The sequence below is a fragment of the Embleya scabrispora DSM 41855 genome, from assembly GCF_000372745.1.
GTDB lineage: Bacteria > Actinomycetota > Actinomycetes > Streptomycetales > Streptomycetaceae > Embleya > Embleya scabrispora.
Genome location: NZ_KB889585.1, coordinates 1 through 225699, shown reverse-complemented (window position 1 = coordinate 225699; position 225699 = coordinate 1). Strand labels below are relative to the sequence as shown.

The window sequence follows — 225699 nt, the reverse complement described above, 5'->3', positions numbered from 1 at the left end:
CCAGCACGTACCTGGCCTCGGCACCCTTGTACCGGGTGTTCATCGGCACCACGACCGCACCCGCGGTCAGCGCGCCGAGCGCGGACACGATCCAGTCCAGCGAGTTCGGCGCCCAGATGCCGACCCGATCGCCCTTGTCCACGCCCGCCGCGATGACCGCGGCGGCGGCACGCCGTACGCGGTCCCGCAGTTCCGCGTAATCGACCCGTACATTGCCGTCCACCACGGCCTCACGGTCACCGAAGCGGTCCGCCGCGCTGTCGACGAGAGCAGGAATGCTCCCCCACTCAAGGTCCCCTTGCATGATCGCTCCCGGAGAGGCCAGAGGTTGATTGAACCTGACGGTACGTCAGATCATGGCGGCGTGGGAAGCGGCATCACGGCGATCGAGACGCAGACCACCGCGACGTGGTGGTCACCGATGATTGAGGGCTGAGGCATGCGCAAGTTCGAGACGCTGGGCTACGAGCAGGAGAACGGCGTCGCGTGGGTGACGTTGAACCGGCCGAACCGGCACAACGCGTTCGACATCACCATGATCGACGAACTGCACTCGCTGTGGCGTGAGCTGCGGCACGACGACGACGTGCGGTGTGTGGTGCTCACCGGCGCGGGCGACAAGGCGTTCTGTACCGGCATCGACCGGGGCGTGGACATCCCGCAGCCGTCGTCGCCGTACATGATGGACGACCCGATGCTCAAGGTGGGACCGAAGTTCTCCGACCTGTGGAAGCCGGTCATCGTCGCGGTGAACGGAATGGCCTGCGGCGGCGCGTTCTACCTGCTCGGCGAATGCGAGTTCGTGATCGCGGCGGAGGAGGCGACCTTCTTCGACCCGCACACCACGTACGGCATGGTGTCCGGCTTCGAGTCGATGCACCTCGCACAGCGCATGCCGCTCGGCGAGGTCATGCGGCTCACCCTGCTGGGCAACGCCGAGCGGATGAGCGCCAAGCGCGCCTACGAAACGGGACTGGTGTCCCAGGTGGTGCCGGCGGCCGAGTTGCTCGACACCGCCCGGTGGGCCGCCGAAACCATCGCGTCCTACCCTCCGCACGGCGTCCAGGGCTCGGTGCGCTCCATCTGGGCGGCCCGCGACCTCACCCGCGCCCAGGCCCTGAGCATGGCCCCCCACATGATCGAACTGGGCAACCTCGACTGGTCCGACCAGGCGGGCCTGTTCCAGAGCCGCAGCAAGGACTACCGAGTCCGCTGATCAGTGTGCGCCGGGATGGGACGTCCTCGCGGCGCGGCTCATCCCGGTGTCCACGTCGCCAAGAAGAGACATTGTGCGGCGTATCTGAGCCCTGCCAGGCGCGAGAGCTACCGCAGCCGGCCCTCCACAGGCACCGCACGAGCGGGTTCGCGCCAAACTTGTGGGTGGCCTCCACACAATGGCTCGCAGTTGACGCAATGGCCACCGTCCAGCGCCTGGAGCAAGACATCGCCCTCCCCACCTCAATGCCTCCTTGACCACTGTTGATAGCAAATGCCTGTCAAGACCGGGAGTTCATCAGCCCGGCAAAGCTCTACCCCTGAAGCAACCACAGGTAGGTCGCGTCGCAGGCGAGAGCACTCGGCTCCAGAAGGACTTGGCGAACACACTCACGCGTACCCCGAGCTCGCGTCCGATCCTTTCCAAGGTCGGACCCCGGCGCCACACGTGGCGAACACGCGAGGCGGCCGCGCGTCGGGGAATGCCCAAAGCTCTGAATCCCCAGGCCCCGCATCCCTTCCTATTCGTGGAGCGAACCCCACACTCAGCCATCGCTGACATGGGTGACGACAAGCCTGACCCGCTCCGCGATCCGCTGGTGAGCCGCCTTTTGCGTCTTGCTGACGGGCCGCACGAAGGAGTCGACCAAACACACCACCCAGGGGAGGGAGTCCCCGTTCGCCTGCGCCGTGATCGCCGCCCATGTCAGATGCTTGAAATCCTTCGCCGGCCCCCAAGCGAAACGCTGCTCCTTCTCTTCGTCGTCCTCTCGGCGAATCGTCACCTTCAACGGCTTGATGTCGAGGGTGGTGAGGTCTGCAATCCAGCCGGAATCGAGCGCCCTACTCACGAGGATGCCAACCGGAGTAGCGGGCTTGGCAACGAGCGGTGCGTACTTACCGACGCCATAGGTCGCGCGCGCGTACTCCTTCATCGGACCGTCCTTGATCCAAGGTCGTACGTCCTCGGGTTTGCCGATGAACGCGAGAAGCCTCCCCCCGATCGCTGGGTCGGCGGTCCACGAGCGGTACTGCCTGGTGCGCTCGTAATCGGGCAGGTACGCCCAGTTGAGTTCCGCCGCGCGCTGGTAGAGGAGACGGACAACCTGTTCCTCAAGATCGCGGGGTAGGGAGTAGGTGGTCATTCGATGCCTCTCGCGGAGGGGAACTGGAGGCGGACCTCGTCCGCAGCGGTCTCGAGATCCGCAGCGTCACGGATCCAGTGGTCCATGAGGGAGCCGACAGTATCGTCGCTGAACTCGATACGGGAGGCGTGTGGCATACGCACGTTGAGGTGCTCACTCTCCTCCGTCTCAAGAGCGCGCTTGAGGTCGAGGGTCGCCGCGACGCGGCGAATGTCGGTCACGAAGTCCAGGACTCGCAATGCACGTTTGCCCTCGCTCAAGCGGAGACCACGACCGAGTTGCTGTACGAAAACGCGCCGACTGTGGGTGACTCGCAAGAAGGCAATAAGATTAACGTCTGGGACATCGACGCCCTCGTTGAAGACGTCGACGCAGGTGATGATGGGAACTCTCCCTAGTCTGAACTCGTTGAGGAGAATCTGGCGCCGCTGTCGAGGAAGTCCGCTGTGCAGGAACGAGGCATTGGCCCACCCGCTGTCGGAGGTCGCGAAAAGTCTCGCCATGTGTTCGGCATGTTCGATGGTCTGACAAAAGACAATCGCCCGCGGGTTCGGGGTACTACGCCAGGCTTCCCGGAAGTGCTCGGCAATCTCCACGTCCCGCTGAGGCAGGAAGAGGGAACGATTGAGATCCTTGACCGAATAACCGTGCAGGCTGGCGTCCTTGACGATCTCCCAGTCGATGTTGTCGACGTACAGGCGATAGTCGACAGCGGACAAATATCCAGCCGACATTCCCTCGGCGATGCCCATCTTGAAGCTTGGATAGCCAAAGCGGGCGGTAATGTCGAACTTATCACCGCGCCAGGGCGTCGCGGTGACTCCCAGCTGCGCTGCATCGCCGCACAGATCGAGCAATTCTGCATACCTGCCGGTCTCGGCGACGTGGTGAGTCTCATCGATCATAATGAGGTTCGGTCGGTAACCCGCCCGCACCGATCCCAGCACGGATTCGACTGTGCCAACGACTACCCCGTCCAGCGCGGGCGGCTTCGACTCACCTGTGAGCAGTCGGGTAGGGACAGACTTGTCGATGTGTCGCCACATGGCTCGCTCCAACTGCTCGACCAGGTTCTTCACGTGCGCGACGACCAAGACGCGCGCGTCCCGATGGCATTCCAGGTGGCGGCGGATAACCTCCCCGCCGACCACGGTCTTGCCCAAACCGGTGGCCAAGACGAGTAGGGATGTTCCCCGCCTGTCGAGGTCTCCGATGATCGCATCGACGGCAACGCGCTGGTACGGGCGCAGCGCGTACTCGCCCACGACGGTATCCGACATGCGGCCGCCGATCTCCGCAAGTGTGGCGCCGTGCCAAACCGATGTCCGGATACCTACACCGGCGAGCGCCCGACGTCTTGCTTCAGCAGCGTGGTTGATGTCGGTGTTGGTAGCCAGAATTGCTTTGTCCGCGCGATAGCGGGTGCGGGCTCGCTCCAAGTCGTCGATGCCAGCGCGGTCTACCGTGCCATGGGCCTTCCACTTGCACTGGAAGACCCACTGCTCGCGGTCGCGGACCGCAAGTAGGTCGGCTCCCCCATCGCCAGCTCCGTCAACGACTCGGACGTCATTGAACCCGAGATGCCAAAGCGCCCGCTCGAGGGCATGGGGAAGCCCAGCCGGCCCCCCGGCCAGGAGTTCGGCGGCGGTCAAGAAAACGGCGCTCACTATTCGTCCGCCAGTTCGTCCGCGAGTAGTCGGATACTGAGGCGGGTCCGCAGAAGCTGTGCGGGCAGGGCGGCCCCGTCGAAACTGGCTTGGGTAGCGATGTCCGTAAGGTAGCCAACCGTGCGAGCCAGGCTGAGCCGCTGCGCAGAGGCGGAGGTAACGCCCTGGTAGACGCCCAGGAACACCTGGCCATCCATGAACGCCTCCGGCCAGGCTTCCAGTAGTCGGATCAGGAATAGCGCAGGCACGTGGAGGAGGAAGTCGCCGCGCGCGCCCAAATCGGCGGTCCTGGTCACATTGCCGTTGGCGATCATCGCGTGCTCGGTCGCGGTCAGTTCGTCCGGCGACAGGTACTGGAACGCCCGCTGCGGCTCTTCGGTTCCATCCAACGAGGCAGCCATGCGGGAACGGATCTCGGCGAGCAACTCCCTCGCCTCCGCGCTAATCGTCTGAGGGTCGAGTGCGGTGCCGGGTAGCGACTCGGCGCGCAACATGGCAACAAGCTGGGAATGACTCCAAGAACTGTCCGTCTGCACCTTCAGCTGAACAGCAACCTCGACCAACAACAGATCGGCTGGCTCCGTGCCAAACCGGCGGAAGACCTCATGATCCAGGTCCAGGAAGACGACGCAGGCATTGCCGCGCCGCTGGTCGATCAGCAGGGGAGTGATGTTGTGCTGCTCGTCCAGCAGCGGACCTGCGGTCAACCGACGGGCCTCGATCTCGACGAACCCCACGCGTGAGTGCCCGATAGCACGGCATAGTTCCGGGTACACAACGGAGTTCGTGGTATAGCGCTCAATACGCTCCTGCCAGGTATCCCGTCGGCTCGCGTGCGGCGCAGGCACGGCCGACTTGGCTGGCTCGACCTGCGGAGTAGCGGGCTGTTCACCGGCGAGGGCGTCCGCCGATGCCTCAATGGTGGCGCCGAATCCGAGGGCCTCCATTACGGCGGTCTCGTCAGGCCTGCCGGGAGTGCTCACGGCAGCCCGGTCGGCCTTGCCCCGCCCCTTCGCCTCCTCATGGTCCAAGACGGCCCGCCACCAGCGCTCGTCGATCTGGTAGTCGGGGTTGCCCTTTTGGAACTCCAGCCCCCAACGCCGGGTGTCCTCGTGAATGGGCTTCCTACCGTCACCGGGGACCAGGTATCTCTCACCCGCGTCGTTGCGACGGTATCCCTTGAACAGACGGGCGAGAGGACTGGTGTTCTCTTCATACCCCAGGGAAACGGCACGCTGAGGCAGCAGTGGGCCGACGCCCCGCAGGATCTCGACAACCGCGCGCCAACTGCGGTCTCCGTACTCGAAGGCATCCTTTTGGTAGGTCACCGGCACATGGTCGAGATGAATCTCGCCGATGATCCGACCGCCTTGGTGGGCAAGTTCCACCGGGTACTCGGGCTCCTCGTTGCCGGCTCCACCGTCGGGGTTGCGCCAGGTGAACAGCTGTTTGTCCCACCGAAGGATCTTGCGACCGTTGCGCAAGAAGTCGATGCCGTACTGGCGCTTGTCCAGGTAGCGCTGAATGCCCAACCATCCGTGCACTCGGCGGGCACGTACCGCTAGCCGGGTGCTGCCACAGTCCTCGCAGACTTCCCGGCCTGGGAGCTGCCACTGGCCACATTCCGAGCAAGCGATCCCATCCTCCAATTTCTGGTCGATCTCGATATACGCGGGGATGCGTTCTTTGTTGTTGTAGAGAACGGACCGGTTATCACCCCAGCGGCAATGGCGCACCGGCTGGACTCTCAGTCCGCCGATCCACAACTCGAAGGGTCGGTTCTCCAGCATCCAGGAGTAGACGCCACCAAGTACGGTGCGAAGAGCAGCCTTATTCCTGCGCAGCCACTCCGCACGGGGACGGTGCAAGCGGCTGACCACAATGCGTGTGCCGTGTTCGTTCGGGTCGCTTTTTGGCTCGGTAATGTCATCTGCCTCGAAGTCGTCCCCGATCCGATCGAGGTCGATCTCTACGCCGATCCACTCAGGGTCGCCTTGTCGGGTCGTCAGTACACGCGTGCGCCGACCCAGCCGGGCCGTGGAGACATTGAACCCCATCCCGAACAAGCCGAGCTTGTCGTGCATGTCATTGCCGGTCCAGCCCGCGCGGACGGCCCGTTCGAGCCGCTCGTAATCCATGCCCCTGCCTGTATCGGCGATCACGAGCTCTCCGTCAGCCGAGCCGGGCAGCTGCACGCTGACACGGAATCCGCCAACCCACGGGATCTCCGAACGATAAATCTCCGTAAAGTCATCGAAGGCATTATCGATCAACTCAGCAACGCACTGCCATTCGTCGAACTCGATCTCGCCCAACATGCGTAGTACGCGCGCGGAAGGAGTAATTTTCATAATGCGGACGTCCCCTCATCTGTCCCCATCCTTCGCGCGGACACGGCGAATCAGCCCCAGTCGCGGGCAGCACGTCGCGACCCGACTCCGCCGGGAGTCACGCGCGTGGAGTACAGGTTAGAGGCCGTCACCGAGAGTCGAGCGACCTCGCGGGTGACGCTCCTGGGCAAAGCCCTCGGAATCCCATACCCACGGGGCTCTCCAAAGCACGGCTGACCCCGGAACGTTCCCCTGGCAACGTCGGGCCCGGTACGCTCCCTCGTCGTCGGGTCAAGGTAGTTACCCATCGCATCGACGGCCCAGCGATCCACAGAAGATATCGCTCCTCGTAGGTGTTGGCTGCCGGTCGGACTCTCCGCGATCCCGCTGAGGTCCACGGTACGAAGCGAGGGGAACCACGCTTCACCATCGGCGTGTTGCCCTTCCTTCCCGATCCACGATTTCGACGGAGGCCGAGTGTCCCCCCGCCCTGAGCGCGTCCCCACACCGAGCAAACCACGGAACTGGCGAGGCAGCGCGAAACGCCCAACTCCCTATAATCCCCTCGATCTCGACAATCTCGGACGCAGTGTCGAGGCCGCCCTGGTATCCCATGCTCCCGAACCGCTCGACAGCGTCGAGCTCATGACCGGGGCGGGTATCTACGCCATCTACTACAAGGGCGGCCACCCGCTCTACGAGCCGATAAGCGCCAGCTCCAATCCCATCTACGTGGGTCAGGCCCGCTCCGCCGGCGCACGCAAAGGGTCGGCTGCCGTCGACGAATTCGCGACACCGCTGTGGGACCGAATCGCCGAGCACCACGAGTCGATCACCCAAGCGCGCGACTTGAACGTCGCCGACTTCGAGGTGCGTTACCTGGTGGCTGTGGAGGTTTTCGTCTCACTCGCCGAGCAGCTCATGATCAAGCGCGAACGCCCCGTCTGGAACAGTGTCGTAGACGGGTTCGGCAACCATGACCCAGGCGCCAACCGCCGCAAAGACAGCTTCCGTCCGCCTTGGGACGAACTCCACCCGGGACGCTGGTGGGCCGAGCCCGACAAGATGCCCACTGCCAGCAAGATCTCTGCGGCGGAGTCGGCCCGGCGGATCGAAGCTCACTTCGCGAGAGACCTCGCACAACTGGCCTTGGAGGACGAACAGTTGGACCTCGGGAGCGATCTGATAAACGAGTGAGCCGCGCCCCGACGTCAAACTCCATTGCGTTGGCAAGGATTCGGCCAATACGCCCGCAAACGCACGATGGTCGTGTCGGTCGCACCGAGGCCCACGGGCGGCATCTTCACTGGCCATTCCAACGGCGGATTATGGCAGGAACCGCAATACCTTTATAGGGTCGTAATCTCTGGGCGCTACCGTCGTCTCACCGGCGAGAAGCCCTCGGCGGGGTGCTGGCGGCAAGGACCACCACGTCGCCGAGAACGCTATTGACCCACCGTCCTCCGGACTGCTTGGACGGTTCTCTCGATCATATCGGCTGCTAGCGGTAGGTCCTCATGCTCCCAAACGCGGATAACCGTCCACCCGGCGGTGCGCAACAGCTCGTTCGTATCGGTGTCCCGAGCGCGATTCGCCTCGATTTTGGTCGCCCACGCCTCGGCGTTCGTCCTAGCGGGGCGGCAATGTTCGGGGCAGCCGTGCCAGAAACACCCATCTACGAACACCGCGATCCGTTCCTTGGGAAACACCACGTCCGCGCGCCGACGGATGCCCGCGAGGGGACGCACGTCCACGCGATAGCGCAAGCCTCTCGCGTGGATGAGGGAACGCAGTGCCAACTCTGGCCCGGTATCCCGGCTGCGGTTGGCCAGCATGACCGCGCGAGCGGCTCGGGAAGACGCCCTTGACCCGGAAGGCAACGGTTCCTCCGCCAGCAACCCCTCCGCCCACGCTCGCCGCCACGCCTCGGCGAGGTTCGCGCCTCGTGTGTCGTACCCAACCTCGCCGATGTAGCGCTCCTGCGTTCCGCCGTCCTGGTACCAACGGAGGTAGGCACGAACCCTGCGGGTCCGCCGGTAGAGGCGCAGACTGATCGAAGCCCGCGCGAAGGATCCGTCGCCGAGCGCAACGGAACGGCGATGGCGTCCCCCCGCAGCGCGGTCCTGCTCGACCGCAGGCGAGAGTATCCCCGCCCGCCGCTTATACGCGCGCTCGGGCGGGAGTCGTTCCTTCCAAACCCGGCCACTCCGCGTCGCCGTCACGGTCATTGCCCCACATGGGTGAGAGCGTCAGCGACGGCTCTGGCGAAAAACTCGCCGAGGACCACGGGCACGGCGTTACCAAGCTGCCGCATCTTCTCTCCTCGAGGGCCGGCGCCCTGCCACTCGTCAGGGAAGGTCATGAGGCGGGCGGTCTCCCGCACGGTCAGATAGCGGTGCAGCCGCCGCCAACCGTCCGGAGACCCCGAGTCCTTGACCTGGTCGTCCAGAAGCAGCACGGACTCTCCGCCGGGCACACCGTGCACACCAGCCTTCACGGTTTTGGCGGGTCTGTCGAGCTCGTTTGGCGTGTGCCCCTTATAGATGCGCGCGTTGGGCCAGCCAACGTGGTCGGTGATGCCGAGCGCCGCCGCTTGCTCAGTCCTGCGGTCGAGCAAGTCGAGATCGATGGCTGGGAGGGCCGGCAGCCGGGAGTCCGTGCCACGACCTTCGAGCGCGTCGCGCGTAGTGCGCCACGGGTAGTAGTCGTCTTCCTTGATGACCTTCGGCAGACTCGCGCGCACCCTTTCCCGCACACGCCCGGGAACCTCGGGATGATTCCGCCAATAGGGGCCGTCCTCGTCACGCATCGACCGGAACAACGCGGCTTCGGAGAACCGCTGCGTATTGACGTCCTTCTCGAACGCGTCGACGTCCACACCAAGGTCGGCTCGGAACGCCACGAGCACGACACGGTGACGCACCTGTGGGACACCGTAGTTGGCGGCATTCACGATAACCCGGATCACGCGGTATCGCTGGTCGTCGTCGTCTTCCCGTGGACGCGCGGCGAGCTCTCGGGCCAACTGCTTGTCGTGGACCTGCCACGCGACCTCGGCCTCCCGCTCCAGGAACGGCAGCGACAACTCGCGTTGGATGTACTCGAAGTACTCCGCGAAGGAGGGCCTCATTAGGCCGCGGACGTTCTCACAAATCACCGCCTTGGGGCGCGTCTCGCGGACCGCCTTGAACATCGCGGGGAACATGTTCCGCTTGTCCTCGTCCCCCTTGGCAACACCACCAGCGCTGAACGGCTGACACGGCGGCCCCCCCGCGAGCACGTCCACCCCGCCGCGCAGGGCACTGAGGTCCAGATCTCGCACATCACCGGGATACAACGGCGCCGGCTGCCCCTCCGCAGGCGGCTGGGGCGCGGTGTCCTCCACACGCTTGACACCGTCCACGCCCAGCGTCCTGGTGGCACTCGCCTCCAGCGTCTCGCACGCGCGGGCGTTGAACTCGTTGAACAGCAGTGGCCGAAAGCCAGCGCGATGCACCGCCATGGCCAAGCCGCCCCCGCCCGCGAACAGTTCGACACTCGTGCGGACCCTCTTGGAGTCGTTTGGCTGCTCAACCATAGTCAAACCATACCGCGGAATCGGAGCGAAACAATACCGCGGGATCGCCAACCGCCCACGATAGCTGACTCCATCACGTGGCCAGATATCGTCGACGGTCAGCCCCGCCGGTCATCCACGCCGCGCAAGCGGCGCCGAGGCCGACGCGCCCAGACAACCAGGAGCAACGCTCCGGCGTGGGATCCGCGACCAACACCCACTCCCAAGATCCCTCACCCAGGTCCGGGATATCCAGCGACACCCCGGCGCTTCGCGGGTAGCAGCCCCGCCGGTCGAGCCGCAGGGTGATCACTCCCTCAAACAGTTCGCCGTCACCCCGGAGTACCGCCGATCCGACCGCCGCGCGGGCTGCCACCATCCCGCCTCCGGCATCAACGTGGGACCATCTCCGACGCACTTGGCCGTGGCATCAAAAGCTCGCGCTATCCCGCGCGCCGCAGGAGACGCAGCAAGATCGCTCACGCCCGGCCCAGTCGGACCGCGCGGTGGGAGGGCGGCCAACGTCGACGAAATCCCCACTGCCAAGCTGACTCCGAGCACCATGACGCAGCGGCAAGACGCTGATCGGCGAGAGAGGTGACACGCGTGGGCAGTTGGGGCGTCGGCCCGTTCGACAACGACATGGCGACAGACTTCGTCAGGGACCTCGACAACTCCCCGGGGTCCGAACGAATCGTAATGATCGAACGGGCCCTTGAGGCTTCCGCCGATCCCAGCGAAGGCTTTCTGGATCACGACGAGGCAGCCGTCGCGGTCGCGGCTGCGGCGATCATCGCGGCGAGCCTGCCCGGAGGCACACCGTTTCAGGTCGCCTTCGAACCCGGCTCTCTCACCGGAGAGGGGCTCGAATCCATCCCGACCACGGTGCCCCAACTCGCGGCACGAGCCCTGGAACGAGTGATCGCCGAAGACTCGGAATTGGACACGCTATGGGCCGAAACCAACGAGCACGAAGCGTGGAGGACCTCCGTCAGGATGTTGCGCGACTCCTTGACCGAAGCAGCGAACGAGGGCGCATGAGGATGACAAAACGCCTGGGGGCCACGCCAACACGCATAGCTCGTGAGTCGCCGTTCACGCGGATGTGGTCGTTTGGCATCTCGCCGATCGCGTCGTGGCGTGTACTCCAGGCGAACAAGACTTGAGCGGCCTCGCGAAGGGAGCGCCGCTTTCCGGGAGTCCGTTCTCTCCCCCGTACACGTCGTTCGCGCATCACGGCGACGACGTCTCGCGGCGTCTGTAGGGCCCGGTCCAGACCACATCCTGACGGGCTCGCCAGCCGGACAACCAGCGCGGCCGAGGAGCGGGGGACGCTCCCAGCGCGTCATCGCGCGGAGAGCCCAAACCCCCGACCCACGGATGCGGGTCGGGGGCCCGGTCGGACGACGGCCGCCCTGTTGCGTCGTCCGGTTCTCGGGGGGTCAGAAGGACGGAGTCGAGGGTGCCGGGGCGTCGCCGAGCAGGTCGGTCGCGATCCGGTCGCGGTGTTCGCCCGCGTCGCCCCACGCGGTGCCCAGTGCCCAGGCTCGCTTCATGAACAGCTGGAGGTCGTGCTCCTCGGTGTAGCCGATCGCGCCGTGTACCTGGAGGCAGTTGCGGGCCGCGAGGTCGGCCGCCTCGCCCGCGTAGATCTTCGCCATCGACACGTCGCGGTCCGCCGAGGGCAGGTCGCGGGCGAGCGAGTAGGCCGCACGCAGCACCACCGGGCGGGCGAACTCCAGCTTGATCAGCACGTTGGCCAGGTGGTGCTGGACCGACTGATGGGTGCCGATCCGCACGCCGCGCTGGACCCGCTGCTTGGCGTAGTCCACCGTCATGTCGAGCATCCGCCGGGTCAGGCCCAGCAGTTGCGCCGCCGCGCCGAGCGCGCCGCGGTTGGACGCCCGGGCCAACGCCCGCTGTGCGCCGGAGGCCACCAGGGTTTCCGGAGTCGGTTGGAAGCCGACGGTGTAGAGCTTGCGGCTGCGGTCGACGGAACGGTGTGCGGTGAGTTCGCAGGCGCCCGGGTCGGTCACATGCAGGTCGCCGTTGTCCAGCCCGATCACCAGCACGTCGGCGGCGGCGGCCTCGACCGCGAGCCGCCGGCCGGGCAGCAGTACCGAGGCGGTGGCCCGACCGGCGGCGATCTCGGCCAACCACCCGGCGTCGGCCGCGAACTCGGCGAGCAGGCCGACCGCGACCGCCGATTCGAGCAGCGGTTCGGGCAGCGCGGCGTAGCCGGTCTCGACGAGCACGGCGGCCAATTCCTCGTCGCCCATGCCCAGGCCGTCGTGCTCCTCGGGGACCACGATGCCGGTCACGCCGACCTTGGCGAGTTCGGCCCAGCGCGTGGAGATCGCGCTGTCGGCGGCCCAGGCGGCGCGTACGTCCGTACCGGTGCACCGGTCGGCGAGGAAGTCGCGGACCGTGTCGCGGAACAATTCCTGGTCTTCGGTGTATGCGAGGCGCATCGTCGGAATCCTTCTACTTCGCTCGGGGCAGGCCGAGGATGCGTTCGGCGATCGTGTTCCGCTGGATCTCGTTGGTGCCCGCGTAGATCGGCCCGCCGAGCGCGAAGAGGTAGCCGTCCAGCCAGCCGCCGTCGCCGTCGTCCAGCTCGCCCGCCTCGCCGAGCAGGCGCAACGCGGTCGCGTGCAGCTCGACGTCCATCTCGGACCAGAAGACCTTGTTGATCGAGGAGTCCGCGCCGATCGCGCCGCCCGCCTGGAGCTTGGTGACGGTGCCGAAGGTGAACAGCCGGTACGCCTCGGCGTCCATCCACGCGCGCACCACCGCGTCCCGCTCGGCCGGGCGCGGGTCCCGCTTGTACAGGTCGATCAGCTTGTTCGCGGGTGCCACGAAGCGGCCCGGGCTGCGCAGGTTGAGCCCGCGCTCGCTGCCGGTGGTGGCGATCATGATCTTCCAGCCCTCGTTCACCCCGCCGAGTACGTCGGCGTCCGGTACGAAGACGTCGTCCAGGAAGACCTCGGCGAAGCCCGGCTCCCCGTCGAGCTGCGGGATCGGCCGTACGGTCACGCCCGCGGCGGCGAGGTCGACCATGAAGTAGGTGAGGCCGCGGTGCCGCTGGGCCTCGGGATCGGTGCGGAACAGGCCGAACAGGCGGTGCCCGTACGTGCCGCGCGAGCTCCAGATCTTCTGCCCGTTCAGCAGCCACCCGCCGCGCTCGTCGTCGCGGTCGGCGCGCGAGCGCACGTTGGCCAGGTCGGAGCCGGCCTCCGGCTCCGACCAGCCCTGGACCCAGATCTCCTCACCGGAGGCCATCTTCGGCAGGTAACGGTCCTGCTGCTCCTTGCTGCCGAATTCGAAGACCGTCGGCGCGAACAGGAAGATGCCGTTCTGGCTGACCCGGCCCGGGGCGCCCGCGCGGTAGTACTCCTCCTCGAAGATCAGCCATTCGGTCAGGCCCGCCTCGCGCCCGCCGTACTCCTTCGGCCAGGACACCACCGCCCAGCGCGCGTCGAAGAGCTTGCGCTCCCACGCCTGGTGGGCCAGGAAGCCCTCCCGCGTGTCCATCGACGGCAGTGGCTCGGCGGGCACGTTGGCGGCCAGCCAAGCGCGCACCTCCCGGCGGAACTCCTGCTCCTGCTCGGTGAATTCGAGATCCACTGGGCGACTCCCTCGACGGGTGTGAGACCGAGGACACACAGGTCGAAACCCGGTCGGACACGGGTAGCATAACTGACGGGTCGTCAGGTTAACCGTTCCGTACGGTGTGGCGACACCGTGGGCGGCGTGCGATCGGACACGCGGGCGAGGGAAATCGTCAGTCGAACAATCGAGGATCAAGGGGGCCCCAGTGGCCGAGGCATACATCGTCGACGCGGTCCGCACGCCGGTCGGCCGCAAGAAGGGCAGCCTGGCCGGGGTGCACCCGGCCGACCTGGGCGCCCACGCGATCAAGGCCCTGGTCGAGCGCAGCGGGATCGACCCGGACGTGGTCGAGGACGTGGTGTTCGGCTGTGTGGACACCATCGGCCCGCAGGCCGGCGACATCGCCCGCACGGCGTGGCTGGCCGCCGGCTACAGCGAGGCGGTGCCCGGGGTCACCATCGACCGGCAGTGCGGCTCGTCGCAGCAGGCGATCCACTTCGCGGCGCAGGGCGTGATGTCCGGCACCCAGGACGTGGTGGTGGCCGGCGGCGTGCAGAACATGAACCAGATCCCGATCGGATCGGCGATGACCTCGGCCGTGCCGCTCGGCTTCTCCGACCCGTTCTCCGGTTCCAAGGGCTGGGTGGCGCGCTACGGTGACGAGCCGGTCGACCAGTTCTACGGCGCCGAGCTGATCGCCAAGCGGTGGGACATCTCCCGCGAGGAGATGGAGCGCTTCGCGCTCGCGTCGCACGAGCGCGCCCTGCACGCGATCGACAACGGGTGGTTCGAGAAGGAGATCGCGCCGATCGACGTGGACGGCACGCCGGTCTCGGTCGACGAGCCGCCGCGCCGAGGCACCACCCTGGAGAAGATGGCCGAGCTGAAGGTGCTGATGGAGGGCGGCCGGATGACCGCCGCCGTCGCGTCGCAGATCTCCGACGGGGCGGCGGCGCTGCTGATCGTCTCCGAGCGCGCGCTGAAGCGGTACGGCCTCACCCCGCGCGCCCGGATCCACCACATGAGCGTGCGCGGCGCGTCGCCGATCGAGATGCTCTCCGCGCCGATCCCGGCCACGGAGTACGCCTTCGCCAAGTCCGGCCTGGGCATCGACGACATCGACGCGGTCGAGATCAACGAGGCGTTCGCGCCGGTGGTGCTGTCCTGGATGAAGGACATCAAGGCCCCGCACGAGAAGGTCAACCCCAACGGCGGCGCGATCGCCCTGGGCCACCCGCTCGGCGCCACCGGCGCCCGCCTGATGACCACCCTGCTCCACCACCTGGAGCGCACGGGAGGCCGCTACGGCCTCCAGACCATGTGCGAGGGCGGCGGCCAGGCCAACGTGACCATCATCGAGCGCCTGGGCTGACCGGAAGTACCCGAAGAAGCGCGGGGCACGACGGCGGTGACCGGGGTCGAAGAAACGCAGGCCGCGACCGAGGACCGGTCATCGAAGAAACGCAGGGCGCGACCGGTATCACCGATGGTCGCGCCCCGCGGTACCCGACCCGGTCGGTCGGCCCGCGGAGACCTTGCCCGCCTGACCACCGTTCGGAAGCGGTGGGACCTCGTCGCAGCCGCTACGACCGACGCTCGGGCCTACGCGGACTGTTCCGGCACCCAGAGCGGTTTCTTGCTGTCTTCCGGCCAGATGGTGGTCGCCTCACCGGTCCGGCTGTCGTAGGCCACTGTGCGCGGGACCTGCGAGTTTTCCGCGTTCTGCCAGTCGATCGCGATCTCCCGGCCATCGGGGGACCAGCCGAAGACCCAGAGTTGGGCGCCGCCCCCGCCACCGCTCTGCGCCCTGGTGGGAATCTTGGTCAGCTCGCCGGTTCCCGCATCCATGACGTACACCAGCGTCGAGTGCGTGACGACCGAGACCACCGCGAGGCGCTTGCCGTCCGGCGAGATGGCCGAGAGCGGGTCCACCGGCGCGAGTTCCGTCGGGCGCGGTAGGTCCTTGGTCGAGCCGTCGTGCTCGTTGTACAGCACGAGAATGCCCCCGGTGCTCGAGCACATCGGTGGCGAATCCGGCCAACCCTCGCCGTCGGTGATCTTCGCCGCGCGCGAGAAGGAGTACAGCCCGACTCGGGACGCGGAGAACGTCGAATCACAGAACTGGTCGGCGTCGTCGAAGAGTTGCTTGGGCGCCGAGCCACCGTCCACCGGAACGGACATGATCCGGGCGCCGAAGTGGGTGACGCCGGCCGAGTCGGCCGTCTGGGTGAAGAACAGCGTGTGGCCGTCGGAGGAGAACGCCGGCTGGATGAACGCGCCGTCCTTCGGCGTGAAGTCCACCGGATCGGATCCGTCCAGGGACTCCACGCGCAGCCCGGTCCCGGCAGCGCCGTCGGCCTTCAGTACATTGCCCACGACCCGGTGGGCGTCCGGGGAGATCGCCTCGATCCGGATGTCCCGCACGGCGATCTCGACCTGTGGTGCATCGGTGCCCCGGTGATCGGTGAGCACCGGGCGACCGTCGATGTACAGGATCAGGCGGGGGTTCTCCAGGTCGGTCGCCGCAGCGGTCTCGGGACCGTCGGACGGGGGATCGGTCGGCCCGGGTCCGTCCGCCTGCCGCCCGTTCGAGGGCGCGGCCGTCTCGCCGGGGGCGGCTCGGCCTCGGGAGTCGTGATCGCCCCGACCGAGCGTCCAAGCGGCGATGGCACCCGCCACCACGATCAGCGCGACGGCGAGAAACCACACCGGACGGATCTTTCCCGCAGCGGTTCGCAAGGGCACGACGCCACCTCTTTCGTCGGCCCAAGGCCCGTACGTCACCCGCATCCGATGCGCCCCGGAAGGACCTTCACATCCACACGCCGGGCCCGTACCCGCCGGGTCGCGGCCCATCCAAGCATGCGCGGAGGATAACCACCACCCTCGCGCCCGACCCGCCTACCCGCAGCGGGAAGGGATCCGCCGCCCCGCGAATGCGCGGCCACCGAGCCCGTTGCCGCGCCCACCGACCGACGCGCTCGACCGGCTCGGGTACCGGTGCCCTGGGTCCGCCGATGTCATCCCGGCGGCCCCATGGGAATCGCCCGCCGTGGGCGCTCCTCGATGCGTTCGGTCGTGATCAGCCCCGCCAGTCCAACGCGACGCGAACGTCACCGTTGCGGGAATGGAACGTTCGGTACTCGCCCGGCCCGTCCGCGATGAGCCTTCCGACGGCGTCGTCCATCGGCAGAGCAAGGGCGTACATGCCGCCCAACAGCACGGCTTGACGCAGTGATGCCTGATGCGCGGCCAAGTACTCCTGTGCGGGACTGCTCAGTTGCGCCCGCGCCGAGAGCAGCAGCGGGCCGTATCCCGAGATCAGCGCCCCACCGGTGAGCGCGTCCTGCCACGATTCCGTGGTGGCCAGGGCCACCGACGCAGGTGCGGAGAACTCTCGATCGGCCACCAGACGGGCCGTGTCGGTGGCGTCCTGCCCCGTGAGCGCCGTATCGACCGCGATTCCGGCTGTCGCCAGGGCACGCTGTGCGGGACCACCCACGGTGATCACCTTCGTCCGTGATCGGTTCAGTCGGTTCAGGTATCCGGCGGTAGCGGTCGGTAGGTTGGCGCCCCAGGTAAGCACGAGCGTCGTGTTCGTTGCTGTGCCGGTGACGGCGCCTGCGGCCAAGGCGTCGTAGTACTCCTCGGCGGTGGCCACGAGCACCTTCTCGGGAGTCGCGGTCATCTCGCCGGCAATCTCGATGGCGGTGTCCTCGACGGCATTGCCCGCGAGTCGCCGGGGCACCAGGCCCAACGAGCGCACCTGGGTCTCGATCGAAGCACCGAGTACATCCCGACCGCCGAGCAGATACACGGTGGAACCCGGCGCCAGAGCCCGGCTCAACTCGGCCGAGAGTTCCGGAGTCATTCCGCTGCCCGGCGTCAACAGCATCGGGCCGCCCTTGGCCCCCGCGAGGCCCGAGCCGGCCAGGCCGTCGTAGAACGAGTCGGCGCGGGTCAGGACGGCGGTCCTGGCTTTGCGCGCTCCCGTTTCGGTGGATGCCGCCGCGTCGTACTTGAAACGCGACGCCGCGATGGACGTGTCGATCGCATTCTCCCCGTAGACCCTCACGGCCGTGGCCGGGGAAACCGGACGGGGCCGCCATACCGGTCGCGAACTCAACTTGGGACCGCGCCTGCCTCCGCCCCCGGTTTCGAAGTTTTTGACAGCCACGCCCAAGTAATCCTCATAGGCAATCGATTGGCCGCTGGGAGACCAGTCGGGATCGATCGGAGCCTGATAACCGGACCCGGTCCAGGTCTGCTTGCCGGTAGCCAATTCGTGGACACCGATCGCCCCGTGTCCATCCAGCCAACCCGAGATGGCAATCCTGGTCCCATCCGGCGAGATGTCGGGGGCCCGGTCCCAAAGCGGAAGAACTTCGCCATCCTGGTTGGTCCAGGTGACAGACGTCGTGGCTCCGGTCTGCTCGTTGTAGAGCATGACCCTAGGAGATTGCTCGCCGTCGCAGTTCCCGTCGACGTCCTTGTCGCGACGCGTGAAGGCGTAGAGCCCGATCCTCGATGCCGACATGTGGGAATCACAGGCCGCCTCGGCCTCGGAGAACAAGGGTGTCGGGGGCGCGCTGCCGTCGGACGGCGCGACATAGAGGCCGGTGGCCCCTTGGGTCGCCAGACGAGGATCCCTGGTCATGAACAACCGCGTGCCGTCGGACGAGTACTCCGGATCCACCAACGACGCGTGGGGATCCTTGATATCGATCGGAGCCGAGCCGTTCACTTCGATGGACCTGACCATGCTGTAGCCGTTACCGGAACCGCCATTCCCGACGAGACGGCTTCCATCCGGGGAGGCGCTGCTCGGATAGAAATCCCGAATCGGCGTATACCACCCCATGAGATCATTATCGGCCTGCGCAACGGTCAGGTATCCACCGTTGGCATCTGTCGCGTATGTGTAGAGCATCTCCATAGGGGGCGGAGGCTGCGCCGGCGTCGCCTTGGCGGGAGTCATTACGCTGCACATGGCCAGCGTCATCGCCGAGAGGGTAACTCCACCAGCCCATCGACGCTTGATGGGATGCGTCAAGTCCTACGCTCCTAAGTCATTGGGAATCAGGAAATCGGAGCAGACGGCCAACCGACCGCACTCGCTTCAATGGGAATCGCGGTGGCTCGGGAACCGACCGGACGCGCGGGGTGAGCCCGCGCGTCCGGTCCGGTCGGCTCAGCCGATCGGCACCTGCACGTCGCCGTTCGGCGAGTCCACGAAGTCGTACATGCCGTTCGGCTCGGTCAGCGCGGTCGCCTCGCGGACCTGGGCGTCGCTCACCGCGAGCGGCCCGCCGACGGTCACGAGCCGATCGAGAGAGGGCGCCGTCGCGGTGAGGTAGTCGGCCGTCGCCCCCGGCAGCCCGTCCCCGGTGGTCAGCAGCAGCGGGCCGCGACCGGCGATCAACGCGCCTCCGGTCAGCGCGTCCTGCCAGGACTCCTGGGACACCAGCGCGGCCGCCTTGGGCCGGTCCATGAACCGGGTCGCGAGCAGACGCGCGGTATCCGCCGCGTCCGTGCCGTCCGCGGTGCGATCGGCGGGGATGCCCGCCGTCCGCAACGCCGTCACGGCGGGTCCGCCGACGGCGGTCACCTCGGTGACCGAACGATCCAGCGCACGCAGGTAGTTCTCGGTCGCGCCCGGCAGCGTGGTGCCCCACGTGAACACCACCGTGGTGTCCGAGCGCGACCCGGCGGCGGCACCCGCGGCGAGGGCGTCGTAGTACTCCTCGGCCGTCGCGACCAGCACCCGCTTCGGCGACGTGGTCATCTCGTTCGCGATCACCACCCCGGTGTCCGCGACCGCGTCGCCCTCCAGCCGCTTGGGCACGAAGCCCAGCGCCCGCACCTGGTTGTCGACCGCAACGGACACGACGTCGCCGCCGCCGAGCACGTACACCGTCGCCCCCGGTGCGAGAACCCGCGTCAACTCCGCGGAGACGACCGGCGCCAGGCCCGCCTTCGGGGTGAGCAACATCGGCCCGCCCTTGGCCCCCGCCAGACCCGCGCCCGCGAGACCGTCGTAGAAGGCGTCGGAGCGGGTCAACACCGCGACGTTCGCCTTGCGCGCACCCGTCGCCGACCCCGCCGCGTCGAACTTGAACCGCGACGTCGCCACACCGGTACCGATCGCGTCCGAGCCGTGCACCCGCACGCCCACCGACGGCGTCACGGTGCGGTTCGCCCAGATCGGCACGGTCTGCCCGGCCCCGAGGGAGTTGACTCCGCCGGTCACCAGGTCGAGGCGCTTACTTGTGTTGAAGACGCCGAAGGCGAGGTAGCGGCCGTCGGGCGACCACCGGGCCGGCCAGACGTTGGTGTCCTCGTACACGGCCTTGCCGCGCTTGGTGGCCAGGTCGAGGACCCGCAACTCGGCACGGTCACCGGTGGGCAACATGCGCATGTAGACCAGACGCGTCCCATCCGGGGAGATGCTCGGGAAGAGCCCCGTGACCGGACTCTCCACATCCGCGTCGTTCAGCTCGACCGCAGGCTCGACCGCGCCCGTTCCCGGGGTGTAGAGCATGACCGACGACGCACCGTCACAACGGTTGCCGATCGGAGCCTTCCGGGAGAAGGCATACCGGTCGGTCGACGTGGACAGGAAACCGTCGCAGGAGACCGTCTGCGCCGGCAACAGCGGCTCCGCGGTCGAATTCCGATCCGCAGGAGCCACCATCAGTCGGGACTGGTTCCCGTGATCGTCGGGAACGGAGCCCTGCATGTACAGCTTCGAACCGTCCGGCGAGAAGGCCGGGTCCCCGCTGGAGGTACCCGGAACCACGATGTTCACGGGCTTGGTCCCGTCGACGTCGACCGTGCGGTACCGACGATCGTTGACATCGCTGGAACGGCCGGCGAGCCGCTTGCCGTCCCTGGACACCGCATCGACGGCGGAGATCCCGTTGGGCGTGAACGGGGCCGAGCCGGTGCCATCCGCTCGGACCACACTGGAGCCATCGACCCACCCCTCGGTGTAGATCAATTCCACCGGATCACCCGGAGCGGCCGGCGCTGGCCGCTCCGCGTGCGCCGCGGGCGCGAGCAGCACGCTCGCCGCGAGTGCCAACGTGGCCGTGGTGCACACGGCACCGACGGACCTGAGGGAAGCTTTCCTCAAGGTCAAAGCAATCACCTTTCACATAATCGGATAAATAGTGGCCGCGCGTTCGCACGGAACCGCTCGGGGCGGCCCGACGAGCGATCGGGCCGGCCCCGAGCAGGGGTGCACGGATCAGCCGAGCGGCACCTTGACGTCGCCGTTCGGCGAGTCGACGAGATCGTGGAAGCCGTACGGACCGGTGAGGCGCACCGCGGTCTTCTCCTGCTCCGGGTCGACGGCCGACGGCCCGCCGACGGTGACCACCCGATCCACGGACACAGCCGTGGACGCGAGGTACTCGGTGGTGGCATCGGGCAGTCCGGCTCGGGCCGTCAGCAGCAGTGGCCCGTGCCCGGAGACCAACGCCCCACCCGTCAGGGCGTCCTGCCAGGTCTCCAGCGTCACCAGCCCGACCGCCTTGGGCTCGACGAAGGACCGGGCGGCGATCAACCGCGCGGTGTCGGCGGCGTCATCGCCGTTCGCCTCGGCATCGGTACGGATGCCCGCGGCCGCCAACGCACTTACGGCCGGCCCGCCCACGGCCGTCACCGTGGTCTTGGCACGGTCGAGTCCCCGCAGGTAGGCGGCACTTGCCGGGGGCAGGGTCGCGCCCCACGAGAAGATCACCGTGGTATCCGGGCTGGAACCCGCGGCCGCCCCCGCCGCGAGGGCGTCGTAGTACTCCTCGGCCGTCGCGACCAGCACCCGCTTGGGCGTCTTGGACATCTCGTTCGCGATGGCCACACCGGTGTCCGCGACCGCCGCGCCTTCGAGTCGCTTGGGCACCAGGCCCAACGCGCGAACCTGGTTGTCCACCGTCGCCGAGACGACATCCCGGCCGCCGAGCACGTACACGGTCGCGCCGGGCGACAACACACGGGCCAACTCGATCGAGACCGCCGCCGGCAACCCGCCGCCGGGGGTCAACAACATCGGCCCGTTCTTCAGCCCGGCCAACCCCGCACCGGCCAGTCCGTCGTAGAACTCGTCCGATCGGGTCAACACCGCCACATCGGCCTTGCGGGCCCCCACGGCGGTCGAAGCCGCGTCGAACTTGAACCGCGACGTCGCCACACCGGTGCCGATCGCGTCCGAGCCGTACACCCGCACGCCCACCGACGGCGTCACGGTGCGGTTCGCCCAGATCGCGCTGACGTCCCGGTAGGCCTTCCCCATGTCGTTGATTCGCCCCGTCACCAGATCGACGCGCTTGACGGACTGGTAGGCGCCGAAGGCGAGGTAACGACCGTCGGGCGACCACCTCGCGAACCAGGGGGCGCTGTCCACATTCACGGTCTTGCCACGCTTGGTGGCCAGATCGAGAACGCGTATCTCGGGGCGTGACTCGGGGCCGGGCAACGTTCGCACGTAGACCAGGCGCGTCCCGTCCGGGGAGATTTGCGGGAGCCCCATGACGGGAACCTCCACACCCGCCTCGTCGAGTTCGACGGCAGGCTCGACCTCGCCTGTTCCCGGGTTGTAGAGCATCACCGACTGCGTGTCTCCGCAGCCGGCGCCGACCTGTTGCCTACGAGCGAAGGCGTACCGACCGGTCGACGTGGACAGGGCGCCGTCACAGGAGACCGGCTGCGGCGGCAACAGCGGCTGGGCGGTCCCGTCCCGATCCGCGGGGGCCACCAGCAGGCGGGACTGGGTCTGGGTCTCGTCGTCGGCGAAGTCGCCCTGCAGATAGAGGGTTGAACCGTCCGGCGAGAAGGCCGTAGCCGTACCGAAAATGCCCGGTATCACAATGTGCGCGGGGTTGGTCCCGTCGGCATTGATCGTGCGGACCCGACGGTCGCCGCTTGCGCTTGGGAGGCCCGCGAGTCGCTTGCCGTCCTTGGACGCGGCGCGAAGGACACCGATCCCGCTGTCGGCGACCGGAGCCTGCCCGACACCGCCGTCCGCACGGAGCAGCCGAATGGGGCCGGATCCCGCCTCCGACGCATAGACCAACTCCACCGGATCACCCGGCGCAGCCGGCGTCGGCCGCTCCGCGTGCGCCGCAGGCGCGACCAACACGCTCGCCGCGAGGGCGAGCGTAGCCGTGGTGCACACGGCACCGACGGTCCTGAAGGAAGCTTTTTTCAAGGTCAAAGCAATCATCTTTCGCAAAGGTGAATTCCGGCCGGCGATGAATCCGATCACGTCCCCCAACGGATCGCGGCGAACCCGGTGCCGCACATTGGCACAACGGGCCGACATCGACACCCCCAACCAGCCGGACCGGCCCGCGCCGAGCGTAGCGCCCGCACCGCAGCCGCGACAGTGCGTTTCCCAACACCCTGACGGAACCTCAACTCCGTTGTGGGACAACTGGGTTCGTCCATCTGCAAAAGCGAAACGCCCGAAAGGGCGCGGCCACCGGGTTCGGTGGTCGCGCCCTTCGGGTTTCGGGGCGGAAGTGGTCTGCCGAGACTCAGAGTTGGCGCTCGTAGACGTGCGGCTCGTAGTCGGCGGGGTACTGCCGCGCCGCGTGCTGCGGGGCGTGGATGCGCGGGATCCGGCTGGGCCACCAGTTGGCTCGGCCCAGGAGCGTCATCAGCGAGGGCAGGATCACGATGCGGACCACGATCGCGTCGATCAGGACCGCGGCGGCCAGGCCGATGCCCATCTGCTTCATGTCCAGCATGCTCAGCGTGCCGAAGACCACGAACACCGAGACCATCACGAGCGCCGCGCTGGTGATCACGCCGGCCGAACCGGTGATGCCCTTCTCGACCGCGGCCTTGGTGGACATCCCCTGCATGGCCGCCTCGCGGATCCGGCTGACCACGAAGACGTGGTAGTCCATCGAGAGGCCGAACAGGACCACGAACAGGAACAGCGGCAGCCAGGAGATGATCGCGCCGCTGGAGTTGAAGTCCAGGATCCCCTCGGCCCAGGTGTGCTGGAAGACCACGACCAGGAAGCCGAAGGAGGCCAGCGCGGAGAGCAGGTTGATCGCGATCGCGGTGAGCGCGACGACCACCGAGCGGAAGGTCACCGACATCATCACGAAGGTCAGCAGCAGCACGAAGGCGATCACCAGCGGCAGCTTGTCCTGTACGTGGTCGGCGAAGTCCTTGTTCTGGGCCGTCTCACCCGAGACCGCGAACTCGGCGCCCGCCACCTTGCCGACGGTGTTCGGCAACACGCTCTCGCGCAGTTGCTTCAGCGCCGTCTTGGCTTCCTCGGAGCTGGAGATGTGCGGCGTGATGACGTCGGCCTTGAACGCGCGCCCGTCCTTCGAGACCAACACCTCGACCGGGTCCTGGGCGAACAGCGGGTTGCCGCGGGTCTGTGCGACCGCCTTGTCCAACGCGGCGCGGGTCTCCTTCTCCTTGCCGACCGGAGCCAGCGCGACCAGGTTGTACGGGTTGTGCTTGCTCGGGTAGGCGTCGGTCATCCGGTCGTAGGTCTGCATCGTGGACATCGAGCGCGGGAAGTCGTCGCTGGAGGTGTTCTGCAACTTCATCCCGAAGGCGGGCAGGGCCAGCGCGCCCAGGGCGATCACCGAGACCGCGAGGGTGATCGCGGGGTGGTTCAGCGCGGGACGCAGCAGCGCCTTCCACATGCGCGGCTCGCGGTCCTCGCGGGCGGTCAGCCGCCACAGGATCGGAATCCGCGGCCGGTCGATCCGGTTGCCCAGCTTGGCCAGCAGCGCGGGCAGCACGGTGAGCGAGCCGATCATGGCGACCGCGACCACGATGATGCCGCCGGTGGCCAGGCTGGAGAAGACCGCGTCGTCGGCGATGTACATGCCGGCCATCGAGACGGCCACCGCGATCGCGGAGACCACCACGGCGTGCCCGGAGGTGGCGGCGGCGATCTCGATCGCGTCGATCCGGCTGCGGCCCTTGGCCCGCTCCTCGCGCTCACGCTTGACGTAGAAGAGCGAGTAGTCGACGCCGACCGCCATGCCCATCATGGTGATCACGCTGGCGACGGTGCCCGAGTCCGGGAAGACGGCGGAGGCGAGGCCGTACAGGCCGATCGAGGCGCCGACCGCGGAGATGGCCAGCAGCACCGGTACGGCGGCGGCGATCATCGCGCCGAACGCGACCATAAGGATGATCAACGTCACCGGCAGGCTGAAGAGTTCGGCCTGGCCGAGGTCCTTGCCGATCTGGTCCTGGATGCCCTTGCCGATCGACGCGTCGCCGATCTCCTCGACCCGCAGCTCGGGGTGCGCCTTCCGGACACTCGCCGTCGCCTTCAGCAACGGGTCGATGTGGTCCTGCGCCTTGTCGGCGGATCCCTTCATGGTGAGCGGGACCAGCAGCGCGCGGCCGTTGTCGGACGGGACCGGCGCGGCGACGTCGGCCACCTCGGGCAGGGCCCGCAGCTTCGCGGTGACCTCGGCGGCGACCTTGTCCGCCGCGGCCCGGTCCAGCGTGCCGTTCTTGGCGGTGATCAGTACGTTCTCGCTCGCCGCGCCGTCGAGACCGTACTGCCGGGAGATCTCGTCGGCCCGGCCGGACTGGCCGGTGCCCATGTCCGCAGGGGTGGTCTTCTCGGTGCCCACCATGCCCCCGACGACCAGGCAGATGACGACGAAGGCGATCCACATGGTGATCGCCCGCCACGGGTGGGTGGCGCTCCATCGTGCGACGCGAACGGTCGCCGGCTGCTTGGTCATTGTCAGGTCCCCTCGTGATCCACTGTGTCCCGCTGACAGTTCGAGTCTGTCGGCGCGACGGTCGCGGAACACTGCGCCGAACCCCCGATCCGGGGTGGGTCCAGACCCACCCCTCGGGTGGGCGCACACCCGAGGGCGCAGCGAAGACCCGGCGCGAACACGGCGCGAACACGGCGCCGGCACCGCCCGAAAGGGGCGATGCCGGCGTTCGAGTGCGGCGCGGAGCGGTCAGACCCGGGCGGACTCCAGGTCGTAGAGGATCGCGCTCGCCTGCTCGGTGATCCGGGTGATCAGCTCGGCGCACGAGGGCAGGTCCTCGATCACGCCGACCACCTGGCCCGAGGCCATCACGCCCAGGTCCGGACGCCCGTCCACCATCGCGGCCTTGAGCAACATCGGGGTGTTCGCCGCCATCAGCACCTGCGGCCAGCTCAGCCCCTGCGACTTCTTCATCGCCAGGCCCTCGCGGACCATGTCGGTCAGCTTGGTGCCGCTGAGCTTTTGGAACCTCATCGCGTTGGCGATCGAACGCGGATAGCGGGCGAGCACCGAGCGCTGTTCGAGCCGCTTGACGAAGTCGGTCGCCAGCACCCGGTGCGGGACGCCGTCGACCTCCTTGGACACGATCGTGCCGTTCACGTCGGTGGCCAGGTAGACGTCCTTGACCGCGCGGCCCACCGGGCTGTCCGAGGTGAGCAGGAAGCGGGTGCCCATCGCGATCGCGTCCGCGCCGTACGCCAGCGCGGCGACCAGGCCGCGCCCGTCGAAGAAGCCGCCGGCCGCGATCACCGTGACGTCGCTGCCGCGCAATACGTCGGTCACCTGCGGCAGCAGCAGCGTGGTCGGGATCGAGCCGGTGTGCCCGCCGCCCTCGCCGCCCTGCACGATCACGCCGTCGACGCCCCACTCGGCGACCTTCTGCGCGTGCCGCTTGGCACCGATCGAGGGCACCACCAGCATGCCCAGGTCGTGCGCGCGTTTGATCAGGTCCTTCTTCGGCGCCTGCGCGAACGAGGCGACCCGGATGCCCTCGCGGCCCATCAGGTCGATCCGCTCGGCCGCGTCCGGGGCGTCCGCGCGCAGGTTGACCGCGAACGCCCTGGTGGTGCTCTTCTTCACCGCCGCGATCGCCGCGACCAGTTCCTCGTAGGTCATCGTGGCCGAGGCCAGGATGCCCAGACCGCCGGCCTCCGCGGTCGCCGCGACCAGCCGGGGGTAGGACACGTAGCCCATCCCGGTCTGCACGATCGGGTGGTCGACGCCGAACTTCTCGGTGAACCCGTTGCGCAGCGCCGGGTGCGGCCCGCCCGCGCTCACGCCGGCACCTCGCGCAGCCGCATGCCGCGCGGGTCGAGCACGTCGCGCACGATCCGCAGTTCCTCGTCCGAGGGCACCCGCGACGTGGGCACCTCGGCCGGGATCACCAGTTCGAAGCCGGTCGCCTCGACGACCTCCTCGACGGTGACGCCCGGGTGCAGCGAGCGCAGCCGCATGACCTTCGCCTCGGTCTCGAAGTCCAGCACGCACAGGTTGGTGACGACCCGTCGGACCTCGTGGAAGCGCCCGGCCGAGCCCACCGCGGCGGCCCGGTCGTACCCGACGCAGGAGACCATGTCCACCTTCGGCGTGAGCACGCGCGCCGAGTGCTTGGGGATCCAGTAGCTGGTGGTGTGGTTGATCGTGTTGCCCGGACCGCCGCGCGAGCCGAGCACCTGGCGCTTGGGTTTGGCCCAGTCGCCGATCGCCGAGATGTTGGCGTTGCCGTGCGCGTCGATCTGCACGGGGCCCATCATCACGTGCCGCCGCCCCGAGGCGAGTACGTCCAGCACCTGGCGGTAGGGAATCCAGCCGACCACGGCGAACTCGTCGGGTCGGGCGCCCAGTCGGGCGTCGCCCTCGAAGAAGTACGACTCCCCGTTGGAGAGCATCAGGTCGGGTTCGAACGTCGCGCGGGCCAGCCGGGCGCCGATCGTGGGCACGGCACCCATCGGGCTGCCGATGATCTCGCCGTCACCGCGGAAGCAGTCCGCGACCGCGGCGACGCACACATCGGCCCGGGTGGCCTCGGTCAGGGTCTCGGTGCTCACTTGGCCGTCTCCTTCTTGAACTCCTCGACGGCGGCCTGGTACGCCGCTTCGCTCTCGACCTTGAGGAATCGCCGCTCGAACGCGGCCCACGCCTCGGGGTCGGCAGCAGCGGTAACATACGCCTTCTGGAACGCCTCGTCCCGGCCGTACTCCGGCGGACACTCGGTGAAGTGCGCGCCGTTGGGCGCCTCGACCACGCCGTGCGTCATGTAGCGGTGCACGGTCAGCGTGTGTACGCAGCCGGCCGCCTTGAGCAGTTCCTCGCTGGGCACGATGCGCTCGGCCGAGACGTACGCCTTCTCGGCCGCGAGGCAGAACAGGTCGTCCATGAACTGGTCCGGGCCGGTCAGCGCGGCGTTGCCGCGTTCGTCGGCGACGTTCGCGTGGATCAGCGCGACGTCCAGGTTCAGGGCCGGCATCGCGACCAACGTCTCGTCGCCGTAGGGCGATTCGATCGTCTTCAGGTGCGGTGAGACCTTGAGGATGTCCGAGCCCAGGCCCGCGCGGGTGGGCAGGAACGGCAACCGCTGGGCGGCGGCGCGCAGGCCGGTGAGGAACATGCCCTCGTCGTACTCGACCGCCTCGACCAGACCGTTCTCGCGGACGTGGCGGAAGTTGGGCTCCAGCGGGATCGAGTCGAGCGACACGAACGCGTAGACGAGCTTGCTCGCCTTGCCGGCCCGGGCCAGCAGCCCGACGTCGGGCCCGCCGTAGGAGACGACCGTCAGGTCCTTGAGGTCGGATCGCAGGATGGCTCGCACCAGGGCCATCGGCTTGCGCCGCGAACCCCACCCGCCGATGCCGACGGTCATCCCGTCGGAGAGCTGTGCGACGACCTGATCGGGCGTCATGCGCTTGTCAGCCATGGATGGTTGCTCCGTCTCTGCTTCGAGGTGTCCGCATCACTTGGAGGTGTCCGCTTCGCGACCCTCGGTACTGTGCTCGCCCGGGGGGCAACCCCCGGACCCCCGGCAAGGCGGCGGTGGCGCTCACTTGGACGTGTCCGCTTCGCGACCCTCAGTAAAAGCGTCGCGCAGTTCGTCCGATACGCCGGTCAGGTTCAGCTCGAACGTGAAGCCCTGCTCGTAGCGGTACGAGCGCTTGACGTCGACCGGGTCGATGCCGTTCAGCGACGCCTTCGCGGCGCGGATGACGGTCGGGCTCTTCGTGGCGATGGTGCGGGCCACCTCGAACGCGGTCTCGACCAGCTTGTCCCGGTCCACCAGCTTGTAGATCGAGCCGTAGGCGTGGAGTTCGGCCGCCGGGGCGTTCTCCGACGTGTAGACCATCTGTCGCATCCGGTGTTGCGGAACCAGCCGGGCCAGGTGGGTGGCCGCGCCGAGCGCGCCGCGGTCCACCTCGGGCAGGCCGAAGAACGCGTCGTGCGACGCGACGATGATGTCCGCGTTGCCGACCAGACCGATCCCGCCGCCGACGCAGAACCCGTGCACCGCCGCGATGACCGGCACCTCGCAGTCGTACACCGCGGCGAACGCGTCGAAGCAGCCCTTGTTGGCCGCGACGAGCGCATCGAAGCCCTCGGTGTTCGACATTTCCTTGATGTCCACGCCGGCGTTGAAGCCGCGACCCTCGGCCCGGAGCACCACGGCCCGGACCTGCGGGTCGCGGCTCGCCTCGCGGAGTCGGTCCGCGAGCTCGAACCAGCCGGCGACGGTGAGCGCGTTGACGGGGGGTGCGTCCAGCACCACCTCGGCGATGCCCTCACGCACCTCGTAACGGATAGCCATGGCAACCAGATCCATTCGGCCGCGTGCGTCGGATCGGCCGGCGACGTCCCATGTACCGGCGGGTGCGGCCGACGCGGCCGTCCGGTCGTGAGAGGCACATCACCACCCGATCTGACTGATCGTCAGATTTCTGCCACCATAGTTGACCCCGAGCGACCCACGCCAGACGAAGCGAGCGTGGCGCCCACGACACCGCAGCCCGTCAGGAGCAGGCCATGACGTCCTCCCCCAACCCGCTCGACATGAGTGGACGCGTCGTTCTCGTCACCGGTGGCGGCAAGGGGATCGGACGGGGCATCAGCGAGCGCTTCCTGGCGGCCGGCGCCGATGTGGTGGTGTGTTCGCGCCGCGAGCCGGAGACACTGCCCGCCGCCGGCGCGCGCACCGCGGTGTACACCCCGGCGGACGTGCGCGACCCCGACACGGCCTTCGCCGCCGTGGAGTTCGTCGAGGAACGCTTCGGTCGACTGGATGTGCTGGTGAACAACGCGGGCGGCGCGCCGCAGACCGACGCGGCCACCGCGTCACCTCGGTTCTCCAAGGCGATCATCGAGCTGAACCTGCTCGGTCCGCTGTATTTCGCGCAGGCCGCCCACCGCTTGATGCACCGTCAGGATTCCGGCGGGGTGATCGTGAACATCTCCAGCGTGAGCGGCGTGCGCCCCTCGCCGGGCACCGCCGCCTACGGCGCGGCCAAGGCCGGGATGAACTCGCTCACCCGCTCGCTGGCCGTCGAGTGGGCACCCAAGATCCGACTCAACTCGGTGATCGTGGGCCTGGTTCGGACCGAACAGGCCCACCTGCACTACGGGGACGAGGCGGGCGTGCAGCGTGTGGCCGACACGATTCCGCTCGGTCGGATGGCGGATCCCTCCGACGTCGCGGACGTATGCCTGTTCCTCGCCTCGCCGATGTCACGGTATGTCAGCGGAGCGGAACTACTCATGCACGGCGGCGGGGAAATGCCCGCTTTCCTCCGTGCGGCGGACAGCGAGACCGATCATGCGCCCGTAAACTGACGGCATGACAGGACAAGTTCGCACCGTCGACGGCCGCGTCGCCGGGCGACGCGGACAGGCGACGCGGCAAAAGCTGCTCGACTGCCTCCGCGAGATGCTCGACACGTCTCCGTACCGGGACGTCAAGGTCATCGACGTCGCCCGTATGGCAGGCACCTCTCCCGCCACCTTCTACCAGTACTTTCAGGACGTCGAGAGTGCGATCCTCGAGATCGCGAACGACATGGCCAAGGACGGCCAGCGTCTGAAGACTCTCGCCGAGGACCAGAACTGGGCCGGCAAGGGCGGTTTCGCCGCCGCCGAGGCCCTGGCCGACGGCTTCCTCGAATTCTGGCGGGACTACGAGCCGATCCTTCGCGTCGTCGACCTGGCCTCGGCCGAGGGCGACAAGCGCTTCTACAAGGTGCGTCAGAAGATTCTGACGGCGGTCACCGGCTCGCTCACCGAGGCCATCGAGAACATGCAGGCCAAGGGCAAGGTCGGCGACGAGGTGCAGCCGAACGCCATGGCGGGCACCCTGGTCGCGATGCTGGCGGCGGTGGCCGGGCACCAGAAGGGCTTCGAATCCTGGAACATCAAGATGAAGGACGTCCGTCCGGCGCTGTCCACGCTGGTCTTCATGGGCGTCACGGGGAAGAAGCCCCCGACGCGTTAGCGGCACACCGCCTGGAACGCCGGACGGGCCGATATTCGGCCCATCCGGCGTTCCAGGACACGCTTTTCTAGATCCCGGCCAACTCCGCGATGCGCTCGCGCTGCGCGCCCCGGTCACCGAACAGGTGCGCGGACGTTATGGCCCGCTTCAGGTACAGGTGGCAGTCGTACTCCCAGGTGAAGCCGACCCCGCCGTGCAGTTGGATCATCTCCTCGGCGACATGCCGGTACGCGGCGGTCGCCGTCGTCATCGCCAGCGGTGCCATCACCGCCAGTTCGCCCGGCGTGGCAAGTCCCGCCGCCTCCGCCTCGGTGGCCGCCCAGGCCGCGTAGTACAGCGCCGAACGAGCCGTCTCGACCTCGACGTACAGGTCGGCGCAGCGGTGCTTGATCGCCTGGAACGAGCCGATCGGCCGGCCGAACTGCACCCGCCCCCTGGTGTACTCGACGGTCGCCTCCAGGCAGCGTGCCGCGCCGCCGACCGCCTCCGCGGCCACCGCGATCTCGGCGAGCGCCAGGACCCGCTCCAGGGCCGCGTCCGCGCCGGGGGTGCCCAGCAGCCTGGCGGGGGTGTCCGCGAAGGTCAGCCGGGCCTGCTTGCGCGTCTGGTCCAAAGTCGGCAGCGCCGTCCGGGTCAGCCCGGCGGCGTCCTTGTCCACGGTGAACAGCGCGAGGTCGCCATTGACCCGTGCCACCACCACGATCAGATCCGCGATCAGGCCGTCGATCACGTGCGTCTTGACGCCGTCCAGGCGCCACCCGTCGCCGTCGGCCCGCGCGGTCGTCTCCACCACACGCACGTCCCGGTGCCCCGGCTCGGCCAGCGCGAGCGCGCCGAGCGTGTCACCCGCCGCGATGCCCGGCAGGTGGTCGGCCCGCGCACCCTCGTCGCCCGCGTGCACGAGCGCGTACGCCGTCAGCACCGACGACGCCAGGAACGGTGAGGGGAAAAGCGACCGGCCCATCTCCTCCAGGGCCACGACCAACTCGGTGAAGCCGAAACCGACCCCGCCGTACTCCTCCGGAATCGCGAGACCGGCCAGCCCGGTCTGTTCGCACACGCGCCGCCACACCGTGGCGTCGTAACCCGTCTCGGTGGCCATCACGGCCCGGACGGCGGGCGAGTCGCTGTGTTTGTCGAACACGTCCCGGAGTGCTCTGCGGATCTCCTGCTGCTCATCGCTGAACTCGACGTCCACGTACCGCAACTCCTTGGCACTCATGTCGTGCGGGTCGGGACGGTTGCCCGGCCCGAGTTCCGGTCGGCCCCATTGACGATCCGGCAGCCCGCGAGCACCAGTATCTGACACACCGTCATACCCTTGGAACATTGCTTTCGTCACACCCCCGAAACGTCGCCTTACCCCGGGCGTGTCGTGTTGTGTGGCATACACCACCCCCACGCCGATACTTCGCGCGCAGGCCGAAGGGACCCGTTGTGACCGTTCTCGCCCAGGTGCTTCGTGAGGCCGCCCGACGCTTTCCCGAGCGGCGGGCCCTCGTGCACGGCGGAAGCGGGTTCACCTATGGCGGGCTGGACGCGGTGACCGATCAGGTCGCCGCCGGACTGGCCCGGCGCGGTGTCCGCCCCGGTCACCTGGTCGCACTCGTGCTCCCGTCCGGGCTCGAGTACGTGGTCGCCTACACCGCGCTGGCCCGGCTCGGCGCGGTCACCACCGGCGTGGGACCGCGCTACACCCCCACCGAACGCGCCGCGATCCTGGACCGCGCCGCGCCGGATCTGGTGCTGGCCACCGAGGAACTGACCGAGGGCGTCCCGGCCGGCCCCGAGCACATCCGCTGCGTGCCGGCCGCGGCCGCGCACGACGTCTGGGCCGCACTTCGGCGCGACGAGGTCCCGCCCGCACCGCCGGTGACCGGGGATCGGGACCCGGATCTGCCCGAGACGGTGGTGTTCACCTCGGGCACCACGGGCACCCCCAAGGGCGCCCTGTTCACGTCCCGGCAGATCACCGCGATCACCGCGATGGACACCGGCGACCGCTGGGGCGAGGGCGGACCGCAACTGATCGCCACCGGCCTGCCGCACGTCGGCTTCATGACCAAGCTGGCCGGCTACCTCAAGATGGGCGCGACCCTGCACCTGCTCGGCCGCTGGCGGGCCCAGGACGCACTGCGCCTGGTCGCCCGCGAGAAGATCCCCTACCTCGGCGGCGTGGCCGCGCAGGTTTCCCTCCTGCTCGGCCGACCCGAGTTCGACCGCTACGACCTCACCCACGTACGCGGACTGATCGTCGGCGGCGGGCCGTCCCCCGCCCCGCTCGTGCACGAGGCCCGGACCCGATTCGGGGCGGGCTACTCGATTCGCTACTCCTCCACCGAGTCCGGGGGGTTGGGCACCCTCACCGCGTTCGACGCCCCCGACTCGGAGGCGCTGCACACGGTCGGCCGTCCCCGACCGGGCACCGAGTTGGAGATCCGCCACCCGCGGACCGGCACCGTCCTGCCGGTCGGCGAGGAGGGGCAGATCTGCCTGCGCTCGCCCGCCGTGATGGCGGGCTACTGGCGCGACCCCGAAGCCGGCGCCGCCCTCGACGGCGACGGCCGGCTGTACACCGGCGACCTCGGCCGGATCGACGAGGCCGGCTGCCTACGGATCACCGGGCGGATGACGGAGATGTACATCCGCGGCGGATACAACGTGTATCCGCAGGAGGTGGAAGCGGTGTTGCTCGACCATCCCGACGTGGCCTCGGTGGCGGTGGTCCCTCGACCCAGTCGGGTGATGGGCGAGATCGGCGTCGCGGTCGTGGTGTCACGTGCAGCATCCGAGCCGTCACTCGCCGCATTGCGCGAGTTCGCGGCCTCGCGACTGTCCGCACACAAGCTCCCCGAAGCGATCCGGATCGTGCCCGAGTTGCCGCTCACCGGGATGGACAAAGTGGACCGCAGATCCTTGACCGAACGTGAGAAGTCTTTCGGGGACGTTTAGTAACCGCGCGATGACCAGCAGATATCCGCAACATGTTTGACCAAGTCAGCAAATGTCCAGGTGATCGGACAGATGCGTCGGGACCGGGCCGGTGAGACAGTGGACAGCCCTGACGTCCCATCAGCAAGCTAACTGACTAACCGTCAGCTCGATTCCAGTGTCGATCGGATCTGGCGGCGACGAAAGATCGAAAAAGGGACGGGCGCGATGATGCTTCACGACAGCAGAGGACACCACTTCCCGGGGCACACTCGAACCAGCGTCACCGTGAACGCGGATCCGTCGGCCGAACTCGACGTGACCGGCCGACCACTCGCGCTCCGCCCCGCCGACCTGGACCGCTTCTTCCGACCTCGCACGGTCGCCGTGATCGGCGCCTCGGACACCGAGGGCCGACCCGGTGCCCGCATCACCGCGCAACTGATCGCGTGGGCCGATCGGGTGGGCGCGCGGTTGTTCCCGGTCAACCCCAAGCACGAGCGCATCGCCGGCAGACCGTGTCACCCGGACATTTCGGCCGTCCCCGAGCCGGTCGACCTCGCCGTCGTCCTGGTCGGCGATCCGGCCGAGGTACTGGAGCAACTCGCGGGCGCGGGTGTGAGTTTCGCGGTCGTGTTCGCGTCCGGCTTCGCCGAGGCGGGGGCCGCCGGAGCCGAAGCCCAGGCCCGGCTGGCCCAGCTCACGTCGGGCGGCTCGCTGCGCCTGCTCGGGCCGAACACCAACCTCAACGCGTTCGAGGAGTTCCGCACCGACCTCGAAGGCCCCGCCATCGCACTGATCACCCAGAGCGGACACCAGGGCCGCCCGGTCTTCGCCGCCCAGGAGATCGGTATCCGGGTGTCCCACTGGGCCCCGGTCGGCAACGAGGCGGACCTGGAAATCGCGGACTTCGTGAGGCACTTCTCCGATCAGGAGGAGGTCGGCGTGATCGCCGCGTACGTCGAGGGGTTCAAGGACGGCCGCACCTTCGCCCTGGCGGCCGACCACGCGGCCCGGCAGGGCGTACCGGTGGTGGTGGTCAAGGTCGGGCGGACCGAGACCGGCGCACGGATGGCCCAGTCGCACACCGGCAAGCTGACCGGCGGCGACCGCACCGCGTCGGCGGTGTTCCGCCAGTACGGGGTCACCCGGGTGGACGGCCTCGACGAACTGATCGACACGTCCCAGCTGTTCGCGCGCACCAGCACCCCACTCGCGCAGGGGGTCTGCGTGTACTCGATCTCCGGCGGCACCGGCGCGCACATGGCCGACCTCGCCGCCGCCGAGGGCCTGACGGTGCCTCAGCTGGACCGGTCCACGCAGGAGAGGCTGCACGCGTGGATACCGCCGTACCTGACCGTGTCCAACCCCGTGGACAACGGCGGCCACCCGGCCGGCGACGAGCGTGGCCGCAAGATCATCGACGCGATCCTGGCCGACCCCGCGATCGGCGTGCTGGTGTGTCCGATCACCGGCGCGTTCCCGCCGATGAGCGACCGCCTCGCGCAGGACCTGGTGGACGCCGCGGAGGCGAGCGACAAGGTGGTCTGCGTGGTCTGGGGCTCGCCGGTGGGCGACGAGAGCGCCTACCGCGAGATCCTGCTCAAGTCGAGCAAGGTGGTGGTCTTCCGCACATTCGGCAACTGCGTGCGGGCGCTGCGGGCGTACTTCGACTATCACCGCTTCCGTACCCAGTACTCGTCGCCGTTCGAGGATGTCCCGCGCACCGCGTCGCCGGCCGCGGCGAAGGCCAAGCGGCTGCTCTCGTCGGGCAAGCCACTGTCCGAGCACTCGGCGAAGCAACTGCTGCGCACGTACGGGATCCGGGTGCCGCGCGAGCAACTGGTCACCTCGGCCGCCGCCGCGGTGCGCGCGGCCGGGCTGATCGGCTACCCCGTGGTGATGAAGGCGTGCGGCCCGCAACTGCCGCACAAGAGCGACCTGGGCCTGGTCAAGCTGGGCCTGCGCTCGGCGAGCCAGGTACGGGACGCGTACCGCGAGATCACCGACGCGGCCAAGGAGGCGGGTGCGGGTCGGCTCGAAGGCGTCCTGGTGTGCCAGCAGGTCGATCGCGGCGTCGAGATGGTGGTCGGCATCTCGCACGACGACCTGTTCGGTCCGACCGTCTCGGTCGGCCTGGGCGGCATCTTCGTCGAGGTCTTCGACGACATCGCGATCGGGGTGCCGCCGTTCGGCGCGTACGAGGTCAAGCGCATGCTCGGCGAACTCCGCGGCCTCAAGTGCCTCCAGGGCATGCGCGGCCAGCCGCCCGCCGACCTGGACGCGCTCGTCGACGTGGTCATGCGGGTACAGCGCATGGCGCTCGAACTGGGCGACGAACTCGCCGAGTTGGACATCAACCCGCTGATGGTGATGCCGCGCGGCGGCGGCACGGTCGCACTGGACGCACTCGCGGTGGCCCGCTAGGGCCGGTCACCGGCCGGGCAGGCGGGTTCGGCCCCGGCCCGGCGTTCGAGGCACCCTCCGGCCCGGGCCGGGCAACCCGACAGCCCGGCCGGACAACCGACAGCCCGGCCGGCGTTCGAGGCCGCCGTTCAGCCCGGCCGGCGTTTGAGGCCGACCCGAATCGACCAACGCTCAACGCCGGACGCACCCAACAGCCCGTCCGGCGCTTGAGGACGGCCAACCCCACCAAGGAGCCACGCACACATGACCACCACCGAGCAGGAACTGCTCCACCGCATCGAAAACGGTGTCCTCTGGCTCACCCTGAACCGCCCCGCCGCCAGCAACTCCCTCACCTGGGCCCAACGCGAACTCCTGATCGAGCTCCTCACCGAGGCATCCGCGACCGAGTCGGTCCGCGCCGTAGTCCTCACCGCCGCAGGCCAAAAGCACTTCTGTACCGGTATGGACCTGCGCAGCTCCCCCGGCACGAAGTCGCTGCTGGCCGCCGCCGAGACGCCCGACGACGACGCCTCGCCCAAGCCCCCGGTCCGGCCCACCGGCTACGCCACCCGAATGATGAAGACCGGCGTACAGCGCCTGACCAATGCCGTCCTGGACTGCGAGAAGCCGGTGATCGCGGCGATCAACGGCACCACCGCCGGCTACGGAATGAGCCTCGCGCTCGCGTGCGACCTGGTGATCGCCGCCGACAGCGCCCGCTTCATCCAGATCTTCACCCGGCGCGGCCTGGTGCCGGACGGCGGCAGCGCGTACCTGCTGCCGCGCCTGGTCGGCCCGCAGAAGGCCAAGGAGCTGATGTTCTTCGGCGACGACCTGCCCGCCGCCGAGGCGCTGCGCATCGGCGTCGTGAACAAGGTGGTCGCCGCCGACGAGCTGGAGGCGGTGACCAGGGAGTGGGCCGAGCGACTGGCGACCGGGCCGACCCGGGCGTACGCGTTCACCAAGCAGCTGGTCAACCACTCGCTGGAGAGCGACCGGGTGGCGGCCTTCGACGAGGAGGCGCGGATCGTCGAGCTGAACATGACCTCGCGCGACGCGAACGAGGGGGTTGCGTCGCTGATGGAGCGCCGCAAGCCGGAGTACTACGGCTGGTAGCCGCACTCGCCCGAGCGGCGGGGCACAACGGCCCGCCGCTCGGACCTTGTTCGAGCGTTGTGCCTTACGCCACAAGGCAACTGACGAGTCGTCAGGTGTGACGAAGGACCCCCTCTCCTTTGATTGACGCAAGGAAAACGGGTGACGTAGCGTCACAGACCCGACGCCCCAAGACACCTGCGAGGAAGTCCACCATGGGCCAGATCGACGCAGCGAGCACGAAGCCCGCGGATCCCGCGGCCATTGCCCTGCCGGAGGGTGAAGGCATCGTCGAGGCGGCCACGTTCCGGCATGTCCTCGGTCACTTCGCCAGCGGCGTCACGGTGATCACCGCGCTCGACGGCGACACCCCGGTGGGTTTCGCCTGCCAGTCGTTCGCGTCGCTCTCGCTGGACCCGCCGCTGGTGACCTTCTTCGTGGCGAAGACGTCCACCACCTGGCCGCGGATCCGACCGGGCGGCCGGTTCTGCGTGAACGTGCTCGCCGAGGACCAGGAACAACTGTGCCGGGGCTTCGCGGTCAGCGGCGCGGACAAGTTCGCCGGCGTCGCACACAGCCCGGCGCCGACCGGTTCGCCGAAGCTGGACGACGTACTCGCCTGGATCGACTGCACGCTGGAGAGCGTGGTCGACGGCGGCGACCACGAGATAGTGATCGGCCGGGTCCAGGCCCTGGACGCGCCGCGGGTGGAGTGTGCTCCGCTGCTGTTCTACAAGGGTCGGTTCGGCCACCCCAGCGCCAACGCGTGACGCCGATTCGGACCCGGGCCGAGGCCGCGAGTCCGAATCGGTGCCTGCCGTGCCCGCTCAGTGCGCGCCGGCGCCGGTCAGTGCCCTGACCTCCAACTCGGCGAACTTGCGGTCGTCGTCGTCGCTCCGGCGACGGCGTGCGGACATCGCGCCGATCGCGGCACACGCGAAGCCGACCGGGATCGAGATGATCCCCGGATTCTCCAGCGGAATGGGTGCCGGCGTCGTACAGCTGAACAACGCCGTCGCGTTGCCCACGTCCTTGCGGTCCTTGGACACGTTGCAGTCGTCCGCCTGCTTGGCGGTGAGCTGCTTGATCGCCGGTTTGGTGTCGGTGGCCCCGCCCCAGCAGATCGGCGACAGCGCGACCACCAGGACCGAGGTGACCAGGCCGCCGTAGATGCCGAACACCGCGCCGCGCGTGTTGAAGTTCTTCCAGAACAGCGAGAACACGATGGCCGGGAGGTTGGCCGAGGCCGCGATGGCGAACGCGAGCGCGACCAGGAACGCCACGTTCAACTCGCGGGCGAACACCGACAGGATGATCGCCGCCGTGCCGATCACCAGCGCCGCGATCCGGGCGACCTTGACCTCGTCGGCGTCGGTGGTGCGGCCCTTGCGGAACACGTTCGCGTACAGGTCGTGCGCGAACGACGAGGACGAGGCCAGCGTCAGGCCGGCCACCACGGCCAGGATGGTCGCGAAGGCCACGGCCGCGATGAAGGCGAGCATCAGCGCGCCGCCGGTGGTGCCCGCGCCGCCGCCCAGGTGTTCGGCGAGCCGGGTCGCGGCCGTGTTGCCGGTCGGGTCGGCCTTCTTGATCTCCTTGCTGCCGATCAGCGCGGCCGCGCCGAAGCCGAGGATCAGCGTCATCAGGTAGAACACGCCGATGATGCCGATCGCCCAGGTCACCGACCTGCGCGCGACGCGGGCGTTGGGCACGGTGTAAAAGCGCACCAGGATGTGCGGGAGGCCGGCCGTACCCAGCACCAGCGCGAGTCCGAGCGAGATCAGGTCGATCTTCGACCAGCCGTCCGTGGCACCGTACTTGAGCCCGGGTTGGAGGAACGACTCGCCCGAACCGGACTTGCTCGCCGCGGTGCCGAGCAGGTCGGCGACATTGAAGTGGAACTTCGCCAACACCCACACGCACATCACGAACGCGCCGACCATCAACAGCCCGGCCTTGACGATCTGCACCCAGGAGGTGCCCTTCATCCCGCCCACGGTGACGTACACGATCATCAGCGCGCCCACCGCGGCGATGACCGAGATCTGGGCGGTGTCGCTCTTGACGTCGAGCAGAAGCGAGACGACCGAGGCCGCGCCGACCATCTGGGCCAGCAGGTAGAAGATCGACACGACGATCGTGGACACGCTCGCGGCCATCCGTACCGGGCGTTCGCGCATGCGATTCGCCAGTACGTCGGCCATCGTGAACCGGCCGGAGTTGCGCATCGGTTCGGCGACCAGGAGCAGGGCCACCAGCCAGGCGACCAGGAAGCCGATGGAGTACAGGAATCCGTCGTAGCCGGACAGTGCCAGGATGCCCGCGATGCCGAGGAAGGACGCGGCCGACATGTAGTCGCCGCCGATCGCCATGCCGTTCTGGAGGGCGGAGAACGAACGGCCACCGGCGTAGAAGTCCGACGCCGTCCGGTTCTTGCGGCCGGCCCAGAAGGTGATGCCGAGGGTCACCACGACCAGCACGGCGAACATCGCGAAGGTCCAGCCTCGGTTGCTGGACTTCGCGGCGAGTTCGAGAGAAAGGTTCACGCTTCGAGTTCCTCTCGCAGTTCGGTGGCGACGGGGTCGAGCCGGGTGCGCGCGAATCGTGAATAGGCCCAGGCGATCACGAACGTCGAGACGAACTGGAGAAGCCCGAACACGAGCGCGACGTTGATGTGGTTCATCACTTCCTTGGCCATGAAGTCGCGCGCGTAGGCGGACATGACCACGTACAGCAGGAACCACCCGAGGAAGGCGGCGGTGACCGGGAAGATGAAGGACCGCTGGCGCTTCTTGAGCCCCCCGAATCTCGGGTCCTGCTCCATTTCCAGATATCCGGTGCGGTCGTCGACGTAGGGGGCGCGCGGGGCCGGGACGGAGGCCACCCCGCTCTCCGACGCGGAGTGAAGCTCGGACCCCGGCTCGGGCTCGGGAGGACGATCGTGCGGGTCAACGTGCGGAGTCGGCATGGGGCGGTAGGGCTCCTCTCCAGCGGACACCCCGCGCGTGGCCCGAGGCGCCGATCGGGTACCTGACCGCGGTCCGTGGGACCTGGGGCCGCAGCGGAGCGAGTTTAGAGGTGCCGCCGGGACGCGCGGAACCTATCCGATCAACTGAAAGCGGGACTGACGGGTTACGCGGATAACCCACGATTTCCCACCCACCATGGAATTGATCAAAACCGTCCACGAGTTCATCATTCTCGACCGAACCACCGTCGAAGTCGCCCGCACAAGTCCGCTACGACCAATCCTCACCACATCCGAAGCAACTCGATCACCACCGCTCCGGGCCGGATTCGCGCCTGACGCCGAATCCACGCTCAAGATCGAAATGCCGTGGATTCACCCTCGGACACGGCGACTTCGGCGAGGGCGCCGCGACCGACCCGCGCACGCTCCGGGACGCTTCCACGCCCGGCTCGTCGCCGAAGTGCCCGTCAGCCGGCGAGCCTCAGTCCCACGACCACGGACTTGCCGTATTCGTGGCGGGGCACCACCGCCCAGGTGGCGGTGAGTGCGCTCACCAGGAGCAGCCCTCGCCCTCCGCATGCCTGCGGGCCGGGGGAGGCAGGTGCGGGTAGGGCTGCGCCGGGGTCGGAGACGGCGAGCCAGCAGTAGCCGTCGGCGGGCCAGAGCACGAGTTCGATCGGGCAGCCGTCGGCCGGGCAAGTGCCGTACCGCAGCGCGTTGGTGACGAGCTCGGAGGTCACCAACACGAGTTCGTCGGCGAGTTCGGCCCGACAGCCGCGCGGAAGGGCACCCACCACGGCACTTCGAGCGCGCTTCACGGAGGCGGGCTCGGCGGGAAAGCTCCAGTGGGACGGGATGACAGGGATGGCGGGGACGGCGGGCGTCGGTTCGCCGGCAGGGCAAAGGGATCCGGGCATGGGCAACTCCTGGACAGCGCGGGCTCGATGGGCACGTACGCGGTGAACGCGTCGCGCGACGGCGCCGGTGGCCTACCTCCCCGAGCACGGACACACCCGCCCCGAGTGGGCGGGCATGCTCGCGCGGTGCACTTCCGGCATCGCTTTGCGTGGATGATGCGATACTCACCGTAGGGCTTCGGGGGCACATGTGCCACCTAGTCATCCAAGGGCGGTGGACCGCAATCCGCGGGCGAGGCAAACTGAGCAACATGTACGCAAGGGGTTCGAGTGGCGCCGAGGAGTAACCCGACCGCCCGCCAGCAACGATTGGGCGCCGAACTTCGCAAGCTACGCGAAGGTGCCGGTCTGTCCACAGAGCAGGCGGCTGCGGTCTTGGCGACAAACCGAACCGTCATCACGAGCACGGAAGCCGGTCGGCACGGAATCAGCCCGGAGCGCGTACGGCGGATGGCCTACCACTACGACTGCACGGACAAGGAATTGATCGAGGTCCTTGCCGGCATGGGTGCCGAACGCACGAAGGGCTGGTGGGAAGACTTCCGAGACCTTCTGCCACCGACGTTCCTCGACATCGCCGAGATGGAGTGGTTCGCCAGAGGGTTGCGAATGACCACGCTTGCCCACATCCCCGGCCCCTTCCAGACGGAGTCCTTCGCCCGCGCCCTCTTCGAGGCCGCGATTCCGCAGCTACCCGAGGACGAGTTCGAGGCTCGCGTATCCCATCGCATCCAACGCCACCGGGCACTCGACCGGCCGGGTGGCCCTACATACATGGCCACGATCCATGAGGCCGCGCTCCGCATCGAGGTTGGCGGTCGCACCGTTCTGCACGAACAACTCGCGCACCTCCTGGACTTGGCGGACAAGCGCAACATCACCATCCGGGCCATTCCGTTCTCCGCAGGAGCGTTCCCCGGCTCCGGTCAGTCCTTCCTGTATGCCTACGGCGAGGTGCCGAGCCTGGACACGGTCCAGCTGGATCGCACCAGCGTCGCCGAGTTCCTACACACGAGCACACAGCTTCGCAAGTTCAGCCTCCAACTCGACCAGATGGAGCGGATCGCACTCAGCGAATCTCGGACACGCGATCTGATCCAGTCGATCATGCAGCAGCTCTAGGAGCGCACGTGCCTGACATCACCTGGGAAGACCCCTTCTGCCAGGACTCCGGAAACTGTTTCCGTCTCGGCACTGACACGGACGGAAACGCCTACATCGCCGTCAACGGCCAGGAAGACCACTACCTCACCGACACCACGGACGCCCTGCGCACCCTCATCCGCGACATCAAAGCCGGCAAGGCCGACCATCTTCTTTAGGGGCGTCGGAGCTTGCCGGATCGCGCCGTGAGGCGTCCCACGCCCGCTCGTGGGCCGACCACGCACCACCGCACGCCATCCAGCGATCGGCTGATCCGAAGAGAACGGCCAACGGCGTGTATCAAAAGTGCTGCCAGGAGCCTGAGCCGTGTGCGCGAAGGCCGGCGCAACCAGGTGGCGTTCGGCGTCGAGATCGGGAAGGCTCACGCGCATGGTCTCGGTATTGCAGAACGTGGCGATCGACTGTGCGGATGCCTACGAGCTGGCTCGGTTCTGGAGCGGTGTGACAGGCCGTCCGCTGCATCCGGAGGACAAACCGGGTGACCCGGAAACTCAGGTGCTGCTGCCGGACGGCCCGGTGCTGTACTTCAACCAGGTGCCCGAGGCCAAGACGATCAAGAACCGGATCCATCTGTGCCTGCGCCCCGAGACCTCGCGCGACCTGGAGGTGGAACGGCTGCTGGGCCTCGGTGCCACCTTTGTCGCCGACCACCGCAATCCCGATGGTTCGGGCTGGGCAATCCTTGCCGATCCCGAAGGCAACGAATTCTGCGTCCTGCGCAGCGAGTCCGACCGGGCGACCACGAGTTCCTGATACACGACCCAACAAGCCTCGGGGTGCGTCCGGTCGTGCCGCGAGCCGCTCCGGGGCGACGGATCACTCGGCCCAGGGGAGAGGGATCTTCGCATCGCTGCCAGGCATCATGGCCTTCCCGCCGACCACCATGCAGACCAGCGCCTCGGCCGGGCCACCGCTCGCCTTGAGTCGGCGAACGACGCCCGCCGGGACGATCACCGCCCGGCCGGCCTCGACCTCCTCGCTTTTGCCGTCGACCGTGACCTCGAATGTGCCGGACAACGGCATCCAGACCTGCTCCCGGTCGATGATGTGCACAGGGGTGGAGATGTCGGCGCCGATCTCCACACGCCAGGTGCTCACCTCCGCACTGCCCTGGCTCGGCCCGGCAAGCGCGAACATCGCAGCCGCTGCGGTCCTGGTGGTGCGCTCCTCGGTCTCACCGACGACGTGGCCGGGCGCATCCTGCACCGGCTGGAGGCCCAGCTGACCGAGCGGCTGCACGCGGCCGGCCTCGAGGTGCCGCGTGCCGAACTCGCCGGGATGATCCGCGGTCTCGCAGGTGCCTCGGTGCCACCCCTCCGCCCCGTCTGGTGATGCCTGGCCGAACTGCCGACCGATGAGCGCATCAGCCCGCGAGGCTGCCGGCTAGTCGCCGTCCGGCCACATCCGCCGCGGTGCGGCCTTGGCCAGGTACGCCTCGGTCTCGGCGCGGTCCAGGACCGCTTCGAGGGTGAGTTCGCCGGTGATGTGCGGATAGAAGCGGCCCGCGTTCCAGGTCCTTTCGTACGTCGGCGGGTCCAGTACGAGCACGCGCTCGCCGTCCACGACCGGGATGTCCGCGGGGCAGCCCTCGTTCCAGAGCCACGCGCCGTCCACACCCGCCAGGTTGAACGCGCCGGTCGTCTTCGGCGCCCGGTCCGGATCGACCGCCGCGTCCCGAGACGCGGCGACCGCCTCGGCCGACGGCGGTTCGCCCGCGATGTGCCCGCCGCCGATGAGGAGGTGCCCGATCAACGTGTGCAGTTGGAAGTTGTCGCCGATGCGGGTGACCCGCATCCGGTAGCCGGTCCCGGTCGGCCGATGCAGCACGACCAAGGGCTCGTCGTGGAACATCTTGAGCAGATAGCGCAGACACTTGAGGTCCGCGTCGCCCAGCGCGACCTCCTCGGCCAACGCGACGAGCGTCCCGTCGGCCTGCACCGCCCGACGTATCTCCTCGCGCGAGAGCATCGCGACGGCCGCCATCTCCCACAGCGGCAACTGCATCCACGCGGACACGGCGGCGAATCGCCCCTCCTTCAGTCCACCCGCCGAAGCCGCAACGCGTTCGAGCACCTCGCCCAGGGCGAGATGGTCACGCTCGGGCAGGTCCTCGCCGACCGCCTCCGCCCACAGCGCCGGGAAGCCCGCGACGTCGCGCAGGGCATCCCGCACACCGGCGAGGACCGGCCACGAACACGCCTGCGGATCCGCGCCGTTCTCCACACAGGCGCCGATCATGACGGCGAGGATCGCCGCAGCCCCCAAGGGGGTTCGCGGCAACAGGTTCGCCAGTCGCGGACCCACCTCGGCGCTGCTCTTCGGCTTCGCCTCCTCGAAGGCGTCGCGCAGTTGCCCGAACGCCTCGTTCAACAGAGCGTCGTCCCGCTCCTCCAAGGCCCGCTCGAGCCGGTCGACCGCCGTGTTCAAGGCACGTTCGCGAAAGATCATCCGCGCAATGTAGCGACCCGCACCGCCATCCGCCGCCGGGCCGCCTCGACCCGTCGTGCCGCAGCCCGGAAGCGGCCCGTGGGCGGCCTCAATTGAAGGCGTCGACATACACGGAACACTTTCCGGAGGCCAACACCTCACCGATCCGGCTCGGCTCGGGAGCCGAGGGCGAGGCGCTCGACGGCGTAACCGAGCCGGTGGGGTCCGGAACGGCGCTCAGCGATTCGGCGCCCCTCGGCGACGCGGCGGTCGGCCGATCCGGTGCCGGGGCGCCGCTCGTACGCCGAAGCGCGCCCCTCGGCGTGAGGAGCGCGCTTCGACCGGAAGATGATCCAAAAGAATGCCGCGTCAGAAGACGAAGACGCCGCGCGCGATCTTGCCCGCCTCGGCGTCCTCGACCGCGTGGTGGAAGTCGTCCAGGGCGTAGGTCTTGGTGACCAGTTCGTCGAGCTTGAGGCCGCCGGTCTTGTACAGGTCGGCGTAGCGCGCGATGTCGTACTGCGGGCGGGAGGAGCCGTAGCGGCAGCCCATGATCGACTTGTCCAGGAACATCGAGGACACGTGGAAGGACGCCTCGGCGTCCGACGGCGCGACGCCCAGGATGATCGCCTGGCCGGCCCGCCCGAGCATGTCGATCGCGTTGCGGATCACCGCGACGTGCCCGACGCACTCGAACGCGTGGTCCACGCCGCCCGGCACCAGGGCCTGGACCGCCTTGACCGAGTCCTCGACCGCACGCGCGTCGACGAAGTCGGTCGCGCCGAACTGCCGCGCCACCTCCTCCTTCGCCGGGTTCGCGTCCACGGCCACGATCCGCACCGCGCCCGCGAGCTTCGCGCCCTGGATCACGTTGAGGCCGATGCCGCCGGTGCCGATCACCGCGACGGTGTCGCCGGGCTGTACCTTCGCCCGGTTCAGCACCGCGCCCACGCCGGTCAGCACGCCGCACCCGATCAACGCGGCGGAGGCGAGCGGGATGTCCTTGGGGATCTTGACCGCCTGGACGCCCTTGACCACGATCCTCTCCGCGAACACCGACAGGCCCGCGAAGTTGTAGACCGGCTTGCCGCCACGCGTAAACGGCTGGTTGAGCTGGCCGAAGCTCTTGGCACACATGGTCGGCCGGCCACGGTCACACTCGCGACACGCACCACACGAGGCCAGCGTGGACAGCGCGACGTGGTCACCGGCCTTGACGTGGGTCACGAGTTCGCCGACGGCCTCCACGACGCCGGCACCCTCGTGCCCGAGCACGACCGGAGGCGGGAAGGGGATGGTGCCGTTGATCACCGAGATGTCGCTGTGGCACAGACCCGCCGCACCGATCTTCACCAAGACCTCGTTGGCCCCGGGTGCACGCACCTCGAGGTCATCGACGATCGAGGCTTCCTTGCCGTCGAAAAGAACGCCCTTCACCGGTTCCTCCTCCATCGGAAATGGGCTGACGAGCCGGGGCGCTCGACGGCTTACCGGCCGGACCGGCTCCGGAGCTCAAGCGCGCACGCGTACCCGCGCGGCACTCTAGCCCGGAACTGATGAGCAGTCAGCCGGTTGTGACAGTCCTCTCGTCACCCCCCGAAACCGCCTCTGAGCAGCCCGTCGATCACACACGTGTCGCATCGACGGACGGTTCACCACCCGTGCCGGCGGGGCGACTTCACCTCCCGCGCGGCACCCCGGCGGCATCCAGGATCCGATGCATCACCTCGACCGGCAGCGCCGGATTGCGCGCCGCGTACGGCCCGAGTTCGGGATCGTCCAGCAGCACAAGCAACCGATCCACCGGCACCGCCGGATGCCGGGCGAGCGCGGCCCGCACAGACCGCTCCGGATCCGCGAGCAACCCGACCACCACATCCACCGGCGCGTCCGGATCACGCACGACAAGCTCCCGCATGCCGCGATCCGAATCACCCGCGAACCGCGCGAGCCCGTACGTCGGAAAGCCGGGACGCCAGGTCAGCCGCCTCCGATGGCAACCACGGAAGTCCCGATACCCACCCAACAGCGACTCCGGCGCGACACCCGCCTGGTGACGACAGGTCAGCACCCGCACCCCGAGGTCGGGATCCACCGCCAAGGCATCGCGCCGCTCCGCCGAAAGCCCGCCCGAGCACGCCGCGATCCGCCGCAGCCCGGGATGCGCCGAGCGCGCCCACTCGTCCGGCGTACCCGCGAGGGGACGTGGCACGTACCGAATCGCGTCGTCCAGATCCTCCATCGGCGGCACCGCGTAGTCGATCGCCGCCCGCTGTTGCTCCGTCAACTCCGCCCGGATCGACACCGCGTAGCGAACGCGCGGATCGGGATCCCGGGCGAGACAGGCAACCAGATCGGCCGGAAGATGCGGGTTCCCGGCGGCGTAGTACCGGTAGTGCGGAGGCGCTTCACCCCGAACGATCCGCTCGGCGTCGGCGCGCGTGAGCGGGCTTCGGGAGATGGCCGACGCACTGCCTCGGTTGGTCGGTGCCCAGTCGATGTCGGTCAGGCATCGGCGTACCTCGATCGCTCCCCTTCTGGCCCGTCCACGGATCTTGCGCACCGGGTCGAGCGTCAGTGCCACCCGATCGGCAAAGGGGAGGTGCTCCCACCATTGGCACGCCGTCAACCGCAGTTCGGGCTCCGGCCGGACAACAAACGATCGGTATATGTGCTGCGGCGTGTCCCCGGAGGACAAGAGCGACCGCAGCACGTCGTCGCGGGTCAACATCTGATCGCCAAAAGCGCTCTCCGCCGACATCGCATGCGAAAGAAACCGCGCGTAGCCGTCATCCGGCAGCGGACGCGGATCCCCGTCCGGATGGCGTTTGCCGTCGACCGTACGGGTAGCCACCACCCGGTCCGGATCGGCGACCAACCGCGCCCGCTGCACCGGATCCACATGCGGATTACCGCCCAACGCCATCCGCACCCGGCGATCGGGATGCCCGACCATCACCTCGATCACGTCCTGCGGCAAGGCCGTCGCCTCGGCAAGCCCGTTGCAGGCCACCCGCCCCAACTCACCCGTCAACGCCCGTAACAAAGCCTCCCCCGGCACCGCCGGATTCCCGAGCACACCCGCAACCAGCCCGTCGATCCCCGACATCGCCCGTCACCCCCGGCCCGGGACGCCCGTCGCGTCCAGGATTCGGTGCATCGCCTCGATCGGGAGGGACGGGTTGCGGGCGGCGTACGGCGCGAGTTCGGGATCGTCCAGCATCGTGAGCAGTCGTCGACCGGCACCGCCGGATGTCGCGCAAGTGTGGTGCGTACGCATCGCTCCGGGTCGGCGAGCAACCCGACCACCACTGCGGCCGGCGCCTGCGGGTCGAGCACGACAAGCTCGCGCATGGCCGGGTCCGGGTCGTCCGCGAACCGGGCGAGCCCGCGCGTCGGGAAGCCGGGCCGACAGGTCAGTCGCCACCGATGACGGCCTCGGAACTCCCGGTACGCACGCAACAGATCCTCGGCCGGCACGCCGGGCTGGTGACGGCACGTCAGAACCCGTACGCCCGGGTCCGGATCGCCCAGCAGCGCATCCCGCAGGTCCTGTGGCAGCCCGGGAGCGCACGCCGCCTGCCGCCGCCGCACCGGGTGCGCGGAGCGCGCGTAGTCGACGGGCGATTGGGATCGGGCCGGGTACGGATACCACGCGACCTCGTCGAGGTCGGTCAACTCCGGCACCCGATAGTCGATCGCGGCGCGCTCCTCCTCGGTCAGCTCGGGCCGAAGCGAGACCCTGTCCCGGACGTACGGGTCCTCGTCCCGAGCCAGGACGGCCACCAGGTCCGGCGGCAGGTGCGGGTTCCCGGCCAACGCGCTGCGGTAGTGGCCCGGGCAGTCCTCCCCTCGAACCACCCGCTCCATCGCCTCCCGTTCCACGAGCCGACTGCTGAAGACCCAACTGTGGCCCCAGTTCTCGGGATTCCAATCGATATCGATCCCGGCGTAGATCTCCGCGTCGTCCTCGACCACCTCCCGAGCCTCCGCGCGCACGTCCGGGTCCGGGTCGGTCAGCAGCGCGGCCCGGTCCTCGGCCGACAGGCCGCCCACGAACCGGGCCGCGAACCGGCGCAGCCCCGGCTGGGGATGCCGGGCGAGAGCCTGTCGCAACCGATGCGGCATGCTTGCGCACCGATTCATCGCCTCCAACAGCCGCAGTTCATCCCAGGGTTGGTCCTCGCGCGCGACGTTCGCCCACTGCCGAGCGGCGAAGAACGCCTCGTAGGCGGCATCCGGCAGCGGTCTCGGCTCGCCGTCGGGGTGCGTCCGGCAACCGAAGAGATTCGCGAGCACCACCCTGCGCCGATCGTGCACGAGCCGACCTCGTTGCTCGGCATCGATGTACGGATTCGCGGCGACTGCGGCCCGCACACCCTGATCCGGGTGCACGAGCATCACCTCCACCACGTCCCGGGGCAGGCCCGGCGCGGCGCGAAAGGCCCGCCGCAGTTGTTCGTCCTCGGCGCTCAGGAGCACCCGAAGCAGCACCGCGCTCGGTACCGCCGGATTCTCGATCACGCATTCCGCGAGAGATCGTGTCCCGAACATTCAGTCCCCCGTCACCCCACACGCCGAAGGAACAGCCTGCCGGCTCGGGCCGTTTCGGAGCTTCACGACGATCGTGCCCGGCAAACCTTCGGCCGCCCGCGGCGCCGAGGGCAGCGGGCGAAGCGCGGCCATTGCCTCGATGCTCGGAATGCCCACGACGCCCGGGATCCACGGCCTCACCGCGACCGGAATGCCGAACCCTCCTCCCCGCCACCGACCCGCCCGAGTCGGTTCATCCGCCTCAAGCGGTGTGCGGCGTGAAGACGACGCTCGATGTGTCCCCGTCCAGGGCGATGTTCAACGATGCGTCGAGCGCCTTCGCCAGGCGGGCGAGCAGCGGGAGGGTCGGCACCGTACCGCCGAGTTCGAGCTTGGAGATCTGCGGCTGCGTCATATCCGCCCGCTTGCCGAGCTCGCTCTGCGAGATGCCCAGTTCGGTACGCCGGTCATAAACCGCTTGGCCGAGAACCGAAGCCATGCGGACCTCCACACGCATGGCCTGGACCTCGAGCGATTCGGTGTCGCCGGCCACAAACCTCCAGTCCCGGGTGAGTTTCCAGCGTGTGTGGCTCATGAGGATTCTCCCTTCGCAGAGGTTATCCACATATATTCAATTATATAACCCGGCCCCGAAGCCCCACGGTTGCGGAGATGCCGACCTCAACGGGTGGGGGCGCGATACCCGAGATACCCGAGTCCGGTGGGGCGCACGTGGCCGATGCGACGCGGCGGCCCATGTGCAGACGAATCGTGATCCGGGCGACCAAATCGATGTCCGAAGGGTGTTGACGCCTCGTCCGACACTGATCACCCTGAGTGTGGCGGTCGTTCGCGAGGGGACGACGAGGCGCCCGGGAAGTGCCCCGGGTTTCCTCGACGAAGTGGGACCGTCATCGTTCCGGGCCTCGTCGCGGTGCCCGGAGCGCACGCGGGCCCCGGGACGGGGCGATCCTGTCCGGGGCCCGCATGCCGTCCGGTCTACGCGTGTCGGAGGGCCGCGCCGATCCGGGCGGACGCCGGCCGGATCGGCGCCGCCCCTGTTCGAGGGCCCGCGCCCGACCCGGGCCGGATGCCCCCGGACCCACGCCGCCCCGACTCGCGACTACTTGATCGCCACCGGGTTCACCGGTGTGCCGACGCCGCCCACGAAGGGCTCCGGCGATGCCTCCAGGAAAAACTCGTACACGCCGTCCGCGGCGCAGTCCTCGGACAGCTCCTCCAGGTTCCAGTTCTGCCCCTGGAGCATGCCCATCTCCACCAGGTGCAGCGCGTGCACCGCCATGAAGCAGTCCTCGATCTCCGGCGGGAAGACCTCGAACGTCACGGTGTCGTTGGCCACCGCCGCGACGTCGCGCGCGTGGAACCACTCGGGCGTGCGCACCGACAGGCCCGGGCCGTAGAAGTACATGTCCTTCTCGCCCGCGAAGTACTGCCGGATCTGCCCGGTGCGCACCAGCACGATGTCGCCCGCGCGCACCTTCACGTTGCCGAACTCCTCGGCCGCCTCCAGATCCGCGGGGGTCACCGCGTACTCCGGCGGCAGGATGTCCACACCCTTGGATCGGGCCACGTCCAGCAGCACGCCGCGCGAGACGAGGGTCTTGACGTTGTGGATGCCCAGCCGGCGCGCGCCCTCCTCGGCGGTGACCGTCTCCTTGGCCGAGTGGCCGTTGTACAGCCGGTCGTCGTACGTCGCGTGGGTCAGCCCGTCCCAGTGCGTGCCCGCCTGGATGCCCATCACCACCGAGTCGTCGCTGGTGGCCACCGTGCCGGGGCCGAAGACCTCGTGGTTGACCAGGAACGTGGTGCGCTTGGGGTTGTCCCGGCCCGGGATCATCCCGTTCTGGATGCCGTCCTCGCGCAGCTCCACGGCCAGCGAGAAGCGCTTGCCGGTGCGTACGCAGCCCGCCGCGGCCTTGACCACGTCGGCCGTGATCAGGTTGACCGTCCCGATCTCGTCGTCCTGGCCCCATCGGCCCCAGTTGTTCACGCGTGCGGCCAGTTCATGGAACTCGGGGGGCAGCGACATGGGGGAGCCTCCTCCAGGCGGTGGTGACACGTGCCGATGGGCACGAATACCGACAGGCGCACTCTCGGAATCCGACGACCGCGCTGTCAAGTGCTGTCAAGAACTGTGCATGGTGCTGTGTGCTGCGGCACTCTACCCAGGAAAACTAACGGATCGTCAGATAATGTCGAGAGGGCGTTCTCACAGGCCGCGCACCTTGCGTCCGCAAGGCTGCGAGGCTGCGCACGCCTGCGCGGGTCCCGCGCGGGCGGCCGAACCAGGCGTTCGAAGCGGCCCCGGCCGCACCGACCGCGGAGCACGCCACGACCGACCCGACCTGGGCCTCGGCCCTCGATTTCCGGGGCCTACCGACGAGGCCACCGACAAGGAGCGGACAACACATGGGTGACTTCCTCACGGGCAAGGTAATCGCGGTCACCGGCGCCGGCCGGGGCATCGGCCGCGCCGTCGCCCTCGCCGCCGCCGCACACGGCGCCAAGGTGGTCGTCAACGACTACGGCGTCGCGATGGACGGCAGCGAGCCGACCAGCGAGGTCGCCGACGCCGTGGTGAAGGAGATCGAGGCGCTCGGCGGCGAGGCCGTCGCGGTCGCCGACTCCGTGGCCACGATGGAGGGCGGCGCCCGGATCGTGCGGGCAGGCGTCGAGAAGTGGGGCCGGATCGACGGCGTCGTCACGGTCGCGGGCAACCTGCGCGAGCGCATGCTGTTCAACATGACCGAGGACGAGTGGGACAGCGTCATCGCGACCCACCTCAAGGGCACCTTCACCGTCGTGCAGGCCGCGTCCAAGGTGATGAAGACCCAGGGCTTCGGCTCGATCGTCGGCTTCACCTCCGGCGTGTACGCACTCGGCTCGGTCGCCCAGGCGAACTACGCCGCGGCCAAGGGCGGCATCGTCTCCTTCGTCCGCTCCGCCGCGCTGGGCCTGAACAAGTACGGCGTCAACGCCAACTGCGTCGCGCCGGTGGCCCGGACCCGGATGTCCGAGGGCGTCCCGCAGACGCTCAAGGAGATCGGCGACCCCGAGGACGTCGCCGAGCTGGTGGTCTTCCTGCTCTCCGACCACGCCAAGAACATCACCGGTCAGGTGTACACGACCGCGGGCCCCAAGATCGCGCTGTGGGACCAGCCGCACGAGATCAAGACGATGTACGCGGCCGACCGCTGGACGGCCGAGGAGATCGCCGAGAAGCTGCCCACCCAGATCGGCCAGGACCCGATGCCGGTGCTCGCGCAGCTCAAGGAGTACGCGGCCGCCGCGGCCAAGAAGAAGGCCGCCGAGGCCGCAGCCGCCGCCGGCAACTGACCCAGCCCTCGGCACGCACCACGCGCGCGGGGTCCGGTGTCCCCGGACGTCGCGCGCGTGGCCGCCGACCCTCGGAAGACGAGATTGGACACGCTGTGGATTTCCGGTACAGCGCCGAGGACGAGGAGTTCCGGGCCGAGGTCCGCGAGTGGCTCCGGGAGAACCTCTCCGGTGAGTTCGCCGCGGCCGTCGGTACCGGTGGTCCCGGCAGCGAGCACGAGCACTTCGAGATCCGTCGGGCCTGGGAACTGCGCCTGGGCGAGGGCGGCTGGATCGGCCTGGACTGGCCCAGGGAGTACGGGGGCCGCGAGGCGTCCCTGATGCAGCAGGTGATCTTCGGCGAGGAGTACGCCCGCGCCCAGGCGCCCGGCCGGGTCAACCACATGGGCGAGAACCTGCTCGGCCCGACCGTGCTCGCGTTCGGCACCGACGAGCAGAAGGCCCGCTTCCTGCCCGCCATCGCGCGCGGCGAGGAACTGTGGTGCCAGGGCTACTCCGAGCCGGGCGCCGGCTCCGACCTGGCCAACCTGCGCACCACCGCGACCGTCGACCCCGAGACCGGCGACTGGCTGATCACCGGCCAGAAGGTGTGGACCTCGCTCGCGCACGAGGCGAACTGGTGCTTCGTGCTGGCCCGCACCGATCCCGCGTCGCAGCGGCACAAGGGCATCACCTTCCTGCTCGCGCCGATGGACCAGCCCGGCATCGAGGTCCGCCCGATCGTCCAGCTCACCGGCACCAGCGAGTTCAACGAGGTGTTCTTCGACAACGCCCGGGCCGGCGCCGAACACGTGGTCGGCGAGGTCGGCGCGGGCTGGGGCGTGGCGATGGGCCTGCTCGCGTTCGAGCGCGGGGTGTCCACGCTGGCCCAGCAGATCGGCTTCGAGATCGAGCTGGACCGGGTCGTCGCCGAGGCGAAGGCCAACGGCGCGATCGAGGACCCGGCACTGCGCGATCGACTGCTGCAGAGCTGGATCGACCTGAAGGTGCTGCGCTGCAACGCGCTGCGCACGCTCGGCTCGCCCGATCCCGGCGCCGCGTCGGTGGCCAAGCTGGTGTGGGCCGGTTGGCATCAGCGCCTGGGCACACTCGCGATGGACGTGGCCGGCGTCGAGGCCACCCTGGCCGCCGAGGCCCCGTACGAACTGTCCGCCGCGCAGCGCCTGTTCCTGTTCACCAAGTCCGACACCATCTACGGCGGGTCGAACGAGGTGCAGCGCAACATCATCGCCGAGCGCGTCCTCGGCATGCCCCGTGAACCGCGAGGAGACGCCAAGTGAGCCCCACCCCCGCCCCCGCATACGTCGAGGGACACGGCCTGCTGGCCGGCAAGACCGTGCTGATCACCGCCGCGGCGGGCACCGGGATCGGCTTCGCGGCGGCCAAGCGCGCCGCCGAGGAGGGTGCCGTGATCGCGATCAGCGACAAGCACGAGCGCCGACTCGGCGAGGCCGCCGACGAACTCGCCAAGCTGATCGGATCGCGGCCGCTCGCCGTCCCGTGCGACGTCACGGTCGAGGAGGACGTGCAGAACCTGATCGACACGGCCGCGCGCGAACTCGGCGGCATCGACGTGCTGATCAACAACGCCGGGCTCGGCGGCGAGGCCAACCTCGTCGACATGACCGACGCGCAGTGGGACCTGGTCATGAACGTGACCCTGAACGGCACCTTCCGCTGCACCCGGGCGGCGCTGCGGCACATGCAGCCGCGCGGCAAGGGCGTGATCGTCAACAACGCCTCGGTGCTGGGCTGGCGGGCGCAGAAGGGCCAGGCGCACTACGCCGCGGCCAAGGCCGGCGTGATGGCGCTGACCCGTTGCTCGGCCGTCGAGGCGGCCGAGTTCGGTGTCCGGGTCAACGCGGTCGCGCCGAGCATCGCGATGCACGCGTTCCTGGCCAGGGCGTCCTCGGAGGAGTTGCTCGAAGAGCTCTCCTCGCGCGAGGCGTTCGGCCGTGCCGCCGAACCGTGGGAGGTCGCGAACGTGATGGTCTTCCTGGCCTCGGACTACTCCTCGTACATGACCGGCGAGGTCGTCTCGGTCAGCTCCCAGCGCGCCTGACGGCACAGGGCGGTCGCCGTCACGCCACGCGCTCGACGGACCGTCGGGCCGTACGCCCGACGGCCGTCACGCCACGCGCCCGACAGCTCTTCATACGCCCAATACCGCAAGCCACAGCGCATCCTGACGTCACGTCACCTCGCACGGCGGCCCATCGCACCGCGCGCGGTCCCCTGACACGTCGTCAATAACGGCGCCTGGGCCCGGGTATCAGTCCCCGCAGGGACCGACCCGGGCTCTCGCGCGCCCCGGCCCAATCCGGCCCGCGGCTGCCGCGGGCGAGGAAATCGAGGATGTCGGGCAGCAGTTCGCCGACCCGATACGGCGGCCCCTCGGCGTCGCCGTCGACCGGCCCCGGGCGGTCCGCGTCGGGATCGTACGCCGACCACTCGGCGTCGCACCACGGATGTTCCCGACCACATTGCGGGCAAGCATTTCCGCTCATGTCCACCCACGATAGGTGGTCGATCGCGGACGCGCCGTAACTTTTCCGGACTTGTCCAGAACCGGTCCGTCGGCCGCGCCCGGCCGCGGCTCCGGGCGCGCCGGGCGCGCACGCGGGAGCGAGACGGGGCCCACACATCTATTGCCGACCGCCACTCGAAATGAACCCGGGCCGGTGTTACTTTGATCTGACTATCCGTCAGGTTCTGTGCCGGCTGCCTCACCTGCACGTACACAGGTGAGGCTGCCGGCATGGGCGCGCCCCGAAAGGCGACCCGTGGACTTCGACTTCTCCCCCGACCAGACCGCGTTCAGCGAGACGGTCGAGCGGTTTCTCGACGCCAATCCCGACCCTGAAGTGTTCGATGTCACCCGGGAGAACATGGCCCAGGTCGTCGACACCCCCGCCCGCCGCGCATACATGCGCAAGATGGCCGACCAAGGCTGGCTCGGCATCACCTGGCCCGAGGAATGGGGTGGCCAGGACGGTGACGGGGTCTACGAATACCTCCTCAACGAGGCCCTGGCCGGACGCGGTGGACCGCAGATCGGCAAGGGCGTCGGCATCATCGGCAAGACCCTGCTCGCGCACGGCAGCGACAAGCTCAAGGCCGAGTTCCTGCCCAAGATCCTCAACAACGAGGTCGAGTTCGCGGTCGGCTACAGCGAGCCGGAAGCCGGCTCCGACGCCGCCTCGATGAAGCTGCGCGCGGTCCGCGACGGCGAGGGCTGGCGGCTCAACGGCCAGAAGACCTGGACCACCTCCGCGCACTTCGCCGAGTGGTACTGGGTCGGCGCGCGCACCGACCCCGACGCGCCCAAGCACCACGGCATCACGCTGTTCCTGGTGCCGATGGACCACCCGGGCATCACCGTCCGGGGCATCTGGACGATGGGCGACGAGCGCACCAACGACGTCTTCTTCGACGACGTCTGGGTCTCCGACGAATACGTGGTCGGCGAGCTGAACAAGGGCTTCCAGTACATCTCCCAGGCACTGGACCTGGAACGCTTCACGATGTTCTCGTTCGCCCCGATCCAACAGCGGCTGAACGTGCTCACCGAGTACGTCAAGGAGGCCACCCGCGACGACGAGCCGCTGCGCGAGGACCCGATCGTGCGCAAGCAGTTGGCCACGCTGGTCACCGAGGCCGCCGTCGCCCGTCTGCTCGGACTGCGCGTGGTGGCCGCCGCGGCCGGTGGCGGAAAACCGCCCACGGTCGAGGCGTCCGGCTACAAGCTGTACGCCACCGAGCTGTCCAAGCGGCTCGCGAACGCGTCGATGGACATCGCCTCGCCGGGCACCCAGCTGCGGGTGGGCACCGAGGACGCGCCGATGACCGGTCGCGCCGACTCGACCTACCGCTACACCGTGCTCGACACCATCGGCGGCGGCACCTCCGAGGTGCAGAAGAACATCATCGCCCGCCGCGGTCTCGGCCTTCCCAAGAACTTCTGACGGGGCCGCGGTCATGTCCGGAGAGTTCCTGGAAGGCGTCACGGTGTTGGACCTCGCGAGCGTGGGCCCCGCCGCCCGCGCCTCGCGCTGGTTGGCGGACTACGGGGCCGAGGTGATCAAGGTCGGCCCGGTCCCGGCCAAGAGCGGCGTGCAGATCGCGCCGCCCTACTACTCGTACAGCGCGCATCGGCGGATGAAGCGCGTACTGGTCGACATGAAGGCGCCCGAGGGCCGCGAGGCGTTCCTGACCCTGGTCGAGGGTGCCGACGTGGTGATCGAGAGCTTCCGCCCGGGTGTGGTGGACCGGCTGGGCATCGGCCCGGAGGCGGTCGCGGCGCGCAATCCGTCGATCGTCTACTGCTCGACGTCCGGCTTCGGCCAGGACGGCCCGCACGCCCAGCAGGCCGGACACGACCTGAACTACCTGGGCGTGGGCGGCTTCCTGCACATGTCCGGCCCCGGTCCGAACGGCGGTCCGCCGATCCCGGGCGCGACCGTGGCGGACAGCGCGGGCGGCGGGATGCACGCGGTGATCGCGATCATGGGCGCGTTGTTCCGCCGGCAGCGCACCGGCGAGGGCGCCCGCCTCGACGTCTCGGTGGCCGACGGCATGCTCGCGCTGATGGCGCTGGGCGTGGACGAGTACCTGGCCACCGGCGTCGAACCGGAGCCCCGGCACGGCATCCTGACCGGCCGCTACGCGTGCTACGACACCTACCGCGCGCGGGACGGCAAGTGGCTGGCGGTGGCCGCGATCGAGGGCCGCTTCTGGGCGAACCTGTGCCGGTTGACCGGGCTGGACAAGTGGGCCCCGCGTCAGCTCGACGACGACGCGCAGGACGCGATCCGGGCCGATCTGGCGGCGGCCTTCGCCACGCGCGACCGGGACGACTGGGTGGCCGAGCTGGCCCCCGCCGACACCTGCGTGTCGGCGGTGCTGTCCGTACCGGAACTGCTGGCCGACCCGCAGTACCTGGCCCGCGGCGCGTTCGCCACCGCCGAGCACCCGGCCCAGGGCGAGTTCCGCCAGGTGGGCCCGGTGCTGGCCGGCCAGCAGGCGCCCACGGACCCGTACCCGGTCCGGGAGTCCGGGATCACCGACACCGACGAGCTGCTCGCCGCGGCCGGGCTGGGCCCGCACCGCATCGCCGAGCTTCGTGCTTCAGGAGTGGTCGCATGACGGCACAAGACACCGCGCTGCCCGAGGACGTGGCGGCGCTCATCGGCAAGGTCCAGTACGAGAAGCGGGGTGACTTCCCCGCCGAGCGCGGTTACATCTGGACCTCGTGCGCGTCGGTGCAGAACGGCAACCCGCTGTTCTGGGACGAGGCGCTCGCCGAGGAACTGACCGGCGGACCGATCGCCCCGCTGAGCCTGCTGTCCGCATGGGCGCGCCCGCACTACTGGGCCCCCGGCGCCGAGGGCGAGCAACTCTCCCTCCAGGTGCACTTCGACCTCAAGATCCGCTTCGAACTGCCCGAGGCGATCATGACCGACAACACCAACGTGTTCTACGAACCGGTGCGCCTGGGCGACATCGTGACGTCGCGTCAGGTGCTTCGGTCGGTGAGTCCGGAAAAGCGCACCAAGCTCGGGATCGGCCGCTTCTGGGTGATCGACGTCGAGTACCACAACCAGGACGGCGCCCTGTTGGGCACCGAGTCCTACACGGGCTACGGCTACCGGCGGGAGGCCACCGGATGAGCGACCTGACCCTCGATCAGCTGGCCAAGGGCGACGCGCTGCCCACGTTCGGCGTGGACGTCACCGCGACCACGGTCATCCTGGGCGCACTGGCCAGCCGCGACTGGCGGCCGATGCACCACGACTACAAGTTCGCGGTCGAGCGCCAGGGCGTGCAGGACATCTTCCTGAACACGCCGAACCAGGCCGCCTGGTTCGAGCGCTACCTCAACGACTGGACCGGCCCCAAGGGTCGGATCGGCCGGATGGTGTTCCGGATGACCAAGCCGGTCTTCCCGGGCGACCACATGCTGCTCACCGGCACGGTGGACGACGTCTCGGTGGACGAGGCCGGTTGCGGCTGGGTCCGCGCCGAGATCTCGCTGACCGTGGACGGCGCGGCCCGCACCACGGCCACCGCGCGAATCGCGTTGCCCACCACCCCCGACGACAACCCGTGGGACCGGCGCGGCGAGCGCTGGAAGCCCTAGAGGAGACGCGCGATGGACCTCGATTTCACCCAGGAACAGGACATCCTCCGGGAGACCGTGCGCGGCCTGACGGCCCGGCACGCCGACCTCGGTGTCGTTCGCGAGTTGGAGAACGACCCGGTCGGGTACCCCGAGGACTTCTGGAAGAAGCTCGGCGAGTCCGGCCTGACCGGCCTGACCCTGCCCGAGAAGTGGGGCGGGTCGGAGATGACCACGCTCGACGCGGCCGTGGTCTACGAGGAGTTCGGGCGTTCGCTCGCGCCGACTCCGCACTTCGTCAGCTCGGTCCTGGTCGGCGGCGTACTCGCCGCGGCCGGGTCCGACGACCAGCGGCAGAAGTACCTGCCCGGCATCGCGGCCGGCAGCACCATCGCGAGCGTGGCGTGGCTGGAGCCGGATCGCGGCTTCGGCGGCAAGGGCGTCGCGCTGGCCGCCCGCGCGGACGGCGACGGATACCTGCTGTCCGGCACCAAGCGGCACGTCGCGTACGCGGCGGCGGCCGACGTGCTGCTCGTGCTCGCCCGCACCGGCACCGCGGGCACCCCGGGCGACCCGGCCCAGGGCGTCTCGCTGTTCCTGGTCGACCCGAAGGCGGCCGGGGTCACCCTGACCCAGCAGACCACGATCGCCTCGGACACCCAGTACCGGGTCGACCTGGCGGATGTACGCGGCGAGTTGGTCGGCTCGGCCGGAGCCGGCTGGCCGACCTGGTCGGACGTGCTCCACGACGGATTGATCCTGCTCGCGGCCCAGGCCGTGGGCGGCGCCAAGCGCGCGCTGGAGATCACCGTCGAATACGCCAAGCACCGCAAGCAGTTCGACAAGCCGCTCGGCGCGTTCCAGGCGATCGCGCACAACCTGGCCGACGCCTCGACCGCCGTGGACGGCGCCGAGACCCTGGTCTGGGAGGCCGCCTGGTCCCGGGACAAGGGCCGCGACACCGCGCGCCTGGCCCCGATGGCCAAGCTCTTCGCCGCCCGCACCTACCGCGAGGTCACCGACCTGGCGGTGCACGTGCACGGCGGCATGGGCTTCACCCTGGAATGCGACGTACAGCTGTACTTCCGTCGCGCCAAGTCCCTCCAGCTCAACTGGTGGGACGACCGCTACCTGGAGGACCTGATCGCAGCCGACGTCCTCGACAAGGGCTGACACCCCACGACGCGGCACCCCCGAAGGCGGCTCCCGGCTCAGGCCGGGGGCCGCCTTCGTCGCGGGGGGACGATTCCAGACACCGCCGCAGGCAAGCAACAGGCCGCCCCAAGACCACGGCCGCGTAGCGGACGAGCACCACCCACACGACCCACGCCCACACCGCCCCGGCCGCGTAGCGGACGAGCAAAACGCCCCACCCCGCCAATCACTCACCACCCGGACCCACCCCCCACTCCGCCCCCGCGCAGCACACCGCCTCGCCGCCGATCACTCGAAAGTGGGGTTTCGAGGCATTCGTCCGATCGTGTAGACCCGGCGTCGCCACCCTGATGCCATGGGCAACTCTCGGCACTCGGCTCGGCACTCAGTTCGGCACTCGGCTCGGCACCCGGCTCGATATGCGGCTCGGTGTCTGCTGGTGGCGTGTGTCGGCCTGCCGGCCCTGGCCGGCTGCGGCCAAGCCTCCGCCGACGAGCGCGTCACGGTGACTGTGGAAACCGGGCCCGGATCGGCCGAGCCCGTCGGCCCACGCACGGAGGTACACACCGACCGGGTGCATGTGGTGTACCAACCCGGGGTGCTGACCTCCGTCCGGATCGGCGACGACGTCGCGGTGACCGTGTGTCCCGGCGGCGGATGCCCGACCGGGCCGCCGCCCACTCCCACCGCCACCCGGCCGCCACCGCCACCGCGGCCACCGCGGCCCCGGCCGTCGGCTCCCGCACCGGTGGTTACCAAGGCGACCGAACGAGCCCCCATCGCACCACCCCCGACCCGGCCGCCGGCCGCGCCTGCCCGCCCGTACGTCCCCGTAGTCTCGGACCCACTGCCCGAGCCGCCGAGCACCCCCGCATCCACAGCCGAACGCCCGCCCGTGCCACGGCCGTTGCGGATCGCCGCCGCGCCGCCCGACGACGATCCGTCATCCCCCGGCTTCGCGGACGGGATCGGACCGGCCCTGATCGTGTCGATCCTGCCCGCCGCGCTCGCGGCCCTGCTGCCCCATCCCGGGAGAAGAGGAGTGCGCTCGTGATCACCTGGATTCTCGGCGCCCTGCTCGGCGCCGGCATCGCGGCGGGAGCCCTCGTTCTCCTCAGCCGCAGCGAGAGCGCCAAGGCGAGCGGATTCGACGGTCAACTGCTGTCCTTTTGCGGCGGAGCCGTGCTGTCCTCCTTCGTATTGCTGACGAGCTTTCAGATCGTCGGGGCGTGGGAACTCCAGTCCACGGTCCGCCAGCACGCGAGCGACGAGGCACGGGTACTGACCAAGACCTACGCGGCGGCCGGCAGGCTTCCCGCGCCCGACCGCGAAGCGGTCCGCACCGGACTGCGCGACTACACCCGCACAGTGATCGACAAGGAATGGCCGGCGATGGCCGACAAGCACGACACCCCGCTCGCGTGGCGGCAACTCGACCTGGTCGCGGCCCGCGTGGCCGCCGTCTCCGCCACGGCGCACGACACGGCCGTCGACACCGAGGCGGCCGTGGCCGACCTGTACGTCAAACGCCACGTACGGCTCGCCGATCCGGCCGCCATCACCCCGATCGTGCTACCGGTCGCCATGATCGTCGCCGGCGTGTTCACGATCGTCTTCCCGGCGCTGGTCGGCCCGACCACGGATCGCCGCCACGTCGTCGCACTGGCCTTCGTCGGCGCGATCGTCGCCTTCGGCATCCTGTTCGTCCTGCAACTGCGCAACCCGTACACCGACCCACTCGCCGTACACCCGAGCGCCTTCCGCACCGCCCTGACCCGCTACACCCAACTGGGCTGACCCACGACGCACACCGAGCCCGGGTGCGGGCCGACGCCGCGTCCACCCGCGTGCGGCACACGCTCCGCGCGGGCCGGGCCCAGCGGCCCACGCTCCGTCCACGCCGGCTCGGGTCACCCCGGCCGGGCCCGTCACCGCGCCGCGTAGCGCAAAAGCACGACCCCGTTGCCGAAGGCCCGGGTCTCCGCGAGCCGCAGGTCGGTCATCCCGTCCGTCGGCCGGAACATCGGCCTGCCGCGTCCGATCAGCACCGGATGCACGTAGACCCGGTACTCGTCGATCAGGTCGAGCCGCCTGAAGGTCGCGGCCAGATCGGCGCCGCCGAGCACGAGATCCCCACCCGGCTCGGCCTGCAGCGCCCTGATCTCCTCGACCACCACGTCCCGCTTGATCGTGGTGTTCCAGTCCGCGCGCTCCAGGGTCCGGGAGAACACGATCTTCGGCATGTCCCGCCAGATCCCGGCGAACTCGACCATGGCCGGCGTACTCGCCGGATCGGCGTCCGCCGTCGGCCAGAAGTCCGCCATGAGCTGGTGGGTGACCCGCCCGCTGAGAAACGCCCCCATCGTGCCGAGCCACTCGTTGAAGTGCAGATGCAGCTCCTCGTCGACGCGATGCCAGCCGATGTCGTGGTGAGGACCCTCCATGAAGCCGTCCAGGGACACCGACATGGAGAAGACGATCTTCCGCATCACACGCACCTCGTCGCACTCGTCCGAAACCGGGCTGCCTCCCGGGACGACTCCCCAGGACACGCATCGACCATGCCGACCGCGTCCGCGACCGACCCGCGGTGGCGCCGATTCACCCGACCGAGCCGGGCACAGAATGTCGGGTCCGACAAGCGTGCCCCTTCCTAACGTGGAGCTCGCAAGCAAAGGAAGGAGTCCGTGGTGCTGGAGCGGCTGAACCGGGCGCTGGAGCACATCGAGGCGCATCTCGACGAGCGGCTCGACATCGGCGAGGCGGCCCGGATCGCGGTGACGTCGGAGTACCACTTCCGCCGGCTGTTCTCCGCGCTGGCCGGGATGCCGCTGTCGGAGTACGTGCGACGCAGGCGGCTCACGCTGGCGGGCGCCGAGGTACTCGCCGGCGAGCGCACCCTGCTGGAGATCGCGGTGCGCTACGGCTACACCTCCGGCGAGGCGTTCGCCCGGGCGTTCCGCGCCGTACACGGCGTGGGTCCCGGCGCGGCCCGGCAAACCGGGGCGGCGCTGTACTCCCAGCCACGGATGTCCTTCCGCCTCATCGTGGAAGGAAGCAGCAGCATGCAATATCGGATCGTACGCAAGGACGCGTTCCACGTGGTCGGCAAAAAGGCCCGTGTCCCGCTGGTCCACGAGGGCGTGAACCCGGCGATCGCCGAATTCGTCCGGGGCATCGCCCGGGAGACGACCGACCGCATCAAAGCCCTGTCCGACCAGGACCCGGACGGGATCGTCGCGGTCACCGACGACCTCGACCCCAGCCGCGCCGAGGGAACCGAACTCGACTACTACCACGGGGTTGTGACGGGCACTCGGGTCCACGTACCCGAGGACCTCGACACGCTGACCGTGCCGGCCGGCACGTGGGCGGTATTCGAGAACTCGGGCCCCTACCCGCAGGCGCTCCAATACCTGTGGCGCGACATCTACACCCAGTGGTTCCCGTCCAACCCGTACCAGAGCCGCCCGGGCCCGGAGATCCTCCGGGTCCGCCCGTCGGCTGACGGCAGCACGGCGGACGCGGCGCTGTGGATCCCGGTGGAACCGACCGCCCCCTGACCCGAGTTCGGGAATCGAACCGCAGATGGAGCCGAACGACGACGATCGGTTCGCCGGATTCTCCCGTTCGACGCAACGAGCGGAAAAACCCGGCCTCTTGGCATCCGCAGAAGGTAACAGCCATGGCATGCGCCGGTCCGGGGTCGCGAGCACCTCGGGGGGCCGGGCCGTCGACGGTGTTGCACCGCCGGTATGCCCGGCGATCTCGTGTCGACCCGGCCACCGTCGGGCCGACGGTCGAGGGGGGACGCGTGCGACGGGGCCGCGTGTTACCGCGCCGACGGATGGGAACGGCGACTGCGCCGCAGGTCGCGAAGCTCCTGTAACACCGTCCGTCGGGTCGGGTCGTGGTGGCTGTGACCTGGGCAAACGTGGTGTTGTCGGGGTGTCGGGCGGGGTGGGTCGGGGTGGCCGTCGTTCCTTCTCGTGACCATGTCACCGGTCTGTGACAGCGATGTCGTGGTGCGACGACTCGGGTATCGCCCGGGCCGGCGGCCTGGCCATAGTGGTCGAGCAGGCACCGAGGGGCCGAGAGTGTTTCGGCCCCAACCACCGGATACCAAGGGGTCGTTCATGTTCCGCAACCGTCGCACCGCCCTCCTCGTCTCCGCGGCCGTCCTCGGCGGCGCGATGTTGACGACGGCGTGCCAGGGCACGGACTCGACGAACTCGGGGGCCGCGCAGGGCTCCTCGCCCGTCGCCCCGCCGGCCGCCCCGCCCGGGGCGTCGACCACCGGCGGCAACGGAGGCGGCAACCCGGGTGGCAGCGGGGGCGGGGGCGGGACCGAACCCGCCGGGAAGGTCTCCGCCGGGAAGGACTCCGCCGGGAAGAGCTCCGGCGGACAGGGCACGACCACCGGCGGCGGAGGCGGAGGCGACAACAGCTCGATCGGCAAGTGCCGCACCGACGACCTCAGGGCCACCGCGCAGGACGCCACCATCGGCGGCGACAACGAACTCACCGTCGCGGTGACGTTCAAGAACATCGGCCACAACTGCACGATGTCCGGATTCGCGGGCGTCGACCTCCAGACCGCCAAGGGGCCCCTGTCCGCGAAGCGCGTCGGCGCCCCGGCCGACCCGTTCGTCCTCAAGAGCGACACGTCGGTGTCCTTCGGCGTCACCTACCCCTCCGGTGCCACCGGCGACTACGGCGTCAAGGTCACGGGCCTGCAGGTCACCCCGCCCGGAGAGACCAAGACCATCACCCTGAACTGGCCCGGCACCCCCACCGTGCCGGTCATCGACGGCGCCGGCTCCCCGATCAACGTCGGCCCCATCGGCAGCGCCGGCCAAGGCGGCTGACCCACACGACTCGGCAGACCGATGAAGATCGCCGGCGCGGCCCCACCACGTGAGCGGTGGGGCCGCGCCGGCACGCCGCCGATGTGGTTACGCTGCCCTGATGAAGCCGGATCGGATCGACTGGGGCAACGCGCTGACCGCAGCCGGGGCCGTGTTCGCCGCGACTGCGGCTTGGGCGACGTTGAGGACTTTGCAAAAGCAGCGGCAACAGCTCGACGAGCAGCGGTCGGTCATGGCCGAACAAACCCGCGTCCTACGGCTCCAACAAGACCAACTGCTGGCGTATGCCAGAGACCGAACCGATCAGGCCCGCCGCATCACGGTCGACAGCAAGTTCACCGACGTGCCCGGTCATCCCAATACCGACGGCAATGGATCCCGCACCGTCACGGTCACCAACCCGACCGACTATCCGATACGCGGCGTTCGCGTGGACTTCGGCGGCGATCCGGAGTGGGCGACCATTCAACTCGAAGGACAGTACGGAGCCACACGATCGAAGTATCCGATCGACGTCCTGGCTCCGAGAGGTGTGGCCGTTTTTTACAGCGGCGTATGGCCTGCCAACGACATCTTCTACAACCCGCCTCAGGTTACGTTCACCGATTCCCTGGGGCAGCAGTGGAAAATGAACGAAACCGGCCAACTGTGGCTCGTCACGGGCTGAGGCCGCCGCACAGCACATGGTTGCGCCCCCCGGAGCGGAGCTGGGCGGGCCTGGGGCGCGGATGCCGATGATCGCGTGATCGCCCGTCCGACCCGGGCAAGTCTCCGGGCGTGCCGGGTGAAACCCGCCGCCGCCGGATCTCCCAGCACTGCCACTCCCCGGGACTGGTCAGCTGCGGGGAAGCCCGAGTTGGACACATGTTGCGAGTACCTCAAATGAGGTGGTCAACCGACGGAAGCCATATCCCTACTTCCAGGTGCCTAGGAAAGCGCTCCAAGCGCTCCCGCTGGCCACGACGACAGGCCCCTGATCAATCTTCGAGTCTCGCGCAACAACGTGACTCCCGATCGGGGCGACTTCGACGCAAGCGTCATCGGCATTGGAGTAGGAAGCTTTTCTGAACGGGCCAACAGGCTTAAGGCCGCTTATAGTGCTCACTTTTTCTCCATTTTTCTGGCGTGGCTATCGATGAATTTCAGGGTTTCTTGAGCCGACAGGGCCGCACGCTTCAGGCGTTTGACGTGGCGATCGATTTCTCGAAGATCCCGCGGCTCTTCGCTCAGGGGCCGCCGGCCGACAACCGCATCCTGACGCAGGATCCTCGGCGAGTTCAGGGTATTGAATTGAAAGACCGTGAACCCGGATCCAAGGGTTGCCGAGGCCAGCGTTTCGAACGGAATCACACGAAGTTCGACATTGTCGAGGCTCCCAAGTCTCACCATATGATCGAACTGCGCGATCATGGCACCCCTGCTCTTGACGTGCATATGCAGGGCCGATTCGGTGAAGAAGCCTGTGAAGTGCAACCTTTCGGGACCGAATAGCCTGCTCTCGCTACGCTTCACGCGCACTGCGGCATGAGCCTCAAGGCGATCTTCGTCCCGCATTCCCCAGGCTGCGGTCAAGGCGTACGCGTACTCCTCGGTCNGTACGAGACCGTTCAGCCCATGAGGTTGGTACTCGATCACCGCCGTAGAGGCATGCTCCAGTTCAATGTAGTCGCGATACGAAGCGCTGATCTCGTTCTCGAACTCACTCCACCAATGCTCATCGCCAGGGTCTTGCCGGATGCTTCGCTGGAACAGGTCGATGAGCCGGTTCCGCTCATCCCCTTGGACGCGGTACAGATCCAGGAGCTTCGTCAGGTTGTCACTGTTGACGGCGCNCTTGGCATTCTCCATGCGATTGACCAACGGCTCCGACACTCCGAGCGCCTCAGCCACCTGCTTCCCGGTGAGCGTCGACTTCTTCCGCAACATCTTGAGCTCATCAGCAAGTTGGCGCTTCTCCAGCGTCAGCATCGACATCGAACCTCCCAACGCCCAGTCTGCTACGGCACGCGCTCGCACCGCGAGGCGCTCGACGCCTCCTGCCAAGCAGACTTGCCAAATTGCCAGAAAGAGAGGACGGTATCTGGCAGATCACCTACAGTGAGCCCTCGGGCCCACTGAGTGATCATGCTCGTGTCGCTCTTCAGGCGGCCCAGCACATGTCAGAGGCGGCATCGGGCTCTTGATCCGCGATCCGGTTCGACGAGTTCGGCCGTCAGAGCCGGCTCGCGCACCGACAAAAAGTGCTGCATCCCACCATTCAGGCGTCACATGGGAGTCACCATGCTGCCGACCACCCTCAAGGCGGACTTCCCGCTGACCGACACCTCCGTGAAGCTCGCGCGCGAACGCTTGCGCCAGTTCTGCGCAGCGCAACAGATCCCGATTCGCGCCTGCGACTCGGCTGCACTGATAGCCACCGAGCTGGCGACCAACGCCGTTCGGCATGCGCAACGAGACGCCACACGAGCCGAGTTCACCCTGATCCTGACCCTCTGCGGTAGGAAGCTCGAAATCGCGGTGTGGGACTACCTGCCCTCGCCCTGCCCCCGGCTCCAGACCCTCGCGGACATTCCGCTCGACGCCCAAAGCGGCCGTGGACTCGCTCTGGTGCAGAGCGACGCGGCCGGATTCACCTGGTCCCGCATGACGAGCGGCAAGCTCGTCTCCGCGTGGATCGAGGTCGACACCGAATGCCCGGAGCAGGCACCCCTCGGCGCGCAGCCCCCACTCTTCTAGCCACGCGCGACACGCCCGCACTCGCGGGCGGGACCGGGCTCACTCCCGACCAACACGGGAGAAGGGCAGTCCCAATGCACGCCAACCCCGTGTGCATCAACAGGAGTTCACCCATGCACTACTTGCTGAAGCCCACCCGGGTGGCCGCCGACGAGCCGACGACCCGCAATCCCCACGCGCCCTACCTCGTCGCCGCCGGCGAGACCTTCGACGTAATCGAGGTCGACGAGACCCTCGGCCGCGCCACCCTCACCGTCCTACGCGAACGCGGCCTCGATCCCGGTCCGGTCATCTTCGACCGCCGCTATCGCCGGATCGGCTTCCTCGTCCCGCCGGACGCTACCCACACCCTCCCCGCCCGCGAACGCCGAACCGGACCCCGCCACCACGGCCGCGGCTCGTGGATCACCATTCCCCGACCCAACGCCCTCCCAGGCGACCCCATCGTCTGGCTCGTGGAACCACCCGACGACACCCGAACCGTCTGCACCCTGCGCTGCGTCCGTCGAGCAATCCAACAAGCAGCCCGAACCCTTTGACCCGACCCCAACCCCGGCCACCAGCCGCCGAGCGGAGCCCCCATGGTCACCATCGCCCTCGCCGTCCGACCCCCGCCCACGCCCCGCATCAGGCGCATCACCCTGGAACTCGATACAGCCCACACCCCGGCCCGTCACGCCGACGACCTCACCACCAAGCCCAACCAAGCAACGACGAAGACGACCACCGACAACTGGCGCAGCATCATCACCGACGCTGCCCAACTTGGCGCCGAATCAATGCAGTTCGCCGGCGCGGAACCCACCGCGCACCCGGACTTCACCGACCTCCTCCGGCATGCCATCCACGCCGGCCACGACATCGAGGTCCACACCGACCTGCTCTACATCACCCGCGAGCAATGGACCCTGTTCACCCACGAACGAGTCCGCCTCGCCACCACGTGGTACTCCGACGACCCCGCCCAACACGACGCGATCACCGATCAACTCGGCGGCAGCCACATCCGCGCCCGCGCCCGCGCCCGCGCCAACATCCTCACCGCCCTCGGCCTACACATCCCGCTCCGAGTCGAACTCCCGACCGCCCTCCCCACCCGACGCACCGACGCCGCCCGAGCCGAACTCGCCCTCCTCGGCGTCCGCGAGGACCGCATCGGCAACACCGACTTCCCACCCCACCGCCACATCCCCCACGCCCCGGCCGACCCCGACGACCCCAACTCGTGGGAGCACGTAGTCGTACAACCCAACGGCGACGTCACCCTCTCCCCCGTCAACCGCGCCCGCATCATCGGCAACATCCACCGACACACCTTGACCACGCTTCTCGCCGGCGACCCCCCATGAGCAGCCCCGCATCACGATGCGCATCGGAGTCCGGTCGGACATACGGCCGACCCGTGCCCGATCACGCAGGTCACGTCCGGCCCGAGGTGGGTGAAGCGGCCGCGGGTGGACCGTCAGACTTCGCCGCGGGCCGCCCGTAGGTCTGCGCCGCGCATGCCGACGCAGTCCAACTCCCAAACAGGGACAGGACGTCCACGATCCGGCGCGGCGCATCCAGCCGACCCGCGCTCGGCAGGACGTGCCCGACGACCCGGTCATCGAGTGTGGCGACGAAGGACATCGGTGCCAACGCGGCCTTGGCAACGCGAAGTGCCGCCACCAGACCGGGAACCCGCTCGCCGTTGCCGAAGGCGCGCGCGTGGACCTCATGCACATCCCCGTGATCGCCATCCGTCTCCTGCCGAACGATCAACTCGCCACTGTCGGAACTGATTCGGGGGCCCTCGGGACCGACTCGGGACGTCATGACCGCGACGGTAACCCGTCCGGCCGCGCGCTCGCGACGGCGATACTCGACCGGCCGCGCCCCGAGAGTGCGCTCCGCAGCGCAACCATCCCGGCCCACCCTTGGCGAGTCCGCACCAGGGCACGACCGGGAGGGCTCGGGCGACGGCGCCGAGGCGCCGAGAAGGGCGATGTCGGTGCAGGCGAAAGTGGCTTGCCCACCGGATGTCGCGTGGGTAGCGTCGCCGTCCGTGACTCCGACTCTGCGCACCGAGCGGCTGCTTCTGGAACCGTACGTCCCCGAGGACGAAGAGGGCTTCGTCGCCCTGTTCCAGGACACCGGAGTGTCGCAGTGGATGGGTGACGGCCCCGCCCCCGAAGCCGCGCACCGCGCCCTGTTCGGACGGCTCTTCACGAAGGTCTATGCCCAGGACCTGTTCGATGTCTGGGCCGTTCGTCGGGACGGACTGCTGGTCGGGCATGCCGAGATCAAGACGACCGACGTGGCCCAGGGCCACGAGATCGTCTACGCTCTGGCGCCGACGGCCTGGGGGGTCGGCCTGGGAACCGAGTTGGCGGAAGCCATCGTCGCCCATGGCTTCGCCACCCTCGGACTGACCGAGGTCTACGCCACCGTGGCCGCACCGAACAAAGCCTCGCTGACCCTGCTGGACAGAATCGGCTTCGAGCATGTCCGGGACATCGTGGAGGACGACGGCGGCACCACCCGCATGTTGGTGCGCCGCCTGACTGCGAACGACAAGTCGGCCCTCGCCCGACAGGGGTGAGCAAACCGCTGCCGTGGGTCGAGGGCGAAGGCGCGGTCCCGGCTCGACGTGCGCATGGCGCCGGGTGATGCACTTCCTCGACCGGGGTCGGCGGCCGGGTCTACCTTGGGAGGCATGCCTCCCGGTGAGTTGGTGCGGCCCGGCCCTGACGCTGCGACGACCGACGTTGTCTTCCGCGAGAAAGGCGGTTCGCGCGGCCAGGCGGTGCTCGTCGCACTTGCCTCGGTGGTGTGGGTGCCGTTTGTGTTCGGCGGCGCCGGACTCGTGATCATCTTGTTGATGGTCGGCTTCGGCGCCGGCTTCGCCAAGGCGCTGCTCGTGGCCGGCCTGTTCGCGGCTGCTGCCTCGCTGATCGCCGGCCCGGTCGTCGCGGCCAGGGAACTGCGTCATGTCCGCCGGGTGCAATTTGCCCCGGCGCGGACTCCGGCCCGGCTTCGCTTCGTGCGGGCCGGCCGCCCGGGGCCATGGCTGCCGATCGCCGACCTGGCAGGAATTCATCTGCACGAGAGCATCGTCGAGCCCTCCAAGGGCCATTCGCCGCCTGCCCACAGAACGCTGTTTGTCATCATGGCAATCGGGGGTGGCCATGTCATGCAGGCCGACGACCCGGCGCCCACGGACGCGCTGCGGCTGAAGCAGGACTTGCATGCCCTGCTGTCGGCAGTCGGCATCCCCGTCGAGCTGGAGACATCGCGCCGCCGATGGCCCGAGCCTCCGTCGGAACGTTTGCCCTCCGGGTCGGCGCACGTTGCCGCGATCGTCACCAATACGAGCTCAGGCGGTCCAGGCTCCGGCAACGCGGGCGGGACCTCCGGCGGCATGTGATCCGGTGACTGGCGTGTGTCCGGATCGTTCTCCGGTCACGGGGTCGGCACCACGATGGCGGCAGCCTCACCATCCGGCTCCGCAGCTCAACCGCCGGGCTGAAGCCGCCCGATCGGAAAGCAAGGAGTCCTCCGGGTGTAGTCGGGCGAGTGCGCAGGATGTACAGCGGCGATCGGCCGGCCGTCAGACGCCGTAGCCGCCGTCCACGTCCAGCTTCTGGCCGCTGATGAAGCCCGCCCGGTCGGAGGCCAGGAAGCAGACCGCCTCGGCGATGTCCGCCGCCCGGCCGAACCGCCGCAGCGGGATGTTGCGGCGCGCGACGTCCAGCGCGCGCTCGTCCAGGTCGCCGCTGTCGATCAGCCGCGCGGCCATGCCGTCGGTGAGCATGCCAGGGCCGACGCTGTTCGCCCGCACCCCGAACCGGCCCTCCTCGGCCGCGATGCCGCGCACGATCGCCTCGACCGCGCCCTTGGTACAGGACGACAGCCCGTCCCGCACCGGGAATCGGCTCGTCGCCGCGGTCGTGACCGCGACCAGGCTGCCGTTGCCCGCCGCGCGCAGGTGCGGCAGCGACGGGTGCACCAGGTTGAAGAACGCGGCCGCGTCGCCGTCGAGTTGCTCGCGATACTGGGCCGGCGTGACCCGACTCAGGTGCAACATCGGTACGTGCGGCCCGGACGCGTACACGACCGTATGCACGCCACCGAACTCCGCCGCCGCCGCATCCACGAAGGTCGCCACGGCGTCCGCGTCGGTGAGATCGACCTGCCACGCACGGGCCCGCCGGCCGTGTTCGGACCGGGCCTGCTCGGCGACGGCCTCGGTCGCGGCGGCCCCCTTGCGATAGGTGACCGCCAGGTCCGCACCGCGCTCGGCGAACATCCGACAGATCGCGGCACCGATCCCGCCCCCGGCCCCGACGACCACGACCGCCCCGGCCCGACTCTCGAAGTCGCGCTCCATGACTGGCTCCCTGCTGCTGCCCGAGCTGATCTGACGACCAGTCAGGAATATCCCCAAGGCCGAGAACTGTCAATGCACCAGTCCCCTGATCAGCACAAACACCCAAACTGGTTGACCTACATCACGCAACTCACGTCGCCGGAATCGACCCGGCCCCAGCCGACTTGAGCAGGCGCTCCGACCTGCCCGACCCGACGCCGTCCTCCTTGCCGAACAGCCCCAGCCAGTGGGGCGATTCGCCCAGGTCAGGGGGGTGCGGTCGACCCGAACATCCACTGCCATACTGAGTCGGTTTTACGCCCCCTTTGCCACTTCCCGCGGAGGTCCCCGCTTTGGTACGTGCTCGCCTGCACCGGATGGCCGGCCCACTCGTGATCACCCTCTTGTCGACCGCAACCGCGTGCGCGAACTCTGGCGAAAACCTCGCCGGCGCCTCCTCCGCGAAGACACCCACCGTGACGGCCTCGGCGCCGGCGGCATCCCCGAGCGCGTCCGGCAGCACCGCCCACCTGTCGACGGCCGAACTGAAGCGCGTACTCCTCAAGAAGACGGACATGCCCCAGGGCTGGGAGTCGATCGTCGACACGCAACGAGATGACCACGAGTCGGGACCGAGCGACTGCGAGCGGCTGATGGCGCAAAGCAACCCGGGATCCGGTGTGTACCCCGTCCTGGCAGCTGCTTCGATCACGGCTCGGGATCCCGCACCCGGAGGCAAGTCGTACGCACTTGTCGGGTCCAACCTGACATCCCTCTCGGCCGATGACGCGAAAAGGTCCATCCCCGCGATCCGGGACCTGCTTCCACGCTGTGTGGATCAGCAGGTGACCACGGACGAATTCTCCGGCCGTTTCACCGCCCGGGCAGTCGAGTGGCCCAGTCTCGGTGAGGAAACGATGGCCCTCGAGTTCGTCACGCGTGCCGACACCGGTCAGGCATGGGTCCACTCCATCGTCCTGGTACGCGTGGGCACCACGCTGATTCGGGTGGTCCGGGTCAACCTCACCGGGACCACCCCGCAGCACCCCGACGAGGCACTGGTACGCAAGCAGGTCGAGCAGGTCGTCGCGGGCCCGAACTGAGCCGGCTGAGACCGAACGCCACGGAGTCCGGCGCGGTACGGAAGACACGCTTGCGCAGCCACTCGACGGGCTGGTTCGGGCCCGCCGTATCCGGATGCCCGGCCGGCACACCCCGAAGACGTCGAGGCGTCGAGGCATCCCCGCCCGCCGCGGTCTCCAGCCGTTGAGACCGTGCGGGCAGGATCGGCCGCGCCACCCCGTCACTCCTCCGGCGCCCGCGCCAACGCATCACCGAACTCGGCGAGCAGATCGGCGAGTCGGTCCACCTTCTCGGCCGGCCAGTCGGTGAGGACCTCGCTCATCAGGCCGGCCCACTGGGCCCGGATCCCGTCGGCCAGACGCCGCCCGCGCCGAGTCGCCCGAAGCAGGTGCGCGCGACCGTCCGTCGGGTCGACCGAGCGCTCGACGAGACCACCGCGAACGAGTACGTCCACCTGACGGCTCGTCGTGGACCGGTCGCTGTCCAGGAGTTCGGCCAGCGCCGACGCCCGTACCGGACCGAACTTCACCACCCGGGTAAGCGTCTGAGCCTCGCCGCGGGTCAACTCCCCACCCGCCCGACGAGCGAGTTCGCGATGCCGACGCCCACTCCGCGCCCCGGCCATGACCACTTCGAGCCCGGCCTGCAACCGACCGAACGCCTGCGCCCGCGCAACCGCATCGCCGTCGCCATCGCCATCGCCCCGAGTCACGCCCGCGCCCCTCCCGCCGCCCCCGGCCGGCATTCAACCCCCCACCGCAGTGCGCGTCCAGCGCGTGCCCGCCCAGCGTACTGAGCCGACCCGCCTGCCCCACCGGCACGAACCGCTCCCACCCCGGCTCCCGCCTGCCCAGGCTCTACTCGCCCACCCCCGCCGAAGTCCGCCCGAGGCTAGCCGCCCGCGCGGCGCCGGTAGAGCACGGTGGCCAAGGGGGCGAAGACGATCAGAAGCCCGATCGACCAGATGAGCGTGGTGTAGACGGGGTGTTGCATGGGCCACGCGTCGATCGAGGCCGAGGGGTTGGGGTTGCCGAGCAGTTCCCGGGCCGCGGCGGTAGCGGCGCTGATCGGGTTCCAGGTGGTGACCTCGCGCAACCAGGGGGTCATGCGCTGCGTGGGGACCAGGGAGTTGGACACGAAGACGACCGGGAACAGCACGAGCAGGCCCAGGGCTTGGGCGGTTTCCACACCCTTGCTGACCAGCCCCAGACAGGCGCATCCCCACGACAGGGAATAGGCGAGCAGCAGGACGAGGACGAACGCCGCGATCGCGTTGCCGACGCCGTTGTGGGGCGACCAGCCGATCGCGAAGCCGGTGGCGGCGACGATGCCGGCGCCGAGGACGGCGGTCAGCAGGTCGGTGATCGAACGGGCCACCAGCACTGCGGGCCGCCACATCGGCAGGGTACGGAAGCGGTTGATGACGCCGGTGTTGACGTCCGTGCTCAGCCCGACGGCGGTGCCGACGGTCACCATGATCTGGTTGAGGACGAGCATGCCGGGTATGGCGAAGTCCTTGTAGCCGGCGCCGCCGGGCAGCACGACTCCGGCGCCGAAGACGAAGATGAACATCAGGGTGAACAACACCGGCTGGATGGTGACGTCGGACAGTTGCATCGGCTCGCGGGATATGTGCACCAGGTTGCGCCGGGTCAGTACGAGCACGTCCGACGCCTTGCGAGCCGGGCCATGCGTCCGTGCCACCACGGTCGGCAGCGTCGCCGCCGTACCGGCGGGCAGGGTGACGGTGCTCATGCCCGCGTCACCTGCGCTTTCGGGTCGAGCCGCCGCCCCGCACTCGATCCGGGACCGAGGTCGGCGTCCGGGCCGCCGGTGGTGGGCTGCCCCTCGGTCGGATGGCCGGTCAGGGCGAAGAACACATCATCCAGCGAGGGTGGGTGGACCTCCACGTCGTCGACGCTGATCGCCGCCTCGTCCAGGGCCCGCACCACGGCACCGGCCAGTCCCGAACCGCCGTTCACCGGGGCCCGCAGGCGCCGCCCGTCCTGGCTCACCACAACCGCCCCGGCCACGAACCGACTCAGCGCGCCGACGGCCTCGGCGTGGGCGGTGGTAAGGGTGACCTGGAGGTGGGCGCCGCCGGTCCGGGCCTTCAGCTCGGCCGAGGTTCCCTCGGCGATCACCCTGCCGTGGTCGACGACGATGATCCGGTCGGCCAACTCGTCGGCCTCCTCCAGGTATTGGGTCGTCAGCAACAAGGTGGCGCCGTCGGCGACCAGTTCACGAATCACGCCCCACATCCGCACCCGGCTGGTCGGGTCGAGACCGGTGGTCGGCTCGTCCAGGAACAGCACCGGCGGTCGGGTCACCAGCCCGGCGGCCAGGTCCAAGCGGCGGCGCATCCCACCCGAGTACCCCTTCACGATCCGGTTGCCCGCCGCGGTCAGTTCGAAGCGGTCCAGCAGCGCACCGGCCAGCCGCCGGGAGTCGCCCTTGCGCAGCCCGCTCAAGCGGCCGATCATCGCGAGGTTCTGCCGGCCGGTCAGCATCTCGTCGAGCGTGGCGTCCTGAGCCGTGACCCCGATCTTGGCCTGCACCGCTTTGGTCTCACGCACCACGTCGTGGCCGGCCACCCGCGCCCATCCGGCGGGCCCAGGCGCACGACCGGCGTACCGTCATCCCGTTGGTGATCGGCGTGGTGTTCCTGATCCTGGTCCTGCTGCTGCGCGCGCTGGTGGCCCCGCTGCTGCTGATGGCGACCGTACTGCTGTCCTACGCCGCCGCCCTGGGCCTGAGCTGGCAACTGTTCCGGCACGTCCTCGACTTCCCGGCGATGGACGTACAGATCATGCTGGTCGGATTCCTGTTCCTGGTCGCGTTGGGCGCGGACTACAACATCTTCCTGATCTCCCGAATCCGCGAGGAGTGCGAACATCAGGCCCACGAACCGGCCGTACTGACCGGCCTGACCGCCACCGGCGGCGTGATCACCAGCGCCGGCGCGGTCCTGGCCGCAACCTTCGCCGCCCTGACCGGAGCCCCACAGGTCGCCTTCATCCAAATCGGCACACTCGTCGCCCTCGGCGTCCTGATCGACACCTTCCTGGTCCGCTCGATCCTCGTCCCGGCCCTGGCCCTCGACACCGGCCGATCCTTCTGGTGGCCCAGCCGCCCGCACGTCCCGAACACGGCCGCGGACACGACCCGCACGAAGATCCCGGCATCCGGCTGACCCGGGCGGGCATCCCGTAGCGTGCTGCGCAACGCATCCCACCCGCCCAGCGCACTGCGGCCCACCCGACGCGCCCCGGCCCACCCGACAACCAGCGATGTCTTCCTCGCCAGGAGGCCGAACCGACATGGCGTTGCCCCCCACCGAAGCCGATCCGTCCGACCCGATTCGCATCCTGGATGTCGCCGGGGACGACTACCGCCGAGTCTTCGAACTCTTCCTCGCGGGGTCGAACGAGAAGGCCGTGACCCACGCCCATCTGAGCGCCCTGGTCGAACAACTGCCCCGTCGTTCGGTGTTCCTCGACATCGGCGCCGGGTCCGGGACGACCACCCGGCATGTGGGCAACTACTTCGAGCACACGATCGCCATCGAACCCGGCAGCTACATGCGCGACGCCCTCCGCCGGGCCTGCCCGGACGCCCGGGTGCTGCCCGATCCCGTCGAGACGGCGGACCCGGGCACCCTCGCCGACTTCGCGCTGTGCTCGCACATGCTCTACTACCTGCCGCAGTCTCAGTGGTTGCCCACCGTACGGCGGTTCCTGGGCTGGGTCCGACCGGGCGGCGAACTCGTCCTGGCGCTCCAGAATCCGAACAACGAGTGCATGCGCCTGGTCCGGCACTTCTTCGGCATCCGCTTCGACCTGGCCGCGACGGCGAACGCGCTTCGGGCGGGCCACGAGGACCTCGTCGAGTCCTGCACCGTCGAGACCCTGCCCGTGCGCTTTCACGCCGACAACCTGGCCGACACCCTCACGGTGGCCGAGTTCATGGCGAACGTCCCGAATCTGGCCGAGCTGGAATCCCGCCCGACCCACGAGGACCTCGAACGATATGTACTGACCCACTTCGCCGACCCGGACGGCGCCGGCTTCTCCATCGGCCACGACCACGACATCGTGCGCATCCGGCGATCCTCGCGCCCGTGAGCCGGCGCGGGCGGCGTCCGATCAGGAAAGCCGCCCGCGCCCGCGTGGCGCCGCCGGGTAAGCCGAAGCCCCCACCCACCGCCAACCAAACAAGCACCGACCGAGCCACCCAGCCCGGCCGGCGCATGAGGCCACCCAGCCCGGCCCCAGGCTAAAGCGTCGCCGCCAACGCCTCCTCGTTCTCCTCCGCCCCGCCGAACTGCGTCGCGTGCACCCAAGCCCGCTTCAGGTACAGGTGCACGTCCACCTCCCAGGTGAACCCCATCCCGCCGTGCACCTGCGTGGCGTCCTTGCCGTTCCGCGTCGCCGCGTCGTCGCCCATCACCTTGGCCGTGAGCACCGCGACCTCCGGATCACCCACCGCCGGGTCGTCCAGTGTCACGGCCGCCGCGTACACCGCCGCCCGCGCCAGCTCGGTCCGCACCAGCATGTCGGCGCACAGGTGCTTGACCGCCTGGAAGCCGCCGATCACCCGGCCGAACTGCTCCCGCTCCTTGGCGTACCGCGTGGCCAACTCGGTGAGCCGACCCGCGATGCCCAGCTGCAGCGCCCCCGTGAGCACGGCTCCGATTCGGCGCCACTGATCCGCAACGAGGGCATCGGCCACCAACTCACCCACCGGCAGCTCGTCCACCGACGTCACCGGCGTGAACGGATCCACCGGATGTGCGACCCGCACCCCCCGCACCGCGCCCGGATCGACCCGCCGAATGCCCTCGTCCGTGAGCACCAACAAGCAGTCCAGCGCGTCCAGGTGCTCGATCAGCAGCGGCCACGAGTCGCCCTCGATCAGCCCGACGACCGCGTCACCCGCAGCCGCCTTCGCCCCCGGCTCCCCGGGCAGCGAAGCCGCCAGGTGCGTGGCCACCAGCGGCCCGGGCAGCAACACCCGACCCGCCTCCTCGTACACCAACGCCGCCTCGGCCACCCCGAGCCCGACGCCGCCCGCATCCTCCGCGACCCGCAGCGAGAAGAACCCGGTGTCGGCCAGTTCGCGCCACAACGCGCGGTCCACCATCCCGGGCACCGGCGCGGTGTCCAGCAGCGCCCGCATCCGGTCCCGACCGAACCGACCCTCGCAGAACTCCCGGACCCCGGAACGCAGATCGCGCTGGTCCTCGCTCAGCTGGAAATCCATGCCCGATCACCGTTCCTTCGGCAGGCCGAGAATGCGCTCGCCCACGATGTTGCGCTGGATCTGCGACGTGCCCGCCGCGATCGTGTACGACAGCGACGACAACCGCTCGTCCATCAACGAGCCGCTGGGCAACCCCGCGACATCGTCCACGGCCAGGGCGGCCCGACCGAGCAGCCGATGCGCCAGGTCGTACACCTTCTGCTTCGTCTCGGAGAACCGCAGCTTGAACACCGAACCACCCACACCCGGCACCCCGGAGCGCTGTGCCTCGGACACGTTCCACTTGGTCAACGCCCACAGCGCCTCGAACTCGGCGGTCAGGTGTCCGAGCTCGCGCCGCAGCGCCAGGTCGTCCCAGGCACTCGCCTGACGCCGCGTCACCTTCTTGGCCAGCGCCGCGAGTTCGCGCAGCAGTCGCTGGCAGGCGACCACCTCGCTGACGAACGCGGTACCACGCTCGAACGACAGGGTGACCATGGTGACCCGCCAGCCGTCGTTCTCCTCGCCGACCCGGTTGGCCACCGGCACCCGTACGTCGTCGAAGAACACCTCGGCGAACTCCGAGGTGCCCATCACCGTCTCCAGCGGACGGATGGTGATGCCCGGCGTGTCCATCGGCACGATCAGCCAGGTGATCCCCTTGTGCTTCGGGGCGTCCGGGTCGGTGCGCACCAACATCTCGCAGTAGTCCGCGACTTCCGCGTGCGAGGTCCAGATCTTCGAGCCGTTGACGACGTAGTCGTCGCCGTCCCGGACCGCCCGGGTCCGCAGCGAGGCGAGGTCGCTGCCCGCACCCGGTTCGGAGAAGCCCTGGCACCACACGTCGTCGCCGCGCAGGATGCCCGGCAGATACCGGCGCCGCTGCTCGTCGGTGCCGGCCGCGTCGATGGTCGGTCCCGCATGCAGCAGGCCGACGAAGTTCGCACCCACGTACGGCGCGCCGGCCCGCTCGGTCTCCTCCAGGAAGATCAGGTGCTCGGTCGGCGTGGCCCCCTTGCCGCCCGCCTCGACCGACCAGTGCAGGCCCGCATAGCCGGCCTCGAACAACAACCGCTGCCAGGCCGTGTCGTAGGCCCGCCGACCCGGCCAGTCGTTGCGGTCGGGCTTGGCCGGCAACAACGGAATGGCCCGGTCGAGCCACGCGCGCAGTTCCGCGCGAAATCTCTCCTCGGCCTCGGTATACCGGAGGTCCATGGTTCTCGACTCCCTATCGAACGAAAGGTCGAATGCTCGGGCAACCGAAACGGCCTGTCGGCCACGAGACCGAAAACCGAAAGCCGGAAGACCTGAAAAGCCGGGCGGCCAAACGACCGAACGGCCGGAGGCAGTCCGCGAACCGAAGGGCCCGAGCAACCCCCGGCCCGAACGGCCGTAAGCCACAACGCCAAGGCCCTCGAAACCCGGAAGCCCAACAGCCCCCAAGGCCCCGAAACCTCGAAGCCGCAAAGGCCGAGACCGGAGCCCGGTCCCGGCCGAGGCCGAACCCGAAGGCCGAACCCGAAGGCCGAACTCAGGCGCCGTACACAGGCGTCGGCGTCGGCGCCTCGTCGAGCAGTTTCGCCACCACCGGACCGAGCTCGGCCGGCTCCCAACGACGTCCCGCGCTCGCCTCCGGACCGTGCTGCCAACCGGTGGCCACCGAGACCTTGTCGCCCTCGACCTCGAACACCCGCCCGGTCACCTCACGCGACTCGGCCGAGCCGAGCCAGACCACCAGCGGCGAGATGTTCGCCGGGTCGTAGAAGTCGAAGCTGCCGTCCTCGGGCTTGCGCACCATGTCGGGCATCGCCTCCTCGGTCATCCGGGTACGCGCGGCGGGCGCGATCGCGTTGGCGGTCACGCCGTACCGACCCATCTCCACCGCGGCGATCTGGGTCAGGCACGTGATGCCGGCCTTGGCCGCGGCGTAGTTGCCCTGCCCGACCGAGCCCATCAACCCCGCGCCGGACGTGGTGTTGATCAGCCGCGCGTCGATCGTGTTGCCCGCCTTGGCCTGCGCGCGCCAGTACGCTCCCGCGTGTCGCATCACCGCGAAGTGCCCCTTGAGGTGCACCCGGACCACCGCGTCGAACTCGTCCTCGCCGAGCGAGACCAGCATCCGGTCGCGCAGGAAGCCCGCGTTGTTGACCACCACGTCCAACCGGCCGAACGCGTCGATCGCGGTTTGCACCAACCGCTCCGCGCCCGCCCAGTCGGCGACGTCGTCCGCGTTGATGACCGCCTTGCCGCCCAGCGCCTCGATGTCGGCCACGACCTGCTGGGCCGGCCCGAGCGAACGCCCGTCGCCCTGGCGCGAGGCGCCGATGTCGTTGACCACCACGTGCGCGCCCTCCCGGGCGAACGCCAGCGCGTGCTCGCGCCCGATGCCACCGCCGGCACCGGTGACGATGACGACGCGCCCCTCGCAGATCCCACTCATTCCAGGCCCCTCCGGTGTGCTGACGACGTGTGCTGAAGACGTGTGCCGACGACCAGCCGACGACGCGCCGACCACGTGTGCCGACGCGAGTCGAAATACCTCGGAAGCGGCCCGCCGGGAACCCGACGAGCCGCCCCTTGCCGCTGAACCGAGACCCCGACGCCCGAACCCCGACCGACCCCGACCAGGGGGTCGACGAAGATCCGACCGAGGCCGGACCGGACTTCGTCCGGAACCGGATCAGACCGCGACCGAAGCCACCCGGTCCTTGTCGAAGTCGAGGTCGAGCATCCGGATCGCGTTGCCCCGGATGATCTTGTAGACCGTCTCCTCGCCCAGCCCGGCGAGGTGCTCCTCGGCGATCTTCTTGGTGTGCGGCCACGTGGAGTCGACGTGCGGGTAGTCGGTCTCGAACGTGACGTTGTCCTCACCGATCACGTCGAGCGAGTTCACCCCGTGCCGGTCCCGGAAGAAGCACGCGAACATGTTCCGCCGGAAGTAGTACGACGGCGCCTCGGGCAACACCTCACCGGTGACCGCCCAGGCCCGGTGCTCCAGCCAGACGTCGTCCATGCGCTCCAGGGCGTACGGGATCCAGCCCATCTGCCCCTCGGAGTAGGCCAGCTTGATCTTGGGGAACCGCGCCGGGATGCCCGCGAAGATGAAGTCGGCCATCGAGGCCATCGCGTTGTTGAAGCTGAGCGACGCCTGCACCGCCGCGGGGGCGTCCGGCGAGGCGGCCGGCATCGTCGAGGACGAGCCGATGTGCATGTTGATCGTCACGCCGAGGTCCGCACAGACCTCGAAGAACGGGTCCCAGTAACCGGTGTGGATGCTGGGCAGGCCCAGGAACGCCGGGATCTCGCTGAAGCACACGGCGGTGACGCCGCGCGCGCGATTGCGCTTGATCTCCTCGACCGCGAGCTGCACGTCCCACAGCGGGATGATGATCAGCGGGATCAGCCGACCTCCGGAGTCGCCGCACCACTCCTCGACCATCCAGTCGTTGTAGGCGCGCACACACGCGAGCGCGACCTCCTTGTCCGCGGCCTCCGAGAAGGTCTGGCCGCAGAACCGCGGGAAGGTCGGGAAGCACAGCGAGGCTTCGACATGGTTGACGTCCATGTCCTTGAGCCGCTCGGCCGGGTCGTACAGCCCGGGGCGCATCTCGCCGCGCGTGATGCCTTCGAGGGTCATCTCGTCGCGGCTGAAGCCGACGGCGGCGATGTTGCGCTTGTACGGAAAGCGCAGGTCCTCGTAGAACCACCAGTCGGCGGGCGGGCCGTTCGGATCGGTGGTGATCTTGTAGCTCGCCCCGGTGTACTCGAGCACGCCGATGCCGGTGGTGACCGGCTTGGGCCCACGCTCGTGGTACTTCTTCGGCAACCAGCGCTCGAACAGGTGTGCCGGCTCGATGACATGGTCATCGACGCTGATGATCTTCGGCAGTTCACCGAAGGAGTTTCCGGACTGCGTGGCAGCCTGTCCGGGCTGGTTGGTGCTCATCGGCCCCTCCCGCTCACTGAAATCTGATGGACCGTCAGATTTAGCGTAATCTCTGGGCCGAGGGAACCACAAGCTGACTCAACGTCAGGAGAATCACGGATGGCCCTGCGTCTCGAAGAACTGATCGCTCCCGCACACACCGCGTTGGTCACCCAGGAATGCCAGAATGGGGTGATCGGTGCCCAAGCGGTATTTCCCGCACTGACCGCGCACACCCAAGAGCTGATTCCGGCCGTCGACCGACTCGCCAAGGCCGCTCGCAGCGCCGAACTCCCGGTCGTGCACTGCCTCGCGGTGCGCCGACCGGACGCTCTGGGCGCGAACACCAACGCCCGGATGTTCGGCGCCGCGGCCAAGTCGCCGATCCTCCTGGAGCCGGGCTCACCCGCTGCGGCGGTGGCCGACGGAATCACCGTCGACCCCTCCGACCTGGTGCTTTCCCGCTATCACGGGCTCGGCCCGATGGCCGACACCGGGCTGGCCGCCATCCTGCGGAACCTGGGCGTGCGCACCATCGTGGGTGTCGGCGTCTCGCTGAACGTCGGCATGCTCAACTTCGCGATGGACGCGGTCAACGCCGGCTTCCAGTTCGTGGTGCCCCGCGAGGCGGTGGCCGGATTCCCGCCCGAATACGCCGAAGCGGTGCTCGCGAACACCTTCAACGCGATCGCCACGATCACCACGGTGGACGCCGTACTGAGCGCCTGGACCTGAAGAACTGATGCCCCGTCACGACATAAGTGACGGGGCATCAGTCGCATCGCGGATCGCCTGCGGTCGCCTGCGGATCGGCTGACCGGCCGTCAGCGCGCGGGCGTCCAGGGCTTCTTGTCGTATTCCTCACGAAGCTTGAACTTCAGCACCTTGCGCAGCGTCTCGTTTCGGGGCAGCGCGTCGACCAGTTCCAACTGCTCCGGGATCTTCTGCGTCATCAGACCGGCCTCGCGCAGATACCCGACCATCTCGGCGAATTCCAGGTCCGCCTCGCCGGGTTGCCGCTCGACCACGGCGCAGACCCGCTCGCCGCGCTCGCGGTCGACCAGGCCGATCACCGCCGCGTCGGCGACCTTCGGGTGGGCGAAGAGCAGATCCTCGATCTCGCGCGCCGAAATGTTTTCACCCTTTCGGATGATCACGTCCTTGAGCCGACCGGTGAGCGAGAGGTGCCCGTCGGCCCGCAACCGACCCAGATCGCCGGTACGGAAGAAGCCGTCCTCGTCGAACGCGTCCGCGGTGAGCGCGGGGTCGGTGTACCCCTTGAACACCATCGGTCCGCGCAGCCGGACCTCGCCCTCCTCGCCGACGTCCGCAACCGTCCCGTCGGCCCGGGCGATCCGCACCTCGATGCCGCTGACCGGCTTGCCCTCGGTATGGGAGCGCTGGTCCTCGGAATCGTGCGGGCCGCCCTGGGCGATCATCGGGACCTCGGTCATCCCGTACCCGTGGCACAGGATCGCCCGCATCTCGTCGCGCACCTCGGCGACCAGCTCCGGCGGCTTGGGCGCGCCGCCGCCGGAGACGATCCGCAGGGTCGGAATGATCTTCTCGCCGGGCTGCTTGCGCTGCTCGTTCAGGAACGCCACGTAGAACGCGGTCGAGCCGCCCACCATGGTGACGCCGAGCCGCTTGTACACGGGCACCACGCCGGCCGGGTCGAAGTTCTCGACGATCACGGCCGGGAATCCGGAGGCGAGCACCGTGACGATGTAGTCCGGACCGGCGATATGCGCGTACGGGAAGGCGATCGAGCCGACGTCGGTCTGCGACATGTCGAGCGCGACGGCCAGACCCTTGCCGCCCGCGAGCAGCGTCGAGTCGCTGTGCTGGACGCCCTTCGGGTCGGACGTGGTCCCGGACGTGTAGTAGAGCCAGCGCACCTCGTCGCCGTCGGTCGGCGCGGGCGGCAGGTCCGCCGGGTCGGCCTCGGGCAGCTCGTCGTACGCCACGAGCACCAGCGGCGGCTTCGCCAGGTCCTTCGCGAGCGCCTCACCCATCGCGAGGAACTCGAAGCCCTTCCAACTGCGCGGACACAGGAAGAACTCGGCGTCGGTCTGCCGCAGACAGAACCCGACCTCCTTCTCCCGGTAGAACGGGATGATCGGATTCTGCACCGCACCGAGCCGAGCCAGCGCGAACGAGACCACGATGGACTCGATCCGGGTGGTCAACTGCCAGGTCACACGGGTGCCGGCGGTGACGCCGAGCGCGTGATAGCCCGCGGCCACGCGCTCCGCCCACGCCTTGAACTCACCGAAGGTGACCGTGCGGTCCTCCGGGTCGAGCAGCATGGGCACATCGGGAGTCGCCGCCGCGCGGCGCTCCACCAGCTCCCAGAGAGTGGTGGCGTCGTAGATCGGGTCAGACACGTGTCCTCCGCGCGGGAAGCCGGGGCCGGGGGTACGGCGCCGGGCATGGCAGAGCCAGAGCCTAGGCGCTGACCTGACGGTACGTCAGAAGCTTTGCGGGAAGAAAGACTTCGCATGGTCACGCGCATCACAACCGGGTCGTTCACGGCCTCGATCGGCGCTGGCCAAGCAAGGCAGGACTGCCTAACCTGGGTCGGTACCGCCAACCCCGGGGGCCACAACATGTCGCCATTTCGCCGGGAGCGCCCACCGGTGTGCCTGGGCCCGCTCACGAGCTTCCCCGAGGACGTCCCGAAGCGGATCGGCACCAGCCCGCCGCTCGCGATCCTGCGCCACGGCGACACGGTCCACGTCTTCGAGGACCGCTGCCCCCACGCCGGCGCGATCCTGTCCCGAGGCACCCTGACCGGCGAACACCTGACCTGCCCGGCCCACGCGGCCACCTTCGAGGTCGCCACGGGCCGCTCACTCGGCCCCCTGGCCTGCCGCCCCCTACGCACCTACACCGCCTGGCTCGAAGACGGCCTCCTCTACCACTCCCCCATCCCCCGCCCACCCCGCAAAGCCCAACGCGCCCCTTGCCCCACCCAGGCCCCAACCGACGCTTGAGCCCGGCTATCCCGGCCGGCGCCTGAGGCCACTCGGCCCGGGCCGGCGCCTGAGGCCAAGTAGCCCGGCCCGCGCTTGAGGCCGAAGACGCGACTCAGCCCGAAGACGGCTCCGCCGCAAAGGCCCCGCACCCCTTGGCCCACGCCCCCGACAAATCCGCCCCCGGCGGAAACCGCCCGGCCAACTCCAACACGACCATGCCATGCGCGAACCCCCAAACGGCCCGCGCAGCATCCGCGTCCCCACCCACAGCCCGCACCAGGGGCCCCGCGGCCCGATCCTCCAGCCCCGCCGGCATCGCCGCACGATCCAACGGCTGCCCACTCATCAGCCGATACAGATCCGGATGCGCCAACGCATAGGCCCGATACGCCCCCGCCAACGCCGCAACCGCCCCCTCGCCCGGCGCAACACTCGCGCCCGGGGCAAGACCCGCACTCGGCGCGACCTTCGCCTCGACCGCCTCCAACGCCTCCGCCAGCTCGGCCATCCCCTGCGCGATCAGCGCATTCTCGACCGCGGACTTGTCCGGGAAGTGCTTGTACAGCGACGGCGCCTTGATACCGATCCGCTCCGCGATCCTCCGCATCGACACCGCTTCCGGACCCTCCCCCTCCAGCAGCTCCCGAGCGGCGGAGACGATTTCGCGGGCCCTGGCACTGATCGGAGGCGACGACACGTCAGACATGCTTGCGGAATCCTTCCGGAGTGCGCAGTCCGTACCCGGCAGCACGGTCCATCGCGATGTGGGTGAGCCAGCCGAGGCCGGCGGTGAACAGGGGCGGCCATACGACCGGCGAAACGGTGTACCCGACCAGGACGATCAGCGGGACCCAGGCCCGGTGCAGCGCGTTGTAGAACGGCACCGCCCGCGGCTGAAGCCGACCCGGCTCGTGTGCCCCGTCCCGCAGCGCGTCCTTGGCCCCGATGAACATGGTCAGGTCGGGCAGCACGAAGAAGAGCAACGCCGCCGCAGAGGTCGCGAAGCCGTACTTGACGCTCTCGAACACCGCGAAAGCCGCCAAAAACAACGTCAGCACGATCCACGCTCCGCGTCGCATCCACCGGACCACGACCGAACCGTCGATTCCCGTGTGCGCAACAGTGCTCATGCCGCCGCCTCCATCCACCCTGGCTAACGATGTTAGCCGACTGCGCTCATCATCCAGCTAACACCGTTAGCCGTCAAGCCCGGCGGCACTCCGATCCGCACACCCGCACCATCGAGCCAACCAAATGAGCGCAACGCCGACCACACTCGACGTCAGTTCCGGCTCGCTGTCCTCGACCCCCGGCTCGATGCCCAGGTGGGCTGCGATCGCGGGAAACGCCGCACCCATGCCATCCCGCGCGTGGATCTCCCGAATCGCGGTCAACTCGCCTCGGTGCGAGTCGCGTTCGGCGGCGGAGAGCAGCCACGGCGCGACCGGCTCGTGTGCGATCAGCGCGTGCAACGCCTCGGGGTGGGTGGCGGCCACGCGCAGCCCGATCAACACCCCCCAGGCCCCCGCCGGGGGCGTCGACCGCCATCCCGGCAGCGTGCGCTCGGTGCTGATCGCCCTGAGCGACATCGTCGCCCACCCCGACAGCGCCATCGGCGAGATCGCCCGCCGTACCGGCCTGCCGCAGAGCCAGGTCTCCGCCGCCGTCGCCCGCCTCAAGGAATCCGGCTCGATCGAAACCACCCAGGACCCCACCGACCGCCGCCGCCTCCTGGTCCGCCCGGCCGCCACCCCGTCCCCCAGGGTCGCCGAGGCCCGCGCCGCCGGCGTCGAGGAAGCGCTGTGCAAAGCCATGGCCACAACCGACGAGCAGGCGGTCGCCGAAGCATTGGCACTACTCGTCCGACACCTGCCGCCGGTAGCCCTGGCCCGGCTGCGGTCCTGACGCCGGATCAGCGGGCGGTAATCTCCGGCCCGATCGCAAAGCCCTTCACCGGGCCGTCCGGAATCGTGACCACGGTGCCATAGGCGACCCGAATCGCCATTCGGTACTCGCCACCGGACTGCCGATCAACCGATCGGGTGACAACCACGCATCGGCACCGCTACCGCAACCGCCGCGCCACCTCGGTCGCCCAATAGGTCAAGATCGACGACGCCCCCGCGCGCTTGATCGAGGTGAGCGTCTCCAGAATCACCCGGTCCCGGTCGATCCAGCCGTTCGCCGCCGCCGCCTCGACCATCGCGTACTCGCCGCTGACCTGGTAGGCCGCCACCGGCACATGCACCTCGTCGGCGATCCGCCGGACGATGTCCAGGTACGACATCGCGGGCTTGACCATCACCAGGTCCGCGCCCTCGGCCACGTCCAACAGGACCTCGCGCACGGACTCCTCGGCGTTGGCCGGGTCCTGCTGGTAGGTCATCCGGTCGCCCTCGAGCGTGGATTCGACCGCCTCGCGGAACGGTCCGAAGAAGCCCGACGCGTACTTCGCGCTGTACGCCAGGATCGACACGTCCTGGTACCCGGCGTCGTCCAGCGCCCGCCGGATCACCCCGACCTGACCGTCCATCATGCCGCTGGGGCCGACCATGTGCACGCCCGCCTCGGCCTGTACGACGGCCATCCGCGCATACGCGTCCAACGTCGCGTCGTTGTCGACCGAGCCGTCCGCGGCCAACACGCCGCAGTGTCCGTGGTCGGTGAACTCGTCCAGACACAGGTCGGACATCACCACCGCGTCGGCGCCCACCTCGGCCACCACGTCGCGGATGGCGACCTGGAGCACACCCTCGGGGTCGAAGCCCGCCGAGCCGAGCGCGTCCTTGACGGACGGGATGCCGAACAACATCAGCCCGCCGACCCCGGCCGCGACCGCGTCGTGCGCGGCCTTGCGCAGCGAATCGCGGGTGTGTTGCACGACGCCCGGCATCGAGGAGATCGGCACCGGTTCGCTCGCGCCCTCGCGCACGAACAACGGCAGGATCAAATCGGCGGGATGCAGCCGGGTCTCCGCGACCAGGCGGCGCACCGCCGGGGACGTGCGCAGCCGCCGAGGGCGGTGCGCGGGAAACCCTGACGTTGCGTCAGCCTGGTACGACATAAGAACTACTCGGCCTTCCTCATGAGACCCATTCGTCAAGCGCCTCTCACCCGGGAACTCCACTTGCGAGAACCCGGCTTCCGAGAACCGGGATCCCCGCTCCGGAGAACTCCGCACCGCAGCACCCGTGGCACCCCTCGTCGGAGAACCGCCGGAACCTCTCGTCCGAGAAGCACCGGAACTCCTCGCCGGAGAACCGCTCGACGAAACCGCGACCTACTTGGCCTTCCTACGCGACCCCGGCCGCCGCTCGCTCGGGCGGGTGACCGGGTCACCGGCTTCGACCATAGCCGCACGGCGCGCCGTACCGAATTCCGCGAGTGCCTCGGCCAGCGCGGACACCGACGGCTCGGGAGCCATCACATCCACGCGTAGACCGTGCTCCTCGGCGGTCTTCGCGGTCGCCGAGCCGATACACGCGATCACCGTCACCGCGTGCGGCTTGCCCGCGATGCCGACCAGGTTGCGCACCGTCGAGGACGACGTGAACAGGACCGCGTCGAAGCCGCCGCCCTTGATCGCCTCGCGGGTGTCCGCCGGCGGCGGCGCCGCGCGCACCGTGCGGTACGCGGTGACGTCGTCGACCTCCCAGCCCAGCTCGACCAGGCCGGCCACCAGCGTCTCGGTGGCGATGTCCGCGCGCGGCAGGAACACCCGGTCGATCGGGTCGAAGACCGGGTCGTACGGCGGCCAGTCCTCCAGCAACCCCGCGGCGGACTGTTCGCCCGAGGGCACCAGGTCCGGCTTGACGCCGAACTCGACCAGCGCCCGCGCGGTCGCCTCGCCGACGGCCGCGACCTTGATGCCCGCGAAGGCCCGTGCGTCCAGGCCGTAGTCCTCGAACCGCTCACGCACCGCACGCACGGCGTTGACCGACGTGAACGCGATCCACTCGTAGCGGCCGGTGACCAGACCCTTGATCGCCCGCTCCATCTGCTGCGGCGTGCGCGGGGGCTCGACCGCGATGGTCGGTACCTCGTGCGGCACCGCGCCGTACGAGCGCAGCTGCTCGGAGAGCGTGACCGCCTGCTCCTTGGTGCGCGGAACCAGCACCTTCCAGCCGAACAGGGGCTTCGTCTCGAACCACGACAGGGTGTCGCGCTGGGCGACCACCTCGCCGACGACCACGACGGCCGGCAGCGTGATCTTCGCGGACCGCACGTCGGAGGCCACCTGGGCGAGCGTGCTCACCAGGGTGCGCTGCTCGGTGGTGGTGCCGTTGACGGTGACCGCGACCGGCGTGGCCGGCTTGCGACCGCCGGCGACCAGCTCCTGGGCGATCTCGGCGATCGAGTCGAGCGCACCGCGCAGCACCAGCGTGCCTTCGACGGAGCCGACCGTGGCCCAGTCGATCGAGCCCTCGGCCATGTCGAGGACACGCACGCCGCCACTGCCCTTGGCCGCGTGCAGCGGGATGCCCGCGTACGTGGGGACGGCTGTGCTGACCGGGACGCCCGGGACGACCTCGAAGACGATCTTCGCCTTCGCCACGGCCGTGATCTCGTCCGTGACCGATTGGTCCACGCACGGGTCACCCGCCACGGCCCGGACGACCTGCTTGCCCGATCGCGCGGCGGCCACGACGACCTTGGCCCGGGCAACGGCCGACAGGAGTTCCCCGTCGTCACCGGTCACCGGGTCGAGGACCTCGACGCCGCTCTTGCAGTGGAACAGGACCTGGCGCAGCGTCGCCTCGTCGGCGACCACCACATCGGCCTCGGCCAGCACCTCGATGGCCCGCAGTGTGAGCAGTCGTGGGTCGCCGGGACCGGCACCCACAAAGGTCACGATGCCGCTGGGCTTCTTCTTCGCTCTGGGGCTCAAGGGACGCGCTCCCCCATCAAACCGGAGGCCCCTCGGGCGAGCAGTTCGGTGGCGAGTTCGCGACCGATCTTCTGCGCCTCGTCGAGGGTTCCGGTGGCGGACAACCGTACGCTGTCGGTGCCGTCGACATTCGCGACTACGGCCCGCAGGTACAGCTCGGTGACCTGCTCGCCCTCGGCGACCTCACAGAGGGCGCCTACCGGAGCCGAACATCCGGCTTCCAACACGGCGAGCAGCGTGCGCTCGGCCAGTACGGCGGCTCGGGTGTCCGAGTCGTCCAAACCGGCGAGCAATTCGACGAGGACGGCATCGTGTGCCGCACACTCGACGGCCAATGCCCCTTGACCGGGGGCAGGCAGCATGTGGAGCGGATCGAAGGTCTCGGTGACCTCCTCCGCACGGCCCAGGCGGCCGAGGCCGGCCTTGGCCAGGACGACGGCGTCGAGTTCGCCGGACGTCACGAAGCCGATCCGGGTGTCGACGTTGCCGCGGATCGGCACGATCTCGTGGCCGAGCCCCAGCAGCAGCAGCTGCGCGGCGCGGCGCGGCGAACCGGTCCCGATCCGGGAGCCGGCCGGCAACTCGGCGAGCGCGAGCCCGTCCCGGGCCACCAGCGCGTCCCGCGGATCGTGCCGCGGCGGAATCGCCACGAGGGTGATGCCCTCGGGGTCGCCGGTCGGCAGGTCCTTGAGCGAGTGCACGACGAAGTCGACCTCGCCGGCCAGCAGTGCGTCGCGCAGCGCGTTGACGAAGACGCCCGTGCCGCCGATCTGCGTGAGCTGCTCGCGCGAGACGTCGCCGTGCGTGGTGATCTCCACGAGTTCGACGGCCCGGCCGGTCAGGCGCGTGACGGCGTCGGCGACGTGCCCCGACTGGGCCATCGCCAGCTTGCTGCGCCGGGTGCCCAGTCGCAATGGTGCTTCGGTCACGCAACACCTTCCACTGCGTCGGGGGCGTCCGCCCGGCGGACCACCTCGGGGGTGCCGGGGTCGAGATCGAACAACATCCGCAGCGCGTCCGCGTACGACGAGCCGCCCGGCTCGCCGGCCAACTGCTTGACCCGCACCGTCGGCGCGTGCAGCAGCTTGTCCACCACACGCCGTACGGTCTGCTCGACCTCGGTGCGCACGCGGTCGTCCATCTCCGGCACCCGACCGCTGAGCCGGTCCAGCTCGGCCCGGACCACGTCCGAGCCCATGCTGCGCAGCGCGACCACGGTCGGCGCGACCTGCTGGGCCTGCTGGGCGGTCGCGAACGCCGCGACCTCCTCGCAGACGATCTTGCGCACCAGGTCCACGTCGGCCTCACCGGGCGAACCGGCGGAGACCTCGGCGAGCCGTTCCAGGTCGATCAGCACGACGCCGTCGAGGTCGCGCGCACCCGGGTCGATGTCCCGCGGCAGCGCCAGGTCGATCAACACGAGCGGCTGCTCGACCCCACGCTCACGGCGCACCGCGAGCACGGCCTCGATCTCGTCCCGGCCGATCACCAGACCGGCCGCACCGGTGCAGGAGACCACCAGGTCGACCGAGGACAACGCGTCCGGCAGCGCGGACATCGGCACGGCCCGGCCGGCCACCGACTCGGCCAGGTGTTCGGCCCGCTCGTAGGTGCGGTTCGCCACCACGATGTGCCCGACGCCCTCGCGGTGCAGCGTCTTGGCGGCCAGCGCGCTCATCGAACCCGCGCCCACCACGAGCGCCCGGCAACCCTCGACCGGGCCCATCGATTGCTCGGCCTGGGCCAGCCCCACGGTCATCAGCGAGCGGCCGGCCTGGTCGATGCCGGTCTCGGTGTGCGCCCGCTTGCCCACCCGCAGCGCCTGCTGGGTCAGCTCGTTGAGCACCCGACCGGCGGTGCCGTGGGTCTGCGCGAGCGCCAGCGCGGCCTTTATCTGGCCGAGGATCTGTCCTTCGCCGACGACCATCGAGTCGAGTCCGCAGGCGACCGAGAACAGGTGCTGGACGGCGCGGTCCTCGTAGTGCACGTACAGGCACGGCGTCAGCTCGGACACCGGCACGCCGGTGTGCCGCGACAGCAGGTTGCCCAGCTCGGTGACCCCGCCGTGGAAGCGGTCCACGTCCGCGTAGACCTCGACCCGGTTGCAGGTCGACAGCAGCACGGCCTCGCCCACCGGTTCGGCCGCGATCAGGTCGTGCAGCAGCGCCTCCTGGGCCGTCCCGGTGACCGAGACGCGTTCCAGGAGACTGACCTCGGCCGTGCGGTGACTCAGACCCACTGCCAGGACACTCATGGTGTCTTCCTACCGTTGTTCGCCGTGTTCGCGGGCGCGACACCCACGCGACAGCCGGTCACGCGGGCATCACCTCGGGGAGATCGCCGCGTTCCCCCGGCTTCGAGGGTCGCCCCGGAACCGGTCCCGCGACGGGATCGAGACCGGATTTGCGCTGTTCGTGGAAGGCCAGGATCTGCAGTTCGATGGACAGGTCCACCTTGCGCACGTCCACACCCTCGGGAACCGAGAGCACGGTCGGCGCGAAGTTCAGGATGCTGGTGATCCCGGCGGCGACCAGTCGGTCGCACACCTCCTGTGCGGCCGGCGCGGGTGTGGTGATCACACCGATCGACACGTGGTCCTCGCGCACGATCTGCTCGAGGTCGTCCATGTGCCGCACCGCCATGCCCGCGATCCGCTGACCGGTGACCGCCCGATCGGCGTCCAAGAGCGCCGCGACGCGGAACCCGCGCGAGGCGAACCCACCGTAGTTGGCCAGGGCGTGACCCAGATTTCCTATGCCGATGATGGCGACCGGCCAGTCTTGGGTGAGCCCGAGTTCACGCGAGATTTGGTACACGAGATACTCGACGTCGTAACCGACACCACGGGTGCCGTAGGAGCCGAGATACGACAGGTCCTTGCGCAGCTTCGCCGAATTCACCCCGGCGGCAGCGGCGAGTTCCTCGGACGAGACCGTGGGAACACCCCGCTCCGACAGCGCACTGAGCGCCCGGAGGTACAGCGGAAGCCGCGCCACCGTCGCCTCGGGGATGCCACGTCCCCGCTGCGTCGGTCGCTCGGTACGCCCTGTAGCCACGCTGCTCCTGTGGGTGGGACCTGGGATTTCGATTGCCAGGTTAGGCTTTTGTGAACGTACGCACAAAGTAGGTGTCCGATTTGAGCGCCTGTCGTGATGCTCATCACGCCTTGGTTCCGAATCGGAGCGTGAACTCGGTCACACGAGGTGACATTCGTATGATCCATGCGTAGTCGTGGTGTCCGACCGCGCACGAGTCCTTACCGTACGTGTCGGTAAAATTTCCCTCCGCCGGCCCCCCGCCCGGGGCTCGGCCCCCGGCCCGAGATCGCGGCCGATCAGCCGCCCAGGGCCCGGCGCAGCCGCCGCTCGTCCACCCGCCAGAAATCGTGCTGCGCGCCGTCCACCAGAGTCACCGGGATCTGCTCCCAGTACTTGTGCTGGAGTTCCGCGTCCTGCGTGATGTCGACCTCCGTCCAAGTCACGCCCAGTTCTCCGGTCACTCGTTCGATGACGACACGCGCGTCGTCACACAGGTGGCAACCGGGCTTGCTGAGCAGCGTCACGGTGCGGGTCGCGGCGTCGGGGCGGCGGCGGAAGAGATTCACGTCCTCGATTGTCACCCGCCGGGGGCGTCGCCCAGAAGGCCGCTCGCGATCCGGCTCGATCCGGTCGCGGCAACACGCCCGACCGGCCCGGGCTTCACCGACGCGGCGCGACACCGCAAGACAACCGCCACACACCCGCAATACGTGCCTACTACGCTCGGTGTCATGGTTCTCTTGCGCCGGCGATCGACGACCAAGGACACCAACGACAGTGCCGTGCGCGCCGGCGAGGCCGCCGCGGCGGCGGCGCACGCGAGCGCCCCGCCACGCGCCCCCGGCGAGGACGGCCTGCCCACTCGGATCGGCGCCGCGTTCTTCGACCTGGACAACACCGTGATGCGCGGCGCGTCGATCTTCCACCTGGCCCGGGGTTTGTACGCCCGCCGGTTCTTCGGCGCCCGCGACATCGCCCGGTTCGGCTGGCAGCAGGCCCGGTTCCGGCTCGGCGGCGAGCACATGGGGCACGTGGGCGACGCGCAGGAGGCCGCGTTGTCGTTCGCGCAGGGCCATACGGTCGAGGAGATCCGGGTGATCGGCGAGGAGATCTTCGACGAGTGCATGTCGGACAAGATCTGGCCGGGCACCCGGGGATTGGCCCAGATGCACCTGGACGCGGGCCGTCAGGTGTGGCTGGTCACCGCCGCCCCGATCGAGATCGCCACCACGATCGCCGGCCGACTGGGCCTGACCGGCGCGCTGGGCACCGTCTCCGAAACCCGGGACGGGGTGTACACCGGTCGCCTGGTGGGCGAACTACTGCACGGTGAGGCCAAGGCGGAGGCCGTGCGCGCGCTCGCGGACCGCGAGGGCCTGGACCTGACCGACTGTTCGGCCTACAGCGACTCGGCCAACGACATCCCGATGTTGACCCTGGTGGGCGATCCGTGCGCGGTCAATCCGGACGCACGGCTGCGCCGCCACGCCCGGGCGCACGGGTGGCGCGTGAAGGATTACCGCACCGGTCGCAAGGCCGCCCGGATCGGTCTGCCGGCCGCCGCCGGCGTGGGCGCCGTGGCGGGTGCGCTGGTCGCCGGCACCGCCGTGCGGCGTCGGGTGCCGGGCCGGGTCTGAGCCGGCCGTCCCCATCCCCGCGCACCCCCTGCGACCTGCGACGAAAGGGTTGTTCAGGGCCGGCTCGCAGACCCGGACGGCGGCGAGTTGTCCGCATATAGCACACCTCAACCGGGACAACCCGGCAAACACGCAAAGAGCACACAACAGCGGTCCATCCCGGTAGCTTCCTAACGCCGATGGGCACACTTGGTATCCCTTCCTTTACTAAGCGTTATTCTCGATCGGCGCACAGCGGTATCCAAGTTCCCTACTATGGGTGATCGATTCCGCACCGAACGTAATTACCGCTGAAGCAACAGGGAGTCCCGTGCACCGAATCGTCCGGGTTGACGTGTCCGGGCTGGCGACACTGCGTGCGGCGGTGTGCGCGAGCTTTGCCCCCTCGTCCGTAGGCTTCGCCGCCACCGCCGGTTACGGCGCCGGGGTCTGTTACACGACCCCGGCCCAACCCGTGGGCTTCGCCCTCGCGTCGCGCGCCGGCACCACCGAACCGACCCGTCCGACCCGAGGCTCCGGATACACCCGGGGACCGGGGCCGGACGGCGAGGCCCGCCGCATCATGGCCCTCGTCGAACTCGCCCAGGACGGCGACGGCGACGCCTTCGCCCAGCTGTACGACAACTACTTCGACACCGTCTACCGGTACATCTACTACCGGGTCGGCGGCCGTGCCGTCGCCGAGGACCTGACCAGCGAGACCTTCCTGCGCGCACTGCGCCGGATCGGCACGTTCACCTGGCAGGGCCGCGACTTCGGCGCCTGGTTGGTGACCATCGCGCGCAACCTGGTCGCCGACCACTTCAAGTCCAGCCGGTTCCGCCTGGAGGTCACCACCGGGGAGATGCTCGACGCCAACGAGGTCGAGGCCAGCCCCGAGGACTGCGTGCTGGAATCGTTGTCCAACGCGGCCCTCCTGGACGCCGTGCACAAGCTCAACCCCCAGCAACAGGAATGTGTGACCCTGCGCTTCCTGCAGGGACTCTCGGTCGCGGAGACCGCACAGATCATGGGTAAGAACGAGGGGGCGATCAAGACGTTGCAATACCGCGCCGTACGGACCCTCGCAAGGCTTCTGCCGGAGGACGTGCGGTGAATCACACTTCCGTAACCTTCGGGGTCTTCGGCTCGTTCTCCCGGATAGCGACCCCCTCCGGGGATCGTTGCGGCGGGGAGCCGCCACGTGGCCCCCGACCCGGAGACTTCCCTGGACGGACATCCGGGGAGAGGAGGTGCGGCCTGTGAGCATTGCGGCCCTGGATCGACGACCCGCGAACGCCTTCGCGCGAGCCCTCGACGAGAACGACCGCAACAACCGATCGGCAGAGCCCCTGCCCGCGCTGGTCCCGCTGTTGCGGACCGCCGAGCTGCTGCGTGATCGGTCCGAGTCGGCGCCGGTGCCGAGCGTGGACTTTCGAGCCGCGCTACGGCAACGACTGCTGGACGAGGCCGCGGCACTGCCCGCGACCGAGGGCACGGCCACCGTGCCCGCGCCCCGAGGCGCGCATCGCCGCAAGGAGCTCGCCACCCCGCCGCGCACCGTGCGCTGGCGTCGACGCGCGGCCATCGCGGGCGCGTTCGTGGTGGCCACCGGCGGCGGCCTGGGCGGGGTGGCCTACGCCAGCTCCGACGCGTTGCCCGGCGACATGACCTACGGCGTCAAGCGCACGGTCGAAGACTTCAAGATCTCGCTCGCGGACAACGACCACGAGCGCGGCGAGCGCTATCTCCAGCAGGCCGAGACCCGGATGAGCGAGGCCGAACAGTTGCTCAAGCGAGCCGGCCGAACGCCCACCGACAAGGCGACGGTGCGGCATCTGCGGCAGGTGCTCGACGACTGGCGCGACGAGGCCGACAAGGGGCGGGAGCTGCTCACCGACCACTTCCGCAAGAGCGGCAGCGACGGCCCGATGCGCAATCTGGCCGACTTCGCCCGCTCCGGCCACGAGCGCATGGACCGGATCGGCGACCGGCTCCCACCGGAGCTGTCCTCCGAGCGCGACCGGGTCCGCACCCTGCTCACCGCGATCAACGAGCAGGTCGCCCCGATCGCGGGCACCGCCGACAAGGCCTCGTCCACGCCCTCCGAGCGCGGGCGCACCGGCGGCTCGCCCGCCGCTCCCGGCGCGAACCCGGGCGACGCGCCCGGCACCGGACCGCAACCGCTCGCCCCGCACCCCCCGGGCCCGGGTGGAACCGCGGCGAACGGTGCCCCGCAGCCCAACGGCTCGGCGCCGACCGGTGATGCCGCGCCTCGACAACAATCCCAGCAGGACGGCGGCCTGCTCCCGGGGCTGAACATCCCACTCCTCGGCGACGCACCCGCCCAAAGTCCCACCGCCCAATCCGGCGGCGCGGACACCGCCCCGACCCCGGCGAAGACGCCCAAGGGTCAGATCCTCCCGCCGCTGCTGCCCGGCCTGCCGGGTATCGGGCTCAATCTGCTCGGCCCCGCCGAGGAGGATCCGCCCGGCTGAGCCGGCACCCCGGCTCGACCACCGGCGACAACGCGAGCGGCTCGTGGACACCCGTCCACGAGCCGCTCGCGTTGTCGTGCCGGGAGCGTTCGCACCCGGCATCCGACGCCTTGGCAGGCACCCGCCTGCCCTAGAAGAAGACCGACCGACGCTGCATCAACAGCCGGTAGATGGTGTGCTGGATGGTCTCGCGCACCTCGTCGGTGAGGTTGAACACCACCATCGGGTCGTCCGCCGCCTCCTGCGCGTACGCGTCCGTGCGGATCGGCGCGCCGAACTCGATCCGCCACCGGGTCGGCAGCGGCACCAGACCGAGCGGGCCCAGCAGCGGGAACGTCGGGGTGACCGGGAAGTAGGGCAGGTTCAACAACCGGGCGAGCGTACGCACGTTGCCCACCATCGGATAGATCTCCTCGGCGCCCACGATCGAGCACGGCACGATCGGCACCCCGGTGCGCAGCGCCGCCGAGACGAAACCGCCGCGCCCGAAGCGCTGCAGCTTGTACCGCTCGCTGAACGGCTTGCCCAGGCCCTTGTAGCCCTCGGGCCACACGCCGACCAATTCGCCCTTCGCGAGCAGGCGTTCGGCGTCCGCGTGGCAGGCGAGGGTGTGCCCGCTCTTGCGCGCCACCGACCCCACCAGGGGCAGTTGGAAGACCAGGTCGGCGGCGAGCAGCCGCAGATTGCGCCGGTCGGGGTGGTGGTCGTGCACCGCCACCTGGGTCATCAGCGCGTCCACGGGCAGCGTGCCGGAGTGGTTCGCGACGATCAGCGCGCCGCCCTTGGCGGGGATGTTCTCCAAGCCGCTGACCTCGACCCGGAAGTACTGCTCGTAGACCACCCGCAGCGCGGCCATCAGCTTGTCGTTGAGCTCGGGGTCGAAGCCGAACTCGTCCACCTCGTAGTCGCCGGTGATCCGCCGGCGGAGGAAGGCGAGCCCGTCCGCGGCCTTGTCCTCCCAGCCCGGTCCGGCCACGCCGTCCAGGAGCCCGGCGGCGGCACCGCCCACGACCCCGCCGACCGCGCCCGCGAGCGACCCGAGCAACGAGCGCCCGGTCCCCGGCGCCCGCCTGGGTCCCGCGCCCGCGCCCTCCTCATGCTCGCGAACCGGCCGCTCCCGGGTCGGCCGTTCCTCGGCCGGGCGCCCCTCGATCGACCGCACCGGCACCTCGCCCTCGACCGGCTCGGGCACCCGGACCGCCCGCGCGGGCCGGGCGGTCCGTCGCCCCGACCGAGGCGCGGGCGTCCGCGCCCCGGAGGCGGCGCCGTCGAAGGGAATGATCCGGGCGTCACCCATCGGGGCTCCTCCTGGTGAGCAGCAACGTGGCGAGTCGATCGGGCACCTGTGCCAGGAGCCTCGGGTCGAACAGGCCGGCCGAATGTCGACCCCAGGCATAGTCGGCGAACGTCTCGGCCGTGCTCCTGGCCGCGACGAAGCCCAGTTTCTCCCGGGCACGTGTGGGGTCGACCACACGCCCGTGGGTGAGCAGCCGCACCTGCTCGGCGGACAGGTGCACCGATCCGACGCGGCGCAAACCCTGATTGACCAGTCCGACCGCGGCGGCCGGGAAGGGCAACACCGGTCGGCCCAGCCGACGAGCGGCCTGGGACAGGAACAGCACCCCCTCGGCGGCGATGTTGTACGTACCCGGCCGATCGGCCAGCACGGCGATCCGCAGCGCCTCCAGCAGGTCGTCCTCGTGCACGAACTGCAGGCGGGGGTCGTAGCCGAGCACTGTCGGCAACACCGGGAGCCCGAAGTAGGAACCCATCGGCGAATCGGTCCGCGGCCCGAGCTGCGGTGCGAAGCGCAGCACCGTGACCGCGACATCCGGCCGGCGCCGAGCGAAGCCGCGCACGTAGCCCTCGATCTCGACGGCGTCCTTGGCCCAACCGGCGGAGGGCTGTACCCGTGGTTCGGTGTCCTCCGCGAACAGCGCGGGGTCGCGCGGCGAACCACCGTAGACGGCGGTGGTCGAGCGCACCACGAGGCGGCGGATCGACGGCGCCTTCTGGCAGGCCGCGAGCAGCTGCATGGTGCCGATGACGTTGGTCTCCTTGATCGAGACCGCGCCACCGTGGTTCGGCGGCACCTCGCTGGGGCTCAGGTGCACCACGGTGTCCACCGCCGCCGATGCGACCACCTTCGCGATCATCGGGTTGCGGATGTCGGCGAGCACGAAGTCCACACCGTCAGGGGTGGACCCGGGCTCGACCATGTCGACCCCGATCACCCGATCGACACCCGGTTCGTCGCGGATCATCCGCACGAAATCGGCCCCCGGGTCGCCGGCTACACCGGTGACCATGACGACACGTCCCATGCTGTGCCTCCCCCGCTCATGTTTGCTCACCAGGTGATCGCCATGCAGCCGAATGATTACGGAACGCAAACGCGAGACGACAAGTTCCAACGTATCCGTCGCGCCTACCCGCCGGGCGCAGGTTTACGAGGCGTTCACACCGGCAGTTCGTCCGGGCGCGCCGCGACATCCGTCCGCGACACCCCCGAAACGCACGACGACCGCCCGACGCGTCCCCCGAAGGGAACACGACGGGCGGTCGCCCAAGGCTTCAGCGGCATACGCCGGTGGGATGCCTACTTCTTGTTGCGACGCTGCACGCGCGTCTTCTTGAGAAGCTTGCGGTGCTTCTTCTTCGCCATGCGCTTGCGACGCTTCTTGATGACAGAGCCCACCGACAACCCTCGCTCACGTGACGTTCCTACCGCGCGGAGCCGGATCAGCCCGCACAACTGGGGGCCAGCCTACTCGCCGCCCCGGCCCACCTCTAAACGAGGCGGTCCGTAATGCCCCCCTACGCTGTTTCCACGTAGGAGTCTCGCAGGTAGTCGTGGACGGCCTGCTCCGGAACTCGGAAGGACCGACCAACCCTGATGGCCGGCATCTCGCCACTGTGGACCAGGCGATACACCGTCATCTTGGACACCCGCATCACCGCGGCCACCTCGGCCACAGTCAAGAAGTTGACCTCGTTGAGAGGCCTCTCTCCAGAAGCCATGACGCACCGAACCATTCAGCACGCGTCGGGCGCCGGCTTCCCCTCCGGCGACTGCCACACGCACGTGCGTCCCTCCAGAGTAGTGGCGTGTGGTACCAGTGGGGAAGAGGAGTAGTTATCCCACCTGAATCGCCCATCAGGCTGTTTTATGGATTGATTCCGGACAGTCCGGACCGATCGAGCACGTAGGCCATGAGCGGTTTGTACAGGTGCGGTGCGACGTTGTCGTCGAGCGGGACGACCACCTCGACCCGGCTCTCCTCTGCCGCCACGAACAACGCGGGGTCGTTGCAATCCGCGAATCCGATCGTGGGAACACCCGCCTGACCCGCGCCTCCGGCCCAGCCGTGGTCGCCGATCAGCAGATCCGGAAGCGGCTCGCGCGCGGTGGCCAACTCGGCCAGCATCGCCCGCACGCCGCGCGCGGAGTGGGTGTGCCGGAAGTCTCCCTCGTCGTCGACCACCATGGCGACATCACCCCGATAGCGGATCGTGCGACTCTCCCCGCCCTCGGCGGTCGGCGTGCGATAGACCCAGCCCGCGGCGGGGCGCAGGAGCGTACATCCGGCGTCGCGCAGCACGCGCGCCAGTGTCCGATACCAATCCTGTAGGCCGTTCGGGTGACCCGTGGCCACGATCACCCGCTCGCGGCGTTTGGCGGCCAGCGCCACTCGATCCGCGTACGCGTCCAGGGCGGCGATGGTCAGGTCCGGGTCGATGGTGTCCCGGCCGTTGCGGTGGGCCGGATCGGCGACCACTCCGCAACGGCGCACCATCAGGGCCAGCACATCGTCCGCGTTCCACCGACCGTCCGGTTCCAGGCCGAACAGATGGCCGGGGTGCCGCTCGCTCATCAGTCGGTAGTGCCGGAGGTTGTTCTCTCTCGTGGTCGCCACGTCGCCGGCGATCCGGCCGCGCACGAGGTGGGAGCGAAGCTCCTCGGGGGTGGGAACCGCAACGGTCACGCACAGCTCCTTGGGTCACGGGTCGAGGTCACGGCAGGCGTCGGGGGCACCGGGTCACAGGTCGAACATCGGGTCGAGACCATGCGCCGGGAAGACCGCGCGCCGGGTGGCCAGAATTGATTGGTCGGTCCGGTCCGCCGGGTCGTAGCCCGCGGAGAACGGCCGAAAATCGCCGGTCCCGCCGTCGGTCATCCGCTGTGGTCCCGTTTCGCGGGTCAGCATCCGGACCTCCTCGCGCCAGTCGAGCGGCACGTCCCGGGCCGGGTCGATGGGGTGGCCGGCCGCCTCGGCCACCAGGTGCGTCCAGGTGCGCGGGACCACGTCCACCGCCGCGTAGCCCCCACCGCCGGTGGCGATCCAGCGCCCGCCCGCGTGTTCGTGCGCGAGCGCGTGCAGCGCGGCGTGCGCCGTGCGCTGCGCGTCCACGCTCAGCGCGAGGTGGGCCAGCGGGTCGTCCGCGTGGGTGTCCGCGCCGTGCTGGGTGACCAGCACGTCCGGGCGAAAGGCCGCGAGCAGCGGCGGCACCACGGCGTCGAACGCGCGCAGCCAGGGCGCGTCGGCGATCCCGGGCGGAAGCGCGACGTTGACCGCGAAGCCCTCGGCGTCCGGCCCGCCGATCTCGTCCGGGAACCCGGTGCCCGGGAACAGGAAGCGCGGGCTCTCGTGCAGGCTGATCGTCAGCACGCGCGGGTCGTCGCGGAACGCCTCCTGCACGCCGTCGCCGTGGTGCACGTCGATGTCCACGTAGGCGACCCGTTCGGCGCCGAGTTCGAGCAGGCGCGCGATCGCCAGCGCGGGGTCGTTGTAGACGCAGAATCCGGCCGCGGCGGCGGGCATCGCGTGGTGCAGGCCGCCCGCGAAGTTGATCGCGTGGTCGGCGCCGTCCGGGTGTTCCGGTCCCAGCCACACCGCGTCGGCCGCGGCGATCGAGGCGCCGGCGATCAGTGCGGACACCTCGTGCATGTCCGCGAACGCGGGGGTGTCCTCGGTGCCGATCCCGAACGCCGGATCGGCCTTTCGGGGATCGAACGAGGCGGCGCGCACGGCGGCGACGTAGGCGTCGGCATGCACCATGGCCAGTTGTTCGTCGGAGGCGATCCCCGGCGCGCGCACCCGCAGTTCCGGCAGGTTGTGCAGGCCGAACGCGCGGATCAGGTCGATGGTCAGGCGCAGGCGTACCGGCTTCATCGGGTGCCACGGGCCGAAGTCGTAACCGGTCATCCGGTCGTCCCACATCACCTGCACCGCTCGACTCATGCGGTCACGCTACCGCCCGGGCCGGCTCGCGATCATCGGTCGTGAGCGGGTTCACCGTGCGGGGCGAAGGCGTGGGCCAGCGGCACCACGGCGAGCACCAGGAACAGCGGCACCAGCATCGCGACGCGGAACGAGGCGAGATCGGCGATCCCGCCCACGAGCGGGGTGCCGACCAGGAAGCCGACGTAATTGAAGATGTTGAGTCGGGCCACCGCCTCGTCGGCGTCCCGCGGCGACTGTCGGCCGCCCGCGGCGAACGTCTGCGGGACCAGGACGCACAGGCCCACGCCCAGGATCACGAAGCCGAGCAGACCCACCGCGGCGTGCGGGGCGGCCAGGACCACCGCGAAGCCGGCGGCGGCGACCACGGCTCCGCCGCGGACCACGTTGACCATGCCCCAGCGGCGCACGCCGAGGTCGCCCACGCTGCGGCCGATCAAGGTGGTGATCATGTACGCGATGTAGGGGACCACGGCGAACGCCTCGGAGCTGTCCAGCACCTTCTCCAGGTAGACCGCGCTCCAGTTGGCCACCGTCGAGTCGCCGATGTAGGCGAACGTCATCACCAGGCACAGCGGGATCAGCGGGCGCCACGGCAGCTTGCGGGCCGCCGAGCGTTCCGGGTCGGCGACCGGCATCACGGTGTCCGTGCCCAGGTAGCCGGGGCCGACCACGAGCGCGACGGGCACGGTGACCAGGACGGCCCCCGCGTACATCCACACCAGCGGGACGTCCCCCCACGCGCACAGCCCGGCGACCCCGGCGCCGGCCAGGCCGCCGAGACTGTACGAGGCGTGGAAGCCGAGCATGATGCTGCGACCCGCCCGGGCCTGGATCGCCACGCCCTGCATGTTCATCGTGGCGTCCACCGCGCCCAGGGAGAGCCCGAACACGAAGAGGACGATCGCCAGTTGCCACAGCCGATCGCCCGCGCCGACCCCGATCAGGATCGCGCACACGATCGGCTGGGAGACCCGGAGCACCAGCCGGCTGCCGAAGCGCTTGGCCAGCGCCCCGGCTATGACGCTGCCCACGCCCGCGACGATCGGCACCACCGACAGGACCGCGGTCAGCGTGCCGTCGCCCATGTCGTAACGGCGCTGGATCGCCGGGATCCTGGTCACCAGAAGGGCGAAGGACGCGCCCTGGATCAGGAAGCACGCGAGCAGGCTGAACCGCGCGCGGCGCAACATCTCGTCCTTGGACGGCTCGGCCGCCGGTTCGGTCACCTGCATGGGCGTGCACGCTACCGACGGGTCACTTCGACGGACAGAGGCCGGGAAGATCTTTTGATGAATCGTCAGATTCCGCGGCCGGAAAAACCGTCCGAAGGCGGATGTACTCCCAGCAGCTCCGGCAGGTCGACCATGTCCTTGAACAACGAATCGGCGTCCGCCAGCCGCTCCGGCGGGGTCATCGCGGCATAGCCGTGGACGGTCATCCCCGCCGCCCGCGCCGCCTGCACGCCCAGCGGACTGTCCTCGACCACCACACAGCGCACCGGGTCGACGCCCATCGCGGCCGCGGCGTGCAGGAACAGATCGGGTGCGGGCTTGCCCTGCGCGACGTCCTGGCCGCTGAACCGGATCGGGTCGGGAAAGCGCCCGATCAAGTCGGTCCGGGTCAGCGCGAGCCGGATCCGCTCGTGCGTGCCGGACGAGGCCAGGCAGTACGGGACACCCGCGAGGTCGAGGGCGGCGAGCACGTCGGCGACCCCGGCCACGGCTTCGAGCTCGGCCCGGAACCCGGCGAACACGCGCTCGTGATAGACGTGATCGAAGTCGTCGGGCAGCGTGACGCCGTCCCGCTCGCGGACGATCGTGTGCACGCGGGCCATGGTGCCGCCGAGGTAGTCGCGCAGCGAGTCCTCGTAGCTGGTGGGCACGCCCAGTTCGGTGAGCAGGCCGGCGAGCGCCCGATTGGCGATCGGCTCGCTGTCCACCAGCACACCGTCGTTGTCGAAGATCACCAGGTCGGGCTTCACTTGAGACCCTCGGCGATCTCCTGCGACCGGTTGCTCGCGGCCTCCAGCGCGGCCAGCAGCGCGGCGCGCACGCCGTGGTTCTCCAACTCGCGGATCGCGGCGATCGTGGTGCCGGCCGGGGAGGTCACCGCCTCGCGCAGCAGCGTGGGGTGCTCGCCCGAGTCGCGCAGCATCACCGACGCGCCGATCGCGGCCTGCACGATCAGGTCGTGCGCGGCGGCCCGCGGCAGCCCGAGCAGGATGCCGGCGTCGGTCATCGCCTCGACCAGGAAGTAGAAGTAGGCCGGGCCGGAGCCGGACAGCGCGGTGACCGCGTCCTGCTGCTTCTCCGGGACGCGGATGGTCTTGCCGACCGAGCCGAAGATCTCCTCGACCCGCGCCAGGTGTTCCTCGGTGGCGTGCGCGCCGCCGGAGATCGCGCTCATCCCCTCGTCCACCAGCACGGGCGTGTTCGACATGACCCGCACCACGGGCGTGCCGGCGGCCAGGCGGGCCTCCAGGAAGGAGGTGGTGATGCCCGCCGCGCCGCTGACGACCAGCCGGTCGGCGGGCACGTGCGGGGCCAACTCGTCCATCAGCGCGGCCATGTCCTGCGGCTTGACCGTCAGGATCAGGATGTCGGCGGCCTTGGCGGCCTCGGCGTTGGTGACCGCCTCCACGCCGTGGCGACGACGCAGATCCTCGGCCCGCTCGGCCCGGCGCGTGGTGACCAGAAGGTCGCCCGGGCTCTTGCCCGCCCGGATCATCCCGGACAACAGCGCTTCACCGATCTTCCCGGTGCCGACGACGGCGACCCGCTGAGCCATGGCCCCACACTTTCTCGCGTCCGTTGGTCCTCCGGAGGCACGCCGGGTGCCTCCAGTGGCCACCGTACGGTACGTACACGTGTCCTATGGGGTGCGCCGGCGCAGGGTCAGCGCGCCGAGCGCGAGAGCCGCGAGCACGCAGCCGGCGATCACCGCGACATCGCGAAGCAGCAGGCCGGAGACCTCGCTCTCGGTGCTCAGCCGGAGCATCGCATCCACCGCGTAGGACAGCGGGAGCACATCGGAGACGGCTTCGAGCACCGGCTGCATCTGATCTCGCGGCACGAACAGCCCGCACAGCAGGAACTGCGGCAGGATCACCGCGGGCAGGAACTGCACGGCCTGGAACTCGGTGTTGGCGAAGGCGCTCACCAGCAACCCCAGGGCGAGTCCGAGCAGCGCGTCGAGCACCGCGACGCACAGGATCAGCCAGGTCGGCCCCGCCACGTCCAGATCGAGCAGCCCGATCGCGAGTCCGGTGGCCACAACCGCCTGGACCACCGCGACCAGACCGAAGGCGAGCGCGTAGCCGCCGATCAGTTGCAGCTTGCCGATCGGCATGGTGAGCAGCCGCTCCAGCGTGCCGGTGGACCGCTCACGCAGCGTGGCCACCGAGGTGACCAGGAACATCACCACGAACGGAAAGATCCCCAGCAGCGGCCCGCCGATGTGGTCGAACTGCTGCGGCCGGCCGTCGTAGAGCCAGTACAGCAGCGTGAGCAGCACGCACGGCACGAGCAGCATGAGCGCGATGGTGCGCGGGTCGTGCCGCAGCTGGGCGAGCACGCGGCGCGCGGTGGCGGTGGTGGCGGTGCCGGTCACGACGCACTCCCGGGAGCCGAAGGCGAGAGGGCGGCGGCGGTCGAGCCCGGCCCGGCCGCCGCCTCGACCAGGGTGAGGAAGGCCGACTCCGCGTCCTGCGTCCCGGTGCGCGCCAGCAGCGCGGCCGGGGTCTCGTCGGCGAGCAGCACGCCCTCGCGCAGCAACAACAGCCGCTCGCAGCGCTCGGCCTCGTCCATCACGTGACTGGACACCAGCAGCGTGACGCCGCCGGCCGCGAGCCGGTGGAACAGGCCCCACAGATCGCGCCGCAACACCGGGTCCAGGCCGACCGTGGGCTCGTCCAGGACCAGCAGCTCCGGCGCGCCCAGCAGCGCGGCGGCCAGCGAGACTCGGGCCCGCTGCCCGCCGGAGAGCCGGGCCACGGCCGCATCCTGACGGTCGATCAGGTCCACCTCGCCGAGCACCCGATCCACCTCGCCCGCCGCGGCGCCCAGGATCGAGCCGAAGTAGCGCAGGTTCTCCCGCACGGTCAGGTCCGCGTAGACCGACGGCGCCTGGGTCACGTAGCCGATCGTGCTGCGCAGTCCGGCGTGCCCGGCGGGCCGGCCCAGCACGTCCAGCCGCCCGCTCACATGCGCCTGCACGCCGACGATCGCGCGCATCAGCGTGCTCTTGCCGCAACCGCTCGGTCCGAGCAGCCCGGTCACGCTCCCGCGCGGCACCCCGAACGAGACGTCGTCGAGCACCACGCGCCCACCACGCACGACCCGTAGCCCCTCGGCTCGGATCGCGTCGTCCCCGGCATAATTCATCATGTGTTGAATATGCGCGCGCCGGCCGCCCCTCGTCAAGGACCCACGCGCACGACAAAGGGCGCCCCGGCCGCAGCCGGGACGCCCTTGTGGCAATCGCCGTGGATCAGTCGGGCATGGCTCAGTCGAACATCGACACGTCGCGCACCGCGCCCCTGTCCGCGCTGGTGGCCATCGCCGCGTACGCCTTCAACGCGGTGCTGACCACCCGGTCGCGGTCCACCGGGCGGTACTTGCCCAGGTCGTGCAGCAGCCGCTCGCGACGCTCGGCCAGTTCCTCGAAGGAGACCTCCAGGTCGATCCGCCGATTCGGGATGTCGATGCTGATGATGTCGCCGTCCTGGACCAGCGCGATCGTGCCGCCGGCCGCCGCCTCCGGCGAGACGTGCCCGATGGACAGGCCCGACGTACCGCCGGAGAAGCGCCCGTCGGTGATCAGCGCACACTTCGCGCCGAGCCCGCGGCCCTTGAGGAAGGACGTCGGGTAGAGCATCTCCTGCATGCCCGGACCGCCCCTGGGACCCTCGTAGCGCACGACCACGACGTCGCCCTCCTTGACCCGCTTGGTCAGGATCGCGTCGACGGCCGCCTCCTGCGACTCGACCACCACGGCCGGGCCGGAGAAGGTCCAGATCGACTCGTCCACTCCCGCGGTCTTGACCACGCAGCCCGCCTCGGCGAGGTTGCCGTACAGGATGCCCAGCCCGCCGTCCTTGCTGTAGGCGTGCTCGACGTCGCGGATGCAGCCCGCGGCCACGTCCAGGTCGAGCGAGTCCCAGCGCTCGGACTGGCTGAACGCGGTGGCCGAGCGCACGCAGCCGGGCGCCGCGTGGAACAGCTCGACCGCCTCGGCGGAGGGCGAACCGCCACGCACGTCCCACGTCTTGAGCCACTCGGCGAGCGAGTCGGTGTGCACCGAACGGACGTCCTCGTGCAGCAGCCCGGCGCGGTACAACTCGCCGAGCAGCGCGGGCACGCCGCCCGCGCGGTGCACGTCCTCCACATGGTACGGCGCGTTGTTCGGCGCCACCTTGGCCAGACACGGCACGCGCCGCGAGAGCGCGTCGATGTCGGCCATGGTGAAGTCCATCTCGGCCTCCTGCGCGGCCGCGAGCAGGTGCAGGATGGTGTTGGTCGAGCCGCCCATGGCGATGTCCATCGCCATCGCGTTCTCGAACGCTTTCCGGGTCGCCACGTTGCGCGGCAGCACGCTCTCGTCGTCCTGCTCGTAGTAGCGCTTGGTGATCTCCACCGCCGTACGGCCCGCGTCCTCGTACAGCGCCTTGCGCGCGGTGTGCGTCGCGAGCACCGAGCCGTTGCCGGGCAGCGCCAGGCCCATCGCCTCGACCAGGAAGTTCATCGAGTTGGCGGTGAACATGCCCGCGCACGAACCGCACGTGGGACACGCGGCGTTCTCGATCCGCTCCAGGTCCTCGTCGGAGACCTGGTCGGACGCGGAGTCGGAGATCGCGGTGATCAGGTCCAGGTGCGGGCGCACCCGGCCGTCGACCATGACCGCGGTACCGGCCTCCATCGGACCACCGGAGACGAACACGGCCGGGATGTTCAGCCGCAGCGCGGCCATCAGCATGCCGGGGGTGATCTTGTCGCAGTTCGACACGCACACCATGGCGTCGGCCTGGTGCGCGTTGACCATGTACTCCACGGCGTCGGCGATCAACTCGCGCGAGGGCAGCGAGTAGAGCATGCCCGAGTGGCCCATCGCGATGCCGTCGTCGACCGCGATCGTGTTGAACTCGCGCGGGATGCCGCCCGCGGCGGAGATCGCCTCGGACACGATCCGGCCGACCGGCTGAAGGTGGGTGTGCCCCGGTACGAACTCGGTGAAGCTGTTGGCAACCGCGATGATCGGCTTGCCGAAGTCCTCACGCTTGACGCCTGCGGCCATGAGGAGGGCGCGGGCGCCCGCCATTTCGCGACCGTGGGTGACCGTCCGAGACCTGAGTTGCGGCACTGCACACACCCTCTCAGCAATTCACCGGTGGATCCGGGGTGCTTTCGAGCTTACGTCCGCGACCGCGACCTGCGGCGCGGACGTCCACCATGCGACCCGCCGCGCGCCGGGTCGGATCGCGCTCAGCCGGTCAGATGGCGCTGCAGGATCGGCGCGAGCCGTTCGGCGAGCCGTGCCGCCGGCGTCGAGGCGATCGGTTCCAGTCGCAGCACGTAGCGGGTGAGCGCGACCCCCAGGAGTTGGCTCACGCACAGGTTCGCCCGCAGCGCACCGTCGTCGCCACCGATCCCCTCGGCCAGGCGCGCGATCAGTTCGGCGCCGACGAACTCGCGAAACGCCGGATTGCCGCCGTCCACGACCGACGTGCGCAGGATGGCCAGCAGCCGGGTGCCGGTGTCCGGATGCTCCCACAGCGTCACGAACGCCTCGGCCAGGCGCTCGCCCGCCTGCTCGACACCCCCCGCGAACACCCGGGCGACCAGCACCTCGGGTTCCAGCGGCAGGTCCATCGCCGCGATGAACACCCGGTCCTTGGGCCCGAAGTAGTGGTGCACCAGCGCCGGATCCACCCCCGCGCCCCGGGCGATCGCGCGCACCGAGGCACCGGCGTAGCCGCGCGCGGCGAACTCGGCGCGCGCCGCCTCCAGGATGCCCTCGCGCGTCGCCGAGGCGTTGCCGCGCCGGCCGGGCGGGCGGCCCGGACCCCGCCGCGCGCCGGCCGCGCCGGCCGCGGTTCGCGCTTCAGCCATAGCGCCGCTCCGCCTCGGCCTCGGCCGCCAGGTGCAACCGGGTGTACGCGAGCGCCTCGGCCAGATCCGCCTCGCGTTCGGCGCGCGAGGCGGCTCGGCGGGTGTTGACCTCCAGCACGATCGCCCCGGCGAACGAGGTGCGCGCGAGGTGTTCGAGCAGTTCCGCGCACGGTTGGGTGCCGCGTCCGGGCACCAGGTGCTCGTCCTTGAGCGAGCCGCTGCCGTCGGCCAGGTGCACGTGCCCCAACCGGTCGCCCATCCGGGCCAGCATGTCCAGCGCGTCCGAGCGTGAGGTCGCGGTGTGCGACAGGTCGAGCGTGAAGTGCCGGTAGTCCTCGTCGGAGGGATCCCAGTCCGGCGCGTACGCGGCGACCTCCTTGTCCCGGTAGCGCAGCGGGAACATGTTCTCCACCGCGAACAGCACGTCGGTCTCGCCCGCCATGCGGTCGATGCCGCGCACGAAGTCGCGGGCGTAGCTGCGCTGCCACCGAAACGGCGGGTGCACCACGACGGTCTTCGCACCGAGTCGCTCGGCCGCGTCCCGCGCGCGCACCAGCTTGGTCCACGGGTCCGTCCCCCACACCCGCTGCGTGATCAACAGGCAGGGCGCGTGCACGGACACGATCGGCACACCGTGGTGGTCGGACAACCGGCGCAGCGCCTCGACGTCCTGACTCACCGGATCGGTCGAGACCATGACCTCGATCCCGTCGTAGCCGAGCCGGGCCGCGATCTCGAAACCGTCGGCGGTGGACTCGGGGTAGACGGAGGCGGTGGACAGGGCGATCTTCGCGTCGGGCACGCGCAAAACCGCGTCCGGCACCCGCGCCTCGGACGTGTCGGCCCCCGTACCGTGGAGTATGTCGTGGTCGGCCACGTCGCCCAGAGTAGAACCATCGGCCGCCGACCCGGTGGTATCCCACACGTGGGTGTGGGCGATCCGGGCGGCGACCACGGCATCCGGGTGAACGGCCGGCCTCAGTCCATCCAGTCCAGGCGCCGCAGGATGATCCCCTCGCGCAGCGCCCACGGACACACTTCCAGCGCCGCCACGTTGAACAGGTCCAACGCCGCGTCGGCGACTATCGCACCCGCGACCAGTTGCGGAGCCCGGCCCACGGACACCCCCGGCAGGGCGGCCCGCTCGCTGGAGGTCATCGCCGCGAGCCGGGGCAGCCAGTCGGCGAGACCGGCCCGGCTGAGCGAGCGCTTGACGTACGGGCCCTCGCCCGAGGCCGGCGCGCCGGCGATCCGGGCCAGCTGCTTGAACGTCTTGGACGTGGCCACCACGTGGTCGGGCCGACCGAGCCGGGTGAACTCGGCGACCGTTCGGGCGATCTCCGCGCGTACATGCTTGCGCAGCACCCGCATCTCGTCCGGGGATGGCGGGTCGGTGTGCAGCCAGGCCCGGGTGAGCCGGCCCGCGCCCAGCGGCAGCGAGGCCGCCGCGTCCGGCTCCTCGTCCACGCCCGCCGCGATTTCCAGCGAGCCGCCGCCGATGTCGAGCACGAGCAGCCGCCCGGAGGACCAGCCGAACCAGCGGCGCACCGCCAGGAAGGTCAGCCGGGCCTCGTCGGCACCGGTCAGCACCTGCAGGTCCACGCCGGTCTCGCGCCGCACCCGATCGAGCACCGCCTCGGAGTTGGCCGCCTCGCGTACCGCGGACGTGGCGAACGGCAGCAGGTCCTCGACGCCCTTGTCCTCGGCGATCTCCAGGGCGGCGGCCATCGTCCGGACCAGCAGATCGACCCCGTGTGGGGCGATGCTCCCGTCCGGCTCCAGGAGTTCCGCCAGGCGCAACTCGCGCTTGTGCGAGTACGCGGGAAGGGGTCGAGCACCCTGATGGGCGTCGACCACGAGCAGGTGGACCGTATTGGAGCCCACGTCGAGAACACCGAGTCGCATGGTCACGAAGGTAATCCGTCGCCCCACACGCGCGAGCGGGGGCGTTCCCTCGGTTGCCACACCTTTGCCCGACCGACCATCCGGACCGGGGCCCTACGCTTGTCGTGTGCCTGAGGTAGACCTGGATTTTCCGCGCGCTTGGTTCGAATTCCCCGACCCCGAGGACGCCGATCAACTCTTTCGTTGCGACCTGACCTGGCTGACCTCGCGTTGGCAGTGCATCTTCGGCGCCGGTTGTCACGGCGTCGTGGCCGGCCGCGCGCCCGACGGGTGCTGCTCGCTGGGCGCGCACTGGTCGGACGAGGACGACGAGACGCGGGTGCTGACGTGGGCGGAACGGCTGACGCCGCAGACCTGGCAGTTCCACGACCTGGCCATGGAGCAGGGCGTCAGCGAGTTCGAGGACGGCGACAAGCGCACGCGGCTGGTCGACGGGGCGTGCGTGTTCCTGAACCGGCCCGGGTTCGCCGGCGGCACCGGCTGTTCGCTGCACGCCCTCGCGCTGCGTGAGGGCGTGCACCCGCTGGAGACCAAGCCGGACGTGTGCTGGCAGCTGCCGGTGCGCCGGACCTACGACTGGATCGACCGGCCGGACGAGACCCGCGTGCTGATGGTGACGATCGGCGAGTACGACCGCCGGGGCTGGGGCCCGGGCGGCCACGACCTGCACTGGTGGTGCACCGGAAGCACCGAGGCACACGGCGCCGGCGAGCCGGTGTACGAGTCGTACGGCCCGGAGCTGCGCGAGCTGATGGGCGAGGCGGCCTACGCGGTACTGGTCGCGGCGTGTGAGGCCAGGCTCGCGGGTGGCCGACCGATCGCACCGCATCCGGCGGATCCGGTCGACTGAGTCCCACCGGGACGGGCTCGGCCGGTCGGCCCGACTCCGGGCGAACTCGGCCCGGAACGGACCCGGCTCAGCCCGTCGGCTCGGGACTGCGCGGCGGCGTTGTTCGCGCGGGCCGTGTGCCGGCCGGGGGGCGCGACGGCGTCGGCTCGCCGGTGCGGCCCTCGATGGTGATCACCGTGCCGCCCGGATCCACCACCACCGCGGCCGTCCACGATCCCCGCGGGGCCCGCTTGGGATCCACCGACACGGTGACGGTGTCCTGCTGCCCCGGGGCGAGCGTGCCCTGCGCGGGGCTCGGTCGCAGCCAGGCCGCCGCCGTCCGGGCCTGCCAGTCGACCGGGACCGAGCCGGTGTTGCGCAGCGTGACGAGCGTGTGGTCACCGGTGTGGGTGGCGGTCACCAACAGCGGCAGCGGGGCGGTCGAACCGGGCGGTGGAAGCGCGGCGACACCGGGCGCGACGACCTCGGATGCGATCGAGGCGACCATCGCCGTGGACGGCCCCGGGGCCAAGCCCTGCCCGTGCGGCGAACTCGGGACGGTCGGGCTCCCCGTCGTGGCCGGCGACCGCGCCGGTTCGATCGGAGCCGGCGCCGCGGCCGGGTCGCCCGGGTCCTCCACCCGCGCGGAGGCGATGGTGACGGCCTTGGCGGTCGACTCGCCGGCCGAGCCGCCGGACGCCTGCCACAGGGCGAGCGCGGGCGCGGCGACCACCGCGGCCACCACGACCGCCGCGATCACCGTGGCCCGGCGGCGATTGCCGCGCTCGACCACGCCTGCCCGAAAGACCGGGAAGCCGGCCCGGTCGAACTCGGCGACCCGCCGGGCGATCTCCGGCGGCCGCTGGGCCGAGCGCCCCTTGCCGACCTCGCCCAGCACCTCGATCCGCAGCGCCGCCGGCGGGGCGATCAGCGCGAGCCCGACCGGCGCCGCGGCCGCGCCCGTGGTCGGCGCCAGGCGGGCCGCGGCGCGGCGCACCTGCGGGCCACACCGCCGACACGTCTCGACGTGCGCGATCAGGCGCTCGCGGAGCGCGGAGGTGAGCCGCCCGGTGGCCAGCTCCTGGCCCTCGGGGCACCCGTGCGACGCCTCGGCGCCCGCCATCGCCGCCCGGGTCCGGTCCACCTCGCGGCCGGCCGCCAGGAGCAGGCTGCGGGCGTGCTGTTCGTCGCAACCGAGCACGGCGGCCAGGCCGCGCGGGTCGAGCCCGTGCCGCACGGACAGTTCGAGCGCCTCGCGTTGCTCCGGCACCAGGCCCACCGCGTCCGGCCAGGCCAGTTCGTCCAGGTCGGCGCGCCGGGCGGGGGATCGGCCCGCCTCGGTGCCGGGGAACGGATCGGCGACCTGGTCGACGTCCGCGGCCAGCAGCGGCAGGCTGCGCTCGTGCGCCCACACCACCCGCACGTCCTCGGGCCGCGCGGGCCCGGTGCCCACCCGCACGTGCGCGTCCAGCCGGACCAGGCACTCGTACCGGGCGAGCGCGTACAACCACGGTTTGAGTAGGTCCAGGTCGGGAAGCCGGCCGATGTGACGATCGGCCAGCACGAAGGTGCTGCGCAGCGACTCCGCCGCCGCCTGGTGATCCCGAAGCACCGAGAGGCAGTAGGTGTAGAGCCCTTCGGCATAGGCGTCGTAGGCGGCGCGTCCCCACGAAAGCACCGCGGCGGGGGAAGCGAAGCGAGGAGCACCTCCGAGGGAGGTCGTCGGGCCGGTCACCGAATCCGTCACGCTCGTGAACGTAGGTGTCCGAGAGCCGCCGACTCAGGTGATTTGCACTTTCATACGCCTTTCGAGGTCGACAATCATACTTTCGAGTGAATATCCGTCACCTTTGGCCGCATTCCTTCATCGAACATCCACGCGACGACTCGCGCCGTGGACCACGAGCGAAACACCCGTCGGCTGCGCCGAAAGAGTGACCGCCCACGCGGCGGTCGGTGCGCTGTCCGCATTTGCCGAGATCGTGATCGAGATCGACTGGCCATTGGCCAACGTTCCGGAATTCGGACTCACCGTGAGCCAATCGTTTTCCGACACGGCCACGGACCACGTGACCGGGCCACCGGTCGCGGTGAGCCGGACGGTCTGCGCGGCACCGCCCGCGTCGAGGTCCACCGATGTGCGCGACCACGCGAGGGTGCCCCGCGGCGCCGGATTGCCCTGCGTCGTCTCCATCGACCGCGGCCGGTTCGCCGGCAGCCCGGCCGCCGACGCGGGGCCGGCCGCCGGGGGCTTGGCGCTCCTGCTGCTGCGGGCGGTGGGCTTCGCACTACCGGCGCGCGTACTCGGCACCGCGGTCGGCGCGCTCGACCCGGTCGGCCTCGACGGCGCGACACTCGGCGCGTGCGTGGGCACCTCGGGCGGATGAATGATCACCGGCTGATCCGGAGCCTGGGCCGAACCCCGCGCGACCGGCGAGCCCGCGTCCCCGTCGCCCGGTCGCACCAGCACGGCCAGGCCGAGCACCAGCGCCACGGCCACCGCACCCCCCACCACGACCGGAACCCGCGAGCGGGGCCGGCCCATCCCCTTCGGGAAACCGCTCCGATCCACCGGCCCACCGGCGCCGCTCGTCCCGGCCGCGAACAGCTCGGTCCGGATCGAGTACGGCGCCGCGGGCGGGACCGCGGCGGCCAACACCGCCCGCGCGTCCACCTCCCCCGGCCGCAGCGCCACGCAGTCCGGGCACGAGTCGACGTGCAGGTACAGGGGTTGGCGCAGCGACGCCTCCACCGCCGCGCCCGCGTCCGGCAGCAGCAGCGCGAGTTCGGGGCAGTCCCGCCGCGCGTGCGTGGCCACCGCGTACACCGCGAGCGCGTGCTCGAACTGTTCCCCGGCGCGGCTCAGTGCCCGTTCCACCCGCCGCTCGGACAGCGCCAGCACATCGGCCAGTTCCCGATCGCGCAGGCGATGCCGCACGGACAGGTCCAGCACGATCCGCTCGACCTCGTCCACCGCCCACAACGCGTACCGGACCAGGGGCACCAGCCGCTGCCGATCGGGCACGGACCACACCGCTCCGCCCGCGGCCAACACCTGCTCGACCACCCCGGGCCCACGCCGGTCGACCGCCTCCCGGGCGCACTCGACGCGCGCCAGGCCGTACAGCAGCGCCCGGGCCCGGCTCGGCTCGCGCAGCGCGCGGATCCGCTCGGGCGCCGCCGCCAGCGTCGCGCGCACCGCCCGCGCCGCGACCCCCGGCTCGTACCCCAGCGCCACGCAGAACCCGAACAGGGCGTCACCGTGGGCGTCGTACAAAGCGACGGCGTCGGGCGCCGCGCCCGTCACGTCCGCCGTACCGGATCCCTGCCCCGCAACGTCCCCACCCGCCATGCCGCCCCACGGTAGGGAGAACGCCCCATGGTCACCATCGCTTTGCCGGCTCGGTGACAGGATCAAGACATTCCGACCATGATCGATCGGCGGCCGACCGGCCGCCGGTGATCGATGTCGGCGCGGGCCGTTAACGTTCCTGGCATGGCCAGGACCACCACGAAGGATCGCCCGTCGTACCGCTGCACCGAATGCGGCTGGACCGGGCCGAAATGGCTGGGTCGCTGCAACGAGTGCCACGCATGGGGCACGGTCGAGGAGTTCGGCGCGCCCAAGGCCCGCTCGATCGTCGCCGGACCGGTCACCACCGCCGCGCTGCCGATCGGCCGGATCGACGTCCAGGCGGCCAAGTTCCGCTCGACCGGCGTCGAGGAGCTGGACCGCGTGCTCGGCGGCGGCCTGGTCCCGGGCGCGGTCGTGCTGCTCGCGGGCGAGCCCGGCGTCGGCAAGTCCACCCTGCTGCTGGACGTGGCCAGCAAATCCGCCTCGCCGGCCGCGCGCACGCTCTACATCACCGGTGAGGAGTCCGCCGCCCAGGTCCGGCTGCGCGCGGGTCGGATCGACGCCCTGAACGAGGAGCTCTACCTCGCCGCCGAGACCGACCTCGCCGCGCTGATCAGCCACGTGGACGCGGTCAAACCCGCGCTGCTCGTGGTCGACTCGGTGCAGACCATCGCCTCGCCCGCGATCGACGGCGCCCCCGGCGGCGTGTCGCAGATCCGCGAGGTCACCGGCGCGCTGATCCGCATCGCCAAGGAACGCAACATCGCCACCGTCCTGGTCGGCCACGTCACCAAGGACGGCTCGATCGCCGGCCCGCGCCTGCTGGAGCACCTGGTCGACGTCGTGCTGCACTTCGAGGGCGACCGACACGCCCGGCTGCGCCTGGTCCGCGCGATCAAGAACCGCTACGGCACGGCGGACGAGGTCGGCTGCTTCGAGCTGCACGACGAGGGCATCACCGGCCTGACCGACCCCAGCGGCCTGTTTCTGACCCAGCGCCAGGAACCGGTCTCCGGCACGTGCGTCACGGTGACCCTGGAGGGCAAGCGCCCGCTCGTGGTCGAGGTGCAGGCGTTGGTGGCGCCGTCCCAGATCCCCACCCCGCGCCGGGCCACCTCGGGGCTCGACTCGGCCCGGATGGGCATGGTGCTCGCAGTCCTGGAGCGGCGCGGCGGGGTGCGCCTGGAGAAGACCGAGATCCACACCGCCACCGTCGGCGGGGTGAAGCTCACCGAGCCGGCCGCCGACCTGGCCGCGGCCCTGGCGCTCGCGGGCGCCGCCGCCGACCACCCGCTGCCGTCCAAGCTGGTCGCGATCGGCGAGGTCGGCCTCGCCGGCGAGATTCGCCGGACCACCGGCGTGCAGCGCCGACTGGCCGAGGCGTTCCGGCTCGGCTTCACGCACGCGCTGGTGCCGCCCGATCCGGGCAAGATCCCCAAGGGCATGAAGGTGATCGAGGTGGCCGACATCCGTGAGGCACTGCGCGCGTTCAACCTGGTCTCGCACCGCGAGCGCAAGGCCGACCGCGAGTGAGCGGGCCCGCCGCGGGCCCGCCCGGAGCGGACCTCGACGGGACGCCGGCCGGACCGCGCGATGCCGGCCGGCAACTTTCAGGTGCCCCGAGGAGTGACCAAGCGTCGCCTCGGAGATACTCGACAAGCGGAACGGCATGCGCGACCTGTGCCGAAACACGGCTTCGGGCCGGATAAGGCGACCGGTCGGCGGCCGGGAGGCACTAGACTTTTCCACCGATCTTCCGACGTAGCGGCCGACCTGTGTCGACCGCAGGTCCTGAGGCGCTCCCGGCCGTGCATACCGGAGCAAATGCCCGGGTGACGGCCGATGGCCGGCCGAGGATGGCAACGACCACGGGGAGTTCTGTGGCTACGAATGACCGGACCGACAAGGGCACGAGTGCCGACGCGGCCCTCGTGAGGGCCGCGCTGCAATCCGTGGCCCCGGGCACCGCCCTGCGCGACGGCCTGGAGCGCATTCTCCGGGGCAACACGGGCGGCCTGATCGTGCTTGGCTTCGACAAGGCGGTGGAGGCGCTTTCCACGGGCGGCTTCGTGCTCGACGTCGAGTTCTCCGCGACCCGGCTGCGCGAGCTGTGCAAGCTCGACGGCGGCGTCGTGGTCGACCGCGAGTGCACGAAGATCGTCCGAGCGGGCGTCCAGCTCGTCCCGGACCCGTCGATTCCGACGGAGGAGACCGGCACCCGGCACCGCACCGCCGAGCGGGTCAACAAGCAGACCGGCTACCCGGTGGTCTCGGTGAGCCAGTCCATGCGCCTGATCGCGCTCTACGTCAACGGCAAGCGACACGTGCTGGAGGACTCGGCGGCGATCCTGTCCCGAGCCAACCAGGCGTTGGCCACCCTGGAGCGGTACAAGCTCCGGCTCGACGAGGTGTCGGGCACGCTGTCCGCGCTGGAAATCGAGGACCTGGTCACCGTGCGGGACGTGTGCGCGGTGTCCCAGCGACTGGAGATGGTGCGCCTGATCGCCCGTGAGATCGACGGCTACGTCACCGAGTTGGGCGTCGACGGCCGACTGCTCTCGTTGCAGCTCGAAGAGCTGATCGCGGGCGTCGAGGACGACCGCAAGCTGGTCGCCCGCGACTACGTGCCCGAGCGGGCGATCAAGCGCGGCCGGACCGAGGCCGACGTGCTCGCCGAGCTCGACGGTCTCGCGCACGCGGATCTGCTCGATCTGCAGACGGTGGCCCGCGCACTCGGCTTCACGTCGGGCCACGAGGTGCTCGACTCCGCGGTCAGCCCGCGCGGCTACCGACTGCTCGCCAAGGTCCCCCGACTCCCACCCGTGGTGATCGAGCGGCTCGTGGAGCACTTCGGCGGCCTGCAGAAGCTGCTCGCGGCCAGCGTCGACGACCTCCAGGCCGTGGACGGCGTCGGCGAGGCCCGGGCACGCAGCGTGCGCGAGGGCCTGTCCCGACTCGCCGAGTCCTCGATCCTGGAGCGCTACGTGTAACCGCGGTCGTACGGACACGAGAAGGGGCCCCGGCGCGTGCGCCGGGGCCCCTTCTCGTGCTCGATGCGGATCGTCCCGCTACTTGCCCACCGTCGCGGTGAACACGAACTCGCCGGACGGCTCCAGGCCTGCCAGCGTGCCCTTGGCGCGGTAGGCCGCCTTGTCCGCGGGAGCGGCCTTGGTCTGCCCGCCGTTGATGGCGCACTGCCCGGCGTTGGAACGGGTCCAGGCCCAGTCCCGGGTGATCGACACGGCCTGGGCGTCGCCCTGCTGCAACTGGCGCAGATCGGTGGCCGCACCGGCCGCGCAGTCGGCCGAACTCCACAGCCGGTCGTTGCCGGAGAGCACCTCGATGTAGGCGCGGCTCGGCGCGAGGTCGACGTAGCAGGTCGGCCCGGTCCGGTTGGTGACGATCACCTTGAGCGCCACGTTCTGCGAGGCGTTGTACGCGCTCTTGCCGGACTCCACCGGCTGGATCTGCACCCGGATCATGCTCGGCGTGCACCAGATGCCACCGTTCGGCGCGGCCTTGCCGCCCCCGGGCGTCGTACCGCCGCTGCCGGCCGTACCCGCGGACTGCCCGGAGCTCTGGCCCGGTTGCCCGCCGGGCTGGCCGGCCGTGCCCGCCGACGCGCCGGAGGTGCCCGCGCCGGGCGTGCCGGTACCGCCGCCCGGGATCGGCGGGTTTGCGCCGTTGGTCGGGTTGGCCCCCGGTGTGATGGCGCTCGGATCGGGCGAGGCCGATCCGGACGCGATCGGCTTCTTGTCCGAGGCGTTCTTCTTGTCGTCGGAGTCCCCACCGGCAGTGCATGCCCAGGCCACCAGCGCGATCAACAGCGCGAGGGCGAGCAGCACGACGACCCGCCGTCGCCAATACACGGTTGACGGCAGGTGACCCACGGGACGGCGCATCGAGTCCACGCGCAAACTCTAGGGGAGATCGTTACGCCGTCCGGTGTAGCCACACCGTCGAAAGCGTTGGAATTTCCTGCCGTGTCGCGACCGAAGAAGCCCTGGTCGCAGGCTTATTCCGGCATTTACGGGCAGAAGCCACCGTCACTCGCCCGAGTGACCTCCCGTAACGTGCGAGGATCGGGGAGAGATGTCACACGCACTGCACGAGCCGATCCTGGACTGGTATTCGGCCAATCAACGCGATTTGCCCTGGCGGACCCCCGACGCATCCGCGTGGGCGGTCGTGGTCAGCGAGTTCATGCTGCAACAGACTCCCGTGGCGCGGGTGTTGCCGGTCTACGAAGCCTGGCTGACCCGCTGGCCCACGCCGGCCGCGCTGGCCGCCGACGAGCCGGGCGAGGCGGTGCGGATGTGGGGTCGGCTCGGCTACCCGCGCCGCGCGCTGCGGCTGCACGGCGCAGCCGTCGCGATGGTCGAGCGCCACGACGGCGAAGTCCCGTCCGCACACTCGGATCTGCTGGCGCTGCCGGGCGTCGGCGAGTACACCGCCGCGGCCATCGCCTCGTTCGCCTTCCGGCAGCGGCACATCGTGCTGGACACCAACGTGCGCCGGGTGATCGGCCGGGCGATCGACGGCGTCGAGTACCCGCCGCAGGCCACCACGCCGGCCGAGCGGCGCACCGCGACCACGCTGTTGCCCGCCGCCGCGGAACGCGCCGCGACCTGGGCGGTGGCGATCATGGAACTCGGCGCGCTGGTGTGCACCGCGAAGTCGGCCAAGTGCGTGGGCTGCCCGATCGCCGCGCTGTGCGCGTGGCGGCTGGCGGGCAAGCCCGCGTACGAGGGGCCGCCCCGGCGCGGCCAGACCTACGCGGGAACCGACCGCCAGGTCCGCGGTCGCTTGCTCGCGGTGCTGCGGGAAAGCGCCGGACCGGTTTCCCAGGCCGCGTTGGACGCGGTGTGGGACGAGCCCGTCCAACGCGCACGGGCGCTGGACGGGCTGGTCGCGGACGGTCTGGTCGAGCCGTTGGCGGCGGGCGTGTACCGACTGCCCGCCGGCTCGCTCAGCGGCAGTACTTCTTCTCCGCGTCGATCGGATTCGTCGGAATCCGCATCGAGTTCCGCTTCGGCGACCCGATGAGGTTCTTCCAGAATCGCGATACCGACATGGGCTCACGGGTCGCTTCCTGAAGTTCGCGAATACCGCCGCAGTTCAAAGCCCGCCGGGCCGCCTCGACCTTGGCCGGATCGACGTTGCGCATGTCCAGTCGGGTACCCGGCTGGGTGAAGTCGGCCAGAATCCATTCGATGTAGGTCAGCTTGTCGTGCCCGGACCGGGTCCGGTAGTCGAGGTCCAGGTGCGCGCCGAGCGGATTGGCCAGACCGAAGATGTCGATCGCCAGCCCCGAGGTGGGCACCAGGACCGCGGGCTGCCCGAGCGCGCCGTAGACCACCGAGTCGGTGACCGGGACGTGGTACTTGAGCGGCGCGGAGCGGAAGTCGAAGTTCAACATCCAGAACTTGTCGGGCTCGTGGTAGTAGGTCAGGTAGACGAACTGCGCGCCGGGCGTGGCGGTGTCCGTCCTCCACTCCGTGCCGACGCCTTCGAGCCGCTTCACGAACGCGTCCCGGTATGCCTTCGAGGTGACCGGGTTCCGCTCGCCGGTCCAGGTCACGTACCACGCGCGGGTGTCCTCGATGTTCTGCGGACCGAAGCCCTGGTACGGCACGCGCATCGAGGCCGCGCAGACCACCGACCACACGGCCAACCCCGCGGCGGTGCTCGCGTACAACCGCTGCAGCGGCAGCACCAGGACCGGCAGCAGGAACGCGAACGTGCCGGGCAGCAGCAGCCGGGCGTGCATGAAGTCGCCGCCGACCACGATCACGTAGCCGAGCAGCACCGTGCCCACGACCAGCGCGGTCGCGGTCAGCACCCGGATCCGGTAGCGCTCGAAGTCGCCGACCGAGCGGCCCACGGTGACCAACAGACCCACCGCCACCACGGTGAGCAGCAGCGGCGCCCAGATGTTGTACGGGCTCGCGTAGTCCTCGAAGTAGGTCCAGCCGCGACCGACGTCGGTCTTGGTGCCCTCCTTGGCTATCGCCGTGTTGGGCAACAGAACGCCGTAGTAGCCCATCCGGAAGATCTGGTAGAGCACCGGGAGCAGGCCGCCGCACAGCGCGAGCACGGCCAACCGCTTGCGGGTCGGCCGCAGCAGCAGCCAGGCGGCCACCGCGAACACGATCGTGCCCAGCGCCAGGTCGGGCCGCACCAGCACGCCCATGCCGAGCGCGAACGAGGTCCACGCCTGGCGCGCGAAGGAGCTGTCCCGGTCCAGCCGGGCCAGCAGCGACCAACTCGTGCCCAGCCAGACGAAGATCAGCCCCATCTCCAGGCCGGACGTGGCGAAGTCCCAGAACGGCGGCAGCGCGGCGATCACCAGCGCCCCGGCGGGCAGCGGCCACCCGCCACCCGGGAGGTCGCGATACAGCCGCCTGGTGCCCGTCGTGGCGATCGCCAGGCCGGCCACCGCGCACACCAGTGAGCCGTACACCGCGACGGCGACCAGGTCGATCCCGGTCACCCCGCCGACCAGCGCGAGCAGCCACGGCCACAGCGTGGACGTCGCCGCCTCGGCGCGCTCGCCCACGTTGAAGTTGGGCCCGTTGCCGTCCAGGATCTGCTGCGAGACGCGGACGAAGATCAGGCCGTCGTCGCCGATCCAGCGTCGTTGGAAGGCCGCCAGTCCGAGGAGCAACGCCGGGACCAGCACGACGGCCAGGGCCCATCCGCTGCGCGCGTCCGGCCGATACCACGGCCTTTTTTGCGACATTTCCGGATCGGTATTCCCCATGACCTCGGTCGCATTATTTTCGACCAAGGCGCTTTCTACGCCCATCGCCTTGCTCCCGAGCTGTTGTCGTCCCGCACACCGATCGGCGCAATAATATCATCGTGGAAATGGCCGTCCGAATTGCCCCTGCCGGCACTCGACAATTCGATCGAAAACTGTATCCACGATCCGAGCTGCGCGTGTCATTTCGGAGATTATTTCTTTCCAACGTAGCGAAACAATCGGGCAAAGGGATTGCAATACGCACCCCGGCCGACCCGATCCCGATGCGCCGCGGCCCGGGCCGACGGCGCATCGGCCCGGCGCACTCCGGCGCACCCGACCCGAAAACCTTCGTGTCCCGAATCCCCGCGCCGAGCGCACGGCGCGCGAATACTGGGTGTACACGCGCCCACTACGGAACGCGATACGGCTCGGTCGCGGGCGCACACCGATCGAAGGGGGACGCGGTGACGGAGGAAGCCGGACACGACGAGTCCACGGCGGGCGACGCGATCCGATGCACGGGTTGCCAGGGCACCGGCCTGGACACCTCCGGCCGGGTGTATCGCAGCCGGCATCGCGAGGTGTCCACGATCTGGGCCGGCACCCGCTGCCCGCACTGCCGAGGCACCGGCTGGCTGCACAACGGCCCGGCCGACCCACCGGAGGGCTCCCTCGGCGGCCCCTGGCGCACAGGCGGGTAGCGGCCCGCTCCAGGCCCGTCCCAGGCCCGCCCTAGGGGGTAGTCGACGAGACGGGCCGCAGGTATCGGCGGAAGCCCTGAGCCCGGCTCTCGAAACCGCAGGCGCGGTAGAACTCGTGTGCCTCGGCGCTGTCCGCGGCCAGGAGTTGCAGCTTGTAGCACCCCGCGTCGGCGGCAAGCGTGCCGGCGGCGGCCAACAGTCGGCGGCCGGTGCCCTGCCTGCGGCGCGTCGCCGCCACCACGACGTTCTCCACGAACATGATCGGGCGCCCGCCTCGGGTGAGGTTGGGCAACACCGCGCAGTCGGCGGTGCCGACGACGTCCCCGTCCAAGTCCGCGACCAGCACCGTGCGACCACGCTGCGTGGCGATGTCCGCCCAGATCAGGTAGGCGTCCTCGACCGGCAGCGGCACGTCGTCGGGGTGGAACTCGGCGTACAGCGCGAGCAGCCCGGGCAGATCCCGAGCCGTCGCCGGGCGGATGGTCATGGTCATGCCGAAAGCCTACAAATTGTGATGGGCCTATCCCGGGGCGCGCGCCGCCGAAGCCGTCCCGAGCAGCACGGACAGTCGACTCGGTATCCGGTCGAACGCGGTTGGTCACTCACCCGTTCGGGTGAATCCCACTCGGTCCGCCACCGGCCGGCACCGGTTGTATTCCCGCAGATGACAGCGCCGCGACGGGCACCCGGTCGACACCGCCCCGGCCGCCTCCGGTTGTCCCTTCGGCCGATTCGCCGTCTGCTGGTGAACGGAGCTCCCACACGACGACCGCCATGTCGCGACACCTTGCCGCGACGCCGGGAACAGGAGCGTTGGCTCGTGAAGACGAATGTCACCCCGCAGGAACTGATCGGCCGCAAGGTCGTCGATTCCGAAGGCAGCAAGATCGGGACCATCGGCCAGGTGTACCTGGACGACCGCACCGGCGAGCCGGAATGGGTCACCGTCAAGACCGGCATGTTCGGCGGACGAGAGAGCTTCGTGCCGCTGGGCCCTGCCGACATGCAGGGCGACGACCTGCGTGTGCCCTTCGACAAGGAACTCGTCAAGGAGGCGCCGAGCCTGGGCACCGACGAGCACCTCTCGCCGGAGGAGGAGGCCCGCCTCTACCGCCACTACAGCGTCACGCCGTCCAGCGGCATGACCCGCACCGAGCCCTCGCAGGGAACCGGCACCGACGCAGCCGGTACGGCGGCGGCCGGAGCCGCCGGCACCGCCGGCGCGGCCGACACCCACCGACGGGCGGACATGTCCAAGTCGCAGCTCGCGGGTTCGGACAACGGCTTCGAGGAGCTGACCGGCAAGCACGATCCCTCGGTGCGCACCAACGACCCGCCGTCGGCCCGCGCCGACACGCCGTCCTCGACCACGACGGCCGCCGGGCTCGGCGGCACCGCGACCGGTCGGCACGGCCGGGAGGGGATGGAGGCGGACACCAAGGCCGGGATGCGGTCCTCGACCACGACCCGCGCGGCCGGGGCCGAGATGGGCACCGCCAAGGCCGGTACCGACGACGCGATGACCCGCTCCGAGGAGCGGCTGGACGTGCACGTCGAGATGGTCGAGGCCGGGCGCGTGAGGCTGCGCAAGGTGATCGAGACCGAGCGCGTGGACAAGGTCGTGCCGGTGATGCACGAGGAGTGGGAGATCATCCGCGAGCCGATCGACAGCTCCAACCGCCGTGCCGCGCTCGAGGGCCCGGACATGCGCGAGAGCACGCGCGAGCTCGTGCTGCACGCCGAACGGGTCGTCGTCCGCAAGGACGTCGTCCCGGTGGAGCGCATCCGGCTGGTCGCCAAGAAGGTGCAGGGCGAGCAGCGGGTGACCGAGGAGGTCCGGCGCGAACGCATCGAACTGCACGACGGGGACAAGATGCAGGTCCTCGACGGCAAGGGCGAGCGTCCGGACAAGAACATGAACAAGTAGGCCCCGCCCCGCTCGGTCTCCCGCGAAGCCCCCGATCGCCCCCGGCTCGTCTGCGACGGCGGCCGGGGGCTTCGGCGATGACCGGGGCGTCGGTGGTGTCCGGGAGTATCGGGCACCACCGGGAAAAACAGCGGGAAATCACCTCTTCCGCCCGGCGTTACTCGCCAGTAGGGTCCGAGACATGGACCTCACGGTGCTCGCCATTCCGGCCTTCACCCTCCTCTTGGTCGTCGAGTGGGTGTCGTATCGATTCGCCCCCGACGACGACGAGCGCGGGTACGCGGTGAAGGACACCGCGACGAGCCTGACCATGGGCCTGGGCAGCATCGCGGCGGGGCTCGGCTGGGGGTTGTTGACCGTGCTCGCCTGGGACGGGCTGCACGAGTCGACCCCGCTGCGGCTGGAGCACACGTGGTGGGCGTGGGTGCTGGTGATCGTCGGCGTGGACTTCTTCTACTACTGGGAGCATCGCGCCGGGCACGAGATCCGGCTGTTGTGGGCCAGCCATGTCGTGCACCACTCCAGCCGGCACTACAACCTCTCCACCGCGCTGCGACAGACCTGGACCGGGGCACACCACATCGTGTTCATCGGGCCGATGTTGCTGCTCGGCTTCCCGCTGACGATGGTGGTCACATCCTTCTCGATCAACCTGCTGTACCAGTTCTGGATCCACACCGAGCGGATCGACAAGCTCTGGAAGCCGATCGAGTACGTCTTCAACACGCCTTCGCACCACCGCGTGCACCACGGTTCGAACCGGCAGTACCTGGACCGCAACTACGGCGGCATCCTGATCCTGTGGGACCGGCTGTTCCGCAGCTTCGAGCCCGAGGGCGAGCCGGTGAACTACGGGCTCACCAAGAACATCGAGACGTACAACCCGCTGCGGGTGGCCTTCCACGAGTACGCGGCCATCGCGCGTGACGTCCGGGCCGCGGGCACCTGGCGGGTGCGCTTCGGCCGGGTGCTGCGCGGACCCGGTTGGCAGCCCGCGACCGCAACGACCGAGCCGCCCGCCGTCGCCCGGGCCGGCGCGTGAGGGCACGCGCGCTGCTCGTCGCGTACCTGACCCTGGGCGCCACCGACACGGTGCTGGCCGCGGCCGGCGTCGACGGACCCCGCTGGGTGAGCAAGACGCTGCTGATGCCGGTGCTGATCGCCTTCGTGTGGGCGGCCGCACGACCCGGTGCGGGGCGCGACCCGTGGCTGCCGATCGGCGCCCTGGTGGGTGGGTTCGTCGGCGATGTCGGGCTGCTCGTGGACCGCGAAGCGACCTTCATGATCGGGATGGCCGGATTCGCGGTCGGGCACGTCTGCTATCTCCTGGCCTTCGGGCGCATGGGCGCCGCGCTCTCGGCGGGCCGGGCCGTCGGGTACCTGCTCGCGTGGGGCGCGACGATGGCGCTGGTGTGGCGCGGCCTGGACGAGTTGCTGGTGCCGGTCCTGGGCTACAGCCTGCTGCTCACCGCGATGGCGGCGTACGCGGCGGGTGCGGGCCGGCGTACCGGTCTCGGCGGTGCGTTGTTCCTGCTCTCGGACGCGGTGATCGCGCTGGGCATCGCCGACGTGGACCTGGTGCCGGGGCAGGACGCGGTGGTGATGCCCACGTACGTGGCCGCCCAGTTGCTCCTCGTGCTCACCTGGGCGACGTGGCCGTTCGCTCGTCGGAACGCCGACGAGGCGGCGGACCGTCGGTCCGCCGCCTCGTCGGGCTGAGTCGGCTCAGTCGGCGTACTTCGCCGCTGCCGCCGTGTACTCCGGCTCCGGGTTCATCGCCGCGGCGAGCCGCAGGTACGGCGCGGCCTCCGTGCCGCGGCCGGCCCGCTCCAGGGTCCGGCCGAGCGCGTGCGTGGCCCACGCGTCACACGGGTCCAGCTCGACCACCCGGCGCAGCGTCGCCTCGGCCCGGCGGAGTTGGAGCGAGAGGAAGTAGGCCCGGCCGGCCAGTTGCTGCACGGCCACGTTGTCGCGCTCGTCCTCCAGCACCGGCTCCAGGACGCGCAGCGCGCCCAACGGGTCGCGTCGCTCGACCAGTTCCTCGGCAACTCGGTAGTTCTCCAGGGTCAGCGTCACGGTGGCTCCTTTCGCGATGCTCGTGACGGCTTCGGACACCAGGCAGAACCGAATACCCCGGCGAGGTATTCCGTCCGGCCGATCGCGCTTCGATCAGGCGCCCGGGACGAGCACCGCGCGGCCGTTGATCCGGCCGTGGTGCTGTCGGTCGTACACATCCGGCGCCTGCTCGAGCGGGAACTTCTCCACATACGCGCTCACCGCGCCGTGCCGGGCCGGCTCGATGAGTTCGATCAGTTCGGCGCGGGTGCCCCGGTAGGGCGTGCCGACCGAGCACTCGTACGGGAGCAGGCCGAAGCCGACCGGGAGGATGCCGCCGCCGATGCCGACGATGGTCAGGTCGCTCTCCACGGCCGCGCACCTGGCGGCCGGGTCGACGGTGGGCCGCACGCCCGCGAAGTCGAGCACGAGCTGCGCGCCGAGGCCGTCGGTGGCCTCGCGGACGATGTCGGCGGCCTTGTCGTCGGACCTGATCGCCAGATGCGCGCCCGAGCTACGGCGCGGTGTAGCCGCCGTCCACCAGGTGGTAGCTGCCGGTGACGAACGCGGCTCGATCCGAGAGCAGGAAGACGACCGGTTCGACCACCTCGTCGACCGTGCCGAGCCGGCCCATCGGGTGCAGTCGGGCCAGCGCGGCGTGCGCCTCGGCGTCGGATTCCTTGAGCAACGGGGTCTCGATGAAGCCCGGGCCGACCGCGTTGATCCGAATCCCGCGCTGCGCGTATTCGATCGCGGCGGTCTTGGTCAGGCCCAGCACGCCGTGTTTGGCGGCCACGTAGCCGACCGCGTTCGGGAAGCCGACCGAGGACAGGATCGACGCCATGTTGACGATCGCACCGCCACCGCACTCCAGCATCGCCGGGATCTGGTGACGCATCCCGTAGAAGACGCCGCCGAGGTTGATGTCGATCACCCTGCGCCAGCCGTCCGTCGGGTACTCGCCGGTGTGCGCGTGCGGGCCGGTGATGCCCGCGTTGTTCACCGCGAGGTGCAGCCCGCCGAACACCTCCACCGCCGCACGCACGAGCGCCGCGCACGACTCCGGCTCGGCCACGTCCACCCGCATGCCCCGAGCGATGCCGCCGGCCTCGGCGATCTCGGCGGCGACGCGAGCGGCGCCGACGTCGTCGAGGTCGGCGACCACGACGTTCGCGCCGTCGGCGGCGAGTCGGCGGGCGATCGCGGCACCGATGCCCGAGGCGGCACCGGTGACGATGGCGGTCCTGGTTGCGAAGTCGGCGCTCATGCCTTCGATCCTGGGAGCGGGCGACCGCCCGCGCCCGTCGGACGAGACCTAATGGGGGACGGCCGCAACCGGCCTCACAGGCCGTTCAGCGCCACGTCGATGCCGCGCCGGACGATGTCCGCCTTGATCTCGTCCGGGAGATGGGCCAGTTCGGTGTCCAGCAGCAGCACGCTCAGGCCGTGCACGGCGGACCACATCACCACGTCCGAGTACTTGCGGCGCTCGGCCGGGAGCCGGCCGAGCACGACCAGTTCGTCCAACGCCTGGGACATCAGCGTGTAGGACTCCTCCGACTCGTCCGGCGTGCCGGGCAGATGCCCCTCGCCGTCACCCGCGGCGGCAGCCGCCTGCCGACGACCGATCATCGGGTCGCCCTCGGTGACTCCGTGGAAGATGGTCCGGAACAGGCCGGGCTCGGCGAACGCGAAGCGCACGTAGCCCAGCCCCGCGGCGCGCAGCCGACGCAGCGCCTCGTCCCCCGGATCGGGACACGGCTCGCCCGCGGCCAACTCGGCCCGCATCGTCGCCGCGAGCATCGCCAGGCCACGATCCTTGACCGCCACAACCAACTCGTGATGGTTGGCGAAGTGCCGGTAGGCGGCGGTGGAGGACACGCCGCTCGCGCGCGCCGTTTCGCGCAACACGATCGCCTGCGGGCCTCCCGCCCGGGCCCGTTCCACCGCCGCCTCGGTCAGCGCGTTGCGCAGGTCGCCGTGGTGGTATCCGCGACGACCCGAGGTGCCGGCGGCTTGCTCGCTTGCCATGGTTCTCCGTTCGATCCAACCCCATGTTGACACTGCGCACATTCGATGCCAAGTTATCAATGACAACATTGTTATCGGCGTCAACATGACGTTCTGCCCTTGGCACCCTCCGTCTCCCACGGACCGCATGGAAGGTCGATGATCATGCTCGAACGACTGGGGGATCTCGTATTCCGCCGGGCACGCGCCGTGCTCGTGGTCGGCGCGTTGTTGTTGCTCGTCTCGGCCGGGTTGGGCTTCGGCGCCTTCGGCAAGCTCCAGTCGGGCGGATTCGACGCGCCGAACTCGGCCTCGACCCGGGCCCAGGACGAGATCAAGCACACCTTCGGCGGCCGGCCCAACCTGGTGGTCGAGATCCGGGCCAAGGACGGCTCGAGCGTCGACGCACCGGCCGTCGCGGAGGCCGGCCGCCGACTCACCGCGTCCCTCGCGGCCGTGCCGGGCTTCGACCAGGTGGCCTCCTACTGGACCACCAACGCACCCGGGCTCAAGGCCGACGGGGGCCGCGGCGCGCTGCTCGTCGCCCATTCGGTCGAGGACGACATCAGCGAATTGCCCAAGGCCGCCCAGCTGCCGCCGGACAGCCCGCTCCGGGTCCGAATCGGCGGCGACGCCTCGATCGGACCGGCCGTCAACGGCCAGGTCGGCAAGAGCCTGGCGATCGCCGAGTCGATCGCGATACCGCTGACGCTGCTGCTGCTCGTGCTCGCCTTCGGCAGTCTGATCGCGGCCCTGGTCCCGCTCGTGATCGGCTTCATCGCGATCATGGGCACCTTCGCCGAATTGTTCGTCCTCGGCAGTCTGACCGACGTGTCGATCTTCTCGATCAACCTCACCACGGCCCTGGGCCTGGGCCTGGCGATCGACTACGCGCTGCTGATCGTGGCCCGACACCGCGAGCTGCTGCGCGCGGGGCACGACCTGCACGACGCGGTCGTGGGCACGCTGCGCACGGCCGGGCGGACCATCCTGTTCTCCGCCGCGACGGTGGCCGCCGCGCTCGCCGTGCTGCTGGTCTTCCCGCAGTACTTCCTGCGCTCGTTCGCGTACGCGGGCATCGGCGTGGTGATCGTCTCCGCGCTCGCCGCGCTGATCATCGCGCCGGCCCTGCTCACCGTGCTCGGACCGCGCGTGGAGTCGATGCGGATCAAGGGCATCCGAGGTGTCCAGGGCACGGAGGCGCCGGTGTGGTCGCGGCTCGCCGGCTTCGTCACCCGTCGGCCCGCGCTCACCGCGCTGCCGGTGCTGGCGGTGCTGCTGCTGGCCGCGTCGCCGCTGCTCGGGGTCGAGTTCGGCACGCCCGACGAACGGGTCCTGCCGACCAGCACCGAGGCCCGTGGGGTCGGCGACACGCTGCGCGCGGACTACAGCCTCGACGACACCCGCACGCTGGACGTGGTGCTGCTCGGCACCGGCGCCCAGGCCCCGGTGGACACCTACGCGGCCCGGCTCGCCGCGCTGCCGGGAGTGACCCGGGTGGACAGCGCGGGCCCGGAGCGGGTCCGACCCGACGCGCGCCTGCTGTCGGTGATCACCACGCTGCCGGCCAAGTCGGACGCCGCGCAGGACCTGGTCCGCGACGTCCGGGCGATCCCCGCACCGGACCGCACCGAGGCCCTGGTCGGCGGCACGGACGCGCGCCTGGTCGACACCAAGTCCTCGATCGGCGACCGGCTGCCGCTCGCCTTCGGGCTGATCGTGCTCAGCACGTTCGTGCTGCTGTTCCTGTTCACCGGAAGCATCCTGCAACCGCTGCGCGCGTTGCTCCTGAACGGGATCAGCATCATGGCGGCGGTCGGCATCACCGTGTGGGTCTTCCAGGACGGGCATCTCTCCGGCCTGCTCGGCTTCACCCCGCTGCCCATGGACACCTCGATGACGGTGCTGCTGTTCTGCATCGCGTTCGCGCTGTCGATGGACTACGAGGTGTTCGTGACCAGCCGGATCAAGGAGTTGCACGACGCCGGTGCGTCCGACGAGGACGCGGTCCGGCAGGGTCTGGGTCGCACCGGACGGATCGTCACCACCGCCGCGGCGCTGCTCGCGGTGACCTTCGTGGCGTTCTTGACCAGCAGCGTGAGCTTCCTCCAGCTGTTCGGCTTCGGTGCGGCGCTGGCGATCCTCCTGGACGCGACCCTGGTCCGCGGCATCCTGGTGCCGGCCGCGATGCGCGTGCTCGGCAGGCACGCGTGGTACGCCCCGCGGATGCTGCGCCGTGTGCACGACCGGGTGGGCCTGCGCGAGTCGGCGGAGTCGGCCGTGCCGGCGGCCCGGTCGGATGCCGCGCGCGGGGCCGGCGAGCCCGTACGCAATGGCGTGCGCTGACCCGGCACGGCGACCGGCGCGCTCGGTTGGCACGACGAAGGGGCCGCCCCCGGAAAGTACTTTCCGGGGGCGGCCCCTTCGTCGTGCCGCGCGCGGTCTCCCGCGCGCCCGACTACTCCTTGGTCAGGTTCGGGCCCGAGCCGGTCGCCTCGATGGGCGGTGCGTCCGGCAGCGGGGCCTTCTCCATGCCCTCGAAGGTGAAGTTCTCGTCCTTGCCCTCACCCTCGGTGTCGACCACGATGATCGACCCGGAGCGCAGCTCGCCGTAGAGGATCTTCTCGGAGAGGTTGTCCTCGATCTGGCGCTGGATCGTCCGCCGGAGCGGACGGGCACCCAGCAGCGGGTCGTAGCCCCGCTTGGCGAGCAGTGCCTTGGCGGCGGGACGGAGCTCGATGCCCATGTCCCGGTCGCGCAGCCGCTCGTCCACCTTGGCGATCATCAGGTCGACGATCTGGATGATGTCTTCCTCGGAAAGCTGGTGGAAGACGATCGTGTCGTCGACACGGTTGAGGAACTCGGGACGGAAGTGCTGCTTCAGCTCTTCGTTGACCTTCGCCTTCATCCGGTCGTAACCGGTCTTGACGTCGGACGATCCGGAGAAACCGAGGCCGAAGCCCTTCGAGATGTCCCGTGTGCCGAGGTTGGTCGTCATGATGATGACGGTGTTCTTGAAGTCCACCACCCGACCCTGGGAATCGGTCAGTCGACCGTCCTCCAGAATCTGCAGCAGCGAGTTGAAGATGTCCGGGTGGGCCTTCTCGACCTCGTCGAACAGCACCACCGAGAAAGGCTTGCGACGGACCTTCTCGGTGAGCTGGCCGCCCTCTTCGTAACCCACATATCCGGGCGGCGAACCGAACAGCCGGGAGACCGTGTGCTTCTCGGAGAACTCGCTCATGTCCAGCTGGATGAGCGCGTCCTCGTCGCCGAAGAGGAACTCGGCCAGCGTCTTGGACAGCTCGGTCTTACCGACGCCGGACGGGCCGGCGAAGATGAACGAACCACCGGGACGCTTGGGGTCCTTGAGCCCGGCGCGGGTGCGCCGGATGGCCTGGGAGAGCGCCTTGATGGCGTCCTTCTGGCCGATGACCCGCTTGTGCAGCTCGTCCTCCATGCGCAGAAGACGGGCCGACTCCTCCTCGGTCAGCTTGAAGACCGGGATGCCGGTGGCGGTCGAGAGAACCTCTGCGATCAGTTCCTCGTCGACCTCGGCCACGACATCCATGTCGCCGGCCTTCCACTCCTTCTCCCGCTTCGCCTTGTCGGCGAGCAGCTTCTTCTCGCTGTCGCGCAGGGACGCGGCCTTCTCGAAGTCCTGCGCGTCGATCGCGGACTCCTTGTCCCGACGCACGTTGGCGATCTTCTCGTCGAACTCGCGCAGGTCCGGCGGCGCGGTCATGCGCCGGATGCGCATCCGCGAGCCGGCCTCGTCGATGAGGTCGATCGCCTTGTCCGGCAGGAACCGGTCGGAGATGTACCGGTCCGCGAGCGTCGCCGCGGCCACCAGGGCCTGGTCGGTGATCGACACGCGGTGGTGCGCCTCGTAGCGGTCGCGCAGGCCCTTGAGGATCTCGATCGTGTGCGGCAGGGACGGTTCCGCGACCTGGATCGGCTGGAACCGGCGCTCCAGCGCCGCGTCCTTCTCCAGGTGCTTGCGGTACTCGTCGAGCGTGGTCGCACCGATCGTCTGCAGCTCGCCTCGCGCCAGCATCGGCTTGAGGATGCTCGCCGCGTCGATCGCGCCCTCGGCGGCACCCGCACCGACGAGCGTGTGCAGCTCGTCGATGAACAGGATGATGTCGCCGCGGGTGCGGATCTCCTTGAGCACCTTCTTCAGCCGCTCCTCGAAGTCACCGCGGTAGCGGGAGCCCGCCACCAGCGCGCCGAGGTCCAGCGTGTAGAGCTGCTTGTCCTTGAGCGTCTCGGGCACCTCGCCCTTGACGATCGCCTGGGCCAAGCCCTCGACGACGGCGGTCTTGCCGACGCCGGGCTCGCCGATCAGAACGGGGTTGTTCTTGGTGCGGCGGGACAGCACCTGCATGACCCGCTCGATTTCCTTCTCGCGCCCGATGACCGGGTCGAGCTTGCCCTCGCGCGCCGCCTGGGTCAGGTTGCGCCCGAACTGGTCGAGCACGAGGGACGTCGAAGGTGTCCCCTCCTGGCCGCTACCGCCCGGCGCGGCGGATTCCTTGCCGGTGGAGTAGCCGGAGAGCAGCTGGATGACCTGCTGGCGGACCCGGTTGAGGTCGGCGCCGAGCTTCACGAGGACCTGGGCTGCGACACCCTCGCCCTCGCGGATCAGACCCAGCAGGATGTGCTCCGTGCCGATGTAGTTGTGGCCGAGCTGGAGCGCCTCGCGAAGCGACAGCTCGAGGACCTTCTTCGCACGGGGCGTGAAGGGGATGTGACCGGACGGGGCCTGCTGACCCTGACCGATGATCTCCTCAACCTGCTGACGCACTGCCTCAAGCGAGATGCCGAGGCTCTCCAGGGCCTTCGCAGCGACGCCCTCACCCTCGTGGATGAGGCCGAGGAGGATGTGCTCAGTACCGATGTAGTTGTGGTTGAGCATCCGGGCCTCCTCCTGAGCCAGGACGACAACCCGCCGCGCGCGGTCGGTGAACCTCTCGAACATCGTTATCGCTCCTCAGAGCGGTCGTGCAGATCGGGGACGGTCCCCTCCCTGTCCTTCCGCATGCTAGTCCTGCACGCAGGACCGCTCGATTCGTCCGTGAAGACGTGCGACCCACGTGTTGCGGACCGCGTTGGACAACTAGTCAAACCCGATGGTGCGTGTCGGTGTTCCCGCCGGCCACGTCCTGAGGCCGATTCCGAGTACGCCAGAAGCGAACGCGGTATTTTCCGGCACGGGCCCGGTCCGGCATCGGCACCGATTCCGCCTCCCCGTCTCCCCTCCATGTCCGGGTCATACCCAGGACGACACCTGCTGTATACCGGCAGGTCACGACCGCTGTGCAGGCAACAGCGCGGGCACTCGGGCAGGCCCGGAGCGGCCGCCCCGCGCGTCATCTCACTCATCGCGGTTGCCATATCACCTTTCGTAACCTCGCTGTCGTCCCGGAGTTGAACACGTTATGGCAGCCACGCTTGTTTTCGCGTCCCGTTCGGCGCCCGTCGTGCCCGGTCCGTTGGACGAGGCCCTCTGGTACGCGCGTGCCCTCGGCTGGCCGGCGGCTCCGGGATCGGTCGACGCGACGGGCGGGCCCGCGGTGGCCACCACCGATCCGCGGGTGCTCGCGCGGTACTGGGCGGCCGACCCGGCGGCCTCGGTCCGGTTGGCCGCCGGGGTGCGGTTCGACGTCCTGGATGTCCCCGCGGCGGCCGGCGTCCGAGCCCTGGACCGGGCCGAGCGGATCGGCGTCCCGATCGGGCCGGTGGCGGCCACCGGCACCGGTCGCGTGCAGTTCCTGGTGGCTCCCGGGGTCGCGGGCGATCTGCCCGCGCTGCTGGACTGGCTGGACTGGGCCGACCCGGATCTGGACCTGCGCGCGTACGGCGAGGGCGACACGGTGGCCGCGCCGTCGCCGTGGCCGGCCACGTGGCGGGCGCCGTGGCCCCGCTCGTGGGAGCACGCGCGCTGGCTGCGCCCGCCGGTCGACCCGGGCCGCGTGCGCCCCGTCGGGGACCTCGCGACCCTCGGTGCGGCGCTGCACGTGGACGTGCGATTCCCGGACGTCACACGACTGCTGAGCACTTTGGCGCACGCCTGCCAGCATGTGCGGCTGTTCCCGCGGCCGCGGGCCTCCCAGCCGAGGCCGCTGACCCACCACCGCCCGGCACCGGCCTGAACCACGCCCCGGCGACCGGCCCCGGACCGGCTGACGCCCCGACCCCCACCCGGGCCCGGGAAAACGACACGAGCGGTGCCCTCCCCCGGTTCATTGGGGGAGGGCACCGCTCGATGATGGCGTCGACGATCAGGCGTGGGCCTTCTCGTATGCCTCGCGAATGTTGCCCGGCACGCGACCGCGCTCGCTCACGTCGTGGCCGTTCTCCTTGGCCCAGGCGCGGATCTTGGCGGTGTCGCCGGAGGCGGCACCACCCTTGACCACCTGGCGGACGCCGCGGCGAGCCGCGACCCGGCCACCGGTCTTACGGCCGGCCTCGACGTAGGTCGTCAGGGCCGAGCGAAGCTGCTCTGCGTGCGTGGCGCTCAGGTCGATCTCGTAGGAGACACCGTCGAGCGCGAACGTCACCGTCTCATCGGCCTTGCCGCCGTCGAGGTCGTCAACGAGAAGAATCTGGACCTTCTGTGCCACCAGGATTCCCTTTCATCGGGAGGGTTCAACCAACTCGAGAAAAGGAAACCGCTTTCTGCGGGAAAATACAAACCCACCCCGCGCGGAACCCGTCGAGTCGGCAATACGTTACCGGGTTTGTGGTTGCGACTTCACCGCACACCACACCGCCATGAGCAAGAAGCGTCAAGGGGTTCGCCGGCACGGGTCACGCGATCTCCACCACACTCGCGCGGTCTACGCGGATCGAGATCACTGCCAGAGATGGAGCAGCATCCGCGTGTTGCCAAGGGTGTTGGGTTTGACGCGTTCCAGATCCAAAAACTCGGCGACGCCCTCGTCGTACGAACGCATCAGTTCACTGTAGACATCGCCGTCGATCGGTGTCTCCTCGATCTCGACGAAGCCGTGCTTCGCGAAGAAGTCGACCTCGAAGGTCAAGCAGAATATCCGCCGAACACCGAGCCAACGCGCGGTCTCCAGGAGTTTGCTGAGCAAGAGGTGGCCCACTCCGTGCCCGCGACACACCGGATCCACCGCGAGAGTGCGCACCTCGGCGAGGTCTTCCCACATCACGTGCAGCGCACCGCACGCGACCACCTCACTGTCCGCGTCCCGCTCGGCGACCCAAAACTCCTGCACGTCTTCGAAGAGGGTGACCGTGGGTTTGTCCAAGAGGATACGCAGCCCCACGTACCCATCCACAAGGCGTCGAATGGCCCGCACATCGGACGTTCTGGCACGTCGGATCGTCACTTCCATGCGCTGACGCTATCGCGATCACGATAGTCGTCGCCGCTCCGCCCTGTTTACCACCGATCTGCCCCGGTGGCAGCTGAAACACCCGGACCGACGACGAAGGTCCGGGCGGGGTTTCCCACCACCCGGACCTCGCGTTCTTCATACATCCGGCACCACCGATACCCATGACCCGCCGCCACTGCCGCACGAGTGATCAGGCCGGATATGGACGGATTTCCCCGATCATTACCGGGTCGTGGATTCGACCACGCGTGTGCTCGCGCAGGCCGCCTCGGCGTCGTCGGCACACGCGTTGCGGATGACCGGCTTGGCACCCGGCGCGCTGACGAAACTCGATCGAGCGATCATCTCGGATCCGGCCGCGCCTTGCGGCACCTTGAACACGAGAATCAGGGTGACCTCGGAGCCGGCCTTGATCCGGCCGGTGTTCCACACTCCGGTCGCCGCGTCGAATTCACCCTGCGACACCTTGGAATCCACCGGTTTCGCGCCCGCCGGCAACGCGTTGCGCACGACCGCGGACTTCGCCTCGCTGCCGCCGGAGTTCGACACGGTCACCGTGTGGGTGACCCGGTCGCCCGGCTTGGCCTGCGCGAGGTCGGCCGCACGGCGCAATTCCAGCTTCGCCGTCGAGGCCGGGGGCCCCGGCCGGGCGGGCGGCCGGGTCGCGGTGGGCGGCGCGGGCGGACGGGTCGGCGCCGGCTCGTCCGGCAGCCGCACCGCGGACGTGCTTCCGGTCCGAACGGCCGGGTCGGGGAGACCCGGCGGGGTCACGCCCGGCGGCAGTGACGTGCCCAGCGGGCTCGGCGCGTCCCCGAGGGTGCTCTGGAGCCGCTGTCCGAGCGTCGCTCGCATGCGATCCAGCTGCGCGCGCAGGTCGGCCATCGCGTCGTTCGCCGCCGTCAGGTCCGACCGCGACGGTGCGGACACGCGCGAGGACGACCACCGGGTCCACTCGTGCGAGGTCGTCCATTCGTACGACGTCGTAACGGGTTCCGGCTGCCACTCGGATGCGGCAGCCGCCCGGTCGACCGTGACCGGGATCGCGACCAGCACGGCGCCCACCGCGACGCCGGCCATCGCGAAGGCGCGTCCCGCTCGAGTTTTCGCTCGCATCATGTCGGCTCACTTTCAGTTCCGCCGCGCAGAAGTCGCATTTCTTACGTAGATCATTAATGCGATTACGCAGAGTTGCGCTTCGGGTCGACGCGGGCTGCGCCGAACGAATTAACCGAGCCGCCGAACAGCCCTCATCGCCGCCGAACGCGCCATCGATTCGACTCAGGGGAGCGCGACCCGCAACGCGTCGCGCAACGCCTCGATCTGTTCCGGCGTCATGCCCTCGACGAAGTGCACGAGAGCGCCCGCGCGACTGTCCCCCGCCGCCCAGTCGGCGCGCATCAACTCGGCTGTATACGCGTCCCGCGAGCGCACGGCTTCGTACCGATAGGCCCGCCCGTGCATCCGGCGGCGCAACAGTCCCTTGCGAAAGAGTTTGTCGAGCACGGTCATCACCGTCGTATATGCGGGCTCGCGCTCGGGCAGCAGCGCCTCCTGCACCTCGCGCACCGACGACGGGCGATTGAGCCGCCAGACGCGGAGCATCACCTGGGCTTCGAGTTCACCGAGACGGTTCATGGTCGACTCCTTCCCGAAACCTGGCCGCGCCGTGAGCTGCATCACGGACGGCGCGCAGTCTCCTATGCGGCATCGTAGACACCGTTTCGTCAGGATTTGTCCTATGTCGTGATTCGCGGTATGCGCGAACGCGGGAGCGCGGAACGTACTACTACGCGAGGGCGTAGTGTCCCCTCTCTCGCGACTTGGTCGATATGCCGTGGGTTGTTACCACTGATCCCGGCCCTGTCGTCGATTCCCCGAGGTGTTCGTGCCGCACTCCCCCGAAGCTCCGACCACGTCCACGTCCACGTCCGCCGATCGCCTTTCGCGGCTGAAGGCGCTGCGTCCGAGTCGTCCGGCCACCGCGGTCGCCGGCCTCGCGCTGCTGGCCGTCGCGGTCACCACCGGGGTCCAGGCGGCGGGGACGGACACGAGCCGCGTGCGGGCGACCGGCGCGCCGAGCGCCGATCCGGACATCGCACAGCGGCTCGCCGGCCGCGGCGCGGACGTCGCGGCCCGCTCGCAGGAGCGCCCGGCGCTGGACACCGCGCAGGCGGCCGAGCGGCAGGCCGCCGCGGACACGGCCGCACGTGTGGAGGCCGAGCGTGTGGAGGCCGAGCAGGCTCGGGAGGCCGAGCGCGTGGAAGCCGAGCGGGCGGAAGCCGAGCGGGCCCGGGAGGCCGAGGAACAGGCCGAGGCCGAGCGGGCGGCGGCGGAGCGGGCCGCCTCGGGATGGGTGGTACCGACCTCCGGCTACACGCTGACCGGTCGCTTCGGCAACAGCGGCTCGCGCTGGGCGCACACGCACACCGGCCTGGACTTCGCGACGCGCTCCGGCACGCCGATCAAGGCCGCCGCCGCCGGGAAGATCGCCTCCGCGGGCACCGCCGGCGCGTTCGGCAACCGGATCGTGATCACCCACCCCGACGGCACCCAGACCTGGTACTGCCACCAGTCGCGGTTCGCCAAGACCTCCGGCTCGGTGGCGGCGGGCGAGGTGATCGGCTACGTCGGTACGACCGGCAACTCCACCGGACCGCACCTGCACTTCGAGGTGCACCCCAAGGGCGGCGCGGCCGTGGACCCGAACAAGTGGCTGGCCGGCAAGGGCGTCGCGCCCTGAGCACCACGCCGTGAGCACCGGGTCCCGAGCACCGCGTCCCGATCGCCGTGCCCGCTGCGACCGGCCCGTCAGCCCCTGATCGCGAGCGAGTCCAGCCAGTCCCACCAGCCGCCCGCGGCGATCAGCCCGGCGAGCTTGGCGTAGCCGGCCGAGTCGCAGTGCGCGCCGTCGCCGTACGCCTCGATGCTCGCCCACCACTCGGGGTCCTCGCGCAGTGTGCGCTGGAGGGGCACGAAGGTGATGCCGCGCGCGGCGCACGTCTTCGCGTACGCGTCCTCCAAGGCGAGCGCGTCCTCGCCACCGTTCGCCTCGCCGGGGACCGGGGGCGCGCCGACGACCAGGCAAATCCAGCGGGCGCCGGTGGCGGTGTCCAGTATCGCGTCGAGGTTGGCCACGCTGTCCGCGTGCCCGACTCGGCGGCGGCCGCGCTCGACCTTGACGTCGTTGACGCCGAACGCGAAGACCATGCCGGTGCCGTCGGCGTGCCGCATCCGCGGGACCGCCTCGCCGTACCAGCGCTCCGCGACGTCGGCCGACGTCTCCAGCCGCACGCCGAGGTTGTACGCGGTCAACTGCCGTCCCCGGCGACGGGACTCGGCCGCGAGGCGGCCGACCCATCCGCCGCCGGCGAGATCGCCGACGCCTTGGACGAACGAATCGCCGGCGACGCAGATCCGGAGATCGGGGGCTGCTTCCATGCGGCCGACCCTATGCGTACGAACGGGTGATGCGCCCGGAAATACGACAGGAGCCCCCTCGGGAGCGACGATCCGTCACCGAAGGGGCTCTCGTGCGCCGGTTGGCCGGCGCGTCAGTCGGTGGTCGGCTTGACCAGCGGGAACAGGATCGTCTCGCGGATGCCACGGCCGGTGAAGGCCATGATCATCCGGTCGATGCCCAGCCCCAGGCCGCCGCTCGGCGGCATCGCGAACTCCAGCGCACGCAGGAAGTCCTCGTCGATCCGCATGGCCTCGACGTCACCGCCCGCGGCGAGCAGTGACTGCTCGGTGAGCCGGCGACGCTGCTCGACCGGGTCGACCAGCTCGGAGTACGCGGTGCCCAGCTCCATGCCGAAGCCGATCAGGTCCCACTTCTCCGCGACGCCCGGCGTGTTGCGGTGCTGGCGGGTCAGCGGCGACGTCTCGATCGGGAAGTCGCGCACGAAGGTCGGCTCGGCGAGGGTGTGCTCGACCAGCGCCTCGTAGATCTCCTGGACCAGCTTGCCCTGGCCCCACGCCTTGTCGTACTCGATCTCGCGCGCGTCGGCGAGCTTGCGCACCGTCTCGATCGGCGTCTCGGGGGTGACCTCCTCGCCGACGGCCTCGGAGACCGAGCCGTAGACGGTGATCTCGCGCCACTCGCCGGAGATGTCCACCTCGCGGTCGCCGTAGCGGAAGGTGTGCGTCCCGAACACGGCCTGGGCGACGTGCTGGTACACCTCGCGGGTGAGCGTGGCCATCGTGTTGTAGTCGCCGTACGCCTCGTACGCCTCGAGCATGGTGAACTCGGGATTGTGCGTCGAGTCCGCGCCCTCGTTGCGGAAGTTGCGGTTGATCTCGAAGACCTTCTCGGCGCCGCCGACGACCAGGCGCTTGAGGTACAGCTCCGGCGCGATGCGCAGGTAGAGGTCCATGTCGTACGCGTTGATGTGGGTGACGAACGGGCGCGCGGTGGCGCCGCCGTGCACCGGCTGCAGCATCGGGGTCTCGACCTCCAGGAAGTCCCTGGTGTCGAACCACTCGCGAATCGAGCGCACGATCCGGCTGCGGGTGCGCAACATCGCGCGCGACTCGTCGTTGACGATCAGGTCGACGTAGCGCTGGCGGACCCGGGCCTCCGGGTCGGTCAGGCCCTTGTGCTTGTCCGGCAGCGGGCGCAGGCACTTGGACGTGATCGCCCAGGAGTCGACCATGATCGACAGCTCGCCGCGGCGGGAGGTGATGACCTGGCCCTCGACGCCGACATGGTCACCGAGGTCGACATCGCTCTTCCAGGCGGCCAGCGACTCGGCGCCGACGCCGTCGAGCGAGACCATCACCTGGATGTCGCCGTCGGCGTCGCGCAGTGTCGCGAAGCACAGCTTGCCGCCGGTGCGATACAGCACGACCCTGCCGGTGACGCCGACCCGGCGCCCGGTCTCCACGTCGGCGTCGAGACCGTCGAACTCCGCGCGCAGGGCGGCCACCGTCGTGCTGCGGGGGAATCCGACCGGATACGGGTCGGTCCCCTCGGCCCGAAGCCGGTCGAGCTTGTCGCGGCGAACCCGCATCTGCTCGGGAAGGTCGTCGATCTGCGGCTGCGCTGCGCTCTGCTCGGTCACGGGACAAGGCTACCCATGGCCAACCGGCTCCCCGAACCGATATCCGCCGGACAGGGCCCAGCCGGGGGACGGGTCCCGGCGACGGAAGCCCGGAAGGCCGCACCGGGACGCGAGGCGACCGACGCGAACCGCCCTGACCGCTGCCCCTCACCACCAGCATGCGGCGTTGTCGGTACCGGGACCGCCGATCCGGCGTCGCGGGCTCAGCCCGTGCCGGTCTGCAGGACCTCGGGGGCCGGAAGTTGGCCCAGGACGCGGCCCTGGCGGCGGTGGGGAATGACCGGAGAGAGGATCTCTCGGGCCCGGTCCGAGGCGGCGGGGGCCGGCGTCGCGGTGTCGCGGTCGGTGGTCGCGTCCATCTCCGGTTCCGTCGCCTCCGGTTCGGTCGCCTCGGGTTCGGTCGCCTGCGGTTCGGTCGCCTCCGGTTCGGTCGCCTCGGGTTGGATCGCCTCGGGTTCGACGGGCCGAGGGGCGGGGGCTTCGTGCTCGGACGGCTCGTCGTTCGCGGTTTCCTCGGCCGGGGCTTGGTGGGGTACCGCTTCGAGTTCGGCGGATGCCGAGGCCGGGGACGAGACCGGGGACGAGACCGGGGCCTCGCCTTCGGGGGTCTCGTCGTCCGGCCCTTCGCCTTCGGCTGCCGCCGGGTCGGCCGCCTCGGGTTCGAGGGTCTCGTCACTCGGGAACCGGGCCGCCGGGGCCTCGTCTGCCACGGCCGGCTCGGCCGGGGCTTCCGCTTCGGGGTGGGCGAAGTGTTCGTGGTGGGCGGCCGGTTTCTCCGCGGCTTGCGGCTGTGTGGCGGCCCGGGCCGGTTCCGGGGCAACCTCGGACTCCGGTGGAACCGTCGGCATCGGGCACTGGGTTGCCGGCCTCGGGCGGGTGGGGATCAGGATGTCCAGGGGGTCGGTGCGGGTGGCCCGGACGGCTGCGGCGGCGGCGCGGCGGTGGGCCCGGGCGGCGAGGCGGCGTTCGAGGTCGGCCTCGGCCAACCGGGTGCAGCGGCTCAACAGCGCGACGCGGCTCGCCCGTTCGCGCTCGCCGCAGGGCAGGTCGAGGGTGCTCCGCAGGGCGGCCAGGTCCTCGGCCGAGGGGACGTGCGCGACCTCGTCCACCGCGTTGCGCAGACAGGACAGGAAGGTGGCCGCGCTCCCGGGCAGCGCGGCCCGATAGCGCCGCAGCTCGGCCGTCATGAACGCGCGCAGCCGCTCGCGCTCGTCCTGCGCCTCGCCGATCGCGCGGCCGAGCAGCCAGAAGTCGACCGAGTCGCGACCGCTGCGCACCGCGACGGCCAGCGCGCGGCGCAACACCCGTACCTCATGCGCGCTGAAGGCCATCCCCTGGTCACCATGTGGCGTCGGCATACCACGCACTGTATGTGCAGAGATGGACAATCCTGCTTATTTGGTGCTTGTGTTTTTCCGACTTCGAGCCGACTTCGGGTCGGCTTCGGGCCGACCCCGCTCAGACCGCCGCGTTGCGCTCGTAGACCATCCGCAGGCCGATCAGGGTCAGCCACGGCTCGTGCACGTCGATCACCGACGCCTCGCCCAGGACCAGCGTCGCCAGTCCGCCCGTGGCCACCACCGTGACCGCGTCCGGGTCGTCCGGGGACAGTTCGGCCGCCATGCGCTTGACCACGCCGTCCACCTGCCCGGCGAAGCCGTACAGGATGCCCGCCTGCATCGCCTCGACCGTGCTCTTGCCGATCACGCTGCGCGGGCGCATCAGCTCGATCTTGCGCAACTGCGCGCCGCGCGCGCCCAGCGCGTCCACCGAGATCTCGATGCCGGGGGCGATCGCGCCGCCGACGTACTCGCCCTTGGTGCTGACCGCGTCGAAGGTGGTCGCCGTGCCGAAGTCGACCACCACGCACGGGCCGCCGTACAGCTTGACCGCCGCGAGCGCGTTGATGATCCGGTCGGTGCCGACCTCCTTGGGGTTGTCCATCAGGACCGGCACGCCGGTTTTGACCCCGGGCTCGACGACGACCGTGGGGATGTCGCCGTAGTAGCGCCGCACCATGTCGCGCATCTCGTGCAGCACGGACGGCACGGTGGAACAGATCGCGATGCCGTCGATGCCGTCGGCACCGATCAGCGGGTGCTGGCCGAGCAATCCCGCGAGGACGACGGCGAGTTCGTCCGCGGTCCGCCGGGCCTCGGTCGAGATGCGCCAGTGCTCGACGATCTCGTCACCGTCGAACAGGCCGAGCACGGTATGCGAGTTACCGACGTCGATGGTGAGCAACATCGTGGGCGTCCTTGGTGTTCTGGCTCGGGCCGTGGGGGACGGAGCGCGGCTTCGGGAAGGGAAGAGCGGCGGGGCGGGGCGGGACGGCTGATCCGGTGAACGGTACCGGTCGCTCAGGCGCGCAGATCCACGCCGACGTCCAGGATCGGGGCGGAGTGGGTGAGCGCGCCGACCGCGATGTAGTCCACACCGGTCTCGGCGACCTCGCGGGCGGTCGCCAGGGTGAGGCCACCACTGGCCTCGAGGCGGGCCCGGCCCGCAACCAGGGCCACCGCCTCGCGCATGCGATCCGGCGTCATGTTGTCCAGCAGGATCAGGTCGGCGCCCGCGTCCAGGACCGGCGGGATCTGGTCGAGGTGGTCCACCTCCACCTCGACCGGCACGTTCGGGAAGGCCGCCCGCACGGCCTTGAACGCCTCGGCGACGCCGCCCGCGGCGACCACGTGGTTGTCCTTGACCATCGCCGCGTCGGACAGCGACATCCGGTGGTTGACCCCGCCGCCGCAGCGCACCGCGTACTTCTCCAGGGCGCGCAGGCCCGGCGTGGTCTTGCGGGTGTCCCGGACCGAGGCACCGGTGCCCTCGATCGCGTCCGCCCACGCGCGGGTGGCGGTGGCCACACCGGACAGCCGGCACAGCAGGTTGAGCGCGACCCGCTCGGCGGTGAGCAGCGTGCGGGTGCTCGCCTCGGCAGTGAACAGCACCGTGCCGGGCGTCACCGCGTCGCCGTCCCGGACGTGCCGGGTGAGCACCAGGTCGGCGCCGCAGACCAGTTCGAGCACCGCCTCGGCGACCGGGATGCCCGCGACCACACCCGATCCGCGGACGGTGAACTCGGCGTGACCGCGCGCGTCCTCGGGCACGGTGGCCACCGAGGTGACGTCCACGCCGCCGTCGAGGTCCTCGGCGACGGCGGCGGTCGCCAGCGCGGCGACGGCGAGCGGGTCGAGCCCGGCCTCGGCCAGGCGCGACGTGAGATCGGCGGACAGCTGGACGGTGCTCACGCGGTCGACTCCTCGGGTTCGTGTGCCTGGTAGGCGACGTGCAGGGCGCCCTCGCGCAGCGACGTGACGAGGTTGCCGCGCCACGCGGCGTCGTCGAGGTCCGGACGGTCCTCGCGCCAGTGACAACCGCGCGTCTCCTCGCGGAGCAGCGCGGCTCGGGTGAGTGCGCTCGCGACCAGGTGCAGGTTGGTGGTCTCCCACGTCTGCGTGCACGGATCGGTGCTGGTACGGGTGGCCAACTCGACCAACGCGGCCTCGGCGCCGGCCAGACCGTGCGCGCCGCGCAGCACCCCGGCGCCCGAGGTCATCGCGCGTTGCAGGCGCAGCCGGACCTCCTCGCCGAGCAGCCCCGCCGGGCCCTCGGGGGCGGCCGGCGCAGCGAACGGCGGCATGCCCAGGGCCAGATCCGCCGCGATCCGCTCGGCGAAGACCAGGCCCTCCAACAGCGAGTTGGACGCGAGCCGGTTGGCGCCGTGCACGCCGGTGCACGCCACCTCTCCGCATGCGTACAACCCCGGCACGCTGGTCCGTCCATGCAGGTCGGTGCGTACGCCTCCACTCGCGTGGTGCGCGGCGGGCGCCACCGGGATCGGCTCGGTCACCGGGTCGATCCCGTGCGCACGGCATGCGGCCAGGATGGTCGGGAAGCGGTGCTTCCACATGTCCGCGCCGAAGTGCCGGCCGTCCAGGTACATGTGTTCGGCGCCGGTTTCGGCCATCCGGCGCACGATGCCCTTGGCCACGATGTCGCGCGGGGCCAATTCGCCGAGCGGATGACGATCCGTCATGAACCGGATGCCGGCCGCGTCCACGAGGTGGGCGCCTTCGCCGCGGACCGCCTCGGAGACCAGCGGCTGCTGACCCTCGGCGCCCGCACCGAGCCACAGCACGGTCGGGTGGAACTGGACGAACTCCAGGTCGGTGACCTCGGCCCCGCCGCGCAGCGCGAGCGCGACCCCGTCGCCGGTGGCCACCGACGGGTTCGTGGTGGACGAGAAGACCTGGCCCATGCCGCCGGTGGCGAGCACGACGGCCCGCCCCACGGCGGCGCCGACGCCGTCCCGCGCGCCCTCGCCCATCACGTGCAGGGTGACCCCGCACGCGCGCCCGGAGGCGTCCTTGAGCAGGTCGAGCACGAGCGCGTTCTCGATCACCTCGATGTCCGGCGTGGCCCGCACCGCGGCGACCAGAGCCCGCGATATCTCCGCTCCCGTCGCGTCGCCGCCGGCGTGTGCGATCCGGTTGCGCAGGTGGCCACCCTCACGGGTGAGCAGTACGTCGCCGTCCGGACCCCGGTCGAACTCGGCGCCGGTGTCGATCAGTCGGCGCACCGCGTCCGGACCCTCGGTGACCAGGACCCGGACCGCGTCCTCGGCGCACAGCCCGGCACCGGCCACGAGCGTGTCGCGCAGGTGCTGTTCGGGGCTGTCGCCCTCGCCGAGCGCGGCCGCTATCCCACCCTGTGCCCAGCGCGTGGAGCCCTCGTCGAGTTGTGCCTTGGTCACCAACAGGACCCGGCCCGCCCGGCGCGCACGCAGTGCGACGGTCAGGCCGGCCACCCCGGAGCCGACCACGATGACGTCCGCGCGCACGCTCCACCCGGGATCGGGAGCGGCCAGGCGCGCGGGAAGTGCGGGCGTGTTCATTGCGCGACCCGGTCGCCCACCACGCGGTCACCGCGTACCGTCTCGCCGCCGGGAAGAGCCTCGGCCGGGTCGTGGCCGGTACCGGTGATCGCGTTGGCCGCGTCCACGAACACCACGCGCGGCTTCATCGCCCGCGCCTCGGCGTCGGTGACCTGGGCGTAGGCGATGATGATCACCAGGTCGCCGGTGTGCACCAGGCGTGCGGCGGCACCGTTGATGCCGATCACGCCGGTGCCGCGCGGGCCTGCGATCGTGTAGGTCTCCAGGCGGGCGCCGTTGTCGATGTCGACCACGTGCACCAGTTCGCCGGGCAGGATGTCGGCGGCTTCGAGCAGATCCTCGTCGATGGTGATCGAGCCGACGTAGTGGAGGTCCGCCTGCGTGATCGTCGCGCGGTGGATCTTGGACTTGAACATCGTGCGCATCATGACCGGGGGACTCCCGTGATCGTCAGGCGGGCGTTGTCGATGAGCCGGGTGGCGCCCACGCGGGCCGCGATCGCCAGGATCGCCGGGCCGGCGTGATCGGCGGCCACCGGGGTGAAGTCGTCGATGTCGACCAACTCCACATAGTCGGGTTTCAGCACGCCGCGCAGCACGTCCTCCGCGGCGGCGCGCACGGCGCCCGCACCGTCGCCCGCACGCCGGGCGCCCGCGTCGAGCGCGCGGCTGAGCGAGAGCGCGATCTCCCGCTCGGCCTCGGACAGGTAGCGGTTGCGGCTGGACCGGGCCAGCCCGTCGGGTTCGCGGACGGTGGGCACGCCCACGATCTCGACGGGGAAGTTCAGGTCGCGCACCATGCGCCGGATCAGCGCGAGTTGCTGGGCGTCCTTCTCGCCGAAGAAGGCGACCTTGGGTGCGGTCAGGTGCAGCAGTTTGGCGACCACGGTGAGCATGCCGTCGAAGTGGCCGGGCCGGGAGGCGCCTTCGAGCACCGCGCCGGTGGGTCCCGCGGTGATCCGCACCCGCGGCTCGCCGCCCGGGTACACCTCGTCCACCGACGGCGCGAACACCACGTCGGCGCCCGCCTCCCCGCTCAGTTCCAGGTCGGCGTCCAACGTGCGCGGGTAACGGTCCAGGTCCTCGCCCGCGCCGAACTGGAGCGGGTTGACGAACACGGTGACCACGACGTGACCGGTCGGGCCGACGAACTCGCGCGCCGCGCGGATCAGCGCCGCGTGCCCCTGGTGCAGCGCGCCCATCGTCATCACCACCGCGCGCAACCCGTACGGCCGGGTGTCCTCGGTGAGTTCGGCCGCGGTCCGGGCCAGGCGCACGGCGGTCACGGTCGGCCTCCCTCGGCCAGCACGTCCAGCAGCGCCTCGGCCGCCTCGGCCTTGAGCAGGCCGGCGTTCAGCGCCCGGTCGGCGGTCAGTCGGGCCATCGCCACGTAGGCGGCCAGCGCCTCGGGCGAGACCCGGCGCAGTTCGCTCACGTGCGCGGCCACGGTGCCCGCGTCGCCGCGCGCGACCGGTCCGGTCAGCGCGTGATCGCCGGCTCGCAGCGCGTTGTCCAGGGCGGCGCCCAGCAGTGGTCCGAGCATGCGGCCCGGGGCGCGGACGCCGGCCGCGCCGAGCAGTTCGATCGACTGCGCGACGAGGGTGACCAGGTGGTTCGCGCCGTTGGCCAGGGCCACGTGGTAGAGCGCGCGGTCGCGCTCCTCGATCCACTCCGGTTCGCCGCCCATCTCCACCACGAGCGCCTCGGCGACCGGGCGCAGCGGCTCGGGCGAGGTGACCCCGAAGGAGCAGCCGACCAGCCGTTCGAGGTCGATCGTGCTGCCGGTGAAGGTCATCACCGGGTGTAGTGCGAGCGGCAGCGCGCCGGCGCGCGTGGCCGGTTCCAGGATGTCGACGCCGTAGCGGCCCGACGCGTGCACCAGGAGTTGACCGGCCTTGATCGCGCCGGTCTCGGCCAGGCCGTGTACGAGCGCTTCGAGCGCGTCGTCGGGCACGGTCAGCAGGGTCAGGTCGGAGGCCGCGATCACCTCTTGCGGGGTGACCAGCGGGACGCCCGGCAACAGGTCCTCGGCGCGACGCCGAGAGGTCTGCGAGACGCCGGAGGCGGCCACCACCGAGTGCCCGGCGAGGGCGAGGGCGGCGGCCAGGGTCGGGCCGACGCGGCCGGTGCCGACGACTCCCACGCGCAGCCGCGCGGGGCGGTCGGTGGGGTCGGGCGAGCGGCCGTGCGGATGCGGACGTGCGGTGATGTCGTTGTTCACGCGAGCGAGCCTTCCGTTCCAGTCCGCGGCGGGTACCGGACGAGTACTGGCCCGATCAGGGTACTCACGCGCCGGGCGGGCCGGTCCCCGGGTTGGTCGGCACGTCGCTCGGCCGCGGGCCCGGCGGCGCCCACCGATAGCGGGTGGAGCCCGCCTGGTGCGCGACGCGGCGCACGACCTTGTGCCGGATCAGCTCGGGCCCGCGCATCCCGATCGCGCCGAGCGCGGTCAGCACGAGGCCGGTCAACAACATCGTGCCGGTGACCACCCGGGCCACCCGGGCGCTGCGCGGGCCGCCCTGGGTTTGCAGCGAGTAGGCGGAGGAGGTCGAGCGGGCCTTGTCGGCGGTCGATTCCACTGGTGCGGCGCTACTGCGCTCGGGTGACGGCGACGGGGTGGGGCCGACGTCCAGGGCCCCGGCCGCCGCGACGATCCCGATCGCGGCGACCGCGAGCGCGCAGCGTCGACTCGCGCGTATGACCAGCTGACGGCTGCCCATGGGGAGCCTCCCGGAGACCGGTGACGATTGACCAGGGTGCGAGGGTTCGGCCCTCTTCTTTCCCCGAGTCGGTCGCTTATGTGTCCCCTTTCGACCGCCTTCGCATGCCTCTCATCCCGCGAAGGACTCGCGATCGGGCTCCGCGGGCGGGCTCCGCCGGGCGGGCTCCGGGCAGCCCGACCGACGGTCACCGAAGGTCGCCGAAGGTCACCGCCGCCCCCGGGCCCGGTCCGGTCCGGTCCGGTGGACGGTGCCCTAGCCGAGCCGGACCGGCAATCGGGTGAGCGCGTTGTTGAGGTTCGAGCGCAGCCGCTCCGGCTCGCCGGTCGCCTCGATCGTGGCATGGGTCGCGAGCAGCTCCTCGAAGAACACCCGTCCCTCCAGGCGCGCGATGTGCACGCCCAGGCAGAAGTGTTCGGCGAAGCCGAAGGACAGGTGCGGGTTGGGCCTGCGGGTGATGTCGAAGCGCTGCGGGTCGGTGAAGACCTCCTCGTCGCGATTCGCGGACGTGTAGTACATGGCCACCTTGTCGCCCGCCTTGATCGACACGCCGCGCAGTTCGGTGTCCCGGGTGGCGGTGCGGCGGAAATAGTGCAGCGGGTTGGCCCAGCGCAGGATCTCCTCGACCGCGCCCGGGATCAGCGCGGGGTCCGCGCGCAGCGCCGCGAGCTGGTCGGGGTGGGTCAGCAGCGCGTGCAGGCCGGCGGACAGCATGGTCTTGGTGGTGTCGTTACCGGCCGTGACCAGCTGCACGAAGAACTGGCCGAAGTCGAGGTCGGTCATCATCCGGCCGCCGAACTCGGACTCCAGGATCAGCGAGGTGATGTCCTCGCGCGGCTCCTCGGCCCGGCGCGAGGCGGCGAAGCCGATGGCGTAGCGGGCCATCTCGATCGCCGCCCCGCCGCCCTCGCCCGCCGTGTTGCGCTCGGCGAGCGCGTGGATGTGGTCCCAGTCGGCCGGCGGCAGGCCCATCAGCTCGCCGATCACCTGGGTCGGCAGGCTGGAGGTGACGTCGTGCACGAACTCGACGTCACCGGTGCCCACCCGCGCGAAGATCTCCCGGCAGATGGTCCGGATCCGGTCCTCCATGCCGCCGACCACCTTCGCGGTGAAGGACTTCACCAGCGGCTTGCGGTACGCGCGATGGCGCGGCGGGTCCATCGACAGCAGCGTGCCGCGCAGGGCTTCGAGTCGCTCGGGTTCGAGGTCCTCCAGGATGATCCCGCCGGCCTCGGCGGAGAAGATCGCCGGGTTCTGCGACACGTACTCGACGTCGGCGTGCCGGAGCACGGCCCAGTACCCCGGTTGTCCCGGGATGTCCTGCCAGTGCACGGGGTCGGTCCGGCGCAACTCGGCGAACAGCGCGTGCGGCGGGCCGTCGAGATACAGCTCGGGGCTGTAGAGGTCGGGTCCGGTCGGGGCGGGCGTGACGGTCATGACATCTCCCTTGCGGCCTCGGATGGCACCCTTGTCAGCCCACGACCACGTTCGGCCGGCCGAAACCCTGTGCCTCGCACAGGGCGTAGTAGGCGCGCAGCGTGCCCGCGCCGTCGGTCACCGAGGTGATGTTGCCCTCGGCGTCCAGGTTGAGGTTGGCGCCGTACATCTGGAACCACACCCGGGTGTCGGGCTCGACGCAGGTGAGCGTGTGCACGGAGCCGGCGGGCTCGTACAGGAACGAGCCGGCCCGGTTGACGTAGTCGTACTCGACGTATTTCCAGGCGCCGGACACGGTGTAGCCGTAGACGGGGCCGGTGTGCCGGTGCGTTTCGACGGCGAAGCCGGGCTGGAAGACGTTCTCCACGATCCACAGGCCCTCCTCTTCCTTGACGCACAGCACCTTGAGCTTGTTGCCGCCGCCGATCTCGACGAACGGCAGGTCCTCGGCTCCGATGTGCACGGCGGGGCGTCCGGTCTCGGTGGTGGTCATGCGGTTTCCTCCCGGAGGCGATCACTGCTCCTGTAACGGTGTAACAGCATGCCTCAAGGGCCGGTGAGTTTCGAGGGTCGCGCGCGATGGGCAACATCATCGATCGCACATGTGTACGTCGGGGACGGGGATGGGGAGCGGAAGATGGGACAGCTCGACGGGAAGGTCGCCGTGGTCACCGGCGGCGCCAACGGAATCGGCCGCGCGTGTTGCGAGCGCTTCGCCGAGGAGGGCGCCGACATCGTGATCGCCGACCTCCTGGACGAGGCCGCGATCGGCACCATCGAGGCGGTCGAGAAGCGCGGCCGGCGGGCCACCTACATGCACACCGACGCGAGCAGCCCGACCGACACCGGGACGGTGATGCAGCACGCGATCGACACGTTCGGAGCGATCGACGTCCTGGTCACCGCGGCGGGCATCAGCACGGCGGACTACGTCAGCGGCCGACCCGGCAACACGGCAGCGACCGAGCGGGACCCGATCAAGCGATTCGTGGACAGCCCGCTCGCCGAGTGGCAGCGCGTGCTCGACGTGAACCTGACCGGCACGCTGCTCGCGGTCCAGGCCGCCGCGCGCTGGATGGTGGCCCAGGGCCGACGCGGCTCGATCATCACCATCGCCTCGATCGCCGCGAAGCACCCCGAGGCGGGCTCGGCGGCCTACTCCGTGTCCAAGGCGGGCGTGTGGATGCTGACCAAGCAGGCCGCGCTCGTGCTGGGGCCGGCCGGAATCCGGGTCAACGCGATCGGTCCGGGCTTCATCGAGACCAACATGACCGCGGTCCTGCGCGGGATGCCCGAACTCGAGCAGCGCCTGCTCGGCAGCGTGCCGCTGGGTCGGATGGGCAGCGCCCGCGAGGTGGCCAACGCGGCGCTGTTCCTGGCGAGCGACCAGTCGTCCTACTTCACCGGCGAGATGCTGCATCCGGACGGCGGCTTCTACACCGACTGAGCCACCGCACGGGCACACCCGCACGCGGGATCCGCGTGCGGGTGTGATCGACGGGTCTACCGCCCCCGGGCCTTGACCAGTCCGGTCTCGTACGCGAGCACCACGACCTGGACCCGGTCGCGCAGCCCGAGCTTCATCAGGATCCGGCCGACGTGGGTCTTGATGGTGGCCTCGGACAGGAACAGCCGCTGGGCGATCTCCGCGTTGGACAGGCCCTGGGCGACCAGCATCATCACCTCCAACTCGCGCTCGGTGAGCGCGTCCACCACGTCCGGCCGCGGCTCGTGGTCGCTGGGCAGGATCGGCGCGAACCGGTCGAGCAGGCGCTTGGTCGTGCTCGGCGCGACCACCGCGTCGCCGGAGGCCACCGCCCGGATCCCGGACAGCAGCTCCGGCGGCGGGACGTCCTTGAGCAGGAAGCCGCTGGCCCCGGCCTTGAGCGCGGCGAACGCGTACTCGTCCAGGTCGAAGGTGGTCAGCATGAGCACCTTGGGCCGCAGCCGGCCCTCGGGCAGCACGAGCGAGTTCTCACCGCCCTCGGCACAGATCCGCCGACACGCCTCGACGCCGTCCATCCGCGGCATCCGCACGTCCATCAGGACCACGTCCACGTCCACGTGCCGAAGCTTGTCCAGTGCCTCGACCCCGTCGCCGGCCTCGGCGACCACGCTCATGTCCGGCTGGGCCTGCAACACCATGGTGAAGCCGGTCCGCAGCAATTCCTGGTCGTCGACCAGCATCACCTTGATGCTCACTGAGCTCCTTGAAGAGTCGTCCTGGTGGGCGTACCGGAGGAGATGGAGGAGGATTCGGGGCGGGCGGCGTAGGGCAGCATCGCGCTGACCGACCACCCGCCTTCGATGCTCGGTCCGGTGCGCAACCGACCACCCAGCATCGCGACCCGCTCGCGCATGCCGACCAGACCGTGGCCCATCCCGTCACCGGGGGCCGCGGCGCCTCGGCCGTCGTCGCTGATCTCCATTTCGAGCCCATCTTCCCCGTAGCCGACGCCGACGGTTGCGGTGGCATCGGGGCCGGCGTGTTTGCGCGTGTTGGTCAGCGCCTCCTGCACGATGCGGTACGCGGTCAGCGCGACGCTCTGCGGCAGTTCGACCGGCACCCCCTCGACCCGGAGTTCGACGTTGAGGCCGGTGGTGCGCACCTGCTCGACCAATTCGCCGAGTTGCTCGACACCCGGCTGCGGCACGTACGCCCCGGTCTCGGTCTGCGAGCGCAGCACCCCGAGCAGTCGGCGCATCTCGGCGAGCGCCTCACGTCCGGTCGCCGCGATCGTGCCCAGCGCCTCGCGGGCCTGGTCCGGCGACGACTCGATCGCGTACGCGGCGCCGTCGGCCTGCACCACCATCACCGACACGTTGTGCGCGACCACGTCGTGCAGCTCGCGCGCGATCCGGGCCCGCTCGGCCGCCGCGGCGATCTGCGCCTGCTGGTCCCGCTCGAACTCCAGCCGGGTGGCCCGCTCCTCCAACTCGGCGTAGAACGCCCGCCGGGTACGCATCGAATCGCCCAACACCCACGCGATCGCCAGCAACACCACGAGGAAGCCGAAACCGATGACGTTGTCGCGGAACGAGGAATCACTCGATTCCGGGAAGCGCGCGAGCAGGATCGCCGGCCCGAGCAGGACCATCGCGAGCCCGATGCGCGAGAGCCATCGGGGGCCGGACTTGGCGGCCGTGTACAAAGCGACGAGCATCGCGTAGTTGGCCGAGGTGAGCGTGCCGTCCCAGACCAGCTGCATCAACCCGCCGACCACGACCAGGGCGGTCGCGGTCATCGGGCGCACCCGGTGCAGCACCATGCCCAGGCTGAGCAGCACCACGATCACGAGCCACCACCAGCGCGGCACGGGTGCGGCGGGGTCCTCCACGACCTGGAGCAGTGCGAGGCCGAGGACCGGAATCGTGCACACGGAGTCGACCCACAGGGGGTGTGCTCGCAGCCACGCATAGATTCGTTGCACACTTCGACGCTACGTGGCGCGGGGCCGTTCGCGCGTCAACCGACGTACCGAATCATCACTCCGCCACAAGTCGCATTCGACGACGCCGCGCGCACACCCCTGGTGCCGCGGGGACGGCTCAGAGGCCCTCCCCCGGGCGTACCGGCAGTCGGGCCCGGACCTGCCAGCCGCCGCCGGAGCGGGGCCCGGTATCCAGCCGGCCGCCGAACAGCGCGACCCGCTCGCCCATGCCGACCAGGCCGTGGCCCATCCCGTCACCGGGAGCGGCCGCGCCCCGACCGTCGTCGCCCACGTCCAGTTCGACGTCCTCGCCGAGATAGCGCAGTCGCACCAGCGCCTTGACGTCGGGCCCACCGTGCTTGCGAGTGTTGGTCAGTGCCTCCTGGACGATCCGGTACACAGTCAACGCGACGCCCTGGGGCAACTCGACCGGCACCCCCTCGACGGTCAGGTCGACCGGCAGGCCCGCGCTGCGCACCCGCTCCAGGAGGTCTTCCAACTGTTCGACACCCGGTTGCGGGACGAAGGCGTCGCCCTCGTTCTGCGAGCGCAGCACGCCCAGCAGTCGGCGCATCTCGGCGAGCGCCTCGCGGCCGGTGGCGGAGATCGTGCCGAGCGCCTCGCGGGTCAGCTCGGGGGCACCGTCCAGCGCGTACGCCGCGCCGTCGGCCTGCACCACCATCACCGACACGTTGTGCGCGACCACGTCGTGCAGCTCGCGCGCGATCCGGGCCCGCTCGCTCGCCGCGGCGATCTGCGCCTGCTGGTCCCGCTCACGCTCCAGCCGGTCGGCGCGGTCCTCCAACTCGACGTAGTAGGCCCGCCGGGTACGCATCGAGTCGCCCAGCACCCACGCGATCACGAAGGGGCCCATCAGCAACAGCGTGAAGAAGACGATGCCGGTGGTCGGCACATCCGGGTTGTCCCACCAGCGCAGCATCGCCGCGATCGGCGCGAGTACGCCGCCGACGAGCGCGGTGCGCGAGGCCCAGCGCGGGCTGTACGCGGCGGCGCTGTAGGCGATCGCGGGCATCGCGAGCGCCTCCAGGCCGGGCGGTATGTCGTCGAAGAGCTGGAAGGCGCCGATCGCGAGGGTGACCACCAGCGCGAGGGTGGGATTGCGCCGGCGGATCAACAGCACGATCGACATCGTGCCGAGCGCGATCAGATGTGGGATGTCGGGCGGCCCGGGCTGGTCGATGATCACCTCGAACAGGCCGAACATGAGCAGCAGCAGCGCCCACGCTCCGTCCACGAGCAGGGGCCGTCCACGGAGCCAGGCGTACAGGTGATGCACACAGGCAGGGTAGACGGGCACCATTCGCCCACACTCCCGGCGGACCGGCACGGACCGACCTCGGTCGCACGGCGGCGGTCGGGGGCCGGTACCGTCGGGTGCGATGGAACGACGGCTGACCTGGAAGGAAGCCACCCGTCGGGCGTTGTACGGAGCCGAGGGCTTCTACCGCCGGGCCGAGGGCCCCGCCGGCCATTTCCGCACCTCGGTGCACGCCTCCCCGCTGTTCGCCCGCGCGCTGGCCGACCTCGCGCGCGCCGCGGGCCTGGGCACCGTCGTGGACGTGGGTGCCGGGCGGGGCGAGTTGCTGATCGCGCTGTGTCGGATCGCGCCGCACCTGGAGCTGATCGGCGTGGATGTCGCCGACCGGCCGGAGGCACTGCCGCCGTCGATCGCCTGGGAGCCGGAGATCGCGCCGGGCCGGGCCGCGCTGCTGATCGCCAACGAATGGCTGGACAACGTCCCCGCCGACGTCGCGGAGGTGGACGAACTCGGTGTGCCGCGCGTGGTCGAGGTGGACGTGCGCACCGGAGAGGAGCGGTTGGGCGCGGCCGTCCGCGACGGGGACGCGCGCTGGCTGGACCGCTGGTGGCCGCTGGTCGGCGCGGAGCCGGGCACGCGGGCCGAGATCGGCGAGCCCAGGGACGCCGCGTGGGCGCGCGCGATCGAGCGGCTGGAGCGGGGGGTCGCGGTGGCGATCGACTACGGGCACCTGGCCGACGGGCGTCCGCCGTACGGCTCGCTGACCGGGTATCGGCAGGGTCGGCAGGTGCCGCCGGTTCCGGACGGCACCTGCGATGTGACCTGCCATGTCGCGATGGACGCGGTGGCGGCGGCGGGCGAGGCGGCGGGAGCGCGGGACACGGTCCTCACCACCCAGCGACACGCGTTGCGCGCGCTGGGCCTGGTCGGCCACCGGCCGCCCTACGAGCTGGCCCGGATCGACCCGGCCGGCTACCTCGCGGGCCTGCGCGACGCGGGCGAGGCCGGCGAACTCACCGCCCGCGGCGGCCTGGGCGACTTCCACTGGTTGGCCCAGGGGGTCCGAATGCCGGTCCCCGAACAACTCCGCCCCTGAAACGGACGACCGTCGACCGACCCGCCCGCACCCGGTCGGGCCGGCGCCCGAACCGACCGACACACGAAGCCACCCGGCCCAGCCGGCGGCGAGACCACCCCACAACCCGAGCCACCCCGGCCCGACCGGCGTTCGAGGCCACCTCTCCACCCGAGCCGATCCGGCCGGGCCGGCGTTCGAGGCCACCCCAGCCGGCCCGGCCGGGCGCACTTTCAGGCCGGCGTCAGCTCTCACCAAGGACGCCGGCCGCCCGAAGCTCGGCGATCCCGGCCTCGTCGTACCCCAACAAGTCCGCCAGGACAGCCGCACTGTGCTGCCCGACCGTGGGCGCCCGCTCCGGCACGGGAAGCGACTCGCCGACGAACTTGATCGGCGACGGCAACTGCTCCGCACCGAGCCGGTCCTGACCGATCCACGGGAATCGGTGCTTGAACTGCGGGTCCTCGGCGATCGTCTGCGGCGTGTTCACCGGCGCGATCGGCGTGTTCGCCTCGTTGCCGAACTCGATCCACTCGCGCGCGGTCCGGGTCGCGAAGATGTCCCGCAGAATGCCGCGCAATTCGACGTTGCCGACCGCGTGGTCCGCGTACTTGGAGCCGGGCCAGCGCTCGAACAGGTCGGCGCGGTCCACCGCCTCGCAGAAGTTCTTCCACAACGACTGCTCGGACGCCATGAACAGCACGTACCGGTCGTCCTTGGTCGCGTAGATCTGGTAGCGGACTCCCTGCTCCATGCCGCCGGTACCGGGCGCACGCCGCTCGTAGTTGTCCGACTTGTTGCCGGTCACCTCCGACTCCGGGCGCTCGTACGCCTTCCAGGTCTCGCTGCGCAGCCAGTCCATCGACGCGGCCGCGTCCGACTGGGCGATGTCGATCACGCTGCCCTCGCCGGTGGCCCGGGCGCGGATGATGCCCGCGAGCACACCGAGCGCGCCGAACATCGGGCCGGCGTGGATGCCGATCGAGGCGTGCTCGGGCAGGTACGGGAAGCCGTCCTCGTTGATCGCCGGCTTCACCACGCCGGCCCAGGTGTCGTAGGCGACACCGTGGCTGGGCATGTCCCGGTAGGGGCCGGTGGCGCCGTAGCCGGAGATCGTGCAGAACACGATCCGGGGGTTGATCTTCCTCAGGTCCTCGTAGCCGATCCCGCGTCGGGCCAGACCGCCCGGCCGCATCGCCTCGATCACCGCGTCGGCGTCCTTGACCAGTGCCTTGAAGGTCTCGATCGCCTCCGGCTTGCGCAGGTCCAGGACCAGCGACTTCTTGCCCCGGTTGACGTGCAGGTGCATCAGTGACGAGCCCTCCACGATGGGCCACGTCATGTCCCGGATGTAGTCGCCCTGCGGCGGCTCGATCTTGATCACCTCGGCGCCCAGGTCCACCAACGACGAGGTGATCGCGGCCGGTCCCAGCATCGAACACTCGATGATGCGAACCCCTGCGAGCGGGGCTCCACCCTTCGACTCGACCTGACTCATCGCTGCCTCCCTGCGAATATGACGATGCGTCAGATATTAACCGGCGCCCTCGTCGAGGGAAGAGGCGGAACCTGACGAACTGTCAGATGCGGGTGCGATCCAGCGCTCCGCACCCGCCTCGCGACGTCCGGTACGCGAGCGTTCGGCCTGTTCGGCCACCATCGTGTGGGCCTCGGCCGCATCCCGTCGGGCCGCCTTGACGTGCACCGGACCCGGGGTGGAATCCAGGTGCACGGTGGCCAGGCCGAGCCGGCGCTCCCACGGCCCCTGGGTCCGCCGCACGCTCTGCACCTTCGCGTGCGGGATCACGTCCAGGACCCGGTGGAACCGGCCGCTGCGGGCCACGAACACCTCGGCGTCCGCACCGTAGGCGTATGCCGACCAGCCGACGGGGTCGTGCCAACGGGCCCGACGCGGCGCCGGGATCAGCTCGACCGCGTCGACGTCGATGCCCGGCAGGACCTGCCCGAGCAGCCCATGGGCAACCGCCCGCGGCGCGACCGGCAGCAGGATCGTCTCCTTGTTGTCGGCGTCCTTGCCGCCGTAGCCGGCCACATTGATCTCGACCCGGACCCAACCGCGCAGCCGCCACAACCACGGCTGCACGATCCGCACCGCCTGGACCCGGCCGGGCGGCACCGTCTGATGCCGCTGTTCGAGCAGTCCGTGCCGCAACCGCAGGCCGTCCGGCGAGCGGGCCACGGTGAAGTCGAAATTGCGGATCACCCGCCCGGCGGTGAACTGCCAGGCAGCCAGGAACAGCGGCACCGACCCGAACACGAAGGCGAGTTCGTGCAGGGCAAAGGCCAGGATCACCACCGCCACGCTGGGCGCGAGCGCGGCCCAGGTGCCGACCGAGAGCAGCACCGAGCCGACCACCGCCGACAGCGGCACCGACACGAGCGTCTGCTCGGGCGCCTCCCCCGCGTCCGGGCGCACCCCCGCGGCGCGCGCGAGCAGCTCGGCGCGCAGCTTCTGCGCGTCCGCCTCGCCCAGATACGACAGGCTCGCCTCGGCCTTATCCCCGCCGGCGACCTGGAGCTGCAACTCGGCGAGCCCGAACAACCGGGCGGCCAGCGGGCGGACGATGTCGACCGCCTGGAGCCGGGACAGCCGCACGTGCCGGGTCCGCCGGAACAGCACCCCCGAGTCCAGCCGCAGGTCGTCGCCCTCGATCCGGAACGTGGTGAACCACCACGAGACGTATCCGTAGCCGAACGCGAGCGGCACCACCACGCCGAGCCCGATCACCAGCCGACTCGGAGTCGCCCACCCGGAGTTGACGTTGTGCACGACCACGCCCAGGCACGCGGCGATCACCACCCAGCCGCGGGCGGGCGGGGTCAGCGGGTGCAGTCGGCGCGGCTCCCCGGCACCCTCGACCGGCCGCTCGTCCCCGGTGCTCACAGCCCCGCCGATCGGGCCTCGCCCAGCGCCGCGAGCCGGTCGCGCAGCCGTGCGGCCTCGGCCGGCGGCAGGCCACGCACGACCGCGTCCGAGGAGGCCGAGGCGGTGTGCAGGGTCACCGTGGCGATGCCGAATCGGCGCTCCAGCGGGCCCGCCTCGACGTCCACGAACTGCATCCGCCCGTACGGCACCACCACCAGCCGGCGAAACAGCACGCCGTGCGCGATCAGCAGGTCGTCGGCCCGCTCGGCATAGCGCCACGAACGCTGGTTGCGCCGGATCGCCGGCAGACCCCAGGCGCCCGCCCCGGCACAGGCGAGCACCACCACCGCGCCCGCCCACCAGGCCACGAACCGGCCGAGCAGACCGCCGACGACCACGGCGAGCAGCACGCAGCCGGCGAGCAGCAGGGCACGGCGCATCCGGTACAGCTGTTCCGAGACGGCCCGCCAGTCGAGATCGGGCGGAGTCAGGGCGTCATCGGCCGGTTTCATACGGGCAACCTTCCCAGGTGGGCATACAAGGGTGCGAAGGAGCACACGACTACTGGCAGACTCAGGGTCCATGACCGCCAGGACCGTGGGCGTGGGTATCGGCGCCGACCAGCTCGACACGACCGACATGGTGCTCAACATCGGGCCCCAGCACCCCTCCACGCACGGCGTGCTGAGGCTGCGACTCGTGCTCGACGGCGAGCGGATCGTCTCCGCCGAGCCGATCGTCGGCTACATGCACCGCGGCGCGGAGAAGCTCTTCGAGGTGCGCGACTACCGACAGATCGTGATGCTCGCGAACCGGCACGACTGGTTGAGCGCGTTCGCCAACGAACTGGGCGTGGTGCTCGCGGTGGAGCGCATGCTGGGCATGGAGGTGCCGCAGCGCGCGGTATGGGCGCGGACGCTGCTCGCCGAGCTGAATCGGGTGCTCAACCATCTGATGTTCCTGGGCTCGTATCCGTTGGAGCTGGGTGCGATCACCCCGATCTTCCACGCGTTCCGCGAGCGCGAGGAGATCCAGGCGGTGATGGAGGAGATCTCCGGCGGCCGAATGCACTTCATGTTCAACCGGGTCGGCGGGCTCAAGGAGGATCTGCCGGCGGGCTGGATCGGGCGGGTTCGGCACGCCGTCGCGACCGTGCGCACGCGGTTGTCGGGCCTGGACGACCTGGTCTCGGGCAACGAGATCTTCCGCGCCCGCACCCGGGGCGTGGGGGTGCTGACGCCGGCCCTGGTGGCCGCGTACGGGGTCAGCGGGCCCATCGCGCGGGCCTCGGGCGTCGATTTCGACCTGCGCCGGGACGAGCCGTATCTGGCCTACGGCGAGCTCGCCGACGTGCTGCGTGTGGTCACCCGCGAGGAGGGCGACTGCCTGGCCCGGTTCGAGTGCCTGCTGGAGCAGGTACACGTGAGCCTGGACCTCGCCGACGCGTGCTGCGACCGGCTCGACGAGCTCCCGCAGGGTCCGGTGAACCTGCGGCTGCCGAAGGTGCTCAAGGCGCCCGAGGGGCACACCTACGCGTGGACCGAGAACCCGCTCGGCCTGAACGGCTACTACCTGGTCTCCCGGGGCGAGAAGACCCCGTGGCGACTCAAGCTGCGCTCGGCGTCCTACAACAACGTGCAGGTGCTGACCGAGTTGCTGCCGGGCTGCCTGATCGCGGACATGGTGGCGATCCTGGGGTCCCTCTTCTTCGTGGTGGGCGACATCGACAAGTGACACCCCGGACTCCGGCCGGCGATCGGGCGGGGCGCCGGCCGGGTCAGGCGTGCTTGCGGATGTCGATCCGGGGGATCTCCTCGGTGTCGTCGTGCGCGGTGAGGTCCACCGGCAGCGGCTTGGGCCGCGGCACACCCGGACGGGCCCGGTCTGACTCGCTGGGCGCGAACCGTACGCCGTGCCCGCGGTGCACCGGCGCGGGCCGGCCGGCCGGCGCCTCCTCGGCACGCACCGGATCGGCGAGCCCATCGGCCTCGATGTCGTCGACCGCCGCCTCCGGGGCGGACGTCGCCTCGGCGGGCGCGATCTCGTCCCCGTGCGGGCGCCCCGCGACGAGCGCGTCGTAGTACGCGTCCGGACCGAACAGCTCGTCGGTCAGGAAGCCGGTCGCCTCGGGCTCGGCCAGGACGGCGCGCGGCGCGAAGAAGTCGAACCGCCCGGAGGCCCCGGAGCCGGCCACCCGGCGGGTCACCTCCAGCACCTTGTCCCGCACCATCCGGGTCACTTCGGCGGTCTCGGACGCGGACGTGGCCGCACCGGCGTGGGCGGGGGTGGGGGTGGGCGCGCCGGCCGGCGCGGGCGCGCTCGCCTCGGCAGGGGCCGAGGCGGTGGGCTCGGGCGCAATGGAAGTGGTGGGCGCCGGCGCAGCGGAGGATTTCGCGGGCGCGTCGGGCGCGTCGGCGGGGGCCTCCGCCGGTGCGGAAGCCGAGTCGTCGGGCGCGGCGATTGTGGACGGGGGCGATTCCGCGAGCGCGGACCCGGTGGTGGACTCGGCCCGGCCGACCTCCGCGGGGGTCGCCTCGGGGGCACCCTCGGCGGTCGCTCCGGCAGCCGGACGGGCGACGCTCCGGCTCAGCTCGGCGGGCGGTGCGATCGGCGCTCCGGGGCGCGCTCCGGTACTCGACCCGACCTCGCCGGCATCCTCGGATTCGCCCCGCGCGGCGGAGCGCACGGCCGCAGGCGCCGAAGCGTCGGTCGGTGCCGTCCCGCTCGACGTGGTCGCACGCCCCTCGGCGGGACCCGCGATGTTCGGAGCCACGGCGGTCGACGCGCTCTCGGACCGCGCGACAGAGCCGCCGGCAACGGACGTCGGGGCGCCCGATGCCACGGCGGTCGTCCCGGTCCCGGCTCGCACAGCGGAGCGGCCGGCGTCCGGAGCCGGCTCGGCCGACCGGGTCCCGGTGGCGACCCCCGCTCCGCCCCGCCCCGCGGAACGTGCCGTCGGACCGAACACCGAGGCCGCGTAGGCCGGGACCAGGTCCGGCGCGGACACGGGCGGCCGGCGTACGGCCGGAACGATGGACGGAGCCGTGGGACGCGCCACGCCGGCCCGCCGGTCCAGCAGGTCCAACACCGCCGCGCCGCGCGCGAACAAGTCCGGGGTCAGCCGCTGCGGACGCGACACCAGGTGTGCCGCGGTCAGTTCGCCGGCCCGCAGCGCGGCGAGTTCGTGCTCGTCGGCCCGTTTGATCGCGGCGCGCAGCTCTTCGGCCATGCGCTCCCGCTCCCGGCGCCGGGCGATGCTCTCCTCGGCCAGCCGCCGGTGGTGTGCGGTGCTTCCGCGCACCACCCACACGATCGCGCCGCCGGCGGAGAACACACCGAGCAGCACGGCGAGTCGAAGGGTGGTCGCACCTCCCGCGACGACCGCCAGGACGACGGCGACGAGCGCCGGCGCGCATATGGCGGCAAGCAGGGATATGCGTGTGGCGGTCGAGACCGAGCGATGGCGTCCACGTGGCATGCACCAGACGTTAGCGCGATACGGCGTTCGCTTTGGTGCGGGGGTTGCCGTGGGCGCGGGCTTTTTGCTTTCCGTGGTCAGGACTTGGCCGAGCCGGCCGCAAACGCCAGCCGGGCCGATTTGGCCCCGAGCGCCGGCCGGGCTATTGAACTGCCCGACCGGCGTTGAGCGTTGCTCCGGGCGGCGAAGAATTGAACCGCCCGGCCGATCCGAAATGGCGCGCCGACCTCGAAGAATCCGCCTACCGGAGGATTCGTCCCAGGTCGGCGATTCGGGGATCAGATCAGGTTCTTGGACTTCAAGTAGGTCTTCGCCACGTCGGCCGGCTTCTTGCGGTCCTCGTCGACCTGCTTGTTGAGCGCGGTCAGATCCTCGGTGGTGAGGATCCGGGCGAGCTTGTCGACCAGCGGCAGGATCTTGTCGGCCTTGCCCGAATTGACCACGGGAATCACGTTGTCGGCGTTCTGCAGCTTCTTGTCGTCCGTGAGGACGACCAGGCCGAACCGGTCGAGCGTGGCATCCGTGGACGTGGTCAGGACCAGTTGGTCCTTGCCATCCTTGACCGCCTGCTTGGCGGCGGTGGTCCCGACGCCGAGCGGGTCCACGCCGCTCACCTTGATGCCGTACGTCTTCTCCAGACCCGGGGCGCAGAACGGGCGGGTCTTGCACTCCTCGCCCGCCGCGATCTTCACCTCGATACCGGCCTTGCCCAGATCGGAAAGCGTCTTCAGGTTGTTCTTCGCGGCGAAGTCCTTGGTCACCGCGAACGCGTTCTGGTCCACCGCCTGCGACGCCGTGCCGGATTTGAGCCCGGCCGGGCCGGCGAGCGTGTTCAGCGCGGCGACCGTGGCCGTCACATCCGATGAGGCGACCGGTGCGGCATCCGGGCCGTTCTTCTTTCGGTTCAGGAATTCCGCCATCGTCGCCGCGTACTCCGGCACGACCGCGATCTTGCCCTTCTCCAGCTCGGGTTCGTAGAGCTCACGGTTCTTGACCGTCTTGATGCTCGCCTTCACCCCGCCCTTGTCGAGCAACTGTTTGTACATCTGCGCCAGGATCTCCGATTCGGTGAAACCGGCCGAGCCGACCACCGTCTTGTCGTCGTCCGAGGACGAACACCCCGTCGCACCCAGCAAGAACACCAGGGACAACCCCGCCGCCGCACCGACCGTCATGCCCGTCCTGCCGCGCCGCATAAGCATGCGATGCACCGCCCTTTCCGTTCTCACGAGGTCACACCGCCACGCGGCGTCCGGGCCGTGAATCGCTGCACGAGCGCGAACAGGCCCTCCACCACCAGAGCCAACGCGGCCACGAGGATTGCCCCCGCGACCACTTGACCGTTGTCCTGCAGGTCGAAACCGGCCGTGACGATGCGCCCGAGACCGCCCCCCGCGACCAGTGCCGCGAGTGTTGCCGTGGCAACAACCTGAACGGCACACGTTCGAATTCCCGTCATGATCAACGGAAGGGCCAGCGGCAGCTCGACCCGGAGCAACATCTGACCGCCCGTCATGCCCATTCCACGCGACGCCTCGACCACGTCCCGGTCCACACCGCGCATACCGACGTACGCGTTGGTGAGGACCGGCGGGATGGCGAACAGTACGAGCGCGATGATCGTCGCGGTGTCGCCCATGCCGATCGGACTCAGCCCGAGCAGCACCAGGACCGCGAACGTCGGGATCGCGCGCCCGATGTTGGAGACGTTGATCGCCAGCGCACCGCCCTTGCCCAGGTGGCCGAGCCACAGGGCGATCGGCAGCGCGATCACGACCGCGATCAGCACGCACACCGCGGTCAGCACGATGTGCTCGGTGAGCCGATTCCACACCCCGCTCTCGCCGCTCCAGTTCGCGCCGTCGGCCAACCAGTCCCAGGCATCGCCGAGTACGTTCACGCCGCCGCCCCCGCTCGCACGTCGACCTCGGCGGTGGGCGCGGACACCAGCGGCAACCGCCGCTTGCGTCCGCCGGCCCGCTCCCATGGAGTCAACAGCCGCTGTACGCCGAGCAACAGCAGGTCCGCCACGATCGCCAGCGCGACGCACAACACCGACGCGGTCAGCACCTGCGCCTTGAAGAGCGTGTCGATACCCGAGTAGATCAGGTTCCCCAACCCGCCGGAGCCGACGATCGCGCCGACCGTGGTGAGCGCGACGGTGGACACCGTGGCGATCCGGACGCCGGCCATGATGGCGGGCAGCGCGAGCGGGAGTTCGACCTGGAACAACAACCGTCCGGGCCCGTAGCCCATCCCCTTCGCCGCCTCCACCACGTCCGGTGGCACCGATCGCAGACCGGCCAGCATGTTCCGCACCAGGATGGTCAGCGAGTACAGCACCAGGCCGATGATGACCGTCGTCTCGGTCAGGCCCGTGAACGGCTGCAGGATCGCGAACATCGCCAGCGAGGGAATCGTGTAGAGGATCGTCGTCGAGCCGAGCAGCACGCTCCCGGTCAGGCGCCAACGCCGGGCCGCGAGGGCCATCGGGAACGCGACGAGAAGACCGATCGCCACCGAGACGACGGTCAGGTAGATGTGTTCGCGCAACGCGGTGGTGATCTCCCCGGAGTACTCGTCGAAGTACTTCCCGCACACCCACGAGTTGCGCTTCAGGCAGTCACCGGAGGCCACAATCACGGGCGGACCCTACCCCAGCGGTCGAACGAGCATTCCCGTGACGGCGGACACACCCGGTGTGTGATCGGGACCGCCCGGGTACGTTGCCTCCCTTGGGGGGCCGGGAATCGTCCGGGTCTCCGGACACCTGTCACGACTGCCTGCCATGCCCCCGGAGGGTCCCCATGATCCGGCTCGACCGCGTCACCAAGCGGTACCCCGACGGCACCGAGGCGGTCGCCGAACTGTCGCTGGAGGTCGCCACCGGCGAGTTGGTCACCCTGGTCGGCCCGTCCGGCTGCGGCAAGACCACCACGATGAAGATGGTGAATCGGCTGATCGAGCCCACGTCCGGACAGATCTTCCTGGACGACGAGGACATCACCCGGGCCGACCCGGTCAAGCTGCGCCGGCGGATGGGCTACGTGATCCAGTCCGGCGGCCTGTTCCCGCACCGCACCGTGCTGGAGAACACCGTCACCGTGCCGAGCCTGCTGGGCTGGGACCGCCGGAAGGCCCGGTCGCGCGGCGTCGAACTGCTGGAACTGGTCGGCCTGGATCCGGCCAAGCTCGGCGACCGCTACCCGCACCAGCTCTCCGGCGGACAGCGCCAGCGGGTCGGTGTGGCCCGGGCACTCGCCGCGGACCCGCCGGTGTTGCTGATGGACGAGCCGTTCGGCGCGGTGGACCCGGTGGTGCGCGAGCGCCTGCAGAGCGAATTCCTGCGGCTCCAGGACGAGTTGAAGAAGACGATCCTGTTCGTCACGCACGACATCGAGGAAGCCGTCCGGCTCGGCGACCGGATGGCGGTCTTCTCGATGGGCGGCCGCGTCGAGCAGTTCGACACGCCCTCCAGTGTGCTCGGCGCACCCGCCACCGACTACGTCGCCGACTTCGTCGGTGCGGACCGCGGCCTCAAGCGTCTGTCGGTGACCGAGATCACCCCGGAGGACCTCGAACTGCCACCGGTCGTACATCTGGACGACCCGATGACCGAGGCGCTCGCGAAGCTGCGCGCGGCCGATTCGCGCTGGGCCGTGGTGCTCGACGACGAGGGAAACCTGCACGGGTGGGTGGACGACCGCCCGGCCGGCGGCACGGTGCGCGACCGGGCCCGGCGGATGGAGGCATGGGTGCCGGTGCGCGCTTCGCTCAAGCAGGCGTTCGGCGAGATGCTTCAGCACGACGCCGGGTGGATCGCCGTGGTGGACGGGGACCGGTTCGTGGGCGTGCTGACGCCGGCGCGGCTGCACGAGGCCCTGCGGCGGTCCATCGGCGCAGAGGAGCGGGACATCCCGTTGGCCGAGGTCGTGCTGGACACCATCGAAGGGTGACGACCCGGCCTTCGGCCGAGGTGTCCACAGACGCCGGACGGGCCGGCTTCACTTGTCCTCGGGGTCCTCGGGGACGCGCAGTATCCGTTCCAGGAACAGGCATCCGCCGATCAGCAGCAGGCCCGCGCCCACGGCGAAGGCACAGCGCTGGGCCTGGGCCGAGCGCTCGGTGACCTCCAGGAAACCGGTCAGGTAGAGCGCGTAGCCGCCGTACAGGCCCACCACGAGCGCGCCGACCAGCGAACCGGCCTTGGCGAAGACCACCGCCCGCGCGGCGACCAGCGGATCCACCGGGCGCGCGTTCGGCCGCCGCTCGCGCTGTGCCTTGAGCCGCGAACGCAGCGACAGCGCGGTGGCCAGCGCGATCGCGGCCAGGCACAGCAGCACGATCGGAGCCAGGATCGGGACCACGGGCGGCGTGCCGCGCGAATCCCACAGATCGATACCGGCATACGCGATGCCACCCGCCCCCAGCGCGAGGGCGAGCAGGACGAGCGGGCGCGTGGGCTTCATCGGTCTGCGGTCAGCTCCAGGTCGTCACGGCGATGCACCCCGTCGAGGCCCACCTGCGCGAGCAGGTCGGCGACCCGGCCGTGGCCCGGTACCTCCGCCTCGGGGTCGATGTCGTGCCACGGCGCGAGCACGAAGGAACGCTCGTGCGCACGCGGATGCGGCAGAGTCAGGTGCGGGTCGTCCTGCACCACGTGCTCGAACCAGATCACGTCCACGTCCAGCGTGCGCGGTCCCCAGCGCTCGACCCGGACCCGCTGGAACGCCTCCTCGATCGAGTTGCCGCGCTCCAGGACCAGATCCGGGGTGAGCAGCGTGCGCACCTCGACCACGGCGTTGAAGTAGCTGCCCTGCTCGGGGCCGCCCACCGGATCGGTCTCGTAGACCGGGGACACCCGCAGCAGGCTCACGCCCGGGGTGTCGGCGATCTCGTCGATGGCGCCCTGGAGGGTCTCCAGGCGGTTGCCCAGGTTGCTGCCCAGCGCGAGCACGACCCGGCTCCAGGTCAACAGCGCACGCTGGGCGGTGCTCTCGGCGGGCTGCTCCGGGACCGGTTCGCGGGTGGGTTCGCGGGCGGTGTCGGTCATCGGTCCCGCCCCCGCACGATGGTTACCGTCACGTCGTCGAACGGGACGGTGATCGGGGCGTCCGGCTTGTGCACGATCACTTCCACCTCCTGCACGAGCGGGCGGGCCAGGCACACGTCGGCGATGCGCTGCGCGAGCGTCTCGATCAGATCGACCGGGTCGCCCTGGACGACGCCGACCACGTCCTCGGCGACCTCGCCGTAGTGCACCGTGAGGGTGAGGTCGTCGGACCGCGCGGCCGGACGGGTGTCCACCCCGAGCACGACGTCCACGACGAAGGTCTGGCCCTCTTCGCGTTCCTTCGCGAACACTCCATGGTTGCCGCGGGCCTTCAGTCCCCGCAGCGAGACGCGGTCCAGCATCAGTCGCCTCCTCGGCGCTATCCCATCACTGCGCACCCCGACCGGTCGGTTGTCGACCCGTCGAGGGGCGGTCGCGCCGACGGCCGGACCACCTCTGTGCGGTACGAATGTACCCAGCGATCCCGACAGGTTCGCTCGGCCGGGTGCCTCGAAGGCACCCGAACGCCGCATCGAAGCGGTCGGGATCGGTCAGATCTCCTCTTCGGCGTCGACCTCCGCCATCACCGGAGACGCGTGGTGCAGCCACAACCGCCAGCCCGTCGGGGTGCGCCGGAAGACGTTGGTGACCACCGCTCGGCCCCCCGCGAAGCCGGCCTCGTCGCCGCCGTCCTCCTCGGCCATCCCGGTCAGCATGTTGGCCGTGCAGGACAACACCGCGACCTCGCCGGCCAGCTTGACCTCGACGTCGGTCAGGAAGAACTGCACATACGCGGTGTTGGCCATGATCAGCGCGTACGAGCGCAGAATCTCCGCGCGTCCGTGCAGCGCGGGCCAACCCGGATGCACGCACGTCACGCTGGGCGCGTCGGCGCCGTCGGCCCAGATCGCGCCCAAGGCGTCGATGTCGCCCTCCTCGACGGCCGTCCACAGCGCGAGGTTGACCTCGCGTACCGCGTCCGCCTCGGGCGACGTCTGGTCGTCAATCGGGTTCATCGGGCCTCCTGCCAGGCAGCCGCCACCTTGACCGCGTCGAGCGAAGCGGGCACCTCGTGCACACGGACGGCCCACGCGCCCGCGGCGGCGGCCAGCGCGGAGAGCGCGGCCGTCGCGTCGTCGCGTCCGCGAGGCGGACGCAGTGTGCCGTCCTCGGCGGCGAGCAGCCGCCCCAGGAAGGTCTTGCGGGACGCGGCCACGAGCAGCGGACGACCGAGCTCGTGCAGCGCGTCCAGGTGGGCGAGCAGCGGCCAGTTGTGCGCGGCCGTCTTGGCGAAGCCCAGGCCCGGATCGAGCACGATCGCGTCGGGATGGACGCCGGCCGCGATCACCTTCTCCATCCGCTCGGCCAACTCGGTGCGCACCTCGGCGACCACGTCGGCGTAGACCGCGCGCTCCTGCATCCCCCGCGAGTGCCCGCGCCAGTGCATGACCACCACGGGCACCCCGCTGTCGGCCACGTACGCGGCCATCGCCGGGTCCGCGAGTCCGCCGCTGACGTCGTTGACCAGGCGGGCGCCGGCCTCGACCGCGGCGCTCGCGACCTCGACCCGGGTGGTGTCCACGCTGACCACCGCACCGGCCGAGGCCAGTTCGCGCACGACCGGGACGACCCGGCGCAATTCCTCGTCCACATCCACCCGACCGGCCCCCGGCCGGGTCGACTCGCCGCCCACGTCGATCAGGTCGGCCCCCTGGTCGAGCAGCGCGAGCCCGCGCGTGATCGCGGCCCTCGAGTCGAACCACAGGCCGCCGTCGGAGAACGAATCGGGGGTTACATTGACCACACCCATGACCGCGCACCGGCCGAACTCGGGCAGGCCGCGCACCCCTGGTGGGCGGTCGGGAGCCCGATGTCGCGGGCCGGTCGTCGCTGTCATGGGGAACAGAGTAGGGGTTGACCGGGCGCTGCCCGGTCAACCCCCAAGTACTGCGTCGTGACTTGTTATCGGCGCTTCGCCCGACCCGCGACCGTGCGCTGTGGGGCCGCTACCGGCTCAGGATCAGGCTCATCGCCTCGGCCCGCGTGGCCGCGTTGAGCAGCTGGCCGCGCACGGCGGAGGTGAGGGTGCGTGCCCCCGGCTTCCGTATACCGCGCATGGTCATGCACAGGTGCTCGCACTCGACCACCACGATCACCCCGCGCGGGCGCAGGATGTTCACCAGCGCGTCGGCGATCTGGGTGGTCAGCCGCTCCTGCACCTGCGGACGCTTGGCGTACACGTCCACCAGGCGGGCGAGCTTGGACAGGCCGGTGATCTGACCGTCCTCCGACGGGATGTACCCCACGTGCGCCACCCCGTGGAAGGTCACGAGGTGGTGCTCGCACGTGCTGTAGACCTCGATGTCCTTGACCAGGACCATCTCGTCGTGGCCGAGGTCGAAGGTCGTGGTGAGCACGTCCTCGGGATCCTGCCGCAGCCCGGCGAAGATCTCCTGATACGACCTGGCCACTCGCGCCGGTGTGTCCTTGAGACCCTCGCGGTCGGGGTTCTCCCCGACCGCGAGCAACAGCTCCCGAACCGCGCGCTCGGCGCGGTCCTGGTCGAACTCACCCACGGCACGACCGTCGAAGGTGACCGGGTCGATCGTCACGTTCAGTTCTCCGGAGAATCGGACGGCGGCTCGGGGTGCGCTACCGCCCCACCGGACCCCGTCGTGGTGCCCGTCGTAGAGGTCGGGCCACCATTGAGAATCCCATTGTCGCTGCCGCCACCGGAGAGCGTGAGCTCGCGCGGCGTCATCACGGGGGGACGGCTGGACGGCTGACGCCGACTGGAGCCCGTCCACGCGGGACGGGCCGGGCGCTTGGTGACCGGAGCGAAGATCTCGGCGACCTGGGCCTTGTCCAGGGTCTCCTTCTCCAACAGCTCCAGCACCAGGTTGTCCAGCACGTCACGGTTCTCGACGAGAATCTCCCACGCTTCGTTGTGGGCGGTCTCGATGAACCTCTTGACCTCTTCGTCGACGATAGCCGCGACCTCTTCGGAGTAGTCGCGCTGGTGACCCATTTCACGACCCAGGAACGGCTCGGCACCGTCGTTGCCGAACTTGATCGCACCCAGGCGCTCGGTCATGCCGTACTGCGTGACCATCGAGCGGGCCAGACCGGTGGCCTTCTCGATGTCGTTCGAGGCGCCCGTGGTCGGGTCGTGGAAGACCAGTTCCTCCGCCGCGCGCCCGCCCATCATGTAGGCGAGCTGGTCGAGCATCTCGTTGCGCGTGGTGGAGTACTTGTCCTCTTCGGGCAGGACCATCGTGTAGCCGAGCGCGCGACCGCGGGACAGGATCGTGATCTTGTGCACCGGGTCGGTGTTCGGCAACGCGTGCGCCACCAGGGCGTGGCCGCCCTCGTGGTACGCGGTGATCTTCTTTTCCTTGTCGCTCATGATCCGGGTGCGCTTCTGCGGCCCGGCCACGACCCGGTCGATCGCCTCGTCCATCGACTTGGCGTCGATCAGCTTGGCGTCCGAGCGGGCGGTCAGCAGCGCGGCCTCGTTGAGCACGTTCGCGAGGTCGGCACCGGTGAACCCGGGGGTACGCCGGGCGACCGCCTTGAGGTCGATGTCGTCGGTGACCGGCTTGCCCTTGGCGTGCACCTTGAGGATGTCCCAGCGGCCCTGCATGTCGGGACGGTCGACCGCGATCTGCCGGTCGAAGCGGCCCGGGCGCAGCAGCGCCGGGTCCAGGATGTCCGGCCGGTTGGTCGCGGCGATCAGGATCACGCCGCCCTTGACGTCGAAGCCGTCCATCTCGACCAGGAGCTGGTTGAGCGTCTGCTCGCGCTCGTCGTGGCCGCCGCCCATGCCCGCGCCGCGGTGTCGGCCGACCGCGTCGATCTCGTCGACGAAGACGATCGCCGGCGCGTTGGCCTTGGCCTGCTCGAACAGGTCGCGCACTCGGGAGGCACCGACACCGACGAACATCTCGACGAAGTCGGAACCGGAGATCGAGTAGAACGGCACGCCGGCCTCACCCGCGACCGCGCGGGCGAGCAGCGTCTTGCCGGTTCCGGGCGGGCCGTACAGCAGCACACCCTTGGGGATCTTCGCGCCGACCGCCTGGAACTTGGCGGGCTCCTGGAGGAACTCCTTGATCTCGTGGAGTTCCTCGACCGCCTCGTCCGCGCCGGCCACGTCGGAGAAGGTCGTCTTCGGCGTGTCCTTGGAGATCAGCTTGGCCTTGGACTTCCCGAAGTTCATGACCCGGGAGCCGCCGCCCTGCATCTGATTCATCAGGAACAGGAAGACCACGACGATGAGCACGAACGGCAGCAGGGAGAACAGGATGCTGACGATCGTGCTCTGCTTGCTGAGCTTGACCGTGTAGGAGTCCTGGATCTTGCCCTGCTCGTACTTGGACTGGAGCAGGCGCTGGATCTCCACGCCCTGCTCGTCGATGTACGAGGTCTTGATCTTGTTGTGCTTGTCGATCTTCACCCCGTCGATCAGGGTGAGCTCGAGTGACTGGTCGTTACCGCCGATGAGCTTGGCTGACTTGACCTGGTCGTTTTGGATCGCCTGGATCGCCTTGCCGGTGTCGACACCCTTGAAGCCGCTCGAAGAGGAGACGAGCTGCATCAGGAGGATCACAGCAATGACGGCCAGCGCGATCCACATGACCGGCCCGCGGAAATAGCGCTTGACGTCCATCGATGCGGGGCAGCAGACGCCCCGTCCCTCCTGCCGACTTTTGACCCGGGCGCCTTATGGCCCCCGGGTACGTTGCCTGTCCGGTATCGCCCGGCACGGTCGCCCGTGCTGATCGGATGTCACTGCGTTAGACGGTACACCGGGCGTCCGCACGTCAACGCGCCGCGCGTTCACTCACATTGCGCGCCTTCGTGAATCGACCCCCGACGCACCCTCCAACGAGGGGAAACGTTCCCCTTGTTCCCGGATGCTGTTACAGGTTGTCGATCGCGCAAACCCGAAGCCCTGATCCATGCGCCCGAGCGGGTCAGGTCGGCTTCGAACCACCGTATACATGCTCGGCCAAAGTGCCCACGAACGGCAGGTTGCGGTAGCGCTCGGCGTAGTCGAGGCCGTAGCCCACCACGAACTCGTTCGGGATGTCGAAGCCCACGTACTTGACCGGGATGTCGACCTTGGCGGCCTCCGGCTTGCGGAAGAACGCGCACACCTCGAGCGAGGCGGGACCTCGCGAGGTGAGGTTGGCGAGCATCCACGACAGGGTCAGACCCGAGTCGATGATGTCCTCGACGACCAGGACGTGCCGACCGGCGATGTCCGCGTCGAGGTCCTTGAGGATGCGCACGACGCCCGAGGACTTGGTGCCGGAGCCGTAGGAGGACACCGCCATCCAGTCCATCTTGACCGGCGAGTGCACGGCTCGGGCGAGGTCGGCCATGACCATGACGGCGCCCTTGAGTACGCCGACGAGCAGCAGGTCCTGGCCTCGGTAGTCCTCGTCGATCCGTTCGGCGAGCTCGACGAGCTTCGCCTCGATCTCCTCCTGCGTGACGAGGACCCTTGCGAGGTCGGCGCCCATGTCCTTCTCGTCCACCACATGCCTTACTACGAAGTTTTCGACTGAGCCCCGCGGTCACCGGTCAGGATTGAGCCGGCCGGTGAAAGAGAAGCCTGCCACACCGCCTGCGTATCTCGACGCCCCCGGGCAGGTGGATGGGCCCCTGGCCGTGCCAGGAGATGACCAGCTTCTCCACCGCCTCCACGTGCCGGGCGAACAGGGCACCGGAGGGGCTGCCCGCGCCGACCGCCGTCCGGCGCAACACCCGGCGGCGGACCGCGGCGGGCAACTCGGCCAGCCCGGCGACCTCGAGCTCGCCGTCGTCGTGCGTGACGTCCGCCTGGGCGCGGTCGGCCCACTGGTCGAGCGCCTCGGCATCGTCGCGGAACAGGCGCGCGGTGCGGGCCAGCGCCTCGGACACCCCGGGGCCGAGCGCCTTCTCCAGCACCGGGAGCACCTCGTGGCGCACCCGCGCCCGGGTGTAGGCGGGGTCGGCGTTGTGCGGGTCCTCCCAGGGCAGCAGGTCCTGGGCGACGCACGCCTGCCGGGTGATGTCTCGACCCAGCTCCAGGAACGGGCGCTGGTAGTGGCCGGTCAGCGGCGGCATGCCGGCGAGCGAGCGGGCGCCGGAGCCGCGGGCGAGCCCGAGCAGCACGGTCTCGGCCTGGTCCTCCAGGGTGTGCCCGAGCAGCACGAGCGCGGCGCCGTGCGTCTTGGCGGCGGTGTCCAGGGCGTTGTATCGGGCCAGCCGCGCGGCGGCCTCGGGGCCGCCCCGGGTGCCGACGGTGACGCCGAGCGCCTCGACCGGGCCCAGGCCCAGCTCGCGCAGCCGGGCGACCAGGTCCACGGCGCGGCGGGTGGAACCCGCCTGGAGGCCGTGGTCGACGGTGATGGCTCCGGCGCGCAGACCCGCGCGGGGGGCCTCGAACGCGGTGGCCGCTGCGAGCGCCAACGAGTCCGCGCCACCACTGCAGGCCACCAGGACGAGGACACCCGGTTGCAGCTCGCGCAGGGTTTTGCGGACGGCCAGCCTGGTGGCGGCCACGGCGGGATGGGGTCCCATGGCTCGACGACACCTCCTTGCACGTCCGGTTCGGCCGGTTCGCGGAGGTCGCGGCCTCGCGAGAAATGCCGAAGAGAATTGGTTCGCCCACGCTACGTCACCCGAAGCGCCCCGGGCCGCAGACACCACCGGATGTCGCCCGGATGAGGGGGCGGGCGCGCCGACGCCGGCCCGCCGCGGCGCGCGGAGGCGCCGCGTCGGGTGTCGTGCGTCGACTCAGGCGGGGTCGGTGGGGCCCTCGCCCGGCGCGGCGCCGGTCCTGCCGTGCACCCGATCCACCCACATGCCCGGCTCGGCCACCTCGGCCTTGGTGGGCAACGTGTTCGGCGAGGTCCACACCCGGTTGAAACCGTCCATGCCGACCCGGGCGACCACCTCGCGCACGAACCGCTCGCCGTCGCGGTACTGGCGCAGCTTCGCGTCCATGCCGAGCAACTTGCGCAGCGCCTGGTCGAACCGCCCGCTGCCCTGGGCGCGCCGCTCGGCGAACTTCTCCCGGATCTCCGTCACGGTCGGGATGACCTGCGGTCCGACCCCGTCCATCACGAAGTCGGCGTGTCCCTCCAGGAGCGACATCACCGCGGTGATCCGGCCCAGGATCTCGCGCTGCTCGGGTGTCTGGACGAGTTCGACCAGCGAGCTGCCCTCGCCGTCCCCGTCGGTGCCGCCGCGGCGTGCGCCCGCGAACGTGGAGACCGCCTCGCGCAGCCGGCCGAGCACCGCGGAGGGGTCGACCTCGGTCTGCCCGAGGAAGCCGTGGATCTCCTGCTCCAGGTGGTCGCGCAACCACGGCACGGCGGTGAACTGGGTCCGGTGGGTCTCCTCGTGCAGGCACACCCACAACCGGAAGTCGTGCGGGTCCACGCCGAGCTCGCGCTCGACCTGGACGATGTTCGGGGCGACCAGGAGCAGGCGCCCGGGGCCGTGTCCGCTCGCGCCGGGGCTCTGCGGTGCGAAGGTCTCGTACTGGCCGAGCACGCGCGAGGACAGGAACGCGAGCAGGGTGCCCAGTTCCAGGCCGGTCACCTTGCCGCCCACGGTGCCCAGCGCGATGCCGCCCGGCATGCTGTCGCGGCGCTGTTCGACCTTGTCCAGGAGCGGTCGCAGCACGTGCCGGAAACCCTGCACGTTGGCCCGGGCCCAGCCCGGCCGGTCCACCACCAGGACCGGGGTGTCGTTGTCGCCCGAATCGAGTCCGGTGAACGCCCGGACGTGTCCCTCGGACGTCTTGGCGTGCGCGCGCAGCTCCGCCACGACCGCCCGCGCCTCGTCCCGTCCGACGTCGGGTCCCGGCCGCACGAGCCGGTTCGCCGTCGCCACGGCCAGGTCCCAATCGATCATGTCCGCACCGTTGCCGCTCGTCATACGGCCACGGTACGTGCTCGGCGCGCCCTCGAAAGAGGAACCGGGGCCCGCGACTTCATCGGGACCGGATTTTGCGGGCGAACGGGAGGGCCGGTGCGCGGTCGGATGTCGGGGTCGAGGTGATGCGCCCGGCCCCCGGTCGGCCGTCCCCGTCAGCCGGTGGTGCAGCCGCAGTCGGCCAACGCGGCGGCCATCCGGTCGATCGCCGCGCGGGCCGGGTCGGGGTCGCCGGTGAACTTGTCGGCCAGTATCGCGAACGCGAGCAGTCGGCCGTCCCGATCGCGGACCAGGCCGGCCAGCGTACTGACCCCGGTCAACGAGCCGGTCTTGGCCCGGACCACGCCGGCCGCGTCGGCGGAGCCGCTGTTGGGGCCGTACCGGTCGGTCAGGGTGCCGGTGAAGCCCGCGATCGGCAGGCCGGTGAGGGCCCAGCGCAGTTCGGGGTGCGGCTCGGACGCGGCCACCGCGAGGGTTTGCACGAGCGTCTGCGGGGTGAGCCGGTTCTCCTTGTCCAGGCCGCTGCCGTCCTTGAGGTTGGACGTCCCGTAGGTCACGCCCAGGCCCTCCAGGACCTTGCGCGCCGCGACGGTGCCGCCCTGGAAGCTCGCGGGTTGTCCGTTGGCGATCGCGACCTGCCGCAACAGGGCCTCGGCCAGGTCGTTGTCGCTGACCGTCAACATCTGCTCGACCATCGCGGACATCGGCGGCGACTGGACCGAGGCGAGTTCGGGCGCGCCGCCGGCGGGCGCGGTGCCCGGGGCCGGCGTGCCGTCGACGGTGATGCCCGAAGTCTTCAGCGCCGCCGCGAACTTCCTCGCGGCGTCGATGCCCGGGGACTGCACCCGGTTGCTCTCCTTGCCCACCACCGTCGGGTCCACCCGGCCCTCGTCGACCATCAGCGACACCACCGGGGCGATGTTCTCGTTGATGCCGATCGCGTGCAGGGCGGGGCCGGTGTACAAGGTGGTGTCGTACTGCAGCTTGACCTGCGTGGTTCCGCTCGCCTTGAGCGCGGTCGCGGTGGCCGCGGCCAGGTCCGACAGCCGGGCGGCCCGGTAGGCGCTGCCGTACTGCTTGCCGTCGAGCGCGGTCAGCGTCGGGTCCCCGCCGCCGACCAGCACGATGGTGCCCGGCGTCGCGCCCGGCACCACGCGGGTCGCGATCCGGTGGTTGGGCCCCGGGGAGGTGAGCGCGGCCACCGCCGTGGTGATCTTCGTGGTGGACGCGGGGGTGGCCGCCCGCTCCTGGTTGGCGCCGTACAGCGCCTTCCCGGTCAGCGCGTCGACCACGGCGACCGCGGGCGGAGCGCCGAGCGCGGTGGCCTTGGTCAGCGGATCCAGCGCGGCCCGGATGCCGGCCTCGGTCGGGATCGTCCCGGCCGGATCCCCGGAGACCGGCGCGAGCACCGGCTGCGCGCTCGCGACCCGCTTGGTCTTCTCGTCCGCTCGGGCGGCCGAGCGCTCGCCCTTCCACGACCCGTGCACGAGTGTGGTGAGCACGGCCAGCGCGATCGCCGCCACAACTGCGGCGATCGCTTTGCTCCTTGTGCCGGCCACGCGAGACCATCCCCTTCCGCCGGACCACCGGCCATGCGAGACACTGAGATCAGATCAGGTTCTGTCCGGGACCTGTGCCGGGTTCGGCCTCGCGGACAGAACGACCCTAACGGTCCCGGCAACGGTCCCGGCGCAGCACTATGGAGGAGCCTTGGAGTTCGACGTCACCATCGAGATCCCCCGGGGATCGCGCAACAAGTACGAGGTGGACCACGAGACGGGCCGCATCCGGCTCGACCGGATGTTGTTCACGTCGACGCGCTACCCGGCGGACTACGGCTTCATCGAGGACACCCTCGGTGAGGACGGTGACCCGCTGGACGCGCTGGTGCTGCTGGACGAGCCGACCTTCCCGGGCGTCCAGGTCCGGTGCCGCGCGATCGGCATGTTCCGGATGACGGACGAGGCCGGCGGCGACGACAAGGTCCTGTGCGTGCCGGCCACGGACCCGCGCGTGGAGCACCTGCGTGACATCCACCACGTCTCGGAGTTCGACCGGCTGGAGATCCAGCACTTCTTCGAGGTCTACAAGGACCTGGAGCCGGGCAAGTCGGTCGAGGGCGCCAACTGGGTCGGCCGCGACGAGGCCGAGGCCGAGGTCGAGGCATCGCGCAAGCGGCTCACCGAGCAGGGTCACCACTGACCCGATAGCCCCTCGTACGAACGCCGGTCGTCGGCAGGCACCCACCAAGGTGACTGCCGGCGACCGGCGTTCGTCGTCGTGGCGGTCGGGCGGTCGAACGGTCGTGGGCACGGTCAGGACGGCCGGGCGTAGTAGTCCGGGGTGCCCATGTAGAACATGTTGCTGATCTTGATCACGTCGCCGGTGCGCGGTGCGTGGATCATCCGGCCGGCGCCCAGGTACATCGCGACGTGGTGGATGTCGGAGGCGCTCTTGGTCTCGGTCCAGAAGATCAGGTCGCCCGGGCGCAGGTTCCGGTACGACACGGGAGTGCTCTCGAAGTACTGCGTGGCGGCGAAGTGGGTCATGTTCACGCCCGCCTTGCGCCACGCCTGCATGACCAGGCCCGAGCAGTCGTAGCCGCGTGGGCCCTCGCCGCCCCAGACGTAGGGCTTGCCCAGTTGCGCCTTGGCGTACGCGATCGCGGCGGCCGCGCCGGGCGTGTCGGGTCGGGTCGCGGCCACCGGGTCGGCGCCCTTGGCGGGCTTGGCCGGCCCGCTCGTCTTCGCGGTTTCGCCCGCGTCCCGCTCGCGGGCCTCGCGGGTCGCGTCGGCCTCGGCCCGGGCACGGGCCTCGTCCTCGGCGTGCCACCGGGCCTCGGCCACCAGGCCGTCCCGACGCCGGGTCTCCAGGTCGACCGACGTCCGCTTCAGCGTGGCCAGTTCGGTGAGCAGCGCGGTGCGCCGGGCGGCGATCTCGCCGACTCGGCGCTGCTGCTCGGCGAGTTCGGCTTCGACCCGGTCCTTGGCCGCGCGGACCGCCTCGGTCGCGCGGGTGGCCGTCTCCGCGGCGTGTTCGGCCTCGGCCTTGGCGGCTGCCGCGTCCCGGACGGCGGTGGTGCCGCGGCGCAGGGTGTCGTCGCCGGCCTGCGAGATCCGGCGCGTGCTCTCCACCCGGGAGACCAGTTCGGCGGGCGAGTCGGTGCCCAGGACCGCCTGGAAGGTGCCGAGTCGGGCGCCGCCGCCCATCCGGTAGGTCTGCGCGGCGAGTCGGCCGAGTTCGTCTCGGGCGCGGGCCAGCTGGGCGTCCGCCGTGCGCAGGTATCCGTCGGCGAGGACGGCCCGGTCCCGAGCCTGCCGCCCGAGCACCACGGCCCCGTTGTATGCCTCGACGGCGATACCGGCGCGGATGTCGAGCCGCTCGAGATCGCGTGCCTCGTGGTCGAGTTCGGCTTCGATGCGATCGATGTCGAAGACCTTGCCGTCGACCGCGTCCTGTGCCCGGTGAACCCGGTCGGCCCCGGGGTGGGCGGGGCCGGAGGGGTCGTCGGCACGGGCTCCGGGGGTGATCGTGAAGACGAGGACGGCGGCGAGTCCGACAGGAACTGCGGCGCGGATGAACGGTCGAGGCATGCGGTCTCCCTCCAAGCGGCGGACACCGAGGGGAACCGGAGGTTCCGGTTCCGGGCAGGTCTCCTCACGCTAACGACCGGTGTTCATAAGCGCACCAGGAGCGACACAATTCCCGCCAATGGGCTCATTTCTCGCAAGTCGCCTCGAACATCGGTGCGCACCCGCGCCCTTCGTCGGCCACGGCGACCCGGGCGCCCGATCGGACCCGGTGCTCGGGTCAGCCGGTTGCCGCGGGCTGTTCCAGGGACCACATGCACACCGTGCCCGACTCCGAGTCGGCGGTCAGCCAGACGCCGTCGGCGCGCACCACGAGCCATTCGCGCGGCGCGTCCTCGGGGTACTCGACCTCGGCGATCGCCCGCAGGTCCGGCACCGAGAACAGCACGTGGCGCTCGCCCGAGGAGGCCGCGAGCACCAGGTCGCGGCGCACGAAGCCGGCGTAGATGTCGAACACTTCGTCCGGGTCCGGGAAGACCTGCTCCCCCGGCCGGGCCGCTATCACCGCGCCGTCCGGGTAGCGCACCAGCGCGAGCGGACCGGCCTCGATCGGCGTGGTCAGCATCATCCGACCGGAGCCGTGGATGTCGGTGAGCACCCGGCTCTCCCCCGGCGGCACCTCGGCGACCCGGTCCGGGGCGTCCGTGCCGAGCACGAAGGCCCGGTAGGCATCGTCGGCGTGCGAGGCGGCCAGGCCCACGTGCACGCCGTCGGGATGCGGAATCAGTTCGGAGCCGACGGTGGCCGGGTGCAACGGCCACGCCGCCAGCGGGGTGCCGTCCGCGCCGTCCAGCAGCACACACCGGTCGCCCTCGGCGGTGCGCACCACCGCCCAGATCCCGGCGGAGGTGACCGCACAGGAGCCGGCCTCCTCGAACTCCCACGGCGTGTGCGGGTGGTCCCACACCTCGCGCCCCTCCGCATCCAGTACCACGACGCGATCGGGTGCCGAGACGACGAAGTGCCCGAGGTCGGCGGTGACCGAGTGGCCGCCCCTCCAGTCCTCGGGCAGTCGCGCCTCGCGCACGGTGCTCAGCGAGTCGTCGAGCACGACGAGCGAACCGTCCACGCCGTGCGCGAGCCAGGCCGCCGCACCGGGAATGCGATCGAGACTCCACAGGGACGGCAGGTTTGCCCGGGCCAGAAGTTGAGCGCGCATGGCGTGCACTCTATTGGCGGCCGGCACCAACTCGTACGGCTCAGCGCCGGTGACCCGGTTCCGCGTCCGGCCGGTCGTCGCTCGCGCGGTGCCGACCCCGCCCCGGGACCGACTCCGCCCCCTCCCGCGCGGCCCGCTTGCGCGACGCCGAGCGGGCGCGCAGGACTTCGATCGCGACCGGGATCACCGAGATCAGCACGATCGCGACCAGGATGAACTCGATGTTGTCCCGGACGAATCGCACCTGGCCCAGCGAATGGCCGAGCAGGGTGACCCCGCACGCCCACAGGAACCCGCCGACCACGTTGTAGACCACGAACGTGCGGTACCTCATCCGGGCAACGCCCGCGACGATCGGCGTGAAGGTGCGCACGATCGGCACGAACCTGGCCAGCACGATCGAGCGCGGGCCGTACTTCTCGAAGAACTCGTGCGCCTTGTCCACGTTCTCGCGCTTGAAGAACCGCGAGTCGGGCCGGTTGAACAGGGACGGCCCCACCTTGCGGCCGAACAGGAAGCCGACCTGGTCGCCCAGCACCGCCGCGGTCCACAACAACAGGCATACCAGCCACAGCGGTTGCGAGATGTACTTGCCGTCGGAGACCAGCAGGCCGGTGGTGAACAGCAGCGAGTCGCCCGGCAGGAAGAAGCCGATCAGCAGCCCCGACTCGGCGAAGACGATCACCAGGATGCCGATCAGGCCGAACGTGGAGATCAGCTTGTCGGGGTCCAGGAACGATGGACCCATGGCGATGGTGTTCACGGCGCGAGCCTCCCGGAACGGGTGATGGCGGACATCGGAAGTCACCCGACCAGGTCATGGTTAGGCAAAGAGAGTTCCTTCCGAAGGTAACGTCCGCATCGTGGGACCGGTTCCCGCCGGTGCGATGCCGATGTCCTCGGCCGGCTGTCAGGCGCGTTCGGGGCGGGTCAGCGCGACGAGCGCGCCGTCCTCGTCCATGGTCAGTTCGACCGCCAGGGCGCGCAGATCGCCGAGCCGGCCCAGGTGCGAACCGCCGCACGGGATGTGTGCGTCTCCGTCCGGCAGGCCGCAGTGCCACACCCGACGGGCGGTGAGCGCCGGGCCGGGCACCTCGACGCGTACCTCGGCATCGGTTTTCAGCCACTGGGTGAGCAGCGCCTCGACCTCGTCGCGGATGCCGGGCAGGTCCTCGGCCAGGCCGTCCGCGGTGAAGCCCTTCTTGCGCAGCGACTTACCGATCCGGTAGTCGTCGCGACTGCCGCCCTCGTCCATCCGGGACGAGGTGATCGCCAGGTTGTCGAAGTCGGGGCGGCCGAGACTGTCGGTACGCACCTCCTTGCGCCAGCGCGGCGCGAGCACCGCGTTGAGCGCGAACGCCAACAGGTGGCACGAGGTGTGCGCGGCGCTGAGCGCGGCCCGACGCTCGGCGTCCACGGCCAACTCGGCATTCGCCCCGACCAGGTCGCCCGGATCGCCCGGCGCCCGGTCCAGGACGTGCAGGACGAGCCAGGACCAGTCCTCGTCACCGCGCCGGACCGGGATCGCCTCGCCGACCGCGAACTCGCCGTCCGGCCCGACCGCGCCGGTCACGCAGTCCGACACGACCGACTCCACGCCCGCCACCCGGATCACCCCGGTGTCGGCGGGCTGGTCCGGCCACGTGTGGTCCAGCGGGTGGAACGGCGTCCTGGCGACCACCAGGGCGGTCCGCCCGTCCGGCAGCACGGGCGCGGCCAGGATCGGCGCGGCGCCGGTGATCGCGCCGACCGGGAAGGTCACCTCGGTGGAGGTCGTGGGGAGTGCCATGTGCGTCCTAACCTCGATTCGATCCGGTCGCCATCGTGCCGGTGCGGCGATGGCGCCATTCGGTCCATTCGATCATGGACAATCCTCCTCACACGGGAATCGCGAGCAGGGACGGTTTGTGCACCACCAGGGCTGGATCTCGACCACGGCGACGCGGCTGGCGGGCGACGCCGAGCCCGGGCCACACGGCGTCGGCTGGATGCTCGTCGCATTCATCCTCACGTTCGCGGTGACCCGCCTGATCACCCGACTGATCCGGGCGGGCAAGGGCCCGTTCCGCAACATGGTGGTGGGCAAGGTGCACGTGCACCACCAGGTGTACGGGATCTTCCTGATGCTGATCGCGGGCGCGCTGGAGTTCGCCTACGAACCGGGCGGCGCGCTGCGCCAGGTGCTCGCCGGGTTCTTCGGGATGGGCGCCGCCCTGACGCTGGACGAGTTCGCGCTGCTCGTGCACCTGGACGACGTGTACTGGGCGGCGGACGGCCGCAAGTCGGTGGACGCGGTGCTGATCACCGCCGCGATGGGGCTGCTGCTGTTCGTCGGCGCCAACCCGCTCGGCCTCGGTGACGGCGACAGCAAGCCGGTGGCCGCGACGGTGGTCGCCTTCAACCTGGCCTTCGCACTGTGCGCGTTGGCCAAGGGCAAGGTCGCCACCGGGCTGATCGGCGTGTTCGTACCGTTCGTCGCGATGGTGTCGGCGATGCGCATCGCCAAGCCCGAGTCGCCGTGGGCGCGCTGGCGGTACAAGGAGGGCCCCGGGCGCACCTCGCCGCACGCGGATACCAAGCTGGCCCGCTCGCTGCGCCGCTTCCCGCCCGACCGGCGCACATGGTGGGACCACACCAAGGACTTCGTGGCGGGCGCACCGCACCGGTGACCGCGGGAGCGGCCCTCGCCCGCGATGCGCGCCACCACCTCGGCGCTACAGGTTGGGCAGCACCTCGTTCTCGAACAGGCGCAGGCTCTCCCATGCCAGCTCCGGCGGGATGCCGCCCATCATCGGGTGCAGGATCGCGAACGCCGCGTCGCCCTGCGCCTTGAGCTCGGCCACCAGGGTCTGCGGGGTGATCACCCGGTACTGCCCGCCCGCGCGCAGCGCGTCGGCGTCGGCGACGCTCGCGTAGCCGCCCACGCCCGAGGTGCCCGCCGCGGCCATCGTCTCGCCGTAGGCGTTGACCTCGTGCAGCGCGTGCGGCGCGATCTTGTCCCAGTCCCGGTCGGGGTCGTTCGAGAGGTGGAAGAAGCCGGTGTCGCCGCCGAAGTAGGGGCCCGGGTCCTCTTCGCCCAGCTTGACCTTCTCGTCCCGGTAGAACTCCCAGATCGCCGGGTTCGACGGCATGAACCCGTCGGCGATACGCGCCGCGCGGCGCGCCGCGGCCTCGACGCTGCCGCCGAGGATGATCGGCGGACCACCCTTTTGGAACGGCTCCGGGGTCACCCGCACGGTCCGGCCGCGAAACTCGAACTCCTCGCCCGTCCACGCCTTGCGCAGCGTCTCGACGGTCTCCACGGTGCGCTTGACCCGCTCGCGCATCGGCACGTCGTACATCGCGAATTCGCTCTCGACGTAGCCGTTGGTGAGCACGACGTTGACCCGGCCCTGGCTGAGCAGGTCGAGCACCGCGAGTTCCTCGGCCAGGTGCAGCGGATCGTGCAGCGGCGCGGGTATCGCCGCGATGGTCACGCCCATGTTCCGGCTCCGCGCGGTGATCGCGGCGGCGAACTGGAGCGGGGCGGGCAGGTAGCCGTCGGCGAAGCCGTGGTGCTCGGACAGCGTAACCATGAAGAACCCGCGCCGATCGGCCCATTCGACCATGTCGAGTGCCGCCGCGTAGCGCTCCCCCATGCTCGTCCCGGCGAAAGCCGGATTGCGGAAGTCGAAACGCAGCGCGAACACAGCCATGCCGTTCTCCTGTCCCCGGCGTCGCCGGGATGAGCGGCGCCGCACTCTCTGATGGGGCGTCAGGTTAGTGGCGCGCGTCGAGGAGAACCAGGGCCGGTCCGGTCAGCCCGTGCGCAGCGCACGGTCGAGCAGTACGCGCAGCGCGCGCCGGTCGGCGTCCGGCAGGCCGGTCAGCGGTGGATCACCGGCGAGCGCGGCGAACAGGCGCGCACGCAATTCGGCGCCGGCCGGGGTGAGCGCGATCAGCTTCGCCCGGCGGTCCCCGGGGTGCGGTCGGCGCTCGACCAGGCCGCGCTCCGCCAGGCGGTCCACCACGAACGTCACGTTGGGCGGTTCGCAGCACATCCGCCGGCCCAGCTCGCGCATGCCCAGCGGCTCGGCGAGTTCGTGCACCGCGTTCGCCTGGGACGCGGTCAGGCCGACCGAGCCCGCGCACGCGGCGAAGTGCGCGTCCAGCCGCGCGGTGGCCGCGTAGAGCAGCGCGGTCAGTCCCGGCAGCTCGGCTTCCCCCGTGGTCATGGCCACACTCTAGCCGAACTTCGTTACAGCTCGAATGATTCGAGGTGTAACGTCGGCCCGGAGCTGACATGCCGTCAGTTCCCCTGGTCGCCTCGGGAGGAACCCGCCCATGCCCGCAATCCTGGCCGGCCGGATGGCCCTGGTCACCGGTGGCAGCGGCGGCATCGGCTCCGCGTGCGCGGCCCGACTGCTGCGCGACGGCTGCTCGGTCACGCTGACCGCCCGGCGGGCCGACGCGCTCGCCGCGACGGCCGAACGGCTGCGCGCGCGGGCCCCGGCCGGCACCGAGGTGCGCGTCGTCGCGGCGGACGCCTGCACCACCGACGGAATCCGTGCCGCGGTCCGCGCGGCGGGCCCCGAGCTCGCCGTCTGCGTGGCCACCGTGGGCGGCGGAAGCACCGCACCGATCCTGGCCATGGACGACGAGACGTTCCTGGCCGACCTGCACCGCAACACGCACAGCGCGTTCCTGGCGATCAAGTACGCCGCCCCCGTGATCGCCGCGCGCGGCGGCGGCGCGATCGTGTGCGTGTCCTCGACCGCGGCCAAGCTGACCATGCCGTTCCTGAGCGGCTACGCGGCCGGGAAGGCGGGCCTGGAAGCGCTGGTCCGGGCCGCCGCGGACGAGCTGGGCGCGGCCGGTGTCCGGGTCAACGCGGTCCGTCCCGGCCTGGTGCGCTCGCACGAGGAGGCCCGGATCTTCCGTGACGAGGAGATGATCGCGCGCTTCCTGGCGAACAAGCCGCTGGGCCGCACCGGCCTGCCCGAGGACATCGCCGAAGCGGTCCGCCACCTGGCCGGCCCCGAATCGTCCTGGACCACCGGCCAGAGCCTGGCCGTGGACGGCGGCAACGAGCTGCGTCGGGCACCGTCCTTCGAGAAGTACGCCCGGGCCGCGCTCGGCGACGCGGTGATCGACGCGGCGACGGCCGGGCGTGATCCGTACGCCGGGTCGCGCTGAACCCCGGCGGCCTGCCGGTCCGTTGTCCCCGCCCCACCTCGAACCGACCCCGACTTCGACCCCGACCCCATCTCGACCCGACCTCGACGCGACGGAGCATCCGGATGACCACGGACGTGCAACTTTCCATCGGCCTGCCCAACTTCGGCGCCTGGCCCGCCGGAGACTGGCGCGGCTTCGTGGACGTCGGCCGGGCCGCCGACGACGCGGGAATCGACCGGATCGTCCTGGTCGACCACGTGGTGATGGGCCCCAACACGCAGAACTACACGTGGGGCCGCTTCCCCACGCCGCCCGAGGCGGCCTGGCCCGAGCCGCTCACCCTGCTCGCCGCGATCGCCGCCGTCACCTCGAACGTGCGCCTGGCCACCGGCATCCTGGTCGCCCCGCTGCGCAGCGCCACTCTGCTCGCGAAGACCGCGGCCACCCTGGATCAGATCTCGCGTGGACGGTTGGAGTTGGGCGTGGCCACGGGGTGGCAGCGCGAGGAGTACGACGCGGCCGGGCTCGACTGGGACGCGCGTGGGCGACTGCTGACCGACACGCTGGCCGCGTGCAAGGCGCTGTGGACGAACCTGCCCGCGTCCTTCGCGTCCGAGACGGTGAACTTCACCGACGTCTACTGCGCACCGCAGCCCGTACAGGCGGGTGGCGTGCCGCTGTGGATCGGCGGCACGCTGAACAAGCGCAATCTGGACCGGATCGTACGCAGCGGCGACGGCTGGATTCCGATCATGGGCCTGTCCACCGCCGACATGGGCCGGGATGTGGTCCGCATCCGCGAGGCGCTCGCCGCGGCCGGTCGCGACCCGCGAGCGCTGCGCGTGCAGGGTCCGCTGCCGATGATCAAGGACGACGCCGGGCGATTCGACCTGGCTCGCACGATGGCCGGCGCGAGCGAGGTGATCGCCGCCGGTGCGACGGCCGTGCACCTGCCCATTCAGGTGTTCTGTACCGGCCCCCGGGACGCTCCCGCGTTCTTCGCCGAGGCCAGGAAGTTGTTCGACAGGGTGGTGTCCGGAGGCTGAGTCGCGCCCGAGTGACGTTCCACCTGGGGCTTTACCCCTGCTTGGGGAAAGTTCCCGGTTTGCGGAACGTCGTCGGTGGGAGGGTCGTTCCCTTGATCAGGGCGCGAAACGGCGCCTTTGTCCAACGCGGGAGGGCCCTCCATGTCCGACGTCACGCTGCCCACCGGCGCCAACGCGCCCCTGACCGGCGACCGCGCCGAGGTCTCGATCGGGTGGGGCTCGACCGACGTCGTGGACGTGTCCGCAGTACTGCTGACCGACGCGCACAAGGTGCGCACCGACGAGGACCTGGTCTTCTTCAACAATCCCGTCGGCGGCGACGGCGCGGTGCGCACGGCTGCCGGCCCGTCGGGCACCACCCACGTCAGTGTCGAACTGGCCAAGCTGCCCGCCGAGATCGCACGTGTGGTGGTCGTGGTGAGCTCGGACGCGGACCGCCCCGGGATGACCCTGGGCCAGGTGCCGGGCCTGGGCGCGGTCACCGTGTCCGGGGACGCGCGGATCGGCTACACGCCGGACGCGTTCGCCGGCGGCGAGACGGTCGCGGTCCTGGTCGAGCTGTACCGGCGCGGCGACGCGTGGAAGGTGCGTGCGGTCGGTCAGGGCTACGCCAGCGGCCTGGCCGGGTTGGCCACCGACTTCGGCATCTCGGTCGAGGACGAGCCGGATCCGGAGCCGGTCCCCGCGCCCGCCGCACCCGCGCACGTGATGGTCAAGGAGCCCGCCGCGGCGCCGGCGCCGGCCGCCCCCGCGCCGATCTCGATGGCCAAGGAGCCGCTCGGCCGGGTCGATCTGGCCAAGGGCGGCCGGGCGACGATCAACATGGACAAGGGCGACCGCTCGGTCACCGTCACCGCCTCCCTCGTCTGGGACGGCGGCGACGACGCGCGCCGCAAGACCGGCGCCGACCTGGACCTGTACGCGCTGTTCGTGCCCAGGTCCGAGGTGGGCGCGAAGAAGGGCGGCGGGGACGGGGTGATCTACTACCGCGAACTCGGCAGCCTGACCGCCGCGCCCTACATCCAACTGGACGGCGATTCGCGCGTCCCCGGCCGTGAGACGGTCCGGATCACCCGGCCCGACGAGCAGGGTTACGTGCTGATCTGCGCGTACAGCGCGGTCGAGAACGGCTTCGGCAGCTTCAAGTCCTACGGCGCGCACGCCGAGGTCACCGACGGCCAGGGCTCCACCGTGAATGTGCCGCTGTTCAACAACAAGCGCGCGGTGTTCTGGGTGGCGATCGCGCTGGTCGACTTCACCGACCCGGACGGCGTCTCGATCCAGCACGTGGAGAAGTACTCGAAGCTGATGCAGGAGCGCCGCCCGATGCTCTACTCGGACGGCACGTTCGAAATGGGCGCGGGCCCGGCGGAGTTCAAGACGGTGCGCGCGCCGCGCGAGCGCTGATCGCAGCCGGCGGGTCGCCACCGCTCGGTCGTCGTGGCCGGGCGGTGGCCGATCCTCGGGGTCGTCGAGATCCTCGGGGCTACTTGGCCGAGCGGTAGACGATCACCTTGTCGCCGACGCGGGTTTCGTTGAAGAGCCGCTGCACCAGGCCCTTGTCCCGGACGTTCACACAGCCGTGCGAGGCGCCGTTGTAGCCGTGGGCGGCGAAGTCGGCCGAGTAGTGCACGGCTTGGCCGCCGGAGAAGAACATCGCGAACGGCATCGGCGTGTGGTACAGCGTCGACACGTGGTCGCGGCTCTTGAAGTTGATGCTGAACGCGCCCTCGCGGGTCGGCGTCTCGGCCGAGCCGAAGCGCACGTCCGTCGAGTACTGGGCCTTGCCGTCGATCACCCAGGTGAGCCGGTCGGTGCGCTTGTCGATGCAGATCGCCCGGCCGGTCAGGCACCGCTCGTCCAGCCCGGCCTGTGCGGCCGGGGGCTTGGCCTTGGTGGTCGGCGGCTTGCTGGTCGGCGGCTTGGTCGCGGGCTTGCTCGTGGCGGGCTTGCTCGTGCTGGGCTTGGCGGACGTGGGTGCGGCACTGGTCGGCGCACCGGTCGTGGGTGCGGCGGAGGTCGGCGCGGTGCTCTCGGGCGCCGGCGTCACCGGTGCGGACGAGGAGGTGGCGGGCAGCGGCGACTGCGCACCCGCCTTCGCGGTCGAGTCACTCGACGAGCCGGAGTTGCAGGCCGACAAGGCCAGGATCGCGGTCACGGTGACCGCGAGGGATATGCGAGTGTTCTTCATCGAGTGGTGCCTCTCCCGACCCAAACCCAAATGTGGAGTGTTCCCCGAGTCGTGCACCCTTGTAGACGCCGATGGACCGCGAGAGGTTGCGCTACTGGTTTGACCCATTCGGGTGAATGTTCAGCCGGACATGTCCGGCGGTGACCAGTTCGGGATCGACCGGTCGCAGATCCGCTGCCCAGGCGTCCAGCGCGGCGCCCGCCCTGCCCTCGGCCAAGGCCGCGCCGATGCCCAGGCAGCGCATGCCGGCCGCCTCGGCGGCACGTACACCGCTCTCCGCGTCCTCCACGACCAGGCAACGATCCGGCCGCACCCCCAGCAGATCGGCCGCGCGCAGGTAGCCCTCGGGGGCCGGCTTGCCCTCGGTGACGTCCTCCGCGGTGATCATGTACACCGGTTCGGGCAACTCCGCCGCGCGCAATCGGCCACTGGCCACCCGGCGGGTGCCGGACGTCACGACGGCCCAGCGCGCCGCGGGCAGCGCGGCCAGCAGAGCGGCCGCGCCGGGCATCGGGCAGATGCCGGTGAAGTCCCGTTCCTCGTGCTCGACGATCCACGCGGCCTCGACCTCGGCGTCCAGCGTGGGGGCGACCACGCGCACCAGGTCGATGTCCCGCCGCCCGTAGGAAGCGGCGACGGCCGCGTCCGGGTCCACGCCGCGGTCGAGCGCCCACATCCGCAGGATGCGTTCGATCAGGGGATGGGAGTCCACCAGCACGCCGTCGAGATCGAACAAAATCGCGTCGCAGTCGAGCGTCGTGCCGTCGTTCGCCATGCCGCCAGGCTGTCAGGCGCGGCGACGCGACGTCGAGGCATTCCCGCCGGGTGATCACATCGCGCTGATCAGTCACCCACCCAGCTCGGATATCGACGGAAAGCGGTCGTCTCCGGACCCGGGTCAACGCGCCCGTTGCCTAACCGTCACGTTTGCGCCGATCCCTACCGGCTAGGGGCTCACTACGGCCCGGACGCGCTCACCCCCAGGCGGCAACTCATGTACTTGGTTCTCGCTTCGCTCGCACTGATCGTGATGTTCCTGTTGATACCCGGGCTGGCCTGGCTCGAGGACCGCATGTTGGGGCCTCAGACCCTGCCGGCCCCGGTTCCCGTTCCCGTTCCCGTTCCCTCGACCGTGAGACCGGCGGTCGGACCCGCGGCCGCGACCTCGGCACCGGTCGTACCCGCGCTGCCCACCGCGCCCCGTCCGGCCGGGCACACCGTGCGATCGGGACGCGCCCGCCACGCCCGCCGCCCGACCTCCCTGAACGCCTACCGGCACCACATCGGTCGCCGACGCCCGTCCCGAGCCCCGGTCTTTCGTTGACCGCCGGCGCACCGTCCCGGAGTCGATCCTGAGCGAGCCCGCCGCGCCGCCGCCGGTGCGCATCGAATCCGTGCCGCCCGAACTGGGTTCCCCGCTGGGCGCCGCCCCGCTGTCCGCGCACTCCGACATCTGGCACGTCCGGGGCAGTCGCGCCGACCTGGTCCTCAAGCTCGCGACGCCGGACGGTACGTCATCCGCCAATCCGCGCTTTTGGGCCCGCGAGGTCGATGCCTACGAGAGCGGCTTCGCGGCCGGCGTATACGCCCCCTACGGCCTGACCGCACCCACGGCGCTGCGTGCCGATCGGCGCGAGGACGGGTCGGTGGCGCTGTGGCTGGACTATGTGCGCGGGCGATCCGGGAGCACGTGGGACCTCACCCGGTGGATCGATTTCGCCCGCCGGCTCGGCGCGGCACAGGCCGCACCGCGACCGGCCGGGCCGTCCTGGCTGTTCGAACCCCCGTCGTTGGTCGGGCCGCTGGCGACACGCGCCGCCGAACTGCCATACGTGCAGTGCCACCTGGACCTGCGGCCGGTGGATCTGATCGCACGGGACGAGGACGTCGTGGTGTTGGACTGGTCGCACGCGGGCTATGGGCTACCGGGCGAGGACCTGGCCGGGTTGCTCTTGGCGCACGCGGCGAACCCCGAGTTGGCCTCGGCGCTGGAGGCCGCCTTGCCGGCCGAGTACGCGCGGGGCGCGGGCCGGTCGGAGACGGACGTACGGGTCGCGATCGCCGCGACGGCGCCCGCGAAGTACGGGCCCGGCGCGGACGAGGCGACCCGACGGGTGTTGCGGCAGTGGACCGAGCACGCGACGGCCGGTTGAGCCCGGGCGAGCGGACGCGACGGGCCCGCGGCCCACCCCGGCCGATGGTTCAGTGACCGGGCCAGATGCCGGTGCCCCGCCGGAAGGCCACGGCACCGCCTCGATTGACGGCGGCGTGCACGACGGCGTAGATCGCGCCTTGAACGGCGGCGGCGGCCAGGATCTCGCCCCAGCCCCGGTCGCGGTCCATCGCGTCGGGGGCGTCGTCTTGGTGGGTGAGCAGTTTCCAGGTCTTGTTGAACATCTTCGTCGCCGCCATCCCGCCCACCACACCGACGACCATGCCGATCGGGCGGTATATCAACCTTCCGGTACGCATGGCGGACTTGGTGTTCACCGCGTCCGAACGCCCTCGGGGCCCGGATCCGCCGCTCATCCCCGAGACTTCCGAATGGCCCAGATCAGCAGCACGACGGTGGTGACCGCAGCGGCGACCGCGGGCAACGGGCGCCTGCGAACCTCGGCCGCACCGGTGAGCGTCGCGTGCCGAAGCGGGTCGGGGGTGTGTTCGAAGAGCTGGTCGCCGGCGGTGCGCCCGACCTCGACGGTGCGGTCCTTGGCCTGAACGATCCGGTCGCCGGCCGTCCCGCGGGCCCGGTCCGCCCGGTGCCCGGCCTGCGCGGCCTTGTGCCGGGCGGCCTCCTTGACCTGGTCGCCGGTGTGCGCGGCGGCCTCCTTGAGCTGTTCGGCCCGGTGCAGCGTCGCCTCCTTGGCCCGCTCGGCCCCGTGCATCGCGGCCTCCTTGGCCCGGTCCGCCTTGTGCGCCGTGCTCTGCTTGGCTCGCTCGGCTCCGTGCATCGCGGCCTCCTTGGCCTGCTCGGCCTTGTTCGTCGCGGCTTCCTTGGCCTGCTCGGCCCTGTTCGTCGCGGTCTCCTTGGCCCGCCCGGTCGCCCGCTGCGCGCTCTGCTTGGCCCGGTCGACGCGCCGGCCGGTGTTCTCGGCGGCTTCGCCGACCTTCTGGTGTACCTCGGCCGGCAGTTCCGCCTGGGTCAGCTCTTCGACCGCGTGCGCGACCTGCTCCTGCTTGCGGTTGGGCCGCCGATCCTGCGGGGTCTCCTGGTCCGACTCCTGCCGCGGGAAGCGGGGCTCGCCGGACGACGCCGCGGCGGGTTCGCTCGGCGGCACGACGACGGTTTCCTCCGGCTCGCCCGAGGCGGACTTGCCGCCGAGGTTCCGGCCTTGGGTACTCATCGGTGCGTACTCCTCTTCACGGGCTCGATGTCCTCGCGTCATCCCCGAGGACCGCGCCTTGCGCCTGCCCGGTGGACGGCCGGTCATTCGTCCTCGGCGGGCCCTCGACGGACGGGGCCGTCTCCCCGATCCTGCCGGGGGCGCAGACCCGGCAGGACCGAGGACACGGTCCCGGCGCCAACTGCGTCGATGTCGGAATCGGTGTCTCCCGGTCGAGGCTAGGAACAACTGCGCCGCAAATCCGGGAATGTCACCCGGATGCGCGACGGCGTGTCCCATGGATCACCCGCTCGGCCGGATCGGGGCACGCTCCGGGCCGAGCAACTGCGGCTCGGAGGCGATTGCGGGGTGCGGTGCCGGATCCGGGCGGACCCGGGCCGAGCGGGCGATCATCGGCCGGTCAGCCCGCGCCGTCGCGCCCGACCGCCCGCGACCCGATCCGGACCCGGGCCGGCTGCGGCGGCTTGTCGTGGAAGACGCAGTCGCCGCACGTACCGCCGCCGGGAATCCGGTAGTACAGACAGCACGTGGTGCGTCGAAACGCACCCAGGGCGCCGTGCACGCCGGTGCCGCGCAGCCGGTCGGTGGCCGTCAGGCCGTCGACGAACGACCGGGTGGTCGCCGCGAGTTCCGGCTCGTCCGGGGCCGGGTGCCGGTCCAGCACGCGAGCCGCGCCGACCAGGGCCGATGCGGCGTTGCCGAACAGCAGCCGCTCCGCGATCGGCGCCACCGCCCGGGTGGCCCGGGCCAGGGGGACCAGATGCGCGGTCATCACCGTGGCGTACACGTGGTCGATCCCGGCGCGGTCCGCGGCCACCGGGGTCGGCACCGGATCCGGCGCCCACAGTTCGACCGGGCCGCTCGCCGGGAAGCGCCAGTGCGTCCGGGCCGGATCCAAATCCGGAACGAACCCGCCCAGCACCGCCGCGCCCAGCGCCACCGACCACAACCGCGAAGCCACGCCCAGGTACAGGATCGACGCGGCGACGCGCGGCTCGTCGGTGCGCAACCTGCCCCGCACGTGCTCCACCCGGGCCGCCAACACGTCGGGCGCGGCACGGTCGTACAACTCGGCCAACGGCCGAAAGCCCGTACCGTCGATGATCGGTCCGGTCCGCAGCACGAAGTAGGGCCCCACCTCGGCGACGCGCGCCATGCGATCGCCGACCTCGGATCGCGCCGCCGAACCGGCGCGACCGGAGAACGACGGCGGTCCGGGAAACGCGCCGCGGGCCGCACCGCCGGGCCGGCCGCTCGCCCCGGTCAACGGCTGTCGCCCGGACGCCACGGCAGATCACCCGCCCCACCCGCATCGGCCCTCCGGGCGAGGACGAACAGGTCCTGTCGCGGCCGCGCCGACACCGCACGGGTCAGCGGCTCCGGGTCGCCGAGCGCGAGCACGACCCCGATCGCCGTGTCGGTCTCGTCCGTGTCGGTCTCGTCCGTGTCGGCGTAGGCCGCCGACCCCGGATCGGTCTCGCGCGTCCGGGAGGCACCCCCCGGCGCGGTCGTACCGGCATCGCCGGTACAGGTGTGGATTCGGCTCAGCACCAAGGACATGGCGGAACACCGGCCTCTCTCGGGGAAATCCGCCCCGGTTCGTGAGGTGGCGACGACGTGAGTCTCCTGGCTCTCGGCTCTTCGCTCCTCCCGGCCTTCCAACCCCGTCGCGGGGCCGTGGCCGGTGCGGGAGTCGCTCCCCGATCACAGTGGCGGGACCGCGTCGGATTCACACCGACTTCCTCGTGCCGCCGTCGCACAGCGCCTCCCACCATGACACGCGCGGCGAGCCGGGTCCACCGTCGACCCGGCCGGTCCACGCGTGCGGGTGAAGCTCGCCGTCGCTCCGCGCGCCGAGCGACGAACCGGTGGGCGCTCGGCACAGGATCGGGATTCGAGAGCGGCTCCCTCGGCCGGCGGCGGATCCGGTGGGCGCCGTCGGACCCACCCGAGAATCCGGCCGCGTCCGGACGGCAGCGTCGGAGGTATGCGTGCCCACCGTGTCCGGAACGCCCGAACCGCCCACTCGGGTGCGTCGAGTCGGCGCGGTACTCGCGTGCTGCGCCGTGCTGTCGGCCCCCGGCGCCGGGCATCCCGCCGCATCCGTGATCCCGATCCCGTCGCGCCCGCCCGTCGTGTCCGTTCCGGGCCCGTCGATCGACCGGGTGCGGCCGACCGGCGGGCCCGGAAAGCCGGTGCCGCCGGCGCCACGGGCCGGCGCGGACCGGGTCGGCACCCGCGCCGGGCAGTCCGTGGACGTCCCGGTCCTGGCCGGCGACACCGGCGAGGGGCTGGTCGTGTTGTCGCACACCAATCCCGAGCACGGTCGGGTGTTCGATCTGGGGGACTCCCGGGACACCACCACGACGCGGTCCGTGTTGCGCTACACGCCGGGGCCGGGCTTCGCCGGTCGCGACGGCTTCCACTACACGGTCGTCGACCGGCTCGGCCGCCAGGCCACCGCGAGTGTGCGGATCGACGTGGCCGCCGAGCCGAGGGCGGCGGAACGGACGGTCGAGCCGAGGACGGGCAGGCTCGGCGCGCATCGCGGCGTCGACAAATTCCGCACGCCCTCGGCCGTGCGGGCGCGGGCCGGGCACGACTCGGGGGGCGGGTCGCTGCTCGTGGCCCTGCTGGGCTCTGCGCTGCTCGGCGCGGGCGTCCTGGCCTGGGTCGCACGGCGTCGGCCGGGGCGGCGGCCACACTGAGCCGGGGTGGGCGGGCCGGCTGACCGCCTCGCCGGGGTGGGTCCGGCCGGCTGATCGCGTTGCCCGGGCGGGCCCCGTCCGATCACGGCTTCCGGGCGCCCTGGGTCAACTGGTAGAGCCCGTAGAGCACTTCGGCGATGCCGACGATCAGCAGCACGACGCCGATCTTCCCGAGCGCGATCACGGGCGTGTCCACGTCGTCCGCGAACAGCTTCAGAACCCCGCCCACCACTGCGCTCGCCAGTCCGGCCGCCAACGAACCGCGTGCCTTCGCCACCGTCTTCCTCCTCCACTCGACCTGCGGATACGGCTACGAGGCTAGGTCCGGGCCCGGGCCCGGCACGCCCTGCGCGAGAACGACCCGGCGTACACACTTCGGCCCAGTCCGCGCGCCCGATTTCCCATCCACGACAGGCTCCGCGGGGCCGGCCTCGCGGGGGCTACGTTCGCGGCCACGCTGCTGCCTACTTGGCGGGCCTTGCGGACGCGGCCTGTGGCGGCGGCACAGGGGTGAGGGGCGGCGGGGGCGGCGGTCGGCCGGTCCGGGGGCGGTCGGGATCCGGCCCAGTGGTCGGGGACGGTGGCGACGGTGCTTGCGGTCGCAGTCCGGATTCGGACCAACTCCGCGTATACGACCAAAACTTCGTGCAGCACCAGGACGACTGCGCCCATCTCGCGCAGTCGCGTGCTCACCTGAATCCGTCAACCCCCTTACGGTGGTGCGAAGTTCGCAGTGCGAGCAAGGCGCAGGGCTCGGCCGCGCCCGCGTAGTCGCGGGGTAGGGCAGGGCCCTGGTCGCTTCGTCCGCGTTGTCCCCGCCTGAGGCCGGCTGCCTGCCGCATGACAGCGGCGGCCATGGCAACGGCCATGCGAATCCGCGTTCGTCATCGCCGTCCGAATCGGCTTTCCGCGTGCACGACGAACTCGCGGACGGCCGCACCGAAAACCGGTTCAACGTCAACTACGCCTTGCTGTCACGCACTTGCCGAATCCCCTCTAGGCTTTCGGCCAACGAGTCGGGTCACGGCCGATCCGTAGTGTTCCCCGCAGGGCCGTGCGCGGCCCTTTCAGACGATGAGAGCAGGTATGACACCTTCAAGTGAACTGACGGGCGGCGCGCACGGGCCGGGCCGACTGCGGTCGGTCTTACGCGCACGCCGCTCCCTGGGCAGCCTCGCGGCGCTCGCGGTCGGGTTCGGCACTCTCGCGCTGACTGCGGCGCCGGCGTATCCGGACACGGACGACGGCTCTGTGACGGTTCGGGTGGTACGAGCCGTGGACACGACCGGCGTGTGGAGTCCCGCCCTGGAACCGGGCATCGGCGGCGTCACGGTGACACTCACCAACGACGACGGGGGCAAGATCACCGGGGTGACGGCCGCCGACGGCACGGTCACCCTGGCGCCCGGCACCGCTCGAACGACCGCGGGCAAGTACCGGGTCCAGGTCGTGAATCCGAAGCCGGGTGTGCTGTTCCCGGCGTTCGCGTCGCGGCAGGGCCTGGCCGGCGCGCCGAACCAGCTCAGCAGCAACGAGGAGTTCGTCGACCTCGGCAGCGGCAAGCATGTGGCGTACACGACGGGGCTGTGGAGCCCCGGCGACTACTGTCAGAAGAACGCGCCGCTGGCGACCGCGTGCCAGCCCGCGACGAACGAACCGGTGTCCATGCGGACGCTGGTGACGTTCCCCTACAACGCGCGCGGCGTCAACACGAACGTGACGGACCTGTCCACGAACGCCGCCACCGGCAACCTCTACGGCATCGGCTGGAGCAAGCCCGGAAAGCGGCTGTTCAGCTCGGCGCTGGCCAAGCGCGACACGACGTACGGCCCCGGCGGCGCCGGCGGGATCTACGTCACCGACGTCACCCGCAAGACGACGTCGCTGTTCACCACCGTCCCGGACGCCGGAACCTCGGCGCACGGCGTGGGCGCCAGTGACAACGCCTTCCTCGCCGCTCCGGGCAAGGAGAGCCTGGGCGACCTGGAGGTCTCCGACGACGGCCGCGATCTGTTCGTGGTCAACCTCGACAACCGCAAGCTGTACCGCTACGACGCCACCCTGCCGACCGCGACGGCACCGGTGGGCTCGTACGCCATCCCGGACCCCGGCTGCCCCGCTCCGGGTGACTGGCGTCCGTTCGGCCTGGGCCTGCAGGACGGTGTCGGATACGTCGGCGGCGTCTGCTCGGGCGAGTCGACCGGGAAGGTCTCGGACCTGCGCGCCGTGGTCCTGCCCTTCGACCCGGCGACGGGGGTCTTCGGCAAGGCCGTGCTGAACCAGCCCCTGGACTACCCGCGCAAGGCCACGCTCGGCGGGACCTGTCCCGGGGCGGGCTGGTTCCCGTGGACGAGCACGTTCCCGGCGCAGCAGAACGGGCAGGCGTGCGCCGGCGCAATGGCCAACCCCGAACCCGAGTTGGCCGACATCGCCTTCGAGACCGACGGCTCGATGCTGCTGGCGTTCCGCGACCGGTTCACCGACCGGACGACGGCGTACGCGCGACCCGGAGACCCCACGACCGCCATCGCGATGGTGGCCGGCGGCGACCTGAACAAGGCGTGTCTCGCCGACGGCAAGTACGTCATGGACACGAACACCGGCTGCGGGAAGACGCCGCGGGGGACCAGGTTCTTCGACGTGAACACCATGAGCGGCGGCCACCCGAACGCGGCCTACGCCGGCCTCGCGCTGTCGAAGGTGGAGGAGTTCGTCGCCACCGCCGGTGTGGACCCCATCGACACGGCGTGGGGCGCGGGCACGATGTTCACCAAGCGCGACGGCACCCGGCAGCCCGCCGCGGGTCTGCGCTTGAACACCGAGGGCAACGCCTCGTTCGGCAAGGGCGCCTCGATGGGCGACCTGGAAGTGCTCTGCGACCAGGCGCCGCTCCAGATCGGAAACCGGGTCTGGTACGACCCCGAGCGCAAGGGCATCCAAAGCCCGGGTCAGCGTCCGGTTCCCGGCGCCACCGTCAACCTCTACGACGAGTCCGGCAAGGTGGTCGGGACGACGAAGACGTCACCGCGCGGCGAGTACTACTTCGACGACTCGAACGTGACCGGCGGTCTGAAGCCGAAGACCAAGTACACGATTCGGATCGACAACCCGGCCGACTACGCGCCGGGCGGCCCGCTGTACCAGTGGGTGCCGACCGACGAGGGGGTCGGCGACAACCGCTTCGTGGACTCCAAGGGCAAGGTCCCGGCCGGCGGACGTTATCCGGAACGCGCGCTGACCACCGGCGGACCGGGCGAGAACGACCACACGTTCGACTTCGGATTCCGCCAACAGGAAGGCGCGGTGCGCCTGGTCAAGCACGACCAGGACGGCAAGGCGCTGGCCGGGGCGAAGTTCGAGTTGTGGCGGGAGACGAACGGAACCGACGGATTGCAGTCCGACGGAGCCACTCCCGACACGAAGGTCGGCGAGCCCTGCACGACCGGGACGGAGGGCCTCTGCAAGCGCGACGTGCTGCCCGGGACGTACTTCTGGAAGGAGATCAGCCCTCCCGAGGGCTACGCCCCTCCGGAGAAGCCGGTGCTCGGCCCGCTCGTGCTGAACGCGCAGAACCTGGACGCCGGAGTCGAGGTGACGGCGGTCAACCGACGGCTGCCGCCCACCACGCCTCCGCCGACGACGAGCGCGCCGACGACATCGGCTCCCTCCACGTCGGGCGGAAACCACGGTGGCTCGTCGGGGCCGCTGGCCCGCACCGGTCTGGGCGGGAACCTGCCGTTGGTCTTCGGCGTCTCGGCGGCGTTGATTGCGCTGGGTGGCGGGGCGCTCGTGCTCTTCCGTAGGCGCGGAGTCCGGCAGCCGTAACTCGGGGCTCGGCGGTCGGCGTTCGGTATCGGGCGTCGATCGCCGGGCGCCGGGCGCCCGGCGCCGATGGTCGGCTGATGCCGGCTGCCGAAAAGCATGGATCGGGCGGGTTCGCGGACCGATGGTCCACGGACCCGCCCGTGTGTTGGTCGACGAAAGAGAAGGCATCCGCATGGCCCGGAAGAAGACCGGCGACCGCCCGCCGCGTCGGCGGCGGCTCTGGAACACGGCCCTGGTGGCGGTCGCGCTGTGCGGGACCACGGCGGCCGGCCTGGCCGTCCACCGGGCGCTCTCCGACGACGGCGACACGGACCGGGTGGTGACCATCGACGAGGCGGGCCGTCTGGCGGCGTCGCGGCTGACGTTGTATCAGGCCAGCCCGGTCGCGGTGAGCCTCACCGCCGCCGAGGGCGGTGGCGTCACGATCCGGGTCGAGGCGGTCGTGGACTACCGCACCCATCGAGCCGTGGGCAGCTACCGGGTCACCGGGGCGGCCGGCCCCCTCGACCGCGGCCTGATCGTCTGGGACGGTGCGGGCCTGGGGCTGGCGCCGGCACCGGCGGGCGGCACCGACCCGGCATGGCAGCAGGCCGAGCACATCCCCCGTTCCGGCTGGTCCTCGCGCGCCTACACCGCGGATCCCCTGGACTCCGGGCTCCGGCTGCTGATCCAACTCGGGGCGGACCGACCGGACAACCCGATGCTGCTCGCACAGTCGGGAGCACGATGGCTGGGCCGCGACCGCATCGAGGGTCGGACCTACGACAGGTTCTCCGGTCCGCGCGCCCAGGACGCCGTGCGCAAGGAGGCCGAGGACACCCGGTCGCCGCTGACCTACTGGGTCGACGGCGACGGCGGTCTGCGACGGGCGACGATGCGCATGCCGGGCCTGGGTACCCCCACGACCATCGAGATCACCGGGCGCGACGACCGGGCGCGCATGCCCGAGGCGCCGTGGATCGCCGGCTGACCCGGCCGCGCCGAAGACGACACCGGTCCCCCAACGGCGCCCGCTGTCAACGTGGTTGCGGCATTGCCGCAGCGTCGGTCGGCAGGGCGTAGCGGTCGGGATCGACCGTTCCCGGGAGGTCGATCGCGGGCCGGCCGGGCACCGTGGGGTCGGGCATCGAGGGTTGCGCGGGCGGGGCGGGCACGGCGTGGAACGGGACGCCGGGCGGCGGCTGGACGGGGACGGCCCGGCCCGCCGGGACGGTCCGGCGCGGCGTGACGGCGCACCCGGCAAGCTCCTCCAGGCCGTTCGGGCTCTGTGTCGCGGGCGAGTTGCCGGTGAAGCAGTTCCCGGGATCGACCGAGGCCGTCACCAGGTCGGCGCCGTTGTCCGTGACGCGGTTGCCCTCGACGCGGTTGCCGACGGCCGGATGCCCGGCCGGGTCGGTGACCAGGACCCCCGCCGAGCGGTTGCCCCGGATGAGGTTGCGCGCGACACGGTTCTCCTGGCCGCCGCCGATCCCGATGCCGATCCCGAAGCCTCCGTCGGCCTGTTCGGGCGTGTCCGACGCGTTGTTGTCGGTGATCACGTTGCCGGCGATCACCGCTCCGTGCTGCGGCGCCAGCGCCTCCAGGTCGTTGGAGTTGACCGTGACCCCGACGCGGTTGCCGACGACACGATTGCCGAGCACCGACAGCCCCTCCGAGGCGTTGGTGATCTCGATGCCGACCGCGTTGCGCTCCACCGTGTTGCCGCGCACCAGCGTGTCGCACGGCTTGCACTGGCCGACGTAGATTCCGGAATCGGCCTGCCCGGAAGCGTAGGAGTCCTCGATGACACCGCCGCGCGCGTCAAAGGCGTAGATGCCGTAGAGCCCGTTGTTGTACGCCGTCACCTTGGTGGCCCGGAACCCCCGCACCATCGGGAAGCGGGCGGTGTCCAGCGGGCTGTACGCCGAGCCGCCCGCGCCTCGCTGTTGCAGTCGCTCGTCGGTGACGCCGGTGAACAGGACGCCGTTGGCGAGGTATCCGCGGACGGTGAGGTTCTCCACCACGGAGCCCGCGCCGGTGACGGTGATGCCGTTGGCGAGCCGCACACCGCCGTCGAAGACCACGGTGTTGCGATCCATGCCGCGCAGCACCACGCGCGGTGTGGTGACCCGCACGCTCTCCCGGTACACGCCGGGGCCGACCAGCACCGTGTCGCCCTCGCGTGCGACATCCACCGCCTTCTGCACGGTGCGGAAGTCCTGCGGCACGCGCAGCACGTTGCCGGCCGGGTGCTTTTCGGCGGACGCCTCGGAGTCCGTCGACGACGAGCAGGCCGCGACCGCCGGCGCGACACAGACGAGCGCCAGCGACAGGCAGCGCAACGCCGTCGTCCTCGACCGCCGCACCACGGGCCGGGACGTCACGACAGGTAACGAGCTAGCGGGAGAGTGGAGTTGCATGACAGGTGTTCTATCGTCTGCAATGTCGCCCATGCATACCGACCCGGAAAATCGACAGGCGCAGGCACGACCTGCCACATCCGGTTTGGGACGCAGAGCCCTGCTCGCGACCGGAGCCGCGCTGGCCGCGACGGTCGGCGCGGCGGCGGAGCCGAAGGCGAGCCGACCACGGCGGCGCGACGCCGCGTCCGACACCCCGCCGGCGATCGCGGCGATCCCCTTTCACGGCCCGCGCCAGGCCGGTGTGACGGGGCCTCAGTTACCCGCCACCCACATATCGGCCTTCGACCTGCCGTCGACGTCCGCGACCGCGGACCGCGAGACCCTTCGCAACATCCTCACCGCACTGACCCACACCCTGTCCACCGCGGCCGCGGGCACACTGCCCGACCCGCGCCTGCACACCGGAGAGCCGACCCGACTCGCCTGCGTCGTCGGCGTCGGCCCCACACTCGCGGCCCGCCTCGCCCTGAACGTGCCCGCCGAGTTGGCCGACCTGCCACCGTTCCCCGGCGACCGCCTGGACCCGGCCCGCGGCAACGGCGACGTACTGCTCCAACTGTGCGCCGCCGACCGCTGGACACTCACCATCGTCGCCGAACTGGCCACCGCCGCCGCACAGTCCGCAGGCGCCGTCCCGCGCTGGACCCAATCCGGCTTCCTGCCCCACATGCCCCCGGGCGTCACCCCGCGCAACCTCTTCGGCTTCAAGGACGGCACCGCCAACCCCGACGACCCGACCGCCCAACGCTGGGTCTGGGGCCCGCCGGGGGCCCACGAAAACGCGACCATCATGGTCTACCGCCGAATCCACATGGACGTAGCCGGCTTCGCGGCCGTCCCGCGGGACCGACAGGAAAAAATGATCGGCCGCCGCGCCACCGACGGCGTCCCCCTCACCGGCACCGCCGAACACGACGACCCGGACATCTACGCCAAGCACCCGGACGGCTCCTACGTCATCCCCGTATCGGCCCACGTCCGCCTGAGCAGTCCCCGCCTCGACGCGGGCGCCCGCATGCTCCGCCGCAGCTACAACTACGACGACGGCCCCACCGACCGCGGCCTGCTCTTCTGCGCCTACATGCGCGACCCGTCCCTGTTCACCCGGGTCCAAACCCGCCTGTCGACCCGAGACGCCCTGAACCCGTTCCTGGAACACCGAGCCTCGGCCGTGGCCTACATCCTCCCGGGCACCCTCCCGGGCGAACCCCTCGGCGCCCGCCTCCGAACCTGAAGGAAAAACACAAGCCCCGGGTCGGAAAGCCCACCGACCCGGGGCCGACGACCTCAGTGCCCCCGGGGAGGTTCGACGGGTGTCACGCGGGGTCGGGCTGCTCGATCGGGCGTCGCCACCACTCCGTGGACTTGAAGCACCCCATGAGCCAGTGTGCTTCGGCAGTGTTGAGAATGACGTTGCCGATCAGCGGTATCGGTTCGAAGCGAAGCATCCGCTCCTGAATGGGCACCGGATCCCAGTCCAGGTCGTGGTGAAGAAGAACCGCGAACGACTCCCCGCGACGCTGCCAGAAGACCATGGGCTCGGCGTACTCGTTCTCGAACGGTTTGACGATGTCTTCGGGAGCGAATTCGACACCCGCCATGTCCGCCCACCTGCCGACACCCTCGCGTTCCCGGATCAGATAACGGCGCATGCCGTCCACGAACGCGTCGATGTTCGCATCGTTCAAGACGAAGTCCGGGGCGACGACGATGGACTTCGGCGTCTTGCGCAGCGCGCGGGCCCGACGGAGTTGACGGGTCGCGTTGGCCCAGAAAAGGCCGCCCCGCTCGGGGTCGTGCACCACACAGAGCACCGGGAGGCTGCCGTCACGCCAGTTGCTCCCGTGATCGCCGACCGGGATGCGGTGGCCCCTTCTCGTCCGAGTCGAGACGCCGCCCTTCACCTGAATGGCCAGGGAGTCCTCCGTCCGCTGTTCATTCCGGACGAACGTGACGTGCAGATCCTCACCGTGATCGTTGCCGCCGTCGATCTCCTGCACGATGTGGTGGTGCCGCTCCAGCAGCGCACGCACCTCATTTACGGCCATGCGTGCGATACGCCGACTTTCCGGCACCTTCGGCATCCGGCCCCCCACCCGGACCAGCAGAAAACCCCAGGTCGGCAACCTGCCCGACCTGGGGTTTCGTGGAGCCGCCTAAGGGAGTCGAACCCTTGACCTACGCATTACGAGTGCGTCGCTCTAGCCGACTGAGCTAAGGCGGCTTGTCTCTCCACCTCGAAGGTGGCGACAGGGAATGAGTGTACACACCCGTCGGGGTGGTCCACACGCGCGTTTGTCGGGGGTCAGCGGCAGGTCTTGCCCTTGGTGGGGACGGTGCCCTGGGTGAGGTAGTCGACCACCGTGCGGTCGACGCAGTCGCTGCCTCGGCCGAAGGCGGTGTGGCCGTCGCCGTCGTAGGTCAGGAGGGCGCCGGAGGCCAATTGGCCGGCCAGGGACTGGGCCCAGGCGTACGGGGTGGCCGGGTCCCGGGTCGTGCCCACCACCAGGATCGGAGGGGCGCCCTCGGCCTTGATCGGGTGCGGCCGGCCGGTCGGCGGGATCGGCCAGGAGGCGCAGGTCAGGCCGGCCCAGGCGAGGTTGCGGCCGAAGGTCGGCGAGTCGGCCAGGTAGCCGGGCAGCTCGCGCTCGACGTCCTCGCGGGACGTGGCGGCCGGCGGCGCGTCCAGGCAGTTCACCGCCGCGTTGGCGGCCATCAGATTGTTGTACTTTCCGTCCGGGCCGCGCTCGTAGTACTGGTCGTTGAGTTCGAGCAGCGGCTGCCCGTCGCCGCGCAGCGCGGCCTCCAGGGCCTGCCGCAGGTCCGGCCACTGGTCCTTGGAGTACAGCGGCGACAGGATGCCCGTCGTCGCGATCGACTCGGTGACCTTGCGAGTCCCGTCGCCGGGCAGCGGGCGCGCGTCGAGTTGTTCGAGCAGGCCGCGGATCTTGGCCAGCCCGGCCTCGCGGGTCGCGCCGAGGGAGCACGAGCCACCGCCGACGCAGTTGTCCAGGAACGCCGCCAGCGCGGTCTCGAAGCCGCCGCCCTGCACCTTGTTGGCGGCCGCCGCCGACTGGCTCGGGTCCATCGCGCCGTCCAGGACCAGCCGGCCGACCCGGCTCGGGTACAGCTCGGCGTAGGTCGCGCCGAGGAAGGTCCCGTACGACGCGCCCACGTAGTAGAGCTTCGCGTCGCCGAGGGCCGCACGCAGCAGGTCCATGTCGCGCGCCGCGTCCACGGTGCTCACATGGCCGAGCAGGTCGCCCGACTTGCTCGCGCAGGCCCGCCCGTAGGCGCCGGCGCCGTCCAGCCAGGCCTGCTCCTCGTCGGGAGTGTCCGGCGTCGCGTCGAGCTGGGTGAACGTGTCCATCGCGCTGTCGGTCAGGCAGCCGATCGCGGTGCTGCGGCCGACACCGCGCGGGTCGAAGCCGACGATGTCGAAGCGCTTGCGCAGGTCGGCCGGGTACCTGACGGCCGCGTACTGCGCGAAGTCCAGGCCGGAGCCGCCCGGACCACCCGGGTTGAGCACCAGCGAGCCGATGCGGTTCGGGCCGGTGGCGGGTTTTTTCATCACCGCGAGCTTGATCTTCGGGCCGTCCGGCTTGGCGTGGTCCAGCGGCACCTGGAGCGTGCCGCATTGGAAGCCGCCGGTACACGCGGTCCACCCGATCGGCTCCACCGCTCCGGTCGGCAACGCCTTGTCGGTCGCCTTGCCGTCCGAGTCGACCGTCGCGGGCGGCTTGGCCGTGTCCGCGACCCTGTCCGGTGATTTCGCCGACGATCCCGAACCGCATCCCGCCACCAGGAGCAGGCCGACCGCCGCCGCGACGACCCTCGCGCGAGAACCCCGCATCATGCGACCCGCTCCTCGGCTAGCCCAGTACGACCATGGCACCTCCTGGGGAGGGTAACCGCGCAGCTCGGCGATACTCCCCAACGCCGCGCCGGCACCCCGCGGCCCCGTCAACTACACCGCTTCCCCTTCGCCGGCATCGTCCCCCGCAGCAGGAACCCCTCCACCGCCCCGTCCACGCACGTGCTGTTGCCGCCGTACGCGGTGTGCCCCTCGCCCTCGAAGGTCAGCAGCGTCGCGTCCGCCAGCTGGCTCGCCAGCTTCTCGGCCGAGGCGTACGGCGTGGCCGGGTCACCCGTCGTACCCACCACCAGGATCGGCGCGCTGCCCTGCGCGCGGATCGCGTGCGGCTTCGCCGGCGACTTGAACGGCCAGTTCTCGCAGCTCTGCCCGGTCAGGTCCTCGGCCGTGACATCGCGCGACAGCAGCGGCGCCTCGGCCTTGAGCCGGGTCAGCGCGGCCTGCACCTGCTCCGGCGTCGGCGCGTCCCCGGACCCGTCCGCACAACCGATCGCGATGAACGCGTCCGAGCTGTTGTCGTAGTGCCCTTCCTCGTCCCGCCCGTTGTAGTTGTCCGCGTAGAACAACAGCGCGTCCGGCGACTTGCGCACGATCGCGTCGGCGAGCGAGTCACGCAGGTACTTCCACGCGGTGTCCTTGTCGCCGTAGAGCAGGCTGATCACGCCGGTCCAGCCCAGGCTGGAGGTGAGCTTGCGGCCGCCCCGGCCGGTGAGCGGCTTCTCCTGCAGACCGTCGAGAAAATCGGCGGCCCTGGTCGGCGCGGTCTTCGGGTCGTTGCCGAGCGCACAGCCCGAACGCTGCGCGCAGTCCTCGGCGAAGCGGCGCAACGACCGGTCGAAGCCCACCTGCTGCTCGACCGACGCGCTCAGGTTGTCCGCGGCCGGGTCCACCGCGCCGTCCAGGACCAGTCGGCCGGTGCGGGTCGGGAACCGTTCCGCGTAGGTGGCGCCCAGGTAGGTGCCGTAGGAGAAGCCGATGTAGTTGAGCTTCTCGTCGCCCAGGGCCGCGCGCAGGATGTCCATGTCGCGAGCGGCGTTGTCGGTGCCGACGTAGGGCAGCAGTCCGCCGGACCGGCTCTGGCACTCCGCCGCGTAGGTCTTCTCCCGCTCCTTGGCCCGCGCCTCGGCCCGCGCCGGGTCCTCGGGCAGGTCCTCGGCCACGTACGCGTCCCGCTCGGTGTCGGTCATGCACTTCACCGGCGCGCTGCGCTCGACCCCGCGCGGATCGAAGCCGATCAGGTCGTACGCGTCCTGGACCGGCTTGCCGAACGTGTCCTCGGCCATCCACCACGCCGCCTCGACCCCGGAGCCGCCCGGACCGCCGGGGTTGATCAGCAGCGAGCCGAGCCGCTGTCCGGGCTTGCCCGCGGCCTTGCGGGTGACCGCGATGTCGATGGTCTTGTCGGTCGGCCGGGAGTAGTCGAGCGGCACGGTGAACGTCGCGCAGCGGAACGTCTTGGCCTGGCTGCGCTCGTCGGGGTCGTCGCTCTCGCAAGCCTTCCAGGTCGGCTGCTGGGTGTAGAAGCGCGCCAACCGGGGATCGGGGTCCCCGGGTGTGGCCGGCCCCTTGGCCCCGGCCGCGGTGGGTCGGGGCGCGCCGGGTCGACCGCCCCCCGCGGCGTCACCGAGATCGGACGCGACCGTACAGCTCGCGATTGTCGCGACGGCGAGCGCGACCGGGATCGCACGGCCGAGGAGTCCCACCCGGGATATTCGTTTCACGCGTACTGCCTACCATCGAACGGACACTCACGCACGAACGGTACGCGGCGGGCCAGGGCCGCGATCCCCCACCCGGGGGCATCCGGTCCGGGCCCGCCGCGCCGCGTCACGCTGCCGGGTTCCGGGTGTTGCGGCCGAGGAAGGTGAACGCCTCGGGCAGCTGACGCACCACGTCGCCGGAGGCGCCGCCCGCGCCCTGGATCGCCTTGACCGAGGTCGGCGCCTTCGCCTTCGCGGCGAAGTCGGTGCCCGTGCTGCCGGTGTGGCCGGAGAGCATGATCCGTACGTCGGGCCGCGCGTCGAGCAGCTTGACCGGGTCGTTCGCCGCCTTCGCCGCCGCCTCGGTGTCCCACAGCGGGGACTTGAGCGTGGTTCGGCCGGACAGGCTGACCGCCGCCGCGTAGTACTGCGGGTACTGCAACGCGTACTTGACCGAGCACAGGCCGCCCGAGCCGTCCCCGATCAGCGCCCACGAGGTGCGGTCGGCGCTTGCTCGGTAGGTCGCCAGCACCGCCTCGCGCACGTCCTCGTTGTGGAAGGTGGCCATCTTGGGCCGGTTCGGGATGTCGCTGCACTCGGTGTCCTTGGCCGCCGTCCGACCGGCGTCCGCCTCCTGCTTCGGGTACGGCATCAACTCGGGCGCGACCACGATGTACGGCGGGACGGTGCCCGCCTCGATGGCCGACGCGAGCTTGGGCAGGAACGCCACCGAGTCGTCCACGAAGCTGTTCGACTCGACGCCGGGCAGCGCCGACTGGGCGACCAACACCGGGTAGCTGCGGCCCTGGTCGGCAGGGGTGTCGTAGCCCGGCGGCAGCCAGACCCACACATCGGCGGTGACCCCGGACAGGCTGCCGGCGACGGTCATCTTCGTCAGCGTGCCACCGGACTTGGCGGCCACCTTGGTGAACTTCTGCGGCGCGGCCTTGGGTCGGCTCGACGTGGCGGACGGTTCGACCGACGGGTCGGCCTTGGTGGAGGACGCGACGTTCTGCTTGTCGTCGTCGGAGATCCCCCGGTACGCGAAGGTGCCGCCGACGCCGGCCGCGATCACGGCGAGCGCGAGCAGCCCGATGCCCAGCGGCGAGCGCACACCCCGCTTGCGGCGAACGGGCGCCGGGCCGGCCCCGATCGACCGGGGCTCGGTGACACGCATCGGCTCGTGTCGAGCCAGACCCGCGGGCGCCGAGGAGGTGAGCTCCACCGAGGCGAACGGCAGCGGCGCCTCGGCCCGGGCCGGCGGCGGCTCCGACGCGCTCGTCGACGCGGGCGAGCCCGGCGGCTCGGCCGGGCGGCTCCGCTCGGCCGGCGCGACCGGGGTGGGCCGCTTCGACGCGCCGCCCCACGCCGGCGTCGACGCGTGCTCTCGGCCCGCCACTCGCGCTCCGGCCGGCGGCAACGCGGCGGCGGGGGGCTCTGGTTCGACCTTCGGACCGGCCGTCGGGTCAGCCCTCGGGTCGACCTTCGGACCGGCCGTCGAGTCAGTCCTTGGATCGGCCTTCGAGTCGGCCGTCGAATCGGTCGACGAGAGGCTCTCGATCGGGTCGGCCGCAGCACGCGACTTGCGCGCCCGCAACACGAGAACGACAACCGCCCCGAGGGTCACCGCGATCAGCAGACCTTTGAGCGTCCTGGTCACGGAACGCAACCCCGCACCGTCCTTCCGAACCTCACCAGCCACAATGTTCCCGCGAACTCTCCCACGATGACGCCCGAGTGGGGGTTCCGGGTTCCGCCCGAAGAGCACCTCCGCTCCAAGGAGTGAAGGATGCGCGTCCGCAACCCGACACAGGGCGCGGCCGGTTGCCTGTTCGACACGCGGCCGCGCCATCCACCCGGGCGACAGCCGACACGCGAGCACGGCCCACCGGACCCGCGCCGGCGAAAAACCCGGCAGGCGCCGAGCGGGTGAAGTGGCTTGTCGGACGGCCGAGTCGGCGTCGGGGCCGAAGCGCTCGCCTCGGCCGTGGGCTCAGCCCGTCCGCAGGGTCAGCACCATCGCCTCGACCGCCAGGAGCGGGGCCACGTTCGCGTCGATCGCTCGGCGGCAGGCCAGGATTGCCTCGATCCGGCGCAGCGTCGCCTCCGGCGTGGAGGTGCGGGCGATCGTGTCCAGGTCCGCGCGCAGCACGTCGTTGGCCAACGGGACGGCGGCGCGCAGTTGCAGTGCCAGTACGTCCCGGTAGAACGCGGTCAGGTCCACCAGCGCTCGGTCCAGGCAGTCCCGCTGGGTGCGAGTGGCCCGCTTCTTCTGCTTGTTCTCCAGTTCCTTCATCACGCCGGCCGTGCCGCTGGGCATCCGGCCGGCGCCGACCGCGCCCAGCGCGGCCCGCAGCTCCTCGGTCTCGCGACCGTCCAGGTCGGCCGCGACCTGCTTCGCGTCCTCGGCGGCCGCGTCCACCAGGCGTTGCGCGGCGGCCATCGCCAAGCCGATGTCGCCGACCACCATCGGGATCCGCAGGACGTCGGCGCGGCGTCCGCGTGCCTGTTCGTCCAGGGCCAACCGGCGCGCGCTCTTGATGTCGCCGCCGGACGCGGACGCGGCGAACGCGGCCATCGCCGGGTCGATTCCGTCCCGGCGCATCAGCAGGTCGGCCACCGCGCCGGCCGGAGGCGTACGCAGCGCCACGTTGCGACAGCGCGAGCGGATCGTGGGCAGCGCGTCCTCCAGGGACGGTGCGCACAGCAGCCACACGGTGCGGTCGGCGGGTTCCTCGATCGCCTTGAGCAGTACGTTGCCCGCGCCCTCGGTGAGCCGGCCCGCGTCCTCCAGGACGATGACCTGCCAGCGCCCGCCCGCCGGCGTCATGGCCGCGCGTCGGACCAGGTCGCGGGTCTCCTTGACGCCGATCGACAGCAGTTCGGTGGCGACCACGTCGACGTCGGCGTGGGTCCCGGTGAGCGCGGTGTGGCAGCCGTCGCAGTGCCCACAGCCGGGCTCGGCGCCCAGGGCCAGATCCGGGCTGACGCACTGCAGCGCCGCCGCGAACGCGCGCGCGGCGGTCGCCGTGCCGACCCCGGGGGGGCCGGTGAACAGCCACGCGTGGGTCATCCCGCCGACGCCCTCGCCCGCGAGGACCGCCCGGGCGGCGCCGGCCGCGGTGCGCAGTTGTTCGGCGACGCGATCCTGCCCGACGAGGTCGTCCCAGACGGTCACGCGCTCTTGTCTCCTCGTTCCGGTGTACCCCGAGTACGACCGTACCGGGGTGACGTGACAATCGAGGCCACGTCACCCTCGGACGGACCCGGCCGGCAGGCCGGACCGGCAAGGCCCGGGCTCAGGTCTTGTTACGACGCCAGCGCCGCTTGCGCTCCGGCTCGGACGGCTCGTCGGGAGTGCCCGCGTCCGCCGCGTCCGCGTCGTCGTCCGCGTCCGGGTCGCCCGTCCACGGCCCGAGCAGGTCGTCGGCCAGCGTTTGATCGCCCGGCTCCACCGGCGGCGGCACGACCGTGGGCAGCGCGTGCGTCTCGTCCAGGCTCAGCTGCGGGATCTCCCGGGTGTCCTCGGCCGCCTCACGCAGCCGTATCTGCTGCAACTCGGTGGTGTCGGCGTCGTCCGCGGGCGGCTTCGGGATGCCGTGTACGGGCGTGTCGGCCATCGACGGGTCCGGCCGCCGAATCCCGTGCACCGGCGTCTCCGTCATGTCGCCGTCCCGGGAGGAGCCCGCCTCCGCGGCAAGCGCGGCGGCCTCCTGCGCGGCGCGGGCCTGCGCCGACGCCGCGGCCTCGGCCGCGCGCGATGCCTCCCGCTCGGCCCGGCGGCGATCCGACTCGGCCCGACGCAGCGCGTCCTCCGCCCGGCGGCGCTCCTCGGCGGCCCGGCGCTCGTCGGCGACCCGAATCGCCTCCTCGGCACGCATGCGCTCGACATCGCGAGCCGCCTCGGCCTGCAACCGGTCGCGCTCCTCCTCGGCCAACCGCTGCCGCTCCAGAGCCGCCTCGCGCTCCTCCTCGGCGCCGGCCCGGGCCTGCTCGGCCTGGAGCGCGGACGCCTCCTCGAGCCGGCGGCGCTGCTCGTCGCGGCGCTCGGCCTCCTCCTCGGCGCGCACCCGGGCCTCCTCGGCCCGGGCCTTGGCCTCCTCGGCGACCCGCTGCTGCTCCTCGGCCCGGCGCTCGGCCTCCAGCGCGAGCCGGCGGCGCTCCGCCTCGGCGTGCAGCCGGGCCTCCTCGGCCGCCTCGGCCGCGGTGCGGGCCCGCTCGTCCGCCTCGGCGGCGATCCGACGGGCCTCCTCCTCGGCGTGCCGCTGCTCCTCCTCGGCCAGCCGCGCGGACTCCTCCTCCAGCCGGGCCTGTTCGGCCTGGCGCTGGCGCTCCTCGCTCTCCGCCCGCAGCCGGGCGATCAGCGCGGCCTTCTCCGCGTCCCGGGCGGCCTGCTCGGCCTTGCGCCGGGCGTCCTCCTCGCGCATGCGCTTGGCCAGCTCCAGCGCCTGGCGCTTCTCCTGCTCGGACAGCGGCAGTTCGCGGTCGAGCCGGTGCCGGATCGGCGTGGTGACCGCGTCCGGCTCCTGGTCGGCGTCCACCACCAGGTAGCGGTCGGGGTCGTGCGCGGCCAGGTCCAGGAACGCGTGCCGGACCAGCAGGTGGAAGTCGCGCGGCTCGGACTCCAGCCGGTCGGGCGCCTCGGTGAAGCGACTGTGCCCCACCGCCGGGTCGAGGTCGAGCAGGATGGTCAGGTCGGGCAGCAGCCCGTCGGTGGCCCAGCGCGAGACCCGGCCGATCTCCCGCGCGCCCAGGCCGCGTCCGGCGCCCTGGTAGGCGATCGAGGAGTCGATGTAGCGGTCGCTGATCACGATCGCGCCGCGCCGCAGGGCGGGCAGGATCACGGTCTGCACGTGCTCGGCCCGGTCCGCCGCGTACAGCAGCGCCTCGGTGCGCGGGTCGACCGGAGCGCCGTCCAGGTCGAGCAGCATCGCGCGCAGCCGCTTGCCGACCTCGGTCGCGCCGGGTTCGCGGGTGACCACGACCTCGTGCCCCTTGGCCCGGATCCAGGCCGCGATCGCGTTGGCCTGGGTCGACTTGCCCGCGCCCTCGCCGCCCTCCAGGGCGATGAAGAAGCCGGTGGCGCCGGCCGGTCGGCCGGTGATGTGGTCTTCGTTGCGGGTGGCCGCGGCGAGGTCGCGCAGGATCGGCACCCCGCGCCGGTCGTCCACGCTCAGCAGCGCGATCCAGCCCAGGATCACCACGAGCGCACCGGTGCCGGCCAGGACCAGCGCGGCTCCGCTGTAGTCGAAGGTGAACCGGTCCGCGATCACCCACGAGCGCATGCCCAGGTAGCCCGCGCCGATCGGCCCGGCGACCAGCGCCACGAACAGCACGATCCGCACGATCAGTTGGGCGAAGGCGAACGCCCTGGCCCGCAGGTCCTCGCCGAAGTCCAGGCCGTACATGGTGTATCCGGTGACCCACGCGACGCCCGCGAACACGCCGAGTACGGCGGCGAGCACCGCGGCCACCACCACGTTGGCGACCGCGGCCAGGATCAGCAGGGTCAGTCCGGCGAACATCACCGCCATGCCGTACAGCCGCCGCCGGCTGAAGGCCGGCACCACTCGCGGGCCCCACAACATGCCCGCGCTGACGCCCACGATGAGCATCAGGAACACCGTGCCGTAGGCGGCGTTGCCCGCGTGCAGGCCGACCACCAGCAGCGGGGCGGTGGCCACCAGCGCGCCGCCCGCCAGGAACAGCGCGATCATCCCGACGATCAGGCCGCGCGCGGTCCGGCCGTGGCCGAACACCTTGCGCCCGTCGGCGAGCACCTTGAACGGGTTGGGCCGCCGAGTGCTGACCGAGCGGCCGCGGGTGGGCATCCGGATCAGGAAGGCGAACACCGAAGCGAGCAGGAACACCGCGCCCGCGGTGTAGCAGGCCAGGTTCGAGGGGTGCTCGACGAACATCGACACATCGTGCGAGAACGCGGTGCCGATCAGCGCGCCGAGGATGAACAGCAGCGCCGCCGCCGGGGCCGCGCCGTAGGAGGTGACCAGGTTGAACTGGTTGGCGGTGCCCAGCCGTTGGCGAGGCACCAGGTTGGGCACGGTGGCGTCCCGGGCGGGGCCGGCGAGTGCGCCGACCACGCCGAGCACCGCGGTCGCGCCCCAGACCCACCACATCCGGTCCACCAGCGGCACGGACACGAGCACCAGGGCCCGGATCACGTCGCACGTCACCAGCGTCCAGCGCCGGTCGAGGTGGTCCACGATCGCGCCCGCGACGGAGGAGACCACCGCGGCCGGCAACATCCGCAGGGCGAACACCACCGCGACCGCGGTGGCGTGCTTGCGGTAGTCGCCCTCGACGGTCCACAGCGCGGCCGAGGTCAGCGCCAGCAACGCGAGCCAATCGCCCAGCGCGGATGCCGCGACCGCGAACCAGAAGCGGCGGAAGGGGCGGATGCTCAGCACGCCCCCGATGCCCTCTGTCGGTTCGACCTGACGGGGCGGTATCGCCGAATCCGGCGCTTGCTGCTCCGCGTGCGTCATACGGAGAACCCTAACGTCGTCACCTGACGGGAAACGGCAACCTCGACCGGATCCCCCGTGCTCCGGCGGCGGACCGTAGCACAGGGCTCGGTGTCGTCGCCGGAACCGACCGAGGCGGCGCCGGATCCCGCCGGCACCGCCTGATCGATACGTACCGAGATATCCCTACCTCAGCCTTGTCGCCTCACGCCTTGTCGGCCGTGTTCTTCGCACCGGCGCTCGCCGTCGCCTTCGCGGCGGCCGACTTCGTGGTCTTGCCGTCGGCGGCCGTCTTCTTGGCCGCCGTCTTCTTCGCGGCGGTCTTCGTCGCCGCCGCCTTCTTCGCCGGGGCCTTCTTGGCCGCCGCCTTCTTGGTCGTCTTCTTCGCCGGGCCCTTGGCCCGCTTGTCCGCGAGCAGCTCGTAGCCCCGCTCGGGGGTGATCGTGTCGACCGAGTCGTCCGCACGCAGCGTCGCGTTGGTCTCGCCGTCGGTCACGTACGGGCCGAACCGGCCGTCCTTGACCGTGACCGCCTTGCCGCTGACCGGGTCGGTGCCCAGTTCCTTCAGCGGCGGTTTGGCCGCGGCCCGCCCGCGCGCCTTGGGCTGGGCGTAGATCGCCAGCGCCTCGTCGAGGGTCACCGTGAACAGCTGGTCCTCGGTCTCCAGCGAGCGCGAGTCGGTGTCCATCTTGAGGTACGGGCCGTAGCGACCGTTCTGCGCGGTGATCTCGGTGCCCGTCTCCGGGTGCTTGCCCACCACGCGCGGCAGCGTGAACAGCTTGAGCGCGTCCTCCAGGGTGACCGTGTCCAGCGCCATCGACTTGAACAAGGACGCGGTGCGCGGCTTGGGGGCGTTCTTCGCGGCGGCCTTCTTCGCGGTCTTCTTGGCCGGCTTGGCGCCGTCCGCGGCCGGGGCCGGGGCGGCGGGCGCCTCGGGCTCGGGCAGCACCTCGGTCACGTACGGGCCGTAGCGCCCGTCCTTGGCCACGATCATGTGCCCGCTGGCCGGGTCGATGCCCAGTTCGTGGGCGCCGCTGGGCTTGTCGAGCAGTTCCTCGGCCTTGGCCACGGTCAGCTCGTCCGGCGGCAGGTCGTCCGGCACGTCCGCGCGCCGGTCGCCGCGCTCGACGTAGGGGCCGTACCGGCCCACGCGCAGCACGATGCCGTCGCCGACCGGGAACGAGTTGACCTCGCGGGCGTCGATCGAGCTGAGGTCGGTGACCAGGGCCTTGAGGCCGCCGAGGTGGTCCTCGTCCGGCCGGCTCTCGTCGCCGAAGTAGAACCTGCGCAGCCACGGCACGGCCTCGGTCTCGCCGCGCGCGATCCGGTCGAGGTCGTCCTCCATCTTCGCGGTGAAGTCGTAGTCCACCAGCGTGGCGAAGTGGCCCTCGAGCAGGCCGACCACGGCGAAGGCCAGGAAGGAGGGCACCAGCGCGGTGCCCTTCTTGAAGGTGTAGCCGCGGTCCAGGATGGTGCCGACGATCGACGCGAACGTCGACGGGCGACCGATCTCCCGGTCCTCCAGCTCCTTGATCAGCGACGCCTCGGTGTAGCGGGCCGGCGGCTTGGTCGCGTGGCCCTCCGGGGTGAGTTCGTCGGCGCTGAGCGCGTCGCCCTCGGTGACCATCGGCAGTCGCCGCTCGCGGTCGTCCAGCTCCGCGTCCGGGTCGTCCGAGCCCTCCACGTACGCCTTGAGGAAGCCGTGGAAGGTGATGATCTTGCCGCTCGCGGTGAACTCCGCGTCGCGCCCGGGCAGGTCCGCGCCCTGGGCGATGCCGCCGATGCGCACGGTCACCGACTGGCCGACCGCGTCCTTCATCTGCGACGCGACGGTGCGCATCCAGATCAGCTCGTACAGCCGGAACTCGTCGCCGGCCAGCCCGGTCTCGGCGGGCGTGCGGAAGCTCTCGCCCGAGGGGCGGATCGCCTCGTGCGCCTCCTGCGCGTTCTTGACCTTGCCGGCGTAGACCCGCGGCGCGTCCGGCACGTACTCGGCGCCGTACAGCTCCCGCACCTGCGCCCGGGCGGCCGTGACGGCCGTCTCGGACAGCGTGGTGGAGTCCGTACGCATATAGGTGATGAAGCCGTTCTCGTACAGCTTCTGGGCGATCTGCATGGTGCGCTTGGCGCCGTAGCCGAGCTTGCGCGAGGCCTCCTGCTGGAGGGTGGTCGTGCGGAACGGGGCGTACGGGGAGCGGCGGTAGGGCTTGCGCTCGACGGCGCGCACGGTGAACGACGCGGATTCCAGCGCGGCGCTCAGCGCACGGGCGCCGGCCTCCTCCAGCTGGAGCACACCGGCGTTCCTGAGCTTGCCGTCCGGACCGAAGTCGCGCCCGGAGGCGACCCGCTTGCCGTCCAGCGAGGCCAGGCGCGCGTTCATCGTGCTCGGGTCGGTGGGGTCGCCCGCCCGGCCGGTGCCGAACACGCCCAGCAGGTCCCAGTACGAGGCCGAGGTGAACGCGCGGCGCTCCCGCTCGCGCTCGACCACCAGGCGGGTGGCCACCGACTGCACGCGGCCGGCCGACAGGCGCGGACCGACCTTCTTCCACAGGACCGGCGAGACCTCGTAGCCGTAGAGGCGGTCGAGGATGCGGCGGGTCTCCTGCGCGTCGACCAGTCGCTGGTTCAGCTCACGCGGGTTGTTCACCGCGGTGCGGATCGCGTCCTTGGTGATCTCGTGGAACACCATCCGGTGCACCGGCACCTTGGGCTTGAGCACTTCGAGGAGGTGCCACGCGATGGCCTCGCCCTCGCGGTCCTCGTCGGTCGCGAGGAAGAGTTCGTCGGCGTCCTTGAGGAGCTTCTTCAGCTTGGCGACCTGGGACTTCTTGTCCGCGTTGACCACGTAGATCGGCTCGAAGTCGGCGTCGACGTCGACACCGAGTCGGGCCCACGGCTTGCCGGCGTACTCCGCCGGTACCTCGGCGGCGCCGTTGGGCAGGTCGCGGATGTGTCCCACGCTCGCCTCGACCACGTAACCGGGGCCGAGATAGCCCTTGATCGTTTTCGCCTTGGCCGGGGACTCGACAATGACGAGTCTCAGGCCGTCGCGCGCGGTCTCGCTGCTCGGGGACACCTTCGCTTCTCTCTCCATCGTCGTCGGCAGCGGCCGTGCCCGGTTGGACAAGGCCGTACTCGGGGGTTCGTATTCACATTGCGGTTGCCGGGTGGCGGAGCGTGACCGGAAGTCGGCCCCGTGTGTCAAACCGGTTCTGCTCGGCTTGCGTCACGGAGTCGTCCCGAGGCCGCCGTCCGACCGGACCGTCCCCCGGATCCGGCGCTTCGCTGCGACGGCCGGGTCCCCCGCCCCTCGAACGGTAACGCGCGCATCGCGGTTCCCGCCTCCCGACCCCGTTGGTTCGCGGTCGAGCGGGAGGCCGCCGCCTCCATACAACACATTTTCTTGGCAACGGCAAGGAGCATCCTGTGGGGACAACACCTGCGACTGTACAGGCGTGCCGCCCCGGATCACGGTGCGCCGGCCCAAGCCGCGCTCAGCCGGTGGTGTCGGACCGCTCCTCGGCAGGCTCGCCGACCTCGGGGAACAGCAGGAATCCATCGGCCACCAAACCGCGCAGTTCGCCGGGTACGGCATCGCGCAACCGGACCGGGTCCTCGTCGAGCAGCTCGGCGATCGCATCCACGATGACGCCGGCCGGAAGCTGCCCGTCACTGGCCCCGGCCAGCGCCGCGCCGACGGTGTCCACCCGGTCCGCCCGGCACATGCCGCGCCGCTGCCGCAGCACGACCGCCTCGGGATCCTCGGCGCCGGGCGCGCCGGTCTGCTCCTGGACCACGTGGTCGGCGAGCCGGAAGGCGACGTCGAGCAGGCCGTCGTCGTCCGTCCCGGCCAACCGGTCCTGTCGGCCGAACCAGGCGTGCACCTCCGCGCCGAGCGGTTGTTCGATCGGGTGCGGCCAGTCCTCGATGCGCACGTTCGGCGTGTCGGCGCCCGACGCACGCAGCGTGATCCAGCCGAATCCGATCCCCTCCACACCGTCCCGCTCGAACGCCGCCAACCACGCGTCGTAGCGTTCGGCGTACGCGCTGCCGTGATGGTCACCCGAATCGCGCAACCACAGCTCGGCGTACTGCGCCGGGTCCTGCACGTCGCGCTGGACCACCCAGGCGTCGCAGCCGGTGGGCGCCAGCCAGGCCGCCAGCCGGTCCTGCCAGTCCTGGCCGCGCAGGTGCTGCCAGTTGGCCAGCAGCTGGCAGTAGCCGCCGTCGGCGAGGAAGCGCGGCGCCTGCGCCACCAGCAGCCGACACACCTCGTCGCCGGGCAGGCCCGCGTCGCGGTAGGTGTACCGCTCGCCCACCGGAGTGATCACGAACGGCGGATTGGACACGATCAGGTCGAACCGCTCGCCCTCGACCGGCTCGAACAGGCTGCCCTCGGCCAGGCCCACGTTGCCCACCCCGGACAGCGCCATGGTCAGCCGGGTCAGGTCGAGCGCCCGCTTGTTGACATCGGTGGCCAACACCGAGTCGGCGTGTCGCGACGCGTGCAGCGCCTGCACACCGCATCCGGTGCCCAGGTCCAGCACACGACCCACCGGCTCGCGCACGGTGATCCCGGCGAGCGTGGTGGAGGCCCCGCCGATGCCCAGCACGTGGTCCGCCCGAACCGGGCCGTTGACTCCGCCGATGCCCGCGCCGAGGTCCGACACCACCCACCAGTCGGTGTCCGCCTCGCCGTAGGGCCGGATGTCCACCAGCGGCCGTACCTGGTCGCCGTCCTGCGTCAGCAGCCCGCCGGCGAGCGCGTCGGCCAGCGGGAGGGCACGCCGCACGTGCGCCTCGGGCGCCGGCGTCTGCAGCAGGAACAGCCGGATCAGCACCGCGAGCGGGCTCGCCGCGTCCGCCCGCAGGGCACGCAGCGCCGGCACGGTCTCACCGCGCGACAGCGCCGCGTACGCCTGCGGGCCGAGGGCGTCGAGGCAGCCGTCGACGGTATAGCCGGCCGCGATCAGGGCCTCGCGAAGTCGGGCCACCTGGGAGGTGTCGTTCATGGTCACGCGCACCATCCTGCCTCGTGCGCGCCGCCGCGGCGGTCAGCCGGCCGGTGCCGTGGTGGTCGGCGGCGCCGAGGAGGACTCCGCGCCGGCGCTCGGCGGCGGGCTGCCGGGCGCGGTGGACCCGGTCGAGGAAGCGCTCGGCGGGGCGGACTTGCTCGGCGGGGCGCTGGAGGCACCGGCAGCGGGAGTGGGGCTCGTCGTGGGCGCCGAGGTGACCGGAGCGGTCGGGATCGCGTCCGGCTTGCCCGCCGCGCAGCCCGGCACCGCCGCGAGCGCCTTGCCGGCGTCGCCGCGGTGCAGCTTGCCCAGGGCCGTGTGCGAGGACGCGCGCAGCCCGTCTATCTCGGGGTTCAGCGAGCGCAGCCCGTCGGCGAACACGTTCTGCTTGTCGGTGGCCAGGCCCTCGACCTTGGTCTGGATCCCGGCCCAGCCCTTGGCCGTGTGGCGCAGTTCCTCGACCACCGACGTGCGCAGCGCGGCGCCGTCCGAGACGGCGGGTATGCCCGCCTTGTCGATCGCGTCGGCGAGGGCGTTGTCCGCGTCGGCGAGGCGGGAGATGTCGGCCGCCAGCCGGGTGCGCAGGGTCGCGGGCTGCTCGTTGGGGATCACCTTGCCCACGTCGGCCAGCGCCACCCGGGCCTCGTCGATCCGCGCCGTCACATCCACCGCGCAGACCTTCGCGGCCCAGGCCCGCAGTTCGGCCTGCTTCTTCTTGTTCTCGTCGTTCTTGTCGTCGCCGCCGCCGCACGCGGTCAAGGCCGATGCCAGGACCAGCGCGGAGACCACCAGGAACTTCCTCGACACGCTTTCCACCTTTGCTCGGAGCCGGACGCAGCGTGGCACAGCGCAAAGGTGTTCGGCCAAACGTGCACTTTGGACGCGGCACGGGCGCGGTCCCGGTTTCTCCGGTTCCGCGCCCGTACGTACCTCGGATGGATCAGGCGGCCGCCTTGGTCGTCTGCTCCTCGTGGTCGCCCTCGTCCTCGCCGACGACCACCGACTTGCGCTTGCTGTACCAGACCGCGCCCACGATCACCACGACCGAGAAGGCCGCCGCCAGGGCGCGCAGCGCGCCGTTCTCGTCGGCGCCGATGCTCAGCTTGATCACGGCGGGCGCGATCAGCAGCGATACCAGGTTCATCACCTTGAGCAGCGGGTTGATCGCCGGTCCGGCGGTGTCCTTGAACGGGTCGCCGACCGTGTCGCCGATGATGGTGGCCTCGTGCGCGGCGGAGCCCTTGCCGCCGTAACTGCCGTCCTCGACCATCTTCTTGGCGTTGTCCCACGCGCCGCCGGAGTTGGCCAGGAAGACCGCCATCAGCGTGCCGGTGCCGATCGCACCGGCGAGGAACGCCGCGAGCGGGCCGATGCCCAGGGTGAACCCGACCGCGATCGGGGCCAGCACCGCGAGCAGTCCGGGAGTGGCCAGCTCACGCAGCGAGTCGCGGGTGCAGATGTCCACCACCCGGCCGTACTCGGGCAGTTCGGTGCCGTCCATGATCCCGGGTCGGGTCCGGAACTGCTGGCGCACCTCGAACACCACCGCGCCCGCCGCCCGGGAGACCGCGTTGATCGCCAGGCCGCTGAACAGGAACACCACGGCCGCGCCCAGAATCAGCCCGACCAGGTTGTTCGGCTGGGTGATGTCGGTGGAGAACGCGAACGAGGTGAGCTTGGAGGCGTCCTTGAGTCCGCCGGCCTCGTCCACGGCCGTGCGCACGGCGTCGCGATAGGACCCGTACAGCGCGGTCGCCGCGAGCACGGCGGTCGCGATGGCGATGCCCTTGGTGATCGCCTTGGTCGTGTTGCCCACCGCGTCGAGCTCGGTGAGCACCTGGGCGCCCTCGCCCTCGACGTCGCCGGACATCTCGGCGATGCCCTGCGCGTTGTCGGAGACCGGCCCGAAGGTGTCCATGGCCACGATCACCCCGACCGTGGTCAACAGGCCGGTGCCCGCGAGTGCGACCGCGAACAGGGCGAGCATGATGATCCCGGCGCCGAGCAGGTAGGCGCCCAGCACCGCCACCGAGATCAGCACCGCCGCGTATACCGCGGACTCCAGGCCGAGCGCGATGCCGGACAGGATCACCGTGGCCGGACCGGTCAGCGAGGTCTTGGTGACATCGCGTACCGGTCGCCGGCTGGTCTCGGTGAAGTAGCCGGTCAACTGCTGGATGACCGCCGCGAGCACGATCCCGATCAGCACCGCGACCAGCGCGAACACCCGGGGGTCGGCGTCGTGCGCGAGGATCTCCTGATCGCTGAGCCCGTCCAGGTCCGAGAACTTGCTCGGCAGGTACAGGAACGCGGCGCCCGCGACCAGGACGAGCGAGATGACCGCCGAGACGAAGAAGCCCCGGTTGATCGCGGTCATACCGCTTCGGTCGCCCGGCCGGGGCGCGACCGTGTAGATGCCCACGATCGCGGTCAGCACACCGATCGCCGGCACGATCAGCGGGAAGACCAAGCCGGCGTCACCGAAGGCGGCCTTGCCCAGGATCAGCGCGGCGACCAGGGTGACCGCGTACGACTCGAACAGGTCCGCGGCCATGCCCGCGCAGTCGCCCACGTTGTCGCCGACGTTGTCGGCGATCGTCGCGGCGTTGCGCGGGTCGTCCTCGGGGATGCCCTGTTCGACCTTGCCGACCAGGTCCGCGCCGACGTCGGCGGCCTTGGTGAAGATGCCGCCGCCCACCCGCATGAACATCGCGAGCAGCGCGGCGCCGAAGCCGAAGCCCTCCAGCACCTTGGGGGCGTCCTCGCGGTACAGGATCACCACGAGCGCGGCCCCGAACAGGCCCAGGCCGACCGTGAACATGCCCGCGACGCCGCCGGTGCGGAAGGCGATCCGCATCGCCGCGTCCCGACCGGCGTTGCCGGCCCGGGCGGCTGCCGCGACGCGCACGTTGCTGCGCACCGCGAGCCACATGCCCACGTACCCGGTGACGGCCGAGAAGACCGCGCCCACCAGGAAGAAGATCGAGCGGCCGATCCGCTCGTTCCAGTCGTCCGCGGGCAACAGCATGAGCAGGAAGAAAACGCCCACCGCGAACACCGCGAGGGTACGGAACTGGCGGGCCAGGTAGGCCGCCGCGCCCTCTTGGATCGCGCCGGCGATCCGGCGCATCGATTCGGTGCCCTCGTCGGCGGCGAGCACTTGACGCACGAGGCCGGCGGCGACGCCCAGGGCACCGAGGGCGATCACCGCGACGATGACGACGTAGGTGAGGTTGCCGCCGGTGACGGAGACGTCCGCGGCGACGGTGAGTTCGGAGGGGTGGATCCCGGACATTCGTCCTCCTTGGCTAGGAGCACTTTCAGATCGGGACTTCTCAATGCGAAAGGAGTGTATGCAAATGATCAAGATCAGACCATGGGAATCGCCATGATCACATCAAATTACCGATGAAATCCGGGCGCGATTCCCAAAATTGGCGTATCGATCCGGAATCAGGTTTTACGACCCGGAAAAGGGGATACACGAGAACGCCAAAATCGCCCCCGAGCATCCCGGAGGCGATGAGGGTCGTACGGAGTGGGGCTCGCTCAGCCCACGGTCTCGGCGGACTTCGCGCCGGAGGGCCACGACATGCGGATCACGCCGCCCTCGGCGCCGGTCCGCACGTCGAGATCGTCGACCAGGCCGAGGATCACGGCGAGGCCCATCTCGTTCTCGATCACATCCATGCCGGCGCCGTTCGTGGACAGGTCGGGCATCAGCCCGGCGCCCTCCGCGAGGGCCGCCTCGGTCAGCGCCGGCTGTGGCACACCGTCGTTGACCTCGATACTGAAGCGGCCGTTGCCGTCATCCAGGGTGACCGTGACCGGGCGGTCGTCGTCCACCCGGTCCTGGTGCATCCCGACGGCGCGGGAACACGCCTCGCCGACGGCGAGGCGCACCTCGTCGAGCACCGTCTCAGCAACCCCCGCGCGCCGCGCCACGGCGGCGGCGACGAGCCGCGCCGTGCGGACGTGTTCGGGCAGCGCGCTGAAGCGCAGCTCGACGATGGCCATGGTTCCCCCAGCCGTGCGAGCACCCGCCCGGGCCGGCGCGGGTGCGGTGTGCGTCCGGTCAGGACGTACGTCGGTCAGTCGGACGAGGCGATGGCCACGGCCACCGACGGATGAATCGGGAAGACCTTGGTCAGGCCGGTGATGCGGAAGATCTTCAGGATGCGCTCCTGAGTGCACACCAACTGCAGCGACCCTTCGTGGGCACGCACCCGCTTCAGGCCACCCACCAGCACACCGAGCCCGGTCGAGTCCAGGAAGTCGACGGCTTCCATGTCGACGATCAAGTGGAACTGGCCTTCGTTGACGAGTTCCACCAGTTGCTCGCGCAGCTTGGGTGCGGTGTATACATCGATCTCGCCGCCCACCTCGACGATCGTACGACCGCCCTCGGTTCGGGTCGACAGGGACAAGTCCACGGATCCTCCAGCACCTTGCTCTTGAGCGGTCGCCCCCCATGGATCGGCAGCCGCCAAGGCATTCAACCACTTATGGGCACTAGGGGACGATGAATCCCGCGACATTGGATGTAACACTGGTGCCCGATGCAGCCCAGAACACGCCCCCCGGAAGGTCTTCTCGGCCGCCTTTTGGCGGGTCGGGATCGACCCGATCGAGTGACGCACGTCCGGCGCATACCCGCTCGCGAAGGCGTTACCGCGGCCTGGCCCGACTGGGTTCGGCCGGAAGTCGGCGACGCGTTTCGCGCTGTGGGTATCGAACTGCCGTGGGAGCATCAGGCCCGCGCCGCCTCTGTTGCGGCACAGGGCCGCTCGGTCGTGATCGCCACCGGCACCGCCTCGGGCAAGTCCCTCGCCTATCTGTTGCCGGTCCTCACGACCCTGGTCGAGGGCGCGGACGCGCCCAGCGGGCGCGGTGCGACCGCACTCTACCTCTCCCCGACGAAGGCGCTGGCCTCGGATCAGGCGCGCGCCGTCGAGGAGTTGCGGGCGGTGAGCCCCGCGCTCGGGCGTGTCCGGGTCGCCGCCTACGACGGTGACACCCCCGTGGAGGTCCGGCCGTGGGTCCGCGCGCACGCGTCCTACGTCCTGACGAATCCGGACATGTTGCACCGTGCGTTGCTGCCCGGACACCGCTCGTGGGCGGCGTTCCTGCGCACGCTGCGCTACGTGGTGATCGACGAATGCCACACGTATCGCGGCGTTTTCGGCTCGCATGTGGCCCAGTTGATCCGCCGGCTGCGCCGGGTGTGTCGCCGGTACGGATCCGATCCGGTGTTCATCCTGGCGTCGGCCACCGTGTCCGATCCGGCGCTCGCCGCCGAACGGCTGATCGGCGCACCCGTGGTCGAGGTGACCGAGGACGGCTCGCCGCACGGCGAACTGGTGTTCGCCTTGTGGGAGCCGCCATTGACCGGCCATGAGGGTGAACACGGAGCACCCGTCCGGCGTACCGCGACCTCGGAAACCGCCGACCTGCTCACCGACCTGGTGCTCGACGGCGTACGCACGGTCGCCTTCGTACGCTCGCGACGCGGCGCCGAGGTGGTGCGGGTGATCGCGCGCGACCACCTGGCCCGGGTGGACGAGGCGCTGGCCGATCGGGTGGCCACCTATCGCGCGGGCTACCTGCCGCACGAGCGCCGGGCGATCGAGCGCGCGCTGCACGACGGCAGCCTGCTGGGGGTGGCCGCGACCACCGCGCTCGAACTGGGCGTGGACATCTCCGGCCTGGACGCGGTGCTGATCGCGGGCTATCCCGGCACCCGGGCCTCGTTGTGGCAGCAGGCCGGGCGCGCGGGTCGGGCCGGGCAGGAGGCGCTGGCCGTGCTGATCGCGCGGGACGATCCGCTGGACACCTTCCTGGTGCACCACCCCGAGGCCCTGTTCGACCGCCCGGTCGAGGCGACCGTGCTGGATCCGGACAACCCGTACGTACTGGCCCCGCACCTGTGCGCCGCCGCGGCCGAGTTCGCGCTCACCGAGGAGGACCTGGAGTTGTTCGGGCCGGTGGCCGCGGAACTGCTGCCGGGCCTGGAGCGGCGCGGGCTGCTGCGCCGGCGGTCCACCGGCTGGTACTGGACCAGTCGGGAGCGGGCCACCGACCTGACCGACATCCGCGGCGCGGGCGGGCCGGCGGTTCGGGTGGTCGAGCAGGACACCGGGCGCCTGCTCGGCACGGTCGACGCGCCCGCGGCGCACTCCGCCGTCCATCCCGGCGCGGTACACCTGCATCAGGGCGACACCTTCCTGGTCCGCGAACTCGACCTCGGCGAGGGCGTGGCGCTGGTGCGCGCGGCCAACCCGGACTGGACCACCAGTGCGCGTGAGGTCACCGAGATCCGGATCCTGGAGACGGTGCGCAGCCAGGAGTGGGGCGCGGCCCGACTGCACTTCGGCTCGGTCGAGGTCACCGGCCGGGTGGTCTCCTTCCAGCGCAAGCGGATCATCACCGGCGAGGTGCTCGGCGAGCACAAACTGGACCTACCCGAACGCAGCCTGCGCACCCGCGCGGTGTGGTGGACGGTCACGCCCGACCAGGTGGCGGCGGCCGGCATCGAGCCGACCGACCTGCCGGGCGCCGCACACGCGGCCGAACACGCCTCGATCGGCCTGCTGCCGCTGTTCGCCACGTGCGACCGCTGGGACATCGGCGGAGTGTCCACATCGCTGCACCCCGACACCGGCCTGCCGACCGTGTTCGTCTACGACGGCCATCCCGGCGGCGCGGGCTTCGCCGAGCGCGCCTACGTCACCGCCACCGCATGGCTGACCGCGACCCGCGAGGCAATCGCGTCGTGCGCGTGCGAACACGGCTGCCCAAGCTGCGTGCAATCCCCCAAATGCGGCAACGGCAACCAGCCTCTGGACAAACCCGGCGCGGTCGCACTACTGGACGCCTTGCTGGGGGCGGCTGGGGTTGAAGGGGCGGCGGGCGCGGCGGAGGCGGCCGAGGCGGCGGGCGCGGCGGAGGCGGCGGGCGCGGCGGGCGCGGGCCGGGTGGCTGCCACGGGTGGCTCCGAGGGGGTGGGCGGCGGTGCGGCTGGTGTGGGGGCTGCGTCGGACGCGGACGGTGTGGGCGAGGGTCGGGGGCGCTGACGCGTCTGGGGCGGGGGGCAACTCGCCTTGGTCGCGGGCGCGGCGAGGTTGTTGGGCGGGGCGCGGGGGCGGTGAGGTGAGGCGGCTGGGGGCGCGGGGGCGGTGGGCGCGAGGCGGCTGGGGGCGCGGGGGCGGCGGGCGCGAGGCGGCTGGGGCGCGGGCGTAGCGAGACGACGGCGACCGGAGTCGCGGGCACGGCGAGACGACGGCGACCGGAGTCGCGGGCACAGCGTTGCTTCTTGTTGGGCGCCTTCGGCGCCGGCTCGCGAGGCACCACCTTTTTGGCGGCTCCGCCGCTCTCCGCGCTTTGAGGTGCCCTTGATCTTCCGGACAGCGACCCACGTAGGGTTGCAGCGAACCGGAAAGAGAAAGCACGTGCCGCAAAGATATACGCAGCAGTTCAAGGACGAGGCCGTTCGCATGGTGTTGGACGGTCCTCGCCCGATCATCCACGTCGCGCGCGAGTTGGGGATCAGCGACACCACTCTCGGGAACTGGGTCGCGCGATACCGCAGGGCCACGACGGAACCCGTGTCGACGTCGCGAGGCGACGAACCCGTGACCG

The 225699-nt window shown here is 70.5% G+C and carries 207 protein-coding genes, 1 tRNA gene and 1 riboswitch; of the genes, 67 read left to right on the top strand and 141 right to left on the bottom strand.

From position 1 onward, the window contains the following. The coding region (locus A3IC_RS0108985) for an AMP-binding protein (protein WP_158695861.1) at positions 1 to 304 on the bottom strand (304 nt) is incomplete at its 3' end. 135 nt (positions 305 to 439) lie between these two features. On the opposite strand from A3IC_RS0108985, the gene A3IC_RS0108980 reads away from it, so the two are divergent. Continuing rightward, positions 440 to 1216 (top strand): enoyl-CoA hydratase/isomerase family protein, encoded by a 777-nt coding sequence (locus A3IC_RS0108980; protein ID WP_020549732.1) that lies wholly within the window; start codon positions 440 to 442, stop codon positions 1214 to 1216. A 544-nt stretch (positions 1217 to 1760) separates the two neighbouring features. Here the strand turns inward: A3IC_RS0108980 and A3IC_RS0108975 are convergent. From A3IC_RS0108975 to A3IC_RS0108965, 3 genes are read right to left on the bottom strand one after another with little or no spacing between them, the layout of a single operon-like run. Next, a complete protein-coding gene (locus tag A3IC_RS0108975) occupies positions 1761 to 2360 on the bottom strand; it encodes a hypothetical protein (RefSeq protein ID WP_020549731.1) in 600 nt (199 codons plus the stop codon). Continuing rightward, a complete protein-coding gene (locus A3IC_RS0108970; protein ID WP_205353820.1) occupies positions 2357 to 4012 on the bottom strand; it encodes a DEAD/DEAH box helicase family protein in 1656 nt (551 codons plus the stop codon). The genes A3IC_RS0108975 and A3IC_RS0108970 overlap by 4 nt, the downstream gene beginning before the upstream one ends. A gap of 14 nt (positions 4013 to 4026) precedes the next feature. Beyond that, positions 4027 to 6345: an ATP-binding protein gene (locus A3IC_RS0108965; RefSeq protein ID WP_020549729.1), complete on the bottom strand. Its 2319-nt coding sequence runs from the start codon at positions 6343 to 6345 to the stop codon at positions 4027 to 4029. Between the two features lie 657 nt (positions 6346 to 7002). Here A3IC_RS0108965 and A3IC_RS53275 point away from each other — a divergent pair. Further along, positions 7003 to 7554: an Eco29kI family restriction endonuclease gene (locus A3IC_RS53275; protein WP_020549728.1), complete on the top strand. Its 552-nt coding sequence runs from the start codon at positions 7003 to 7005 to the stop codon at positions 7552 to 7554. Positions 7555 to 7802: 248 nt separating this feature from the next. Here the strand turns inward: A3IC_RS53275 and A3IC_RS72440 are convergent, their stop codons facing one another. Then, positions 7803 to 8585, bottom strand: coding sequence for a very short patch repair endonuclease (locus A3IC_RS72440; protein WP_020549727.1), 783 nt, complete (start codon positions 8583 to 8585; stop codon positions 7803 to 7805). Then, a complete protein-coding gene (locus A3IC_RS0108950; RefSeq protein WP_020549726.1) occupies positions 8582 to 9934 on the bottom strand; it encodes a DNA cytosine methyltransferase in 1353 nt (450 codons plus the stop codon). Before A3IC_RS0108950 ends, A3IC_RS72440 begins: the two co-directional genes overlap by 4 nt. Positions 9935 to 10519: 585 nt before the next feature. Here A3IC_RS0108950 and A3IC_RS0108945 point away from each other — a divergent pair. Further along, positions 10520 to 10954 carry a DUF4259 domain-containing protein gene (locus A3IC_RS0108945; RefSeq protein WP_020549725.1) on the top strand — a complete coding sequence of 145 codons (435 nt, stop codon included), beginning with the start codon at positions 10520 to 10522 and terminating at the stop codon, positions 10952 to 10954. Between the two features lie 401 nt (positions 10955 to 11355). Here A3IC_RS0108945 and A3IC_RS0108940 read toward each other — a convergent pair whose 3' ends face one another. Further along, on the bottom strand, positions 11356 to 12384 hold the full coding sequence (locus A3IC_RS0108940) for an acyl-CoA dehydrogenase family protein (RefSeq protein ID WP_020549724.1): 1029 nt from the start codon (positions 12382 to 12384) through the stop codon (positions 11356 to 11358). Between the two features lie 13 nt (positions 12385 to 12397). Continuing rightward, positions 12398 to 13540: an acyl-CoA dehydrogenase family protein gene (locus A3IC_RS0108935; protein WP_020549723.1), complete on the bottom strand. Its 1143-nt coding sequence runs from the start codon at positions 13538 to 13540 to the stop codon at positions 12398 to 12400. 190 nt (positions 13541 to 13730) lie between these two features. On the opposite strand from A3IC_RS0108935, the gene A3IC_RS0108930 reads away from it, so the two are divergent. Then, on the top strand, positions 13731 to 14897 hold the full coding sequence (locus A3IC_RS0108930) for an acetyl-CoA C-acetyltransferase (RefSeq protein WP_020549722.1): 1167 nt from the start codon (positions 13731 to 13733) through the stop codon (positions 14895 to 14897). 230 nt (positions 14898 to 15127) lie between these two features. Here A3IC_RS0108930 and A3IC_RS0108925 read toward each other — a convergent pair whose 3' ends face one another. From A3IC_RS0108925 to A3IC_RS0108880, 9 genes are all read right to left on the bottom strand, one after another. Continuing rightward, the gene (locus A3IC_RS0108925) at positions 15128 to 16270 is read right to left on the bottom strand and encodes a TolB-like translocation protein (RefSeq protein ID WP_026218041.1); all 1143 of its coding nucleotides are present in this window, start codon (positions 16268 to 16270) and stop codon (positions 15128 to 15130) included. A gap of 337 nt (positions 16271 to 16607) precedes the next feature. After that, the gene (locus tag A3IC_RS64450; protein WP_079026328.1) at positions 16608 to 18527 is read right to left on the bottom strand and encodes a cell wall-binding repeat-containing protein; all 1920 of its coding nucleotides are present in this window, start codon (positions 18525 to 18527) and stop codon (positions 16608 to 16610) included. Positions 18528 to 18716: 189 nt separating this feature from the next. Next, positions 18717 to 20627, bottom strand: a complete 1911-nt coding sequence (locus A3IC_RS0108910) for a cell wall-binding repeat-containing protein (RefSeq protein WP_020549718.1) — start codon at positions 20625 to 20627, stop codon at positions 18717 to 18719. Between the two features lie 147 nt (positions 20628 to 20774). Beyond that, the gene (locus tag A3IC_RS0108905) at positions 20775 to 22700 is read right to left on the bottom strand and encodes a cell wall-binding repeat-containing protein (RefSeq protein WP_106668826.1); all 1926 of its coding nucleotides are present in this window, start codon (positions 22698 to 22700) and stop codon (positions 20775 to 20777) included. Positions 22701 to 23061: 361 nt separating this feature from the next. After that, a complete protein-coding gene (locus tag A3IC_RS0108900) occupies positions 23062 to 25263 on the bottom strand; it encodes an MMPL family transporter (RefSeq protein ID WP_020549716.1) in 2202 nt (733 codons plus the stop codon). Positions 25264 to 25491: 228 nt separating this feature from the next. Next, positions 25492 to 26580: an NAD(P)H-dependent flavin oxidoreductase gene (locus A3IC_RS53270; protein WP_020549715.1), complete on the bottom strand. Its 1089-nt coding sequence runs from the start codon at positions 26578 to 26580 to the stop codon at positions 25492 to 25494. Next, the gene (locus tag A3IC_RS0108890; RefSeq protein WP_020549714.1) at positions 26577 to 27350 is read right to left on the bottom strand and encodes a CoA-transferase subunit beta; all 774 of its coding nucleotides are present in this window, start codon (positions 27348 to 27350) and stop codon (positions 26577 to 26579) included. The genes A3IC_RS53270 and A3IC_RS0108890 overlap by 4 nt, the downstream gene beginning before the upstream one ends. Then, positions 27347 to 28216: a CoA transferase subunit A gene (locus A3IC_RS0108885; RefSeq protein WP_020549713.1), complete on the bottom strand. Its 870-nt coding sequence runs from the start codon at positions 28214 to 28216 to the stop codon at positions 27347 to 27349. The genes A3IC_RS0108890 and A3IC_RS0108885 overlap by 4 nt, the downstream gene beginning before the upstream one ends. 123 nt (positions 28217 to 28339) lie before the next feature. After that, positions 28340 to 29098: an enoyl-CoA hydratase family protein gene (locus A3IC_RS0108880; RefSeq protein WP_040876314.1), complete on the bottom strand. Its 759-nt coding sequence runs from the start codon at positions 29096 to 29098 to the stop codon at positions 28340 to 28342. 215 nt (positions 29099 to 29313) lie between these two features. Between A3IC_RS0108880 and A3IC_RS0108875 the strand changes: the two genes are divergently transcribed. Beyond that, positions 29314 to 30117, top strand: a complete 804-nt coding sequence (locus A3IC_RS0108875; protein ID WP_020549711.1) for an SDR family oxidoreductase — start codon at positions 29314 to 29316, stop codon at positions 30115 to 30117. A gap of 4 nt (positions 30118 to 30121) precedes the next feature. Continuing rightward, positions 30122 to 30772, top strand: a complete 651-nt coding sequence (locus A3IC_RS0108870; protein ID WP_020549710.1) for a TetR/AcrR family transcriptional regulator — start codon at positions 30122 to 30124, stop codon at positions 30770 to 30772. 67 nt (positions 30773 to 30839) lie between these two features. Here the strand turns inward: A3IC_RS0108870 and A3IC_RS0108865 are convergent, their stop codons facing one another. Beyond that, positions 30840 to 32081, bottom strand: coding sequence for an acyl-CoA dehydrogenase family protein (locus A3IC_RS0108865; protein WP_245599187.1), 1242 nt, complete (start codon positions 32079 to 32081; stop codon positions 30840 to 30842). Positions 32082 to 32209: 128 nt separating this feature from the next. Here A3IC_RS0108865 and A3IC_RS0108860 point away from each other — a divergent pair, with 128 nt between their 5' ends. The 4 genes from A3IC_RS0108860 (at position 32210) to A3IC_RS0108845 (ending at position 37977) form a co-directional block, all read left to right on the top strand. Next, positions 32210 to 33724 (top strand): class I adenylate-forming enzyme family protein, encoded by a 1515-nt coding sequence (locus tag A3IC_RS0108860; RefSeq protein WP_020549708.1) that lies wholly within the window; start codon positions 32210 to 32212, stop codon positions 33722 to 33724. Between the two features lie 210 nt (positions 33725 to 33934). Beyond that, the gene (locus A3IC_RS0108855) at positions 33935 to 36130 is read left to right on the top strand and encodes an acetate--CoA ligase family protein (protein ID WP_205353846.1); all 2196 of its coding nucleotides are present in this window, start codon (positions 33935 to 33937) and stop codon (positions 36128 to 36130) included. Positions 36131 to 36373: 243 nt separating this feature from the next. Continuing rightward, positions 36374 to 37228 carry an enoyl-CoA hydratase/isomerase family protein gene (locus A3IC_RS0108850; protein WP_020549706.1) on the top strand — a complete coding sequence of 285 codons (855 nt, stop codon included), beginning with the start codon at positions 36374 to 36376 and terminating at the stop codon, positions 37226 to 37228. 194 nt (positions 37229 to 37422) lie between these two features. Continuing rightward, a complete protein-coding gene (locus A3IC_RS0108845; protein WP_020549705.1) occupies positions 37423 to 37977 on the top strand; it encodes a flavin reductase family protein in 555 nt (184 codons plus the stop codon). 57 nt (positions 37978 to 38034) lie between these two features. Here A3IC_RS0108845 and A3IC_RS0108840 read toward each other — a convergent pair whose 3' ends face one another. From A3IC_RS0108840 to A3IC_RS0108830, 3 genes are all read right to left on the bottom strand, one after another. After that, positions 38035 to 39696 (bottom strand): solute symporter family protein, encoded by a 1662-nt coding sequence (locus A3IC_RS0108840; protein WP_079026330.1) that lies wholly within the window; start codon positions 39694 to 39696, stop codon positions 38035 to 38037. 53 nt (positions 39697 to 39749) lie between these two features. Then, a complete protein-coding gene (locus A3IC_RS0108835) occupies positions 39750 to 40091 on the bottom strand; it encodes a DUF485 domain-containing protein (protein WP_020549703.1) in 342 nt (113 codons plus the stop codon). A gap of 554 nt (positions 40092 to 40645) precedes the next feature. Then, on the bottom strand, positions 40646 to 41095 hold the full coding sequence (locus tag A3IC_RS0108830) for an ATP-binding protein (RefSeq protein WP_026218038.1): 450 nt from the start codon (positions 41093 to 41095) through the stop codon (positions 40646 to 40648). A 270-nt stretch (positions 41096 to 41365) separates the two neighbouring features. Between A3IC_RS0108830 and A3IC_RS0108825 the strand changes: the two genes are divergently transcribed. From A3IC_RS0108825 to A3IC_RS0108815, 3 genes are all read left to right on the top strand, one after another. Then, positions 41366 to 42217, top strand: coding sequence for a helix-turn-helix domain-containing protein (locus A3IC_RS0108825; protein ID WP_026218037.1), 852 nt, complete (start codon positions 41366 to 41368; stop codon positions 42215 to 42217). Positions 42218 to 42225: 8 nt separating this feature from the next. Then, positions 42226 to 42417 (top strand): hypothetical protein, encoded by a 192-nt coding sequence (locus A3IC_RS0108820; RefSeq protein WP_020549700.1) that lies wholly within the window; start codon positions 42226 to 42228, stop codon positions 42415 to 42417. A 211-nt stretch (positions 42418 to 42628) separates the two neighbouring features. Further along, on the top strand, positions 42629 to 43012 hold the full coding sequence (locus A3IC_RS0108815) for a VOC family protein (RefSeq protein ID WP_020549699.1): 384 nt from the start codon (positions 42629 to 42631) through the stop codon (positions 43010 to 43012). Between the two features lie 63 nt (positions 43013 to 43075). Here A3IC_RS0108815 and A3IC_RS0108810 read toward each other — a convergent pair whose 3' ends face one another. From A3IC_RS0108810 to A3IC_RS0108775, 7 genes are all read right to left on the bottom strand, one after another. Then, positions 43076 to 43498 carry a cupin domain-containing protein gene (locus A3IC_RS0108810; RefSeq protein ID WP_245599185.1) on the bottom strand — a complete coding sequence of 141 codons (423 nt, stop codon included), beginning with the start codon at positions 43496 to 43498 and terminating at the stop codon, positions 43076 to 43078. A 144-nt stretch (positions 43499 to 43642) separates the two neighbouring features. Next, complete coding sequence (locus tag A3IC_RS0108805) at positions 43643 to 44707, bottom strand: hypothetical protein (protein ID WP_020549696.1); 1065 nt, start codon at positions 44705 to 44707, stop codon at positions 43643 to 43645. Positions 44708 to 45055: 348 nt separating this feature from the next. Continuing rightward, complete coding sequence (locus tag A3IC_RS0108795; protein ID WP_026218035.1) at positions 45056 to 46123, bottom strand: Zn-dependent alcohol dehydrogenase; 1068 nt, start codon at positions 46121 to 46123, stop codon at positions 45056 to 45058. A gap of 241 nt (positions 46124 to 46364) precedes the next feature. Further along, the gene (locus A3IC_RS62000; RefSeq protein ID WP_158695860.1) at positions 46365 to 47720 is read right to left on the bottom strand and encodes a hypothetical protein; all 1356 of its coding nucleotides are present in this window, start codon (positions 47718 to 47720) and stop codon (positions 46365 to 46367) included. Then, positions 47717 to 49210 carry a hypothetical protein gene (locus tag A3IC_RS0108785; protein WP_026218034.1) on the bottom strand — a complete coding sequence of 498 codons (1494 nt, stop codon included), beginning with the start codon at positions 49208 to 49210 and terminating at the stop codon, positions 47717 to 47719. Before A3IC_RS0108785 ends, A3IC_RS62000 begins: the two co-directional genes overlap by 4 nt. 271 nt (positions 49211 to 49481) lie before the next feature. After that, entirely contained in the window at positions 49482 to 49814 is a 333-nt protein-coding gene (locus A3IC_RS0108780) for a helix-turn-helix transcriptional regulator (RefSeq protein ID WP_026218033.1), read from the bottom strand. Between the two features lie 528 nt (positions 49815 to 50342). Then, entirely contained in the window at positions 50343 to 51269 is a 927-nt protein-coding gene (locus A3IC_RS0108775; RefSeq protein WP_020549693.1) for a cyclase family protein, read from the bottom strand. 380 nt (positions 51270 to 51649) lie between these two features. Here A3IC_RS0108775 and A3IC_RS0108770 point away from each other — a divergent pair, with 380 nt between their 5' ends. From A3IC_RS0108770 to A3IC_RS0108760, 3 genes are all read left to right on the top strand, one after another. Further along, on the top strand, positions 51650 to 52576 hold the full coding sequence (locus A3IC_RS0108770; RefSeq protein ID WP_020549692.1) for an SDR family oxidoreductase: 927 nt from the start codon (positions 51650 to 51652) through the stop codon (positions 52574 to 52576). A 95-nt stretch (positions 52577 to 52671) separates the two neighbouring features. After that, the gene (locus A3IC_RS0108765) at positions 52672 to 53856 is read left to right on the top strand and encodes an acyl-CoA dehydrogenase family protein (RefSeq protein ID WP_020549691.1); all 1185 of its coding nucleotides are present in this window, start codon (positions 52672 to 52674) and stop codon (positions 53854 to 53856) included. Then, the gene (locus A3IC_RS0108760; protein ID WP_020549690.1) at positions 53853 to 54638 is read left to right on the top strand and encodes an SDR family oxidoreductase; all 786 of its coding nucleotides are present in this window, start codon (positions 53853 to 53855) and stop codon (positions 54636 to 54638) included. The genes A3IC_RS0108765 and A3IC_RS0108760 overlap by 4 nt, the downstream gene beginning before the upstream one ends. A gap of 184 nt (positions 54639 to 54822) precedes the next feature. Here the strand turns inward: A3IC_RS0108760 and A3IC_RS68420 are convergent, their stop codons facing one another. Beyond that, positions 54823 to 55083, bottom strand: a complete 261-nt coding sequence (locus A3IC_RS68420) for a hypothetical protein (RefSeq protein ID WP_020549689.1) — start codon at positions 55081 to 55083, stop codon at positions 54823 to 54825. A 276-nt stretch (positions 55084 to 55359) separates the two neighbouring features. On the opposite strand from A3IC_RS68420, the gene A3IC_RS0108750 reads away from it, so the two are divergent. The 7 genes from A3IC_RS0108750 (at position 55360) to A3IC_RS53255 (ending at position 61646) form a co-directional block, all read left to right on the top strand. Continuing rightward, entirely contained in the window at positions 55360 to 56541 is a 1182-nt protein-coding gene (locus A3IC_RS0108750) for an acyl-CoA dehydrogenase family protein (RefSeq protein WP_020549688.1), read from the top strand. 13 nt (positions 56542 to 56554) lie between these two features. After that, on the top strand, positions 56555 to 57721 hold the full coding sequence (locus tag A3IC_RS0108745) for a CaiB/BaiF CoA transferase family protein (RefSeq protein WP_020549687.1): 1167 nt from the start codon (positions 56555 to 56557) through the stop codon (positions 57719 to 57721). Next, complete coding sequence (locus tag A3IC_RS0108740; protein WP_020549686.1) at positions 57718 to 58245, top strand: FAS1-like dehydratase domain-containing protein; 528 nt, start codon at positions 57718 to 57720, stop codon at positions 58243 to 58245. Before A3IC_RS0108745 ends, A3IC_RS0108740 begins: the two co-directional genes overlap by 4 nt. Then, positions 58242 to 58715 (top strand): hotdog family protein, encoded by a 474-nt coding sequence (locus A3IC_RS0108735; protein ID WP_020549685.1) that lies wholly within the window; start codon positions 58242 to 58244, stop codon positions 58713 to 58715. The genes A3IC_RS0108740 and A3IC_RS0108735 overlap by 4 nt, the downstream gene beginning before the upstream one ends. 12 nt (positions 58716 to 58727) lie before the next feature. After that, positions 58728 to 59867, top strand: a complete 1140-nt coding sequence (locus A3IC_RS0108730) for an acyl-CoA dehydrogenase family protein (protein WP_020549684.1) — start codon at positions 58728 to 58730, stop codon at positions 59865 to 59867. Between the two features lie 877 nt (positions 59868 to 60744). After that, positions 60745 to 60903, top strand: coding sequence for a hypothetical protein (locus tag A3IC_RS68415; RefSeq protein ID WP_158695859.1), 159 nt, complete (start codon positions 60745 to 60747; stop codon positions 60901 to 60903). Further along, positions 60900 to 61646: a bestrophin-like domain gene (locus A3IC_RS53255; RefSeq protein ID WP_020549682.1), complete on the top strand. Its 747-nt coding sequence runs from the start codon at positions 60900 to 60902 to the stop codon at positions 61644 to 61646. Before A3IC_RS68415 ends, A3IC_RS53255 begins: the two co-directional genes overlap by 4 nt. A gap of 131 nt (positions 61647 to 61777) precedes the next feature. Here A3IC_RS53255 and A3IC_RS0108715 read toward each other — a convergent pair whose 3' ends face one another. Beyond that, positions 61778 to 62338, bottom strand: a complete 561-nt coding sequence (locus tag A3IC_RS0108715) for a dihydrofolate reductase family protein (RefSeq protein ID WP_020549681.1) — start codon at positions 62336 to 62338, stop codon at positions 61778 to 61780. Positions 62339 to 62539: 201 nt separating this feature from the next. Between A3IC_RS0108715 and A3IC_RS0108710 the strand changes: the two genes are divergently transcribed. The 3 genes from A3IC_RS0108710 (at position 62540) to A3IC_RS0108700 (ending at position 65384) form a co-directional block, all read left to right on the top strand. After that, the gene (locus A3IC_RS0108710) at positions 62540 to 63412 is read left to right on the top strand and encodes an AraC family transcriptional regulator (RefSeq protein WP_026218032.1); all 873 of its coding nucleotides are present in this window, start codon (positions 62540 to 62542) and stop codon (positions 63410 to 63412) included. Positions 63413 to 63985: 573 nt separating this feature from the next. Continuing rightward, positions 63986 to 64717 carry a DUF4232 domain-containing protein gene (locus A3IC_RS0108705; protein ID WP_020549679.1) on the top strand — a complete coding sequence of 244 codons (732 nt, stop codon included), beginning with the start codon at positions 63986 to 63988 and terminating at the stop codon, positions 64715 to 64717. A gap of 100 nt (positions 64718 to 64817) precedes the next feature. Then, on the top strand, positions 64818 to 65384 hold the full coding sequence (locus tag A3IC_RS0108700; protein ID WP_020549678.1) for a hypothetical protein: 567 nt from the start codon (positions 64818 to 64820) through the stop codon (positions 65382 to 65384). A gap of 246 nt (positions 65385 to 65630) precedes the next feature. Here the strand turns inward: A3IC_RS0108700 and A3IC_RS64445 are convergent, their stop codons facing one another. Further along, entirely contained in the window at positions 65631 to 65822 is a 192-nt protein-coding gene (locus A3IC_RS64445) for a DUF397 domain-containing protein (protein WP_245599184.1), read from the bottom strand. Next, positions 65819 to 66685, bottom strand: coding sequence for a helix-turn-helix domain-containing protein (locus A3IC_RS0108695; protein ID WP_020549677.1), 867 nt, complete (start codon positions 66683 to 66685; stop codon positions 65819 to 65821). The genes A3IC_RS64445 and A3IC_RS0108695 overlap by 4 nt, the downstream gene beginning before the upstream one ends. A gap of 300 nt (positions 66686 to 66985) precedes the next feature. Here A3IC_RS0108695 and A3IC_RS61995 point away from each other — a divergent pair, with 300 nt between their 5' ends. The 3 genes from A3IC_RS61995 to A3IC_RS61990 all read left to right on the top strand — a co-directional run bounded on the left by A3IC_RS61995 (position 66986) and on the right by A3IC_RS61990 (position 68802). Continuing rightward, a complete protein-coding gene (locus tag A3IC_RS61995; RefSeq protein WP_020549676.1) occupies positions 66986 to 67453 on the top strand; it encodes an ATP-binding protein in 468 nt (155 codons plus the stop codon). A 113-nt stretch (positions 67454 to 67566) separates the two neighbouring features. Continuing rightward, entirely contained in the window at positions 67567 to 67992 is a 426-nt protein-coding gene (locus tag A3IC_RS53245; RefSeq protein WP_052173279.1) for a hypothetical protein, read from the top strand. A 42-nt stretch (positions 67993 to 68034) separates the two neighbouring features. After that, on the top strand, positions 68035 to 68802 hold the full coding sequence (locus tag A3IC_RS61990) for a radical SAM/SPASM domain-containing protein (RefSeq protein WP_020549674.1): 768 nt from the start codon (positions 68035 to 68037) through the stop codon (positions 68800 to 68802). A 70-nt stretch (positions 68803 to 68872) separates the two neighbouring features. Here the strand turns inward: A3IC_RS61990 and A3IC_RS70690 are convergent, their stop codons facing one another. After that, on the bottom strand, positions 68873 to 69268 hold the full coding sequence (locus tag A3IC_RS70690) for a hypothetical protein (RefSeq protein ID WP_245599183.1): 396 nt from the start codon (positions 69266 to 69268) through the stop codon (positions 68873 to 68875). A gap of 229 nt (positions 69269 to 69497) precedes the next feature. Here A3IC_RS70690 and A3IC_RS0108670 point away from each other — a divergent pair, with 229 nt between their 5' ends. Both A3IC_RS0108670 and A3IC_RS0108665 read left to right on the top strand, forming a co-directional pair. Next, positions 69498 to 70034 carry a GNAT family N-acetyltransferase gene (locus tag A3IC_RS0108670; protein ID WP_020549672.1) on the top strand — a complete coding sequence of 179 codons (537 nt, stop codon included), beginning with the start codon at positions 69498 to 69500 and terminating at the stop codon, positions 70032 to 70034. Positions 70035 to 70148: 114 nt separating this feature from the next. Further along, positions 70149 to 70859: a hypothetical protein gene (locus A3IC_RS0108665; protein ID WP_020549671.1), complete on the top strand. Its 711-nt coding sequence runs from the start codon at positions 70149 to 70151 to the stop codon at positions 70857 to 70859. 183 nt (positions 70860 to 71042) lie between these two features. On the opposite strand, the gene A3IC_RS0108660 is transcribed toward A3IC_RS0108665, so the two are convergent. Continuing rightward, the gene (locus tag A3IC_RS0108660; protein WP_020549670.1) at positions 71043 to 71822 is read right to left on the bottom strand and encodes an SDR family NAD(P)-dependent oxidoreductase; all 780 of its coding nucleotides are present in this window, start codon (positions 71820 to 71822) and stop codon (positions 71043 to 71045) included. A gap of 455 nt (positions 71823 to 72277) precedes the next feature. Between A3IC_RS0108660 and A3IC_RS0108655 the strand changes: the two genes are divergently transcribed. After that, positions 72278 to 72904, top strand: a complete 627-nt coding sequence (locus A3IC_RS0108655; RefSeq protein ID WP_158695858.1) for a hypothetical protein — start codon at positions 72278 to 72280, stop codon at positions 72902 to 72904. Between the two features lie 200 nt (positions 72905 to 73104). Here the strand turns inward: A3IC_RS0108655 and A3IC_RS64440 are convergent, their stop codons facing one another. From A3IC_RS64440 to A3IC_RS53225, 3 genes are all read right to left on the bottom strand, one after another. Continuing rightward, complete coding sequence (locus A3IC_RS64440) at positions 73105 to 73596, bottom strand: MarR family winged helix-turn-helix transcriptional regulator (protein WP_205353818.1); 492 nt, start codon at positions 73594 to 73596, stop codon at positions 73105 to 73107. Between the two features lie 179 nt (positions 73597 to 73775). Next, positions 73776 to 74639, bottom strand: a complete 864-nt coding sequence (locus A3IC_RS0108645; protein WP_020549667.1) for an ABC transporter permease — start codon at positions 74637 to 74639, stop codon at positions 73776 to 73778. Beyond that, positions 74636 to 75478: an ATP-binding cassette domain-containing protein gene (locus tag A3IC_RS53225; protein WP_020549666.1), complete on the bottom strand. Its 843-nt coding sequence runs from the start codon at positions 75476 to 75478 to the stop codon at positions 74636 to 74638. Before A3IC_RS53225 ends, A3IC_RS0108645 begins: the two co-directional genes overlap by 4 nt. An 8-nt stretch (positions 75479 to 75486) precedes the next feature. Here A3IC_RS53225 and A3IC_RS0108635 point away from each other — a divergent pair, with 8 nt between their 5' ends. Together A3IC_RS0108635 and A3IC_RS0108630 are read left to right on the top strand one after the other, a co-directional pair. Next, complete coding sequence (locus A3IC_RS0108635) at positions 75487 to 76077, top strand: MMPL family transporter (RefSeq protein WP_079026322.1); 591 nt, start codon at positions 75487 to 75489, stop codon at positions 76075 to 76077. A gap of 127 nt (positions 76078 to 76204) precedes the next feature. Then, positions 76205 to 77008, top strand: coding sequence for a class I SAM-dependent methyltransferase (locus A3IC_RS0108630; protein WP_020549664.1), 804 nt, complete (start codon positions 76205 to 76207; stop codon positions 77006 to 77008). Positions 77009 to 77159: 151 nt separating this feature from the next. Here A3IC_RS0108630 and A3IC_RS53220 read toward each other — a convergent pair whose 3' ends face one another. The 4 genes from A3IC_RS53220 to A3IC_RS0108610 all read right to left on the bottom strand — a co-directional run bounded on the left by A3IC_RS53220 (position 77160) and on the right by A3IC_RS0108610 (position 82071). Further along, positions 77160 to 78146 carry an acyl-CoA dehydrogenase family protein gene (locus tag A3IC_RS53220; protein WP_020549663.1) on the bottom strand — a complete coding sequence of 329 codons (987 nt, stop codon included), beginning with the start codon at positions 78144 to 78146 and terminating at the stop codon, positions 77160 to 77162. Between the two features lie 6 nt (positions 78147 to 78152). Beyond that, a complete protein-coding gene (locus A3IC_RS0108620) occupies positions 78153 to 79340 on the bottom strand; it encodes an acyl-CoA dehydrogenase (RefSeq protein WP_020549662.1) in 1188 nt (395 codons plus the stop codon). Between the two features lie 316 nt (positions 79341 to 79656). Then, positions 79657 to 80565, bottom strand: a complete 909-nt coding sequence (locus tag A3IC_RS0108615; RefSeq protein WP_020549661.1) for an SDR family oxidoreductase — start codon at positions 80563 to 80565, stop codon at positions 79657 to 79659. Positions 80566 to 80805: 240 nt separating this feature from the next. Next, positions 80806 to 82071, bottom strand: a complete 1266-nt coding sequence (locus tag A3IC_RS0108610; protein WP_020549660.1) for an amidohydrolase family protein — start codon at positions 82069 to 82071, stop codon at positions 80806 to 80808. Positions 82072 to 82170: 99 nt separating this feature from the next. Between A3IC_RS0108610 and A3IC_RS0108605 the strand changes: the two genes are divergently transcribed. Continuing rightward, on the top strand, positions 82171 to 82785 hold the full coding sequence (locus A3IC_RS0108605) for a cysteine hydrolase family protein (protein WP_020549659.1): 615 nt from the start codon (positions 82171 to 82173) through the stop codon (positions 82783 to 82785). 89 nt (positions 82786 to 82874) lie between these two features. Here A3IC_RS0108605 and A3IC_RS0108600 read toward each other — a convergent pair whose 3' ends face one another. After that, complete coding sequence (locus A3IC_RS0108600) at positions 82875 to 84437, bottom strand: class I adenylate-forming enzyme family protein (protein ID WP_020549658.1); 1563 nt, start codon at positions 84435 to 84437, stop codon at positions 82875 to 82877. 222 nt (positions 84438 to 84659) lie between these two features. On the opposite strand from A3IC_RS0108600, the gene A3IC_RS61985 reads away from it, so the two are divergent. Further along, a complete protein-coding gene (locus A3IC_RS61985; RefSeq protein ID WP_158695857.1) occupies positions 84660 to 85046 on the top strand; it encodes a Rieske (2Fe-2S) protein in 387 nt (128 codons plus the stop codon). A 94-nt stretch (positions 85047 to 85140) separates the two neighbouring features. Here A3IC_RS61985 and A3IC_RS0108590 read toward each other — a convergent pair whose 3' ends face one another. The 3 genes from A3IC_RS0108590 to A3IC_RS70685 form a co-directional block, all read right to left on the bottom strand. Continuing rightward, the gene (locus A3IC_RS0108590) at positions 85141 to 85734 is read right to left on the bottom strand and encodes a TetR/AcrR family transcriptional regulator (protein ID WP_020549656.1); all 594 of its coding nucleotides are present in this window, start codon (positions 85732 to 85734) and stop codon (positions 85141 to 85143) included. Then, a complete protein-coding gene (locus tag A3IC_RS0108585; protein ID WP_020549655.1) occupies positions 85727 to 86158 on the bottom strand; it encodes a DUF4260 family protein in 432 nt (143 codons plus the stop codon). The genes A3IC_RS0108590 and A3IC_RS0108585 overlap by 8 nt, the downstream gene beginning before the upstream one ends. Positions 86159 to 86224: 66 nt before the next feature. Then, entirely contained in the window at positions 86225 to 86617 is a 393-nt protein-coding gene (locus A3IC_RS70685; protein ID WP_205353850.1) for a hypothetical protein, read from the bottom strand. Between A3IC_RS70685 and A3IC_RS70680 the strand changes: the two genes are divergently transcribed. Beyond that, positions 86595 to 86933, top strand: coding sequence for a MarR family transcriptional regulator (locus A3IC_RS70680; protein WP_245599182.1), 339 nt, complete (start codon positions 86595 to 86597; stop codon positions 86931 to 86933). The genes A3IC_RS70685 and A3IC_RS70680 overlap by 23 nt on opposite strands. A gap of 7 nt (positions 86934 to 86940) precedes the next feature. Here A3IC_RS70680 and A3IC_RS68410 read toward each other — a convergent pair whose 3' ends face one another. The 7 genes from A3IC_RS68410 to A3IC_RS0108540 form a co-directional block, all read right to left on the bottom strand. Next, the gene (locus tag A3IC_RS68410; protein ID WP_158695856.1) at positions 86941 to 87081 is read right to left on the bottom strand and encodes a hypothetical protein; all 141 of its coding nucleotides are present in this window, start codon (positions 87079 to 87081) and stop codon (positions 86941 to 86943) included. Between the two features lie 12 nt (positions 87082 to 87093). Beyond that, a complete protein-coding gene (hemB, locus tag A3IC_RS0108565; RefSeq protein ID WP_026218028.1) occupies positions 87094 to 88092 on the bottom strand; it encodes a porphobilinogen synthase in 999 nt (332 codons plus the stop codon). A 216-nt stretch (positions 88093 to 88308) separates the two neighbouring features. Further along, positions 88309 to 89916, bottom strand: a complete 1608-nt coding sequence (locus A3IC_RS0108560) for a bifunctional uroporphyrinogen-III C-methyltransferase/uroporphyrinogen-III synthase (protein WP_026218027.1) — start codon at positions 89914 to 89916, stop codon at positions 88309 to 88311. Next, positions 89913 to 90845 carry a hydroxymethylbilane synthase gene (hemC, locus tag A3IC_RS0108555; RefSeq protein WP_026218026.1) on the bottom strand — a complete coding sequence of 311 codons (933 nt, stop codon included), beginning with the start codon at positions 90843 to 90845 and terminating at the stop codon, positions 89913 to 89915. Before hemC ends, A3IC_RS0108560 begins: the two co-directional genes overlap by 4 nt. Beyond that, the gene (locus A3IC_RS0108550; RefSeq protein WP_026218025.1) at positions 90842 to 92170 is read right to left on the bottom strand and encodes a glutamyl-tRNA reductase; all 1329 of its coding nucleotides are present in this window, start codon (positions 92168 to 92170) and stop codon (positions 90842 to 90844) included. Before A3IC_RS0108550 ends, hemC begins: the two co-directional genes overlap by 4 nt. 58 nt (positions 92171 to 92228) lie before the next feature. Continuing rightward, entirely contained in the window at positions 92229 to 92972 is a 744-nt protein-coding gene (locus tag A3IC_RS0108545) for a redox-sensing transcriptional repressor Rex (RefSeq protein WP_026218024.1), read from the bottom strand. A gap of 278 nt (positions 92973 to 93250) precedes the next feature. Then, entirely contained in the window at positions 93251 to 93520 is a 270-nt protein-coding gene (locus tag A3IC_RS0108540) for a glutaredoxin family protein (RefSeq protein ID WP_020549646.1), read from the bottom strand. Positions 93521 to 93685: 165 nt separating this feature from the next. Here A3IC_RS0108540 and A3IC_RS0108535 point away from each other — a divergent pair, with 165 nt between their 5' ends. The 3 genes from A3IC_RS0108535 (at position 93686) to A3IC_RS0108525 (ending at position 97068) form a co-directional block, all read left to right on the top strand. Then, positions 93686 to 94591, top strand: a complete 906-nt coding sequence (locus A3IC_RS0108535; RefSeq protein ID WP_020549645.1) for an HAD family hydrolase — start codon at positions 93686 to 93688, stop codon at positions 94589 to 94591. 310 nt (positions 94592 to 94901) lie between these two features. Continuing rightward, positions 94902 to 95687, top strand: coding sequence for an ECF subfamily RNA polymerase sigma factor, BldN family (locus A3IC_RS0108530; protein WP_020549644.1), 786 nt, complete (start codon positions 94902 to 94904; stop codon positions 95685 to 95687). A gap of 145 nt (positions 95688 to 95832) precedes the next feature. Beyond that, positions 95833 to 97068 (top strand): DUF5667 domain-containing protein, encoded by a 1236-nt coding sequence (locus tag A3IC_RS0108525; RefSeq protein WP_020549643.1) that lies wholly within the window; start codon positions 95833 to 95835, stop codon positions 97066 to 97068. Between the two features lie 130 nt (positions 97069 to 97198). On the opposite strand, the gene A3IC_RS0108520 is transcribed toward A3IC_RS0108525, so the two are convergent. From A3IC_RS0108520 to A3IC_RS0108450, 15 genes are all read right to left on the bottom strand, one after another. Next, complete coding sequence (locus tag A3IC_RS0108520) at positions 97199 to 98365, bottom strand: lysophospholipid acyltransferase family protein (protein ID WP_020549642.1); 1167 nt, start codon at positions 98363 to 98365, stop codon at positions 97199 to 97201. Next, on the bottom strand, positions 98358 to 99392 hold the full coding sequence (locus A3IC_RS0108515) for an NAD-dependent epimerase/dehydratase family protein (protein ID WP_026218022.1): 1035 nt from the start codon (positions 99390 to 99392) through the stop codon (positions 98358 to 98360). The genes A3IC_RS0108520 and A3IC_RS0108515 overlap by 8 nt, the downstream gene beginning before the upstream one ends. Before the next feature lie 275 nt (positions 99393 to 99667). Then, positions 99668 to 99766: a 30S ribosomal protein bS22 gene (locus tag A3IC_RS64435; RefSeq protein ID WP_012854759.1), complete on the bottom strand. Its 99-nt coding sequence runs from the start codon at positions 99764 to 99766 to the stop codon at positions 99668 to 99670. 119 nt (positions 99767 to 99885) lie between these two features. Next, entirely contained in the window at positions 99886 to 100089 is a 204-nt protein-coding gene (locus A3IC_RS0108505; protein ID WP_020549639.1) for a helix-turn-helix domain-containing protein, read from the bottom strand. Positions 100090 to 100235: 146 nt separating this feature from the next. Then, positions 100236 to 101054: a phosphatase gene (locus A3IC_RS0108500; RefSeq protein ID WP_020549638.1), complete on the bottom strand. Its 819-nt coding sequence runs from the start codon at positions 101052 to 101054 to the stop codon at positions 100236 to 100238. A 54-nt stretch (positions 101055 to 101108) separates the two neighbouring features. Next, on the bottom strand, positions 101109 to 102311 hold the full coding sequence (locus A3IC_RS0108495; RefSeq protein WP_020549637.1) for an acetoin utilization protein AcuC: 1203 nt from the start codon (positions 102309 to 102311) through the stop codon (positions 101109 to 101111). Between the two features lie 32 nt (positions 102312 to 102343). After that, positions 102344 to 103546, bottom strand: coding sequence for an MFS transporter (locus tag A3IC_RS0108490; protein ID WP_020549636.1), 1203 nt, complete (start codon positions 103544 to 103546; stop codon positions 102344 to 102346). Between the two features lie 65 nt (positions 103547 to 103611). Continuing rightward, positions 103612 to 104295, bottom strand: coding sequence for an HAD family hydrolase (locus A3IC_RS0108485; protein WP_020549635.1), 684 nt, complete (start codon positions 104293 to 104295; stop codon positions 103612 to 103614). Further along, positions 104292 to 105101 carry a pyrroline-5-carboxylate reductase gene (gene proC / locus A3IC_RS0108480; RefSeq protein WP_020549634.1) on the bottom strand — a complete coding sequence of 270 codons (810 nt, stop codon included), beginning with the start codon at positions 105099 to 105101 and terminating at the stop codon, positions 104292 to 104294. The genes A3IC_RS0108485 and proC overlap by 4 nt, the downstream gene beginning before the upstream one ends. An 84-nt stretch (positions 105102 to 105185) precedes the next feature. Beyond that, positions 105186 to 105923: an ABC transporter permease gene (locus A3IC_RS0108475; RefSeq protein WP_020549633.1), complete on the bottom strand. Its 738-nt coding sequence runs from the start codon at positions 105921 to 105923 to the stop codon at positions 105186 to 105188. Further along, a complete protein-coding gene (locus A3IC_RS0108470; RefSeq protein ID WP_026218020.1) occupies positions 105920 to 106699 on the bottom strand; it encodes an ABC transporter ATP-binding protein in 780 nt (259 codons plus the stop codon). The genes A3IC_RS0108475 and A3IC_RS0108470 overlap by 4 nt, the downstream gene beginning before the upstream one ends. Before the next feature lie 118 nt (positions 106700 to 106817). Next, positions 106818 to 108671, bottom strand: a complete 1854-nt coding sequence (ilvD, locus tag A3IC_RS0108465) for a dihydroxy-acid dehydratase (protein ID WP_026218019.1) — start codon at positions 108669 to 108671, stop codon at positions 106818 to 106820. Positions 108672 to 108793: 122 nt separating this feature from the next. Further along, complete coding sequence (locus tag A3IC_RS0108460; protein ID WP_020549630.1) at positions 108794 to 109420, bottom strand: TetR/AcrR family transcriptional regulator; 627 nt, start codon at positions 109418 to 109420, stop codon at positions 108794 to 108796. Then, positions 109413 to 110228, bottom strand: a complete 816-nt coding sequence (locus tag A3IC_RS0108455; protein ID WP_052173294.1) for a sugar phosphate isomerase/epimerase family protein — start codon at positions 110226 to 110228, stop codon at positions 109413 to 109415. Before A3IC_RS0108455 ends, A3IC_RS0108460 begins: the two co-directional genes overlap by 8 nt. A 170-nt stretch (positions 110229 to 110398) precedes the next feature. Next, entirely contained in the window at positions 110399 to 111325 is a 927-nt protein-coding gene (locus tag A3IC_RS0108450) for a Ppx/GppA family phosphatase (protein ID WP_020549628.1), read from the bottom strand. A gap of 106 nt (positions 111326 to 111431) precedes the next feature. On the opposite strand from A3IC_RS0108450, the gene A3IC_RS0108445 reads away from it, so the two are divergent. Continuing rightward, positions 111432 to 112175 carry a DUF3109 family protein gene (locus A3IC_RS0108445; protein ID WP_020549627.1) on the top strand — a complete coding sequence of 248 codons (744 nt, stop codon included), beginning with the start codon at positions 111432 to 111434 and terminating at the stop codon, positions 112173 to 112175. A gap of 67 nt (positions 112176 to 112242) precedes the next feature. Here A3IC_RS0108445 and A3IC_RS53205 read toward each other — a convergent pair whose 3' ends face one another. Both A3IC_RS53205 and A3IC_RS72435 read right to left on the bottom strand, forming a co-directional pair. Beyond that, positions 112243 to 113901 (bottom strand): BACON domain-containing protein, encoded by a 1659-nt coding sequence (locus tag A3IC_RS53205; RefSeq protein WP_158695855.1) that lies wholly within the window; start codon positions 113899 to 113901, stop codon positions 112243 to 112245. A gap of 117 nt (positions 113902 to 114018) precedes the next feature. Further along, positions 114019 to 115506, bottom strand: a complete 1488-nt coding sequence (locus tag A3IC_RS72435; RefSeq protein WP_158695854.1) for a BACON domain-containing protein — start codon at positions 115504 to 115506, stop codon at positions 114019 to 114021. Positions 115507 to 115650: 144 nt separating this feature from the next. Here A3IC_RS72435 and radA point away from each other — a divergent pair, with 144 nt between their 5' ends. Together radA and disA are read left to right on the top strand one after the other, a co-directional pair. Next, positions 115651 to 117042 carry a DNA repair protein RadA gene (gene radA, locus A3IC_RS0108430; RefSeq protein WP_020549624.1) on the top strand — a complete coding sequence of 464 codons (1392 nt, stop codon included), beginning with the start codon at positions 115651 to 115653 and terminating at the stop codon, positions 117040 to 117042. A 347-nt stretch (positions 117043 to 117389) separates the two neighbouring features. Then, the gene (disA, locus tag A3IC_RS0108425; protein ID WP_020549623.1) at positions 117390 to 118499 is read left to right on the top strand and encodes a DNA integrity scanning diadenylate cyclase DisA; all 1110 of its coding nucleotides are present in this window, start codon (positions 117390 to 117392) and stop codon (positions 118497 to 118499) included. A gap of 78 nt (positions 118500 to 118577) precedes the next feature. Here the strand turns inward: disA and A3IC_RS66680 are convergent, their stop codons facing one another. Continuing rightward, positions 118578 to 119420, bottom strand: coding sequence for a hypothetical protein (locus A3IC_RS66680; RefSeq protein ID WP_020549622.1), 843 nt, complete (start codon positions 119418 to 119420; stop codon positions 118578 to 118580). 181 nt (positions 119421 to 119601) lie between these two features. Here A3IC_RS66680 and A3IC_RS0108415 point away from each other — a divergent pair, with 181 nt between their 5' ends. Further along, positions 119602 to 120555, top strand: a complete 954-nt coding sequence (locus tag A3IC_RS0108415; protein WP_020549621.1) for an HhH-GPD family protein — start codon at positions 119602 to 119604, stop codon at positions 120553 to 120555. Here A3IC_RS0108415 and A3IC_RS53195 read toward each other — a convergent pair. Further along, positions 120479 to 122251 carry an arabinofuranosyltransferase AftB family protein gene (locus tag A3IC_RS53195; RefSeq protein ID WP_052173274.1) on the bottom strand — a complete coding sequence of 591 codons (1773 nt, stop codon included), beginning with the start codon at positions 122249 to 122251 and terminating at the stop codon, positions 120479 to 120481. The two genes, A3IC_RS0108415 and A3IC_RS53195, sit on opposite strands and share 77 nt — an antisense overlap. Positions 122252 to 122721: 470 nt before the next feature. Between A3IC_RS53195 and A3IC_RS0108405 the strand changes: the two genes are divergently transcribed. Continuing rightward, a complete protein-coding gene (locus tag A3IC_RS0108405) occupies positions 122722 to 122958 on the top strand; it encodes a hypothetical protein (RefSeq protein ID WP_020549619.1) in 237 nt (78 codons plus the stop codon). A gap of 31 nt (positions 122959 to 122989) precedes the next feature. Here A3IC_RS0108405 and A3IC_RS0108400 read toward each other — a convergent pair whose 3' ends face one another. Beyond that, positions 122990 to 123451, bottom strand: a complete 462-nt coding sequence (locus A3IC_RS0108400) for a GNAT family N-acetyltransferase (protein WP_020549618.1) — start codon at positions 123449 to 123451, stop codon at positions 122990 to 122992. Positions 123452 to 123778: 327 nt separating this feature from the next. Between A3IC_RS0108400 and A3IC_RS0108395 the strand changes: the two genes are divergently transcribed. The 3 genes from A3IC_RS0108395 to A3IC_RS53190 all read left to right on the top strand — a co-directional run bounded on the left by A3IC_RS0108395 (position 123779) and on the right by A3IC_RS53190 (position 126604). Beyond that, positions 123779 to 124885, top strand: a complete 1107-nt coding sequence (locus tag A3IC_RS0108395) for a DUF2382 domain-containing protein (protein WP_026218016.1) — start codon at positions 123779 to 123781, stop codon at positions 124883 to 124885. Positions 124886 to 125066: 181 nt separating this feature from the next. Further along, positions 125067 to 125927 carry a sterol desaturase family protein gene (locus A3IC_RS0108390; RefSeq protein WP_020549616.1) on the top strand — a complete coding sequence of 287 codons (861 nt, stop codon included), beginning with the start codon at positions 125067 to 125069 and terminating at the stop codon, positions 125925 to 125927. Further along, positions 125924 to 126604, top strand: a complete 681-nt coding sequence (locus A3IC_RS53190) for a lysoplasmalogenase (protein ID WP_052173292.1) — start codon at positions 125924 to 125926, stop codon at positions 126602 to 126604. The genes A3IC_RS0108390 and A3IC_RS53190 overlap by 4 nt, the downstream gene beginning before the upstream one ends. Positions 126605 to 126610: 6 nt before the next feature. Here the strand turns inward: A3IC_RS53190 and A3IC_RS0108380 are convergent, their stop codons facing one another. The 4 genes from A3IC_RS0108380 to A3IC_RS0108365 form a co-directional block, all read right to left on the bottom strand. Continuing rightward, positions 126611 to 126961 (bottom strand): tetratricopeptide repeat protein, encoded by a 351-nt coding sequence (locus A3IC_RS0108380; protein WP_026218015.1) that lies wholly within the window; start codon positions 126959 to 126961, stop codon positions 126611 to 126613. Between the two features lie 93 nt (positions 126962 to 127054). Continuing rightward, positions 127055 to 127441 carry a zinc-binding dehydrogenase gene (locus A3IC_RS53185; protein WP_425387320.1) on the bottom strand — a complete coding sequence of 129 codons (387 nt, stop codon included), beginning with the start codon at positions 127439 to 127441 and terminating at the stop codon, positions 127055 to 127057. A 13-nt stretch (positions 127442 to 127454) separates the two neighbouring features. After that, positions 127455 to 128207 carry an SDR family NAD(P)-dependent oxidoreductase gene (locus tag A3IC_RS0108370; RefSeq protein WP_020549612.1) on the bottom strand — a complete coding sequence of 251 codons (753 nt, stop codon included), beginning with the start codon at positions 128205 to 128207 and terminating at the stop codon, positions 127455 to 127457. Between the two features lie 74 nt (positions 128208 to 128281). Further along, on the bottom strand, positions 128282 to 128971 hold the full coding sequence (locus A3IC_RS0108365) for a TetR/AcrR family transcriptional regulator (protein ID WP_020549611.1): 690 nt from the start codon (positions 128969 to 128971) through the stop codon (positions 128282 to 128284). Between the two features lie 144 nt (positions 128972 to 129115). Here A3IC_RS0108365 and A3IC_RS0108360 point away from each other — a divergent pair, with 144 nt between their 5' ends. Continuing rightward, on the top strand, positions 129116 to 131296 hold the full coding sequence (locus A3IC_RS0108360; protein ID WP_040876330.1) for an MMPL family transporter: 2181 nt from the start codon (positions 129116 to 129118) through the stop codon (positions 131294 to 131296). A gap of 112 nt (positions 131297 to 131408) precedes the next feature. Here A3IC_RS0108360 and A3IC_RS0108355 read toward each other — a convergent pair whose 3' ends face one another. Next, entirely contained in the window at positions 131409 to 133931 is a 2523-nt protein-coding gene (locus A3IC_RS0108355; RefSeq protein WP_020549609.1) for an ATP-dependent Clp protease ATP-binding subunit, read from the bottom strand. Between the two features lie 460 nt (positions 133932 to 134391). Between A3IC_RS0108355 and A3IC_RS61975 the strand changes: the two genes are divergently transcribed. After that, a complete protein-coding gene (locus tag A3IC_RS61975; RefSeq protein ID WP_052173272.1) occupies positions 134392 to 135105 on the top strand; it encodes an SCO3374 family protein in 714 nt (237 codons plus the stop codon). A 129-nt stretch (positions 135106 to 135234) separates the two neighbouring features. Here A3IC_RS61975 and A3IC_RS0108345 read toward each other — a convergent pair whose 3' ends face one another. The 4 genes from A3IC_RS0108345 to A3IC_RS0108330 form a co-directional block, all read right to left on the bottom strand. Next, entirely contained in the window at positions 135235 to 135576 is a 342-nt protein-coding gene (locus A3IC_RS0108345) for a histone-like nucleoid-structuring protein Lsr2 (protein WP_020549607.1), read from the bottom strand. A 231-nt stretch (positions 135577 to 135807) separates the two neighbouring features. After that, a complete protein-coding gene (locus A3IC_RS0108340; protein ID WP_079026315.1) occupies positions 135808 to 136317 on the bottom strand; it encodes an amino-acid N-acetyltransferase in 510 nt (169 codons plus the stop codon). Between the two features lie 225 nt (positions 136318 to 136542). Continuing rightward, positions 136543 to 137436, bottom strand: a complete 894-nt coding sequence (locus tag A3IC_RS0108335) for a DUF11 domain-containing protein (RefSeq protein ID WP_086018417.1) — start codon at positions 137434 to 137436, stop codon at positions 136543 to 136545. A gap of 162 nt (positions 137437 to 137598) precedes the next feature. Further along, positions 137599 to 137955: a BlaI/MecI/CopY family transcriptional regulator gene (locus tag A3IC_RS0108330; protein ID WP_026218014.1), complete on the bottom strand. Its 357-nt coding sequence runs from the start codon at positions 137953 to 137955 to the stop codon at positions 137599 to 137601. Positions 137956 to 138205: 250 nt separating this feature from the next. On the opposite strand from A3IC_RS0108330, the gene A3IC_RS53175 reads away from it, so the two are divergent. Then, positions 138206 to 139060: a M23 family metallopeptidase gene (locus A3IC_RS53175; protein ID WP_158695853.1), complete on the top strand. Its 855-nt coding sequence runs from the start codon at positions 138206 to 138208 to the stop codon at positions 139058 to 139060. A 68-nt stretch (positions 139061 to 139128) separates the two neighbouring features. Here the strand turns inward: A3IC_RS53175 and A3IC_RS0108320 are convergent, their stop codons facing one another. The 12 genes from A3IC_RS0108320 to A3IC_RS0108265 form a co-directional block, all read right to left on the bottom strand. Continuing rightward, on the bottom strand, positions 139129 to 139758 hold the full coding sequence (locus tag A3IC_RS0108320) for a GDSL-type esterase/lipase family protein (RefSeq protein WP_020549602.1): 630 nt from the start codon (positions 139756 to 139758) through the stop codon (positions 139129 to 139131). Between the two features lie 113 nt (positions 139759 to 139871). After that, positions 139872 to 141380 carry a bifunctional lysylphosphatidylglycerol synthetase/lysine--tRNA ligase LysX gene (gene lysX, locus A3IC_RS0108315; RefSeq protein ID WP_020549601.1) on the bottom strand — a complete coding sequence of 503 codons (1509 nt, stop codon included), beginning with the start codon at positions 141378 to 141380 and terminating at the stop codon, positions 139872 to 139874. Between the two features lie 203 nt (positions 141381 to 141583). Then, on the bottom strand, positions 141584 to 142738 hold the full coding sequence (locus A3IC_RS61970) for a hypothetical protein (RefSeq protein WP_158695852.1): 1155 nt from the start codon (positions 142736 to 142738) through the stop codon (positions 141584 to 141586). A 100-nt stretch (positions 142739 to 142838) separates the two neighbouring features. Next, positions 142839 to 143627 carry a type III pantothenate kinase gene (locus tag A3IC_RS0108305; protein WP_020549599.1) on the bottom strand — a complete coding sequence of 263 codons (789 nt, stop codon included), beginning with the start codon at positions 143625 to 143627 and terminating at the stop codon, positions 142839 to 142841. A gap of 113 nt (positions 143628 to 143740) precedes the next feature. Then, positions 143741 to 144631 carry a carboxylating nicotinate-nucleotide diphosphorylase gene (gene nadC / locus A3IC_RS0108300; protein ID WP_020549598.1) on the bottom strand — a complete coding sequence of 297 codons (891 nt, stop codon included), beginning with the start codon at positions 144629 to 144631 and terminating at the stop codon, positions 143741 to 143743. Beyond that, entirely contained in the window at positions 144628 to 146277 is a 1650-nt protein-coding gene (locus A3IC_RS0108295; RefSeq protein WP_020549597.1) for an L-aspartate oxidase, read from the bottom strand. The genes nadC and A3IC_RS0108295 overlap by 4 nt, the downstream gene beginning before the upstream one ends. After that, on the bottom strand, positions 146274 to 146705 hold the full coding sequence (panD, locus tag A3IC_RS0108290; protein WP_026218013.1) for an aspartate 1-decarboxylase: 432 nt from the start codon (positions 146703 to 146705) through the stop codon (positions 146274 to 146276). Before panD ends, A3IC_RS0108295 begins: the two co-directional genes overlap by 4 nt. Continuing rightward, positions 146702 to 147562, bottom strand: coding sequence for a pantoate--beta-alanine ligase (gene panC, locus A3IC_RS53165; RefSeq protein WP_020549595.1), 861 nt, complete (start codon positions 147560 to 147562; stop codon positions 146702 to 146704). The genes panD and panC overlap by 4 nt, the downstream gene beginning before the upstream one ends. Further along, positions 147559 to 148497: a Rossmann-like and DUF2520 domain-containing protein gene (locus A3IC_RS0108280; RefSeq protein ID WP_020549594.1), complete on the bottom strand. Its 939-nt coding sequence runs from the start codon at positions 148495 to 148497 to the stop codon at positions 147559 to 147561. Before A3IC_RS0108280 ends, panC begins: the two co-directional genes overlap by 4 nt. Before the next feature lie 64 nt (positions 148498 to 148561). Then, entirely contained in the window at positions 148562 to 148996 is a 435-nt protein-coding gene (locus A3IC_RS0108275) for a hypothetical protein (RefSeq protein ID WP_020549593.1), read from the bottom strand. Between the two features lie 255 nt (positions 148997 to 149251). Beyond that, positions 149252 to 150433 carry a cytochrome P450 gene (locus tag A3IC_RS0108270; RefSeq protein ID WP_020549592.1) on the bottom strand — a complete coding sequence of 394 codons (1182 nt, stop codon included), beginning with the start codon at positions 150431 to 150433 and terminating at the stop codon, positions 149252 to 149254. Between the two features lie 34 nt (positions 150434 to 150467). Then, a complete protein-coding gene (locus A3IC_RS0108265) occupies positions 150468 to 150926 on the bottom strand; it encodes a 2,4'-dihydroxyacetophenone dioxygenase family protein (RefSeq protein ID WP_020549591.1) in 459 nt (152 codons plus the stop codon). A gap of 144 nt (positions 150927 to 151070) precedes the next feature. Here A3IC_RS0108265 and A3IC_RS0108260 point away from each other — a divergent pair, with 144 nt between their 5' ends. Continuing rightward, positions 151071 to 151880: an SDR family NAD(P)-dependent oxidoreductase gene (locus tag A3IC_RS0108260; protein WP_026218011.1), complete on the top strand. Its 810-nt coding sequence runs from the start codon at positions 151071 to 151073 to the stop codon at positions 151878 to 151880. Between the two features lie 56 nt (positions 151881 to 151936). Here the strand turns inward: A3IC_RS0108260 and A3IC_RS0108255 are convergent, their stop codons facing one another. The 3 genes from A3IC_RS0108255 to A3IC_RS0108245 all read right to left on the bottom strand — a co-directional run bounded on the left by A3IC_RS0108255 (position 151937) and on the right by A3IC_RS0108245 (position 155161). Beyond that, positions 151937 to 152635 carry a response regulator gene (locus A3IC_RS0108255; RefSeq protein ID WP_020549589.1) on the bottom strand — a complete coding sequence of 233 codons (699 nt, stop codon included), beginning with the start codon at positions 152633 to 152635 and terminating at the stop codon, positions 151937 to 151939. Further along, entirely contained in the window at positions 152632 to 153864 is a 1233-nt protein-coding gene (locus A3IC_RS0108250; RefSeq protein ID WP_020549588.1) for a sensor histidine kinase, read from the bottom strand. Before A3IC_RS0108250 ends, A3IC_RS0108255 begins: the two co-directional genes overlap by 4 nt. A gap of 118 nt (positions 153865 to 153982) precedes the next feature. After that, positions 153983 to 155161, bottom strand: coding sequence for a sensor histidine kinase (locus tag A3IC_RS0108245; protein WP_191864107.1), 1179 nt, complete (start codon positions 155159 to 155161; stop codon positions 153983 to 153985). 103 nt (positions 155162 to 155264) lie between these two features. Between A3IC_RS0108245 and A3IC_RS0108240 the strand changes: the two genes are divergently transcribed. Further along, on the top strand, positions 155265 to 156239 hold the full coding sequence (locus A3IC_RS0108240) for an SAM-dependent methyltransferase (protein ID WP_020549586.1): 975 nt from the start codon (positions 155265 to 155267) through the stop codon (positions 156237 to 156239). Positions 156240 to 156462: 223 nt separating this feature from the next. On the opposite strand, the gene A3IC_RS0108235 is transcribed toward A3IC_RS0108240, so the two are convergent. From A3IC_RS0108235 to A3IC_RS0108225, 3 genes are read right to left on the bottom strand one after another with little or no spacing between them, the layout of a single operon-like run. Further along, positions 156463 to 157716: a CaiB/BaiF CoA transferase family protein gene (locus tag A3IC_RS0108235; protein ID WP_020549585.1), complete on the bottom strand. Its 1254-nt coding sequence runs from the start codon at positions 157714 to 157716 to the stop codon at positions 156463 to 156465. A 36-nt stretch (positions 157717 to 157752) separates the two neighbouring features. Further along, positions 157753 to 159123, bottom strand: coding sequence for a PH domain-containing protein (locus tag A3IC_RS0108230; RefSeq protein WP_020549584.1), 1371 nt, complete (start codon positions 159121 to 159123; stop codon positions 157753 to 157755). Beyond that, complete coding sequence (locus tag A3IC_RS0108225; protein WP_020549583.1) at positions 159120 to 159617, bottom strand: PH domain-containing protein; 498 nt, start codon at positions 159615 to 159617, stop codon at positions 159120 to 159122. The genes A3IC_RS0108230 and A3IC_RS0108225 overlap by 4 nt, the downstream gene beginning before the upstream one ends. Positions 159618 to 159687: 70 nt before the next feature. Between A3IC_RS0108225 and A3IC_RS0108220 the strand changes: the two genes are divergently transcribed. Further along, complete coding sequence (locus tag A3IC_RS0108220; RefSeq protein ID WP_020549582.1) at positions 159688 to 160839, top strand: NADH-quinone oxidoreductase subunit D; 1152 nt, start codon at positions 159688 to 159690, stop codon at positions 160837 to 160839. A gap of 43 nt (positions 160840 to 160882) precedes the next feature. Here the strand turns inward: A3IC_RS0108220 and A3IC_RS0108215 are convergent, their stop codons facing one another. From A3IC_RS0108215 to A3IC_RS0108200, 4 genes are all read right to left on the bottom strand, one after another. Then, positions 160883 to 162583, bottom strand: coding sequence for a hypothetical protein (locus tag A3IC_RS0108215; protein ID WP_040876311.1), 1701 nt, complete (start codon positions 162581 to 162583; stop codon positions 160883 to 160885). A gap of 278 nt (positions 162584 to 162861) precedes the next feature. Then, entirely contained in the window at positions 162862 to 163785 is a 924-nt protein-coding gene (locus A3IC_RS0108210) for an ABC transporter substrate-binding protein (protein ID WP_026218008.1), read from the bottom strand. A gap of 23 nt (positions 163786 to 163808) precedes the next feature. After that, on the bottom strand, positions 163809 to 164483 hold the full coding sequence (locus A3IC_RS53160; RefSeq protein ID WP_020549580.1) for an ABC transporter permease: 675 nt from the start codon (positions 164481 to 164483) through the stop codon (positions 163809 to 163811). Beyond that, positions 164480 to 165220: an ABC transporter permease gene (locus A3IC_RS0108200; RefSeq protein WP_052173270.1), complete on the bottom strand. Its 741-nt coding sequence runs from the start codon at positions 165218 to 165220 to the stop codon at positions 164480 to 164482. The genes A3IC_RS53160 and A3IC_RS0108200 overlap by 4 nt, the downstream gene beginning before the upstream one ends. A gap of 170 nt (positions 165221 to 165390) precedes the next feature. Between A3IC_RS0108200 and A3IC_RS0108195 the strand changes: the two genes are divergently transcribed. Beyond that, the gene (locus A3IC_RS0108195) at positions 165391 to 166539 is read left to right on the top strand and encodes an ABC transporter ATP-binding protein (protein ID WP_020549578.1); all 1149 of its coding nucleotides are present in this window, start codon (positions 165391 to 165393) and stop codon (positions 166537 to 166539) included. Between the two features lie 48 nt (positions 166540 to 166587). On the opposite strand, the gene A3IC_RS0108190 is transcribed toward A3IC_RS0108195, so the two are convergent. The 11 genes from A3IC_RS0108190 to dacB all read right to left on the bottom strand — a co-directional run bounded on the left by A3IC_RS0108190 (position 166588) and on the right by dacB (position 177127). Further along, positions 166588 to 167052, bottom strand: a complete 465-nt coding sequence (locus A3IC_RS0108190) for a DUF3180 domain-containing protein (RefSeq protein ID WP_020549577.1) — start codon at positions 167050 to 167052, stop codon at positions 166588 to 166590. Next, positions 167049 to 167636 carry a 2-amino-4-hydroxy-6-hydroxymethyldihydropteridine diphosphokinase gene (gene folK / locus A3IC_RS0108185; RefSeq protein ID WP_020549576.1) on the bottom strand — a complete coding sequence of 196 codons (588 nt, stop codon included), beginning with the start codon at positions 167634 to 167636 and terminating at the stop codon, positions 167049 to 167051. The genes A3IC_RS0108190 and folK overlap by 4 nt, the downstream gene beginning before the upstream one ends. Continuing rightward, positions 167633 to 167995: a dihydroneopterin aldolase gene (gene folB / locus A3IC_RS0108180; protein ID WP_026218007.1), complete on the bottom strand. Its 363-nt coding sequence runs from the start codon at positions 167993 to 167995 to the stop codon at positions 167633 to 167635. Before folB ends, folK begins: the two co-directional genes overlap by 4 nt. Positions 167996 to 168187: 192 nt before the next feature. Further along, on the bottom strand, positions 168188 to 168652 hold the full coding sequence (locus A3IC_RS0108175) for a nuclear transport factor 2 family protein (protein ID WP_020549574.1): 465 nt from the start codon (positions 168650 to 168652) through the stop codon (positions 168188 to 168190). Beyond that, positions 168649 to 169533 (bottom strand): dihydropteroate synthase, encoded by an 885-nt coding sequence (gene folP / locus A3IC_RS0108170; protein ID WP_052173268.1) that lies wholly within the window; start codon positions 169531 to 169533, stop codon positions 168649 to 168651. The genes A3IC_RS0108175 and folP overlap by 4 nt, the downstream gene beginning before the upstream one ends. A gap of 109 nt (positions 169534 to 169642) precedes the next feature. Continuing rightward, the gene (folE, locus tag A3IC_RS0108165; protein ID WP_020549572.1) at positions 169643 to 170248 is read right to left on the bottom strand and encodes a GTP cyclohydrolase I FolE; all 606 of its coding nucleotides are present in this window, start codon (positions 170246 to 170248) and stop codon (positions 169643 to 169645) included. A 2-nt stretch (positions 170249 to 170250) separates the two neighbouring features. Next, positions 170251 to 172305, bottom strand: a complete 2055-nt coding sequence (gene ftsH / locus A3IC_RS0108160; RefSeq protein ID WP_026218006.1) for an ATP-dependent zinc metalloprotease FtsH — start codon at positions 172303 to 172305, stop codon at positions 170251 to 170253. 307 nt (positions 172306 to 172612) lie between these two features. Further along, entirely contained in the window at positions 172613 to 173179 is a 567-nt protein-coding gene (hpt, locus tag A3IC_RS0108155) for a hypoxanthine phosphoribosyltransferase (protein ID WP_026218005.1), read from the bottom strand. A gap of 46 nt (positions 173180 to 173225) precedes the next feature. Continuing rightward, positions 173226 to 174206, bottom strand: a complete 981-nt coding sequence (gene tilS / locus A3IC_RS0108150) for a tRNA lysidine(34) synthetase TilS (protein WP_020549569.1) — start codon at positions 174204 to 174206, stop codon at positions 173226 to 173228. Between the two features lie 216 nt (positions 174207 to 174422). After that, positions 174423 to 175571, bottom strand: coding sequence for a zinc-dependent metalloprotease (locus tag A3IC_RS0108145; protein ID WP_020549568.1), 1149 nt, complete (start codon positions 175569 to 175571; stop codon positions 174423 to 174425). 152 nt (positions 175572 to 175723) lie between these two features. Then, positions 175724 to 177127 (bottom strand): D-alanyl-D-alanine carboxypeptidase/D-alanyl-D-alanine endopeptidase, encoded by a 1404-nt coding sequence (dacB, locus tag A3IC_RS53155; protein ID WP_040876310.1) that lies wholly within the window; start codon positions 177125 to 177127, stop codon positions 175724 to 175726. A 151-nt stretch (positions 177128 to 177278) separates the two neighbouring features. Here dacB and A3IC_RS0108135 point away from each other — a divergent pair, with 151 nt between their 5' ends. Next, complete coding sequence (locus A3IC_RS0108135) at positions 177279 to 177770, top strand: inorganic diphosphatase (protein WP_020549566.1); 492 nt, start codon at positions 177279 to 177281, stop codon at positions 177768 to 177770. Positions 177771 to 177883: 113 nt separating this feature from the next. Here the strand turns inward: A3IC_RS0108135 and A3IC_RS61965 are convergent, their stop codons facing one another. The 4 genes from A3IC_RS61965 to A3IC_RS0108115 all read right to left on the bottom strand — a co-directional run bounded on the left by A3IC_RS61965 (position 177884) and on the right by A3IC_RS0108115 (position 182106). Next, positions 177884 to 179161, bottom strand: coding sequence for a C40 family peptidase (locus A3IC_RS61965; RefSeq protein ID WP_020549565.1), 1278 nt, complete (start codon positions 179159 to 179161; stop codon positions 177884 to 177886). Positions 179162 to 179378: 217 nt separating this feature from the next. Further along, a complete protein-coding gene (locus A3IC_RS0108125) occupies positions 179379 to 180317 on the bottom strand; it encodes a hypothetical protein (RefSeq protein ID WP_020549564.1) in 939 nt (312 codons plus the stop codon). A 40-nt stretch (positions 180318 to 180357) separates the two neighbouring features. After that, entirely contained in the window at positions 180358 to 181080 is a 723-nt protein-coding gene (locus tag A3IC_RS0108120; RefSeq protein WP_020549563.1) for a DedA family protein, read from the bottom strand. A gap of 147 nt (positions 181081 to 181227) precedes the next feature. Further along, entirely contained in the window at positions 181228 to 182106 is an 879-nt protein-coding gene (locus tag A3IC_RS0108115; RefSeq protein ID WP_020549562.1) for an alanyl-tRNA editing protein, read from the bottom strand. A gap of 118 nt (positions 182107 to 182224) precedes the next feature. On the opposite strand from A3IC_RS0108115, the gene A3IC_RS0108110 reads away from it, so the two are divergent. Further along, complete coding sequence (locus A3IC_RS0108110; RefSeq protein ID WP_020549561.1) at positions 182225 to 182986, top strand: hypothetical protein; 762 nt, start codon at positions 182225 to 182227, stop codon at positions 182984 to 182986. A 45-nt stretch (positions 182987 to 183031) separates the two neighbouring features. Here the strand turns inward: A3IC_RS0108110 and A3IC_RS0108105 are convergent, their stop codons facing one another. Continuing rightward, positions 183032 to 184012: an LLM class flavin-dependent oxidoreductase gene (locus tag A3IC_RS0108105; protein ID WP_020549560.1), complete on the bottom strand. Its 981-nt coding sequence runs from the start codon at positions 184010 to 184012 to the stop codon at positions 183032 to 183034. Between the two features lie 102 nt (positions 184013 to 184114). Next, the gene (locus A3IC_RS0108100) at positions 184115 to 184531 is read right to left on the bottom strand and encodes a MarR family winged helix-turn-helix transcriptional regulator (protein WP_020549559.1); all 417 of its coding nucleotides are present in this window, start codon (positions 184529 to 184531) and stop codon (positions 184115 to 184117) included. Positions 184532 to 184640: 109 nt separating this feature from the next. Between A3IC_RS0108100 and A3IC_RS0108095 the strand changes: the two genes are divergently transcribed. From A3IC_RS0108095 to A3IC_RS0108085, 3 genes are all read left to right on the top strand, one after another. Then, a complete protein-coding gene (locus A3IC_RS0108095; RefSeq protein ID WP_020549558.1) occupies positions 184641 to 185492 on the top strand; it encodes an SDR family NAD(P)-dependent oxidoreductase in 852 nt (283 codons plus the stop codon). 104 nt (positions 185493 to 185596) lie between these two features. Next, positions 185597 to 186520 (top strand): TIGR03619 family F420-dependent LLM class oxidoreductase, encoded by a 924-nt coding sequence (locus A3IC_RS0108090; protein ID WP_020549557.1) that lies wholly within the window; start codon positions 185597 to 185599, stop codon positions 186518 to 186520. A 141-nt stretch (positions 186521 to 186661) separates the two neighbouring features. Then, positions 186662 to 187927, top strand: a complete 1266-nt coding sequence (locus tag A3IC_RS0108085) for a TerD family protein (RefSeq protein WP_020549556.1) — start codon at positions 186662 to 186664, stop codon at positions 187925 to 187927. A gap of 79 nt (positions 187928 to 188006) precedes the next feature. On the opposite strand, the gene A3IC_RS0108080 is transcribed toward A3IC_RS0108085, so the two are convergent. Continuing rightward, a complete protein-coding gene (locus A3IC_RS0108080) occupies positions 188007 to 188711 on the bottom strand; it encodes a L,D-transpeptidase (protein ID WP_020549555.1) in 705 nt (234 codons plus the stop codon). Between the two features lie 91 nt (positions 188712 to 188802). Continuing rightward, on the bottom strand, positions 188803 to 189486 hold the full coding sequence (locus A3IC_RS53145) for an HAD-IA family hydrolase (RefSeq protein ID WP_020549554.1): 684 nt from the start codon (positions 189484 to 189486) through the stop codon (positions 188803 to 188805). A gap of 604 nt (positions 189487 to 190090) precedes the next feature. Here A3IC_RS53145 and A3IC_RS0108065 point away from each other — a divergent pair. Continuing rightward, positions 190091 to 190864, top strand: a complete 774-nt coding sequence (locus A3IC_RS0108065) for a phosphotransferase (RefSeq protein ID WP_020549553.1) — start codon at positions 190091 to 190093, stop codon at positions 190862 to 190864. Between the two features lie 49 nt (positions 190865 to 190913). Here A3IC_RS0108065 and A3IC_RS0108060 read toward each other — a convergent pair whose 3' ends face one another. The 4 genes from A3IC_RS0108060 to A3IC_RS53130 all read right to left on the bottom strand — a co-directional run bounded on the left by A3IC_RS0108060 (position 190914) and on the right by A3IC_RS53130 (position 193615). Continuing rightward, the gene (locus A3IC_RS0108060; protein ID WP_026218002.1) at positions 190914 to 191183 is read right to left on the bottom strand and encodes a DUF4235 domain-containing protein; all 270 of its coding nucleotides are present in this window, start codon (positions 191181 to 191183) and stop codon (positions 190914 to 190916) included. A gap of 53 nt (positions 191184 to 191236) precedes the next feature. Further along, a complete protein-coding gene (locus A3IC_RS61960; protein WP_020549551.1) occupies positions 191237 to 192055 on the bottom strand; it encodes a hypothetical protein in 819 nt (272 codons plus the stop codon). Positions 192056 to 192455: 400 nt separating this feature from the next. Continuing rightward, positions 192456 to 193211, bottom strand: coding sequence for a (2Fe-2S)-binding protein (locus A3IC_RS53135; RefSeq protein WP_063744814.1), 756 nt, complete (start codon positions 193209 to 193211; stop codon positions 192456 to 192458). A 107-nt stretch (positions 193212 to 193318) separates the two neighbouring features. Further along, positions 193319 to 193615, bottom strand: a complete 297-nt coding sequence (locus A3IC_RS53130) for a hypothetical protein (RefSeq protein WP_020549549.1) — start codon at positions 193613 to 193615, stop codon at positions 193319 to 193321. Between the two features lie 39 nt (positions 193616 to 193654). Beyond that, a riboswitch (cobalamin riboswitch) is annotated at positions 193655 to 193834 on the bottom strand. Positions 193835 to 194046: 212 nt separating this feature from the next. On the opposite strand from A3IC_RS53130, the gene A3IC_RS0108035 reads away from it, so the two are divergent. Continuing rightward, positions 194047 to 194763 carry an Ig-like domain-containing protein gene (locus A3IC_RS0108035; protein WP_158695851.1) on the top strand — a complete coding sequence of 239 codons (717 nt, stop codon included), beginning with the start codon at positions 194047 to 194049 and terminating at the stop codon, positions 194761 to 194763. A gap of 82 nt (positions 194764 to 194845) precedes the next feature. Here the strand turns inward: A3IC_RS0108035 and A3IC_RS0108030 are convergent, their stop codons facing one another. Continuing rightward, positions 194846 to 195040, bottom strand: a complete 195-nt coding sequence (locus tag A3IC_RS0108030; RefSeq protein WP_020549546.1) for a DUF5708 family protein — start codon at positions 195038 to 195040, stop codon at positions 194846 to 194848. Between the two features lie 809 nt (positions 195041 to 195849). Between A3IC_RS0108030 and A3IC_RS0108025 the strand changes: the two genes are divergently transcribed. Further along, complete coding sequence (locus A3IC_RS0108025) at positions 195850 to 198588, top strand: SdrD B-like domain-containing protein (protein WP_020549545.1); 2739 nt, start codon at positions 195850 to 195852, stop codon at positions 198586 to 198588. Between the two features lie 172 nt (positions 198589 to 198760). Continuing rightward, positions 198761 to 199558 carry a hypothetical protein gene (locus A3IC_RS0108020; protein WP_020549544.1) on the top strand — a complete coding sequence of 266 codons (798 nt, stop codon included), beginning with the start codon at positions 198761 to 198763 and terminating at the stop codon, positions 199556 to 199558. A 46-nt stretch (positions 199559 to 199604) separates the two neighbouring features. On the opposite strand, the gene A3IC_RS0108015 is transcribed toward A3IC_RS0108020, so the two are convergent. After that, positions 199605 to 201020, bottom strand: a complete 1416-nt coding sequence (locus A3IC_RS0108015) for a right-handed parallel beta-helix repeat-containing protein (protein WP_245599181.1) — start codon at positions 201018 to 201020, stop codon at positions 199605 to 199607. Between the two features lie 52 nt (positions 201021 to 201072). Between A3IC_RS0108015 and A3IC_RS0108010 the strand changes: the two genes are divergently transcribed. Then, on the top strand, positions 201073 to 202224 hold the full coding sequence (locus tag A3IC_RS0108010; RefSeq protein ID WP_020549542.1) for a Dyp-type peroxidase: 1152 nt from the start codon (positions 201073 to 201075) through the stop codon (positions 202222 to 202224). Between the two features lie 82 nt (positions 202225 to 202306). Here A3IC_RS0108010 and A3IC_RS0108005 read toward each other — a convergent pair whose 3' ends face one another. The 13 genes from A3IC_RS0108005 to A3IC_RS0107940 form a co-directional block, all read right to left on the bottom strand. Beyond that, the gene (locus A3IC_RS0108005; RefSeq protein ID WP_026218000.1) at positions 202307 to 203074 is read right to left on the bottom strand and encodes a DUF4365 domain-containing protein; all 768 of its coding nucleotides are present in this window, start codon (positions 203072 to 203074) and stop codon (positions 202307 to 202309) included. A gap of 63 nt (positions 203075 to 203137) precedes the next feature. Further along, positions 203138 to 203214: transfer RNA gene (locus tag A3IC_RS0108000), tRNA-Thr, on the bottom strand. Between the two features lie 81 nt (positions 203215 to 203295). Then, complete coding sequence (locus A3IC_RS0107995) at positions 203296 to 204846, bottom strand: alpha/beta hydrolase (protein ID WP_020549540.1); 1551 nt, start codon at positions 204844 to 204846, stop codon at positions 203296 to 203298. Between the two features lie 107 nt (positions 204847 to 204953). Further along, complete coding sequence (locus A3IC_RS0107990; RefSeq protein WP_026217998.1) at positions 204954 to 206585, bottom strand: alpha/beta hydrolase; 1632 nt, start codon at positions 206583 to 206585, stop codon at positions 204954 to 204956. 106 nt (positions 206586 to 206691) lie between these two features. Next, a complete protein-coding gene (locus tag A3IC_RS0107985) occupies positions 206692 to 207963 on the bottom strand; it encodes an alpha/beta hydrolase (RefSeq protein WP_158695850.1) in 1272 nt (423 codons plus the stop codon). Positions 207964 to 208557: 594 nt separating this feature from the next. Beyond that, entirely contained in the window at positions 208558 to 209742 is a 1185-nt protein-coding gene (locus tag A3IC_RS0107980; RefSeq protein ID WP_020549537.1) for a DNA polymerase III subunit delta', read from the bottom strand. Between the two features lie 121 nt (positions 209743 to 209863). Then, positions 209864 to 213067, bottom strand: a complete 3204-nt coding sequence (tmk, locus tag A3IC_RS53125; RefSeq protein ID WP_052173266.1) for a dTMP kinase — start codon at positions 213065 to 213067, stop codon at positions 209864 to 209866. Between the two features lie 184 nt (positions 213068 to 213251). Further along, on the bottom strand, positions 213252 to 216122 hold the full coding sequence (gene topA / locus A3IC_RS0107965; protein ID WP_026217997.1) for a type I DNA topoisomerase: 2871 nt from the start codon (positions 216120 to 216122) through the stop codon (positions 213252 to 213254). Between the two features lie 418 nt (positions 216123 to 216540). Next, on the bottom strand, positions 216541 to 218073 hold the full coding sequence (locus tag A3IC_RS0107960) for a N5-glutamine methyltransferase family protein (RefSeq protein WP_020549535.1): 1533 nt from the start codon (positions 218071 to 218073) through the stop codon (positions 216541 to 216543). Positions 218074 to 218100: 27 nt separating this feature from the next. Next, positions 218101 to 218868 (bottom strand): hypothetical protein, encoded by a 768-nt coding sequence (locus A3IC_RS0107955; RefSeq protein ID WP_020549534.1) that lies wholly within the window; start codon positions 218866 to 218868, stop codon positions 218101 to 218103. Between the two features lie 133 nt (positions 218869 to 219001). After that, a complete protein-coding gene (locus A3IC_RS0107950; RefSeq protein WP_020549533.1) occupies positions 219002 to 221356 on the bottom strand; it encodes a sodium-translocating pyrophosphatase in 2355 nt (784 codons plus the stop codon). Positions 221357 to 221610: 254 nt separating this feature from the next. Beyond that, entirely contained in the window at positions 221611 to 222078 is a 468-nt protein-coding gene (locus A3IC_RS0107945; protein WP_020549532.1) for an ATP-binding protein, read from the bottom strand. Between the two features lie 74 nt (positions 222079 to 222152). Further along, positions 222153 to 222494, bottom strand: coding sequence for an STAS domain-containing protein (locus A3IC_RS0107940; RefSeq protein ID WP_020549531.1), 342 nt, complete (start codon positions 222492 to 222494; stop codon positions 222153 to 222155). Between the two features lie 126 nt (positions 222495 to 222620). On the opposite strand from A3IC_RS0107940, the gene A3IC_RS0107935 reads away from it, so the two are divergent. Both A3IC_RS0107935 and A3IC_RS64415 read left to right on the top strand, forming a co-directional pair. Continuing rightward, positions 222621 to 225134: a DEAD/DEAH box helicase gene (locus A3IC_RS0107935; protein ID WP_079026310.1), complete on the top strand. Its 2514-nt coding sequence runs from the start codon at positions 222621 to 222623 to the stop codon at positions 225132 to 225134. 375 nt (positions 225135 to 225509) lie between these two features. Further along, on the top strand, positions 225510 to 225699 hold a 190-nt coding region (locus tag A3IC_RS64415), incomplete at its 3' end, for a transposase (RefSeq protein ID WP_020549529.1).

Excerpts from the sequence above, each read along its gene's own strand:
- A3IC_RS0108125 (WP_020549564.1), bottom strand. The coding sequence starts at position 180,317 with ATGCGCGCTCAACTTCTGGCCCGGGCAAACCTGCCGTCCCTGTGGAGT.
- A3IC_RS53145 (WP_020549554.1), bottom strand. The coding sequence starts at position 189,486 with ATGGCGAACGACGGCACGACGCTCGACTGCGACGCGATTTTGTTCGAT.
- A3IC_RS0108240 (WP_020549586.1), top strand. The coding sequence starts at position 155,265 with ATGGAACGACGGCTGACCTGGAAGGAAGCCACCCGTCGGGCGTTGTAC.
- A3IC_RS0108745 (WP_020549687.1), top strand. The coding sequence starts at position 56,555 with ATGTCCGGAGAGTTCCTGGAAGGCGTCACGGTGTTGGACCTCGCGAGC.
- A3IC_RS0108495 (WP_020549637.1), bottom strand. The coding sequence starts at position 102,311 with ATGAGTCGAGCGGTGCAGGTGATGTGGGACGACCGGATGACCGGTTAC.
- A3IC_RS0108305 (WP_020549599.1), bottom strand. The coding sequence starts at position 143,627 with ATGTTGCTCACCATCGACGTCGGTAACTCGCATACCGTGCTCGGCCTG.
- A3IC_RS0108830 (WP_026218038.1), bottom strand. The coding sequence starts at position 41,095 with ATGCCCGGATCCCTTTGCCCTGCCGGCGAACCGACGCCCGCCGTCCCC.
- A3IC_RS70685 (WP_205353850.1), bottom strand. The coding sequence starts at position 86,617 with ATGTCGCTCAGGGCGATCAGCACCGAGCGCACGCTGCCGGGATGGCGG.
- A3IC_RS53275 (WP_020549728.1), top strand. The coding sequence starts at position 7,003 with ATGACCGGGGCGGGTATCTACGCCATCTACTACAAGGGCGGCCACCCG.
- ftsH (WP_026218006.1), bottom strand. The coding sequence starts at position 172,305 with ATGGACGTCAAGCGCTATTTCCGCGGGCCGGTCATGTGGATCGCGCTG.
- A3IC_RS0108360 (WP_040876330.1), top strand. The coding sequence starts at position 129,116 with ATGCTCGAACGACTGGGGGATCTCGTATTCCGCCGGGCACGCGCCGTG.
- A3IC_RS0107995 (WP_020549540.1), bottom strand. The coding sequence starts at position 204,846 with ATGATGCGGGGTTCTCGCGCGAGGGTCGTCGCGGCGGCGGTCGGCCTG.
- A3IC_RS0108275 (WP_020549593.1), bottom strand. The coding sequence starts at position 148,996 with ATGGGCAGCCGTCAGCTGGTCATACGCGCGAGTCGACGCTGCGCGCTC.
- radA (WP_020549624.1), top strand. The coding sequence starts at position 115,651 with ATGGCCAGGACCACCACGAAGGATCGCCCGTCGTACCGCTGCACCGAA.
- A3IC_RS0108840 (WP_079026330.1), bottom strand. The coding sequence starts at position 39,696 with ATGTTCGCCGTGCTGGTCGTGGTGACCCTCGGCATCACCTTCTGGGCC.
- A3IC_RS0108105 (WP_020549560.1), bottom strand. The coding sequence starts at position 184,012 with ATGGCTGTGTTCGCGCTGCGTTTCGACTTCCGCAATCCGGCTTTCGCC.
- A3IC_RS0108610 (WP_020549660.1), bottom strand. The coding sequence starts at position 82,071 with ATGAGCACCAACCAGCCCGGACAGGCTGCCACGCAGTCCGGAAACTCC.
- A3IC_RS0108215 (WP_040876311.1), bottom strand. The coding sequence starts at position 162,583 with ATGCCACGTGGACGCCATCGCTCGGTCTCGACCGCCACACGCATATCC.
- A3IC_RS61990 (WP_020549674.1), top strand. The coding sequence starts at position 68,035 with ATGGTCACCATCGCCCTCGCCGTCCGACCCCCGCCCACGCCCCGCATC.
- A3IC_RS61970 (WP_158695852.1), bottom strand. The coding sequence starts at position 142,738 with ATGCCGACGCCACATGGTGACCAGGGGATGGCCTTCAGCGCGCATGAG.
- A3IC_RS0108195 (WP_020549578.1), top strand. The coding sequence starts at position 165,391 with ATGATCCGGCTCGACCGCGTCACCAAGCGGTACCCCGACGGCACCGAG.
- A3IC_RS0108005 (WP_026218000.1), bottom strand. The coding sequence starts at position 203,074 with ATGCCGAAGGTGCCGGAAAGTCGGCGTATCGCACGCATGGCCGTAAAT.
- A3IC_RS0108085 (WP_020549556.1), top strand. The coding sequence starts at position 186,662 with ATGTCCGACGTCACGCTGCCCACCGGCGCCAACGCGCCCCTGACCGGC.
- A3IC_RS0108630 (WP_020549664.1), top strand. The coding sequence starts at position 76,205 with ATGGCGTTGCCCCCCACCGAAGCCGATCCGTCCGACCCGATTCGCATC.
- A3IC_RS0108900 (WP_020549716.1), bottom strand. The coding sequence starts at position 25,263 with ATGACCAAGCAGCCGGCGACCGTTCGCGTCGCACGATGGAGCGCCACC.
- A3IC_RS0108875 (WP_020549711.1), top strand. The coding sequence starts at position 29,314 with ATGACGTCCTCCCCCAACCCGCTCGACATGAGTGGACGCGTCGTTCTC.
- A3IC_RS0108265 (WP_020549591.1), bottom strand. The coding sequence starts at position 150,926 with ATGACCACCACCGAGACCGGACGCCCCGCCGTGCACATCGGAGCCGAG.
- A3IC_RS0108115 (WP_020549562.1), bottom strand. The coding sequence starts at position 182,106 with ATGGCACTCCCCACGACCTCCACCGAGGTGACCTTCCCGGTCGGCGCG.
- A3IC_RS61995 (WP_020549676.1), top strand. The coding sequence starts at position 66,986 with ATGGGAGTCACCATGCTGCCGACCACCCTCAAGGCGGACTTCCCGCTG.
- A3IC_RS53135 (WP_063744814.1), bottom strand. The coding sequence starts at position 193,211 with ATGGCGCGCGTCGCCGAGGTGGGGCCCTACTTCGTGCTGCGGACCGGA.
- A3IC_RS0107960 (WP_020549535.1), bottom strand. The coding sequence starts at position 218,073 with ATGGTGCGCGTGACCATGAACGACACCTCCCAGGTGGCCCGACTTCGC.
- A3IC_RS0108335 (WP_086018417.1), bottom strand. The coding sequence starts at position 137,436 with ATGATGCGAGCGAAAACTCGAGCGGGACGCGCCTTCGCGATGGCCGGC.
- A3IC_RS0108940 (WP_020549724.1), bottom strand. The coding sequence starts at position 12,384 with ATGCGCCTCGCATACACCGAAGACCAGGAATTGTTCCGCGACACGGTC.
- A3IC_RS0108950 (WP_020549726.1), bottom strand. The coding sequence starts at position 9,934 with ATGGTTGAGCAGCCAAACGACTCCAAGAGGGTCCGCACGAGTGTCGAA.
- A3IC_RS0108470 (WP_026218020.1), bottom strand. The coding sequence starts at position 106,699 with ATGATGAATTATGCCGGGGACGACGCGATCCGAGCCGAGGGGCTACGG.
- A3IC_RS0108175 (WP_020549574.1), bottom strand. The coding sequence starts at position 168,652 with ATGAACCCGATTGACGACCAGACGTCGCCCGAGGCGGACGCGGTACGC.
- A3IC_RS0108100 (WP_020549559.1), bottom strand. The coding sequence starts at position 184,531 with ATGACCACGGGGGAAGCCGAGCTGCCGGGACTGACCGCGCTGCTCTAC.
- A3IC_RS0108235 (WP_020549585.1), bottom strand. The coding sequence starts at position 157,716 with ATGAGTCAGGTCGAGTCGAAGGGTGGAGCCCCGCTCGCAGGGGTTCGC.
- A3IC_RS53195 (WP_052173274.1), bottom strand. The coding sequence starts at position 122,251 with ATGTCGCAAAAAAGGCCGTGGTATCGGCCGGACGCGCGCAGCGGATGG.
- A3IC_RS0108620 (WP_020549662.1), bottom strand. The coding sequence starts at position 79,340 with ATGGACCTCCGGTATACCGAGGCCGAGGAGAGATTTCGCGCGGAACTG.
- panD (WP_026218013.1), bottom strand. The coding sequence starts at position 146,705 with ATGATGCGCACGATGTTCAAGTCCAAGATCCACCGCGCGACGATCACG.
- A3IC_RS0108320 (WP_020549602.1), bottom strand. The coding sequence starts at position 139,758 with ATGGAAGCAGCCCCCGATCTCCGGATCTGCGTCGCCGGCGATTCGTTC.
- A3IC_RS64450 (WP_079026328.1), bottom strand. The coding sequence starts at position 18,527 with ATGACGCTGGCCATGTGCAGCGTAATGACTCCCGCCAAGGCGACGCCG.
- A3IC_RS0108550 (WP_026218025.1), bottom strand. The coding sequence starts at position 92,170 with ATGAGTGTCCTGGCAGTGGGTCTGAGTCACCGCACGGCCGAGGTCAGT.
- A3IC_RS0108975 (WP_020549731.1), bottom strand. The coding sequence starts at position 2,360 with ATGACCACCTACTCCCTACCCCGCGATCTTGAGGAACAGGTTGTCCGT.
- A3IC_RS0108210 (WP_026218008.1), bottom strand. The coding sequence starts at position 163,785 with ATGCTTATGCGGCGCGGCAGGACGGGCATGACGGTCGGTGCGGCGGCG.
- A3IC_RS53220 (WP_020549663.1), bottom strand. The coding sequence starts at position 78,146 with ATGGATTTCCAGCTGAGCGAGGACCAGCGCGATCTGCGTTCCGGGGTC.
- folK (WP_020549576.1), bottom strand. The coding sequence starts at position 167,636 with ATGACCGACACCGCCCGCGAACCCACCCGCGAACCGGTCCCGGAGCAG.
- A3IC_RS0108660 (WP_020549670.1), bottom strand. The coding sequence starts at position 71,822 with ATGGAGCGCGACTTCGAGAGTCGGGCCGGGGCGGTCGTGGTCGTCGGG.
- A3IC_RS0108735 (WP_020549685.1), top strand. The coding sequence starts at position 58,242 with ATGAGCGACCTGACCCTCGATCAGCTGGCCAAGGGCGACGCGCTGCCC.
- A3IC_RS0107935 (WP_079026310.1), top strand. The coding sequence starts at position 222,621 with ATGCAGCCCAGAACACGCCCCCCGGAAGGTCTTCTCGGCCGCCTTTTG.
- A3IC_RS0108770 (WP_020549692.1), top strand. The coding sequence starts at position 51,650 with ATGGGTGACTTCCTCACGGGCAAGGTAATCGCGGTCACCGGCGCCGGC.
- A3IC_RS0108965 (WP_020549729.1), bottom strand. The coding sequence starts at position 6,345 with ATGTTGGGCGAGATCGAGTTCGACGAATGGCAGTGCGTTGCTGAGTTG.
- A3IC_RS0108460 (WP_020549630.1), bottom strand. The coding sequence starts at position 109,420 with ATGGCTGAAGCGCGAACCGCGGCCGGCGCGGCCGGCGCGCGGCGGGGT.
- A3IC_RS0108665 (WP_020549671.1), top strand. The coding sequence starts at position 70,149 with ATGCCTCCCGGTGAGTTGGTGCGGCCCGGCCCTGACGCTGCGACGACC.
- A3IC_RS72435 (WP_158695854.1), bottom strand. The coding sequence starts at position 115,506 with ATGGCGGGTGGGGACGTTGCGGGGCAGGGATCCGGTACGGCGGACGTG.
- A3IC_RS0108260 (WP_026218011.1), top strand. The coding sequence starts at position 151,071 with ATGGGACAGCTCGACGGGAAGGTCGCCGTGGTCACCGGCGGCGCCAAC.
- A3IC_RS0108520 (WP_020549642.1), bottom strand. The coding sequence starts at position 98,365 with ATGGGTGACGCCCGGATCATTCCCTTCGACGGCGCCGCCTCCGGGGCG.
- A3IC_RS0108295 (WP_020549597.1), bottom strand. The coding sequence starts at position 146,277 with ATGAACACGCCCGCACTTCCCGCGCGCCTGGCCGCTCCCGATCCCGGG.
- A3IC_RS61975 (WP_052173272.1), top strand. The coding sequence starts at position 134,392 with ATGGCAGCCACGCTTGTTTTCGCGTCCCGTTCGGCGCCCGTCGTGCCC.
- A3IC_RS0108870 (WP_020549710.1), top strand. The coding sequence starts at position 30,122 with ATGACAGGACAAGTTCGCACCGTCGACGGCCGCGTCGCCGGGCGACGC.
- proC (WP_020549634.1), bottom strand. The coding sequence starts at position 105,101 with ATGGCTCAGCGGGTCGCCGTCGTCGGCACCGGGAAGATCGGTGAAGCG.
- A3IC_RS0108715 (WP_020549681.1), bottom strand. The coding sequence starts at position 62,338 with ATGCGGAAGATCGTCTTCTCCATGTCGGTGTCCCTGGACGGCTTCATG.
- tmk (WP_052173266.1), bottom strand. The coding sequence starts at position 213,067 with ATGACGCACGCGGAGCAGCAAGCGCCGGATTCGGCGATACCGCCCCGT.
- A3IC_RS0107945 (WP_020549532.1), bottom strand. The coding sequence starts at position 222,078 with ATGGCCATCGTCGAGCTGCGCTTCAGCGCGCTGCCCGAACACGTCCGC.
- A3IC_RS0108060 (WP_026218002.1), bottom strand. The coding sequence starts at position 191,183 with ATGCGTACCGGAAGGTTGATATACCGCCCGATCGGCATGGTCGTCGGT.
- A3IC_RS61985 (WP_158695857.1), top strand. The coding sequence starts at position 84,660 with ATGTCGCCATTTCGCCGGGAGCGCCCACCGGTGTGCCTGGGCCCGCTC.
- A3IC_RS0108880 (WP_040876314.1), bottom strand. The coding sequence starts at position 29,098 with ATGGCTATCCGTTACGAGGTGCGTGAGGGCATCGCCGAGGTGGTGCTG.
- A3IC_RS0108730 (WP_020549684.1), top strand. The coding sequence starts at position 58,728 with ATGGACCTCGATTTCACCCAGGAACAGGACATCCTCCGGGAGACCGTG.
- A3IC_RS0108270 (WP_020549592.1), bottom strand. The coding sequence starts at position 150,433 with ATGACCGTCACGCCCGCCCCGACCGGACCCGACCTCTACAGCCCCGAG.
- A3IC_RS0108585 (WP_020549655.1), bottom strand. The coding sequence starts at position 86,158 with ATGAGCACTGTTGCGCACACGGGAATCGACGGTTCGGTCGTGGTCCGG.
- A3IC_RS0108980 (WP_020549732.1), top strand. The coding sequence starts at position 440 with ATGCGCAAGTTCGAGACGCTGGGCTACGAGCAGGAGAACGGCGTCGCG.
- A3IC_RS0108015 (WP_245599181.1), bottom strand. The coding sequence starts at position 201,020 with ATGGGCGACATTGCAGACGATAGAACACCTGTCATGCAACTCCACTCT.
- A3IC_RS0108390 (WP_020549616.1), top strand. The coding sequence starts at position 125,067 with ATGGACCTCACGGTGCTCGCCATTCCGGCCTTCACCCTCCTCTTGGTC.
- hemB (WP_026218028.1), bottom strand. The coding sequence starts at position 88,092 with ATGTCGTACCAGGCTGACGCAACGTCAGGGTTTCCCGCGCACCGCCCT.
- A3IC_RS53245 (WP_052173279.1), top strand. The coding sequence starts at position 67,567 with ATGCACTACTTGCTGAAGCCCACCCGGGTGGCCGCCGACGAGCCGACG.
- A3IC_RS0108775 (WP_020549693.1), bottom strand. The coding sequence starts at position 51,269 with ATGTCGCTGCCCCCCGAGTTCCATGAACTGGCCGCACGCGTGAACAAC.
- A3IC_RS0108025 (WP_020549545.1), top strand. The coding sequence starts at position 195,850 with ATGACACCTTCAAGTGAACTGACGGGCGGCGCGCACGGGCCGGGCCGA.
- A3IC_RS0108020 (WP_020549544.1), top strand. The coding sequence starts at position 198,761 with ATGGCCCGGAAGAAGACCGGCGACCGCCCGCCGCGTCGGCGGCGGCTC.
- A3IC_RS0108505 (WP_020549639.1), bottom strand. The coding sequence starts at position 100,089 with ATGGCTTCTGGAGAGAGGCCTCTCAACGAGGTCAACTTCTTGACTGTG.
- A3IC_RS0107950 (WP_020549533.1), bottom strand. The coding sequence starts at position 221,356 with ATGTCCGGGATCCACCCCTCCGAACTCACCGTCGCCGCGGACGTCTCC.
- A3IC_RS0108615 (WP_020549661.1), bottom strand. The coding sequence starts at position 80,565 with ATGAGTGGGATCTGCGAGGGGCGCGTCGTCATCGTCACCGGTGCCGGC.
- A3IC_RS0108605 (WP_020549659.1), top strand. The coding sequence starts at position 82,171 with ATGGCCCTGCGTCTCGAAGAACTGATCGCTCCCGCACACACCGCGTTG.
- A3IC_RS0108855 (WP_205353846.1), top strand. The coding sequence starts at position 33,935 with ATGCTTCACGACAGCAGAGGACACCACTTCCCGGGGCACACTCGAACC.
- A3IC_RS72440 (WP_020549727.1), bottom strand. The coding sequence starts at position 8,585 with ATGACCGTGACGGCGACGCGGAGTGGCCGGGTTTGGAAGGAACGACTC.
- A3IC_RS0108370 (WP_020549612.1), bottom strand. The coding sequence starts at position 128,207 with ATGAGCGCCGACTTCGCAACCAGGACCGCCATCGTCACCGGTGCCGCC.
- tilS (WP_020549569.1), bottom strand. The coding sequence starts at position 174,206 with ATGGGACCCCATCCCGCCGTGGCCGCCACCAGGCTGGCCGTCCGCAAA.
- A3IC_RS0108080 (WP_020549555.1), bottom strand. The coding sequence starts at position 188,711 with ATGAAGAACACTCGCATATCCCTCGCGGTCACCGTGACCGCGATCCTG.
- folP (WP_052173268.1), bottom strand. The coding sequence starts at position 169,533 with ATGACAGCGACGACCGGCCCGCGACATCGGGCTCCCGACCGCCCACCA.
- A3IC_RS0108705 (WP_020549679.1), top strand. The coding sequence starts at position 63,986 with ATGTTCCGCAACCGTCGCACCGCCCTCCTCGTCTCCGCGGCCGTCCTC.
- A3IC_RS61960 (WP_020549551.1), bottom strand. The coding sequence starts at position 192,055 with ATGAGTACCCAAGGCCGGAACCTCGGCGGCAAGTCCGCCTCGGGCGAG.
- A3IC_RS0108220 (WP_020549582.1), top strand. The coding sequence starts at position 159,688 with ATGACCGCCAGGACCGTGGGCGTGGGTATCGGCGCCGACCAGCTCGAC.
- A3IC_RS0108450 (WP_020549628.1), bottom strand. The coding sequence starts at position 111,325 with ATGCGACTCGGTGTTCTCGACGTGGGCTCCAATACGGTCCACCTGCTC.
- A3IC_RS53130 (WP_020549549.1), bottom strand. The coding sequence starts at position 193,615 with ATGTCCTTGGTGCTGAGCCGAATCCACACCTGTACCGGCGATGCCGGT.
- A3IC_RS0108190 (WP_020549577.1), bottom strand. The coding sequence starts at position 167,052 with ATGAAGCCCACGCGCCCGCTCGTCCTGCTCGCCCTCGCGCTGGGGGCG.
- A3IC_RS61965 (WP_020549565.1), bottom strand. The coding sequence starts at position 179,161 with ATGCCTCGACCGTTCATCCGCGCCGCAGTTCCTGTCGGACTCGCCGCC.
- A3IC_RS0108805 (WP_020549696.1), bottom strand. The coding sequence starts at position 44,707 with ATGATCTTTCGCGAACGTGCCTTGAACACGGCGGTCGACCGGCTCGAG.
- A3IC_RS0108145 (WP_020549568.1), bottom strand. The coding sequence starts at position 175,571 with ATGACGAGCGGCAACGGTGCGGACATGATCGATTGGGACCTGGCCGTG.
- A3IC_RS68420 (WP_020549689.1), bottom strand. The coding sequence starts at position 55,083 with ATGAGCGGAAATGCTTGCCCGCAATGTGGTCGGGAACATCCGTGGTGC.
- A3IC_RS0108700 (WP_020549678.1), top strand. The coding sequence starts at position 64,818 with ATGAAGCCGGATCGGATCGACTGGGGCAACGCGCTGACCGCAGCCGGG.
- A3IC_RS0108365 (WP_020549611.1), bottom strand. The coding sequence starts at position 128,971 with ATGGCAAGCGAGCAAGCCGCCGGCACCTCGGGTCGTCGCGGATACCAC.
- A3IC_RS0108780 (WP_026218033.1), bottom strand. The coding sequence starts at position 49,814 with ATGAGCCACACACGCTGGAAACTCACCCGGGACTGGAGGTTTGTGGCC.
- A3IC_RS0108225 (WP_020549583.1), bottom strand. The coding sequence starts at position 159,617 with ATGAAACCGGCCGATGACGCCCTGACTCCGCCCGATCTCGACTGGCGG.
- A3IC_RS0108845 (WP_020549705.1), top strand. The coding sequence starts at position 37,423 with ATGGGCCAGATCGACGCAGCGAGCACGAAGCCCGCGGATCCCGCGGCC.
- A3IC_RS0108400 (WP_020549618.1), bottom strand. The coding sequence starts at position 123,451 with ATGACCATGACCATCCGCCCGGCGACGGCTCGGGATCTGCCCGGGCTG.
- A3IC_RS0108885 (WP_020549713.1), bottom strand. The coding sequence starts at position 28,216 with ATGGCTGACAAGCGCATGACGCCCGATCAGGTCGTCGCACAGCTCTCC.
- A3IC_RS0108850 (WP_020549706.1), top strand. The coding sequence starts at position 36,374 with ATGACCACCACCGAGCAGGAACTGCTCCACCGCATCGAAAACGGTGTC.
- A3IC_RS0108355 (WP_020549609.1), bottom strand. The coding sequence starts at position 133,931 with ATGTTCGAGAGGTTCACCGACCGCGCGCGGCGGGTTGTCGTCCTGGCT.
- A3IC_RS0108415 (WP_020549621.1), top strand. The coding sequence starts at position 119,602 with ATGTCACACGCACTGCACGAGCCGATCCTGGACTGGTATTCGGCCAAT.
- A3IC_RS0108590 (WP_020549656.1), bottom strand. The coding sequence starts at position 85,734 with ATGTCTGACGTGTCGTCGCCTCCGATCAGTGCCAGGGCCCGCGAAATC.
- A3IC_RS0108090 (WP_020549557.1), top strand. The coding sequence starts at position 185,597 with ATGACCACGGACGTGCAACTTTCCATCGGCCTGCCCAACTTCGGCGCC.
- A3IC_RS0108535 (WP_020549645.1), top strand. The coding sequence starts at position 93,686 with ATGGTTCTCTTGCGCCGGCGATCGACGACCAAGGACACCAACGACAGT.
- A3IC_RS0108340 (WP_079026315.1), bottom strand. The coding sequence starts at position 136,317 with ATGGAAGTGACGATCCGACGTGCCAGAACGTCCGATGTGCGGGCCATT.
- A3IC_RS0108515 (WP_026218022.1), bottom strand. The coding sequence starts at position 99,392 with ATGGGACGTGTCGTCATGGTCACCGGTGTAGCCGGCGACCCGGGGGCC.
- A3IC_RS0108095 (WP_020549558.1), top strand. The coding sequence starts at position 184,641 with ATGCCCGCAATCCTGGCCGGCCGGATGGCCCTGGTCACCGGTGGCAGC.
- A3IC_RS0108490 (WP_020549636.1), bottom strand. The coding sequence starts at position 103,546 with ATGCAGGTGACCGAACCGGCGGCCGAGCCGTCCAAGGACGAGATGTTG.
- A3IC_RS70690 (WP_245599183.1), bottom strand. The coding sequence starts at position 69,268 with ATGACGTCCCGAGTCGGTCCCGAGGGCCCCCGAATCAGTTCCGACAGT.
- A3IC_RS0108330 (WP_026218014.1), bottom strand. The coding sequence starts at position 137,955 with ATGAACCGTCTCGGTGAACTCGAAGCCCAGGTGATGCTCCGCGTCTGG.
- A3IC_RS0108815 (WP_020549699.1), top strand. The coding sequence starts at position 42,629 with ATGGTCTCGGTATTGCAGAACGTGGCGATCGACTGTGCGGATGCCTAC.
- A3IC_RS0108740 (WP_020549686.1), top strand. The coding sequence starts at position 57,718 with ATGACGGCACAAGACACCGCGCTGCCCGAGGACGTGGCGGCGCTCATC.
- A3IC_RS0108645 (WP_020549667.1), bottom strand. The coding sequence starts at position 74,639 with ATGAGCACCGTCACCCTGCCCGCCGGTACGGCGGCGACGCTGCCGACC.